The sequence below is a fragment of the Paenibacillus sp. FW104-T2 genome (assembly GCF_058789975.1).
In genome coordinates this window covers 115,343-332,190 of sequence record NZ_JBYTCE010000005.1, presented here as the reverse complement: position 1 = coordinate 332,190, position 216,848 = coordinate 115,343, and the positions used below count along the sequence as shown (strand labels likewise).

The window sequence follows — 216,848 nt, the reverse complement described above, 5'->3', positions numbered from 1 at the left end:
TTGACAAAAAGTAAGTGAATAACTTATACTCAACTCAAGAGTTAAAGAAATTACGCAAAAAGAAAAAACGGACGAAGGAGTTCTAAGGAGCTCTTCGAACCTATAGATTATTCATGAGATGAAATTTGAACCAGGTGAAGGGGTTACGATCACATTCATGAAGTAAAATTTTCGCATAATATCTTTAATCTAAGAATACCAATTTGTAACTATTTGAATGGAGGAAAAAAACATGTTGGATGTAGGACTTTTGTTGATTCGTTTGGTAATCGGTTTGTCGTTTATGGCTCATGGTGCACAGAAATTGTTTGGTTGGTTCGGGGGTTATGGGATCAAGGGTACAGGTGGATGGTTTGAGTCCATGGGGATGAAGCCTGGTGCACTCGTTGCACTGCTGGCAGGTTTGGCGGAATTCGGTGGCGGCTTGCTGCTGGCTCTGGGTCTGCTGACTCCAGTTGGTGGCATTCTGATTGCACTGACCATGGTGATTGCGATTGTGAAAGTTCATGGTGCGAATGGATACTGGTCTACACAAAACGGATTTGAGTATAATCTTGCGATCCTGGTGATCGGTGTGGCGTTGGCTCTGACCGGTGGAGGACAATACGCACTTGATGTATTGATTTTCTAAGTAAGCTAGGAACGTGAATTAGGAGTACCTGGATGCCAATCTATTGGCTGAAAGGTGCTCTTTTTTTGCGATTGGAAAAGTGAAGAATCCTTTGCAGGTAATCGGTTATTTTCGGTAAAGATTATGGTACAATAGGAGAGTTGGGTAAGAAGCAGGTTAACGGTTTGTTATAGCAGCACAGGAATAGGGAGGATGAACTCCGTTGTAAATGTGTAAAATTAAACCTAATGTGCAAAAATCGAAGGAAACAATCAACCGGTATCGCCGGATTGCATAAAAGATTGAGATCAGACCGGCCAGGCCGGTAATTAACGTTGAATGAACGGATGAAAGGGATAGAACCTATGAGCAAAGCAGATAACATTCTTCAACAGGAAGTGGACAAACGCCGGACGTTTGCCATTATCTCTCACCCGGATGCGGGTAAAACCACATTGACCGAGAAGCTGTTGCTGTTCGGGGGCGCGATTCGTCTCGCCGGTACGGTCAAAGCGCGGAAAGCAAGCAAGCACGCTACAAGTGACTGGATGGAAATCGAGAAACAGCGGGGGATCTCGGTTACTTCTTCCGTCATGCAGTTCGATTATCTGGGTCATCGTGTAAACATTCTGGATACACCGGGTCACCAGGACTTCAGTGAAGATACCTATCGTACACTGACGGCTGCAGACAGTGCAGTCATGTTGATTGACGTGGCCAAAGGTGTCGAGGCACAAACCATCAAGCTGTTCCAGGTTTGTGCGAAGCGCGGCATTCCAATCTTTACGTTCATCAACAAACTGGACCGTGAAGGACAAAGCCCGTTTGATCTGATGGAAGAGCTCGAAAACGTACTGGGTATTCGCTCCGTACCGATGAACTGGCCGATCGGTACAGGCCGCGATCTGTGCGGCGTGTATGACCGGATGAAAAATCAGGTGGAATTGTTCCAAGGGGACGATCACTCCACGATTAAAGTGCAAAAAGTAGACGGCTACGAAGATCCGATTATCCGCGAGATGGCGGGAGAATATCTTCATGATCAGTTGTGTCAGGATCTGGAGCTTCTGGATGTAGCAGGAGATCAGTTCGATATGGAGAAGGTACAACGTGGAGAGCTGACCCCGGTATTCTTCGGCAGTGCCATCAACAACTTCGGTGTGCAGACATTCCTGGAGAACTTCCTGCAGCTGGCTCCTAAGCCTGAGCCGCGTCACAGTACCGCGGGTGAGATCGAGCCGACGAATGAGAAATTCAGCGGATATGTATTCAAAATCCAGGCAAACATGAACCCGGCACACCGTGACCGTATCGCGTTCCTGCGGATCGTGTCTGGTAAATTCCAACGGGGGATGAGTGTTAAGCATAACCGTGTGGGAAAAGAGATTAAGCTGTCCCAACCACAGCAATTCCTGGCTCAGGATCGGGATATCGTAGAAGAGGCATATGCTGGCGATATCATCGGATTATTTGACCCGGGTATTTTCCGGATTGGCGATTCACTTAGTCAGGGAAGTGAGGTTGTATTTGATGAAATGCCAACCTTCTCGCCAGAGATTTTTGCCAAAGTAACCGTCAAAAATGCACTGAAACATAAACAGTACCAAAAGGGTATCGACCAGTTGACGGAAGAAGGAACAATCCAGGTGTTCAACACGGTGAGTTTCGATGAAACACTGCTTGGTGTTGTAGGTCAGCTCCAGTTCGAGGTATTTGAATACCGGATGAAAGGCGAGTATGGGGTAGATGTACAGCTGCAGCGTATGCCTTATCAGTTTGCTCGCTGGATCGTGGACGAGAATCTGGATCCAAGCAAATTCCGGATTAACTCTACCCTAGTGAAGGATAAAAAGGGGAATTACGTTGTCCTGTTCGAGAATGAGTACGCAATGAGAACAGCAATGGACAAAAACCCGACTGCTCAATTCCTTGAGACAGCTCCATAAGTTTAGCTTAAAATGAAGCCATTATAATAATGGCAGTAATACAGCAATGATAAAGATCCCTCCGCCTTCTGGCGGGGGGATCTGTTGCTTTGCACCTTACTTCGATGGCAGGTATGATCCAGCCGGATAAGGGAAAGCTTTCTTTTGCAGGCAGAACAAACGTGATGACGGTTACCGATCCCTTTCAATACCTCGATTAGCGAAGCGGTTGAACGGGGATGGTGTGCAGATGCTCCTGCGCGACTTGAATCAACTCATCCTGCTTCGCAGAATCAGTGTTCTTCCAGATCATTTCGAAAATGGCGCCAAGTCCAGGCAATGCGGCTTCCGGTCCATCGACAGAGCCTTCAATCATCTCCCGGAGCTGATCATCACTTTTGTCATGAACTTTATGAACAATCGCTTCACGCAGGCTTAATGTAATTGGCATCGCAATTCCCTCCTCGTATATTCGGCTGCTCCTATACTGTTCCCTGGGAAGCGTGAGCGCATTCAAGTTTATCCGGCTTTGTGGTATACTACGAAGGATATTTAAGTAAGCATTGACATCTGAAAGGATGCGCAAGAGCTGAAGTGCAGCGGGAGGTTAAGACCCTAATGGCTAAGAAACAGTATGCCGTAATTGGCATGGGGCGGTTCGGATCAAGTGTGGCCAATGCGCTGAGTGGTATGGGATTCGACGTACTGGCAATTGATGCGGACGAGCAGCGGACCCAGGAAATGTCCAATGTGGTGACTCATGCTGTATCGGCAGATTCAACAGATGAAGAAGCGCTGCGTGCGCTGGGTATACGAAATTTTGACGTTGTCGTTGTGGCAATCGGTGAAGATATTCAGGCGAGCATTTTGACGACCCTGATTTTGAAAGATATGGGTGTACCGGTTCTGATCGTTAAGGCACAGAATGAGCTGCATGGTAAAGTGCTGCAAAAGATTGGAGCGGACAAGGTCATTTACCCTGAGCGGGATATGGGGCTCCGGGTAGCCCATCATTTGACCTCCCCTAACATACTGGATTACATTGAGTTGTCTGAGGATTACAGCATTTTGGAGATGAGAGCTTCCGAACAAATGATTGGTAAAAACCTGTTGGAGCTTAACATTCGTGCACGTTTCGGTTGTAACGTGATGGCAATTCGCAGCGGGAATTCCATGAATATCTCTCCGTATGCCGAGGATCGGATTGAAGCTGGGGATGTATTGATCATAGTGGGCCACAAAGACCATTTGACGAAAATGGAGCTCGCCTATCCGAAGTGATCTCTCGGAGTCACCCGGAGTAAATTGAACGGCAGACGGGAAGGATGGAAAGATGGATATCGTATCACCGCAAAATACACGTGTGAAGGAATGGGCACAACTGCTGGAGAAGAAGCACCGTACCCGTCAGCATAAATATATCATTGAAGGCATTCACCTGGTACAGGAGGCGCTGCGTGCGCAAGCTGATCTGGAATGCATTGTCTACGATGGGGAACAAGGTGTGCCTACTGAACTGGCGGGACTCGAAGGACCGCTTCAGCGAATAGAATGGATCAGCGTATCGCCGGCTGTGATTGCCAAATGTACGGATACGATGACACCTCAGCCTGTTTTTGCCATTGTTCGTAAAGGTCGTGAGCCGCTGGAAAGCCTGCTCTCTGGTGAACGTCGGCTAGTTGTGGTGCTGGATGGGGTGCAGGACCCAGGTAATGTGGGGACGATCATCCGCAGTGCTGACGCAGCCGGAGCAGCCGGTGTGGTGCTAGGTACAGGCTCTGCCGATGTGTATAATCCAAAAACGATTCGTTCAACGATGGGATCCTTGTTTCATTTGCCCATTGTGGAAGGGCAGCTCGAATCTTTGCTTCCGCAAGCGAAAGCAGCGGGCGTGAAGCTCGTAAGTACTTCTTTGCAGGCAGAGTATTCGTGTTATAGCTATGATTTTACTCAATCCGTTTGGCTTGTGATCGGCAATGAAGGCAAGGGGATATCCGAGTCTACGGCAAGGCTTGTGGATGACGCGATTACGATACCGATGCAGGGACAAGCTGAATCGTTGAATGCCGCAATGGCAGCGACGATTTTGATGTTCGAAGCGATGAGACAGCGGATGGTTTAGCTTATAGATCGGTAAATAGTAAGTATGATATAGAACAAGGATTCAAGAAAAACAAATTAAGCTTATTCCTACTTTTGTGAGAGATAGGGATGAGCTTTTTTCTTTTGGAATAGAAAGGTTATCGAGCAATCAGAAAAATGAACTGGATCAGAGAGAAACTCTACAACTATCTGGAGAAGCTAGGACTTGAAATCAGGGAATCCAGCAATAAAGAATAGTGAGAAGAATCTGAACATTGCTTGTCCTGTTAATCTGACATCAAATATGATTTGGATACAAAATAGTGTTCAAAATGAGTGAGTTAAGGCAGAGGATACGTTACTTCGCTTCTTTCAATGTGTAGATACTAAATTCATGTCCTCCCTTTTACGTTCAGCCGATATTGATGCGGAGTTGTACCTGTAACGGAACGGAATACTTTACAGAAGTAGGAAGGCGTGGACATGCCTACACGATGACCGATTTCCGGGACGCTGTATGAATTACGGGCAAGTAATACGCAAGCGTGACGAATACGGGTAGCTTGAGTATAGGCGACAATGGTCGTTCCTGTGGCCTTTTTGAATACATGAGACAGATGATAAAGAGACATGTGCAGTTCTGCAGCGAGATCTTTGAGTTGAAAGGGTTCATGGTAATGTTCCTCAATCCACTTCATGATGGCTTCAGCGTGAGGATGAAGGAGACTGTTGAAGGTTGGACGCACGGATTGGGAGAGGGCATGCTTGTTTTCTTTCCATATGTATTGAATCTGTACGAGCAGGTTCAGTAAAAAGAGCCGGGCAGTCTCCTCTTCTCCTTCTCCATGGAGTCCGTTGAGATGAATCTGCGCGAACTGTTCTATGAATTGCACCAGCATGGAAGAAGAAGGAAGAGTGAAAGGTGCAATAGGTGTAGGTTGTCCCAGAAGCTCCTGTACAAAATGATGAGTAGCCGTAAAATACCGCCAGGTTTCCTTCAGCACATCAAGATCATACATAAGTACACTACGGACAAAAGGATGCTCATCCGTAACCTGAATCTGTACCTGATGCAGCTGAAAAGGACGGAAAATCATCAGTGTACCCGGTTTAAGCGGAAAAGCTTGTCCTTCCGTAATTAACTGGCCATACCCATCATGAATGTAGGTCACTTCCATTTGGGCATGGGCATGAAATATTTCACGAAAAGTCGTGGTGGATGTACGTCGGCAAGCCAGATCGAATTGCTCCTTGTCTAACATGGACAATTGCCTATTCCTCCCTCAACATGAGCACAAGATCCTTTTATTTTAACACAAGATACACGCATAAAAGCGCTTAATAATTGTGTATTGTGAAAGGAACAAGGGAGGTATGTTCAGATGTTAAAAGTAGCGATTATTGGAGCTGGAGCAATTAGTGGAGCACATATCTCAGCCTATTTGGCCTTTCCCGATCGATGTCAGATTGTAGCTGTGGTTGATATGTATCCTGAGAAAGCACAGAAACGAATTAATGAACATGGACTGGAGAATGCACAGGCAGTAGCGGATTATAAAGAATTGCTGAGCCAGAATATTGATGTGGTCTCTGTCTGTACTCCGCCGTATACACATGCTCCCATTGCATGTGACTTTTTACTTGCCGGTGCTAACGTGCTGGTGGAAAAACCGATGGCTTCCTCACTGGAAGAAGCAGACCAGATGCTGAAAGCAGCCGAACAGAGCGGCAAACTTCTGTCGGTCGTGGCACAGAATCGGTTCACTACACCGATGATGAAGCTTAAGGGCGTGCTGGACAGTAAGCTGATGGGCCCGATAGTACATGTTCAGGTGGATTCATTCTGGTGGCGGGGTCATAACTATTATGATCTATGGTGGCGTGGGACGTGGGAAAAAGAAGGCGGAGGCTGTACGCTTAATCATGCTGTACATCATATTGATGCCATGCTCTGGATGATGGGTCCACCCGTGGAACTGCAGGCCATGATGGCCAATACATCGCATGATAATGCTGAAGTGGAAGATGTGTCGATGGCCATGCTTCGGTTCCGTGAAGGGGCACTTGGCATGATCACGAGTTCCGTTGTGCATCACGGAGAAGAGCAGCAGTTAATTTTTCAAGGCAAAGAGGCCCGGGTATCTGCTCCGTGGAAAGTCGTTGCCTCAACGGCACGTAGCAATGGATTTCCGGAGCCAAATCTGGAGCTGGAACAGCAGATACAGCAGAAGGCTGACGCATTGCCAGATGTCATTCACGTCGGTCACGCCGGTCAGGTCGAGAATGTGCTAAACGCCATTGAGACCGGATCACCACTTCTGGTGGATGGACGGAGCGGGCGGAATACACTTGAACTGATTGTAGGTATATATAAGTCCGCGAGTACGGGGGAGAAAGTTACCTTTCCTCTGGAAACAGGCGATGCGTTCTACACACGTGAGGGTATAATGCAGCATGCGGTGCACTTTTACGAAAAGAAGAAGGCAGTGGAGAACTTCGAGGATTTGAGTATTACGCTGGGGACCCAGTTGGAGTCAAATTGAATAAAGGAATGGATAACAAAAAGATGCCAATGTCTCATAATAAAAGTGAGGCGGCATCTTTTTTGCTAGACCAGAATCTTACGCATATATGTTATCAAATTTATCATATAAATGGACGATAATTTGACTACCTAGGCTGCCTTGGACTATCCGATTCTACATATTGGAACAACCTAAATGACACGCAATGTAGCTTTATTGCAACATCAGCTGTACTTTTGTAGAGAATTCATCCAAAATACTCCGGTTACCTGCCACTTTCCTCACGAAAAAGGGGACTGTATTTGCAATCGAAAGGGAACGTTATTGAGGGGTTGAACCAATTTCTGTAATAGTATTACAGCCACTTGTCCGCCCATCGCTCCACTGCGCTTAATGCCCTTCCCAGCTCCGTCCCTTTGCGGGACAACATATATTCTGTCCGAACTGGTCGCTCTGTAACCACATGGCGCACGACCAGACCTTCTTCCTCCAGTTCTTTCATTCGTTCATTCAGTACGCGTTTGCTCAAGTCAGGGATATAAGCGTGAATTTCACTGAATCGTTTGGGCTCATCCATCAACGCATGAATAATGAGGGCAACCCACTTTCGGCCAATGATCTGATAAGACTGTTCCACCTTTTCGCATATTTGCTTGGCATTCTCATCATCGCTCATAATTGTACTCCTTTGAATTAGTTATGCTTATTATAGCACTAGTATACTTATTGTAACCTGGCTGTCTACAAGCATTATGTATAAAATATCACATACCAATTGTTTATAATCTTACCACATAAAGCGTTAACAATAAATAAAAACCCTGTAAACACTGGTGTTCACACGTTAGACACGATTGTTGACGAATTGTGACGACAGGTGTAATATGGGTAACGTTAATTCAAATGGTTACAATTTATAACCTTGGTTTAAGGTTGTGGAGAGAAGGAATGTTCCATGGTTAAATTCGGGTATGGTAAATAAACGGAGGCAAGGCGGGTCATGCACCCACTTATTCCGTCTTTTGTCATGCTTGGATTTGAACATTTTGCACCATCATATACTATACTGCACAGATCACAGGAGGCACTCCAATGGACGCAATGACATTTGTCCTGTTCGGGGCAACAGGCGATTTAGCCAAACGCAAGATTTACCCTGCATTATATAACTTGTACATTGATCAAAAAATGCCAAAATCCTTCTCCGTTATCGGTCTTGGACGGCGTGAATTGTCGGATGCTGACTTCCAGGCGAATGTAGAAAAGTCACTGCATGAATTCTCACGGCAAACGCCTAAAGAAGAATCCCAGGTACGTGATTTCATTGGAGCTTTCCGTTATTGCTCCCTGAACAATACGAAGCTTGAGGATTACACGAAATTGCTGAAAATCGTCGAGCAGCGTGAACGGGAACTGAGCATTCCGGAAAATCGCATGTTCTACATGTCGGTTGCACCAGAATTCTTTGAGCCAATCGCACTGAATATTCAGGAAAGCGGCCTGGGCAACACCAAAGGCTGGAAGAAGCTGATTATTGAAAAACCATTCGGACACGATCTGCAATCTGCACGTGAACTGAATGAGAAACTCAGCAATACTTTTGCAGAGGAAGAAATTTATCGCATTGACCATTTCCTGGGCAAACCGATGGTTCAAAATATTGAAACCCTGACCTATGCGAACCCGGTTATTCAGGCATTGTGGTCCAACCGTTACATTGCCAATGTACAAATCACGGCTAGTGAAACGGTTGGTGTTGAAGAACGTGCTGCGTATTATGACCAAAGTGGTGCCGTACGCGATATGTTCCAGAATCATATGCTTCAATTGCTGATGATGATTGCCCTGCATTTGCCAAAACGCTGCACACCGCAAGAAATTCAGTTTAAAAAGCAAAAGATTGCTGAAGCTCTTCGACCACTAACTAAAGAAAACATCGCTTCTGAGGTCGTACGTGCTCAATACGGCGCAGGCGAGCTGCAAGGGAAATCCGTTGTCGGCTATCTGGACGAGCCTGGTATCCCGGCTGGTTCCCAGAACGATACGTATGTAGCGGCGAGATTATGGATCGATGATCCATTCTGGAGCGAGGTTCCATTCTACATTCGTACAGGTAAACGACTGGCTGAGAAATCCACACGCATCGTCGTTGAGTTTAAGGCGCCGCTCAAAACGGGTCATGAATCCGAAAATACGACCGAGCCTAACCTGCTGACGATTGAAATTGGTCCAGGGGAAAGCATTTCGCTTCAATTGAATGCGAAGAACCCATTGAATCATGGTGAAGTGGAGCCAATCAACATGACATTTGCTTCAGGCAAACGCAATATTCCGGAAGCTTACGAAAACCTGATCTTTGACGCTATGCGTGGAGATTCCACCTTCTTCGCTCACTGGAACGAAGTGGAGCTGGCATGGCAGTGGGTACAGCCGATTCTGGAAGCCTTCCAAGATGGCAGTGTACCGCTGGATACGTACAGCGCAGGCTCGCAAGGACCTGATTCCGCAGATCGTTTGATTGCAGAGAATGGCTATCGTTGGTGGTAAGCACATCTAAGGCTAACTGATTATACCGTTCCAATTTTGCATAAGTCCTTCCGGCCAATGGCCGGAAGGCCGTAAAAATTTTTGATATAGATGTTGCTGAACATGGTTTGTTTTAAGCGGTGTAGTGCAGGGGACGGAATCGATTCTGCAGAAGCGAAGCGTTCGCCTTTGTATCCAAATTTCAACTATATATAGTGGAATTAAGAAATTTGGATACAACAGCGATCGGAAGAACGATCCGTAACCGGAACGATTACCGCGGAATGCAAGCATGTTGGATACAGTATGAAAAAATGCATTAATAATTGTTCATAACAGGAGGATTTATCATGAAACTTGGACTTATTGGATTGGGCAAAATGGGATTGAACCTGGGCAGAAACCTGATTGACCACAAACATGAAGTAGTTGCTTTTGACTTGAACACTGAAGCTGTTAATGAAATGAAAGAATACGGCGCACAAGGCGTTTCTTCTTATAAAGAAATGGTTGAGTCTCTGGAATCTCCACGTGTACTGTGGATCATGGTTCCTCACAATGTAGTTGATGCTGTACTGGCTGAAGTAAGCCCGCTGCTATCCAAAGGCGATATCATTATTGAAGCAGGTAACTCACACTACAAAGAGTCGATCCGTCGTTACGAGGAATTGAAACCATCCGGTATCCACTACATGGATGCAGGTACTTCCGGTGGTATGGAAGGCGCACGTAACGGTGCTTGTTACATGATCGGTGGAGACCCTGAAGCTTGGGCAATCGTTGAGCCAGCATTCAAAGACACTGCAGTAGAGAACGGTTATCTGTATGCAGGTAAAGCAGGTAGCGGTCACTTCCTCAAAATGGTGCACAACGGTATTGAGTACGGTATGATGGCATCCATCGGTGAAGGTTTTGACGTACTTGAGAAAAGCGACTTCGACTTCGACTTCGAAAAAGTGGCTCGCGTATGGAACAACGGTTCCGTTATTCGTTCTTGGCTGATGGAGCTGACTGAGCGTGCATTCTCCAAAGATGCGAATCTCGATGAAATCAAAGGTGTAATGCACTCTTCCGGTGAAGGACGCTGGACTGTGGAAACAGCATTTGACCTGCAAACTGCTACACCAGTTATCGCTTTGTCCTTGCTGATGCGTTATCGTTCCCTGGAGACAGATACATTCACAGGTAAAGTGGTAGCAGCACTGCGTAACGAATTTGGCGGCCACGCTGTAGAAAAAAAATAAGTTCATATATAACTGTTAACATATAAGGTTGTTCGGGTAATGAATATCATCGTGTTTATAAATTCATCAAGTGGAGGGAACATATCATGAAATTTTTCTTGGATACAGGGAATGTTGAGGAAATCAAACGGATTGAACGTCTTGGTCTGGTGGATGGAGTCACGACCAACCCGTCTTTGATTGCCAAAGAAGGCCGAGTATTTAAAGAAGTGATTCAGGAGATCTGTGGCATTGTCAAAGGCCCGGTCAGTGCTGAAGTTGTCGGTCTCAAAGCCGAAGATATGTTGAAGGAAGCTTATGAAATTGCTGAATGGGCACCGAATGTAGTCATTAAACTACCGATGACCGAAGAAGGGCTGTATGCTTGTCATGAGCTCACGCAAAAAGGAATCAAAACCAATGTAACGCTGATCTTCTCGGCAGCACAAGGCCTGATGGCGGCAAAAGCAGGAGCGACTTACATCAGCCCATTCGTTGGCCGTCTGGATGATATTGCAGTGGATGGCATGAAGCTGATTCGTGATCTGCGTCTTATCCTGGATACGTACGATATGCCGTCCGAGATCATTGCAGCAAGCATCCGCAACATCAAACATGTTGAAGATGCCGCCCTTTCCGGTGCGCACATTGCGACGATTCCTGGATCGCTCCTGCCAACATTGTGGAAACATCCACTGACAGATAGTGGCATCGAGCGCTTCCTGAAGGACTGGGAAACTGTTCCTAAATAATGTTGCGAAAGACTCATACTTGTATAAAGCATATGGCATAAACGGATCAAAGCCTTCACCTTGCAGAGTAATCTGCAGGTGAGGGCTTTTTTTATTATGAAGAAAAAGAATAGCTACGCCACTCTGAGCGAACCGCCAATTTAATAAACGGATGTTGTCGCTGTCACACGGGTGCTGTCCTTCTTTTTCGGGACAACGGTGCATAAGGATAACATATAACCCTAGAGCTCATCCCGCAGGGAGAGGGGGACACCCGATGATGAGAAAAAGATGGCGGAGCCGAAGACGACGGAAGCCGCCAAGCGGCAAACGCAAGATGTGGCTAATTATTTTACTGGTAGCGGTATTTTGCCTGATGCAGGGCTTTGCGTATGTGGACAAAAAAATGAAGCCGCCAATTATGCATTTGGCCAAAATACGGGTGAAGCAGATTGCTACGGAAGCGATCAACAAGGCCATAACGGCTCAGGTGGCGGAAGGCAAATCGACCGAAGGGCTGATTGACTGGAAAACCGATACTGCCGGTAAAGTGTCCGGTTTCATGCTGAACTATGATGAGCACATGCGCATTACTGCAAGTACGATGAACATTGTGCAGTCCACGTTACAGAACGTGCATATGTTAAAAGAGAAAATCCCCCTTGGTCAGGCTCTTGGTAGCCCGGTCTTGGCATCCTTTGGCCCGAATATTCCCGTTCGTATCGAGCCACAGGGGGCTGTGAAGGTAGATCTGAACACCAGGCAGCAGAATGCCGGAATCAACATGATCCTGGTAGAGGTGTACATTCATATCATTGCTGAAGTGGCCGTGGTGGTTCCCTTCGATATGGAGCCAGAGACGGTAGATACCGAAATACCGATATCCTACCTGCTCGTGGTTGGGGATGTGCCCATGTATTACTACGATAATCAGGGCAAGCCGGTAGGCAGTAACGGCAGCAGTGCACCATCCATTGCATTACCATCTGGCCAGGCTGGCGTATCCGGTGGTGCTGGCGTGACACCGAATCCTTCCGGTCAGAACCAGCAGCAGACACCAGGCGGTCAGATGCAGGGAGATGAGCTGGAGCTTGAGCCTGATCTTACAGGAGAAAATGGTGGGCTACCGCTCGATACTGACGTGAATCATTGAATGGATTCGAATTGAAACGAACTAAAGAAGTTCAATCAACAAAAAAACGGGATCCTCTCCTAAGAGGGTCCCGTTTTTCTATTTGCTTTTCGCCTTGGCTTTTTTCTGCTGGCGCTCTTCTCGTTCCCAATGCTTCAAAAGCGGGTAAGGGTCAAACGACCATTCCGTCAGTCCGGTATCCCGGTAGATTCCGTAATGCAAATGGGGAGGGAATTTGCCCTGGGTACCTGGTTTGCCATAGCCGGAGCTGCCTACCCAGCCTACGACTTGACCGGGGGTAACGACCTCGCCAATATGGGCATTCTTATCAAAACCGGATAGATGAGCGTAGTAGTGATAGTGGTTATTCAAATCACGAATGCCAATCCGCCAGCCGCCAAAGGGATTCCAGCCCTTGATCTCCACGACACCGTAACAGGTGCTGCGCACGGGAAGTCCGTGGGGAGCGAAAATATCTGTTCCCTCATGGATACGATAACCACCCCAGCTTCGTTTGGTCCCCCATGTGCTGCGATAGGAATAATTTGTGCCGAGCGGCACGGGAAACGCATGGGTAAACAAATCGATGCTGTCAAAATGCTCATATAATTTCGCAAACTGCTGAATACGCTGCACGGCCCGGGTATTATGGTAATACTCCCACAGGGCAATGCTGAAGTCCTCCTGACGGGCACCAAATCTCTGAATGACGTTCGCCATACTGTACAGCACATCCAAGTCGTTGTTGGCATCCGCCAGTCCGTCTCCCGATCCATCACGGCCGTATCCATTAAAAAAAACGATGGAGCCTGGCTGTTGATCCGTCTCGTCCGGGTTAAGCCAGCCTCTCCAGGCGGGAGATGTCATGAAAATCCCGGTCAGTCGCTCTGGGTGCTTGCGGTCTTTGGGATGAGCACGCGTCAGAGTTCGTTCATATTGGTCGATGGCTGCGAGTCTGAACCAGGGGATGCCGGTAATTTGTTCAATGCTCTCATATAAGCTTCGGCGTGCTTTTAAAATCTCCGCTGGTTTCATTTCGGCAGGTTCCGTTTTGGCTGGCGCAGCAGAGGATTCACCATGAACATCAATAACAGGCAAGAATGGGAGAAGCAATGTGCCTGCAAGTAGGGTTTTAATCCAAAAAGAGTGAGTGAAGCGCATTTTGTTGCGATTTTGCACAGGGAAGCAGCCCCCTTTCCATTGAGATGATGCACAGGCGTGCCCGGTGGACCAAGCTATAACCTAGCGTTCTTCAAAAGTCCTTATTTTATCCGTGTAAGGGTGGATTGCACAAGATGTGACAAATGGGGGTTTTTCCAGCGCTTTCATGGTATAATATGTTCCGAGCAACAGCCTAACTTCATTAGAAAGAGGGTTTACGCATTGGCTAAACGTGTTAAGGAACCGAAACCGGACTGGATTCGGATTAAATTGACAACCGGCGATAACTATCAGGAAATGAAAACGATGATGCGTTCGAAGACGCTGCATACAGTATGTGAGGAAGCAAGATGCCCGAATATTTATGAATGCTGGGCCAATCGAACAGCTACTTTTATGATTTTGGGCGACATTTGCACACGGGCATGCCGCTTTTGCGCGGTGAATACCGGCTTGCCGACGGAACTTGATTTGCAGGAGCCAGAACGCGTCGCAGAAGCTGCGGAGCAAATGAACCTGCAGCACTGTGTTATTACAAGCGTCGCTCGTGATGATTTGAAGGATGGCGGAGCGACCATTTTTGCCGAGACGGTAAAGGCAGTTCGACGCCGCTTGCCTTTATGTAGTGTAGAAGTGTTGATTCCGGACTTCCTGGGTGATCGGGATTCCCTGAAAATTGTCATGGATGCCAAACCTGACATTCTCAATCACAACATTGAGACGGTAGAGCGGTTATCGGACAAAGTCAGAGCCAAGGCCAAATACAAGCGTTCACTTGAATTGCTTGCTCGTGCCAAAGAAATGCAGCCCAACATTCCGACCAAATCCAGCATTATGCTGGGTGTAGGTGAGGAATACCAGGAAATTTTGCAAACCATGGATGATCTGCGTGCTGTGGATTGTGATATCATGACGATTGGTCAGTACCTGCAGCCATCCGAGAAACATCTGTTTGTTGAGAAATATTATCCGCCAGAAGAGTTCGCAGCATTGAAGCAGGAAGGATTGAAACGTGGATTCAGCCACGTGGAATCCGGACCGATGGTACGCAGTTCCTACCATGCACATGAACAGGTTAAATCTGCTGCAAAACATGCGGACCAGGCGGCAACACACGCATAATGGAGGACACTGGATTGGAAGAAGAAAAAAGCACTGAGCAGGTTCAGGACACGGTCCAGGATCAGCCTCAGGATAAACCAGAAGAAAAAGTACAGGAAAAAATTATCGTTCAGGTGAACGGTAAAAATTATGAGATTGTGCAGAACCATAAAGAAGGCTGGAATCCGGAAGTTTTCCGCGACCGGTACAGTGAAGTGCTGGAGCGCTACGATTACATTATCGGGGACTGGGGCTACAGTCAGCTGCGGCTCAAAGGCTTTTATCGTGATAATCATCCCAAAGCCACGAAAGATTCAACCATCTCCAGCATGGTGGATTATATCAATGAATATTGTAACTTTGGCTGTGCTTACTTTGTTCTTCAGAAGAGCAAAGAACAGCCTCAAGCCAAAGCAAAAAGCGGCTCCTGATAAGGGCCGCTTTTTTTGTGCATGTTATTATATCCGGGAGTATTCTTTGGTGAACAACAATCAGCTTGTTTCCGAACCAGGCTAGTCCAAAAAGGCAGTGCGAACCCGGTTCCAAAACGGATAGGGGCGATATCGGGCAAAGCTTACCTTGTGACTTGCTACCTGACAACGTACGGAGATCAGATCCTCCACCATGACATTTACATGATCGATTGTCAGCAGCAGCCTTTGGTCCTTACGCGAGAAAATGTCACAGTGATGGTGCTTGGGCAAAATAACCGGTGAACCCAGCGTCCGATAGACACGGTTATTGATTGAAGCAATTTCAGCAATCTGAATTGCCTCAATGGTCGGATGCACCATGGCACCACCCAGGGCCTTATTATAGGCGGTACTGCCTGAAGGCGTGGATACACAGATCCCGTCACCCCGGAACATCTCGAAGGTCACATCATTAATGTCGACTTGGGCTACGACCGTACCGTCCACACCTTTTAACGTAAATTCATTTAAGGCAATATAGGAGGTGTTACCCGATTTTTTACGGATTTCAAGCTCCAGCAGCGGGTATTCTACAATTCGGGGTTTGAGTCGTTCGGGATCCCCTTTTCCGCTCATCAATCGTACCAATTCCTGTAATTCGTCCTTCTTCCAGTCGGCATAAAAACCGAGATGGCCTGTATGAACCCCAACAAAAGCAATGTCCGGGATCCGGTCGATGAAATTGTGAAATGCCTGCAGCATAGTACCATCGCCTCCGATGGAGATAACAATCTCCGGCGATTCTGCATCCAGCTTGAACCCTTCTTCTTTTGCCAGCGCATGAAACTGCTGACTCAGATCAATCGATAACTGGTCTCCGCGGTCTTGAACATAGTATCTCAAGATGAAAGCTCCTTTGTGGTCATTATATTACCGATGATAATCAATTCCAGAGCAGAACACAACGCTTGGATTGATATTCATTCGAAATATAGGTGCGCAAGCATGGTTTATTTTTGGAACCGTCTCGGAAAGAGCAGGATACGAAGCAGGGAAAAGAACAGCAGCAAAAGCAGCACCCCGCCAAGGACCAAGAATCCGAACCATATCATTTGTCCCGCATCTGGTGAGTATATAGCTGTAGCTGCAGGTGATAAGCTGGTCTCACTTATGGCGGGCCATGCGGATTGACCCATTATGGGTACCCACAGTAATAAAACAAGGACAGGTGCGATTAGAGCATGTATGGCTCTGGCAAAAAGAAACGGTCCATATCGCATCGGTGTGTTGCTTAGTATGCTCATGATCTGGGCATGTACCGACAATCCTCCCCAGGACAGCACAAATGCAGCAGCGGCTGCCTTGTAAACAAGAGGAACGGCTGTACCTGCTCCTCCCGCTTCCTTGGCTCCAAGAGTCACTTCAAACAAACCACCTACAAGACTCTGCGATAAGGCAGGTGGCAAGTTCATGAAGGTGAGCAGCTGCTCTGTCATTTGATACAGCACGCCAAGTGATCCGGTCTGTACAAGTAACTCCATCATGACAGAGAAGAATACAACAAGCCCACCTACGATAATAATAAGGCGAAGGGATGAGGAGACAGCCTGGCGAAGTAGTTCTCCAAATGCACGCCCATCTGCCATTCGTGCCTCATGCATGGCATGGATAGCCTGTATGAGTCTGCTGCCTCTTTGCTTCTCGGTTGAGGTTGAAGGCGTAGGGGATGGAGAAGATGAGCTAGCTGCCCTTCCATGGAATCGCATGAGCAGACCAACGATGAAGGCAGCGGCATAGTGAGAAGCGACCAGAACCGGAGCAACGGCTACATTGTGAAAAAAACCGACGGATACTGCACCGATCATGAAGATGGGATCGGATGAAGTAGTGAACGCCACGAGCCGCTCACCCTCTTCCCGCGTGACCAGCTTTTGATCCCATAATTGAGCGGTTAATTTCGCTCCTGTCGGATAGCCGGAGGCGCAGCTGACCGCAAATACAAAACCTCCGCTTCCTGGAACACGAAACAGGGGGCGCATGAGTGGATTTAACAGGGTCCCGAGAAAATGGACAATGCCGAAACCTAGCAGCAGCTCGGAAAGAACCAGAAAGGGAAAAAGCGACGGGAATAACACATCCCACCAGATGGAGAGCCCTCTCACACTTGCATGCCAGGTCTCTGCAGGGAACAGGACCATAAGAAAACAGAGAACGAGGAGAGCGAGTGTAATCAGAACATGGGTAAGTTTGTATGAAGCTGCCATGCATACCTCTCCTTTATATGATAATGGTCGTTAAGCCTGCTGCAGTGAGTGTCGCTTGTGCCATCAATATATGAACCAAGGCGGACAAACAGTACAAATTAATATCCGGAAAGCGCTTGCAAAAATGGCTGTATTTTTAAACGATGTATGCTAAAATGATAAAAAACGCCTGAACGTCACCTATTTGTCCAATAGGGTGAAATTCAAATCGGATGGAGTGATGATTATGAGTCTTGTCACCGGAATCCTGGTCTGTGCTTTTGTCTATGTGATACGTGCCTCGCTTGTACGTTCTGAAGAAGAGGACTGGCGAAGTTATTAATGGAATATATGGTGCGCCAATCTTGCGATTGGTGCTTTTTTTGTGTCTTCCGAAGTGAAGAGGCTCTAGAGGAAAAGGATCAAAGACATCTTGACTTGCTGATGTTAGATAGGACTTTTGGGATTTTTTTGATAGAATGAAGATAAAGGTGATGGCAACCTGATCTCGATTTTGTTTTCACATTTAAGCATTGATGTGTAAGATATGCCAAAATTCGACACGACTAGTGAGGGTTAGATGAATGAATCCCAATCTGAGTATTTATGAAAATCTGGGCGGAGAGCAGGGTGTTCGGGCATTAGTTGAAGCCTTTTACCCTATAGTCCAGCAAAACGAACAACTGGCTCCTCTATTTCCGGAAGATATACAGCCGGTTATGGACAAGCAATACATGTTTTTGTCTCAGTTTTTCGGTGGACCTGCGTTGTTCTCTGAAGCGTATGGTCATCCGATGATGCGTGCCCGCCATATGCATTTTGAGGTGACCGTTGAACGGGCACATGCCTGGCTGGCATGCATGGATCAAGCGTTGACACAGATCGGTGTGGAAGAGCCGCTGCATTCTTTTGTCCTGCAGCGTTTGTCGGGGCCGGCACATCATTTTGTGAATACGCCGTAACTCCGAATATAGGTAAAACGGGAGAGGGATGGAACGAGTGGAATTAGAACCTCTATATAAAGTGAAGGTCACATGTCATTATTGTGAAACCGAGTTTGAAACCTCCAGAGTCAGACCGAGCTTGAAGCGGCCCTATCGGACAGATTCCGATTTTTGTGCCTACTATAAGCTGGAGAATCCGGATTTCTATGTTGTGCGGATCTGCCCTGAATGCGGGTTTGCATCGACAGAGAACTCGACAGATAAACTGACTGACAAGCAGCGGCTTGCGTTCAAGGAACAGATCGGTAATCGTTGGGAGAAGCGGGATTACAGCGGAGCACGGACATTAGATCAGGCACTGGCTACATACAAGCTCGGTCTATTCTGTGCTCAGGTGATCCAGGAGAAGGATCGCATTGTAGCAGGACTGCTGCACCATATCGCCTGGCTGTATCGTTACCGGGAAGATCATGAGCAGGAACGGCGCTTTCTGGAGTTTAGTCTGGAAGCTTATGTTAGAGTGTTCGAGCGGGAAGGCGCAGGCAGTAATGAAGCAAGACTGCTGTATCTGCTTGGTGAGCTGAACCGCAGAGCAGGCCACTTCCACGAGGCTGTCAAATGGTTCGGGCGTGTCATTCACGATAAACGGATCACGGATGCGGCCATGATTCGGGCATCCAGAGAGCAGTGGGCCCTGCTGAGGGAACAGATGATATCCGGCAGGATGGAACTGCCTGAAGAAATGATTGAAGCAGATAAAGAGGCTGCTAAGCGCAGCCCCATCTAATTGAACTTTGATTATTTGCGGACAGGTTTACTGGAGAGCAGATAATCACTGTCATTATCAATAACGGTCATGCTGCCATTACAACAAGGAAAGACCAGCAATTTCTTTTTGCCTTCACGAATGCGTACAAGCTCTCTCGGTTTGAGGGGCAGCAGCACATTGCTTGCTTGGCAAAACGGGCATTGCTGTACATAGATGTCCCCCATGACAATATCATAGGGCCAGCTGTTTTCAAAAGGGATCATTCCTGCTCGCCTTCTGAAGGGGCTGGTTTGGATGCTTCTTCTTTGGCCAATTCGGCAATCTTCTGCAGCAGGATGTGCTGGGGCATGTGCATCAGGTGCTCAAGCGGTACGCCAAGGGATTCTGCTAATTTGACGGCTGTGTCAGCCGATATTTGTAAAGGTTTCATCACATTTACCTCCTGAAAAAGTGGCTTAAACTATTTCTCTAGTATAGAGATAGAGCACTCATAAAACCAGTTTTTAATTGAAGTATTTTAGCTCAAATCCTTGAATTTCAAAAAGAGAGGTGCCTTATTAAATGAAAACACCATTAAAACCTGTATGGGATCTGGAGTCCATTTTTAGTGGAGGTTCTTCCTCCGAATCGTTCGCTGCCTACTTGACCCTGCTGGAACAGGATGTACGCAAACTTCAAACTCTGTTGATTGAAACCGCTGCACCAAAGACACTTGAAGAAACTTATGCATTCGACGCCATTCTGGAATTACTGCAGAGCTGTTACATTCGTATTTCGGAAGGTTCTGCATTTGTGTCCTGCCTATCATCGCAAAATCAGCAGGATAAGAAGGCTACTCAGCTGCAAGGCACCGTTAGTACTCTTGGAGCCATGCTGAACAGCAGTAAGTCCCGTTTTGACAACCTCCTTAGTCAGACAGCAGATGACGTATGGGAGAAGTGGATTGCTCGCGAAGATATCGAGCCCTTGGCTTTTGTACTGAATGAGAGCCGGACACAGGCTCGTGAGAAGCTGTCCCCTGAACTTGAAGGACTTGCGCTGGATCTGGGCGTGGATGGTTATCATGGTTGGGGCAAGTTCTATAATACGATCGTAAGTAAAGTGAACATTCCGTTTGAACAAAACGGTGAAACGATCATGCTATCCGCCGGACAGGCTGCCAACAAGCTGAGTGACAGTGATCGCAACGTGCGTGAAACGGTATTTGCGAGCTGGGAAAAGGCTTGGACGGATGTAGAAGACTTCTGTGCCGATACATTAAACCATCTAGCCGGATTCCGTCTTAAGTTGTATGAGAACCGCGGCTGGGACGACATTCTGAAAGAACCACTCGCCATCAACCGGATGTCTCGACAAACACTGGATACGATGTGGGACGTCATTAACGGAGCCAAACCGGCACTCGTGAAGTATCTGGAACGCAAGGCGAAGCTGCTGGGTGTGGATAAGCTCAGCTGGAGTGATATAGATGCACCTGTAGGCAAGTCGGGTGGCAAAGTGACTTATGATGAGGCGGCAATCAATATCGTTGAACAATTTGCCAAATTCAGCCCTAAGCTCTCGAAATTTGCAGAGATGGCGTTTGAGAAACGCTGGATTGAAGCGGAAGATCGCCCAGGAAAACGACCAGGCGGATTCTGTACTTCTTTGCCGCTAAGCAAAGCTACCCGCATATTCATGACGTTCTCCGGAACGCCATCCAACGTGTCTACACTAGCGCATGAACTGGGTCATGGGTACCACCAGCATATTATGGAGGAACTTCCGGCACTGAATCAACGTTACGCCATGAATGTGGCGGAGACGGCCTCCACATTTGCCGAGCTGATTGTTGCCGACGCATTGGTGCAGTCAGCAACAGATGAACAGGAAAAGCTAGCTCTGCTGGAAGATAAGATTCAGCGCAGCGTTGCCTTCTTCATGAATATTCATGCCCGTTTCCTGTTTGAGAATCGCTTCTATGAACAGCGCAAAAAAGGCTTGGTTAATGCAGATGAGTTATCCAAGTTGATGGTCGAGGCTCAGCAGGAAGCCTTCTGTGGTGTTCTTGCAACGGATCATCCTCACTTCTGGGCATCCAAGCTGCATTTCTATCTGACAGGTGTACCGTTCTACAACTTCCCTTACACCTTTGGCTACATGTTCAGTGCGGGCATCTACGCCAGAGCACAGCAGGAAGGTACAGCCTTTGCAGACAAATATGATGATTTGCTGCGGGATACCGGACGAATGACGGTGGAAGAGCTTGCACAGAAACATCTGGGTACAGATCTGACACAGCCTGACTTCTGGCAAAATGCTGCGAATCTGGTGATTGCCGATATTGAGCAATTTCTTGAAATGACAGCAACCGCGAAGTGACAAATACGGGGAGTAGTACCCAAGCATTTTGAATGAAATGCTTCGTATACTCGTATGTGAAAAAGAGAGCTGCACCACATGTTAACTAGCATGTGGATGCAGCTCTCTTTGGTTATTCTATTCGTGGGACTGATTCGTATAATTTGTCGGATTATCAAGAATTAACTCGTTTTAAAGCATTGGATTGGCAATTAATTGTGCAACTTATAGTCATAAATACCCAAGTTTGTTTCATTTTGTTGAATGAGTATATTTGTTGTCATATAATGGTTCGTAAGTCCTTGTTTTGAGGGATGAAGTGCATAAAGGAGGAACAATAATGGTAAATATTGACCAGCTTTCATTAGCAAGACAGTTGGATTTGGTGTTTAAAGAACTTGATAAGGAACTGTCAGGGTTAGACTCAGGTGTAGTTTTTGTGCAAATACGCAATAATGTAATTGGAAAGTTCGGTATTCGACATAATCCGATTTCAGGACGGAATGGACAAATGGAAACAGAGGATCAGGGGTTAACTGGAAGTCAGCGCTCCTCATTCCGCGCTATGGCACTTGAGACTTTAAAGTTTAAGCAGAACTGGACACATGGAGAAATTTCGTATGACTTCACCGTAAGACAAGGCGTCATTTTGGTGGACGCTACGATGGAATCCAATTACAACATGGCTAACCTTATGATTCGTTACCCTAGAACAAATACATACAAGGATTCAGGAATGGAATCGACATCTTAATTGTGCAGACATGCACAAAAGCGGCGCTTCCGGAGAAGGCCGCTTTTTGGCTTTAAATCATCCAAGCATTAGTCCGAACTTAAGAACGACCAGACAGTTGTTGCTCAGCGATTTGTACCAGACGTTTAGTAATGTATCCACCCAGAGAACCTGTCTCACGGGAAGTGTAGTTACCGTAGTAACCGTCTTGTGGAATTGTTACACCCAGCTCTTGCGCAGCTTCCATTTTCAATTGTTGCAATGCTGCGTTTGCTTGAGGAACAACCAGATTGTTGGAACGGCTTCCGCTACCTCTGTTTTGACCTCCGTACATGTGTGTCACCTCCTTATGGCTTGGTGATGTTAGTATGGTTAGAGAATGAGGAAATATACGTGATATGGCGTAAGGAAATAATTGGGATTTAATTGTAAAGAAACACATGAAAAAAGCCGATCCAGACAGGATCGGCCTCTTTGCTAATAAGGTAAATATTATAGGTGTGTTGTACTACGCGTACAAGATTGAAAGGGACTACTTCTTGGTAGGAGCAATAACCTCAATCCGTGTGAGAAGTTCAACGGGTTGTTCAGGTTCCAGACGAATTAACCCGGTTTGTTCATCCGTCAGAGGGAGGTTCGGGGCATCGGAGAGCCAGGTGTAGGGCTCAATGCACAGAAACTGATCGGATTCACCCTTTGTAAAGAGCACCCAGTGTTTAAAATACTGTTCATCTGCTGAGTAGTTCAGCATATATCCATCCTGACGACGGAGCTGGGCAGTCGCTGCCTGACCTTCCGTAGCTTTGAGAATCGTATCCCAGTTGCGTCCCTGCATATTAACACCTTGATTTAAGGCGTTCCAATCTCCAAGAGGCTCAAGCTCACCCGTGGGCAGCTGTTCCTCGTTCTGAGCATATACGCCAGAGACAGGTAGTTGAAGTGTCCAATCGGCAGGCTTGCCGTCTAGCAGGAACCATGTATGATATCCCATTCCAAACGGAGCGGGAGTCGAACCCAGGTTGGTAACACGAAGACGCTGGCTCAGTACGGAGTTTTGCAGCCTGAACGTCATTTCGAGCTTCAGAGGCACCGGAAATTGTTCCATCCAATGCTCTTCATTTGCAGTCAGCAATTCGGTTGTAATGGCACAGCCTTCTTCATCTTCTTCAATGTCGCTGACACACCAGGATTGGGTGCGATGGAGACCGTGAATATGGTTGTCATTTGCCGTATTCTGATCGAACTGGTATTGAACCCCTTCGTATTCGAAGCGTCCACGATGTATGCGTCCTGGCGGAACCAGAAGCGGAACACCGAAGTGATAAGGTTTCTGCAAATAAAATGCTAAATCATCTTCTTCTGGGCTGCGGACGACATCACGATCCTGCACCAGATCACGAATCGAGATGATATTGTTTCCTAGACGCGGCAGCAGGGTGATCTCCAATTCACGGCTATGTAGGATATACGTGTCGTAACCATTCCATTGGCCTTTGGTCACTTGTTTCATATCGATGCTCCTTTTCCCACTTGAAATCTGTCTGCAAGCGGCTTAACATGCTCCGCTGCAGGCGTGTCATTGAGTACATGCCAGCAATCCCATACAGCCTTCTGTGGGAGGGCTAAACAGGATAAGCAATTCCATCATAACAGATTTCGGCTTGGCGGGTAAAAAAAGCTGATTCCATTTTTGACAATCTGCGTGAAGCGGATTAAGATGGAATGCAGAAGGAAATAACATATGAATTAAATTAAAGCGATGACAGGGACAAGTAAGTCAGGAGAAAACTCTTCAGAAAGCCGGTGGGTGATGCGAACCGGTGTGAACTCTTTACCGAATGGACCCTGGAGTGCCGATTGGAACAGGTGCCTTGCAGAAATGCAAAGCGTACCTCAGTAGAATTGGACGTCTATTCCACGTTACGGGAAAATGAAGGTGTTTTTCGCATGATTGAAAAACACGAATAAGGGTGGCACCACGGTCTCACGTCCCTTGCGGATGTGAGGCTTTTTTGCGTCCGCGGAGAAGAAACAGACTTCTACAAAACATGAGGAGGCGCAAGTGACTTATGAAAACTGTATTATCTGGAATCCAGCCAAGCGGTAAACTTACGCTGGGCAACTATATTGGTGCAATCAAGAACTTTGTGAAGCTGCAGCATGATTACCAATGCCATTTTATGGTGGTAGATCTCCACGCAGTAACCGTGGCTCAGGAGCCAGCTGCACTGCGTGAACAGTCTGAAGCCGTCGCTGCACTGTTTCTAGCAGCGGGGATCGATCCAACAAAGTCAAATGTGTTCCTGCAATCCCATGTTCCTCAGCATGCTGAGCTTGGATGGTTGATGACCACGCTGACATCGATGGGTGAACTGGAGCGGATGACCCAGTTCAAGGATAAATCTTCAGGCAAGGACTCGGTGGGGGCAGGCTTGTTCGTATATCCTTCATTGATGGCAGCCGACATTTTGCTGTACAATGCGGACCTCGTTCCTGTAGGAGAGGATCAAAAACAGCATTTGGAACTCACCCGCGATCTGGCGGGCCGTTTCAATCATCGTTATGGAGAATACTTTACCATTCCGGATCCATATATTCCGCAGGTGGGCGCACGCGTGATGTCCCTGGACGATGCTTCCTCGAAAATGAGTAAAAGTAATCCAAATGCGGGCAGCTACATTGCCCTGTTGGACCCGCCGGATGTGATCCGCAAGAAAATCAGCCGTGCCACGACGGACTCCGGACGTGAAGTGGTTTACGATCCGGCCAACAAGCCAGAGGTCAGCAATCTGATGAGCATCTATGCAGAGTGTGCAGGCATTACGCTGAATGAAGTAGCAGAGCGTTACGAGGGTAAAATGTATGGTCCGTTCAAAAAAGAGTTGGCCGAAGTGGTTGTCTCTGTTATTGAACCGTTACAGGAACGATATCGCGAAATTCGTGAATCTGGCGAATTGGCCGAGATTTTGGAGACTTCAGCACGTCGTGCTGAAACAGTCGCTGCCAAAACGCTTCATGATGTGAAGGAACGCATGGGGTTTGTTCCTAGACGTACAGTATAGGCCATCACGGACATCGTTCAACAATGTTAAAACTTCACGATATAAAGTGATGAAAAAAAGAGAGGAGCCAGCAGCTCCTCTCTTTTTTGTTCAAATAGAAATCTGGAACCTTCCAGGTCAGGATGTCGATTCGGTTGTAGAACGCAATTCCTGGCGTTCCTTCTTGGCACGAATGACGAAACCCCAGCCGATGTTGGCAATGGACAGGATGAACAGCAGCGAGGCTAACCAGCCGTTATAAGAAATCGATATGGCTGAAACCGTTAACAAAACAATCGAAGAGAATGCGAACCATAGGGACAAACCTTTACTCATTGGGAAAAACCTCCATCACAAATTTAATGAATCTCCGTATAACTTGAGGCGTGCGAGCCATAATAATCTTGCAAGCTTGCAATACATTACAGACACAGATTGAAAGGAGATTTTAAATATGGCTCAAGGATCTCGTTCTAACAACTTGGTGGTACCTCAAGCAAATGCAGCACTGCAACAATTGAAAATGGAAGCTGCACAGGAACTGGGTGTAACAATCCCGCAAGACGGTTACTACGGTAACTACACTTCCCGTGAGACAGGATCTCTTGGTGGTTACATCACCAAACGTCTGGTACAAATCGCTGAGCAACAATTGTCTGGGTCTGGCAAATAATTTATCATAAAAGCAAGCAACAAAACAAAGGCCCGGAGCGGAAACGCTCCGGGCTTTTCATCGCGCAACCGTTCCTTACTTGATTGTGCCTTTCCCAGTCCTTCTCGTCAAGACCGGGCAGATAAAAGTTTTTTATCCATTTTTTCATCGCTTAACCAGCCCACATACGTATCAATCGTTTCAAAATTGCGGTCCATCACGACAACGGCGACAAACGGATACTGCTTGCGGTGTCGATACCGTACATCCGCCCAGCGGACCTTGTATCCTGCAGGCAGCTCCTCTACCTCCGCAACCGCATAGGAGGTGAAGTAGAGAAAGGCAGTGACCTCTGGTGATTTGCGCGAGGCAGCTACAGCCGCATGAGTGGAAGAAGAGGCATGCAGATGCCATGTTAGCTCTGCTCCATCCATTTTTCCGATTTCGTAACTGTTATCCGCAAAATGCTTCACCACATGCCAGCGGTTCCAGGATATCGTTGGAATGACGATATAGCGAAGCGCCGGTTTGTTGTTGTCCAGCCTTTTTACTTTGGCTACAGCCTGGGCATGGGCAATGATTCGCCATACATAATAGAGGGCTATAACGATATACAGTGTGACAAACAACGGAGCAGGGGCGATCAGATCAAAGGCCCACAGCAGGATTGCCACCACGTGCGAAGCGAACAGAAACGGATCGAAAATATGAATGATATTCCAGGCAATCCATCGTTCCGAGAATGGCCTTGCTGCCTGGGTTCCATAGGTGTTGAACAGATCGGTAAACACGTGAACGCCCACAGCGACAGCTGTCCAGATAGCGACGTGCCCAATGGGAACATCCGGGAAAATCAGTGCAATGACACCCGTGATGAGCAGAACCCATAATAGAAGAAAGGGCGGCGAGTGGGACATACCCCGATGATTTCGAATGTACAATGAGTTGCTTTTGAGACGCAGCGCCGTATCAATGTCAGGGGCCTGCGAGCCAGCAATGGTACCCACCATCACCGCAGCCGCGAGCATGGGACTGGAAGCCACGACAGGATCGACATAAGCCAGACCTGCCAAACCAATACCCATGACAAAATGTGTAGAAGTATCCATAAACGTCTCCTTTGTGGTGTAGCTCGATTTCATCATATTAATGATTCTCTATCTAGGTGATACCCATATATAGTGTATATTATCCGCCTGTCTTGAAGCAAAACAGCCAAAACCCGAAAAAGATGTCATAAGAAGTTCATTTCACCCAACATTTGTACGAGCATTGTCATACTCTTGGCCATTTACCTATGATAAACTTTATATCGGAGACAAAGAGAGAAACCTCCAAACCGAGAATTAAGGGGGGATTAATCAAGCGTGGACAATCAGTTGGGATACCAGGCTTCTTCCGATTCTGCAACATTGACCTCGCCTCCGACCAAGTCGGGATCGTGGAAAGACTTTATTCATATCACCAAACCGGGAATACTTCGGACCAATCTTATTGCTGTTTTTGGAGGGTTTTGGCTGGCATCCCAGTGGGATATCAATTGGGTAAAGATGCTGCTGACCCTACTTGGGACTGCGCTTGTTATGGCTTCTTCCTGCGTATTTAACAATTATTTTGATCGTGAACTTGATTTGAAAATGGAACGTACCCGCAACCGCTCCTTACCGACAGGAAGGCTAACACCGAAGGTGGTATTGTCGTATGCCATTAGTTTAGGCGTGCTAGGCTTAACTGTTCTTTTTGCTTTTTCGGGTATACTTGCCGGATTATGCGGCATTTTTGGCATGTTTGTCTATGTTGTTATTTATACGCTTTGGTTAAAACGTTCTTCAACATGGAGCACATCCATAGGTGGTTTGTCAGGTGCCATGCCGCCAGTTATCGGCTATGTCGCTGTAACGGGACGTTTGGACCTGGGGGCATGGCTGCTTCTTGCCATGTTGTTCCTGTGGCAGCCTCCGCATTTCTGGGCGCTCGCCATCCGCAGGGTAGAGGATTATCGGGCCGGTGGATTTCCGCTGCTGCCCGTAGTGAAGGGCATTGAACGGACCAAGATTCAAATGATTCCTTATCTGGTGCTGCAGATTTTTGTTCCTATTCTAATGTATGCATACGGGTATGCCGGTATTTTTTATCTGACGGTGTCACTGGTGCTATCTGTACTGTGGCTATATTATGCACTCAAAGGATTTCGTGCGCAGGATACGGACGCCTGGGCCAAAAAGGTGTTTCTTTATTCCATTAATTATCTGTCCCTGAGCTTCATACTGATGATTCTGGATACGGTTCATAAATAATGGGATGGATTAAGGTGAAGGTGCAAAATAAATGCTTGGGCATCTGCATCAAGAACGGTTACAATAAGGAAGGGTCCCATCCAGAGTGGGGTTCTTCGTATACATATGCAATTTCAAGCAAAAGAAGTTACTTATTTCTTCATAAGGTGACATCCCGGGCAAGAAACGATAGCCATGTAATTCAAAGTAAGATATGTATGCGCATTCATATCGAAAGTACAGAGAAAGGACGAGGATGATGCTGAAAAAGTACAAATGGACCTGGATGCTGCTGGGTCTCGCACTGATTATGGCTGTATACCTCATGTGGGGCACCGTCTTTGCCAGCAAGGAGAAATTACCCGAGATTCGGGAGATCCAATCCTTTTCCATGGAAAATGTGGATGGGACAACCGTTTCGCTCGATGATACCAAAGGCAAGGTGCGGCTGTTCTATTTCTATTTCACCAGTTGTCCTGATGTATGCCCAATTACGACGTTTACGTTGTCCCAGGTGCAGGATTTGTTGAAGGAAGATGGCACATTCGGCAAGGATGCATCCTTTGTTTCGATTTCATTTGATCCGGAAGTTGATACCAAGGAGAAAATTAAGGAATTCGCGGACCGTTTCCACGCGGATTATGACGGGTGGTATTTCCTGCGAGGGGATATGGATAAAACAAAGCAGCTCGCCAAGGATTCATTTCAGATTCTGATTGAAGGCGAGAGCAAGGATGACTTTGCACATATGAATATGATTGGTCTCGTAGACCAGAACAATCAGCTGCGCAAGGTGTATAATGCATTTAATACAGAAGATGTCGAGCCTGCAGTCATCGCAGAGGATATCCGCAATCTGATCAATGAATAATCTGTTCTAAATGATATTAGAATCCTGTTAGTATCCATAAAAAAAGGCTGCATGCCGGTTGGAAAATAACCGGTAAGCAGCCTTTTGCAATTTTTTACGTTTAGAATGACGGGTACTCGGGGTATTGAATATACTCTTCCAATCCTGCCTTCTCCAACTGGGCAATGATGTATTCATCAGGGGTTCCTTCCACACCCGCATAACCACGTCTGGTATACATCTGCACTGCATCAGGGAAGGCGTCTCGCAGCACACCTCTGATTTTTTTACCCGAACTGTCATTATCCATAAACAGATATACTTCATCATAACCAACCTGTTTGCGCAGGGACTCCAGCTTGAGCGAATTGAGAGTGCCGAATGTACATAAAATGTTGATTTCCGGCCCAACGAGACGTTTCAGCTTGCTGCGATCATTCTTACCTTCCACAATGACATGAATAGGCATGATATTCACCTCTTGTTCGAGAGCTAGTGTCGACATTCCCCGGGAAATGTTGCAGCGAAAATCGACTGGATTATATATAGTTTAGCTGTAAATGGGGGAATGATGCAAAGCAAAGGTGAATACAAGCCATTTTAATAAAAAAAGGACTTACATCATGGATTACGTTTATCCCAGTACGCTATTCGGATCGGTTGAAGACAGGGATGCCTCACGTCTGCTGGTGAAGTAAGGAAGGAGCAGAATGCCGACCATTAATAGAATAAACGCGATGAAATACGGCGAGACACCTACACGCAGCTGACCTGCGGCGATTGGCCCAATGAAGGATCCAATGGAGGTAGCGATGGACTGTAGTGAGAAAATACGTCCCAGCTTGCTTCCGCCGCTTAAACGGATAAACAGGGTAGCCATAGCTGGAAAAGTAATCCCTTTGGACATGCCCAGTACAAAGAGTACAGCAGCGAGAGGGATGTCCGGGAAGGCTGCCAGCGTGAAGAAACAGAGAGACATCAGCAGGACCCCTGCAGTTAAACGCAGCTTGGGCGAATAACGATTAAGAAACAGCATGCTGAGGGTGAGGAGTGCTCCGATACTAATGACCGAAAACAATAACCCTGTAGACATCATGGACGAGTGTCCACCGCCCCGAAGAGGCAATTCAAAAAACAGAATCCCTTGTGCACAAGCAATGACCAGTGGCAATGCAAAATAACGCCAGGAGACAGGAATGAAGGTATTCGTATTTCCTCCGAGGTTAGCAGGTTTGGGAGGCACGGTTTCTTTCTCGCGCTGAACATCGACAAGTCCCTTGGGCATGGACAACCAGGCGATCATACCCGACAGAATGAGCAGGTATCCAAGACTTGCAAATGTAGCAGAGAATCCTAAAGCACCAACAATCAGTGCTCCAGCAGCTGGAGATACAACAGACGCCAGCGTATGCACGACACCATGTCCGGACATATACTTGCCCTGAGTGACCGGGTTGGTCGACAGCTGAGCAAGCAGGGCTAGACAGGCCGGAGACAGAAAAGCGAGCACAAATCCGCTGATGGAACGAAGCGCAAGCAGCTGCCATGGCGTGTGAATGTGGGCTTGCAGCAGCAGAATAATACCTGCTCCAAGCAGACTAAACACGATATAACGCCGACTGCCGTGTTTATCGATTTGTGTGCCGGCAATTAAATTGCCGGGAAGATGAGTCAAGGAGTAGATTCCCATCATCCACCCGATGAAGGTGGGTGCAGCTCCAAGCGAGATGGCAAAGGGGGTCAGGATGGGATATTGGGCGTGCAGGTCAAAAACAGCAAGAAACAAAAATAGATAGAGCCAGATGGCCGTTTTCACAAAAGCCCCTCCTTGTTAAACGATACATGTTCATGCCAGGTCGTCAAAATGTATTCCCGATTCTTCATGCAAAACCTCATGGTACTACTTGTACGTTCATCTGGACGAACTTAGACCTTTATTTTTACGAGAGAGTGCTTAGCTGACAGCGGGTTCGGAAATCATGTATAATATTCGGGAAGTGTGATTTCTTAACTCTAATACGGAAGGTGTAATCATGAACATAGAAGTGATCAAAGAGTTTGTGATGCAGAACTGGCTGGTGATCGTCGTTGCACTGATCATTTTGTTCTTTGTTCTGAATGTGGTCAAAACCGTATTGAAATGGGCGATTGCCATCATCATTATTGCGGCTCTGTTGATATACAGCGGCATCTCCATCGATCAGATTAAAGAGACGGTTTCGGATGTGCAGTCCAGCACCATGGACACATTGAAAAAGGAAGCGACCAATATCATGGTGAAGGAAGCCTCCAAGGCGACCTACGCCAAAGGACAGGATGGACAATTTACCATTACGAGTCCCAATGTGGAAATTAAGGGGACAGCCGGGTCGAACAAGGTCAATGTGACCTTGCGCGGAATTTCACTTGGCGAATGGAATCTCGACAATGAAACGATACGTACGTTTGTCGAACAGGCCAGAGGAAATGGAACTGTACCAGCTTCTTAGCAAAGGGGGAATGAATACGTGTTGCAGAGTTGGCTGGACAGCCTGAAGGAATTCAATGGCATCACGATCATGCTGTTATTGATTGTGGCAGCTTCATTGCTTCAGGGATGGTCCAGAGGGGCTTCGCGTTCTGCAGGAAGACTATTTGGATTCCTGATGGATGGCATTATGGCGGTCATTGGCATTCTGCTGTCCATTGGTTTGACCCTTTGGCTGGCGCCGTATGTGCAGCAGTGGTTGTCTGCACATGCTTCAGCCATGCCGAATCGGGATCTGAACCGATGGGAGCAGATGTATTATACGTTGGTTACGGCGATTGCTGATTTTCCATTGATGCGGTTTGCCGTGTTGTTTGTGCTTAGCTATGGATTTATTCGTTTGATTCTTGGCTTGTTCTCTTCCCTTTTCTTCAGAAGGAGATATCATTCGGCAGAACAAGAGAGCAGTCCCAAGGGGATTATTAGCCGCTTCATGGGTGCAATCATAGGAGCGGTCATTGGATCTGCCCGCGGGATGATTGTCATTGCCGTTCTTTTTATGATTGTCAGCCTGTATCCCGGAAGCATGTTCAGCCGATATGTAGAGGCTTCGCCGATCTACATGCAGGGAGCAAAGTCCGTTATTGAACCGTTATCCGGTAACCTGATCAAGGACAAGCTGCCGGTATTTACCCAAGCGGTTCAGAAGGAACTGGGCGGAATTTTGCAGCGGAAGTATGAGGTCATTGACCACAATATTCCGGCAGATATTGAATCTGCAGCCAGTGAGATTGTGAAAGGTCACACGACGGATGAAGCGAAAGCACGGGCCTTGTATGATTGGGTTGGTTCCCGCATTCAATATGATTACGGGAAAGTGGATGATTATGAGCAAAAAGGCATATGGCATGAACAGACACCGCAGAACACGTTTGATACGCGTAAAGGGGTATGCATTGATTACGCACGTTTGTATGCGGTCATGGCCCGTTCACAAGGACTGGATGTTAAAGTCGTTACGGGTCTTGGATATAACGGCCAGGGCGGGTATGGCCCACATGCATGGAATGAAATTTATTTGAGTGATTCCCAGAGCTGGATTCCGCTTGATCCGACATGGGCGGTGAGCGGTGACTGGTTCAATCCTCCGAATTTTGCCGATACCCATCTGAAAGATCAGACAGCATAACATTACACCGGACAGGGTTCCGGATTATGACGACGTTGCCAGGTTATCATGCCGCGGCTGGACTTCTAAGAGCGGTATGCATCAAGTCATGAAAGAGGTAGGATGAATGAACAATCATTCAAAAGAGAAGGATGAACTTACCGACAAACGGCGCTTCAGTTACCGGATGAACGTATTTTTCTTCGCTTCCTTTGTTATTTTTAGCGTTATTATCGTACGGCTGGCGTTTCTTCAATTCGTGGAAGGGCCTGAGCTCAGTCAGGAAGAGGCCAGCAACATTACCAAGGATGTGCCGCTCGCTCCGGTGAGGGGAACCATCTATGATTCAACCGGTGAGGTGAAGCTGGCGTATTCCAAGCCGATTCAGTCTCTATACCTGACGCTTTATAAAAACTATGGTGATGTAAACGGACAACCAAGTCCAAACTTCCCGGAAGCTCAGGATATTGCAACAAGGCTGCATGATGTGTTTGAACAGTACAAAACCAAGGAGTCGGAGTCCCTTACCGTTGAGCAGATCATTGAAGCGATGGACCTCAACTCCCGCAAGGCGAATGGCTTCATGCCACGACTTATCAAGAGCGATCTGTCGGAGGAAGAAGTGGCTTATTTCCTTCAGCACAAGGATGAATTCACGGGAATTCAGATTGTTGAAGAAAGTGTGCGTTACTATGATCCGGACACGGTGGCTGTTCAGACCATCGGATATTTGAAAAAGTTTAAAAGTTCCAAAACACTGGACAAGTACGAAGAAGTTGATGAAGCGAACAAAACACAAACGGACCCGGGACTGGTATACACGGAAAACGAGTTTGTCGGGTTCGACGGTCTTGAGCTGCAGTATCAGGACATACTGCGCGGCAAAAGCGGTTATAACTCCGTGGATGTGGATTTGCGGAATTTGCCTGAGGGCGTTGCAGGGTCTACTCCACCTGAGAAGGGCTATGACCTGATTACGAGCATCAACAAAAACGTGCAGGTGAAGACAGAGCAGGCGATCCTGGATCAACTGAGCTGGCTGCATACACACCCGGTTTCTGGTAGACTGCACCCGAATGCCAAGACAGGTTTTGCGGTAGCAATGGAAGTGGACACTGGGAAAATTGTGTCGATCGCCAGTATGCCGGACTACGATACGAACATCTGGAGAACAGGAAGCATCACGAACGAACAATATGATGACATCAAATATGTTTATCAAAATGGTACCATTCGTTCCTTCCCTCCGGATGATTCCAAAAAACGGGCTGAATCGGTTGTATTGCTTGGTTCCACGATCAAACCTCTGAGTGTATTGATCGGTCTAAAGGAAGGTTTCTTCACTACGAATACCGTATATCCAGACAGGGGGTCTACAACTTTCGGTGGGGATAACCGCAGAGTACAGAACTCTTCCGGTCACGTATACGGTCCGTTGACTCCACATGATGCGATTCGTCACTCTTCCAACGTTTTTATGATCGATGAAATCGGTAAGAAGTTGTACACCCAATATGGTGCCGGAGGGATCGATATATGGGATAAGTACATGAAGCAATTCGGTCTCGGTGTTTCGACTGGAATCGATCTGCCAAACGAATGGCTGGGATACAGAGAATACACGAATGAACAGGAAAGTTCTCTGACTCGTCTTGTGTATGCTTCTTTTGGTCAACAGGGGAAATACACGGCCATGCAGCTTGCCCAATATACAACGATGCTGGCCAACAAGGGTAAACGAATGGAGCCGCAATTGGTAAGTGAGATCCGAGATTCCGAAGGGAATGTCGTAGAGAAAATGAAACCAAAAGTGCTAAGTACGGTCGATTTCAATGACGCTTATTGGAATGAGGTACAACGAGGCATGGCTACAGAGGTTACTGCATTTAGCGGATTCCCTTATGACTTTGCCAGAAAAACAGGAACCTCTACACAGGTAGTCGGCGGAAAATTGGTCGACAACGGGGTATTTATCGCGTATGCGCCGCGGGAAAATCCAAAACTGGCTGTAGCCGTGGTTATCCCGGAAGGGGGCTTCGGTTCCAACAGTGCGGCTCCTGTTGCACGTGCGATCTTCGATGCGTATGACGAGGAGTTCGGTTTGGACGGTGTTCCGAAGAAAGATAAAACAGAAGAAACAGATGAAACAGCAGCGCAGTAATTTATATGGTTAAAGAGGGGCCCTTTGGGGTCCTTTTTTTTGTGTGTATGGAGCTAAGAATGGGACAGACATTTACATAATACCTGTAACTTCATAGGGAGTTAATACGTTTAAACAATTGAATGAATCGATACACAATATTCCAGATCAACAATGGAGAAGGGGCTCTCTCTAGTTTACGAAAATGTAACCAAAATTAGGAAGACGTGTCAATCAACCTTTGATAAACTTATATAGGGAAAATATCTGAGCTTTACATTAATAATTTAGACTGTTAACCATTATTGATATAGAACGGAGAGCTTATACATGTTTAAACGATGGAGGAGCAAGAAAGCATCCGATGAAGACACAGCTGTCAACAAGCCGTCTGCAGCAAGGATTAACCTGTTCTTTTTTGCTGCATTTGTCATCTTCAGTATTCTTATTTTTCGATTAGCCTTTGTGCAGTTTGTCGAGGGACCTGAATTGACGTATATGGAAACGACACGTAATACAAAAGACATTCCGCTGGCACCTGTGCGTGGACCGATCTATGATGCCACGGGAAAGGTGGCCTTAGCATACTCCGAGCCCGTGCAGTCTCTGTACGTATTGTTGTATGAGGACTATAGTAACGGTTCACGGCAGGAAGAAGCTCAAAAACTCGCAGATGATCTAGCTGCAGTGTTCAAGGAGTTTAACCCTGGTGACAAGGAACAGCCGGATGCTGAGGAGATCATGAAACGCCTCGATCTGGATTACCAGAAGACACACGGTTATACGCCAAGGTTGGTTAAATCCGATCTAAATACGAAAGAAATCGCTTATTTCATGGAAAAAAAGGCTGAATATCCAGGGGCTATGGTACTGGAGGAAAATGTGAGAAAGTATGACCCTGATCGGGTTGCAGTTCAGGTCATTGGCTACACTAGAGAGTTCAAGGGTCAACAAAATAACTTAGATAAGTATAAAGAAATTAGTAAGTCGCTGGCAACGGAAAGGGACCCGGGTCTTCGCTACACTCAGCAAGAAATGGTTGGAGTAGGTGGACTGGAGTTTCAATATCAGGAGGAACTTCGTGGAAGAAGTGGCTATCAATCTATCGATATTAATGCACGTAATCTTCCTGAAGGAACAATCATGCAGACTCCGCCGGAGAAAGGCTACAGCCTAGTCTCCACAATCAACAAGGAAATTCAGCTGGCAGCTCAGCAAGCGATTACAGATGAACTGCGCAAGCTGCCCAAAGCCATTACGGGGTATGCAGTGGCGATGGAAGTGGATACCGGAAATGTTGTGGCCATGGCCAGCATGCCGGACTATGATCCGAATGATTGGGATTATGAGAAGATCAAATACGTCTATCGGAATGGGACAATCGCTTCCTTCCCACCGAATGATTCCAAGCCTAGGCATGCGGAATCCGTGGTTTTGCTAGGTTCTGTCATCAAGCCTCTTAGTGTACTTATCGGTCTGAAAGAAGGCTTGTTTACAGCAGGCCAGACCTATCACGATCAGGGATACGCCATTCTGGGGAAAGACGGACGGCAGGTGAGAAACTCCCACTCTGCTTATAATGGTCATATTACTGCAAGACGCGCCATAGAGAAATCTTCCAATGCGTTTATGATTGATATGGTAGGCAAACGTTTGCTGAATAAATATGGCTCAGAAAAAGGAATCAAAGTTTGGGACGAATACATGAAAGACTTCGGCTTGGGTGTTTCTACAGGCGTGGATCTTCCAGGTGAGTACTTGGGTACACTTGAATACAACGAAGATCATGAATCCGCCTTGACACGGCTCGCGTTTGCCTCGTTTGGTCAACAAGCGAAGTACACGACACTTCAGCTCGCACAATATACCACGATGCTTGCCAATAAGGGTAAACGGATGGAGCCTCATTTGGTGAAAGAAATTCGTGACGCAGAAGGCAATGTCGTTACGAAAATCAAACCTAAAGTTTTAAACGAAGTTGATTTTGCGGATGCATACTGGAATGAAGTACACCGCGGCATGGTCACCAAAGTAAGCTCGTTTGACGGATTCCCTTATGACTATGCCCGTAAAACAGGTACGTCCGAGCAGGGAACCGGACCGAATAAGAAGGAGAACGGTGTGTTTATCGCATTTGCACCGCGTGAGAATCCAAAACTGGCCATCGCGGTTGTTGTACCGGAAGGCGGATTCGGGTCTGTTAGTGCGTCGCCAATTGCACGCAAAATCTTCGATGCATACGATGAGGTGTACGGTCTGGACGGGACGCCAAAAGGGAAAAAAGGTCAGGAGAAGGACAAAGAGTAAAACAAGATTTTTAAGGAGAGGTACCAAAGTAACGGAGATTAACACATGTGCAACGGGTTATCCCATATCAATATTCTGCAAAAAAAGCCAGTGAAAAGGCTGATATACGCAACCGGACAGGCAAGGGAAATTAGCCCTTGCCTTTTTATTTTGCATCGGCTAAAATTTGCACAAGGGAAACATTATTAGTCGTGTATAAATTTTAATACCTTGTACAACAAAATTAGATGTGGACAATTATGTTAGGAGAGGGAAAGGAGAGGTTGGAATTGTTAATGGTGAAAATGAGGAGTATTCAAAGAGGATTCATGACGCTGACAGCCCTGGTGTTGATTGTGGTTTTGACCGCTTGTTCCAGCTCAGCCGAAACGGGAAGCACGGAAGGGAAGATGCAGATTACAGCAACTACAGGCATGATTGCAGATGTAGCACGTGAGATCGGAGGGGCATATGTTGACGTTACCGGGCTAATGGGTCCAGGCGTTGATCCCCATCTGTACAAGGCTTCGCAAGGGGATATCCGCAAGCTGGAGCAAGCCGAAGTCATTTTTTATAACGGGCTTCATCTGGAAGGTAAAATGACTGATATTTTGGAGAAGATGTCCAAGAGCAAAACAGTAACTGCCGTAACAGACGGCATCCCGGTAGATGAATTGCATTCGGGTCAGGAAACCGGAGGTACGGAATATGATCCACATGTCTGGTTTGATGTGAGCCACTGGATGCATGCGGCAGAAGCCGTGCGCGATACACTTGTGGAGGCAGATCCGGATCATGCTGAGGCATATCAGGCTCAAGCCGAAGCGTACTTGGCAAAGCTTGAGGAGCTGGATAACGAAGTGCGCACAAAAATTCAGGAGATCCCTGAAGCAAGCCGGGTACTCGTTACCGCACACGACGCTTTTGGCTATTTTGGTGAGGCCTACGGCATGAAAGTGATGGGACTTCAGGGTATCAGTACAGCAGCCGAATATGGTGCAAAGGATGTCAGTGAACTGCGGGATTACCTCGTGGATAACAATATTAAGGCGGTATTTGTGGAATCGAGTGTGCCAGCCAAAGCGATGGAAGCCATTATTGCCGGAGCTGCCGAAAAAGGACATACGGTTAGCATTGGCGGCGAACTGTTCTCGGATGCCATGGGTGCTGAAGGAACAGAAGAAGGTACTTACATTGGCATGATTCGTCACAATACCGAGACGATTGTAGAGGCGTTGAAATAATGATTTTATCCAGAGAGGAGTGGAAACAGCATGAGCAAGACAACGTTATCTGAGAACATGATTACATCCAGGAATCCGAATGAATTGCAGGGTACGCAGCCTACAACGGCTCCTCTTAGTGTTCGGGATTTGGCTGTGGCCTATCATAAAAAGCCAGTCCTCAGCGGGGTTTCCTTTGATATACCTGAAGGACAGCTCATCGGCATTCTCGGTCCAAACGGGGCCGGGAAGTCTACCCTGATCAAGGCTGTACTCGGACTGGTACCTAAAATGCACGGTGAGGTGCGGATATTTGGTCAGTCCTACCGTGAACAGCGGCGACGGATCGGCTACGTTCCCCAGCGGGAGTCGGTCGATTGGGATTTCCCAACCCATGCACTGGATGTGGTGATGATGGGCAGGTACGGTCACCTGGGCTGGTTCCGTCGTCCAGGCAAGAAGGAACGGGATCTGGCTGCACACTGCCTTGAGCAAGTGGGTATGGGCGACTATATGCATCGCCAGATTAGCCAGCTGTCCGGCGGACAGCAGCAGCGAGTCTTTTTGGCTCGTGCACTGGTTCAGGATGCGGATCTGTATTTCATGGATGAACCGTTTGCAGGCGTGGATGCCACAACGGAAAAGGCCATCATTTCCCTTTTGGAACAGTTGAAAAAGCAAGGAAAGACGGTACTCGTAGTTCATCACGATCTTGCGACGGTGGAGGAATATTTCGACCATGTACTGCTGCTCAATGGGCGACTGGTTGCAGGCGGGCCGACAAGCGAAGTGTTTGTACCGGATACGCTGCAGGAAACTTACGGAGGCCGGATTGCGATGATCGGAAGCCGGACGGAGAAGGGCCAGGTGTAGTAATGGGGAACTGGATCCTTTCCATTCTGTCGGACCCCAACACACGCTGGATTTTGCTTGGCTGTTTGTTGCTCGGGTTCAGCAGTGGCATTATTGGCTCATTTACTTTTTTGCGCCGCCAGAGTCTGATGGGTGATACACTGGCACATGCGGCATTGCCAGGGATCTGTATTGCTTTTATGTTGACGGAAACCAAGTCCGTAGGTCTCTTTCTATTTGGTGCACTCGCTGCAGGAATCATTGCGACCTTCGGGATATCATGGATCACCCGGTATTCACGGATTAAGCAGGATGCAGCGATGGGGATTGTGCTGACGGTATTCTTCGGCATCGGTGTAGTCATGCTGACCCGCATCCAGCATGGGGCCAGCGGAAGCCAAAGCGGGCTTGATAAATATTTGTTTGGTCAGGCGGCCTCCATGGTGATGACCGATGTATACGTCATGGGCGGTGTCTGTCTCGTTTTACTCATTGCCTGTCTGGTCTGGTTCAAGGAATTCAAGCTTGTTAGCTTTGATCCCGGATTCGCCCGGGGCATGGGGCTGCCTGTAGCGATGCTGGAACAGCTGATCTTGCTGCTGACAGTCATCGCGGTTGTAGCAGGAATTCAGGCGGTAGGAGTCGTACTTGTCGCTGCCTTGCTTGTGACTCCTGCGGCAGCAGCGCGCTGCTGGACGGATTCACTTGCACTTATGGTGCTGCTCGCAGGCATATTTGGTGCTCTGAGTGGTGCCACGGGCACCATCTTCAGCACGCTCGTTCCTAATCTGCCGACAGGACCCGTGACGGTCCTTGCGGCTACGGTATTGTTTGCCGGCTCGGCGCTGCTTGCTCCGCGTCGGGGGTTACTGGCTCGCCGTTTGCGAAGCATGCAGGCCAAATCGGCTTATCTTCGAGAAGAGCGTGCTACGCTTCAGACACTTTCCGCCCAAGGAACACAGCAGGAACGGGGTGAGCTGTAATGGCTACATTTTGGATCATATTAACGGCTGTACTTGTTTCGTCCGCATGCGCCATTCTCGGATGTTTCCTTATCTTGCGGCGAATGGCATTGGTTGGGGATGCCATCAGCCATGCTGTGCTTCCCGGGATTGCGATTGCTTTTCTATGGAGCGGTTCCAGGGATTCCTTATGGATGCTGCTTGGAGCCACTATTTTCGGTCTATTAACGGTATTCTTCATTCAAAGCCTGCAGGCCGGAGGACTGTCTTCCGATGCGTCCATTGGCATTGTATTTACGGCACTGTTTGCCGTTGGTGTTATTCTGATCAGTCTAAATGCCCAGCATATTGATCTGGACCTGGACTGTGTGCTCTTTGGTGAGATTGCCTACGTTCAGTGGGATACGTTAACACTTGGGGGTACGGATGTCGGGCCAAGGGCTGTCTGGATGCTGGGTATTACGCTTCTGGTCATCCTGATTGTTATCGGACTGTTCTATAAACAGTTCAAACTGTGTGCCTTCGATCCGGCGCTGGCAGCTGCCTGCGGTATACCGGTCGTGTTGTTCCATTACCTGCTCATGGGGCTTGTATCCATGACGTCCGTGGCTTCCTTTGAAAGTGTGGGGTCCATCCTCGTGGTGGGCATGTTGATTGTACCCGCGGCGACAGCTTATCTGCTCACGGATCGATTGGGAAAAATGATTTTGTACAGCGTACTGGTGGGGGCTGCTTCCTCTGTTGGGGGATATATGATGGCATATGCATTGGATGCTTCCATTGCAGGCTGCATGGTGGCAGTAGCTGGAATTCTGTTTGTTTTGGCACTCCTGCTGTCTCCGAAACACGGCATTATCCTCCGCTACGCTCGTCGTAAATTTGCGACAAGATAAGAACTAGATAACAACCGTCTGCATACGCAGGCGGTTTTTGCTGTTTGGGAGGTGTGATATCGGGTATGACATCCATAGAGATGAGGATTTCCCTCGATCTGCCCCAGCAGATAAGTGCATATGATCTTGTCTTCCTTCATATCGTTATTTGGATTGACCGTTATTTTGTTGCATCTGGATGATCTGTGGTAAAATGTCGTTAGCTGTGACGTCCGGAGCGTCCGCCTCCTGCGGATACCGGGCGGTCTTTTTGTGAGAGAATAGTTGGATAGAGAGAAGTAGAGAGACAACCGAGGAGGAATACTGCATGAGTGAACTTAAATACAAATTGCTGGCGCTGGATATGGACGGGACATTGCTCAACGATAACCATGAAATTACCCAGGAAACCACCAAGTGGATACAGATCGCCATCCGGCGCGGGGTGCATGTGTGCCTGTCCACAGGAAGAGCCGTATTCCATGCAATGCCTTACGCTGTACAGCTTGGACTGGAAACGCCAATGGTCACGGTGAATGGAAGTGAAGTCTGGAAAGCTCCACATGACCTGCACATTCGTCATCTGATGGACCCGGCTTTAATCCGTACCATGCAGGAGATTGGCGAGAAATATAACAGCTGGTACTGGGCATATTCCGTAGAGGAGCTGTTCAACCGTGAGCGTTGGACAGAAAATATTGAAGATCTCGAATGGCTGAAGTTTGGTTTCAATACGGAAGATGATGAAGTTCGTCATCAGATCATGATGGAACTGCAGCAGCTGGGAGGCCTTCAAATGACGAATTCCTCACCTGTTAATATCGAGATTAACCCGGCTGGCATATCAAAAGCGAGTGGCGTGGCTGAAGTCTGCAAACTGCTGGGCATAGAAATGTCCGAAGTCGTGGCAGTGGGAGACAGCCTGAACGATCTGGCCGTAATCGAGGCGGTAGGTCTGGGTGTTGCCATGGGGAACGCACAGGACCAAGTGAAGGAAGCCGCTGATCTGATTGTGGCGAGCAACAATGAAGATGGAATTGTGGAAGTCATTCGAGAACACATTTTGAAGGGGGAATAACCTTTGCTTGCAACCGTTGGCTGGATTTTAATTGTGCTTTTGTTTGCAGTGGGAATGGCCGGAACGGTATACCCGATACTGCCTGGAGCTATAGCGATCTTTTTCGCGTTTCTGGTCTATGGCTGGTTCTTCAGTTTCGATCCGTTTGGTGTATGGTTCTGGATTTTCCAGATTCTAATCGTGGTGGTCCTGTTCGTAGCGGATTATGTGGTTAGTGCATGGGGGGTCAAGAAGTTCGGAGGCTCCAAGCTATCTACAACCCTGAGTACGATTGGTGTCATTATTGGTCCATTTGTCATCCCCGCATTCGGGTTGGTACTGGGACCGTTTATCGGTGCATTTATCGGGGAATTAATCGGCGGATCATCACCTTCCAAGGCTACAAAGGTTGGATTCGGTTCCGTCGTTGGTCTGTTCACCAGTACGGTAATGAAAATTATTTTGCAAATCGTCATGATTGTTCTGTTTATTATCTGGGTAGCAAGATTCGCATAGACGTTCGGGATGGGCTTCAACCAGATGCACGTCCGTGTGGGGGAAAGAAGGGGAATTAGTTTGTCTAAGAAGGAAACATTCATTAAGGGTACGCTCATCCTGGCGGCCGCCGCACTCATTGCCAGAGTACTTGGTCTTGTGCAGCGGGTACCGCTGGAGCATATCCTTGGCGATATCGGTAACGCATCGTTTACCATCTCCAATACGGTATACTTAATGCTGTTAACCGTCGCAACGGCGGGAATTCCCAGCACGCTCAGCAAGATGGTGTCTGAACGCTACGCGCTGGGGCGCGCGGGAGAAGCACAGCAAATTTATAAGGCTGCCTTGATCTTTGCTGCGGTAGCCGGGGTTGTCATGTCAGCCTTACTGTGGTTTGCAGCGCCTTATTATGCAACATATGTATCCAAGGTACCGGAAGCTGTTAGTGCAATTCGGGCCCTTGCTCCGGCGCTGCTGCTCTTCCCGGCCATTGCCATGATGCGTGGTTACTTCCAGGGACGCGGCAATATGACGGCAGGCGGTATATCTCAGATCGTAGAGCAGTTCGCCCGGGTAGGTACAGCCATTATCGTGGCATATGTCATGCTGCAATGGAATTATGATGACAGAACGATTGCTGCAGGAGCTTCATTCGGTGGGGTGCTCGGGAGTATCGGTGCCTTTGCCGTCATGCTCTACTTCACCTTGAAGCTGCGCCGTAGTGATCGTTCAGTTGGGCTGGAGGTTGTTCGTGCAGAGCAGCTGCCAATGCGAGGGATATACAGTGATATCTTCAAACTGTCGATTCCCATTGTGTTATCGTCCCTTGCGGTTCCGGCGATTAACTTTATCGATTCATCGCTTGTGGTCCCGCTGCTCAGCGGTCGTATTGGTTTGGAAGAGGCAACAGGAGTGCTGGCGATCCTCGGTGCGAAGGCGCAAAGTATTGCGGGAATCCCGCCAATTCTGGCCATTGCGCTTAGCCAATCGCTTGTACCTGTCATTTCGGCAGCCTTTGCACGCAAAGATGAAGCCCATCTCCAGAATCAAATTACGCTGGCCATGCGCATTTCGATTTTGACAGGGATGCCGATCGTCATTGCCCTTTGTGCGGCAGCCTATTCGGTAAATGGATTACTGTTCAGTACACCAGATGGGACTCCCATCATTACCTTGCTGATCTTCGGTACCATTTTCCAAATTACGATGATGACGACAAACTCCATTCTGCTTGGAGTTGGTAAACCGCGGATTACAATGATCAGTGTAGCTGCAGGGATTATCGTTAAATTGGTAGCAAGTTTAATCCTGGCTCCGATATTCGGCATCTATGGGATCATTATTGCAACAGCATTATGTTTCCTGGTGATTACGTATCTGAACCTGCGAGTACTGAGAAAAATCGTAACCTTCTCAATCATGGGTGATCGCTGGGCTGGTTTCGTGGTAACTGTCCTGCTTGCTGCAGGTATTGGTTTCGGTGCAAACTGGGCTGGCAATTGGCTCTTTGGTTTATTCCTGCCAGCACGTGTATCCTTCCTCATGACCTGCCTGGTTGTCGGTGCGCTCGTTGTGGTCGTATATCTGGTCATGCTTGTCATTCTTCGCGTATTGCGCAGAGATGAACTTGGCAGCTACCCACGTATTTTGCAAAAGGTACTGCGGCCGCTCATGCGTCTTCAGCGTGGTACGGGTCAGCGGGCATAGGTTGATGCCAAACTTTTAAATAAATAAGTACAAGCTCTGTCTGCTGCTTAAGCGGACAGGGCTTTTTTTTTGAAATCGTACAAGATGAACTGCTGACAGCCGATTCGAGAAAACTTACTCTAGGTCACTTAATGCAGCAATGTCTTGGCATCATGGGCAAGGGCTGTTTTGAGCATCCCATATCGGTGTTCATGGCTCATTTCAAATAACCAGGGACGACGCGGTGCACTGAGGTGTCCAAGACTATCCCGATTTTGCAGCCAGTCCTGTCTTGTGATCGGTTCATACGGCGTGTCTTTCCATACGGCGAGCAGCTCTGGACTGTATAATCGCCCATCTTCTGGCATCCATTCGTATTCCAGCAGTTCCTGAGTATAGAGTTTCGAATCTGCTGCGCCCTCCAAGCTCGTTGTGAATAGACCCGGCCAATATTCGGCACGTGAGCCTCTGTGGGGAACGGAACGTGCGAACTCCAGCACCTGTGTGTACACCTGTTCGATGCCAAATAACATGGCGTATAAACCTTTGCCAAACATGATCCGCTCGTCCAGCTTGCCAAAATGTTCGATAACTCTGCCAGCGAGCCCTTTTCCACGTCCGAGTGGAAACACGATATGATTCAGCCCGGCGAGATTATGCAAATGAAATGTGGGCTTGGACAATACTTCCTTTTGAAAATAAGGATGCTGTACGACCCGGCTCTCAATATAATTCTGCTCGTTAATAATTAATGCTACACTAAGCAGGGAACTGCACCGTTCCAACCAGAACCGCTCCCAGATGGGTGTCATGAACGCCGATACGTGAAAATGGGATAGCAGGTGGAAGCAGCTTCGCCCGATTCGCCTGCTGTTCATGTAGAGCAGAAGCTGAGGATAGGCATCCTGGAAAATGAGTGCATTACAGCGCTCAAGCAACCGATACATATGTTCCCGATCCGTCTGGTTTTGCAGATTATGCATAAGGTTGCTCTGCAGATCGGTCATATGATAACCACCATTGCGGGAAACCATGTGGGCAAGCAGGGCCCAATGCAGTTCGGGATATTGGTCATAACATGCCAAATAGGCTGCTGTACGTGTGATATTGCTTCGATTATTTTCCACCGTTAGCGTTTTGATTTCTTCCAGAATGATGCAATCCTCTTCACATAATGGGGCGCTTTTGGCATGGCGGGCAGAAGCCGTCTCCGTACCGGGTAACAGACGTTCTATTTCCCCCTTTAGCGTCTCAGCCATTTCAGCTTCCCAAGCCAAATCTCGTGAAGGATGACGAAGCTGCGCTGAAGCCTTCCAAGCGGCCTGTTTACCACGCCATACTTCTCTGGCGGCTCCAGGAATGGAACGAACAATACGAAAGAGCGAATCAGGGGATACAGCATCGTTTCGGGTGGAAGTCATCGCCTGTCATCCTTTCATCAGGGTTGGTTTTAAAATAAGTATGTGCTGAATATTTGACTTCCACTCGGCAATTTGCTTCACTAAGGATAAGACAAGGTACAGAAAGGAAGATGTTGTCATGGAACAGATTACATCCAAACCTGCGTTTGATGTGGCCATTCAATCTCCTCGGCTTACCGTAGCGGTATTTAAGGCGGATTGGTGCGGAGACTGCAAGTACATTGATCCGTTTATGCCTGAGGTCGAGGAAAAATTTGCTCGCGATTTGACACTGATTGAGGTCGATGTGGATCAGGTGGGCACCGTTAGTGAGGAACAAAATATTTTGGGTATTCCAAGCTTTGTTGCATACACCGATGGTCGCGAACTTGTTCGCTACGTGAACAAACTTCGCAAGTCGAGAGAAGAGATAGAGCAATTTTTGCAGCGTGCGGTTGAAGTGTACAATACGATTCATAAATAAAGGAAGGCACGGGCGAATTCGTCTGTGAATTCTAATTGGCGCCGTTCCTCTTGAAAAGGGGAAATGGCGTTTTTATTTTTGCTTTTTGGGGGGACAATACAAAGGTACATATAAGGAGATGACTTGTTGGTCATTTTGTCGACAGACGTTAACATTTTGTCACAAAGCGAGGCGTCAATGACACTTTTATCCGGTATAATGTATTTAGTTGTGAAATAAGTGTCAAAGTATCGAAACAAGCGGAGAGATCGTTCTTCGCCATCTTAAACCAACAGCAGGTGAGAAAAAATTGAAGCACTTAACCTTGTTTAAATGGTTAACCGTATTAACTTGTCTTGTTATGTTCCTGGCTACGTTCGGCGGTGGGGTTGTTACCAAGACGGAATCCGGACTGGGGTGCGGCACGGAGTGGCCTTTATGTAACGGTAAACTCGTTCCTGCACATACTGTAGCCTCACTGATTGAATATTCGCATCGCGCGGTAAGCGCATTGGCTGGATTGCTTTCCATTGCCTCTTTTGTTGCATTTCTACGATATGGCAAATCACGTCGTGATCTGCAGTTGTTTTCATTCTTAACGTTGATCTTTGTCATTATCCAGGGGATTATGGGGGCTTTTGCCGTCGTCTTCTCCCAATCATCGGCGGTCATGGCGCTGCACTTTGGTTTTGCCCTGATTGCCTTTGCCAGTTCCCTGATGATGGCACTCGGTATTAGGCAGGAGGCTCGTCATGGTGGTCTCGAAAGGTTAAACAAATACCCGCGGGTCAGCAAAAATTTCCGCAACCTGGTATGGTTCTCAACCGTCTACACGTATCTTGTGGTATACACAGGGGCCTTTGTAAGTCATACCGACTCAGCTGGGGGCTGCTCAGGGTTCCCGCTCTGTAACGGACAGATTATACCTGAACTGTCTGGTGGCGTGGCCGTAGCGTTTGCTCACCGTGTAGCTGCTGCTTCGCTTGTTATTGTGATTGCGATCCTGGGGCATTATGCATATCGTAAACATCCGGATAACACGGAACTTCGGGCATTGGGCGTCGTATCTGTGGTGCTCATTCTGCTCCAAGTCCTGATCGGTTTTGGCATGATGCTTACCATCAGCCGTCCGGAAGTGTACATGTTCGTGGCTCTGGCTCATATGCTTGATATCGCCATATTGTTCGGGATATTAACCTATATGAGTTTCCTGGTGTACAAGCTTCATCGGCCGGCTGATCGGTTCTAGAATTTCATTCGAAAGCCAGTCGTTCTGGTCTCCAAATTGCCAAGTCCATCATCCAATGATGCACATCATTGGACAGGTGGACTTTGTTTGATGTCAGGCGGGTCAGGGCACCCTAAGTTTGCAGCGACCACACGTTTACTCTGATTCCGATTAGGTTTAATATTATAAATCATCTTATTGATCAGCAGAGTGGAAAGAGGAGGCTGTATATGCTGCGAACGTTGCTGGGTGAATTGCCGCGTCAGAATGAGGGCGTATTGGAAGAAGCGATCGAGTCCATGGTGGAGACACTCGGACTTTTACAACGACAGCTGGATTTGAATCAGGACCCGACTCACGATTATCGCAAACTGTACGTATGGACGCAGGGATTAATTTCTTCACTGGACGAGCTGGAGCAGGCCTGCTTCGCTGCTTCCCACTTCCGCCAGAGGGTCAGGGCTGGCTCCACCGATGATATGACCATTGAGGAGAAGGCCGAGTACGCCCGATATGTTTACTTCTACAAGGATGGGTTTATTCGTTGTTTTGCGATTCTAGATAAGACAGGCACGGTACTAAATGAAATATTTAATCTGAACACATCCAAGGTGAAATCCCATTTTTCGTATTTTACCGTGATGAGACAGTTTGGGTATTCGAAAATGCATAATGATCTTGCTGTTGAATTAATTAAAATTAAGGATGCATACCGGGAACCGATGAGTAAACTGCGCAAACGTCGGAATATGGAGATTCACTACATGAATTCCGAGATGCAGGATGATCTGTGGCAGCTTCATCAAACGTTGCAGGGGAAAGTGAAGCTTGAAGATCTAGATCAGCACCTGGAGGAATTGTGTCAGGGCGTGGATATGGTTTGCGAAACGCTAAAAGCGGCTTATGGTTACATCAATAAAATGTGGCACAAGCAGGGCATGTCAGAACTGGCAAAATAATTGTGTAATATTTACCTTTGACAAAGCGGAATACTTGGATTATACTGAGTTTCTAATTAAGCGTTACATGACATTAACATGCATACCATTTACATTTTACCACTGAACTTATAAATTTAATATTTCTTATCGAGAGCGGCGGAGGGACAGGCCCGATGAAGCCCGGCAACCGATTTATAACGACATGACGACCAGTCATACATTATAGATGTTAGGTGCTAATTCCTACAAAATGGTGCACAGCACGATTTTGGCAGATGAGAAGGTATATTCTTTCGCGTGAAGAGCCCTTTTTGTTTCTGCAAAAGGGCTCTTTTTTATATGTCAGAGGGGAGTTTTCCTTTCATTCGGGTAAAGATACATGTAGGCGGTGGGAAGGAGAAGTCATATTGATCGAATTAAAAGGATTAACCAAGACGTATGGCAGAGGTCCAAAACAAACGACAGCCTTAGCCGATTTGGATCTAAAGATCGGTAAAGGTGAAATATTCGGAGTGATTGGACACTCGGGTGCAGGGAAAAGTACATTGATCCGTTGTATCAACCTGCTCGAAAGACCAACATCTGGTGAGGTATGGGTAGATGGAGTCAACCTAACCGGTCTCCATAAGACAGAGCTGCAGAAGCAGCGACGCAAGATTGGCATGATATTTCAGCATTTTAATCTGTTATCCTCGGCTACAGTATATGACAATGTAGCTTTTCCCCTAAAGCTGGTGAATACACCTAAAGCTGATATTGACCGCAAGGTGAAGGAGATGCTGACTCTCGTTGGATTGGAGCATCATAGCAGCAAATATCCGGCTCAGCTGTCAGGTGGACAGAAACAAAGAGTTGGTATCGCCCGGGCACTTGCCAGCGATCCTGCCGTTCTGCTCTGTGACGAAGCGACATCTGCCCTTGATCCGCAGACGACAGCTTCAATTCTGAAGCTGCTGCTGGACATTAATCAGAAATACAATCTCACGATTGTTTTGATCACGCATGAGATGCATGTTATTCAGAGCATTTGTGATCAAGTTGCTGTCATTCATCAGGGGGGAATTGTGGAGCAAGGCCCTGTAACGGATGTCTTCCTTAAACCACAGCATGCCATCACACGTGACTTCATGCAGCGTGATCACGATTCTGAGCTTCTCTTGGAAGAAGCAGCAATGGCACATGCGGGAGGAACAGTACAGCAGGATGGCCGATCACAATTGGTCAAAATTTCGTTTTTGGGTGAGAAGACGTATGAAGCCATTCTGTCGAGAACCGTTCGTCAGACCGGAGTGGACTTTGCCATTCTGCAAGGAACCATCTCAAGGATCAAACAGATTCCATATGGTCAGTTGACCGTGCGGTTTGAAGGCGATGCGGATGCGATCAGCCGGACTGTGCAGGAATTGAAAGAGCAAGGGCTTGATGTGGAGGTGCTTCGTTAATATGGATTTTTCAACTGTACGTTGGGAAGAGATCGGTAAGGCCTCCATTGAAACACTGCAAATTCTGGGAGCTTCCGGTTTGTTCACCATCATTATCGGGTTGCCGCTGGGTGTGCTGCTATTCATGACAGCAAGATCGGCTTCCATCCAGTCACGTACAATCTACACCGTGTTATCCATTATTGTTAATATACTGAGATCAGTACCATTTATTATTCTGATTGTTGCCCTCATTCCGTTTACACGTTCACTCGTCGGTACAGCCACTGGGGTGCTTGGCGTGATACCGCCGCTCGTCATCGCAGCTGCTCCTTACTTTGCAAGGTTGGTTGAGACAACGCTGCGTGAAGTAGACCGTGGTGTCATCGAGGCGGCTCAGGCCATGGGTGCATCCACCGGACAGATTGTAAGACGTGTACTGCTTCCCGAGGCACTGCCTGGTCTGCTCGCGGGAATTACAATCACAATTGTAACGCTGGTTTCGTATACAGCCATGGCGGGTATGGTCGGCGGAGGCGGACTGGGTACGCTAGCAATTAACTATGGGTACTTCAGATACCAATATGAAATTATGATTATTTCTGTTGCATTTATGGTTATTCTCGTACAAGTACTGCAAATGTTTGGCGATCAACTGGTTAAACTGTTCACCCGGAAATAACACATATATAGCATACTGCATCCTTTCATTAACTGAATGAATGCAAAGATGCAACAAAAAAATTATTGGAGAAGGGGTTTTACACATGAAAAAATGGTCTTTTGCACTGCTAAGCTTGATGCTGATTGCGGTACTGGCTGCGTGCGGAAACAACAAGGATTCCGACAGTGGCGCAGATAATGAAGCGGGCGCACCGCGTACCGTGGAACTGAAAGTCGGCGCTTCACCTACGCCGCATGCTGAAATTCTGGAGAGCATCAAACCTGAGCTGGAAGCTCAAGGCATTCGTTTGCAGGTTGTAACGTTCAACGATTATGTTCAACCAAACCAACAACTGGCGGACAAACAGTTAGATGCAAACTTTTTCCAACACCAACCTTATCTGGATACTGAAAACAAGGAACGTGGTTTTAACCTTGTAACTGTAACTCCTGTCCACGTCGAACCTTTTGCTGGGTATTCCAAAAAAATTAAATCCTTGGATGAGCTGCAGGACGGCGCCAAAGTAGCCATTCCTAATGACCCGTCCAACGGTGGTCGTGCACTACTGCTGCTTGCAAAAGAAGGAATCATTACGCTGAAAGACAATACGGACATTGCATCCACCATTCAGGATATTACAGCTAATCCGAAAAACCTGGATATTATTGAGCTCGATGCAGCCATGATGCCTCGTCAGCTGGATGAAGCCGATCTGGTATTCATCAATGCCAACTATGCCCTTGAAGCTAACTTGAATCCGGAGAAGGATTCCTTGCTTATCGAGGATCTGCAAGGCAACCCTTACGCGAACATTCTCGTTTCCCGTGAAGACAACAAGGATGCAGATGCGATTAAGAAGCTGGCTGCTGCCCTGAATTCCGAAGCAGTAAAAACCTTCATCAAGGAACGCTATCAAGGTGCAGTTGAACCTGCATTCTAAATTGCCCATCTATCCACTCCATTTGAGTTGAGTGATATACGTAAAAACCGAGCCTCTCTGCCTGAGAGTTACTCGGTTTTTTTGTTCTTGGATTGTTTGGTGTACGCAAATCATCCTTATTGTTTATTTTCAGGAGATATGTGCTCCGATTTCCGATTATAGTAGGACAATTCATTCTGATCGGCGTATTGCTGTTCATCTGCTTCTTGCAGATAGGCCTTTTCATTAGGGGATAATGTATCATCATCTGTCTCTTGCTTCCTACGTCTGAATTTCAGCCAACAGAATAGGATAACCACGATAGGAAGAATAACGTACCACCCTTTTTTGAATAAAAGCAAAATACTGAATTTTTGTCCGGCGGTGTAACCGATCCCGCCTACCAGAATGCTTTTGAGTCCCACGGTAGATGTTTTGTCCGTTGATTCATCATAATCTTCGTAGGTGTTCCCTGGAGTAACGCTCAGCTGATTCAGAACCACTTCTTCAAATGCCAGGCGATTTTGTTCAAAACTAGGCTGATCTGTAACGAGAATGGCCGTAATGTACCCTTCACGAGTCAGAAACTTCACATTGTAATTAACCATAGCTTGCTCATCAGCGTCTTTGAAACCAACGGAGTAAACCAATTGACGCTTGATAGGGTCATATGTTGGTTCAATTTCCCACCCCGTAATAGATATTTTATCTTCAGGAGCGAGTTCCCTATTTTCTTCTTCAGTGCCTCGGATATAACTGCTTAACAATTCTTCAGCATCTAAGTTCTGATCTTGATCATGGATATGCCCAGTTTTGACGTACTCAAACACCACATACCAAGATCCATGCTCACTGGTGCTGTACAGACTTCCGATTTCGTTGCCATTAGGTTTGGAACCACTGTTTAGCATAGAACGCTGAGTGTTGGCTTTGTCCAAAAATGAATGATCCTTGAATATTTGAAGTGTTGCCTTATGATCCAAAGACACGGAAGCAGGTCCATCAATCCAGTCATATTCATAAGGAGATGGAGTAGTTTCGCTTGCAGCGAAGATGGGCGAAGCAAAGAGATGTGTTAAAGGAAATATTAGCAATAATGCCAGTAGGAAGGTGATAAAGCCTTGGTTGCTGTTCTTCATTTCGGGACCCTTTCAAATGTTATGTATTTTAATCAAGCCTTCAATGTAGATTCTTTGGCCTCATCGACATTAACATATAAAGAGGTTTTCCATCAAGGCATTTTTGGATTAAAAGGGATTTATTAGATAAAGGGAGAAGCGAGTTGTGAGGGGATGATAAATCTTTTATACTGGATGAGTGACTGCTCTTTGAAGAGGGGGATGGACGTGAAGGGGAAGATTGCCCTCATAACGGGAAGTGCCAAAGGTCTTGGAAAAATGACGGCCCTCCGTCTGGCAGATCAGGGATGCCATATTGCCTTGAATTACGTGCACAGCCGTACCGAAGCTGAAGCGCTTCAGGCCCAGATCACTGCAAAAGGTGTACAGTGCATTGCCATTCAAGCAGACATTTCCAAAACGGAAGACATCGCCATGTTGGTAGAACAGGTTGAAGTCGAGCTGGGCAGTATTGATATCCTGGTGAATAATGCAGGACCTTTCGTTCGCGAACGCCGATTGTTTGCTGACTATACCGACGCTGAGATTCAGATGTTGGTACAAGGGAACTTGCTTGGACCCATGCTTCTGGACCAACGCGTGCTTCCGGAGATGCGACGCAAAAAGTGGGGCCGAATTATTCACTTTGGTTTCAGTCATGCGGGAGAGGCGCGGTCTTGGCCTCATCGTGCAGTTTACGCTGCTGCGAAGGTAGGTCTGGTATCCTTTACGAAGACGCTTGCTGTGGAGGAGGCTCCTTACGGCATTACGGTGAATATGGTGTGTCCGGGCGATATTCGGGGGGCCAATAAGGAAAAAACCATTGATGAATTAGCTGGCATAACCGATCAGGAGACGCCGAGAGGACGTCCTGGGAGCGGTGAAGATATTGCACGGGTGATTACGTATTTGTGCCTGGATCACTCCGATTTTATTACAGGCAACATTATGGATGTTTCGGGCGGGCTCGATCCTATACGTCCAACCATCCAGCGTGAAGAGGGACAATAGAGGAAACGCACAAAAAAAGAGCCCTCCGCTTCAATTGAAGCGAAAGGCTCTTGAGGTTTATTTCGTGAAGGATTGATTAGAATACTTGTACGACTTCTTCGACACCGTCAACTTCTTCAAGAAGGGCACGTTCAATCCCGGCTTTTAAGGTAATGGTGGAGCTTGGGCAGCTGCCGCAGGCACCGACCAGTTTCAGCTTAACGATGCCGTCCTCCACGTCGACCAGTTCCACGTCACCGCCATCGCGCTGCAGGAACGGACGAAGTTTGTCAAGCACGTCAGATACCTCATCATACATGGTGCTTTGTGCGTTTTCGCTCATATTTTTCAACTCCTTTCCTCTATATATTATATTACAATTGGCCGTAAATTAAAATGGTCAAACAAAGCAGGTGAACCTACATGAGACCGATTATTGAATTTTGTGCCAACAATATGCATTTTGGCACAGATGAAGTCTTGGAGCAACTCGAAGAGAATCCAGACTATGATGTGATAGAATACGGCTGCCTCAGCAACTGTGGCCAATGTTATATGACTCCTTTTGCACTAGTTAATGGTGAAGTTGTTATCACGGACAAAGTGGAAGATCTATATAACGCCATTCTGGCCAAAATTGCCGAAGCCGATGCCTGGGATGAGCTGGATCTCGACTAACCGAGATGACGCTTGGACATCCAGAGCACGCCGCTTTTCAAGATACGAGGTACACGTCCCATCATGGACGTTTTGCCCATCAGCCCAAACCCAGCCTTCTTGCCGAGTGCACCTAGCGTGCCGCGGAGCTTGAGCGGCTGCGGGTTGGGCTTTTCGCCTTTCCAAAGGGCATGCTGAATATGAGCGATCTGTTCACCCTGTACTTCTGCAGCCTGACCGCTTGGTGCATAAGGTACACTGGCACAGTCACCGACAACATAAACATCTGTGTATTCAGGAATTTGATAATATTCATTCAGTACAACCCGGCCCTGAGGATCCTTTGTAACGTCGAGATCCTGCACGACTTTAACGGGTTGAATTCCGGCTGTCCATACTACAGCATCCGTCAGAATTTCTTCATCCCGGTTATAGATAGCGTTCCCTTCAAGACGAGAGATGGCGACATGTCCGCGTGTCTCTACCTGATGTTCGTTAAACCACTCATGCACGTAAGCGGACAATCGCTGCGGGAATGCCGATAATACGCGCTCACCGCGGTCCAGAATACTAATGTTGAGATCGGGTCTGCTTTCTCGTAGTTCGGCAGCCATCTCGACACCGCTCAAGCCACCGCCAACAATATGCACGTGTCCGTAAGCTTTAACTTCGTTCAGACGGAGGTAGGTTTCCCGCGTTTTGCTAAAACTTTGAATGGTACAGCTGTATTCTTCCGCTCCCGGAGTATTGTGGAAACGGTCTGTACAGCCAAGTCCGATGACAAGCTTGTCATACTCCAAAGGATCCTGGCCTTCAAATTCAATCTGACGCTGCTCCAGATCAATCGAAGTGACTTCTCCATAACGGTAAGTAACTTTCTCATGGACTGGAAATTGGATGCGCAGGTCATAGTCGGATACGGTACCTGCTGCGAGTGCGTAATATTCAGTCTTCAATCCTTGAAAGGGGCTCCGGTCCACCAACACGATTTGTGTATCTGACGGTATTTTGCCTTCCAGAAGTTCTTTGATGATTGTGAGGCCGCCATAGCCGCCCCCGAGAATGACGAAATTTTTCATGACTCGGCTTCCTTTCTGCATCAGTCCCGTATGATCGGGGCTGTAACCTGTGGAGCAGCTATGCTTTCACATAGCTGCTCCTTTTGTTTTATTTTAATTAATTATTATATCGAAAATTTTGGAGTTTAAAATTAGAGGTATTATACCCACTTGATGCATCGATTCGAATGGTCGTTCTCCTTGTATGGATGAAAGAGGCTATCGAGACGATGCAGCAGGTTTATTCGTATACTTGAATTTCGTTGTAGAAGGTGTCGCGTTCAACAGGAATGCGTCCAGCGCCCTTAATGAGCCAGATGAGCTCTTTGCGGGTGAGGCCTTCAGGTGTTAACGCACCTGCAGCATGACTGATCCGTTCGCGAACGATAGTACCATGGGCATCCGAAGCCCCGAATCCAAGTGCAACTTGGGTCAGCTGTGGGCCGATATTGATGAAGTATGCTTTAATGTGGTCGATGTTATCCAGCATGAGGCGGCTAATCGCAATCGTTTTAAGATCCTCGTATGCCGAGTTGCGGCGCATAATGCTGGCATTTTTGCTCTTAGGCTGCATGGAGAGTGGAATAAATACCATGAAACCGTTGGTTTCATCCTGCAGTTCGCGAATTTGTGCCATGTGGTTAACGCGATCCTCGTAAGATTCAATCGATCCATACAGCATTGTAGTATGCGTACGCATGCCCAAATTATGAGCGGTACGGTGTACCTCAAGATAGCGATCCACGTTTGCTTTGTCGACACGCATTTTTTTGCGGTATTCATCGGACAGAATTTCTGCTCCGCCGCCCGTCAGTGATTTCAGGCCAGCTTTTTGCAGCTCCTGCAGTACTTCCTTAATGCTGAGTCCGCTGATCCGGGTGAAGAAATCGATCTCAGCAGCCGTGTAGGCCTTCAGCGTAACATCCGGATATTTTTCGTTTAAAGCACGCAGGGAATCGACATAATATTGAAAAGGAACATGGTTGTTATGTCCGCCTACAATATGGAACTCACGTACACCAGGATGAATATGCTGTTCCACGTAGTCGATCATTTCCTGTCCGGATAGTGTGTAGGAGCCTTCTTCGCCCTGGTCTTTGCGGAAATTACAAAAAGCACAGTGTGCTTCACAAACGTTCGTAAAGTATAGGCTCATGTTTTCAATAAAATACACTTTCTTGCCGTTCTTCCGCAGGTTAGCCTCATTGGCCAGTTGGCCGAGAGTCAGCAGATCATCCGTTTGATACAGATAGACGCCGTCTTCTACGCTCAGCCTTACGCCGTTCTGCACTTTCTCAACGATTTCCGCCATTCTTTTGTCTGTGAATGGTGTTACCAATGTAGACATTTTGTTTCCTCCTGTTCTTAACCGGATTTGTGTTAAATGTAGGTCTTGTTTACAGAACTACATACAAAAGATGCGGTCATCTGCCGCCTCCTTAGAGGACTAACCCTCCATTACCCGGTGCAGCATATGCTGCATGTGTAAAGCTGAATTTTTTTTAAAATTTCTGGCCTCATGGATGTAAAATCTAAAAGTGAGTCTGATGACTCTATATGCATTGGGGACTGCGTGGCAGTCTCGAAATGTGAAAAAAATTACAACTCCATATATGATCATCATTTGAATAAGTCATGACAAAATATCGACATTTCAGAGCGATCACCTATCCATTATAAACCTCGTGTCCCGGGGGTTCAATACACTGGCAAGAAAAAGGAGCCGAGGACAGACTCGGGAATAAGGATAAACATGGCTTGAGCCTCTTGACGGGGTGGAGTATAATTTAAAGAGAGTTAACGAAAAGGAGAGTGACCTGGCATGATTAGCATCAGCGAAACAGCTGCCGATCGATTGAAAGAGATGCTTTCACAGCAAGAGACACCTGGCATGTTCCTGCGTCTCGGCGTAGCTCCGGGAGGTTGTACCGGATTTTCGTACGCCATGGGCTTTGATGATAAAGAATCCGAAGAGGATATTTATATGGATATTCACGATATGAAGGTTGTAGTCGAGAAGGAAAACCTGAAATATCTGAACGGTCTTGAAATTGATTTTGAAGAGTCCGGTATGTCCGGCGGCTTCACCATCCATAACCCCAATGCGGTTGCGACATGCGGCTGCGGATCTTCTTTCCGTACGAGAGAAGAAGCTGGGGTACCGGATAAGGATTGTTAGGACTTCAACAGTTCGACGTAATTTTCCAAACATAAAATGAACTATTGAAATCAGGCCTCTATAGCGTGTTAGTCTCGGACTAATTGCGTTGTAGAGGTCTTTTTGTCATGTTCTTGAACGTAAGCAAAAGCAAAAGATTTGAAAAATGACAATATAATTTAATATTTACTAAATCAATCCATTAATGATACAATCTGTATCAATCAAAGGGAGAAGGGGAGTTTGATATTGAAAAAAGAATTGGTCTCAGAAGTTATCTGGCTTAGGTGTCTTGCCTGTCTCACTGTTGTCGCCATTCATTGTATCAATATGACCTTTACAAACTATGAGGGGGTACTTTCTAACCCATCTGTAACGTTCCTAGAGGTCGTAAAACTTGCTCTCTTGTTTGGGACACCCACGTTTGTTTTTATTTCTGAATTTCTTTTGGCGAAATCATATCCCCATTATATTCCTGATCAATTCCTATGGAAACGTGTTAGGTACATCCTGATTCCCTACATAACGATGGCAGTGGTTTACGCATTATATAGTTTAAGCAGATCAGGGGATTTAACAATTACCGCCTTGCTTTTTAAAATTGTTAGAAACATTGTTGCAGCAGATTATATCGCATACTTTATTATTGTTATTTTTCAATTCTATGTCCTGCACATCATATTTACGAAGTATTTCCAAAAGATATCCCCTAGGCTCATGATTTTTCTGTGCTTAGTGGTTAATCTAATTTACCTCGGCTTCTTCAACTTTGTCCCCCCGCTTTATTTAATCCCTGGTGCGGAGTATATATGGAACCGTTTCTACTGGATACCTTTCCCTGGCTGGTTATTTTATTTCTCGGTAGCTTACTATTGTGGTAGAAATCATGCTGCTTTTCGGAAATTCCTGGATCGATACATCAAATGGTTCATTTTATCCTCTATTGTCAGTTTCCTTGTCATATTGAGTTTTCGTTTTTCAGATTTGTTACCTGAAGGGAACTCCAAGCGAATAGACATGTTGTTGTATACGATAAGCGTAATCTTTGTTGCCTTTTATCTTACTTCAAAAATAAAACAGATACCTTGGATTATTGATCTGGTAAGCAGGTATTCCTTTGGTATCTACTTATTGCATTTGATATTCGTGCAAAACTTTAGCGAAATTTTTGATGGGCTCAATCCATGGATCAATATACCTTTAACTTTTGTTCTGAGTATTGGGGTATCAATACTACTCACTTTTGTGCTCCATAAATTGAAGATTGGAAGTTATTTCGTGGGTAAGATTGGAGGCAGCATTAGAATAAAAACTAAAAATATACAGAATGAAAATTGGGTTGAGAAGGAAGTAAAGGTTTAAATCATCCATTTCCGATCATCTGGTTCTTACAGTAATTATGACAACACCGCTATAAACACAATGCAATGGAAAAGCGCAGCTTTGACGGTAATGGCCGTTAAACTGCGCTTTTTGATGTGTTCATTCACATTAGACTAATCGTGAGGAGGTCTAGCCATGCTCACTGCTCAGAAAACATCAGTCCACATGTTTTCGCTGCTGTTGGATTTCCATAAGATGCTGTTTTCGATAAACACTAGGCGAAATTCCGGTTGTCTTTTTGAAGAGGCGATTAAAAGAAGTGATGTTCTGATATCCGACGCAGACGCTGATTTCGTTGATGGTCCAGTTCGTCGTAGCTAGCAATTCGCAAGCTTTGCGCATGCGAGTTTTTTGTAAATGCTCGCTGAAGTTGATGCCGGTTTTTTCTTTGATATACACAGACAGATACGTCGTTGACAAATTCAGTTTCTCGGACAGATATTCGAGTGAAATATCCTCCATGTAATGAGAGTTGATGATTTCGTAAAACATGGCGATGGCAGGTTCTTCGGGTGCAGGAAGTTTGCTGTCACGCATGATGGTTAAGACAGAGCTAACGATGTGCTTGAAAACAGTCTCATAGTCTTCCCGCGTATGACAATCCTGAAGCATATCTTCCCATTCACTCTGTGGTATGCCAGAGGCTTTATAAGACAGCTGCTGATTCATGTATTCAACGATATGACTCATTATAGAGAGAGCCAATTGCCTGAATTGAAGAACGCTTGCATCCTTCTTGACGAAGTAGGCGAACGAGTGATGAATCCATTCCATACAGGCATCTTCTTCCAGTGCTTGAATTGCCTGATTAAGCTCACGTCCCCGTTTCAACAGAGGTTGGTCCAGATCGGGCAGGGAACGCGCCTCGCTGACGAGTTGGGTTTCGTTCAGCAACCGAGCCTCCGAAGCCAGATCCCGTAATTGTTGATAGGTTTCATTGAATTTAGTCGGTTGATCCGTAGCGGGAAGGGTACAGATAGTCACGACATAATAATGTTTTTCCTCATCAAGGCTTGCTTTAAGCTGTTCTAGAAGCGTTTGAAGCTGGAAGGCCTGAGCTTCCTTTAATACGGAGACAATCTCGTTTTTCTCCATTTGGAACGTATGATTAGAATGGAATTTCTCTTTGGTTTGCAAATGAATGTAATCCAGCAAGTGACGTACCGCCCGTTCCCGGTCAAGAGGCATAGTGCCTTTATCTGATATACGGAAACGAATATCGTAATACACAATCTGATAACTTCCTCCATCTGCCAGAAAATCGTTCCACTCACTAAGATCCGTATTGATGTTCTTCAACTGGTTCATATAGGAGTAGTTGGTTAGAATGGCGTTCTGGCGATTAAGTTTGGCCACAATGGTATATTTTTCTTTTTTTAGCTCCCCAATTCTGCTCTGAATGAGATCATATTCCAAAATGTGACTCTCTCCCTGCCTGAATTCACCGACATCATTTAGTGATGTACGGTCTAGCAGCGAGGATAACATATCCTTGACCGGGGTATGCAGACGTCGGCTTAGATAAAGGGATACCAGCGTGGCTGCCAAAAGTGAAAAAACGAAGATAAGAATCATATAACCGGTCAATCGCTGCAACTGGTCTGTAATACGTGTATCTGCCAGTGATGTGATATAGGTAAGCCCATCAGCAGCCTCCGCTTTGAAATAATATCTCCCATTCTGCTTGTGTGTTGTCTCCCCTTCTTGAAAAACAGGCATCTTTGCTTCTGCTGAAGTGGAACCCGAGTGGTACAGGATGTTGCTCTGTTGATCTGTAATGGTCAAAGTATGTCCGTCCGTGGTACCAAAAAAGGATTGTACGGCTTTCCGTATATCAATCATGGCAATGATCTGATAAGCAGATCCAGGGTTTTTGAACGTATACGGCAGCAAAAGTCTGTTCTCGGGAGAACCTGCCTTCATTTGAAAGGAGGCAGCTGGCAAGATCAGGAACGTACTGGGCTCCGAGCTGAGTGTATTCCAATGTTCCAATGGATAGGTGGCACTTTGGTAGGATGTATTGAACATGTAGTCTGAGCTGCCACTTCCTGATTTACCGAGCGTCAAGCGTTCATTGGGAAAATGGACGATGATATCTTCCAGCAAAAACAACGAATTATACACATATCCCCGAATATCCTTCATTACATTTTTGGCCTTTAGATAGTCCGCCTGTTGAAAGCCCACTCTCTGGAGCTGCCGATTGAAGGCAACCAGATCCTGATTGTTGTATACATGGAACAGCATGATCTGAATTTGCTCCATGTGATTGGAGAAGCGTTCCGCTGTGTTCTTTGTTTCGTTATGACTGTTCTGAACGATTTCCTCCTGAAGGCTCGTTTTGAATACATAATAAATCAGAATGTAGAATAGGCAGAACAGCGATATAATCGCCAAAAAGCTGACAAATATTTTGAAAAACAGGGTTCGTTTTTTATTCATGATCCAGTTCATAAGACAACCCCTCATTTTCATTCTTCTAGAGAGAACAAGATTATCTGGCCCATTCTACGCGTGAACTGTTAAAACGCAGGGAGCAAAATATGAACGCACTGTAAAAAGGAGCTATACCTTTTTTGCGAAAATGGCTATTTTTTCAGGAAAAATCAAGAATTATGTAAATTTCGCAAGGATAGACCAAAATCCCAAAAACGGTTTATACCCAATCGCGCAGAAGGGCTGTAACATTCGACTTGCAGCCGAGCCCGTCGTTAAGGCAGGCAAAAAAAGGGGGGATTGCTGATTTTGGAACAGACGACATCCGTTAATGAGCAGGCACACGGGAGTCGAGTGAGTGGAAGCCGTGCGAAGAAATCCCGTTTTCGTTCGTTTCGTAGAAATTGGGATTTGTATCTGTTATTTTCGCCTGTCATCATCTACTTTGTAGTGTTTCATTATGTACCCATGTATGGTGTGCAGATTGCGTTTAAGGACTTTATCGCCAACAAAGGCATTACCGGAAGTCCATGGGTAGGATTCAAACATTTTGAACGGTTCTTTGACAGCTTTTATTTTTGGCGAATCATGAAAAATACGCTTGGCATTGGTCTGTACGAATTAATTGTTGGCTTCCCTATTCCCATTTTACTGGCGTTAATGATCCATGAAGTCAGGTCCGGGAAGTACAGAAGATTCGTGCAGACAGTGACCTACATGCCTCATTTTTTATCAACGGTCGTTATGGTCGGTATGATTATGATGTTCCTGTCTCCTGTCAGTGGATTAGTTAATTTGGCAATTACCGCTCTGGGTGGAGAAGCCATTTCGTTCATGACGGAGCCCGGTTGGTTCAAGAGTATATTTGTATGGTCAGGTATATGGCAGACGATGGGGTGGAGCTCGATCATCTATTTGGCAGCGCTCGCCGGAGTAGATCAACAGCTGCATGATGCAGCCAAGGTGGATGGAGCCACCAGGGTTCAACGAATCTGGCATGTGAACATTCCGGGGATTGCTCCGACCATGGTCGTGCTTCTAATTCTTAATATAGGATCCATCATGGGTGTGGGGTTTGAGAAAGTATTCCTTATGCAGAATGCGTTGAATATGGAAGCATCTGACGTTATTGCAACCAATGTATACCGCAGCGGTATTTTGGGTGCGCAGTACAGTTACTCTGCAGCTGTCGGCCTGTTCAACTCGGTTATCAATTTTATATTGCTGCTGACCGTTAACCGGATTGCCCGCAAAGTCGGCTCGAGCAGTCTATGGTAAGGGAGGTGAGGGGATGGCACAAAGTCGTGGTGACCGGGCAGTCGAATGGATGATCTATGCAGCTCTGGCACTGGTATCTGTAGTGGTATTGTATCCCGTATTTTTTGTAGGGATTGCGTCGATCAGTAATCCGGAAAACGTGATGCGCGGGGAAGTCTGGTTGTGGCCCAAAAACCTCTCGTTGGTTGGTTATGAACGTCTGTTTGCGAATAGCGAACTGATGAAGGGCTATGGAAACACGTTGTTATACACGGTTGCGGGAACCATGCTTAATCTGGTGATGACCATTGCGGCAGCATATCCGTTATCCAGATCCGATTTTAGAGGCAGAACTTTTTTTACCATTCTGATTGTGTTTACGATGTTTTTCAGTGGCGGGATGATTCCAACCTATCTGCTCATCAAGGATCTTGGGATGCTTGACACCTTCTGGGTCATGATTATTCCGTCGGCATTGTCTGTATGGAACATGCTGATTATGAAGACATTCTTTCAGAATTCTATTCCGAAGGAAATTCAGGAGGCTGCTTTTATGGATGGTTGTTCGAATATGAAGGTGCTGCTGCGAATTGTTCTGCCCTTATCTGGCCCGGTATTGGCCGTAATGGTTCTCTTTTACGCGGTGGGGCACTGGAACAGCTATTTTAATGCCTTAATCTATTTGTCAGACCGGGACAAGTATCCGCTGCAGTTGTTTTTACGCGAAATTCTGGTTCAGGGACAGATGCAAGAGATGGTGGATATCAGTGACGATTCCCTGGCCAGAAGCATGATGGATGCTGAAGCCATCAAATATGCCGCTGTAATCATTACGAACCTGCCCATGCTGATTCTGTATCCGTTCTTGCAAAAGTACTTCATTAAAGGAGTCATGATTGGTGCAGTTAAAGGGTAAATCATAATTCATTTTTTTATAAAGGAGTGCATATGGATGTTGTTTAAAAAGTGGGGCAGCTTGACCTTATCCATTGTAATTACAGCGGGACTAATGGCTGGTTGCGGTTCAGGAGAGACGCCATCAGAACAGGATCAGAACAGTCAGGCCAATCTGAATGCTACTGGCATGCCGGTCGTGAAGGAACCGATTGAACTGGATTTTTTTACAGGAAAATCGACCACCAATGGAAGCAATTTTGAAGAAACGCTGATCTGGAAAACATATAGTGAGATGTCGAACGTCAAAGTTAACTTCAATCTGGTTCCCTTTGAGACTCTGACCGAGAAGAGGAACCTGGCTCTGGCAGGCGGAGATTATCCGGATGTATTTTATTCGGCTCGTGTGACTTCGGATGAATTGACCCGCTATGGTGCCCAGGGTGTATTTCTTCCACTCAATGATCTGATTGATCAGTATGCCCCGAATTTTAAAAGGTTAATGGAGCAGTACCCCGATATTCGTAAAGGACTGACGATGCCGGATGGAAACATCTATTCCATGCCGTCCTTCTATGATCCGGCACTATTATCCATGCTGATTGGTGCACCGCTGTGGATTAATGAAGATTGGTTGGAGCAGCTGAATATGGAAGAACCGGATTCAACCGAGAGCTTTTATGAGTATCTGAAAGCCGTCAAAACGACGGATCTCAATGGTAACGGTAAAAACGATGAGATTCCTTTTAGCGCAACAGGCATTACGGGCATTATTGATCATGTCAAAGGTGCATGGGGCCTTGGTAACCGTGGACTTGGACACAAGTTGGTCGATGTGGAACCCGGCACAGCTGAGCTTCGCTTCACCAAAACATTGCCTCAGTACAAGGAAGTGCTGCAATATGTGAACAAGCTGCATAAGGAAGGACTGCTGGATCCCGAGATATTTACACTGGATGGCGGAGCCTTGAATGCAAAAGGTCAGGCAGGAACGCTTGGGGCCACAACGGTACCTAATCCGGAGACGGTGATGGGGCAAAAGAATTTCATCGGTCTTGGAGCCCTCGAAGGCCCTGACGGCGAACAGTTGTATTCCCATGTGAAAGTGCCTATGGTGCATGTGGGCGCCTTTGCGATTACGGACAAAAACGAGAATCCTGAAGCAACGATCCGCTGGATGGATCATTTCTATAGTGATGAAGGAGCCCTGCTCTACTTTATGGGGAAAGAAGGGGAGACCTATGAAAAGGATGCAGAAGGAAATCTGCAGTATACGCAGGATATCACATCGAATCCGGACGGGCTGACCCAGGATCAGGCCTTAGCCAAATATTTTACGTGGCTCGGCGGCAGCTACCCGGGTTTGGTTAAAGAAGATTACTTCAAAGGTTCGGAAACTCTACCAAGCTCACTGCAGGCAGCCGACAAGGCGAAAGATCATGCTGTAGAGGACATCTGGTATAACTTTAACTTCACGCAGGAAGAATCCGAATTCATGTCCTCTGTCGGCAAAGACATACAGGATTACGTGACCGAGATGGAAGCGAAATTCGTGAATGGAAGCGCAAGTTTTGATCAGTGGGATGAGTATGTGAACACACTAAACAAGATGGGGCTGGAGGAGTATATGAAGGTATATCAAGCAGCCTATGACAGATATAAGACAGAATGAATTGAAGATTGGAACAAAGACCTGAATGAAGGAGGGATAGGATGTGAGAGTTGCTGTACTGGGGTGTGGAACGATGGGAGGAGTTCATGCGAGAAGTTATACCAAGTTGAAAGACGTTGAACTGGTTGGTGTTTGTGATGTCGAGGAGGACGAAGCAGTCAGGCTGGCTAATGCATGTGGAACGACGGCGTACAGCCGTTTCGAGGAAATGCTGGAAGAAGGGCATCTGGATGTAGTGAGCATCTGTCTGCCTACATCGCTGCACTGTACGTATACGGTGATGGCTGCAGAAGCGGGCGTGCATGTGATCTGTGAGAAGCCCGTTAGTTCAACGGCCAAAGAAGCTGAAATGATGGATGTCATTTGTCGTGCTAATCAGGTGCAGTTGTTGATTGCCCATGTGGGCCGCTTTTTCCCTGCCTATACTGATGTAGCCCGTCAGATCAAAGCCGGGGTAATAGGAAAGCCTGGGGTTGTTCATGCCAGACGTATCGGGCCCCATCCGGGGCTGAAGAAGAACTGGTACAACAATGAGTGGGACAGCGGTGGTGTCATTATAGATCTGATGATCCATGACATTGATTATATGCGCAGCCTGCTTGGAGAGGTACGCTCCGTATATGCCCAGCGTAGAACTTTTCTTCACCTGGATTATGCTTGGGTAACCTTGAGATTCGAACAGGGAGCCATTGCCAATCTTGAAGGCATGTGGGGATACCCGGGACCGTTTCAGACAGCAATGGAATTCGCAGGCGATCGGGGAGTCATCTATGCCAATTCTGAAGTTGCCAAATCCTTGATGATACATCGGGCTGTGGTATCAGCAGAGCGCAGGTCAACGACAGGAGCAGACCCAAGCAGGGAGCATACACCTATCGTTTTACGGAAAAGTCCTGAGTTTGAAACTGCCTATGACCGTGAATTGTCTCATTTCATCCAATGTATCCAGTCCGGGGCTCAGCCGAAGGTCACTTTCCAGGATGCTTGTATGGCTTCCAAGGTCGCACGGGCTGCACTCGAATCTGCTCATAGCGGGCTGCCTGTGAACATGTTGGGTTTCGAGGGAAAGGGGGGATTAATCGGATGAAACGGCTACGTATTGGTATGATTAGCTTCGCTCATTCTCATGCCTTCAGTTACTATCGTGAGCTTGCCGCGATTGAGAATGCGGAGGTCGTTGCCATCGCTGATGAGAACAGGGAGCGGGTCCAGAGCCTTCTTGAACATGGGAATCTCTCCTACTACGATGATTATCGCGATATGCTGAAGCTCCCTGAGATTGATGCCGTGATTATATGTTCAGAGAATGTGAATCACGCGAGCATGGTCATGGATAGTGCCCGCGCGGGCAAGCATGTTTTATGTGAAAAACCACTTGGAGTAGCTATGGATGAAATGAAGATTATGATCGAAATCTGTTTCAAATACGGGGTGCAGCTGATGACTGCATTCCCCTGCAGATATTTGCCTGCCGTAGTGGAGACGAAGAAGGCGCTGGAACGAGGTGACATAGGGCAAGTGGTTGCGGTTAAAGGGTACAATCGCGGGACAGCACCAGAGGGATGGTTTGTGGAGTCTTCTCTATCCGGCGGTGGAGCAATCTTGGATCATACGGTTCATATCTCTGATCTGCTTCGGTGGTTGTTTAAGCGGGAACCGCTAGCGGTATATGCGGAGCAAGGGCATCTGTTTCATGATCTGGAAGTGGAGGATTCGGGGATGGTACATATCGAATTCGAACAGGGAATGATTGCGTTCATTGATACAAGCTGGTCAAGAAACCGGAACTATCCGTTCTGGGGAGATATGAAGCTGGATATCATCGGTACGAAAGGTGTCATACATATGGATGCTTTTGCACAGACGAATGAGATATACAGCGATCTGGAGGATAAAGCAAGGTGGAGCTACTGGGGAGAGCGTATGAATTATTACATGCTGCAGGATTTCGTGGATGCTCTTGTAGCTGAAAAAGGTGTTCCCGTGACCGGGGAAGATGGTTTGCTTGCCACTTCCATTGCCTTGGCGGCGTACGAGTCGATTCAGAGAGAAGGCAAAGTGACCATAGGAAAAGAGAACGACCATGGAGCTCTGTACGGGCAATAATATACGGTGAAGCCTAAATTGAAGACCCGCAATGATGAGGATCGTCTGTAATGGATAACCTAATCAGGGTCTTTTTGTTTTAAAGGAACAATCATTTTTGACATGGATGAATAGTTGACAAAGTTAGTTGTAACTAATATAGTTACAATATAAGTTTTCTCACAAATCAAACTTAAAGGAGAGATTATGATGAAAATCGGAATTATTGGCGCAACAGGCAAAGCAGGTAATCTGATCCTGAAAGAAGCAGCGAGCAGAGGCCATGAAGTAACTGCAATTGTACGTAACGCATCCAAGGTGGAAGACAAAAGCCTGAACGTATTGGAGAAGGATGTATTCGATCTTACTTCGCAGGATGCTCAAGCATTTGATGTTATCGTGAATGCATTCGGTGCACCTGCTGGAAAAGAACATCTGCATGTGGAAGTGGGACAGGCTCTGATCAACATTCTGAAAGATGCTCCTCAAACTCGCCTGATCGTAATAGGCGGGGCGGGCAGTCTGTTCACCGATGAGACGCACTCCCTGCGTGTCGTTGATGCGCCAGGGTTCCCTGATGCATACAAACCAACAGCGACAAACCAAGGGAAAAACCTGCAGGACCTGCAAGCATCCTCCGGCATTCAATGGACATTCCTTAGCCCCGCAAGCTTCTTCAATCCAGAAGGTGCACGCACTGGAAAATATCAAACGGGTAAAGATCACATCATTCTGAACAGTGAAGGCAAAAGTTATATCAGCTATGCAGACTATGCCATTGCCTTAGTGGATGAGATTGAAAATGCAAAACACAATAACGAACGCTTTACTGTCGTAGGCGAAGCGAAGTAACCCTGTTTAGCCATAAAACTAAAACGGACGCCGATCATTTCAATAGATCAGCGTCCGTTTCATTTATAATAGAGTTATGGATGTAGCTAATGCTGCAGCAAAAGAATTAAGTGTATGTTCGTTTTACCGGATTTTCGGCGGATTAGGTGATATCTGTGGGCTCCACAATGCTAGCCGTATCCATTCCATCAGCACCATCAACGGCATCGATGACACCCACGGCAAGAGTAGTCACTGCGGCCGCCGCCAGAAGATGCTTGGCACCAAGCTTCACTCGGTCCATATCTTCTTCTTTCATGCCTACGACAACATTCTTGCCACCGTTATATACATATTTGGCTGAAACGGCAACGCCCTTTGCCGTGTTGGTCACGGCATCTCCCAAATCGGCAAGTCCTGCCTCAACCGCTGCATCATCTTTTCGAATGGCACCGCTGGCCAGATCATATGTACCACTTGCTAATTGTCCTACCGTTTTCCCTGTGTTCATCGTAGCTTTCTCTACGCCGTCGCCAACTTCCTTGATAAAGGGGCTGCCTGCGATCTCACCGACAACCCTTACGCTGCCGCCAAGTACCTTTCCGGTAACTTCCCCTGCAAACTGTCCTAATCCTTTTAAAAAGCTCATCCCTAAACCTCCTATAGAAACGATAAGTTCTCATATAGCTTATTATATTCGTATGCATGCCAAAAAACCAACGGTGACAGCCCAGGCATCGTAAAAAAAGACACTGCCCCACCGGGGTCAGCGCCTTTTCGCATACTCGATAATTCCTAGTCGATAAATCCTTCCATGACCACTGTCGGCATCATATTCGACTGCCAAGCGCCTTTGCCGTAACCACCGTTATACCCTGGAGTAGCTTGCGGCTCCCAGTAAAATACGCCTTTTCCTTTGCCGTTTGGCAGATTGCGGATTTGATTTTTCATGGCGGCCACGAAGCTTTTGCCTGCAGCAGCCTGGTTATTGTCCATGCCGATCTCGGAGATGATGATTTCTTTGCCGTAGCGATTGATCAGGTCTTTCGCATTGTTCACCGTGTTCGTCACCGCTGTGTTCCAGCCGGAAGCCGAAGGATAGAGGGACATGGCAATCATATCAAAGTTAGCCCCATTATTGATTAATCCACCAATATTCCATACATACAGTGCGTTATCGTCTCCGCCTGCCAGATGCACGATTGTTTTGGTTCCAGTGCTCATGGACTTGACGGCATTATGGCCCGTGTTCACCAGCCAAGCGTAATTTTTCATGTTCGTGGATGCTTTGCCATCCTCCCATAACATGCCGTTGCTGGTTTCGTTACCGATCTGCACCCAGTCAGGCGTTACCCCTTTGCTCTGCATGGCCGTCATCACGTCACGTGTATGATTCCATACCGCATCCATCAGCTGTTGGAAGGTGTAATTTTTCCAGGCAGCCGGTTTGGTTTGTTGACCAGGGTCAGCCCAAGAATCACTATAGTGTAAAGTCAACATGACGCTCATGCCCGCATTCTTGGCCCGCTGTGCCAAAGCTGCGGCGCGATCCTTATTCATATATCCGTTGCCATAATCATTGGATGGATTAACGAACACCCGAATACGAACCGAATTGATCTGATAATCATTTTTCAAAATATCAATAATGTCACGCTGTACACCATTTTTGTCTTTCCACTTGTAACCTTGCGCTTCCATGCCCGGTACCCAACTGATATCTGCCCCTTTGGCGAAGCTGGGAGCTGCGCTGGCATGCTGACCTGCAGGCAGCATAATCGAAGTGAACAACAAAATGAGAACAAGGACAATTGAAGTTTTGTAACCCCTTACAAATCTGACCATTAAAATATTCCTCCCTGAATATTAGAATGAGTTGCAATCTAATTATAGGCGGGAGAACTGTGCCGCTACAGGGTTTATTTCCAATATTTTGGTTGTTTTTTAAACATCTGATGGATTTATCGGAAATATGCAAGGAAGCTGCCCCGCACTGGGACAGCCTCTTGATATGTTCTGTACGAACTGAGTGAGCACGGTTGTTCATAAGCAGCAGCTTCTGCTTCAGCTAACCGGTGTTGTCTGTGGCGATGGAGTGGGTACATGAGGTGTAACAGGACGTTTTTTGCGTTTGAGATAACGATTGGTGAAGCGATTTTCTATGACTTCATAAGAAATATGAGAGATTAAGGTTGCGATAATCAGACCGGCCACAAATGTGATGGTTACCAATACATAATCAGGCAGATTGAAGCGCGCCATAACACGCTGGAAGGGAAATAGGGCAAAGGGATGCAGGAGATAAAAGCTGTAACTTATCGTTCCGAAGTACTGGAAAAAGCGAGTACTCAACACATTCGATAAAACCCCATGTTCCTTGATGATCAGATAGAAGAAATATACGCCGAAGATGATGGAAAAATAAATATCCCCGAAGTATGTAGCCAGATAAATGATGATTAAGGCTAAGAGCGAGTGCAACTTGGAGGGGAGAAAATTAAACTTTTCACTAGCGTAATAGGCCAGAACTCCTGTGAGAAAGAACAGTGCCCGCGGCATGCGAATGACGACAGCCAAGGTGATGGCAAGACCCAGTATGATTAAAAACCACTTCATGTATTTATTGTTTAAGGGTCTGAGTGATACGAAGAAAATGACGCTGACCAGGTAAAACGCAAATTCATAACTGAGTGTTCTTGCATTACGAACAGCTTCTTCAAGTGGAAAAACACCTGGAAGCATGAACAATCCATAAATGAAATTGAGAATGTATTCCGAAGCCGTCAAATTGGCCAACCAATCAAATTGGATCACAGGCCCTGCCACGAACATGATAACAAGCAAGGGGAGATACACAGGATAGATTCGTATGATGCGATTATAGACAAACTGTCCAATCTTCCCGTGTTTCACTAAACTCTGCACAATAAGATAACCACTAATCATGAAGAAAACATCAACACCGATTTCTGCCAAGACCAAGGTAGCGTGCTCGTTCATGGTAAGGTAACCGCCGTTAATCGACATGGATATAACATGTCCGACAAAAACCATTAGTGCGCATAATCCACGCAGCCCGTGAATTGTATGGTTCTTACTCACGTCTACACCATCTCCAATTTATAAAATGATTATTTGTCTATTGAGGCAAGCGTATCGTGTATGTATTCACAACCCACCTTTCGTTACAGCCTTTGAAATAAAACCAAGGGTTAACAGCCAGTGTGTTCCGATTTATGATACAAAATGTATCATTTGTGTTATTTGAATCATAACACTTGATAAATTAATTGACAATAAGTTAAGAAAAATTTGAAAATTTCATTTTCTTTTCATTTCATTCTATTCGCTCCTACCCAAAAAAGGACAAATAAAAAAAGCCGTCCGAAGACGGCTTTTCTACCCGTGGCGCTTTTTAAAACCTTGATCCGTATCCCGCGCCTCCACCAGTCTCATTTAATTTGAGCTAGTGGATCGGGTAAGGGACACGTTCAACATGTGATTAGAAATGTTGACGCACCTCCTTTCCTTGTGGCAAGAGTATACAACACCTGGTTTCGGAAAGCTAGTCTTTTTTTCGTATCAACGCAAATTATTTTTCGGTCTGGAACATCGTCATATCTCGTGCATAATGACTCTTCGTTCCGTTCTCGTTACGGATACGCACGCTGTCTTCGCTGATCCGCTCGACAATCCCGCGACCCACTTCGCAATATACACCAGCCGGGTCTTCTTGCCATGCCGTTACGACACATTGGGACAGGGCAGCGGTGAAAAACTCTATATTTTTTTGTAACGTTCTAGGTTTATTTGATTTCATTATATACTCCTTTAATAACGACGTATTTGGAAGAAGAACAGCAACCGGACCAAATCGCACTGTACCTCACTTTACTCTGTCTACTGCACTTTGTAAAGGGATGGAAAAAGTTATCGTCATGAGGTATCATTTACATAAATTTTACACTGCTTTTACACTGCGATGACGCTTGTATCCAATCACGGATAGTACAATTATAGTAGAACCAACTAAACAAGGATTGATATGCAACACATTCGGAGGCCATACATGCATAGAGATATTAAAACAGGCAACTATGTTAACCGTGACTTAAGCTGGGTTGAATTTAATCGTCGTGTGCTTCAGGAGGCGCAGGATTCTACCACACCTCTATTGGAACGGTTGAGATTTCTCGGAATTGTAGCCAGTAATCTGGACGAGTTCATGAGTGTAAGGGTAGCAGAGACAAAAGAGAAAATTAAAGCAGGATTTACCCAAAAGGATTTCACAGGATACACCCCGTCCGGTTTATATCGGAGATTGATCAAACGAACAGGTGCCATGGTGGCTGAGCAATATAAAACCTATCGGGAATTGATTCGCCTGCTCGCCAAAAAGGGAGTTGTTCTACAAGAGTATAACGAGCTTAATGGAACACAGCAACGGGCAATGGATCAATATTTCCATGATATTATTTTCCCTGTATTGACACCCATGGCCGTGGATCAGAGCCGTCCATTTCCACTGGTGCATAATAAATCGGTCTATCTCGCCGTGATGCTTCAGAAGGAAGAGGAGCAGGAGGATGAACCGTTTTTTGCGATCGTTCAGGTCCCCTCGAATCTGCCGCGTGTCGTTCCCGTACCTCTGCGTGCAAACAGCAAAAAGAAAACATTCATATTAATAGAAGATTTGATTAAACATCATACACATACCCTGTTTAGCGGATATATTCCGCTGGCTGTGCAGGAATTCAGGCTGACCCGTAACGCGGACCTTTCCATTAACGAAGAGGAAGCGGAGGATTTGCTGGAAGCCATCGAGAAGGAATTGCGGCGTCGCCGCCGGGGAGCTCCTGTCCGGCTGGAAGTGCGTAAGGATTTTCGTGCAGATGCACTGCTTGAATTGCAGGAGGAATTCGAGATTCAGGATCCGGTATATGAAATTGATGGTCCGCTGGATCTGAGTTTCCTGGCTGGATTTGTAGACAGCATCGAAGGCTTCTCTCATTTGAAATATAGCCCGGTTCAGCCGGTGTATCCACCGGAATTTTTACCGCGGGAGAGCCATTTTGAACTGCTGCGCAAACGGGACGTACTTGTTCATCATCCTTATGAATCATTCGAACCAGTTACTGATTTTGTCCTTGAGGCATCGGAAGATCCACGAGTCATGGCAATCAAGATGACATTGTACCGGGTAAACGGGGATTCACGTCTCATTCCGGCACTGGCTCATGCAGCAGAGAGTGGCAAACAAGTGACCGTTGTAGTGGAGTTGAAGGCACGCTTTGATGAAGAACGCAACATCGCGTGGGCGCGCAAGCTGGAAAAGGCAGGATGCCACGTTGTATATGGGTTGGTCGGTTTGAAGACCCATGCAAAAATTATTCTTGTTGTGCGCAGGGAACAGAATGGCTTAAGACGTTATGTGCACGTTGGAACAGGCAATTATAACGAGAGTACGGCGAAGGTTTACACTGACGTAGGACTGTTCACCTCCAATCCGATCATTGGTGAAGATGCATCGGAGCTCTTTAATGAAATAACCGGTTATTCGGGACCGAAGGCCATGCAGGCTTTCCGCGTTGCTCCGGATGGCATGAAGGATGAACTGTTTTCACTCATACGGAGGGAGACAGAGCATGCGCTTAAGGGGAAACGGGCCCGCATTATTGCCAAAATCAACTCGTTATCTCACCAGGATATGATTGATGAATTATATGTTGCATCCCAGGCAGGTGTACAGATCGATTTAATTGTCCGTGGGGTGTGCTGCCTTCGCCCAGGTGTTGAGGGACTCAGCGAAAATATTCGGGTGATTAGTATCGTGGATCGATTTTTGGAGCACTCTCGCCTGTTTTACTTTGAGAATAGCGGGAACCCGGATGTATATATCTCCAGTGCAGACTGGATGACCCGGAATCTGAAACGGAGAATTGAGCTGATGTGCCCGGTATTTGATCCGTCACTCAAGAAGATGCTTGTCGACATCCTGAATCTGTCCCTAAATGACAATGTGAAGGCAAGGGAATTGATGCCTGGGGGCAATTATGTCTTTGTGGAAAACGAAAAGCCCCCGCTGAGAAGTCAGACGGAGGCAATGGGCATTATTCCTTGGAAGCCTGCAGAGTGGAGTATGTCAACTTAACGTCCCAAGCTTCTTCCAGATCCTTGGAGGCCTCTTCCAGGCCATGCATTTCCAGTAACGGCTCGGCTGAGCAGATGAGTTTGATCTGCAGCGAGCCGTTTTCTTTGGTTACACGTATCGCAGAGACTCGCTCCGAACGATGAATGGCCTCGGCTATGCGCAAGATGGAGCCCAATCGGTGAGCGTGCCGTTCATCGGAATCCTTCAGAATGTCCCGGTGCTTATTCAGCAGCTGGGGCGTTCTTTTTTTGGGATGATAATCGGCTGCGATAGCTGTCAGCACGGTCTCCCGGTGGGAAAGTCCGTATATGCCCGCATTCATAATCCAATACGCCGAGTGCTGGGGATAACGGAAATAATTGATCTGTTTTCCTGCCCCATGAAGCATGCAGGCGGTATACAGGATTCGTGCATCTGCTGGCTTGGGTGCGTCCCCATCCAATGCCTCATAGAGCACGGTTGCATCCTGATGGATTCGTTTCAGCTTCTTCTCGGGAACTGGCGGGCCAAAATGAATGAAGTTGCGGATGCTGTCCTCCAGTGCAGTAGGAGAGGCTGGCCGGTGCGGGGCCATCAGATCACGCAAAATGCCGTCACGCAATCCTGCTCCGCTTACGACATAACGATCTCCCTGAAGAATGTCGAAGACTGTTCTGAGAATCAGAACACCGGGCACAATGATGTCAGCACGATCCTTCGCCAGACCAGGGACCTTTTTGCGCTGACCTGATGTGAGATAAGGCAGTGATTTGGCCAGGTTTTCCATGGCTGAAGCGTTGATCTCGTAGTGGTGAGTTACGGGTAACGAGTATTGTGTTCTTTTTTGCTCAATTTTGGCCAGAGTACGCATGGTACCTCCAAGACCGATGAGCGGAAGACCTGGATGCTGACGGACCCAATCCTGATCCTTCAGTGCCTGAATGACATCATTACACAGCGCAGCAACATTTGCTTCAGACCAGGAATCCTCCCCGCCATACCTGGCATGCGAGTTTACGGCACCAATGGGCAGTGAGATACTGTGGAGTCTTTTGCGATCCCGGAATACGGTTACTTCCGTACTGCCGCCACCGATATCCACGACATAGCCATCCTGCAGATCAATGGACTGAATAACCCCAAGAAAGCCGTAATACGCTTCCTGATCTCCGGAGGCACATTCAATCTCAAGTCCAGTCTCCTCTTCAAGCCAGCCAATGATCTGAGCAGCGTTGCGTGCATTGCGAATGGCAGCTGTAGCCGCAGCACGAATGACTTTCGTTTGGAATGCGTCACAAGTAGCCTTGAATTGCTGCAAGACGGTGATGGCCTGTTCCAGCGAATGACGCAGGATCTGGCCATCCTCTTCAACCACGTTGCTGAGGCGCGCAGCATATTTATCTTCATGAATGATCCGGTAGGCTCCTTCATGATCCAATTCGTAAATGACGAGACGAATGGAGTTGGAGCCAATATCGATAATGCCGAGAGTTCCTTTTGAGTTCATATGCATCTCCTTCTAGACAGGTATTCTACCCAAGCTGCAGCAGGGCAGCCATGGCTTCCGGTGAACCTGGAGGGGTGGAGGAGAAGGGCGTGGTCAGCATTACCACAATAATGAAGACAATGAAACAGGCAAACAGTATGCAGCTTACGGCAAAACCGCGATTGCGTTTCTTCATAAACAGCCGAATACCTGTAACGAAAAGAAGTACTGTGACGGCGACCAGCACGATGGACATTGCGACATAGGCTACGCCATACAGTGATTTGAAAAATGCTTCCATATTTTCTGAACGCTCCTTAGATCCTCATATTTAAGCCTTTCCATTACATTCCTTAGTAGCATACGACAGATTGATGCGTTTGAAAAGTGAACCAGGCGTGTGTGCCTTTCTATAAACAAGCCTATAGACACTTCTTGCGGAAAAGGGGCAACCGCCTTGGACAGACATCCAAGAGGGGACGGCTTCTGTTGAGTATGTATATGGAAGGACCATTGTTCAGGAAAGGAGATCAACCCATGTCAAGACAGCTTGCAAGCAAATGGCTGAAGACGGCGGCACTGATAAAATATCCGATAGCAGCTGTCCATATCCCGCAGACGATGGCATTTAATTCAAGAAATCTGCTGCACATGCTCAGCCGTTATGGAATGGTGTATATCAAACCTGTAGTCGGTGGCGGAGGTTATGGTGTTATCAGGGTATCCACAAGCGGGGGGAACTACCGCTATACGCATATGAAAGTTACACGTACATTTACCAACTACGGCCAGATGTATCGCTCGCTGGTACGGATTAAAGTCAGACGGAGATACCTGATCCAACAGGGAATTCATTTGGCAACGATACAAGGCAGGCCTGTGGATTACAGGGTGAAAGTCGTCAAAACCGAGCGAGGCTGGGTTTTCCGTTCCATGGTAGGGCGCTTGGCTCGTCCCGGATTGTGTGTAACCAATCTGAGCAAAGGCGGGACGATGCTGCAAGGCAGAAGGGCACTTGGATTATCTCTCCCTCATATATCCACCAGACACAAACGCCAGGAGATGCGTTCATTGACGTTGACATGCACTCAGATTATGGAAAGGCATTTTCCAGGTGTAGGTCAACTCGGTTTCGATTATGGGCTCGATCACTCCGGGAAGATATGGATTTTGGAAGTGAACACCAGACCCCAATAAAAATAGTGGAAAAATATAAAAAAAACCAAAATAACACCGATAAACATATAGAGAAAATATTCTGGAAAACGTTTGAAATGAAATGTAATTGGGTAATTTACTCGCAATACGTCTTAAAACTATGAGTTGAAGCTAAAAAAAATTCTCTCACATTCGTTCTAATAGAAACGTTACGATCCTGTGCATAAGTAATGTCCACATTATCCACGTTGCTTAATCAACATTTTTACCATTTATCAACAACCTATGCACAGGATTTCCACAAAACCTTGTGGATAACAGAACGCTTGTTCTCTTTATAAATCTCTGATATGATAGTTTTGAGGAAAAAAAAGGAAAGGTTGTGGCGGGAAATGGCTATGTTATCCGATGAGATGTTATTGGATTCCTACCATAAGGCGATTGAGCTTAATCTCGAGAGAGATTTCATCGCGCTGCTATTGGCAGAAATCCATAAGCGCAAACTGGGTACCGACGTATCTGCCATTCTTCACTAGAGATCCTCATTGCAGGCAATGTTACAGGTTTCCGGACATGTCCCATTGTGCTACAGACCAGAGGGTGCTGGTATGACAATGGTGACAGTACAACATATGCATGCAACCGTTTTCGTTTCCGTCTTCCTCTATCATGGAATTCTGTAACGAATAGGGGCTGTACGGTCCGGTGTAATCTTCCAATTTGCCGCATTCTGACAGTCCCTGAAGGCAGTGGGGACAAGCCTGCTCCGGTACAACCAGACCGTTACACAGCGGGCATATATAAGACAAGGGTATCCCTCCTGATATTGAATATTCAGGAGTAAGATACCCTTTTTTGTACCTTTTATGTGATTCGCGTAAAACTATCGTTTCATGTTGCTGCTGTGTCCTGGGGACAACTTTGCATCCGGATCGAAGTAAACCTTCGCGTTGTTAACAGCGGTTGGTGCTTCACCAAACCCAACAGCGATCAGCTTCAGCTTGCCTGGATATGTTGTAATATCCCCGGCGGCAAAAATGCCTGGAATGGATGTTTCCATACGGGAGTCAACAACGATGGAGTTGCTATCAATTTCAATACCCCACTCGGCAATAGGCCCGAGCGATGATACAAATCCAAAGTTGACGATCACGGCATCAACGTCAATTTCTTGTGTTTCTTTGGTTTTGACGTGTGACAGCGTGACTTTGGTAATAGCTTCATCCCCGTGCAGTTCTGTAATCTCCGTAGGCGTAACCACGTTGACTTTGGAGTTCATCAGGTTCTCCACACTGTGCTCATGTGCACGGAATTTGTCACGACGGTGGATCAGGGTTACTTGTTCTGCGATTGGTTCCAGCATAAGTGCCCAGTCTACGGCAGAGTCACCGCCACCACTGATGAGTACTTTTTTGCCGGCAAAAGCGTTCAGATCACTGATGAAGTAATGCAGGTTTGATTTTTCGAACTTGGCTGCACCTTCAAGTTCCAGGCGACGTGGTTCGAAAGCACCGACACCGGCAGTGATGATTACAGCTTTGGCATGATATTCGTTTACATCGGTTTTAACGATGAAATGACGCTCGTCCAGTTTTTCAACGGATACTACTTTCTCCTCAAGACGAATATTCGGGTTAAAGTGACTCATCTGCTCAATCAGATTGTTTACCAGTTCCTGAGCCGTCACTTTGGGGAACCCTGCAACGTCATAGATGTATTTTTCGGGATACAGCGCAGCCAATTGTCCGCCAAGTTGTGGCATGCTTTCAACCAGAGTAACGGATGCCTGACGCATCCCTCCGTAAAATGCGGCAAACAGACCCGCAGGGCCGCCACCAATAATAAGTAAATCGGTCATGTCATGACCGGCAGTTTGTGCAGTCAAGAATCAACAACACCTTTCTTATTTTAATAGGTAGTTAACAGAAATAATGTAGCCGGATACCTCATGTAGCCAGCGTTTGTTGCTGAACTGTCTTTCTCATTATAAACGGTGTAAACTGGGTTGCAAAGTTGGTAACGGGACTAACATGGGAACAATTGATGAAGATCAGGTGAGAATAGGATGAAATTGGAAATGAAAGGTTATGAAAGATAACAAAAAAAACCTTGATATTTACCAGAAATACAGATATTCTTGACCTGTACTATGTGTTTTTTTGTCTAAATAAAAGCCAATTTGTAAAACGAAGACAAGACCTGTAATTTGTTGATTCTTGTGTATAATTTCACAACTTTAATTGGACATGTACATACAAAATATTCAAATAAATTCGTGAAGTTAACATTTGTCGTCATATGGATAAGACCTCATCCATATTTTGTAGTAAGTACTACAGCTGAAGTATGCCACCCGAATGAAGATACAAAATGTTGTAAAAGTAGATGATGTGAGTGAAACCGGAAGGGGTTAAGACATGAGCAGCATTCCCAAAATCGTCATTCTCGGCGCGGGCTATGGCGGGATTTTAACAGCCCAGCGGCTGCAGAAGGAATTAAATTATAATGAAGCCGACGTCACATTGGTGAATCGGCATGATTATCACTATATTACAACACACCTACATATGCCAGCAGCCGGTACGGATTCGATTGAGCATGCGAGGGTGCCGATTTCCAAGCTGATTGATGAATTCAAGATTGATTTGGTCAAGTCGTCGGTGAAGGAGATACGACTGCAGGATCGCAAGGTCATTTTGGAAGATGGAACGTTATCTTATGACTATCTGATTATTGGACTCGGCGGTGAACCGGAGACCTTCGGTATTCCGGGCATGCTGGATCATGCCATGACCATTCGCAGCATCAACTCGGTACGACTCATTCGTGAGCATATCGAATATCAGTTTGCCATGTACAAAAACGATAACAAACGTAACCGCATTCGTTTTGTAGTGGGCGGAGCAGGTTTCAGCGGAGTTGAGTTTGTGGCGGAGCTTGCTGACCGCATTCCGCAGTTGTGCAAGGAATTCGACGTTAATCCCAAAAATGTTCATATTTACAACGTAGAGGCAGCGCCTTCAGCCCTGCCTGGCTTCGATCCGGAGCTGGTAGAGCATGCAATGAATGTGCTCAAGAAGAAAGGCGTAACCTTCAAAATCGGTGTTCCGATCAAGCAATGCTTGCCGGATGGTGTCATTGTGGGTGAAGGTGAAAAAATTGATGCTGCCACGGTGGTATGGACCGGTGGAATCCGCGGTAACGCGCTGCTTGAACAGGCTGGCCTCGAAGTGATGCGCGGCCGGGTAAAAGTGGACGAATATTTGCGAGCTCCGGGACATGAGCATGTCTATGTTATTGGTGACAATTCACTCGTATTTAACGGGGAAGGACGTCCATATCCACCAACAGCCCAGATTGCCATGCAGCAAGGTGTGAACTGCGCCAAAAACGTTGTCGCTGCCATTCGCAAAAAACAGCCACAGCCCTTTGTGTTTACCAGCAAGGGAACGGTTGCTTCGCTCGGTAAAGGGGAGGCCATTGCTGTGGTTGGGGGTAAAAAATACAAGGGCTGGAAAGCTGCCCAGCTGAAGAAACTGGTGGATCTCCGGTATTTGTTCATCATCGGTGGAATCCCGCTTGTGCTGAAGAAGGGGCGGTTTTTTGGATGAGACATTGCAGTGTTCAAGTTCGCGGCCTGCTTACGCGTGATGAGCTGGATCGTTATAACGCCCTGATGCAGGTAGGTGGTTATCTGGAGGAGCAGAACCAGTATGACCTGGCTTATATTGTGCAAAAGGAAGTGGACATTCTTATCCTGCCTGCAATTGAGCGGTTGAAGGAAAAGGGACGGGATCGTGACCGGGCCACGGCCGAGTTTCTGGAATCCCTCAAGGCAATGGAAGAAGAAGAGGACCGGGACTAATTCAGAGTTTGAACATTTCTGAATAAAATGAATACCATAAAAAAAGCACCGATGACTCTCCCCTTGGGGAGTGTCATCGGTGCTTTTTGTTTTACTTACAGTTTCAACATGTCTTCCAGCGAACCTTCGCCCAGCAGGCTTCCCACATAGAACGAACCGAATTCGCCATAACGAGCGCTAACTTCATCAAACCGCATTTCGTAAACCAGTTTTTTGAACTGGAGTGCATCGTCTGCAAACAGGGTAACGCCCCATTCCCAATCGTCGAAACCAACGGATCCGGTAATGATCTGTTTAACTTTACCCGCATAGCTGCGACCAATCATGCCATGGCTGCGCATCATGCTGCGGCGTTCGTCCATGGACAGCATATACCAGTTGTCGGCCAAGTCGCGTTTTTTGTTCATTGGGTAGAAGCAGATGTACTGGCGCTGCGGCAATACCGGCTTGAGACGTGCAACGATTTCCGGGTTTTGCATCGGATCTTCGCCTTCTTTGCCAAGATAGTTGCTCAGTTCCACGACGCTGACGTAGGAATACGATTTGGTAGTGTATTGTGCAAACATCGTTTTGTTGAACGCGTTCTCGACGGCCTTGAGGTCCTCAAGTGTTTCACGCAGGTGCATCATGACAAGGTCAGCTTTTTGGCCGACTACAGTATAGACCACAGTGCTTCCTTTTGAGGAATCTTCGACATCCTTCCATTCTTTCCAAAACTCTTGAAGCTCGTCCAGTGCTACGGCACGTTCCTCGTCATCGGCTGCTTTCCAAGCGGCCCAGTTAATTGAGCGGAAGTCATGCAGGGCATACCAGCCCTCCAGTGTTGATGCAGCTTCGTTCATTGGTTCTGTTCCTCCTGCAGTTTATATTTCCAAATCCCATGAGGGACGGTTAAGAAAAACTATATCGTTTACATTGTATCCCAACACCGAGCACAAGGGCAAATGAAGAGAACATGAATATAGGAGGATTTATCCAGAAAGTTCGTTGCTTCGCCACATTTTTTGCGGTACACTATCTACTAGCCAGAGAAGAAAATACAGTAAGTTATGCAAAATAAGCCCTTAGTTCATAAGAAGAGGTGAACGTCACCCGATGCAGTTTATACCTGTGCTGGTATTAATGGTGTTATTTTTCGTGATGATGTTTGGGATCGGTTTCATTCTGAATATGTTGATGAAGACTACTTGGTTTCCTTCTTACCTGTTCATCATTGTGATCCTGCCTGTCGTGGTGTATTCCTTGTGGGATCACACGGCTTCACTGATGACCCATCTGGGCTCGTTCCAGATCGTCGATTATCTGACCGGTGTGGCTGGGCTCGCAGGCGCAATCATCAGTGGTTGGACCATTCGCAAACTTCGACTGGGCGGGTATAAAATGTTTTAACCGGCTGAGCTTCATATCTTGCCCTGACTGCCATGGCTAATGGAAACAAAGAGTCTTGCCTTTCTCGTAACCGCTTACGCGAGCAAAGGGAGGGCTTTTTGTCATATGTAATGAAAATAGACATAAACGAACCGCTGAGCTGCATACACATGTGGATAACCATTTCTAAATAGTTTCACTTGTTTTATATGGCTGGAGCTTTTATAGTATTCTAGCAACTCTGCGAAAACGTGAATGCTGTCGACCTAGGACGAAACGGAGCGAGAACAGGCCATCTTTTTACCTGTTTTTGAACATTTGAAGATCAGGCATTTATGATAGAATAGATAAACACACTTTTGGGGAGAAGGAGATCAAGCCATGCGCATGAAGAATTTGCTGCATTACACTGAACATCATCGCTACTGCGTATACAGGGAGTTTGGACTTAGTGCTCTGGACGACCGTATGCTTACCGGGGCATATCAGCCCATGGTAGGTGCTTTCGCAATTGGCTTGTATCGGCTGTTGTTTCAGCATCTTCCCGGTGAACAGGTCGGTTACTCACCCCTTGAACAGCAGCGAAAATTGTTCATGACACTTGGACTCGAGCCCAGTGAAAAGGGCCGCAAGTATTTGGTGGAGCAGGCTTCCAAGCTGGAAGCGGTCGGATTGCTTCAGACGTCGCGCCTTTACATTCCGGAGAATGATGATTACATCTATGAATATGAGCTGCAGCCACCGCTGTCACCGGCAGAATTCTTCCGTACACAGCATTTGACACTGCTGCTTCGTGACAAGATTGGCAAGTTTGCTGTTCTCTCCCTGCGTTCGGGATTTTCGGCAGTAGAGAACGGGGACGCACCTTATCCTGCGGCGAGTAAAGAAAATATCTCGGTTCCTTTTTACGATATATTCGAACTGAATACGCATGTTATAGATTACGAGCTGGAGCAGGCGCTCTCGGAAGTATCCACATCCGCACAGCGGAGTGGGACAAGTGTCGCGGCGGAAGAGCTTACGTTAAACTACGCCGACATTATTTTGCGTTTTCCGCGCGAGTCGGTGAACCGTCGTCATGTGGAAAAGCTAAGATTTGATCATGAGCAGCTGGGCATTGTGAATTATGTGGTGAACAAGTTCAATCTCAGTGTGCAGGACGTGTGCCGTTTACTGGATGAGGATGATATTTTCAGTCCGCAAGGACAGCTGATGTTGGACGATCTTCAGCATAAGGCAAGCTTGCAGTTCCGTCAGACGAAGAAACGGCAGGAGCAGCAGACCGTACAGGCAGCCAAAGTGGTTGCACTGAGGCAGCATCTGGACGAGCCTGAGCAGCAGAGCGATTCCGGGGAACCGCCAGTGGAACATGTGGTGCAGATGGAATATTATGTGGAGGTTCCACCGCAGTTTGCAACCAAATGCGATATTCACCAATACAATATGATGCTTCGTAACGAACCATATACACGGCTTTTACAGACGTTTTTCCCAGGAGCCGTACCGGATAATTTGGTCGATATCTTTGAGAAAATTGATCTGAGCTATAAGCTGCCTGGTGAAGTCATTAATGTTCTTATCCATTACTTGATGCAGCTCCTTGTGTCAGGTGGAGAACAGCGGATTAACCGTAATTTCGTTGAAGCGATCGCTTCCAATATGCTGCTGAAGCAGGTCAATTCATATGAGAAGGCAGTCCAATATATTCGTGACCAGGCCAAGGTAAAAGGCAAGCAGGCTGCTGGTGCAGCCGGAACCCGTTCCCGTACATACGGCAAAGGAGCCAAAGCCAAACCCGAAATCCCGATTGTTCAGGATGTTGCCGCTGAAAGCGATGGAGTATCCGAGGAAGAGTTCGAAGAGATGATGCGATTTGCCCAGCAGATGCAGGCGAGCAAGCAAAAAGGAACTTCATAAATATAGTACTATTTTCACTAAAGACAAAAGGCGAGCCCCTTATTAAAAGGAGCTCGCCTTTTTGCAAGTAATACAGTCTAGGGTTACACTATTTGGAACATTCTAATGACCGATCTTATCTTGACTTATATCCTTAGCAAGGTTAACCGTTAACCTGCTGAAATAGCTATCTCAAAATGGTGGTTGCCTTATTACCCGCATAATCTTCAATAACGACCTTCAGCGAGCTGCTGCTAGAAGCTGGTGTGAAGGTCATCTCACTCAGCTTGGTTCTTCCCCGGATAATATACGGGAATTTTTGCGTAACGTAAGTCACCCCGAATTCGCGAGGTACTTCATTTTCGTAAACATAGATCTTGTACCAGTCCTCCAGATCAGGCAGGGCGAGGGTGTATTTTCCATCATTTACCGTAACCTTTTCCTTCGCGTATGGTGTAATCTGATGATCAGCCAGTTGTCCAGTCAATGTAACTGGTTGCTGCTTGCCTATGGCAATGTTGAGCACGTAGTGTTCACCATTTGTTGGCAATCCCGTCAGGACAGCTGAAGATTTTCCTTTCTTGACCTGAACGGTCTTTGTGAAAGGTTCATTCGTATATTCGGTTTGCAGGGTGAGCTCGATCGCTTCCTTGCCTTTGGTTTTCTTAGGGTATTTCCAGCTGACAGTGGCGTCGCCCTGTTTGTTAAATTTCACTTGGATATCCTGAACGGCTGCATCCAAATTATAGGACAGGGTTGCAGGCTCACTCTCACGGCCATCTGCGCCTACGGCACGGATGGACAGCTCACCAGAGCGATTCTTCAAAGATTTAATGTAATAGGTGGAATCATATATTCCGCCAACATAGGATCCATTTTCATATAAATTGTATTGCTTAACCTTCGAATAGTCTTCCATATCCCATTCCACAACAAGTTCATCTGTATTGGTCAGAGACTTGGCGATGTGGAAACCTGTAGGAGTATCTGGTTTGGCCGCAGATCCATCGAAGATACGGATTTCACCGATGTTCATCTGATAATCGTTAATCGTTGTTCCATTAGGGTCAAATACCAGTCCGAAAGCCGCAATGTTTTGGCCCGCATAGGCACTCAAATCCAGGGAAGCTGTTGTCCAGCCTTTCGTTTGTTTGCCTGAATTCGGAACATTGACTTTGACCACATGGGATGGATCATCTTCGAGAATTAAACCGACTTGCAGGGTGGACTTATCGCTCTTCGATGGTTTGTTATAAGTGAGTTCCAATGTAGACTTCGCATTAACCGACAGATCCGTTTTATACAGACGCAGGAAGTTCTCCGCGTTCAGATCACCGTTAACGACAAGAGAGCTGCCGCCATTGAAGGCCCCAATGGCATCGTACTGGTAACGGGCACCTTTTTCATAGGTTGGGCCATAGTCAAAATCAACACTCAGCTTATCCCCTTCACTATCCATCCACCACTGCCAGGTGACAGGGATGTCCTGGATGTTGATGTTGGACCATTCGGTATCATTGGATACTTTCCCGTTTTCATAATATTGCAGACCATGTCCGGTATTGAAGTTCGTAGCAAAGTTTGAACCATGAACGACGGAACGTTCCGTAAGGTAGGCGGCTATGCCGTCCCAATTGGCGCCAGAAGCGTAGACATCCGACAGATCAACCGATGCATTGCGGCGGGCTTCGGTAGGATCCTGATTCGGTCCAGACCACCAGGCACGATCGCGTACAAAGGTCATCCACTGATATTCGTCTTCAGCCCTGTGATTGGTGCTTCCATCGCCCATCTCTTCATCAAGGGCATTGTGGGTAAAATCTGCACCCAGCGTTGCTATGCTGTTCATCGGCTGACCGTTCTCATCCAAATTGTTGCGCAGGTCATAGAGCTGTTTCCACCGTCCAAACCGGTCATGGCCGCCTTCAACGCCGGCAAAGACGGTTTCCAGCGGATCCAGTCCAAGGCTGACGGCATGATCACGTGAATCCTGCAGCATCTCATGGTTCCAGACATAATTCAGGAAAATGGAATCCGAAACCCTGCCGAGAGCCGTATCCTGTACGAAGGGGCTGTTGAGTTCGTTAAACTCATTCTGATATTGTATCTGTCCTGTCGTATTAATGGTTGAGTCATACCACTGAACATAGAGACCCTGATCTCTTAAATATTTCATGAATTTTTTGTAGGATGGAATGTCTTCAGGCGCAACGCCCCTCGCTACCTCTTCCTGATTGAAGAAGTATCCATCATAATTATAGTACTTGGCCATCTCGGCCAATTTGACAGCGACCGGGAAATTGCCGTCTTCATCCTGTACGAGCATCTGCTTGTACGTTTGGGGACCACGGTCATTGTCAGAGAAGAAAATGTTGGCAATGGAACGAACGCCGTTTTTATGCGCGGCATTGGTGTAAGCCGGGTTCGGAATGTTCAGAATACCGAACTCGAAATATCGCTCTGTCCACTCCTTGTTCGGGTCATACAGCTCTTCTGGCACTCCGGCAGAAGCCATGCCATGCCAGTAGCTGTAATAGTCTGTATATTGCCAATAATTAAACAGATACTGGCTGAATTCGTTCGTATAAGGGGTACTATCGAAGAACGCATTGCCGTAGTCACCACTCATCGTAAAGAGCTGGGTATCCGGACTAAGTTCGGGGTAGGCCTGTGTGGCGGCAAAAGCATCATTTCGCGGCTGTAAAGGTACATGTGCACGGAGCAGTTCTCCATAGATGTCACTCTCGGGTGTCCAATTCAGAATCTGTGCAGAGGTGTAGCCATGCTGATAAGGCTGATTGGGGCCTTTGGCACTGTCACCTGTGTAGGGAAGTGTATCCCCTGCATAGACAGATGAGGCGACCAACTGGCCGACCAGGGCTGATGTGATGGCCAGTGCAGTTACCTTGGGAATGATGCCTTTCGGTTTGAGTTTGCTTGTCATGCTGTTCCTCCTTCAAGTGGACTGAATGTAAGGTATTCGTTTACACAAATATAAACTTATGGTTAACGATAGAGCATGAAAGCATTTTCAAATAGGGCGAAATTAAAGAAAGGCAGGTATAAACTAAAGAAAAGTTCAAGGTGGGAAGTTAATGTCAGAAGGCAAATGATATAATTCAGACAGGACAAGCCACATCGGGGGGAACTTGCGATTTGAAAATTGTTAGCGTTTACAATAATTTCTTCAAAAATAATATGTTTATGAAAATGCTGCTTATTTTCTCAATGATTTCGATTGTGACGATTATTACGCTGTCGTATATCATTTTTCTATCGGTGTCCGACTCTACGATCCGCCGTGAACTGGCTATCCAAAAGGCTGCGATGGAAAGTGTGGACCGATATATTCATCAGCAGTATGAGTCCGTACAAAATATGGTGAGAGACATGCATCAGAACGAGGCGCTGTCAGCTAATATCTCCTATCTGATGAGCCACACCTATGCGGATTATGTCCAGCATCTCACCAATGGATATTACGCCAATCAGGATGACTATTCCGCAGATGTACTGAAACATTTCCAGAATATCATGGACCGAAATGCGGATATCCATCAGTTGATGTTATATAGTGCAGAGCGCCAGGACATGTCCATGTTCAGCCCCAATAAGCAATTCAAGAAGCTGGACACGAGTGCTGCCCATTCCTATATTCCTGACGTGATGGCCATGGAGACGCCTAATATCAGTGCACCCAACTACTGGATTCGCAAAGAAATCAATGAATGGAGCCCGGATTTGTACGCGATTCGTGTTCCCATCAACAATACACAGACGCTGCGGAATCTGGGACAATTCCTCGTTTTTTTTGACTCTGCAGGTATTGGAAATGCACTTGATAGTTATGAGAGCAACTTTAAGGGAGAAATTGTGGTATTGTCGGCCAAAGGTAACGTGTTATTTGACTCCAGCAGCAACTATTACGGCAAGAAGTATCCTTATGTTGAAGTTGCGGATTCGCTATTCGATCAGACGGATATGGACTCGATGAAAAAGGAAAAAAACATGTATGTAAACAAGTTTGTCTCGGCAGACCAGGGCTATGTGATAGTGGCCACAGTTCCTGTGGAAGAGATGGCTGAGGCCTACGCAGGTATTCGGAATACCATTATTTCGATCAGCACCGTATGTACCCTGTTTGCTGTGCTCGTTCCAGCGTTTTTTATCATTAACTTTGCGAAGCGGACCCGGAGAATTATCCGATTTACACAGAAGGTAAAGTATGGCAATCTGAGCGCACGGATTGACGATACCCGTGACGATGAGCTTGGACAGATCTCGCACAGCTTTAACGATATGCTCGATGAACTTAATTTGTATATTGAGCGGGTGTACAAGGCCGAGATCAAACAAAAGGAGACGGAGCTGGTTGCTCTGCAGGCCAGAATTAATCCTCATTTTCTCTATAACACGCTTGAAGTGATTCGTATGAGAGCCATTTCCCAGGGGGCAAGGGATGTTGGTGAGATGATCTACAGCTTATCGGTGCTCTTCAAGAGCCTTGTTCAGCAGAAGAAAAACTATACATTGAAGGATGAGATGGAGGCTTGCCGTCTATATCTGGAACTCTTTCGAATCCGTTATAAGGATATCTTCACCTATACGATTCAATTGGATCCTGTGCATAATCAACATCCTGTGGTCAAGCTGTCCCTGCAGCCGATCATTGAAAACTATGTCGTGCACGGAATCCAGACGGAACGCTCGGATAACAAATTGTCCATTGTGGTGGAGGAACTTGGCGATATGCTGCAGGTGGAAGTCAGAGATAATGGCAAAGGCATTGAGCCTGCCCGATTGGCAGAAATTCATGAAGAGCTCGATCGTCCGGAGGAATCCGGACAAATGTTTGGGCTGCGCAGTGTGCACAGTCGTCTGCGGTACCTGTATGGACCGGAGTTTGGAATGACGATAGAGAGTACGCTTGGAGAAGGAACCCTGATCAGGGTGCGTTATCCTCATACGGAAGGGACAGGTGTTTAGCATGTACAACGTGTTTATTGTGGACGATGAGCCGTTCATCATTGAAGGATTATACGAGATTGTGGATTGGTCTTCATTTGGAATGGAAATTGTGAACCATGCCGGCAATGGCCAGGCGGCGCTCCAAGCGCTGTCTGCCCAGCCTGTCGACATTCTGATCACGGATATTTCCATGCCCATCATGAACGGACTGGATCTGATTCGGGAAGCAAGGCGTGTGAAGCCTGATCTTAAAGTGATTATACTCAGCGGGTTCAATGAGTTCGAATACTTGAAGGAAGCGATGCAGCTGGGGATCGAAAATTATCTGCTCAAGCCGATCAATGTGGAGGAGCTTGAATCAACGCTGCAAAACACGGCCTCCAAGCTGGATCAAGCGCCAGCAAAAACAAATTATGATGCCTACGGTATTCAAATTTTGAAGGACAACATTCTTCACCGATGGTTGACGGGGCAGATCGCAACGGCGGAATTCGAAGAGCGTTCTCTGTTCATGAATCTTACACTTGATGGTCCATGCTATGGCATTGCCATTCTCCGTACGAAGGGGGAAGAGCCGGGCATATTTGATCAAGTGCAGCGTTTACTTGCAGACAAACCTTATGTGAGTACTTTTCATGATTTGGATGGCGATATCGTCATGATCGCGAGTGTGGACGAGCAGCAGGTCGATAGACAGATGTTTATTGATTGCGTCACCGGTTTATCCAGGCAGATCTCTGAAGCACACCCGTCGGTTTATATGGGTATGGGGAGCATGGCGAAGGGCATTCATCAGGCACCCGCGAGTTACAAAGAAGCCAAGCGCGCTCTGCAGTATGTGATGATCTACCCGGATCTTAAAGTGATCGATCATGCGATTCTTGAAACGGGAAGCAGTGCTGGCAGTCGTTTCTCTTTCGACTGGAAGGAATATGCCAAGCTGATGTTATCCCGAAATACCGAACAGCTTTCAGAACGAATTCAAACGGATTTTGAACAGTATCGCGACGGGATGACTCCTGTGGAACTGCAGCATACGGCGCTCGAATTGGTTATTCGTTTCAAAATGGAGCTGGAGAGCATTAAGCATACGGATGAGTCTGTCATTTACCAAAAGGGGTTAAGACGGGTACTGGATAGTAGTACCTTTGCCGAACTGGTGCAGGCCCTTCAGCAAGTGGGGAGCGAGACGATCGAATCTCTGCTGCAGGATCTGAAAAACCCGATTGTGAGCCAAGTGCTTCAGCATATCGAGAAGCATTACGCAGAAGAGCTTTCCCTTAAGCTGCTAGGGGCTCATTATCATCTGCATCCCGTGTATCTTGGACAGCTGTTTCACAAGGAGACAGGAGAGACCTTTGCCGAGTACATCAATAAATACCGGATCGAGCGTGCCAAGGAACAGCTGCGCAGTTCCAATCTGAAGGTGCATGAGATCGCAAGAAACGTTGGATATTGGGAGACAGGATATTTTTATAAGCAATTCCGCAAATATGTAGGCATTTCACCGACCGATTTCAAGGTTTTTAATTAATTCGGTGACGGGAAGATTCGATCTGCGGACTCAACGTATAAGAGACATTTCGGGAACAGCGGTGGCATGGGAAGAGTTTAATGCCAGATGTTACCCGGCATGTCTCTTTCATGTAAGCGATTTATTAAATCAGGGACAAAAACAAGAGTCAGGGAGAATATCTCTTTAATTTGTACCCCGAAAACTTAAGTTTATCTTCTTTTTGAAAATGCTTTCATTCGATAAGGTTATAGCAGTTAGTTCGTTAGTGCTTAAGGGAAAACGAAAAGGGAGGATCTAAACAATGCTTAAAAAAAGAAAAAGTTTTTCTCTCGTCCTGGCATTATTAATGGCCGTTACACTTGTACTTAGTGCCTGCGGTGGAAGCGAGAGTGCTTCGGAATCCGGCGGGGCTGGAGATGATTCAGTCGAACTGATCTGGTACACCATCGGTACCCCGCAAAAAGATGTGAACAAGGTCATGGAAGAAGTCAGCAAGTATACCAAGGAAAAAATCAATGCTACCGTAACCATGAAAATGGTCGATTGGGGTGACTATCCTCAAAAGATGCAGGTGAATGTGGCTTCCGGTGAGCCTATGGACATTCTGTTCACCTCTTCGGGCGGATTTGACTACGTTCAGAATGCGAGAAAAGGCGCGTTCTTGGAACTGGATGAGCTGCTCCCCAAATACGGCAAGGATCTGATGGACACGATTGACCCGGCATTCCTCAGCGGTTCCAAAGTGGATGGTCATAACTACGGTATTCCAGCGAACAAGGAACTGCCGCAGCAAGAGGTATGGCGTTTCAACAAAACACTGCTCGATAAGTACAACCTGGACATCTCTAATATCCGCACCTTGGACAGTCTCGAACCTTTGCTCAAAACAATCAAGGAAAATGAGCCAAGTGTGACGCCGTTTGCGATGGATAAAAACTATGTCCCTTACGTTCCTTATGACTATGTCATTCAAAATTTGCCTATGGCAATCAAGCTAGATACAACGGATTACAAGCTCGTGAACATCCTGGAGACTCCTGAAATGAAGGAAGCGCTCACAACGATGAACAAATATTACAAAGCTGGCTATGTATCTGCAGAGGCAGCAACAACAGGATCAACCAACGACCTGACGACATCGGGCAACTGGTTCCTAGATCGCGCACAGACTCAACCGCTGGCCGACAATCAATGGTCTGCAAGTTATGGATATCCTGTCGTTTCCACACCGGCAAGTGATGCAATCATCACAAACACTTCTGTACAAGGATCCATCATGGCGATCTCCGCCAACTCCGAGTACCCGGAAAAAGCAATGGAATTCCTGAACCTGCTCAATACCGATCCAGTGCTGCGCAACATGGTGGACTCCGGTATCGAGGGCACTCACTACAAAAAAGTGGACGATACACACATGGAAAACCTGGCTGAATCGAAGAACTATGACATGCCTTCGTATTCCCTTGGTAACAACATGCTGCTCTATCTGAACAACAACGATCCGGATAACAAATGGGATGAGTTCAAGAAATTTAATGCTGAAGGCGTGAACTCCCCAATTCTCAGCTTCAACTTTGATGCAAGCAACGTTTCTACTGAATTGACAGCTGTACAAAACGTGAAAGAACAATACTGGGCCGCATTGATGACTGGTACGCTGGACCCGGCGACCAACTTGGATCAGGTCATTGAGAAGTTCAATCAAGCCGGTCTTGAGAAGGTAATGGCTGAAGCCCAAAGCCAGCTTGATGCCTGGAGAGCGGAAAATAAGTAAGGTTACATTCGTAGGATCGGGCGGCTGCATGTAGCGTCCGATCCTTTTTTTTCATTCAAGCTTGAAGGAGGATATCCCAATGACTGCATTTTTGAAAAACCTGATAAAAAACCGAGTCATGCTGTTCATGGTGCTGCCTGGCGCCATCTGGTTCTTCTTCTTCTCTTATCTGCCCCTGGTGGGTACTGTAGCGGCATTCAAGGAATATCGCTTTAGTCGTGAGGGATTCTGGGCCAGTCTTGCGAAGAGCGAATGGGTGGGCTGGGACAACTTCAAGTTCCTGTTCAGCAACAATGACGCGCTGCTGATTACCCGAAATACACTTCTGTATAACATCGCCATCATATTCCTGGGGTTAGTGTTCGCCGTAGGTTTGGCCATTCTGCTCTCGGAGCTTATTAATAAACGGCTCGCCAAAATATATCAAACCGGGATGTTCCTCCCGTATTTTCTCTCCTGGGTCATTGTAGGTTACTTTGTGTTCAGTTTCCTGAGCATGGACCGGGGAATGTTGAATCAGATCATCGGCTGGTTCGGGATGGAACCCATCCAGTGGTATTCGGAAGCCAAGTATTGGCCGTACATTCTGATTTTCGTCGCACTTTGGAAAACGATCGGCTACAACAGTATCGTCTATCTGGCATCTATACTGGGCATTGACCGTTCGCTCTATGAAGCTGCAATGATTGACGGTGCGAGCAAATGGCAGCAGATTCGCAACATTACGATCCCATTGCTATCCCCAATCATCACGATTATGACACTTCTGGCTGTAGGCCGGATTTTCTACGCGGACTTTGGTCTCTTCTATCAAGTGCCGAGGGATTCGGGTACGCTCTATTCCGTTACGAATGTCATTGACACGTATGTATATCGCGGCTTGAAAACGAGCGGTGAGATTGGCATGAGTACCGCTGCCGGATTGTATCAATCGGTTGTGGGCTTTGTACTGGTTATCATCTCCAACTATGTGGTACGCAAGATCGATAAAGATAGCAGCTTATTCTAGGACAAGGGAAAGGAGTGAACCACTGTGGCTCAACTCGTAAAAAAACGCGATTTCCATCATGTATCCAGCGGCTGGAACATCATCATGAATATCATGGCCGGACTTTTCGCTCTGATCTGTGTGTTTCCTTTTATATTTGTCGTCATCATCTCGTTTACGGACGAAAAGGCATTGGCCCGTGATGGGTACCGCCTGATTCCGGCGGAATGGAGTCTCGCGGCATATCAATTTGTCTGGCAGAGCGGTGATACACTGCTGCGTGCGTATGGGGTTACCATTCTGGTCACGGTACTCGGGACAATCATCAGTTTGATCCTCATGTCCCTGTATGCCTACGCCATTTCCCGCAAGAGCTTCAGATATCGGAGATTTTTCTCCGTGTTTGCCATTTTGACCATGCTGTTCAACGGCGGGATGATCCCGACCTATATGGTCGTATCCCAGCTGCTTGGATTGAAAGATACCGTGTGGGCGCTGATTCTGCCGCTGGCGATGAATGCCTTCTATATTATGATTCTGCGTACGTTCTACTCCACCAGTGTGCCGGATGCGGTTATTGAATCCGCAAGAATTGACGGCGCCGGCGAGTTTTATACCTTTATGAAAATTGTAATTCCATTGTCTCTGCCGGGGCTGGCAACGATCGGGTTGTTCAGTACACTGGGTTACTGGAATGACTGGTTCAACGCACTCTTATACATTGATAATCCCAACCTGGTACCGCTGCAATCCATGCTGATGCGGATCGAGTCCAGCATTCAGTTTATTCAGCAGAACTCCGCCAACAGCTCCATGAGTCTGGCAGCCATGCAGTCCATTCCGCAGGATACTTCCCGGATGGCGATGGTCGTGCTTGCAACGCTGCCGATTATATTTGCCTATCCGTTCTTCCAGCGCTATTTCGTACAAGGTCTGACGGTTGGAGCGGTGAAGGAGTAACCGGATCACTCTATAGGAATGGAGAGTTTCAGGATGATGACATACAAGGACAAAAGCAAGCCCGTCGAAGAACGGGTGCAGCACCTGCTTGGCCTGATGACTACGGAAGAGAAGGTAGGCCAGCTTATTCAGCCTTTTGGCTGGCAGACCTATAGGAATGACAAGGGAAATATCACGCTAAATGATTCCTTTATAGAGCAAGTGAAAAACGGCGGCGTCGGCTCTCTCTATGGCGCCCTTCGGGCCGATCCCTGGACTGGCGTTACACTTGAAAATGGTTTATCCGCGAGAGAAGGTGCGGAAGCTGTTAACCTGATTCAGCGTCATGCTGTGGAGCATTCCCGACTGGGGATTCCGATCCTGATTGGGGAGGAGTGCTCTCACGGCCATATGGCCATTGACGGAACGGTATATCCCGTACCGCTGCTGCTCGGCAGCACCTGGAATGTGGACTTATACCGAGAGATGTGCCAGGCCGTAGCTAAGGAAACGCGTGCTCAGGGTGGAGCGGTTACGTATTCTCCGGTACTGGATGTCGTGCGTGATCCTCGCTGGGGACGTACGGAGGAATGCTTTGGCGAAGATCCGTATCTCATTGGTGAATTGGCGGTAGCTTCTGTCGAAGGACTTCAGGGGGAAAGCCTTGACCGGGATGATGCGGTAGCTGCAACGCTGAAGCATTTTGTCGGTTACGGCAGCTCGGAAGGCGGCCGCAATGCAGGACCTGTACACATGGGCTGGCGTGAACTGATGGAAGTGGATCTGTATCCATTCCGAAAAGCAGTGGAAGCAGGGGCAGAATCCATTATGCCTGCTTATAACGAAATTGATGGCACACCTTGTACGGTAAATACGGAATTACTGGATCGTGTTTTACGTGAAGACTGGGGCTTTGAGGGTTTGGTCATTACGGACTGCGGTGCAATCAACATGCTGGCAGGCGGGCATGATGTTGCAGCAGATGGGCTCGATGCATCTGTTCAGGCTATTCAGGCAGGCATCGATATGGAAATGTCCGGTGAGATGTTTGGACAGTATCTGGTGCAGGCTGTTTCGGAGGGCAAGCTTGATGTGCAGGTTTTGGAACGGGCTGTCAGCCGCGTACTGGCATTGAAATTCAAACTTGGCTTGTTCGAGCAGCCTTATGTAGACGCTGACCGGGCCGCAGAAGTAATTGGCAGTGAGCAGCATATCCAGCTGGCACGGCAATTGGCAGCAGAAGGAGTGGTCCTGCTCAAAAATGAGCAATCGGCTCTCCCGCTATCCATTACAGGAGCTGGGCAAATTGCTGTCATTGGCCCGAATGCAGATCATGCCTACAATCAGCTCGGTGATTACACGTCACCGCAACCCAAATCCAAAGTGGCAACGGTACTTGATGGTATTCGCAGCAAGCTTGCGGGGAACGAAGGTGTACGTGAGGTGCTTTATGCGCCAGGTTGCCGAATCAAAGGTGATTCCAGAGAAGGGTTCGAGCATGCCATTGAGATCGCCGGCAAGGCCGATACCGTCATTATGGTGGTTGGAGGCTCAAGTGCCCGCGATTTTGGCGAAGGGACGATCGATTTGAAGACAGGGGCATCCAATGTATCGGATCATTCATGGAACGACATGGAGTGCGGCGAAGGCATCGACCGTATGACGTTAGGGCTTGCGGGAGTACAGCTGGAACTCATTCAGGAGATTCACAAGCTCGGCAAAAAGCTGATTGTTGTTTACATCAATGGGCGCCCCATCACCGAACCCTGGGTGGACGAACATGCAGATGCCATTCTGGAGGCATGGTATCCGGGTCAAGAAGGCGGGCATGCCATTGCAGACATTCTATTTGGCGATGTGAATCCATCGGGCAAATTGACGATTTCCATTCCGAAGCATGTCGGTCAGTTACCTATCTATTACAACGGTAAACGTTCCCGTGGCAAGCGTTACCTCGAAGAAGATCTGGAGCCTCGTTATTCGTTCGGATATGGACTTAGCTATACCACTTTTGAATACAGCGAGCCGAAAGTCAGCAGGGCATCCATGACAGCTGACGAATCAGTTATGGTATCGGTGGATGTGACCAATACAGGCCAGCGTAGTGGCGCAGAAGTGGTACAGATGTACATCACCGACGTGGTCAGCCAGATGACTCGCCCGGCCAAGGAGCTGAAAGGATTCAAAAAAGTGAATCTGGCACCTGGTGAGACGCAAACGATTGAATTCCTTGTTGGTGCGGAGCAGCTGCAATATATCGGACGGCATTTGAAACCCGTGGTTGAACCGGGACTATTCCGTATTCATATCGGCAGCAGCGTAAACGACACACAAATGGCCGAGCTTACGGTAAGGGAGGCGTAAAACATGGAACGTATTAGACGATTTATTCGTGAACTGTCTGAACATCAGTGGCTGGAGCAGTTGGATCTGCGCAGCTGGAACATCACCCGTGCTTATTATGACGTGCCGGGAAAATATGAGAATCAAGGGCCTTATCCGGAGGGAGAAGGCCTGGAACGTTTTCCAAGCACACAGGGGACCACCTACTTTTTTCGAACCCGTTTAGAAGTTCCTGCTTCCTGGCAGCATGCCCCATTCGGACTGTTATTTCAATCGGGAGGAGAAGGGTTGCTGCGGGTGAATGGTCGTTCTTATCAGGGTCTGGATCGCAATCATACGTACGTTACGCTGGACCCCTCCAAGATTGGAGTTCATCCGGAGCTTGAAATCGAACTGTTCGATCCTGTACCTGAACCTGTCGATCCGTTGAACCAGCAAGCCGTTATTCAGCCGCCGATCACATCAATCACCAGTCTGCTGGTGAGACCGAACGAGGCGGTTCGCAGCCTGATGTATACGGTCATTATTGTATGCGATTCGGCCATACTGCTGCCCGAAAGCGACTTCCGGCGTGTACGTCTGCTGGAAGCCATCTATCGTGCGATGGATCAATTTGTCGGCATGACAGATGAAGAGATCAAGCAGGGGGAAGGTATTCGCCAGATTGAAGAGAGTTTAACAAATCATGTGCGAGAGATTGGTGGTAACGCCGAAGGTCTTGAACATATGGTGGGACAGTCCCATATCGACATTGCCTGGTTGTGGCCTGTACGGGAGACCGTACGCAAGACAAGTCGTACATTCTCAACCGTGGATGCACTAATGAATGAGTATCCCGATTATGTGTACTCCCAGAGCCAACCTTTGTTGTACGCCTTTCTGAAGGAACATGATCCCGAATTGTATGCACGGGTGAAGCAGCGCATTGCAGAAGGACGCTGGGAACTGGTTGGCGGCATGTGGGTTGAACCGGATCTGAACATTCCGAGCGGCGAGTCGCTGATTCGCCAAATGTTATATGGCCAGCGTTTTTACATGGAGGAGTTCGGCAAGACGTCACAGATTGAATGGCTGCCGGATACATTCGGGTACTGTGCCTCCCTGCCTCAGATATTGAAGCATGGCAATGTGGACTATTTCATGACGACGAAGCTGGGATGGAACGATACCAATGTATTCCCGTACGATCTCTTTCACTGGGTTGGCATTGACGGTACACCGATCCTGTCTTATCTCAACCATGGTGTCAATGAACACACTTTACCGAAGGATATTCATGATCACTGGCAGTCCTACCGTGAGAAAGCAGCACATCCCGAGCACATGCTTCTATACGGGCATGGTGATGGTGGAGGCGGAGTAACCCGCGAAATGCTGGAGTACGTGGATCGTGCAGACTTGATGGTAGGGCAGCCTGCCAGTCGCTACAGTACAGCGGGAGCCTTTTTTGCAGGTATTGAAGCAGGGCAGCCTACACTTCCGGAATGGCACGGTGATCTGTACCTGGAACTGCATCGAGGCACGTACACGACACATGCACGCAACAAGCGGAACAATCGCAAGGCAGAGGTCCTGTACCGTGAAGCCGAGCTGTGGAACACACTCGCTCTGCCGGACATGGAGGCGCAGACAGAAGCTGAAGTCCGTTCGACACTGCATGAGGGCTGGAAGCTGATTTTGCTGAATCAATTCCACGATATTATTCCAGGCTCAGCGATTACGGAGTCCTACGTTACTTCGGATGAGGAATATGTACGAGTTTTTGAGTTAGGTAGAGCAGGGGTGAACCAAGGTGCTGCGGCATTAACGGCAGGTATTAACACAAAGGGTCCAGAAGGTTCAGCGGCCTATGTGGTGTTCAACAGCCTTGGCTGGAAGCGTAATGCAGTTATTCAGCTCCCCGTGCACGATGGCTTGGATCGTTATGCGGTAGATGTAGAAGGCCAGCACCTGCGAATGGATCGGGAAGATAACGCGATTTCGATTCTTGTGGATGACATTCCGGCGTTTGGGTATAAGACGATTTGGCTGGTGCCTGAAAATAATAGGGAAACGAATGCACAAGAAGTGACCAGCCTTGCCGGTCAACCTGTCTTTGACGATACATGGGATACGGCGTTTTATCATGTGGAGTTTAACAACCGAGGCGAGATTACTCGTCTGTGGGATAAGACAGCAGAGCGGGAAATGCTGAAGCCGGGTGAACAGGGCAATCAATTCCACTTTTTCCACGACCGTCCGACGCTCTGGGATGCGTGGGATATTGACAGCCGTTATGAAGAACAGGTTGCCGGGGAAGTTGAGCTATTGGAGAAAAAGCTGGTGCTGGCGGGTACAACGAAGGACGTCCTGCGCTTCCGCTGGAAACTCCATCAATCGGAGATTACACAAGATATCGTTTTTTACCATGATTCACGGCGGATTGACTTCCAGACGCAGGTGAGCTGGAACGAAAATCACAAGCTCCTGAAAGTCGGTTTTCCAATCGATGTCGTGACCTCCAAGGCAACATACGAAATTCCTTTTGGCGCGTTGGAGCGGCTAACGCACCGTAACACCAGCTGGGAACAAGCCCAATATGAAGTTTGCGGCCACCGGTTTGCGGATGTATCCGAATATGGATACGGCGTGAGTTTGCTTAATGACTGCAAATACGGATACGACGTACAGGGAAGCACCATTCGTTTATCCCTGCTTCGTGCACCGAAATGGCCGGACCGGACGGCAGATCTGGGAGAACACGAATTCACGTATGCCCTGTATCCGCACGAAGGGGATTGGCGTACTGCGCATACGGTACGTCATGCTGCAGAGCTGAATCACGAGGTGACGGTACAGCAGGTACTGCAGAGCACAGGGATTGAAGTTGACTCAACTGCAACTGCCTCACCTGCACGCCCGGCAACCGGAGCATGGATTGATTTGGATAGCGAACATGTCATTTTGGATACGGTTAAAATGGCAGAGGATGGACACGGCACGGTACTTCGTTTCTATGAATCTTCAGGTAAACGTGAACGTGTAACCTTGCAATGGCCACATGCCTTCGAGCAGTCTTATCTCTCCAACGCGTTGGAAGAACCGGGTGAGCCTTTGGATATGACGAATGGTCAGATTACATTGACCTTCGCCCCTTACGAAATTAAAACCGTGCTGCTGCGGTAAACCTTTTTGAAAGATCTCAGAGCTATGCAAGATGAACTTAAACATTTACACCATAACGCAGAGTGCAGAACCAGTCTGGAGAAGCAGAGCGCTCGCGTTTATCACTGGATTTTTCCCTTTGAAGAAGGGAATCCAAAAAAATCCGGGGATAACAGCGATCGGAAGATGGTACTGCAATCGTAGTGGCCATGTGTAACAGTTCACGGGTTCATCTTATCTAGCTACACCATTCAATACGTTTAAGGAGTTGCACTCATCCATGGAACAATTCAGATTACCCAAAATACCAATGCCGCCCGTTGCTGTGCCGCAATCCATTCAGGCCGTGCTCGAAGAGGCGGAAGAGAAGCTGGCTCATCGACCGAAGCTGCTTCAATTATTCAAAAATTGTTTTCCCAATACAATCGAAACGACAACGAAACTGATGGACGATGGTACGACTTTTGTTATCACCGGAGACATCCCAGCCTCGTGGCTGCGTGACTCCGTGGAGCAGGTGGTGCACTACATTCCGTTTGCGAAGGAAGATGAGGACCTGCAGCGAATCATTGGCGGCCTGATCAAGCGCCACATCCAGTATGTTCATATTGATCCGTATGCTAATGCCTTCAATGAGACGGCCAATGACTGGCACTGGAACACAACGGACGAGACCGACATGTCGCCATGGGTATGGGAACGCAAATTCGAGATTGATTCGCTGTGCTTTGTTGTGAGACTGGCCTATCTATATTGGAAGGAAACGGAGCTAACCGACATTTTCGATTCCAGCTTCAAAGCAGCCATGCGCAAAATCGTGGATTTGTTCAAGGTGGAACAGCATCACATGGAGCAATCACCATATCGCTTTACGCGCAATAACGGCATTCCTACAGATTCTCTACGGAATCATGGGAAGGGTATGCCGGTCAATTATACAGGCATGATCTGGTCTGGCTTCCGTTCCAGCGACGATGCGTGCGATTTTCACTACAATATCCCAGGCAACATGTTTGCAGTCGTAGCTTTGCGCCAGATGCAGGAGTTTGCCGAGTGGGTGTTCCGGGATATGGCGCTGCTGCAGGAGCTTAAGGATCTGGAGCAGGACGTGGATCACGGCATTCAGCTGTACGGCATTTATCGTCATCCGGAATTTGGTCCCATCTACGCGTACGAGACGGATGGCTACGGCAATTACTGTCTCATGGATGATGCCGGTACACCGGGGCTGATGTCCATTCCGTATCTCGGCTACGTCACAGCGGATGATCCAATCTATCAAAATACCCGCCGATTCGCCCTGAGCAAAGAGAACCCGTTTTATTATGAGGGCAAGGTTGCCAAAGGGATCGGCAGCCCGCACACACCACCGGATTACATCTGGCATATGGGTCTATCCATGCAGGGACTGACGGCACAATCTGCCGAGGAGAAGCTGGAGATCATTCGTATGCTGGAAGCGACAGATGCGGATACAGGTTATATGCATGAAGGTTTCCATGCAGATGACCCAACCATTTTTACGAGAAAATGGTTTGCATGGTCCAACAGCCTGTTCTCCCAGTTGGTCTATAAATCCATGAAGGATGGCCTGTTATGAGTACACATGTGAAGGACAATAAGCTGATTATCTTCGCTGATCCTGATTTTCCGGCAGAAGGCCAGCGGCCATCCCGTGAGGCTCTGGATACTTGGCAAGGGTCTAATGAAGTCATCATTGTTAGCGCACGCGAACTGGCTGATGTGTTGAGAGCATCAGCAGGCGAGGGCTGTCTGGTAAACCTGCATGCACCCTACTTTCCCAAATCGGCCTGGACGGAAATTGCAGCCTATCTGCATCAGGGAGGAAGCTTGATCAGTGTGGGTGGAGCACCATTTAAGCGCCCTGTCCGGGACCAGGATGGAGCTTTGGTTGTGGAGTCAGAGCAGACGGCGTATCATCAGGAGCTTTATATTCATGAGGCACTGAACGTATCTTCAGCAAATATCCAAACGTACACTTCCTCTGAACAAATTTCACTGCTTGCAGGCAAAGAGGGCTTGTTTGAGATTGCAGATACTTCGAATTTGGTCCCGCATACCACCAAGTCCAGTGATCTGCCTCACCAGATGGGTTCGGCAGGACCGATGAGCACGCAGATCTATCCGTTACTTTGCGGAGTGAGTAAGGATGAACGCAGCATTGCCGCTCCGGTTGTACTATGGGAGAATTCCCGCAGTACATTTGCTGGTTCACGCTGGATGTTTGTGAATCTGCCGCTGACCGCTTCATTCTGGGAGCAGAACGGTGCTAATGAGATTGTAAAGTGGGCACAATTCTGTGCCAAAGGGGTAACTGAATTGTCGCTCAAGCCTAACTACGCCACGTATGAACCAGGTGAACGGGCTGTCCTTACCCTTCAGGGACAGATTTTACAGCGCGCGGGTGACAGACGTACGTCTTCCGAGTTGTGGACGTTTGATCTGACTGTTGAACGGGAGGATCGGGCAGGCACAGCTGAGAAGGTATGGAGCCATAAGCTGCAGATGGAGCTTACCGGAGAACAGCAGTTTGTACGCCTCCCTCTTCCGGTTCCAGTAGAAAGCGGGCTGTACCGAATCGTATGTCGTGCGCAAGCACCTGACGGTGAAGTTCGGGTCTTGCGCCAAGGCTTCTGGGGCCAGGATGACGCATTGCTTACAGAAGGTGAAGTCATCACCCGCAGCAGAGACTACTTTGTAAAAGAAGGACGACCTCTCCCTGTTGTGGGCATGACGTACATGACCTCCGACGTAGCCCGGAAATTTCTGTTTCTGCCGAATGCCGACGTATGGGATCGGGACATGGCACAGATGGCGAAAGCGGGCATTAACTGGATTCGGACCGGAATCTGGACGGCATATCGCAATATGATGCAGGTGGACGGACACATGGCAGAGGATGTGCTTCGCGCGATTGATGCCTTCCTGTTAACGGCGAAGCGCCACGGCCTGCAGGTCACGTTCACATTCTTTTCCTTTACACCTGAAACGTGGGAAGGAACGAATCCGTATCTGGATCCGCAAAGTGTCGAGGCACAGAAGCGTTTTATTCGCAGTATCGTCAGCCGGCATACACACACCACCCATGTGGATTGGGATCTGATTAACGAGCCATCGATGTTTGATCCGGTACGCATCTTCTCGGCTGGCCCGCGCTCAGCCCGGGATTCACACGAACAGCAGGCTTTTGTGAAATGGCTTGAGCAGCGTCATGAAACCATTGAAGCGCTGCAGGAAGCATGGAACATGTCGCCGAAGCAGCTTCCGAACTTTGCAGCAGCGGTCATTCCGGAACCGGAAGAGATTAACTTTGATGTACAGGACATGCATAAGGCGAAAAAAGGAACCCGCTGGCTCGATTATTGTCTCTTCTCCATGGAGATGCACAATGTTTGGGCAAGAGAGCTCGTAGGTACGATCAAGGATTTGGTGCCGAATCATCTCGTTACTGTAGGGCAGGACGAAGCTCTGGGTGCACAGCGTCCTTCACCGTTTTTCTATGAACGTGAGGTGGATTATACCACCGTGCATTCCTGGTGGTTGAACGATGATCTGATCTGGGACGGCATTTTCACCAAAACTCCGCATAAACCGAATTTAATTCAAGAGACGGGCATCATGTATGTGGAGACCCCGGATGGACGTGCCAAGCGCACGGAAGAAGAGCTTCGCAGCATTCTTGAACGGAAGTATGCCTATGCATTCTCCACAGGTGGTGCCGGAGCAGTGCAATGGATCTGGAATACCAACTTCTATATGGATAATGCCAATGAATCTCATATTGGAGCCCTCCGTGCAGATGGTACAGAGAAGCCTGAAGCGGATGTATCCTATGACTTTGGCCGCTTCATGCAGAAGGTGCGTGATCTCTTCGAGGATCGTGAGCTGGAGGAGATTGCGGTCGTGTTCCCGTATTCCAATGACTTCTCCAACCGTTCCCTTGCGTATGATGCAACAACCAAGCTTACGCGTGTGATGTCCTATGATCTGAAACTGCCATTCCGTGCCGTATCCGAATATCATTTGGAAGCATTGGAGCAGCAGCCGCCCAAGCTGATTATCGTGCCGAGTCCACACAATATGGATAATGATGCATTGCTTCAGCTGCTTGCATTCACGGAGAAGGAAGGCGCATGTCTGCTGATCACTGGACCACTGGGACTGGACGCGTACTGGAAGGCCAGTGACCGGGCCGATCACATTGTGGGTAAACGCAGTTTGGGTAATGTGCAGCGTGAAGAACTGCTGAATATCAATGGGGTGAATCACCGGGTAACATATGGCCGGCGTCGTATTGCTGAGGTGGCTAAAGAGACGCTGCTTCATCAAGATCATGACACTCCAGATGAAGTGACTGTTCTGCCATGGGGGAAAGGAAAAATCATGTGGACCCCGCTGCCACTCGAGCTTAACGGACGGGATGAGCCGCTGGCGGACCTGTATCGTTATGCGGCCGAAACGGCTGGCATCTATCAGGAGTTGGAATGGGTATCTGGAGGAGAAATCGCAGGAATCTATGGCCGGAAGCTCAGTTTTCCAAAAGGAAATCTATATGTATTTGTGTCAGAGTCTTCACTCCATCACAAGGTTCAAGTCAGAGATACTCGCACTGGCGTATCCTATGAATTCAAATTGGAGAAAAATCGGTCCGTGCTGTTTGCCACAGATGCTGCAGGAAAGCTGCATACGGTGTATCGCCCGGAAGAAGTTGAGATTGTACAACAAAATGGAGAGGTGGGCTAACGCATGACGGAACAAAAGGATAAACCAAAAACCAAAAGAGCCCATATCATTTCGCACACTCACTGGGATCGGGAATGGTACCTGCCCTATGAGAAGCACCATATGCGGCTCGTTCAACTGGTGGATTCACTGCTGGATGAGCTCGATGAGGGAGCAGACTACAAAAGCTTTTATCTGGATGGACAAACGATCATTATCGACGATTATCTTCAGGTCCGTCCGGAGCAGAAGGAGCGGCTGGAGAAGCATATCCGTAATGGCCGGATCGTGATTGGGCCATGGTATATTTTGCAGGATGCGTTCCTTACCAGTGGTGAAGCCAATGTACGCAATATGCAGGTTGGACATCGGGATGCGAAGCGTTACGGCACGCCCTCCAAGATCGGTTATTTTCCTGATACGTTCGGGCTGGTTGGACAGACGCCGCAGCTTATGCTGCAATCTGGCATCGATAACGTCTTTTTTGGAAGAGGCGTGAAGCCTACAGGCTTCAATAATACCGTATCGGATGCAGGATACGAATCCAGCTTCTCGGAGCTCATGTGGGAAGGGCCGGATGGATCGAAAGTGCTGGGGGTGCTGTTTGCCAACTGGTACTCCAATGGTAATGAAATTCCGGTAGATGAGGCTTCAGCTCGCAAGTTCTGGGAAACCAAACTGGCAGATGCCGAGAAATATGCCTCGACCAATGAGCTGCTGTATATGAACGGTTGTGATCACCAGCCTATTCAGCGGGATCTGCCTGAGGCGATCCGAATGGCCGAGCAATTACATCCCAACATTGAATTCGTTCACTCCAACTTTCCGGATTATCTGACGGCCCTGAAAGAATCATCGGAACATGAGCTGTCCACGGTAAAAGGAGAGCTGCGCAGCCAGCGTACCGATGGCTGGGGTACATTGGTGAACACGGCTTCGGCACGGGTTTATCTGAAACAGATGAACCAGCTTGGTCAAGCCATGCTGGAAAAGGTGGCTGAGCCACTGGCGTCCTACGCCCATCTTCTTGGGCATGCTTATCCGCATGACCAGCTGACATATGCCTGGAAAACGCTGATGCAGAACCATCCCCATGATAGCATCTGCGGCTGCAGTGTAGATGAGGTTCACCGCGAGATGGTCACTCGATTCGAGAAGAGCCGTCACGTTGCTGAAGCCATGATTGAAGAGAGCACAAGTCAGATTGCTGCTTCGGTGGATACCTCAATCTTTGCCAGTTACGGTGAAGATGCTCGGCCGCTGATCACGTTTAATACGACAGGCTGGGAGCGCAGCGGCGTTGTTCAGATCGAACTGGATGCAGCTCGTATCTACTTCCGTGATGGAATTTCATTAGAGGGTATGGCTGCCCAAATGAACAACGTAGACCTGTCGGGTCGTATCCTCGTTGATGAAAAGGGTGCGCACGTTCCGTGTACAGTTGAAGATCTGGGCCTGCAGTTCGGTTATGATCTGCCGGATGACCGATTCCGTCAGCCGTACAGCTGCCGCCGGGTCAGAATTACATTTGAAGCTGAGAACGTGCCAGCGCTTGGATTGAAGGCATATGCTTGGATTCGCAGTGAAGCTCAGGATGATTCTGTCTCGAATGGGACTGCACTGCGCAGTGGTGAACGTAGCCTGGAGAATGAATATGTTGCCGTTACAATCGCAGACAATGGCTCCTTTACACTGAAGGATAAACGTACAGGACGTACGTACCAAGACCTTGGCGTATACGAAAATGTTGGGGATATCGGTAACGAGTATATGTTCAAGCAGCCGGAGAATGAAGTTGCCTTGACTACGAAAGAATTAACTGCCGGCATACAGATCATAGAGGATACGCCGTACCGTGTCTCCTACGAAATCATACATGATTGGGAAATTCCAGCTTCGGCGGATGAGGTGCTGGATCGTGAACAGCGTGAGCTCATCTATTACCCGTATCGCAAGGCACAGCGTTCCAAACAGACTACCACACTGCGTATTCGTACGATTCTGTCGTTAAGCCGCAGCGGAAAAGGAGTTCATGTGCAAACCACGTTCAACAATCAGGCGAAGGATCACCGTGTACGTGCCCTGTTCCCAACCGATCTGGCGACTGCGGTTCACCATGTGGATTCCATGTTTGAGATTGCTACTCGTGATAATGTACCCGCACCGGAGTGGCAAAATCCAAGCAATACACAGCATCAGCAAAGCTTTGTGGATGTGAGTGAAGAACAGGCTGGACTGGTCGTAGCCAATCTGGGACTGAATGAATATGAAGTTCTTCAGGATGGGCGCAATACGATCGCCGTAACGCTGCTCCGTGCCGTAGGGGAGCTCGGGGACTGGGGATTGTTCCCGACACCGGAAGCACAATGTCTGGGGGAGCATGCGTTCCAGATGGAGATCATTCCGCATGATGGAAGCGGTGCATCATCAGATGCATACATCGAGGCTTACCAGTTCCAGGTTCCATGGACGCTGGTTCAAACGGATGTTCACTCAGGTACGCTGTCATCAACGCATACGCCATTTGCATGGCAAGGGGAAGGTATGGCATTCTCCTCACTGAAAGTGAATGAGGAATCAGGTGATCTGATGATGCGCTGGTATAATATGAAGCCGGACACATCGCTGCTGAGTTTGGCTGCGACCGAATTGGATACGAATGAAGAAGCATACAAGAGCAATATTTTGGAGGAGAAGGGGGAGAAACTCGTATCCTCTTCAAATGTTTCTACTAATCTATTCAGCGGCAAACAATGGTCCATCCCGGCAGGACCTTGCGAGATTGTTACGGTAGGGCTCCCTCATTAAAGGAAACACCCTGAGAGCAGGCAGGTACTGTCATCCACACCATTCGCGATACGATGTGTTACGAAGGAGATCGTTTTTTCCAGACGGAACATGTTGAGTTATGCCCCGAGTTTCTATAGAATGAACAATAGAATTGCAATCGATCGAAGGAACCTTTGCCGTCATCATGGTTATTGGTAAAATTCAGGTGGTTCATTCTATATTGAATACATTAAGGGGGCTTGAAGCCATGGAATCCTTGGGAGGACTGCTTCAGCAGCTTAATCCTTCCTTTCGTGAGCAGTCGCGGCGAATTGCGGCGGAGCTGATGGATGATCCGTACGTACGCGAATTCCGAGCAGGTCACCCGGAACTGAAAGATGCGCAGCTCATGACCGATCTGAGCAAGCTGTATCAGTATGCCCGAGATTCGAAAAACTGTGCGAATTGTCCGGGACTGGATAACTGTCCTAACGATTTCCAGGGTCACTTTTGCAAACTGGAAGTAGAGCATTTTAACGGTAAACCCGAAATTATAGATAAAAAAGCTCCGTGTTCCAAACATATTGCCAGGCAAAATGAGCATGTGATCAAGAAGAGAATCCGCAGCTTCTATGTGGACGAGCGTGCGCTTAGTGCAGGATATAACGATGTGGAAATTATGGGCAAGGATCGGATGCGGGCTCCGGCGGTAAACCAGGTTCTGCGTTATATCAATGATACGAAGGAGAACGGATTATCTCCGCAAGGACTGTTTCTTGAGGGATCATTTGGAACAGGCAAGACGTTTCTGATGTGCTATTTGTTACACGAATTAGCCGTTGCGGGATACACAGGGGTCATTATCTACATGCCTGACTTTGTGGAGGATCTGAAATCCATGATCACGGATGGGCAGAAGCTGAAGGAAACGACAGATATACTCAAAAGCTGTGACCTGCTCATCTTCGATGATATTGGCGCAGAGAATCTGAATCCTTGGGTTCGAGATCATGTGATGGGTTCCATTTTGAACTACCGCATGAATCGGAAACCGACGTTCTACACGTCCAACTACAATCTGGATGGGCTGGAGAAGCATCTCAGCTTTACGAGCAGGGATGGCGAGGAAATGAACAAGGGGCAGCGTCTGATGGATCGCATTCGTCCGTTTGTTGACGTCGTTTCTGTTCGCGGAGAGAATCAGCGAGGCAAGCGATAATTTTTATATTCATACGGTAAGTAGTCCACAAAAAAGCCTGGTTTTTCGCGGTAGTCGCGGAAACCGGGCTTTTTTGGTCCTGCGCGGGCCTGACATCCTATTCGGTCAGGAATTTGAAGATGACCATGCCGAAGAAGATAACTGTCATCAGGCCACCCATGCCGGCAACACCCGCAATCAGATCGAATAGATCGTTACGGGGCTCCTCGTTCACATGTTCACGCGGGTCGCTGATCCGCACATTTGCGTCCATGGTATTGCCTCCTTATGTGGATCAACAGCTTGCCCTTCCAGGGAGCTGAAGCCCGGAGTAATTTTAGTATACTTGGAAAAGAAAGCGTTTGTAAAGATTTTGCAGCAATCGTGTCAAGATGACCAATTGTGAAGATTTGATGGTGGAGAGATGAACATTGCACGTTCATTTCACAAGTTTAGATGACCTGTGTTATACTGGAAGTGTCGTTCACGACGTTACAGGTTAAAATAAACCGTAAGTATATATAAGGAGGACAATTTCATGGCTATTGTTAACGTATCCGATCAATCCTTTAACGCTGAAGTCGAAGGAGAAGGAACGGTTCTTGTTGATTTCTGGGCGCCTTGGTGCGGTCCTTGCAAAATGCTCGCTCCAATCCTGGAAGAGCTGTCCACCGAAGTTGGCGATGCAGTGAAAATTGCCAAAGTCAACGTTGACGAAAATCCGGAATCCGCTTCCCGCTTCGGCGTAATGAGCATTCCGACATTGATCTTCTTCAAAGACGGCCAACCGGTTGATAAAGTGGTTGGATTGAACTCGAAAGAAGCACTCAAAGGAATCATCGAGAAACACCAATAATTCACTAGGCTAACAGATACGCCTCCGGTTTATGCGCCGGGGGCGTTTTGCGTCGAATATCTTTTTATAGGACAATATAAAAGTAATCATTATTTTACACTTATAATGTAGAGTGCAGAACCGATTCGAAGAAGCGGAGCGCTCGCATTTATCACCGGATTTCCCCATGCAAGTGGGATCAAAGAAATCTGGGGATAACGGCGATCGTAGAACGGTACTGTAATCGGAATGGTCTAGTGTAACCGTTGATTATACTTTTTTCGGAAGGGAGGACCCACCGAATTATGGATGAATTCATTAATGTTCTGCAAGAACAGGAGCAGGCCCTGGAGCAGATACGGCACAAGCTGGCACTGCTGCCTGATATGCCTGGCTGTTATTTGATGAAAAACAGCGAAGGTACCATTATCTATGTAGGTAAGGCCAAAGTGCTGAAAAACCGTGTACGCTCTTATTTTATAGGTAGTCATAACGGAAAAACGCAGCGTCTCGTATCCGAAATCCGCGATTTCGAATACATTGTAACCGGCAGCAATATGGAAGCACTCATCCTGGAGTGTAACCTGATCAAAAAACACATGCCGCGTTATAACGTCTTGCTCAAGGATGACAAAACCTTTCCTTATCTTAAAATTACGAATGAAAAGCATCCCCGGCTCGAAGTGACCCGGCGTGTGCTGAAAGATAAAGCCAAGTACTTTGGACCCTATCCAAACTCGTACGCGGCACACCAAACGAAAAAGCTGCTCGACCGCATGTATCCGCTGCGCAAATGCGGCGTAATGCCGAAGGAAGTCTGCCTGTATTACCACATGGGACAATGTCTTGCTCCCTGTGTGAAGGAAGTAGGCAAGGAGCAATATGACCAGATTTCCCAAGAAATCGGTTCATTCCTGAGCGGAGGTCACGAAGAAATCAAGAAGGATCTGCAGCGCAAAATGCAGGAAGCCGCAGAGGATCTGTATTTCGAACGTGCCAAGGAACTGCGGGACCAGGTCATAGCGATTGACGCCATGATGGAAAAACAGAAAATTACGATGGCGGACGCCAGAGACCGCGATGTGTTTGGGTTCGCCATTGATAAGGGCTGGATGTGCGTCCAGATTCTATATATGCGTCAGGGGAAAATGATCGAGCGTCATGTATCGACGTTTCCGTTTTATGGCGAAGCGTACAGTGACTTTATGTCCTACGTGACGCAGTATTATAGCGATAATCCTGCACTGCCGCAGGAAATCTTGCTGCCTGAAGTTCCGAAAGAACTGGTCACTGAAGACTCGGTGGATAACACGGAAGTAATGGCTGCGGATGTGCCAGCGGCTGTAACCTCGGAATCGGATCCATTGTCATCAGCATTAGATGATGTGTCTGCTGAACCACAAGTTGCGGAATCCCGTGCAGCTTATGGGGAAAACCATGCTTCGGACGAGGATGAAGCAGAAACAACAATGGCTCAGGATCTGTCCGATCAACAGGAGGATGCGGCTGTGGATACGAACCGCCCTGGATTGGAAGACCCGTTCCAGGCTGCGGCGGCTCTGCAGGAATGGCTGGAGATCAAGGTTCACATCCCGCAGCGCGGGTTGAAACGCCAAATGATCACCATGGCTGTGGATAACGCACGTGTGGCCTTGGAAGAGAAATTCCGTCTGATTGAGCGTAACGAGGAACGTACATCCAAAGCATCCGAGGGTCTTGGCCGCTGGATCGGTCTGGATCAACTGCGCCGAATCGAGGCGTTTGATAACTCCAACATTCAGGGAACCAACCCGGTGTCGGCGATGATTGTATTTACCGATGGCAAGCCGGACAAGAAAGAATACCGTAAATACAAGGTTCGTTCAGTAGAAGGACCCGATGATTACGAAACGATGCGTGAAGTCATCCGCAGACGTTATGAGCGGGTATTAAAGGAAAACTTGCCTCAGCCTGACCTGATCGTTGTGGATGGCGGAAAAGGGCAGATTTCGGCTGCTGTGGATATATTGGAGAATGAACTGGGTTTGTTTATTCCCGTGTGTGGTCTGGTGAAAGACGCCAAACACAAAACTTCTCAGCTCATGATTGGCAATCCGCCGGAAGTTATTTCACTGCCGCGGGACAGCCAGGAGTTTTACTTGCTTCAACGTATTCAGGAAGAGGTTCACCGTTTTGCCATCTCGTTCCACCGGGAGCAGCGCGGCAAGTCCATGGTCACTTCACGTCTGGATTCCATTCCTGGCATCGGGGAGAAGCGTCGTAAACTGCTGCTGAAGCATTTTGGTTCTTTACGCAAAATAAAAGAGGCCAGCGTCGAAGACTTCCGGCCTCTATCTATCGGTGATAAACTAGCTAATCAAATTATTGCAGCCCTTCGGGATGAGGAGTCGTAACATACGGCTTCTCTTTTTTTTGCGGATTCCATTTGTAAATTACATAACCAACGATGGCTGGAAGCACAATCCAGAAGATGCCTGCAGAGATATTCAGGGCGTCACCCATAAAGATCAGGCTGAGTCCCATCAGCAGGCTGTCGAAGATGACATGGCTGAATAAAACGGCGATAAAGCCGTGACGCAGCATGACCAGACTGAACAGCAAACCAATGACCATGAGCTCTATTGGACGTGTAATGACCGGGTAGATTGGATAAAGTGTATGTCCAAGTGCCCAGATCAACGTTGGAATCAGACAGGCGATAAAGATATTGCGCACGATTTTCTGCATCATGCGAATGCCGAACAGCCGGTACACCGTTTCCTCTCCAATGCCGGCCATCCAGGCCATGATCGGAAATATCCATGCGTAGGACATATTGTAAGTCGATTGGTCTGCCGAAGTGGTAGACCAGCTTCCTATGCTGCGTTCCAGAATGAAGAAAAGGATGGATTGAACGCCAAGCAAAATGAACGCCCACAGGTACCCTGCATACATGCTGTGAAGGACATATTTACCGTATCCGGGCTCTTTTGCACGTGGCCAAGGATTTAGTCCGATTTTGCGCCACATGCCGTCTCCTGCAACGAGTGAGAGGTAGATCGTGGCACTCATGACCAGAGTGATCCCTGTCTGCATGAGCATCAGGAAGGCCAGCATGAAGCTGGACAGGCCTTGTGCCTGAAACAGTGGAATCATGTTTAGTGTACCAATAACAGATGCGGCGAAGTACACAAGGGACAGAATAATCCCGCGTTTAAATGATGTATGTGCCCGGGTGAGAATGCTGTAGATAATCGCCAGCACACCAAGCACGAAGGTCAGGAAAGCATAACCTCCATAAGTCATCCAGTTGGCCTGGCGAGTTTGATCCTTTACATAGTTGATATGCTCGTCTGGAACCGAGAAGACTGATTCGAAGGAGCGAACCGCTCCGTTTTCAAAGGTAAAATTCAGTTCCAGCTTCGATTCACCGATCTGCTTATCCGCATCCGTATAGGTTAATCCACCTTCACCTTCGCGGGTATCCAGCTGAAGCTTGGGGGCGTCATAGCCGAATTCGGCAAAAATTCCGGATGCCAGCTGCTCCTTTTCGTCCAATGGGAGATTGCCCTCGGCGAGCTGAATCGTGGCATTGCGTTTGTTCTTGTCCTGCTCAGCCTCAGCGGAAGCATACAGGGAAGAAGGTAGTTCTCGTTTGAAACCAACGACTTTGCCAGTTCTCATATGTACGTCCACATTCAAATAACCGCCGTTGTCCTCATCAGGCAAACGAACGCGAAACACATCGTAGGGATAGGCTGCTTCCCATTTTTGATTATACGAATCAAGCTGTTTGGTTTTGGCCATGTATCCATAGATATCGGAATGGGTCTGATAGGTGACCAGTGTCTTGCCGTTATCCGAAGGAAGGGTGTAATCGGCCATGGAGGCTGCGAATGATCGTGCGGATTGGGTTGCCTGTTCCTTGCTTATAAAAGATGTAGACGGAATATCCGTGGTTTGTGATGAAGTAGCAGGGAAGATCTGAAAGACAAAAAACAAAATCAGGCCAATCGCCGCCAGCAACCCTAAACGCTTGAAGTTAGCTTTGAGTACCAAAGGCTGCCCTAAGGGGTTCATGTAATAGTGTTCCTCCTTTATTAATTTGGATATTAAAGTAAAGATAGCACAGGCCGAACCCTGAATGCCAATGATGAAACGAAAAGACGTGCAAATCCCTGAAAATGAATGAAAATGATCGAATGAATCTGATCTATTCATTGATATATCTGAGTTTTTCCCTTTTTGCCGGAATTCGATCCTATTTACACAAAAATCGTTTTGTCTGCAACAGCCGCAGCGCTTATAATTTTGAAACAAATGTGCAATATTTGCATGTCTTTAGCCTTGCAAGGGAACGAATAAGAGGATTCCAACCTTAATGCATATGTGGTTATGACTACAATCATTCATGTTTATATGCTCCGATCGGAGCTTATCCAAGATTTAGTTTTTTGGCCCTGTGCCAAGGATAAGTGATTCGGAGAAAGGCTCCACAATGTGGGGTCATTTTCTTTTTGGCAGAGGTGGATGATACACAAGTGAAACTGAATAATCAATGGGTGCAGCTATCGCCCCCACGTATTCTTGTCCTGGGATTTGCGGGAATTATCCTGCTCGGAACATTGCTGCTCATGCTTCCGGTTTCCAGCCGGAGCGGGGATAGTCTTCCCTTTATTGATGCATTATTCACGGCTACATCGGCGGTCTGTGTTACCGGTTTGGTTGTTGTGGACACGGGTACTCACTTTACTGTACTAGGTCAGGTGATTATTGCTGTTCTGATTCAAATCGGTGGTCTTGGCTTCATGACCATGTCCACGCTGGTGGCCATTGCGTTTAAGCGGCGGATCTCCCTGCGGGAGCGGTTGATCTTGCAGGAAGCGATGAACCAGAACACGATGGAAGGCATTGTGCGGCTTATCCGCAAGGTCGTGGCCTACTCGCTCATTTTGGAAGCCGTTTGCGGCACGCTATTTGCAATCCGCTGGTCATTCGACATGCCTGTCGGAAAGGCGATTTATTACGGATACTGGCATTCCATCTCGATGTTCAATAATGCAGGGTTTGATATGTTTGGCGACTTCCGCAGTCTGACCGGGTATGTTTATGATCCACTTGTGAATTTTACGGCGATGTTTTTGATTGTGGCTGGAGGCATTGGCTTTGTCGTTTTATCCGATCTGGTGGATTATCGTAAAACCCGAAAACTTTCGCTTCATTCCAAGGTGGTGCTGCTAACCACAGGCTTGCTGATTGGCTTCGGTGCGCTGGTCATTTTTGTGTTTGAATACAGCAATCCACAGACATTGGGCAGCTTGAACTGGGGAGGCAAAATTCTCGGTTCGTTCTTTCAGTCGGTAACCCCGCGAACGGCAGGAGCTAATACCCTGGATATTGCCGGACTCAGACAGGCAACGCAGTTTTTCATTATTATTTTAATGTTTATCGGGGCTTCTCCAGGTTCCACCGGAGGCGGGATCAAAACGACAACGTTTATGATCATGGTCGGAGCTGTCATCGCGATGATGCGCGGCAGAGAGGATATTGTTTTTTTCAGATATCGGCTGCAACAGGAACGTATTTTCAAGGCACTGACAGTTACGCTTCTTGCGCTGCTGCTCATCATTGCCGTTACCATGCTTCTCACCATGACGGAAGATAGCGGTTTTCTCATGATTTTATTTGAAACGACATCGGCCTTTTCTACCGTCGGATTATCAATGGGATTGACGCTGAAGCTGACCACATTCGGAAAGCTCATGATCTGTTTTATGATGTTCGCAGGCCGGCTTGGACCGATTACGCTGGCGTATGCACTTGGACAGAAAAAGGGTAAGGAACTGTATAAGTATCCTGAAGGAAAAATGATTATTGGATAGGGGTTCGTGAAGAACAATGAAAAGACAGCAGTTTGCGGTGATTGGGCTGGGGCGCTTCGGCTCGAGTCTGGCACAGGAATTAATGGAACTTGGCTACGAGGTGCTTGGCATCGATAAAAATGAAGAGGTCGTTGAAGACATGAGCGAACTGGTCACTCACGCGGTTGTGGCGGATGCTACGGATGAGGAAGTGCTGCGCTCACTGGGAATCCGTAATTTCGACTGCGGCATTGTAGCCATCGGTGACGATATTCAGACCAGCATTCTTACCGCAATCCTGTTAAAGGAACTGGGCGTGAAAACGGTCGTTGCCAAGGCAATATCCGTCTTGCATGGGCGAGCTCTGGATAAGCTGGGCATTGATCGCGTTGTTTATCCGGAACGGGACATGGGCATTCGGGTAGCCCATCAGCTCGTCACCCCGAATCTGCTGGACTACATTGAACTTTCCAATGATTACAGCATTGTGGAAATGAAAGTTCCGGCATGTCTGCATAATACAACGCTGTCCAGCCTGAATGCGCGTGTACGCTACGGCTGCAGTATTGTGGCCCTGCAGAAGGAGACAGGAGTCATTATCGCACCGACTGCACTGGACTCTCTCCAGATGGGAGACATCATGGTCATTATCGGAATGAACGATGATATCGACCGGTTCGAACAAGAGATAATCAGCCAGGAGGGTTGATCCGATCCTGGCGTTCAGGCAAGAGCAGGTGCAGATAAAGTTCATATCGATCTATTAAGGCGTCGTAGTCCTCCTGGAGGGCAGCGGCGCCTTTGCTGTAAAGAGCGCTGCGGTTTCTTTGACCCACTGTCTGGACGTCTCGCTGAGATCTTCCTTTTCCCCGTAGATCATGCAGGTGGTCCGTCGAGTCTGCTGCAGCTGGGGCAGATACACGGAAACCAGATCATTGTCAGCAAGCAGCTGGGGACGGAGATAGGACTTGGGCAGCAGCGCAGCAGCCTTGCAGGTGGGCAGGAGGCGGACGATGGCTTCAAACGAATCAATCTCCATGCGAATATCCGGCATGACGGCACAGCGCTGAAACAGATCATCTGTCAGCTTACGATACCAAGTGCCTTTGGAAAAGGTAATCATAGGCAGATCCTGCAAGTGCTCCATCCCGGCCTCTTTGCCGGACAAAGGGTGCGTAAGCGGTACAACCAGCTCCAGGTGATCATCGAAGAGAGGTACACAGTTCAACCCGGCTTCATTAATGGAAGAGGCAACAATGCCAACGTCCGCCTTTTTGTCCCGGACGAAGGAAACAATCTCATGTGTTTTCCCAGTCACGAGCTTGATCTCGGCATTGGGATGCTTCTCCATGAAAGCATTGACCAAAGGGGGGAGTGTGGTCTGAAGTGTAGTCAGGGACGCTCCAAGCGTAATGGCACTCTGCTCCTCGTCCTTATACTGGGCAAGCATGGTCAGAAACTTCTGCTGCTGCTGCTTTTGTTCCACGGCGAAGGTGTAGGCAAGTTGGCCGACACTGGTTAATTCAAGGCGTTTGCCTCGGCGGTGAAAAAGCGATACCCCCAGTTCATCCTCCAGTTTCGCAATTTTGCGCGAGAGGGCAGGCTGAGACAGATTCAGCAATTTGGATGCACGATTCAGACTCGATTGCTCCACGACTGCCGCAAATGCATTTAAATCCTCGAACATAAACACTAACCTCTTTTCCATGGGGTGTGATTGTTGTCCTTGATAAATCGTTTTCAATGCGATATGCCTGCCTGTCCGATGTTTCAGTTCTTATACCTATAGGTTATAACATTTAATAATTATATTGCAATTCCATTATAAGAAAAAAAGGAGTAACATGAATTGTGACACAAGTTGTTCACACCTGATGAAAACGGAACAATTTGTCGAACCTTTCCATGGGAAAGGTTTGTGTCATGATAAGCGAAATATTTTATGAAAACGTTGTATTTAGCGAAAGGGGAACGACATTTTATGAAAGGGTTTTACTCCAGAAAGCTGCACTCCTTGCTTGGCGTCATCCCGCTCAGTTTGTTTTTTCTTGAGCACCTGGTGACGAACTTCTCGGCAGTTGAAGGCGGCAAAGAAGGCTTTGACGGTGCTGTTGCCTTCCTGAACAGTCTGCCTCTCGTTATTGTTTTGGAAACGGTTCTCATCTGGTTGCCGTTGTTCTATCACGGTGTATACGGTCTGTACATTGCTTACCAGGCCAAGCCTAATGTCGGACGTTACGGCAATGAACGCAACTGGCGCTACACATTGCAGCGGATCAGTGGTGTCATTACGTTTGTTTTCGTAATCTGGCACGTTTGGGAGACTCGCGTGCAGGTTGCATTGGGTAATGTAACGCACGAACAACTTGGCGGTGTCATTCATGACGTCGTGATGAACCCGGTAACGTTTATTTTATATCTGATCAGTGTGGTTGCAGCCTCCTACCACTTTGCTAACGGCTTATGGTCGTTCCTGGTTAGCTGGGGGATTACCGTTGGACCGTGTGCGCAGCGTGTATCTTCTTATGTGTGCATGAGTCTGTTCGGTATTGTGGCTATTATGTTTATCGCTTCGTTGTTTGCTTTCCGGAGCATTGATTTCCAAACAGCAACAACGATGCTTGATACGATTAAGACAGTTCTGATTTAAGCATTTGTGATAAATGCTGACTTATAAGGGAGTGAACAGCAATGGCATCATCTAATGTAATTATTGTGGGCGGAGGTCTCGCGGGGTTGATGGCGGCGATCAAATCGGCTGAGGCCGGAGTCCATGTTCATTTATTTTCATTGGTTCCCGTAAAAAGATCCCACTCCGTATGCGCACAGGGTGGCATTAACGGGGCGGTAAACACCAAGGGTGAGGGCGACTCCCCATGGGTTCACTTTGACGATACCGTGTATGGCGGCGACTTCCTTGCGAACCAGCCACCCGTTAAAGCGATGTGTGAAGCAGCACCTGGTATTATCCACCTGATGGACCGGATGGGCGTTATGTTCAACCGGACACCGGAAGGTTTGCTTGATTTCCGCCGTTTCGGGGGTACGAAGCATCACCGTACGGCATTTGCCGGAGCCACGACAGGACAACAATTGCTCTATGCATTGGATGAGCAGGTTCGTCGCTGGGAAGCAGCAGGACTCGTTACCAAATATGAGAACTGGGAGTTCCTGCAGGCAGTTATTGATGACGAGGGGATCTGTCGCGGAATTGTGGCACAGGACCTGAAAACGATGAAGGTGCAGACGTTCCCTGCAGAAGCGGTTATTCTCGCAAGCGGCGGCCCTGGTATTATTTTCGGTAAAACAACGAACTCCGTTATCAATACAGGTACAGCAGCAAGTGCGGTGTACCAGCAAGGCGTAAACTACGCCAACGGGGAATTCATTCAGATTCACCCAACAGCCATTCCAGGAGATGACAAGCTTCGTCTGATGTCCGAATCGGCGCGTGGTGAAGGTGGCCGGATCTGGACGTACAAGGACGGTAAGCCATGGTACTTCCTTGAAGAGAAGTATCCTTCCTACGGTAACCTCGTTCCTCGTGATATCGCAACGCGTGAAATCTTCAGCGTTTGTGTGGATATGGGACTTGGAGTTAACGGTGAGAACATGGTCTACCTTGACCTGTCTCACAAGGATCCGAAGGAGCTGGATGTTAAACTCGGCGGGATCATTGAAATTTACGAGAAGTTCATGGGTGATGACCCACGTAAAATCCCGATGAAAATCTTCCCGGCAGTTCACTATTCCATGGGCGGCATGTGGGTGGACTACAATCAAATGACGAACATTCCAGGGCTGTTCGCCGCTGGTGAATGTGAATATCAATACCATGGTGCAAACCGTCTGGGTGCAAACTCGCTCGTATCGGCCATTTATGGTGGTATGGTAGCTGGCCCGAAAGCAGTTGAATATATCAAAGGACTCAAAAAATCGTCTGCTGATGTAAATTCTTCTGTATTTGACGGCTACACCAAACGTCAAACGGATAAATATGAAGGCATCCTAAAAATGCAGGGTAACGAAAATGCCTATGTCATTCATAAGGAGCTTGGCGAGTGGATGACGGCGAATATGACCGTTGTACGCTACAACGATAAACTGGAAGCCACTATCGGCAAAATCAAGGAATTGAAAGAGCGTTACGGCAAAATCAACATGTACGATACTTCCGGCTGGAATAACCCGGGTGCAGCTTTCACACGTCAGCTGTGGAACATGCTTGAACTTGCTGAAGCGATGACACTCGGTGCACTGCTGCGTAACGAAAGCCGCGGGGCACACTACAAACCGGAATTCACGGAGCGTAACGATGAGGAGTTCCTGAAAACGACCATCGCCAGCTGGTCGAAGGAAGGCCCGCAAATCTCGTACGAGCCTGTAGATGTATCCCTGATTCCACCTCGGATCCGGGACTATTCGAAGGATTAAGTAAAGCCGGATAGATTTCAATTTATAAGTTTAAAGTTAAACGTCTATAAGGTTAGCCCGAAAGATACTAAAGAAGCGAAGCGTTCGCGAAGCTTCTGAGGTTAACAAGGCAATCCAGAATGAATTATTGCTACTTTCAGTAAAGAGACTCAGCAGCACGACATAGCGGAGGAAGCGGAAATGACCTGAAGAAGCGAAGCGTCCGCCTCTACTATATAGCACGAAGAGGATTTTATTTTATATTTATAAGATTAAAAGTTAACACCTTAACGGAGAAGGCAGAAGAATACTGAAGAAGCGAAGCGTTCGCCTTTATCCCCGGATTTTAACCCTGTCAGGGGTTGATAAAAAAAATCTGGGGATAACAGCGATCGGAAGTAGCTTCTGCCGGCGGAGTGACCATGTGTGAACCATTGTGGTCTTGTAACGATAGCAATCAATCATCGTCACCAAAGGAGGGGACAACGATATGGCGGAACAAGCTACAGCGAACAAAACCGTCAAGTTTATCATCACCCGTCAGGACAGCCCGGAGTCGTCTTCGTACAACGAAGAATTTGAACTGCCGTACCGTCCCGGCATGAACGTTATTAGTGCCCTGATGGAGATTCAGCGGAACCCGGTTAACAAAGACGGCAAGTCCATTGCCCCTGTCTGCTGGGAATCGAACTGTCTCGAAGAAGTCTGTGGAGCATGCTCCATGGTGATCAACGGTAAGCCACGTCAAGCGTGTGCTGCCCTGATCGATAAGTTGGAACAGCCGGTTCGTATCGAACCGATGAAAACCTTCCCGGTTGTTCGTGACCTGGTCATTGACCGTACCCGGATGTTTAATGCACTGAAACGGGTTAAAGCCTGGATTCCAATTGATGGTACCTACGACCTCGGTCCAGGTCCGCGGATGCCAGAGAAGAAGCGTCAATGGGCTTATGAGCTCTCCAAGTGCATGACATGTGGTGTATGTCTGGAAGCTTGTCCTAACGTGAATGAAAAAACAGACTTTATCGGCCCGGCAGCACTTTCCCAAGTTCGCCTGTTCAATGCTCATCCAACAGGAGAGATGAACGCCGAGGATCGTTTGGAAGCCCTGATGGAAGATGGGGGAATTGAGGGCTGCGGTAACTCGCAGAACTGTGTGCGCTCTTGTCCAAAAGGCATCCCGCTGACAACGTCCATTGCGGAAATGAACAAACAAACAACCAAGCATATGTTCAAACGCTGGTTGGGCGTATAGTATCGTGAAAATCCTTGCAGATGTGGAATCTGCAACATTAGGAGAAGTCGTGACCTTCGGCAGCTTGCTGCTGAAGATCACGGCTTCTTTTTCTACAATTGCGAAGGAACCGGGCTTGTCATGCAGAATATGGTATACTGTAGAGATGCATGTAGAGCGGAGAAGGAGGGGAAGACATGGCAGAGACACCGCGTAAGGGCAGCTCATGGCCACCGCCCCGGCGCTCAGACGCTGGATCCGAGCAAGGGTCCATTTTTCCCGGTGAGGAGAAGGATCACGATCCCTCCCGGCGCAGTTTCCTGTTACGGATGATTGTGATGACGGCAGGTGCAGCCTTATTCACAGGGGGATATGCATGGCTCTGGGAGCCGCGCCGTCTGGAAGTGAAGCAAGTACCCTTGGAACTGCCAGGATTCCCTCAGTCATTCGAGGGGCTGCGTGTTGTACAGTTTAGCGATGCACATCTTGGCTTTCATACCGGTTTGAAGGAAATGGAGAAGCTGGCTGAGGCCATACAGGAGCAAACGCCGGATCTGATCTGTTTTACCGGAGATATGGTGGAACGGGAAGCTGAACCGATGCGGGAGTGTATACCCGTGCTGGCATCCATGCAGGCCAAGTATGGCAAATTCGCCGTATTGGGGAATCATGATTACCGGGGCAGACAGCAGAAACAAGTGGAAGCGATGTTCAAGGAAGCCGGCTTCACGCTGCTTCGCAACAGTCATGCTGTCATTAAACAAGGGAACGAGCAAATCGCGGTGACAGGTCTGGATGATGCTCTTACAAGCCAGCCGAATCCTTTGGAAGCAATCGAAGGTTTGGACAACGATACGTGGAAACTATTGCTGATGCACGAGCCGGATTATGCCGATATGGCGGAGCCGTTCGGATTTGGACTTCAGTTATCTGGTCATAGCCATGGCGGGCAGGTTCGTTTCCCTTGGATTGGAGCCGTTACCACGCCTCGAGGTTCACGCAAGTATATTCAGGGGTTATATTATGCAGGCAAGGCACGTATGCCTGTATATGTGAATCGCGGTTTTGGCATGACCCAGCTGCCGATTCGTTTTTTGTGCAGACCGGAATTGACTGTTTTTGAATTAAGGGGAACACGAACATAGCGTTTATACAAAATGAATTTAATTTTTGAGTTTTTCTAAGTCTTCAAAGTATTCGACGAGGAGGTTGGCCAGATGGAACGAATTGCGATTGTATCCGATATTCATGGCAACATGACAGCTTGGGAAGCTGTACTCAGAGATATCCGGAGTCGCGGGATGGAGCGTATCTTTTGTCTGGGCGACCTCGTGGGCAAAGGTCCGGATCCGGTGCAGGTGGTTGATTCGGTGAGAGAGACGTGTGAATACGTGATCCGGGGCAATTGGGATGAGCTGGTTGCGGTGAACCAGGATAATGAGAATTTTACTTGGCAGGCTGCACGATTGGGAGCAGAACGGCTTGCATACTTGAAGAGCCTTCCCTTCAGCCACCAATTTGAACTCAGTGGGCGCACCATTCGTCTGGTGCACGCCTCGCCGCAGAGTGTGTATCACCGGGTGCAGCCATGGGACGAAATGGAGAAAAGGATAGCCATGTTTGATGCTCCGGCAGATCATCCGGATCTTGGTGAAGCAGATATCGTGGGATATGGAGATGTGCATAACGCTTACTTGCAGCATTTTAATGGGAAAATGTTGTTTAATGCCGGAAGCGTAGGTAATCCTCTCGATATGACCCAGGCCTCTTACTGCATCCTGGAAGGAGAGAGTGGCCGTGATCGAAACAAGGCCTTCAACCTTCAATTTGTCCGGGTTCCCTATGATATTGAGCGTGAAGTGCTGGCTGCACAACAAGCCAATGTACCTTCATTGGACTTTTACATCCGGGAGATTCGTACGGGGATCTATCGGGGACTGCAGGAACAGAACTCGGCAGAGGAATAAATAATGGCAATGAATCGACATACTAACGTTTGAATACCAAGACGGCGTGTTATCCACCATTTTTACATGAGCCGGATCATCCCAGAGCTTGCTTGTCTTACCGGACCAGAACCCGATAGACAAAAGGAGCGATTGCCATGCTTACCCGAAAAATGCTGGGTCAAGGACTTCCTGTGTTATGGACAGACCGACTGCTGCTTCGATCTTTGCGTCAGAGTGATTTCAACACATTATCGGAACTGTTTTCCGATCCGCAAGTCATTCAATATGTGAATAGGGGAGGCCAACCAACGCCAATTCGTGCCCGGCGACTCCTGAATCAGATCCGGAGCAGCAGTTCGAAGCTGGATTCGCTGCATTACGGCATCTGCTGGAAAGGCAGGGAGCAGATCATTGGCATCACGTCTTTTCAGCACTGGAATGAGCATAGCGGCACAGCCCAGATTGGCTATATTTTAAACAGATCCTGCTGGGGCATGGGCGTAGCAACCGAAGCGGTACAGCGACTGCTGCACTTTGGTTTTACGGAGCTGAACCTTCAAAAAGTGGAAGCGCGCTGCTATGAAGCCAATGTATCATCCGAACGGGTGCTTCGCAAAAGCGGGATGTCGTACGAACGCACTCTTCCTTCATTTGGATGGAGCCAAGAGGATGGTCAGACACAAGACACTCTGCTCGACGTCAAAGTCTATGCTTTATATCGGGAAGAGCATGTGCGACTACAAAAGGATAAAAGCCTGCAAACCTAGGTATCCAACAAACAAAAATAACATAGAATAAAATAGCAAAATCAGTTGAATCGAACTTCAATCATTTGTTACACAATTGAAATATAGCTGCAATTGAACTCTAACAGACAGCGGGTAAACTTATCTCATGACCCCCTTTTTGATAAATAGATATGCTGTTGGAACCCGCCGCGAGCGGGTTCATTTTTTTTGACCAAAAAGAAAAACCCTACGATAGGGATCGTCCCGCAGATCGTAGGGTTTCAAGCTTGTTATTCTGTTGTCGTTACAAAGGAACAATCTGCATCTGTTTCTGTTTAAAATAAACCCATTCCGTAAAGCCGATCTCTTTCAGGCGAGCCTGAACATCTTCCAACTCGTCCGCTACGCGAGAAGGCTTGTGCGCATCGGATCCGAAGGTGACTTTTACGCCGTAATGATTCGCTCTCTCCAAAATGGCATCAGAGGGATACCAGCCGCCGCTTAGCTTCGTTTTGCCGGAGGTGTTGATCTCAATCGCCACACCCGCCTCCGCAATAACCTGCAAGGTTTCATCAATGGCATGATCAGCCACAATCTCGGAGAATGCGGGATAATTGCCTTTCATGGCATCAATGTGTCCAAGAATCTGGAACATGCCACTCCGGGCAGACTGTGAAATCAATGAGTAGTAGCGTTCCTTCACTTCGATTTTCCGTGCTTCACTGAGTCCCTTCCACCGGGTCTTATTGAAAATGCTGACATCCTCCGTGTGGTGAACCGAACCAATAATATAGTCAAAAGGATGCTGTCCCAGCGTACTGCGATACAATTCGGCATGGAGAGGGAAAAAATCGGATTCGATGCCAAGCAGCACGTCAATTTTCCCTGCGTATTCCTCTTTCAGTGCAAGCACCTCTTCCACATAATGGCGCAATTCGGACTTGGCCATCGCAATGCGGGGGAATGCTTGCTCTTCCTTACTGGCGAAATAGGGCGTGTGATCGGAGATTCCAATGGCTTGAAGACCAGCCTGAATGCCAGCTTCGATGTATTCCCGAATGTTGCCATCCGCATGCCCACAGCGGAAATGATGCGTATGAAGATCGAATTTCATGAATGATCCTTCCTTTCTCCTGCCTTGTTTGTCATTCCGAACTGATAAATTGGGTTTCCGGCATGCCTTTCAGGTCGCTCAGGAATTGATGCATGGCCGAATTCAGATAACGACTAGATTTGTAAATGACGCCTACAGGATGACTAACCTCAAGCTCACTTAGCGGAATCATCCGAAGTGTACCCTGACGCAGTTCATGTGCGACAGATTGCTTGGATATCACGGCCGCTCCAAGGTTGATCTCGACCATCCGTTTGACTTCCTCACTGCTCGACAATTCCATCACAATATTGGGCTCAATGCCATGTTTTTTGAAAATGCCCTCCGTAAACCGTCTGCCAACCGTATCTGGCGACAGCATAATCAGAGGGGTGCTGCGCAGCACATCCACCGCGGCATGCTTCTGCTTTGCAAGGGGATGAGCAGGAGACACAACAAGTTCGAACGTGTCGTAATAGAGAACAGAGGTGTTCAGATTGGGATTGCGCTCGGTGAGATAACCGATACCAACGTCAATCAACCCATTTTCGACCTGCGTATAGATCTGTGAGGAAGGCAGGGACTGAATGCTGGTTTTGATCAATGGGAACTGATCCTGGAAGTAGGATAGCACCCGGGGGAGAATCTGAATCGCAATGGAGGTTGTTGTGCCCAGTACGATATGGCCTTGAGGCGTTTCATCGAGATCGGACAGCTTCTGCTTCAGTTCGTCTACAATATCTAGCATGCGCTCGGCATGCTCCAAAAACACTTGTCCGCGATCGGTTAAAGTAACAGGTTGGTTGCGATCTACAAGAACGGTGTTGAATTCATCCTCCAGACTTTTAATCTGGGCCGAGACGGCAGGCTGGGTTAGGTTCAGAAGTTCTCCCGCTTTGCGGAAACTCATCGTTTTTGAGATCGTAATCAGCGTCTCCAGTTGGCTGATATTCATGTATGGCCTCCTTGCGGGTAAGATGTCGTGTCATGGAGTGTTCCTGTGAGGAATGGAATCCCGTAACTTTTTTTTGGGTTTGTTATCTTAAATTATAGGTGATTCGGGACGGCAGGGCAATGAAGGAGAGACGTGGAGTTTAAGAAGAATACATGAGCGTCAATTAAACTTAATATCAAGAATTTTAAAAAAATAACATTTGTTAAAACACAGTAAAAAAGTCCTAAATCTTAATGCACCACAAATTGAATCAAAAGTCTTCCTACAAAAGGGGTGCAGAGTTCTGTTATTTCGTCAAAAACAGCTATAAACTATTGGCCCGCGCATGACGATAAATTATAGTACACATGTCTTACCGAATTCATAGTGAATTCTTGTACGTGATAAAGTATAATAAAATTATTGAATATGGGACTTTTGGTACGTGACCAATAACCCAGTGTAAGGGGGACATTAGACAGTGAAAGCGGAAGTAATTAATCCTTTCCTGGAATCCGCACGCAACGTATTCGAACAGCTCATCCAGGTTTCGCCTTCCACGGGGAGTCTTGGCGTGAAGAACGTAGAGTACATAGCAGACCATGTTTGGATCGTGATCGGAATGACCGGCCAGCTGAGCGGAAACATTGTTTTCGGAATTCAGGAACAAGTTGCACTGCGAATTGTCTCCGCCATGATGGGCGGTTTTGTAATTACCGAAATGGATGAAATGAGTAAAAGCGCCATCTCGGAACTGGGCAACATGATTAGCGGCAATGCGAGCACGATCCTGTCCAACCAGGGTGTCGTGGTGGACATCACGCCTCCGCAAGTGTTGAAGTCCGAACATTTGACTGAATTTAATGCAACGAAGGCATTGAGCATTCCACTGCTGATGGACGGCATTGGCGAGATGGATATTCAGGTCATGATCTCGTAGAATAGAACCATAGCCTGAACAGGCAAATGTGTTCATTACGGGAGGACTTCGGGTATGCTGAAAGATCAGGTTGTATTCATCACAGGTGCGTCGAGCGGAATTGGTGCGCTCTGTGCACAGATGTTGATTGAAGAAGGAGCTATTCCCATTCTTGCTGCCCGATCTCGGGACAAGCTTGAACAGATTGGTGCTTCATTAAAAGGGCCGCATGAGCTGCTTACGCTGGATGTAACCAATGATGAGCAAGTACAGACAGCGTTTAACATGATGCTAGAGAAGTATGGACGAATCGATATTTTGCTGAACAATGCAGGTTACGGAAAGTTTGCCGCAATGACGGAAATGACGGTGCAGGAATTCGAAGATATGATGGACGTCAATTACATGGGAATTGTTCGCTGTACGAAGGCAGTGCTGCCGCACATGCTGGAGCGTGGCAAGGGACAGATCGTGAATGTGGCCTCCATGGCTGGCAAAATTGGAACTGCAAAATCGGCATCCTATACAGCAACCAAACATGCCGTACTTGGATTCAGCAATGCTTTGCGTCAGGAGCTGCGTAAGACCGGAGTGACGGTTACGACCATTAATCCGGGTCCCATTGATACGCCGTTTTTTCATCGTGCAGATCCATCCGGTAATTACGTTAACAACGTGCGCTGGATGATGCTCAAACCGGAAGAGGTTGCAGGGCATATGATCCGGGCGATGAAGAAACGCAAGGAAGAAGTGAATCTGCCAAGACTCGCTTCGGCTGGCATATGGCTGTATCAGCTGTTTCCACGACTCGCTGACCGGCTGTCGCATGGGGTCATGAACCAGAAGTAGAAATGCAGCAACCTGAGCATCATATAGGGAATAAGAGAAAAGCTCCGCCGAGGGGCTTTTCTTTTTTTGCGCCCAAGCGGAGTGTTACCGAATAAGATTTGGTCCACAGCCTTTTTTCGCATATAATGAAAGATAATGTGATGACAGGCTTATGCTCCAGAAGTACAAGCAGGAAGTAGCATCGTAAGAATAAATTTAAAGGATGGACATACATGACGAATGAAACATTTGCTTCAATAGGCGTGGCACAGGATCTGGAGACGATACTCGCTTCGCACGGGATTAACGAACCTTCTCCGGTACAGGCCCAGACCATACCCGTTATTTTGGAAGGCCGCGATGTGGTTGCGAAATCCCAGACGGGTACAGGCAAAACGCTTGCTTATCTTCTGCCATTGCTGCAATCCATCAAAAGTGATGTCAAAGGTACACAAAAGCTTATTATAGCCCCTACCCAAGAACTGGCAATGCAGATCGTGCGCGAAGCACAGCGATATGGAGAGGGACGCAGCATCGGCGTACTTGGCCTCATTGGGGGCGCTGCTGTCAAACGCCAGATCGAGAAATTGCGTGAGCATCCCGAACTGGTTGTAGGCACGCCGGGACGACTGAAAGAACTGATCACGCTGAAAAAGCTGAAAATGCATAACGTTTCCACGATTGTCATTGATGAGGCTGATCAGGTATTCCAGCTGGGTGGCGTGAGTGATGTGGAGTTTGTGCTTCGCAGTGCACTGCGGGACCGTCAGCTGATTTTCCTGTCTGCGACCATTGATGAGCACACTGCTGGACTTGCCAAGCGTGAGATGAAGGAACCTGTCCAGATCGGAATTGAACCGGACCGGGCAACTGCTGCGGGACTGGAGCATTATTATTTTGTGGAAGAGACCCGTAACAAAATCGATATGCTGCGTCGTCTGGTTAGGCAGTATAACCCTGATCGTGCCATTGTGTTTGTGAACGCTACAGAAGACATCGGCGAGGTAGAGGCCAAAATGAATCATCTGGGACTTTCCGCAGCCGCATTGTATGGTGATGCGGACAAGGTCACCCGGAGCAACGTCCTTTCTGCGTTTCGCAATGGGAAAATCAAACTGCTGATTGCCAGCGAAGTCGCGGCCAGAGGGTTGGATATTGAAGGTTTGCCAATGGTCATCAACTATGACCCTGCTTTTGACTCGGAGCACTATGTTCACCGTGCGGGACGCACGGGACGAATGGGACGCAGCGGAATTGTGCTGTCCATCGTGGATGAAACGCAAATCTTCATCATGCGCAAATTTGCGCGTGAACTTGGCATTGAATTGCCAGAACGCGTTCTGTTTGGCGGCAAAGTACTTGAAGCTGATCCACGTCCCGATACCCGGCCTGAAGGTCATTCTTTCTCGAGAAAACCGGGACCGTCCCGAGACCGCAAGACAGGCCAGGCAGGCCGTAACGGCGGAGCAAGAGCTGCTGTGTCGAATCAGCGTACAGCAGACAGCAAGCCTGCTCGTAATGCTGGAAGAACAGAACGGGATCAGGATCGTAAAAATAGGGGTGCACCCAAATGGAGCAAGGGAAACACACCGCGTTCCGAAGAATAAAACCTGACGAAAGAGGTGCAGGGATTGATGGATAACGGACAAACGCCCGTACTTAAAATCAGCGGGTTAAGCGGGGGATACAGTGCCAAACGGCCGGTTCTCCACGGTATCGATCTCGAAGTTGGACGCGGAGAGATGGTCGGACTGATCGGATTAAACGGTGCCGGAAAAAGTACCACAATGAAACATATTTTAGGCTTGATGACTCCCCAGCAAGGGGAGGTTCGAGTCATGGGCAAGAAGCGGGACGAGGACGCGCAGATCTATCAATCGGCGATGGCATTTGTACCGGAGTCACCTGAATTGTATGACGAGATGACTGTAATGGAGCATCTGGAGTTCACAGCCAGGGCATATGGCGTATCCGAAGCGGATTTCAAACACCGTACGGAGAAATTGCTGGACCTGTTCCGCATGCGGGAGAAAAGCACAAGCCTGTCGACCCATCTGTCCAAAGGAATGCGGCAGAAGGTGATGATCATGTGTGCTTTTGTTGCAGGGCCCCCGCTCTACATTATTGATGAACCGTTCCTCGGGCTCGACCCGCTCGGAATTCGTTCTTTGCTGGATTTCATGTTGGAAATGAAGGCATCCGGATCATCCATTTTGTTGAGTTCGCACATTCTGTCCACGATTGAAAACTACTGCGATCGCTTTGTTGTATTGCATCGGGGCCAGGTTATCGCTCATGGAACATTGAATGAGCTGCGCACCCAGTTCGGAGATTCGGATGCGGCGCTGGAGCACATGTTCTATTCTCTTGTGCAGGGCAGGGATTAGGCATGGATCTCAAGCTGTTATGGAAGCAAAGACGCACGGGATTCTGGAACGGAATTCTTCCTTATCTGGGCTATGTCATACAGAGTGGCGTGGCCATGGTCTTTCTCTTTCTTGTCATTGCATTCTCTGCCTGGTATACCTCGTTTGTACAAAACATTCCTGCTGGATTTCCAATTCGCTGGATTGCATTGCTGCTGCTGGCACCGCTAGTCCTGTTCAGCAGTTATCGTACATATCTGCATCCTGCCGATATCGTATTTCTGAGACCTCAGGAGTACCGGATGCAGGAGTACCTGAAGAATAGTTTTGCCCGGGGAATCATCTACAAAAGTCTGGGCATGCTGCTCGTATTTGTTACGCTGTGGCCTCTCTATGTTCGGGCAGACCAGGATGCAAGACCATTTGGTTGGTTTATCGTGCTATTGCTCCTCTGGAAGGGACTGGCGAGCTACGGCGCCTGGCAGGAGCTGCGGATGGTTCAGGCCGGGGCGGCCAGAGGCTATCGTTTACTGCGCTGGGCACTGTCTATACTTGCGATTACCGCATGGTTGTGGCAGCCTCCGCTGCGTAGTGTCTGGTTCCTGTTGCTGCTGGCGGTCCTCTATGTGGTCGCACTGCGTATCCCGGTGAAGCACCGGATTGCATGGGAACGTCTGATTCAGGTGGAGCAGGGCCAGGCTGGCCGGGTCATGCGGACCCTAGGCTGGTTCGTGGATGTACCATCATCCGGCCAGAAAGTAAGTGCTCGCCGCTGGCTCAGTAAATGGGGAAGCAGACTACCCTGGAATGCAGGGAAAGCCTATCGCTATCTCATTACCAAAACATTCATTCGAACCGAAGTGTTCACCATTGTATTGCGATTGATCGTACTGGGCATGCTGCTCAGCTGGTGGACAGCGGGAAGTTACTTTGGCGTAGGTGTATATCTGTTCTTCCTTCTGCTGGTTGGTGTTCAGCTTGGCGCATTACGCCGCAGTCATGGTGAATCCTTCTGGATCATGATCTATCCCATCTCTGCAGAGAGCCGCCGTTCCCAGGTGCTCGGATTCATCTTCAATCTGCATGCTATTGCTGCTCTATTGATGTGGCTTCCGATGTGGGCTGCCGGAATGAGTGGATTGAGTGTTACGGGAATAGCGCTGGTGCTCGGCGCGCTGGTGATCTACCTCATGAGGCGTTCGCAGGGCAACAAATGGTTGAAGGAAGAAGAAGACGAATGAAACTTGACCTTATTGATGCAGACCTGGACTGGTGAAGGTAAACTACAGCAACGAGGGTACTGTTGATATAAACAAACAATATCGAAAAAAAGACGGTTATGTTGAGGCTGAGTCCCCAAATAACCGTCTTTTTTTGTTGCGGTCAGATCACGTGGCGCTGCCGCTTGACCAGAGCGATTGAACTAGCAGAGGAACGATTTCGTGATGATAACGAGCAGGATGAACAGAACAAGAATCGCACCTGTATTTGTAAATCCTCCGAAACCGCCGCATCCATAACCGTATCCATAACCGCCTCTTGTTTCTTCAACTCCAGACATGGGTCATTCCCCTTTCGAGTGGTGTTTGGCACGCCCTTGCGTACACCGTATACTATGTGCCTTGGGTTTATGCTGATTGGGCCACTGCCCGGAATCATTTAGAAATAAATATTTCAGGTGAAGCACAGCTTCTGCTGATGAAAATAAAACATGCCAAACAGCCCTCTATGGGACGATAGTGTACACGTCACCGTATAGAGGGCTGTTTATATTGCAGGACATGCCCAGAAGCCTGGGAACGTCCTGAGTTATTCATCTTTACAAGAGCGAAGCCGCTGTTTGGAATCAGTTGTTCTTCAGATCCGTAATTCCACGGTAGATGGTATCAAACAGATCTTCCAATCCTGACTCTTCAATACAGGAGAAGGCGATGCGCAGATCAGCCTCACCCAATGCAATGGTACCTACACCGTACTTGTGCAGCAAGTGGGAACGAAGTGTTTCTGCATCAACGTCTTTTAGCTTCAGACACATGAAGTAACCGGAGTTGAATGGATAGTAATCCCAGACCTCACCGTATTTGCCGCTATCAAGAATGGCTTTCACCTTGTTCGCACGGCCTTTCATGATCTCAAACTTCTCCTGTTTCTGGGCTTCAAACTCCGGTGCTTTTAGAGCATTCAGGACAAATGTCTGTGATGGATGCGGACCACTGGAGATGGTTGCCCGGATAATGCCAAGCGTTTTTTGTTCCAGCGCATGCAGAACCGCAGCATTTTCATGTGCATAAGTGATGAAACCAACGCGGAAGCCCCATACGAACTCTTCCTTCGTTGCACCATCCACTTTGACAGTGAGCACGCGTGGATGAATGTTAGCCAATTTGCCAAACAACGATTCGTGAATGGAATCCTCGAAGAACAGACCAAAGTAAGCATCGTCTGTCACGGCAATCACATCTACGCCTGCTTCCGCAGCCTGACGGATCGTGTCCACAATCGCATCGGCTTCTTGGCCGCCAGGTGTGTAGCCTGTTGGATTGTTCGGGAAGTTGAGCAGCACGATGGCTTTGCCTTTGCCCTTCTGTGCAAGCAGTGCTTCAAGCAGTCCCTGACTATTAAAGTTCAGTTGCTCATCGAACAGGGGATAATGAACCAGCTGGCCATGACGACGAATTCCGAAAGTCAGCTCGTAATTTTCCCAGTTTTTATCCGGATATATAACAGCGTCCCCTTCTTCAACGAAGAGATCGGCTACAATACTAAGTCCATGAGTCAATGCATTGGTAACAATAGGGTTGCCAAACGTTTTGCCTTCTAGTGAAGGGGTCTCCTTCAGCATCTTGTCTCTCCATACCGTCCGCAGTTCAGGCTTACCCGCAGGCGGAGCGTAAGGATAGAGGTCCTTCGGTTGGAATGCAGACAGCTTCTCCTGAATAACAGGAAGATGCATCGGCACACCGCCCTCCAGAGCAATACCAATCGTAGCATTATAGGTCTTGGCCAGGCTTGCTGCTTCAGCAGACTGACTCAGGATACCTTCTTTTGGGAAATAGATCTCTTTGCCGAGCTGCGACAGCATGGAGTAGACGTGACTGCTGCCTGCCTGAATACTTTCGTTCAACTGTTCAGCCAGTGGATTCATTCTTTTCATCCTTCCAAGTCTTTGGGATTCAACTGCCTAACATTATATCACCTTGACATCCCCCCGTCACGGAAATTACGCAATATGACAGTTATATCACTTCACCGCGTTGTTGCAGGAGGTCAAAAGAAAGGATTTAGGCACGTTGCTCCCTAGGGTGTGGCAGGGAAATACCGGTTTATTGCTGATGAAAAGGACAATATTTCCGCATCATTTCGGCTGTTTCGGCATCTCTTCCTTCATTGCGCTGTTCCAGCTGCCCGCTAATATGCTCGAATCGCTCGGTGGAGAGATTCTGACCAAATTTGAATTTGGCACTGAGGTGTTCCGGTACAATCCGAACGACAGCAACAGCTTTGAGGTTCCCCTTATACCTGGAATCGGCAGCATCAATGGGAACATATCCCCCCTGTGGCTGAAGCTTCTCCATGAAGCGCTGCAGCACCTTGCCCTTGATTTCCAAATCCTGAACAGGCTCTGCCTGACCGGATGCCATGACACTTTTGAAAAAGGAGGTTGCGGGACAAGCCAGTTCGGGATCACTGAAATAGGAGGGGATCAGGGAAAACTCTTCAGCCACCGTAAAGCTGACCGAGGAATCATGCTTAATCTGTTTCATTTTCTCCCCGGCAAGACTGCCATGGAAGTAGAAGCATCCGTCCATATAGACGAAATTGAGTGGTGTAACCCGTGGTTGTCCATCCGGACTGACAGTTCCCAGAAATCCGAAGGAGCACTGATCCAGAAATGCAGTAATTTCTTTCTCTTCATCCACTGTAAATTCTTTGCGTCTCATATGGTTTTCCCCCTTGGTTGTGATTCATCTGAACTTGAATGGCAATTGAAATGTTGCTCTAACGATAAAACATGCATTGACATAAAAATAGATCCAATTTACATTCATTTTTATAGGCCAATTACTGAGGTGAAAGATGGAGAATATAATGAACTTGGAGTAAGAGGCACCGCCATATGGTTTGAAAATATGAAAGAGAGGGGAGCGAGAGTCATGGAACTGTGGCTGCCCTTGGATTCCTATGAGCATCAGCATCGTTATAAATACACGGCACTGTATCATGCCTTGCGCGACGCCATTCATGCGGGAACACTCGCGGAAGGGGCACGTCTTCCTTCTACGCGAGAACTCGCGAGCCAGTATGACATGTCACGCGGTTCTGTGGCACAGGTATACGACATGCTGCTCGCGGATGGTTACGTAGAGGCACATCGGGGCAGAGGTACGTTCGTTAAAGGCACATTTAGGACAGAGGCCCAAGGGGAACAGGAAGCAGTCATTCAGCTCTCCCCATGGGGAGAACGCGTAAGCAGACTGGATACCCAAAAAGGAACGGAATCTGTCTCTGTTCAGGATCGGCATATCATCGATTTTCATGTCCATCGCATGCCGGCAGGCCACTTCCCCACATCGGAATGGAAAAGCGCACTCGCCGCCGTACACCGAAGCGATTGGCGGGAGCAAAGCGGTGCAGCAGGAGACCCTGAACTGCGTGAGGCCATCGCTTCACATCTGAGATGGACACGGGGGATTCAGGCGGATGCATCCCAGATTGTACTGTTCAGTGGTTCGATGCAAGGTATTACATTGCTGGCACAACTGCTGATCCCGGAAGGGGCGCAGGTCATATTGGAAAATCCGGGGTACCAGGGAATCGCACATGCGGTGAACGCGTGTGGGGGCAGAGCTGTACCGACAGCTGTTGATTCGCAGGGCATCATCCCTGAAGATTGGAACGCCCAGACGCTGTTCGTTACCCCAACCCGGCAGTTCCCGACTGGGGCGGTGTTAGGACTGGATAGACGCAAAACGCTGCTAGCCTGGGCCTCGAGGCGCAACGCCGTCATCATTGAAGATGACTACGACAGTGAATTTCGCTGGGGAGGCAGACCGATTGAACCGCTTAAAGTATTGGACCGCGAGCAGCGGGTGATCTATGTCGGATCATTCTCACAGACAATGATTGCTTCCTTCCGGCTGGGCTATGCGGTCCTGCCTTCAAGTCTGGTGCAGCCACTCCTTGCAGCGAAAGCCCTATATGAGCCTGTACCCCCTGCGTTATTGGAACAGCGAGCCTTGGCCAAATTCATGAGCAGGGGCGGATATCTGCGGCATTTGAGACGGTTAACCCGGCTATACGGGGAACGGCATGCTTTTTTTGTCCAGGAGATGGTACATCAGTTACCAGAGGCTTTCACCATGCAGCCAGGAGATGCAGGACTTCACATCTACGCGACCTGGAATGGCAGTCCGGACAGCTTTCTGAAATTCAAAACGATAGCGAAGGAAGAAGGCGTGATATTTCGGGATGCCGAGCGTTATCAACTGATCCCCGGTCCTCCTGCTGTTTGTTTTGGCTTTGCGCATCTGGAGAAAGAGGAGATCACGGAAGGCATCAGAAGACTGCGGCTGGCATGGGAGAAGAGTACATTTTCGTTTCACTGAAATTCGCTGTATAATGGATGAAGACATTTCGCTCCGGGAGGAGCAGAAATCACATACAAGCACTTTGCATCAGATTCCAGGAAGCGTACTGAGTTTAGGGACAGGCTGAACCGAAAGGATTGTGTTCTAATTCTAAGGCATGATAACCGTAAGCGAACTATAAGCGATTGGAATTCAATGATGATGCAACATGCGGAGAGATTAACTTTCAAGGGGGAGTGGCGACATGCTGCAGGCATCGCCGTCATCTTTTGTTATTTTGCCCGCCGTCGCCAAAATTGTCTGCGAACCGGGATGGAAGTGGCAGAAGCGGGAAAAACCGATGCAGAACTATGACTTATTTTATGTATGGAGTGGGGAAGGGACCGTTGTGCTAAATGACCGGTCGTATGAGGTCGGCAAAGGCAGCTGTTTCCTATTTAGACCAGGCGATCATCCTACTGCAACACATAATAAGCAAAAACCGTTGGTACTTACGTATATTCATTTTGATGTAGATATACCTGTGAATGATGTGCCTCAGTCTTATCGTGAGGTACAGGAAACCGTGGAATTCGAGCATTTGCTGGCCCGGTATGTAAGACTGTTCTTATCCGATGTATATGGGCGGGACGAGGAGAGTCGGCTTATTTTGAAACAGCTGATGATTCATTTGCTGCGTGCGGATACGGAATCACCTGTGGAGAAAAGGGTCAGCAACCAATTGTCGGATGTCATTCAGGAAGTGGCAAATTATGTACGCCAGCATCCGGGAATTACCCACCGGGTGGAGGATCTGGCTGCACGTGCGGGCTTGTCGCCCCGATACTTCTCCATCAAATTCAAGGAATTAATTGGCTCTTCTGTTCAGTCGTATATCATTCGCATGCGCATTGAGCGCGCAGAACATTTGCTGGTGCATACGGGCATGAATGTAACCGAGGTCGCAGATGCCCTCGGGTATCGGGATATCTTTTTCTTCAGTCGTCAGTTCAAGCAATACACCGGCAAAAGTCCTTCCGAGATTCGTTAGGTACGATGCATGAGATCAGGGTAACGTTTCAAGTCTGGAGGCCAGGGGTAAGTAAGTAGCATTCCAGACGAAACGAAAGGGGGAACTTGTGATGAACGGAAAACGGCGGATCCGCAACCGGGGATGCTCTATGAAGGGATGCACTATTTTCCGGAACCGTCTGCGTCGCTTCAAACCGGCGGAGGAACTGCAAGACGTGTGGTTTTGAAGAAGAGTCAGAGGGCCTATACATACGGAGCGATGTTTCGTATTGAATGTATATAAGGAATCTCCAGTGACTACCGTGGAACAATCATATTTCAATCCTAAAGAGGATGGCGCAAGCACCTGCAATCAGGTCTTGCGCCATCCTCTTTATTTGGTCCTGGAGTATTCAGCGATTTGGCTTCAGGCGGCCAAGCAGTGTACCCATTTTGACGGAATCACCCGGCTGGAGACTGGGCTCAGGTTCAAATGTGCCGCTCTGCGTCAGCAGTACCACAGTGGAACCGAATTCAAAATAAGCCAGGTCATCCCCTTGTGCCCAAGTACTTGCAGACGTATCCGCGTACTGAATGCTGCTTACGTTCATGGCGCCGACTTTGACGACAGCGACTTCTCCATAAGCGTGACCGATATACGTAATCAGACGTTCGTTTCGACTTAGCACCGACTTCATATGAGTCAGACCAAAATCATTTACAGGGTAAACCTTCCCCTTGATATGCTCACTTTCGATTCTGTGCCCGCTAACGGGTGCATGAATCCGGTGGTAGTCACGAGGGCTGAGGTACAGGACGAATGCATAACCGTGCTTGTACTTCTCCAGATGTGGTGAGTGGTTTAATAATTCAGCAAGTGTATAATTTTGTCCCTTAACATTCAGGAGTGTACCTGCAGATACCGGCCCTGCTGCCGTGATTTTGGCATCGACGGGGCTGATGAGTGCATGTTCCGAAAGATCCAGCGGGCGCATGCCCGGCTTTAATTTGCGGGTGAAGAAATCATTCAGTGAACGATATTCCTTCCAGTCTTTCTCGGCTTCCTGAACAGGGATGTTGTAGGTCCGGACAAAATAAGGGATAAATGCCTTGCTTCCCCTGCTCTTGGAGAAGGCTCCCACGGTCCGGGAGATCCACTTGCGAGAAGAAAGCTCGGTCATTAACCGCAACAGCGTTTTTGCCATGAATATCCCCCTTAGGGTTAGTGCGAACTTCAAGGCCGGCAGGACCGGCCGTTCTGCATAATATTGACACAGAATGCCAGCGAAATCAATATGGGTACTTACGGTAGGTTTGCGGTTGACGCGGAATCTGCGAGTTTTGCTCCATCAGCAGACGTCCATATGCCATGGGCTCACGGTAGCTGGCCTTCCAGTGTTCGGGCATTCCCGCCTTGCGAAAACCGTAGCGCTGGTCCCGTCCATTACATTCGATGAAGTAAATCTGTCCGTTTCTGGCAATCCCCAGATCAAGGCCCAAGTCGGCCAGATGCGGCAGGCTGGAAGCCAGTGTGCGTGCAATTCGGAGTCCAACTGAACTGATCCGGGCTTCGAGCTCTGGAATGCTGATTCCCAGTTCTCCTTCACTCATTGCTTCTGCCAGGGTCATCACCTTACCCCCTTGAGCAATATTGGTGACAAAGGTGTGGGTTGGTGCTGCCTTGGCGAACATGCCCGTAATGCCCCATAGACCGTCAATCCCCCGCTGTACAGATACACGCAGATCTACGGGTCTTCCTTCGTAACGAACCAGTGGAATCCGTTCCTCAATGAGATATGCATGGCGAAAAATTCGTCTTAAGGTGGCGGAGGGCAGTTGTCCCCTGCTGAGCCGGAAGGTTGCCCAGCCTTTACGGGAAGCCCTGGTCTGGCACGTCAATTTCCAGTCCCCGTCTCGTTTATACAAACGCATGATACCGTGTCCGATACTGCCGCTGCACGGTTTGATGATCAGATCATTATAATGTTCCATCATATAAGCCAGAGACTCTGGCGTAGCTTTGGCAGCATAAGGGAGATGTTTCTTCAGTGCAGGATCCTGGTGCAGCATGTCATGAATATGATCCTTGCGATACCGATTCCGAACGTTAAATACCTGTATGCCCTGCAGCAGCAGCCTGGTCACCTCATGCTGATCTGCCCGGCGAAGCTGGAGAGCCCGATTATGGATAACGGCAGGCAGAGGCATTTTTTGACGAACGTAAACGCCATCCTTTTTGACATATGCCAGACACGTCTTCGTCTCCGAATCCACATCTTCAAGCCGCAAAAAGCAAGGCGTTAATCCATAACAGGCCGCTGCCTGCTCATAATTCGCGAGCGATTCCTGACCGGTCCTTCCGGCCGGTATCCCCCGGTACATGCGTGAATCGAACATGATGCCGATCGTTTCTGGGGGCATGACCGTTCCTCCTTCAATATTATCGCGACATGGATCGTCCATATATGGGATGCCGGTCTGTCAACGCATGATGGGACATCACAATCACGCAGACCGGAATGATGATGCACCTTCATGCACCGGCGTGTTATTAATAGCTCCACACATCCAATTGTGAACCCAGGTAAGGGTGAAATGAATAAAGCGGATTGCATTGTAAGCCGTTTTACGGATGTATACGGAAGGCTTATGAAGTATCGTATGACATTTTTCCAGCAGGGGCGTGGACAGCCGCCTTACATCTAAAGCCAGGCACAGCCTATTTCACTATGGACAGGTTCATCGTTTGCAGGCTGACCTGCTCATCCATCCAATCTTGCCTTCAAAAGTCGTGATATGAAGTGGCAGATGCCCATAACAGAGCATATGATGCCGGAGATGAACGTTAGAGGAAGGAGCAAGCTGCATGAGTAAAAAAGGCAATAAGAAGGTTCCTACACCGAAACTGCGGCATGTGAGCCCCAAATTTAAGGAACTGGAACTGACCGAACGCCGTGCAGGCACCATGAATTCAGGTCTAACCCAGAATAGGGAAGAGCGCTTGAATACAAATAAACCGGATTCGAGAGCGAATCAGGCACCCGAAGAATTCTTGAACGAATCAACGGAACTCCCTGCCTCTATGAACGAGCTGGAGGACCTGGTTATCGCAGGCGAAACGAATGATCCGGAACCTGCCGCATCGGATAGTGAGGATGCCCAGACGCAAGATAACCAAGAAAAGCAAATTCAGGTGAGCAGTGTGGCTTCGCTTGCTCTGGAAGAGCAAAACCTCATCCAGCAGGAGACCGCAGGTAGAGACCGGTTGGAGATTCTGAACCAGAACCAGATGCCGGGCCATACCGGCCACTATATCTACACGGATGATCTGAGTGATTTTGCAGTTACGGAAAGCAAGCTGGCTCCATTCTCTGTGGATGACTCCAAGCTGAAACCGGGTGCAGTCGGCAGTGAAGCATTGCAGGATTATGCGGTGACCAGCATTCACATTGCAGACGGAGCGATTGTCTCTGCCAAACTTGCAGAGGCTTCGGTATCCGAGGAACACCTGATTGATGGCTCTGTGTCCGGTCACAAAATACGCAATGCGTCAATTGCCGGCGAGAAAATCAAAGACGGCAGCATTACGTCACAGAAGCTCGGCAATCAGGTCATCGATTCGGCCAAAATTGCCGATGGCTCCATCGGCACCAGACATCTCAGCCGCATGCTGGTTACGGAAGATTTAATCAAGAATCATGCGGTAACCGGAGATAAGATCGCCATTAGCGGTGTGGATACCCGGCATCTCACGGGAGGCGCCGTGCATACGTCCAAACTGGCTGACGATGCAGTGACCACTTCCAAAATTCGTGAAGGTGCTGTCACAGGCAGCAAGATCGAAGATAACTCCATTGAGTCTCACCATATCCAAGAGGGAGCAGTGAAACAGTCCCATCTGGCGGAAGGAGCAGTCGGGCGTTCGCAATTATCGATTGGCAGCATTGGGAGCGATCAGATCGAGGATGGATCCATACAAACCAGACATTTGGCTGAGGGTTCACTCAGTGGAAAGCATTTGCTGGATGGTTCCATCGGTTCAAACCAGATTCGTGCACAGGCGGTGGGTAAGGAACAGCTGGGCAAAGGGGAAGTCGGCAGTGAACACCTGGCTGAGGGAGCCGTAACCAGCAGCAAGCTGGCAGACCAGTCGGTTGGAACGGCAAAATTGCTGGAGCAGTCGATTACGGCTTCCAAGATCTCGGACCAAAGTGTCATTGCTTCCAAAATTGCGGATGAAGCAGTACAGGGCAAACATCTTGCCAAAGGCTCCATTCGAGCAGAACATATCGTTAATCGGGGAATTACACCGGTACATGTGGATAATGCTGCGATTCACTCGATTCACATTGCAAGTGGAAGCATTGAGGCACCTCATTTGTCTACCGGAAGTGTGTCCGGAGAAGCGCTTGCAGATGGCGTAGTATCCGAGCGGCATCTGGCTGAGGCTGCGGTGGGTACGTATGAATTACAGGATGGTGCAGTGACAGACGTGAAGCTTGCGGATGAAAGTGTGACATCCGAAAAACTGGGAACAGCATCGGTTAGCAGCAGAGCGCTCGCTCCGGGAAGTGTCGCATCCTCGCATCTTGCAAACGGTGGTGTTACGGGTACACATCTGGCTCCAGGAAGCGTGGGGTCCGAGGCCCTGAGGCCATATGCCGTGAAATCGGAGCATCTGACGGAACACGCCGTAGGTGTCCCTCACCTTCAGCCGGGTAGTGTTGAAACGGATGCCATTGCACGTGCGGCAGTTACAACGGACAAATTGGCTCCTGGCAGCATCACTTCCGCTCAGCTGGCGGGAGGGTCCATTTTTCCGCCGCATCTGACAGATCATTCGGTTACCTCCCCCAAGCTCTCACCAGAGAGTGTTGCTACGGATAAACTGGCGAATTTTGCTGTCACATCAGCCAAACTGGCCGACGGTAGCGTGACTTCTTCCAAGATCATGGCAGAAAGTATTAACGCCAAGCATATTCCCGCCGGAACCATACGCGGGTATCATCTGAAGCAGCATGCTGTCTCTCTGGAACATTTATCGGAGGAAATACGTTCACCGGAATTATTTGCCGATGGCAGTATCACAGGCAACAAACTACGCCATGGGTCCGTAACTGCAGACCACTTAACAGCAGACTCGGTATCGGGGACCGAATTACAAGAGAATGCCATAAGCAGTAAGCATCTGCAGGCTTCCGTTGTGCAAACGGAACATCTGGCAGAGGGCAGTGTGAAGTCCGACCATCTGGGTCAGCATGTCGTAAACTCAGAGCATCTGAAGCCAGACATTATCCATGGTGAGCATATTGCTGAACAGGTCATTACTTCCCATCACCTGGCTCCGGGGTCTGTTGAAACAGACCATCTGGCACCTTTATCCATCACAGCAGCTCACCTTCAGCCCGGCTTGATCAGTGGGCTTCACCTTCAGGCAGAGTCGACAAGTGCGGTTCACCTGCAGCAGGGCGCAGTACATTCCCGCCATATTCAGGATGGTGAAATACTTCCGCATCATATTCATGAACGCAGCATCGGAACGGCTCACCTGGAGGAAGAAGCAGTAAGTACAATTATACTGCAGGAAGGAGCAGTAACAGGCTCCAAGCTGGCAAGCGGCAGTGTGGATGGCAGCAAATTGGCCGCAGGAACGATTGAAGCCGCCCATATTGGAGACGAGAGTGTGCAGTCCCGTCATATCCAGGAGGGAGCCATCCTCGCAAATCATATTCAAGAGGGCAGTATTGGCGAAGCCCATCTGGAAGAGGAGTCGGTAAGTGCGATTCATTTGCAAGATGGGTCGGTAACGAGTGCGAAGCTGGCGGAAGGCAGCATCAGCGGCAGCAAATTGCTCGAAGGAACGATATCCGCAGCTCATATCGCAGCGGAAAGTGTGCAATCCGAGCATATACAGGCAGATGCAATCCATGCCGATCATATTCAGGAGCGGAGCATCGGTACAGTTCATCTGGAAGAAGATGCGGTAAGTGCAATTCACCTGCAAAATGGATCTGTAACGAGTACCAAACTGGCCGACGGCAGTGTGAGTGGAAGTAAGCTGCTCGAAGGTGCGATATCCGGTATTCATATCACCTCCGAAAGTGTGCAATCCCGTCATATTCTGGAAGGAGCAATCCTTGCTGACCATATTCAGGAGCGCAGCATTGGCACGCCCCATCTGGAAGAGGAAGCGGTAAGTGCGATTCATTTGCAAAATGGATCTGTAATCAGCGCCAAACTGGCCGACGGCAGTGTCAACGGAAGCAAGCTGCTTGAGGGAGCCGTATCCGATATTCACATTGCAGATGATAGTGTGCAATCGCGGCATATCCAAGATGGGGCCATCCATGCTGGCCATATTCAAGAGTGCAGCATCGGCACAACTCATCTGGAAGAGGAGTCGGTGAGTGCAATCCATTTGCAAAATGGATCTGTAACCAGTGCCAAACTGGCCGATAGCAGTGTAAGCGGCAGCAAGCTGCTGGATGGAACGATATCCGGAATTCATATCGCAGCGGAAAGTGTGCAATCCGGGCACATTGAGGCAGGTGCCATCCATGCCAATCACATCCAGGAGCGCAGCATCGGCACAAACCATTTGGAAGAGGAAGCCGTAAATGCGGTTCACCTGCAAAATGGGTCCGTCACGAGTGCCAAACTGGCCGATGGCAGTGTGAGCAGCAGCAAAATACTTGAAGATACGGTAACGGGAGTTCATCTTGCATCGGAAAGCGTGCAATCCCGCCACATTCAGGAAGGAGCCATCCTGGCTGGCCATATCCAGGAGAACAGCATCGGCACGGTTCACTTGGAAGAGGAAGCCGTAAGTGCGGACCATCTGCAAGATGGGTCGGTTACGAGTGCCAAACTGGCTGATGGCACCGTAAGCAGCAGCAAATTGCTTGAAGATGCCGTATCCGATGTCCATATTGCGAATGGAAGTGTGCAATCCCGGCATATTCAGGTGAAAGCCATTCATGGCGATCATATTCAGGAACGCAGCATTGGAATTTCCCATCTGAAAGCCGAATCGGTAAGTGCAATTCATTTGCATAATGGCTCAATCACAAGTGCCAAACTGGCTGATGGGAGTGTAAACAGCAACAAATTGCTTGAAGGTGCAGTCGCGGCTGCCCACCTGGCCAACAAAAGCGTGCAATCCCGTCATATCCAGGATGGAACGATTCTGGCTGATCATATTCAGGAACGCAGCATCCGCACATCCCATTTGGCAGAAGAATTGGTAAGCGGAATTCATCTGCAGAATGGATCGGTAACGACTGCGAAGCTGGCAGACGGCAGCGTAAACGGCAGCAAATTGGCTGAACAAAGTATTACCTCTAGTCACTTGAACGCGGGCATTGTAGGCCCAGCGCACTTGAGCGAAGAGATCTGGAATGCGATTCGACAGTTTAGTGGAGAGACGTTGGAACAGCTGGCAGCGATCAAAAGGCAGGAAGCCTTGCTTCAGGGGGGAAATGAGGCTGCACAGCCAACGCCACCGGCGATCCTCGGAGAACTGGGTCAAAAACAGGAACAGCCGTCACAAGTGAATCAGCTTGGAGGAACAGTGGCGGATTCCTCGAAACCAGATAACGGAATCCAGCCACAGTTTCAGGAGCCACCACGTGAACTTGCACAGGAAACTGGTGCAATTACGGAGTTTAAGCTGAGTGAGCAGGCGGTAAAGCAGGAGCATCTGAGTGATGGTGCTGTTGGAAGCAGCCAGTTGCAGCTTGGAGCAGTTGGTCCGGAACACCTGTCATTCCAGCCGGTTCGCAGTGTGAGTCGTCAGCCGGTCGTTCAGCAGTTCGGCATGGAGGCCTTTATCCTGCCTGAAAATGAAGTATGCGTTGAGGTAACCATCGCATTCGAGCAATCATTTGCATCAGAACATTATGTGATTGTAGGAATGAGTAATGATCGCGGATTCCAGGTATCATTGCTGTCCCAGAGTGAGGATGAAGCGGTATTGGAAGTGTTCCGTACACCTGGATGCAAGCACACCTATGGTTTGTTGTCCTGGATTGCAGCGGGTCCTGCAAATTAAAAGAATACGTCAATTCACGAAGTTCATGCACAAAAGCGGTTCCTGGAATTGTCCGGGATACCGCTTTTGTTTCTATATCAGAAGGTCCTCTAAAAAAGTGAAGGAGGAGGCTGAATAACTCTTTTCCTGCCAGAAGCTTATGGAAATCAAGGACAAACGCCGTTTCCACTATTCCCTAATTACATAGAATAACGTGTACTCCCTTGGCATGTTGAGTATTTTTGAGGGTGGGAGGTGACAGTATTGCAGCAGCGTCGTCGTACTGTTCATTCAGCCGCCAAAGTAGTGAGCCGAAAGAGGAAGCAGTTGCACAAAAGACGTGTAAAACCCGTGAGCAAGAAGGGTGCGGGAACCCCCAGATACGTCATCCCCCCAATACGGGAGGAAATCCATCCAAACATCCCCATGCTTTCGGTGATTATACCGGCAATGAATGAAGAAAAGACGATTGGCAGAGTTGTTAGGCAGGCGCTTCGCATCTGCAGGGATTCCGAAGTGATTGCCGTTGTCAACGGCTCAACGGACGGCACGGCAGCAGCGGCACAGGCAGCAGGCGCAAGAGTGCTTTTGTATACAGAGGCTCTGGGTCACGATGCAGGAAGACGAATGGGGGCAGCGGCTGCCCGCGGAAGAATCCTCCTTTTTACCGATGCAGATATCCCCATACCTGCAGAGCAGCTTGCTCCCTATGTGCAGGCCATATTGGATGGAACAGATGTAGCGCTTAACGATTATGACGGTCCGGTTAAACGAAATCCTGTACATCCAGTGGTGGAGGCCAAGCATGTCCTGAACAGCATCCTGGCCAGGCCGGACCTGCAGGGGGCTTCAATGACAGCCATTCCGCATGCGCTAAGCCGCAGGGCACTTGATGTTATAGGCGTTCCTTCGCTGGAGGTTCCTCCGCTTGCATTAGCCAAAGCCGTATCGAGTGGATTAGAGGTACGCGCCGTTCATCATGTACCTGTCGGTAAAATGAATGCGGTTCGGGTGAAACGGCGAAGCGGGCCAGATCCGCTGAGCCAAGTGGTGCTGAATGATCATCTGACAGCGATCAGGTGGATCACCGACGAACTCGGTCCACGCGGAGGGTATTCCGACCTGCAGCGTGTTCGCTGTCTGACGAGGTGAGAAAATGAAAGAACGTTCGAGAGTTGTCCGCCATCGTCGGACGATGAAAAGACAACTGGCGTCCAGACGGAACATTCCCGGGAGAAGGCGGCCGAAGGGTAGAGCAGCCAAAGCTCCAGAACCTCGTTTGAATGCAGTATGGAAGTTGGGTCATCAGGCAGGACGCAGTGCACCTGAAGATAAAGCGTTGGCTGCCCAACATGTACGTCTCGCCTGGCGTGAGCACTGGCAGTCCATCTCGGGAGATTTCGGAAGCTATGAAGCTGCCATGCAGGCAGGGAAAGCATATATGCAAGGATACGTGCAGGGTGCAGGATATCCAGTGGATATTGTTCCACTCCCCCTCCATCATTCTGCTGCCGCCGTTGTCTGTGCGTGCAATGAAGAACGGACACTGGGTAAAGTAATGGCACAGTTAAAGCGGCTGCCGCTGAAGGACATCATTGTTGTGTTGAATGGAACAACGGACGACAGTTTGAATCTGGTGCTGGCCGAGTCCGATATAACCCTTGTGTATGAACCGGATCGGGCAGGACATGATGTGGGCCGCGCACTTGGAGCGAAGATGACCGAAGCGGAAGTGATTCTTTTTGTGGATGGGGACATGGTGCTTCCGGCAGAACAGCTGGCTCCATTTCTGTATGCAGTAGACCGTGGAAGCGATGTGGCCCTGAATGATCTGAATTCATTGCTGCCACCGTTTGCCCGGCAGGATGATGTGAGCCGGATCAAGGCGTATCTCAACCGTACTCTCGGAAGACCTGATCTGGGGTCCAATTCCTTGACTGCCGTCCCGCATGCTCTTTCCCGCAAAATGGTTATGACTGTTAAGCCTGAGTCCCTGGCAGTCCCACCGAAGGCGCAAGCCATGGCGATCCGGCACGGTCTTAGCATCACGGCGCCTTGTCAGGTGGACGTGATTCGCTCCAATCGTTTGCGTACCACGAATACAGGCAGTGGTAACGAAGTCGCGGGATTGATCATTGGGGACCATCTGGAGGCGATTGCAGCCTGGATGGCTTCAGCAGAGCATGGGCCAGATTCGCGGATGTTATCCCGAGCTGAAGTGGCTTACAGGAGGAACGCCCGATGACACTGACAAGTATCGTGATCCCAACGTATAACGGACTGGACCTGCTGAAGCCGTGTATTGATGCCATTCGGGAGTATACCGGAGCAGGCACGCCTTACGAGATTGTGGTTGTAGATAACGGTTCCGTCGATGGTACGGCAGCCTATTGTGCCCGTGAGCGAGTCCGATTTGTTCGATTACCGGAGAACCGGGGGTTCCCAGCAGCCTGTAATGCCGGGCTACGTGCGGCTTGCGGTGATGAGCTGCTGCTGCTCAACAATGATGTCACGGTGACCCCGCGGTGGCTCGAAAATCTTCGGTTCGGACTCTACAGTGAAGCAAACATCGGAATCACCGGTCCGGTAACCAATTATGCAAGCGGGATTCAGCAGGTTGACCTGGACTTTGGGAGCATGGAACAGTTCCAGCAATTAGCGGCAGCCAACAATGTCTCCGACCCAACCAGGTGGAAGGAAGTCAGCCGCATCGTAGGACTGTGCATGTTGTTTCGGAGAGAGGTCATGGCGTCCATCGGATTGCTTGACGAAGCCTATTCGCCTGGACATTATGAGGATGATGATTATTGTTACCGGGCTCGCATGCAAGGGTATCGACTGCTTGTATGCAGAGATGTACTTGTGCATCATCGCGGCAGCGCGAGTTTTCAGAAGACGGACCCGGCTGCATGGAAGCAATTGCTGGAACGTAATCGCTCGATATTTATCCATAAATGGCATGTCGATCCACTTGAATATATTGAGACATCCGATGAGGGAGGGAATGTGGAATGAAAGGTGTAATTCTTGCTGGAGGAACGGGAACACGGCTGTATCCTCTGACGCGGCTGATTAACAAACATCTGCTTCCGGTCGGTAAACATCCGATGATTGTGTATGGCATCGACAGACTCCGTCAGGCGGGTATTGAGGATATTTTGATTGTAATGGGCAAACATTCGGCGGGACTGTACACGGAGTATCTGGGCGGCGGAGCCGAGCTTGGAGTTCGGTTGACCTACCGGATTCAGGAGCAGGCGGGAGGCATTGCTGAAGCACTTGATCTGGCAAAGTCCTTTATTCTTCCTGGTGAAAAGTTTGTCGTACTGCTGGGTGACAATCTGTTCAGTGATGATCTGAAACCTTATGTTGATCGTTATGTGCAGCAGCCTGCGGGAACAGCACGTGTGCTGCTGAAAGAGGTGGATGATGCCAGACGTTACGGTGTACCTGTCTTTGACGCGAAGCATCCGGAGCGCATATCGTACATTGAGGAGAAACCAAGCCAGCCGAAAACCTCTTACTGCGTAACGGGGATTTACATGTACGATGATCATGTATTCCATCTGATTGACGGCATTACGCCTTCTGCACGCGGGGAGCTTGAAATTACGGATGTCAATAACCACTATGCCTCTGCTGGAGGCCTGGAGTATGACATCCTGCAAAAATACTGGAGCGATGCAGGTACCTTCGAATCGCTGCAGGAGGCTGCAGTCCGCATGAAGGGACAACTGCCATAACATCATGCGCTTGATGCTGCCGCTGTGCGGTGCCCCATGGGACCCGAGTAACCTGCGCCGGAGCTGGAAGGAGGCTCCGGCGCTTTGTGCAGCGGCGCCCCCGTGCATGTCAAGGGAGGGAATGCCATGAGAGTAGCGAAACGGACCGGGCACACGGAAGCCAAGGCGATAGGTAAGCCGCGAGGTACTCGCCCGGCAGCATTTCAAGGGCAAGGCGTTCTGATGGTGACAGGAACCCCAGAGGCTGGAACCCGGCGGGCTGCCGTCAAGCCCGGGCATCGCACTGCGCGTGCCCCGGCGGGCGCACGTACTGCTGTGCCGCGTAAGCCTGCCGGCAGGAAGGCCGATGCACGCCGCCGCTCCGCTGGCAGGCGAGGGCATGCCGCGGCTCACAGCCGCCGCCGCGCAGCACCCCGGCGGGCGCCGCGCCCGGCTGCGCGACGTGCGCCTGTGCCCGCACCGCAAGCCAGCACGCCGAAGGCGGTGCCTGCCCGCGGTGCGGGCACGGCCCCGCTAGGGGCGACACACCACCCGAACGGTGGTGTCGCCCCCGCGGGGCAAGCTGGCGCTGCTGCTGCACATGCGGGCAGCGCCAAGGCCCTGCCGCCTGCAGAGCCGGCAGGCGCACCCGGCGGCTACGCCGAGGGCTACCGCGACGGCGTATTCGCGGGCGGAGAAGCGCTGGTGGCGCAGCACATCCCGCCGGACCACATTCTGCCTGCCGTAGCGGCGGCAGATCTGATCGCGGCGGGTTTTCGCCAATATGCGCCCAGCCTCACCCGTCTGGCCAGCCCCCACGAGGTGGCTGACCAGATCCGGGGGGCGCTGGATGCACAGCGGCCCCTGTCGGTCGTTCGCCTCGGAGATGGCGAACTGCTGACGCTGGCAGCCGATACGGTGCTGCCCGGCGAGCAGGTGCAGGAGCTGGCACCGTTCCTGCCTTACGCAGGGGTGCCGCGCTCCGTTCCCGAGATTCGGGCTGCGCTGGCCGAAGCGATACAGGGGGCGGATTGGGTAGGCGTTCCCATCTCGCGGGCGCCCACGTTTCAAGGCTTGTTATTCCCGGTGATGCGCCACTTCGGGATTGACTGGTCCCGGTTGAAGCTGACCAGTTCCACAATCAACTATAGCCTGCACCAGACTGGGCTGCTGCTGCCTATCCTGCAAGGCCGCCGCGTGCTGGTGATCGGCAGCCAGGCGAGCGGGCTCGGTGCACTGCTTCTCAGTCACGGGATCCATGTGACGGGCATGATTGGTTCCGTTGCCGGGGTTATGGATGTGCCCAGGGTGGTGCAGGAAACGGCAGCGCATTCCTTCGATATTGCTCTGGTTGCTGCAGGGGTTCCGGCCGTAATCCTGTGTCGGCGCATTGCCGGCGAACTCGGCAGGGTTGCTCTGGATTTTGGGCATTTGGCTGATAAATTGGTTACAGGAGAGCTTCATCTCTAATGGAGTCTGGCGGATGGTTGACGAGACGCGACGCATCCGGACGAGGGGAAATGGAGGAAGCAACATGAGCAAACCAGGTATTATCTCCAAGCATCGGGGCTCCGGACCCGCCAAAGTTGTTCTGCATTCCGCTGGAAAGAGCGCAGTGCGGAAATCGGGGCAGAGAGGGAAAGGCAAGCGGGGGGCCCGAGCTGTCAAACTGTACAAACAAGGGTACAGTAGGGGATACGACGAAGGGGTTAGACAGGGTCAGAGTTCGTTTGGATTGTTATTTGAAGGAGTCAGCATCATTATTCCGACCTATAATCAGCGGGAGTATGTCCTTAAATGTGTATCCAGTATCGAGAAGCATACGCCTGCTCCCTACGAAATCATTGTAGTGGATAATGGTTCGAAGGATGGAACGGCAGAAGCGATGCTGCGTAAAGGCGGCATGGTGAGAGTGGCTGCACTGGATGTCAATCGCGGATTTGCCGGAGGTGTCAATCAGGGTCTAATGATGGCGAGAGGCCGTCATATCGTGGTGCTGAATAACGATACGCTGGTCACGCCAGGCTGGCTTGATAACATGATGGCCTGCCTGGACAGTGATCCGGAGATTGGCCTGGTCGGCCCAGTCACCAACTATATAGGAGGCGATCAGCAGATCGATGTTCCGTATTCCGAGGTGCAGGATATGTGGTCCTTTGCCGCCAGACACAACCGGCCTGACCCTGGTAAACACCGGGTAACCGAACGGCTTGTCGGCTTTTGCTGGCTGTTCTCACGAGAGCTGCTGGAGCGGGTGGGATATCTGGATGAAGGTTATGCGGTGGGCAACTTCGAAGATGATGACTGGATGATTCGGGTGAAGCTGGCAGGATATAAGCTTGCGGTCGCAGGAGATGCCTTCATTCATCATTTTGGCAGCGTCAGCATGAAGGCGCTGGGCGAACCAGATTTTGCAGCTGTGAACAAGGGGAACGAACAATTTCATTCCAGGAAGTGGGGAGATCCTCACGCTCTGGTCGCAAAAACATTGCAGCTGGCACATCATATGGCACAGGAAAATTCATCGGCAGTGCCGGATTCCGCCCATTTGGGCAAAGCCAACCCGCGCCAGCAATTGTCCACGAAGGGCAGTCAGGACGGGGGACCGAAGACAAGACGCAGCAGCGACTTTTATCCGGAAGGCTGCTTCGTGTCCGATGCGAAAGGCGATGTATACCGTCTGGCGGGAGGACTGCGCCGCAAGCTGAATATTCCGGTACCGCGCGGCATATCCCCTGTTCAGGTAGCCAAGCCGGATCTGCTGGGGGTCCCTGCTGGAGACCCTGTAGTGTCTGCAAGTGAAATTCGGGGCTGGCCGCTTGAAGTGAGACATGTGCATGTTTCATCGATTCATGACTCGGACACGGGTTGGACGGAAGGCTGTATCCTTGCGGCAGCTGATGCGCCGGAGGTTCGCTATCAGATCAGCGAGGGCAGACGGAGAAAGTTCGCAACGGTGTATGCAGCAGAACGATGGGGCGTACATTCCGGTCATGTATTGAGCGTGTCTCCGGAACAGCTGCATGCAATTCAGGAAGGCTTGCCCATCATCGCACCGCCGCAGCTCTTAAACGAAGATCTGTAAAGATGAGGCTCGCTGTGAACCGGTTCGGCATGATGCGAGATGTAATGTGCAGCATACGGCTCCATTTCATTTCGCATCCAGGCTTTCCATAGGTTACATACAAGGCAATCATATGTTTATAGATGGTTGAAAAGTAAGCGATTTCATTTTACACTATGACCAATTGAATCATCGCAGAGCTAACTTAAGCTGCGGTATGGGGATGGTGCATGATGAAGAATGAAAGCATTGTACTGGCCGAACGAATAGCCAGTCATTTTTTGCAGGAAAAAGTTAAGGCAGCACATCAGATTGTTGGGAAGGGTTTCGTCAATCAGGTTTGCGTAGTTGAGACGGAAGGTCATCAAGTGGTTGTGCGCATGAACGACAAAGACGAGTATCCCATCTTCGTGAAAGAAAAATGGTGCATTGAGCAAGCCGCCGCCGCTGGGATTCCTGGTCCAGAGACGTTATCCGTTGGAATCACGGATGAAACAGCATATATGATTCAAACGGTAGTCCAAGGGGATAACGGACTGGAAGCAACAATAGACCCCATTGCTATCTGGAGAAAGCTCGGCGAGTACGCCAAACGGATTCATTCCATTCCGGCGGAAGGTTTCGGAGAACGGATGGACCCTGTCTCGGGTACATTTTATTCCCCGCCGCATGCGGGATCAGATGGCAGCTGGCAGGGATACGTCCAGTACAATATCAATAGCTTGACAGAGCATGATCCCTTAATTGAGCTGGGTGTACTAACTCAAGCAGAATCGAAAAGGGTAAGACAGTGGTTCGAGCGTTTGAAAATGGAAACGTTCCGTTTTGGCCTGTGTCATGGTGATCTCTCATTGAAGAACACGATGGTTGATTTGGCAGGTCAAATTACACTATTGGATTGGGGAAATGCAGAAGTCACTGTGGTGCCGTATGGCGATATCATACATATGATTCGATGCCAGATCCATGGAGAAGGGCCAAACAGTGCAGAATTGGAAGCCTTTATAGAGAGTTACGGGCTGAATGAGTATGAGCTGGATCAGATGAGACTTGTGATGGTCTTGAAGACCTTTGATACGCTTCGATGGGCTATCGATCAAAGTCCGGATGAGGTTGATTTTTACGCCGGGATGGCCCGGAAAGTCCTTACTCTGGTCAAAGAAGCAAGCAGAGACGGATGGATGTAATCGCTTTATCAAAAAAATAAAATTTAATCTTTCTATGCTGCTATAGGTTTATTCTATTAGCAACTCCATTGACGCTTGAGGGTACGAAGAGTACATTTATAGCCATAATTCTTATTTAACAGGTAGGAATTAAAGGTCTGAGGCGTGCCTCGATCTTATCCTTGAATACAATCAGGAGGGTTATCGATGTCTACATCACCCAAAAAAGTAGTGCTATGGAGCAAAACAGGCTGTCATTTCTGTGGAGAGGTAAAAGCGTTTTTGACGTCCCGGAATCAGCCTTTTGAGAACATTGAAGTGGAAGGCAATGATGTGCTGAGGGATGTGCTTGAAGCGAAATACGGCATTCGGCATGTTCCTGTGATTGAAGTTGGAAGAGAAGGGAAGTTTGAGGCTTTGCTGGAACCGGATTTGGAGAAGCTTGCCGTGCTTTTGGCCCATCCGGATGAGGCAGCAGCGGTCTGACGTCCTTTGCACTATCGGATTAAATTCGTCGTTTCCGGCTATAGCAAGCTGCTGGGACAGTGGAACGTAGCCGGGAGCGTACGAATGACCTGTCTTATACAGATCTGTGATTTATATATAGAAAAGTTCTATTAGTCACCCCGTTGACCCTTTCACAGGGCAGTGATAAGATTTGTGAAATTATTAAACTGACCAAACTCATAGGAATAGTTACTTTTGAGTTAATGTAAATGTCGTGTCTTGGATCCTGATGCATCATCCTAAATCCAATATGAGGGAAGGCGGAATGTATATGACGGCAAAACGCAGTTTGAAATTTGGAGCCATTGTTCACGGTGTCGGAGGCAGCATGACCACATGGAGACACCCGGAGGTTCAACCGGATGCGAGTGTGAATTTTGAGTTCTATAAGCGCCAGACGCTGAAAGCGGAAGAAGGTAAGTTTGATCTCGTTTTTATTGCCGATGGTCTGTACATCACCGAAAAATCCATTCCCCACTTTCTGAATCGGTTTGAACCGATCAGCCTGTTGTCCGCCTTGGCAGCCGTCACTTCGCGGATTGGTCTGGTAGGAACGCTCTCCACGTCCTACAGCGATCCGTTTACGGTTGCCAGACAGTTTGGTTCGCTTGATCTGATAAGTGACGGCCGCGCAGGCTGGAACGTAGTTACCTCCCCGCTTGAAGGATCAGCCAAAAACTATAGTAAAAGCAATCACCCTACCCATCCAGAACGATACCGAATTGCAACAGAATATTTGCAGGTAACCAAAGGCCTGTGGGATTCATGGGAAGATGATGCGTTTGTCCGAGACAAGGAGAGCGGTGTTTTCTTCGATCCATCCAAACTGCATACACTCAATCACGAAGGGGAGTTTTTCTCCGTACAGGGACCACTGAACATTGCCCGTTCACGCCAAGGCCAGCCGGTGATCTTCCAGGCAGGCTCCTCTGATGATGGCAAGACCCTTGCAGCGAAAGAAGCCGATGCGGTGTTTACCGGACATGATTCGATCGAGGATGCACAGGCTTTTTACAAGGATGTCAAAACGCGTGCCGCTTCCTATGGACGTTCCTCTCAAGATATCGTCATTCTGCCAGGCATCAGCCCGATTGTAGGACGGACAGAAGAAGAAGCCGAACGTAAATACGAGGAGGTTGCCAGCCTCGTTACGATCGACAAAGCGCTGGATTATCTGGGACGTTTCTTCGAGCACCATGACTTCTCCCAATATCCGCTGGATGAACCGTTCCCTGAACTGAACGGCATTGGCAGCAACAGCTTCCGCAGCGGCACGGATAAAATCAAGAAGGATGCCAAAGAGCAGGGATTGACGCTGCGCGAAGTGGCATTGCGTGCGGCTACGCCGAAGAGCAAATTCCTGGGTACACCGGAACAGGTAGCTGACAAAATACAGGAGTGGTTTGAAGCAGAGGCCGCTGACGGGTTCATTATCCATTCGGAATTGCCAAGTGGTCTGTCTGATTTTGTGGAACTGGTCGTTCCGATTCTGCAGGATCGCGGCATTTATCGTACGGAGTACGAGCACGATACCCTCCGTGGCAATCTCGGTGTGCAGATTCCGGTTAATCGTTATACGGCTGCCCGGGAGCAAGTGCAGCAGGCATAAGAATCAAGTCTGCCGGGAGATGAAGGTCCAATAAAGATAAATTTCAGCAGCGTGGTTAAATGCTATGAAAATCATCCGAGTACGGACCCTTTTAATCAAACGTTGCATGTTAAAACCGACTTATCTCATAGGTTATATATAAAATAAAAATGACACCTGTATACACAGAGGGGGAAACGATATGAACAGGTCTATCGCATGGATGAAATGGATGGCACTGGCAGCAGTATTGGTTATGGTATTGTCCGGCTGCGGTGCGGGCAGCAGCTCCAGCGGTGCGGCTCAGGCATCTGGTGGTGAACAGGCGAGTCAAGCGGAGGGAGGGAATCTGACTTTCGCTCTCGCAACTTCACCGGATACGCTGGACCCTCACCGGAGCGGGCTTGCCGTTACGGTACGTGCCATCCGGACCATTTACGACAATCTGGTGGTGCAGCTGCCTGACGGTTCCATCAAACCATGGCTTGCCACGGAATGGAGCGTATCTGAGGATGGCAAGAGTTACACGTTCAAGCTGCGTGAAGACGTGAAGTTCCACGATGGCACGCCGTTTAACGCAGAAGCCGTGAAGTACAACCTGGATCGTGTCATCGATCCTGCCACCAAAGCTGCCAATTCCCTTGCGCTGATCAGACCCTATCAATCTTCCGAGGTCATTGATGAATACACCATCAAGGTGAATCTGGAAACACCTTCACAGGCCTTCCTGGGCAACTTAAGCCAGGCCCTGCTGGGTATCGTGTCACCTACAGCTGCCAAGAAATATGGCGATCAACTGGGCAAAAACCCGGTGGGCACCGGACCATATACCTTCGTGAAATGGGATGAAAATGCGGATATCGTCGTTGCCAAAAACAAGGATTACAACTGGGGCCCAGAGACGGTTGAAAATAAAGCCGCACCTCATCTGGATACGATCACGTTCAAAATTGTACCAGAGGAAGCGACACGGATCGGAAGCGTACAGAGCGGTCAGGTACTCGCTGCAGAGACCGTTCCTCCGCAAAATGTTGCGGCTCTAAAGAATGACCCGAACCAGCAATTGCTGCAGGCCAATACGGTGGGACTGCCGTATACTCTCTTCTTCAATCTGCGCAAAGCCCCTTGGGATGATGTGAAGGTCAGACAGGCGGTACAATCCGCCGTAGATGTGGAATCTATCGTCAAAACGTTGTATCTGGGCAACTACGAACGAGCCTGGTCCGCATTGTCTCCTGGCATTCTGGGTTACGATGCCTCACTGGAAGGAAGCATCAACTCGGACATCAACAAAGCCAATCAGCTGCTGGATGAGCAGGGCTGGGTCAAGGGTGCGGATGGCATACGTGAAAAGGATGGTCAGAAACTGACGCTGCGTTATGTGGATGGTTCCCCAAACCGGGAGAAGCGCAATGATATCGCCGCCATCATTCAGCAGCAGCTGAAACAGGTTGGCATCGCCGTTGAAGTTGAGATTACAAAAGACATTGCCACTGTCATTTATCAGAACTGGGACTATGATCTGTATGGCAACAGCCAGGTCAATTCCGATCCGAATGCCCTATACGCCTTCTATCATACGAGCGCAGAAGGGGAGCGTCCGACGCTGTCCGGGTTGTCTGATCCGAAGATCGACGAGCTGCTGGAACAGGGAGCGGTGGAAACGGATCCCGAAAAACGTGTGAAGATCTATAACGAGATTCAGCAATTTCTGATTAATCAGGCGGTCATTCTACCGATCTATGTATTCCCTTATACGGTAGCAGCATCCAAATCCGTTCAGGGAGTGAAGTTTGATTCGCTTGGGTACCCATTGTTCAACGACGTGCGAATTCAGCCATAACATGAGCAGCCCATCACGCATTCAGGAAGGAGACGACCCGGTATGGTTCAAACGATACTGACTCGGCTTGCAACATCACTATTTGTAATATTCGGAGCTTCGGTGCTGGTGTACTGCATCATGTATCTTCTGCCGGGTGATCCGGTTCTGCTCATGCTGGATCCATCCTCGGCTACACCGGAGATGATCGAGAATTTGCGGGCGCAGCTTGGCCTGGATCAGCCATTTTACATTCAATTTGCGAACTATTTCGGCGACATGCTGCGCGGCGATTTTGGCAAGTCCATGATGAACTCGGATCCAGTGCTTCCCAAAATTCTGGAACATTTCCCGGCCACCCTGGCACTGACGGCACTGAGCTCCATCATTGCGATTACCATCGGCATCACGCTTGGCGTGCTGTCCGCCATCCACCGAAATGGCGTGATTGATTTTATTGCCCGTCTTGTTGGACTGTTTGGTATCTCCATGCCAACGTTCTGGACCGGCATTCTGTTGATCCTGCTGTTCTCGGTTCAGCTCGGCTGGTTCCCGGCCATGGGTTCGGAGGGCTTTGGCTCATTGGTTCTTCCTGCAGCCACACTGGGTCTGGTTGGTGCAGGTTTCATCGTACGGATGGTACGTAACAGTATGCTTGAAATCATTAATGAACCGTTTATCGTCGCCTTGCGTGCCAAAGGGCTTACGGAGCGAACGATCATGTACGTTCACGCACTGCGCAATGCACTGATTCCGGCCGTAACGGTCATTGGCATGTTAATTGGGGATCTGCTCGCGGGAACCGTCGTGGTCGAAACGGTATTCTCCAGACAGGGAATCGGCCGAATTATTGCCGATGCCTTGATGGCGAAAGACCTGCCTGTTGTACAGGGCGTTGTCTTTTTTACGGCAATCATCTACGTGGTGCTGAATCTGCTGGTGGATATCTCGTATGCCTATATCGATCCAAGGGTCAGACGTGCAGTACGTACTTGATCGGTGAGGACCATCTGTACTTTGAGGGATGAGGAAGGAGGACTCTTATGAGCATGAAACCATTGGTGGGTGACAAAAAGGCATGGACCGGCAGCAAAGGGCGTGTACGCCTATGGAATCGCCGTTTGGGACGTCAGCGCTTCTCGTTCGCGGTTTCCCGGTTATTCTTTTATGCAGCGCTGCTGGTCGTGTTATTCACCGTTACCTGTGCCATCGTTCCGGGCTGGATTGCTCCTTATGATCCAACTCAGATGATAACGGATGCGATCCTGCAGGCACCTTCTGCTGCGCATTGGTTTGGAACGGATTATTTCGGAAGGGATATCTTCAGCGTCGTCGTGCACGGCAGCAGGGATTCACTGCTAATCGGATTCGCATCGGTGCTTGTCGGAGGCCTGGTGGGAAGTGCACTGGGGATTATCTCCGGGTATGCTGGTGGAATGGTGGATACGGCGATTATGCGTACTGTCGATATTCTGATGGCTGTGCCGGGAGTACTGCTGGCCTTGTCCGTAGCTGCGGCACTGGGTCCTGGACTGCTTAACATTGCACTGGCTGTTGCGGTAGCCTCCATTCCGGGATATGCACGGGTCATGCGCGGGCAGGTGATGTCGGTCAAAAGCCTGCCGTTTATCACAGCGACACGATCGCTTGGCGGCTCTAATGGGCGTATTTTCTGGCGGCATGTCCTGCCGCATTCCCTGTCTCCTCTGCTTGTGATGGCAACATTGGGAGTGGGTACTTCCATCCTGACGGGTTCCGGTCTCAGTTTTCTTGGACTTGGGGTGTTGAAGGAAATTCCGGATTGGGGAGCACTGCTCTCGCAGGGACGCGGTTACCTGACCGTAGCCTGGTGGATCTGTACCTTCCCTGGACTCGCCATTACCATGTTTGTACTCGCAGTGAATCTGATTGGAGACGATATCCGTGACCGGCTGGATCCAAGAGTAAAAGGAGCGGCTTGACCGCTATTCCAAGGAGGAGATTAATGATGTCTCATGTCGTTATTATTGCCGGAGCACCTTCCAAACGTTCGCGTTTGACCGGCCTAACCGATTATAGCAGCAATAAATTAACCCAAGCAGGCATTTCTGTTGAGGTGATACATGTAGCGGATCTACCAGCTGAAGACCTTGTGCAGGCCCGGTTCGACAGTTCGCATGTGCGAGACGCGCTTGCCGTGGTTGAAGCAGCAGACGCGGTCATTGTGGCTACGCCTGTGTATAAAGCATCCTACTCGGGTGTACTGAAGCTGTTCCTGGATCTGATTCCACAGGAGGGGCTTCGCGGTAAAGTGTCACTTCCGCTTGTTATTGGCGGCTCCATTGCGCATCTGCTGGCTATCGATTATGCATTGAAGCCTGTACTGGCCGCACTCGGGGGAAGACATATTTTGGGTGGAGTTTACGCAGTTGATCAAGGCGTAGAGCGTCTGGATGACGGGAAATATGCGCTTTCGGCCGACATTACAACCCGATTGGACCGTTCGTTGGATGAATTGATATTGACACTGGAAAAGGATGGTATTACGATTGCTTAAAACCAAGTAAGTTGATTGGTTAAATTGATATAAGGTCAAACATCTGTGGACCTGGATGCGGAGGCGCTTATGAATATTGAGAACATTGAAGCGTTTGTATATATCAATCATTACGGAAGCTTCAATAAGGCTGCCGAAGTACTCTTTTTGTCCCAACCATCTGTAACGGCTCGTATTCAATCGCTGGAACGTGAGCTTGGCTGCAAGCTGTTTGATCGGCTTGGCAAACAGATCGTGCTCACGGATGAAGGGAGAAAGTTCCTTCCATACGCGCAGCAGGTGCTTCAGGTTATCCAAAAGGGCAGGCAGAAGATTCAGCAGCGCCGGACCACACCAGACGCGCTGCGTCTCGGCAGTACCGTATCGGTATCCAACTATGTCATTCCAGACTTCCTGCCCAAAATCAAGGAGGCCTATCCTGAGGTCAACATCAAGCTCACAACGGCTACAACCGATCAATTGATCGCAAAGCTGCTGAATCAGGAGATTGATCTGGCATTTGTACGCAAGGTCATGCACCCGGCCATACGTACCATTGCTTTTTATGAGGACCCGATCCAGCTGTATGTTTACAAGGGACATCCATTTATAGAACGCGGACACGTCAGCATGGAGGCGATTCGCAATGAGCGGCTGGTTTTCTTCGAATGCGGTTCCCTGGACTGGCTGCGTATTCACCGTGCGTTCGACTCCCTAGACCATCCGCCGGATATTACATATCATGTGGACCATTCGGAAACGGCGAAGAAACTGGTTCTTCAGGGAGCGGGTATTGCCTTCCTGCCGGGACTAACGGTGCAGAAGGAAGTGCAGGACCAGGAGCTGTTTCCCATTCAGGTTCATGAAGTTGCTGGTGTATCGTTGCAGATTAGTGTCGTGACGTTAAAAGAAGAACATTCACCGTTTGCAGAGCCCTTTGGGGAGCTGCTGAGGCAGTTATAGAAGCAAGAACGGGCTTGGCAGCCGAATACGGCAGCACAATTGGAGGAGGAGAAACGTATGGGGATTCGTCTTGGCATATTGGATCAGACCCCAATCTATGAAGGGGAGACTCCGGTGGATGCATTCCGGCACACTATTGAGCTGGTAAAGCGTGCAGAGCAGCTTGGATTTCACCGGTTCTGGGTATCGGAGCATCATGATTCAGGACATGTGGCAGGTTCTTCGCCAGAGGTACTGATTTCGCATTTGTTGGCACATACAGAGCGAATTCGTTTGGGTTCCGGCGGAGTGATGCTCCAGCATTACAGTCCTTACAAGGTTGCCGAGAATTTTAATGTGCTCGCAGCGCTTGGACCGGGAAGGATCGATCTGGGCATAGGACGTGCGCCAGGAGGACTGCCCCGTTCTACGCAGGCTCTGCAGCAGGGTATTCAGGAGGCAGCTTCACTGAAGGAGAAAATACGTCAAGTGAAGCAGTATATTGATAATGAACCGCATGCAGATAAATCCCATCCACTTGCTGGTTTAAGTGCTGCACCTGTGTCCGAAATACCAGCCGAGCTGTATGTGCTTGGGGCAAGTGTCGATAGCGCTGGCATGGCGGCAGAACTAGGACTTCCTTATGTGTTCTCCTTGTTTATTAATAGCAATATCGAAGTGGCACAAGAAGCCCTTCGTGTCTACCGTGAACAATTCAACCGTTCAGAAGGCCGGGAGCCTTACGCCGTTCTTGCGATCTCCTTAATTGTGGCAGAGAGTAAGGAAGAGGCTGAAGAGCTGGCAAGTGAGCATATGCTGGTCAAGATCCACCTGGAGAATGGCAAAGTACTGACGGTTGGATCAGTGGAGCAGGCAGAAGAATTCGGACGGCAATCTAACGAGAAATATCGCATTGAGGTTCTGGAGCCGAGTGTAACCCGCGGCACGAAGGAAACGGTGGGTCAGGCTCTGCAAAAGTTTCAGGCTGAGTTTGCCGTGGATGAGTTGATTATCACAACAGCCACACGTGATTTCGCGAAGCGCATTCGCTCTTTTGAATTGCTGCGCGAGGCACTGGATGAACAGGGACTGGGTGAATTCTGGAGTGAATCCGAACCTGCGCAAGCGGCTATTGGTTAGGTGAGGATTAAGAACCCGCTTTTTTTTGCAGCACATAGATGACGATGAAGGAGGCAGCATTATGAAGAGTGAGCTGGAACAGCCCAAGCAGCAGGCAGGGCAAGAAGAAAGAGGCAAGCAGCGTATCCCTGCTGAAACCGATGAAGCATTTGCGGAGCGGCTAATCGCGATTCGGCGGCATCTGCATCGCCATCCGGAATTGTCGGGCGAGGAAAGGGAAACAACGGCCGCCATCCGCGGCTGGCTGGAGGAGGAAGGGGTACGTATCGCAGATGAATATTCACTGCGTACGGGTCTTATTGCCGAAATCGGACAAGGGGACGGCCCTGTCGTTGCCCTCAGAGCTGATATAGATGCTCTGCCGATCCAGGAAGAGACGAAGCTTGAGTTTGCTTCCCAGGCCGCAGGCAAAATGCATGCTTGCGGGCATGACGCACACACGGCTATTCTGATTGGTGCTGCACGATTGTTGAAACAGCGGGAGTCCCAGCTGCTGGGCAAAGTAAGGCTCCTGTTCCAGCCTTCGGAGGAAAAAGCAACGGGCGCACGGCAGGTTATTCAGAGCGGAGCGCTGTCTGACGTCCGTGCCGTGTTTGGTCTGCATAACAAACCGGATCTTCAGGTCGGTACAGTCGGTATCCGGGAAGGAGCACTCCTGGCAGCGGCGGATGGTTTTGTAGTAAACGTCGAAGGGGTGGGCACACATGCTGCGGTACCGGAAGCAGGAATCGATCCGATTGTTGTTGCCTCGCATATTGTAACGGCTTTGCAGGCAATAGTGAGCCGCAATGTGGGTGCACAGGAGAGCGCCGTGATTAGCGTGACCAAGATTCACAGCGGAACAGCCTGGAATGTCATTCCCGATCAGGCTATATTGGATGGCACGGTGCGTACCTTTGACGAGAAAGTCCGTGCACGTATTCGTGAACGATTCAACCAGGTCGTGTCTGGTGTGGCGGCTGCATACGGTACACGGGCAACGGTTCGCTGGATTCAGGGACCACCTGCGGTGGTTAACGATGCTTCGCTGGCTTCCGCGGCGGAACAGGTAGCGGTTCAAGTGGGATTAAACAGCGTAACACCGCTGCCCTCTCCGGCTGGTGAAGATTTCTCCTTTTATCAGAAGGAGGTTCCAGGCCTGTTCCTTTTCCTCGGTACATCGGGACCGCATGAGTGGCATCATCCTGCATTTGACCTGGATGAACGGGCACTGCCGCTGGGAGCGCATTTGCTCGCTGCTTTGGCAGAGCAAGCACTGCAAAACGTGCAGCTCCAGCGTGACTAATGTGACATATGTAAGAAACAAATGCAACGCAACGCAGAGACGGTTACCCGCATGGGGTGATCGTTTTTTCTATGCTGCTTGGTAGAGGAAGGAATGCCAAACAATGAGATGGATGCAAAACGAAACATGAGTAGCTCAGGATATAAAAGCATCAAGTTACTACGGTACAGGAAGCTTATAGGGTTGTTTCAAAATGGAAAAATATTGTTGACGGCCTCAATTTTGTATGCTATATTTTTCTCGATTATTAATCGTAAAAATTACTATTAAGGTAACGGGGTAGCGTACAGGTGAAACTCATCCGAATCTGAATGAACAGGAATAGAGGTAGCTGGGATGAAACAGGAGATCGAATTTATCAAGTTTAATCCAACACAGAATATGACGGTTTTGGTGAAAACAAGTCATCCAGCAGAGGAGTACCCACATATCGCTTCAACCATCATGTCCTACGATCATGTATATGCGGAGCAGGTCGGATTTATTGTGCCAACCCTTCAGCGCGGAGCTGCAGCACGGTTGCATATGGCCGGAGGGGAATTTTGTGGTAATGCCTGTATGGCTCTGGCTGCCTACCTTGCATCTGAACAGGCGATGGGTTCTCAAGATTATACTGAATTGCTGCTTGAGGTCTCGGGTACAGAGCAGTTGATCACCTGCCAAGTGAGGAAGCAGCTGAATGAATACTTTTGTCAGGTGACCATGCCGATTCCAAGACAGATTGAACGGCAGACCATAACGTACGAAGGCATCGATCTGGATATGATTATTGTCCGGTATGAGGAGTTCATTCATATCGTGGTGGAGGTGGACGGGTTCGATGATGGGATTCGAAAAAGAGCACAAAATCTCGCGCGTCTGCTTGGACTAACCCTGGGAGACAAACTGATTGGCATTTTGTTGTTCAATCCACGTTCCGAAGAGTTGGCTCCACTGATTTATGTTCCCGGGCTGGATAGTCTGATATGGGAAAGAGGATGCGGTTCAGGTACAGCTTCGCTTGGCGCTTACCTTGCATGGAAGACAGGAAGAGAGATTACTGCCCGAATTAAACAGCCGGGAGGTTCAATCAACGTCGTGGCCCGGTTCGCTGAACACGGGCTGGGAAGCATTCACATTGAGGGTTCTGTCGGTATTGTGGCACAGGGGAAAGCTTTTATTGATGTACAACAGATGGACATGAATAAGGGGGAAACACATGAATACGGTCGTGGATTTTACCAGACAGTTGAATGATTTTCTGAATACCTTTGAACAACTTGCCCGGAAATACGATCATTCCATTCAACATGCAGAACAGATGGAGCTGGCCATCAATGCCTATTCCCAGTGGATCACCGATAAGCGCCATGAGTCGTTCTGGGCAGAGAAGGAGCATGAGGAAGGCACCGGGTTCACACAGCTTGTACTGGATTTAAGGCACCAATCTTCCCGCTGTGTAGCGATCATGGAGAAATATCGGGCATTGAAGCTGCAGCACGGAGAAGTGGAGATTGCGGATTATTTCAAAAATATTGAGGAATGCATTGAGAAGGAATTCGGCAGTTTCCATGTGACTTCAGACTCCAAGGTGCTTCTGATCGGATCGGGAGCATTTCCAATGACTCCCCTGCTTATCGCCAGAAGGACGGGGGCACAGGTGGTAGGCATTGATATTGATGAAGAGGCGATCGGGTTAGGCCGGACGGTTGTGAATACATTGGGGGCCGGTCTCCGCATCCATTTGCAGAAGGCATCTGTTCACGAGCTCGATTTTACGAAAGAAGCCACGCATATCATTTTCAGTTCCACAGTCGCCATGAAGTATGACATCCTGGATCAGCTTCATTCGCTCACCAATGAACACGTTGTTGTTGCGATGAGATACGGCAATGGATTGAAGTCCTTGTTCAATTATCCCCAGCAGGAGACGGATCCGCTGAAATGGCGAATGGTGGATAACATTTTGCGTCCACACGATGTGTTTGATATTGCACTGTACCAGAAAGCGTTGCAGGTCGGATGAAGGAGGCGGATAGGGTGGATTTTGAACGAGTCTTAATCATGGGAACCGGACCTGCATCCGTTCAATTAGCTGTACTGTTCAAGAAACAACGAGGGTCCTATATTGGCATAGCTGGAAGGCAATCGGTCAGATCGGATGAGTTCTTCAGCTCATTGAAACAATATGACCAGCAGATTCGCGTAAGTGTTCAGAATGAGAAGCACCGGATCGTGGAAGGCGAGTGTAGGGTGGATGAGGTTTTTACAGAGTACAGCCGGATTGAAGGCAGCTGGGATACGCTGATTCTTGCTGTCACGACAGATGCTTATGTTCAGGTATTAAGTCAGATGAATCCGGACGTCCTGCAGCAAGTCCGGTGCATCGTGCTGGTATCTCCCACATTTGGATCGAACCGGCTGGTTCATCAGTATGTAAGTGAGCTAGGCTACATGCTCGAAGTGATTAGTTTTTCCACCTATTGTGGGGATACGCGATGGGCGGATCGTCAGCCCTCCAATCATGTCGTGACAACCGGAGTGAAGAAAAAACTGTATATCGGTTCCACACGAACCCCTTCAGAAGCAGTGAACGAATTATGCAAAATGGTTGAACAGCTCGGAGTGGTAATGGAAGTGATGGCCTCCCCGTTTGAGGCGGAGACGCGAAACATCTCGCTGTATGTGCATCCGGCGTTATTCATGAATGACTTTTCTTTAAACGCGATCTTTGGAAATGCTGACGTTCAGACGTATGTCTACAAGCTCTACCCGGAAGGGCCTATCAACCAATATCTCATTCGGGATATGCTCGCAGGATGGAAAGAAATCATGAGGATAACAGACAAGTTGAACATAAGGCCGCTCAACCTCCTTCAATTCATGACGGACGATAACTATCCGGTTCATTTGCAGAGTTTATCGCGCTCTGATATCGAAGAATTTGTCGATTTGCAGGACATACATCAGGAGTATTTGCTGTACATACGGTATACCTCTTTACTGATTGACCCTTTCTCGCAGCCGGACGAACAAGGGAAATATTTTGACTTTTCGGCCGTGCCATTCCGGAAGATGTTCATCAATCACGAAGGACAGCTTGAGATCCCAAGGATGCCCCAGGAAGATTATTACCGCATCAAAATCATTCAGGGCATTGCAAGGCATCTCCGGGTGGACTGCCCTACCATAGACAAATTCATCGCAACCTATGAGAACAAACTGGTGCAAGTGGCACAGGAACAGAGAGAGCTGCCGTTATCCAGCGCATTTCAGATCCGGACGTTTGCTGGTGATCTGAACATGATCTGTGTAGGACTTGAAATTTATCATCAGGAGGAAACGTTGTGAAAAAGGGAAGATCCGGTATGGGCTTAAGTATTATATTTGCGCTGGTGTTGGTCCTATTGGCCGGTTGCGGCGAGAAGGGAACTGCACAGACGGGGGCAGCAGAAGGTGAGAAGAAGACGGATCTGATCTATGCTTCCGCCAAGGATATTAATGATATGAATCCTCATTTGTATACAGGCTCCATGCCTGCTCAAGGTATGGTATATGAGTCATTGGTAGAGAACACGGCAGATGGCATTCAGCCCTTGCTTGCGGAATCATGGGATATTTCCGAGGACGGTAAGGTCTATACCTTTCATTTGCGAAAAGACGTGAAATTCCAGGACGGAGAACCGTTCAATGCCGAGGCGGTCAAGGCTAACTTTGATGCGGTCCAGGCCAATAGTGAGAAACATGCGTGGATTAAGCTGTCTACCAAAATTGTGAGTACAAATGTCATTGATGAACACACCGTGGAATTGGTGCTGTCCAGTACCTATTATCCGACATTGGTGGAATTATCCATGACCAGACCCTATGTGTTCATTTCTCCCAAAGACATGATCAATGGCGGGACCAAAGATGGTGTGAATGGTTACCATGGAACAGGGCCATACATGCTTACAGAGCACAAGGTGGATGAAAATGCGACGTTTGTTGCAAATGAAAACTATTGGGGTGGCAAACCTGAAATTCAAAAAATTGTAGCCAAAGTTCTCCCGGCTGGAGAGACAACGTTTCTGGCTTTGCAAAAAGGCGAAATTGACTTCGTGTTTACCGATGACCGGGGTGCCGACAGTATTGATGTTCATGCGATGAATCAACTGGCTGAATCAGGGGAGTATCAGGTGATACGAAGTGAACCGATGAACACGAGCATCATTGCGGCCAACAGCAGCAAAAAGGATAACCCCGTCAGTGAAACAGCCGTTCGGGAAGCCATTTGGCATGCCATTGATCGGGACACCATCAGCAACGACATCTTTGAGGGAACACAGACCCCTGCCCAGACCCTATTCTCTTCCAATGTGAATTACGCCGACGTGGAATTGAAGACACGACCTTACGATGTAAGGACTGCAGAGAAGCTGCTGGATGAAGCGGGCTGGCGTGTAGGCAGTGGTGCTGCTGTACGAACCAAAGAAGGGCAAGAGCTGAAGATGGATTTGTATTATGACAGCAATTCCTCTACGCAGAAAACACAGGCTGAATATATTCAAAATGAATTGAAAAATATCGGTATCCAGCTTTCGATCATCGGCGAAGAATCCTCCTCCATCGCTAACCGAAGATCAACGGGCGAGTATGATCTGCTGTTCAATCAAACGTGGGGACTGGCTTATGATCCTCAGAGCACCATTTCGGCTTTTGCCTCCAGCTCAGCCTATCTGCATACAACAAGCGGGATGGCTGGTGCCAAGGACATGTACGCCAAGATTGAAGACGTGATGGTTTCCACCGATGAAAATACAAGGAAAGCGCTGTATGCTGACATCATGAGGATGGTTCATGAGGAGGCCGTGTTTATCCCTCTAACCAACGGAAGCATGACGATCGTGGCACCCAAAAATCTGGATGGCATTGCGTTTAAGCAGACCCAATTTGAGCTGCCATTTGAGCGAATGAAATTTCAATAGGGTCCATTGGATTTTGTGTGGAAAAGGAGATGGATATGGGGAGTTTTATCGTCAAACGGATTCTGCTCGCAATACCCCTGCTGCTGATTATTTCGTTTCTAACCTTTGTTCTGATCAATCTGTCACCGCTGGATCCTGCCGTTGTTGTGCTGCAGGCGCAGGAAGTTCCGCAGATTACCGACGAGTTAATTGCGCAGACCAAGGCGGAGCTCGGCATGGATCGGCCGTTTATGATTCAATACGGGAACTGGCTGCTGGCCTGCCTTCAGCTGGACTTTGGCGAGTCTTATGTGACCGGAAATTCCGTCTGGTCCCTGATTGGCCCGGCATTTGTGAACACGCTCAAATTAACGCTGATATCTTCTGTTTTCATTATCCTCTTCTCGATCCTGTTGGGTGTGATCTGTGCGATGAGGGAAGGGAAAATGATGGATAAGTCCGTGCGGGGCTTCTCCTTTCTGCTCACGGCGATACCTTCCTACTGGCTTGCAGCTATGCTGATCTGGTACTTCTCGGTCAAGCTTGATCTGCTGCCCACCAGCGGAATGGATTCACCACAGAACTATATTCTTCCGGTCATTGTCATTACGGTAAGTTATGTAGGTATCTACTTCAGGAGCGTCAGAAGTTCCATGCTTAACAATTTAAACGAAGATTATGTTCTATACGCGCGAGCCAGCGGAATCCCCGAGAGAAAGGTAACACTGCATATCTTGCGGAATTCGCTGCAGGTGTCCTTTTCCATCTTTTGTATGGCCATCCCTATTGTACTTGGAAGCACGGTTGTGATTGAAAATGTGTTTGCCTGGCCAGGTCTGGGCCGATTAAGCGTCAGATCCATCCTGAGCCGGGATTTTCCGATTATCCAGGCGTACGTGCTTATTCTGGCTGTCACATTTGTGCTGTTTAATACGCTTTCCGATATCGTGAACGCGGCACTGAATCCCAAGCTCAGAAAGGAATTCGAATGAGAAACCTTCGTCATTTAAGCCAGGATAAGCTCGCCATGGTGTCTCTTGCTTTTATCGTGGTGATGATCGTTGCTGGCGTTCTTGCGCCCTTGTTTGCACCGCATGATCCCGAAGAAGTGAACATGAAGCTCAGATACGCATCAGCATCGTGGTCGTATCTCCTTGGCAATGATCATCTGGGCAGATGTGTGTTGTCACGGCTGATCTATGGCATTCGGCCAAGTGTACTGTGGGTTTTGGTTGCTCTGCTGGCTTCTGTTCTTCTGGGGGCACTCGTGGGGTTCATCTCTGGTTACTTCAAAGGAAAAACCGACGCCATCCTCATGAGGATCTGTGATATTATGCTTTCTTTTCCGGGATACGTGATGACGCTTGCGGTAGTCGGCATTTTGGGCGCTGGTCTTGAAAATATTCTGATCGCCTTTGTGGTCATGAAATGGGCATGGTTTGCCCGGGTTATTCGTACATCGGTCATGCAATATTCCGAGATGGATTATGTGAGATTCGCCAGGGCTTCGGGAATCAGCCACCTGCGCATCATTCACAAGCACATTCTGCCCGTTACCTTTTCCGATATTGCTGTCATTTCGAGCAGTTCCATTTGCTCCATGATCCTGCAAATTTCCGGGCTGTCATTTCTCGGATTGGGCGTTCAGGCACCGCAAGCCGAGTGGGGCATGATGCTGAATGAGGCCAGAGAAGTCATGTTCTCCAGGCCAGAGCTAATGCTTGCGCCAGGTCTTGCGATTGTATTGGTCGTATCAGCATTCAATTTTCTGTCCGATGCGCTGCAAGTGGCGCTTGACCCCAAATTGATGACGTCCAAACCGGGCGGCAAGCTTCGCGGAAGGAAGAGAGGTGAACAGGTCTCTTATGAATATATTGGAAGTTGAGCAGCTGCGAATATGGGATGCCCTTACGGAAGAAGTCATCGTGCCCAATAGTTCATTCCAGTTGAAGCAAGGTGAGTGCCTGGCCATTGTAGGGGAAAGTGGGAGTGGCAAGTCGATGACATGCAGGTCCATCATGCGCCTGAATAAACCAGCCATCCGGCAGTCCGGCCGGATTCTGTTCCAAGGGGTAGATCTGAACCAGCTCACGGAGCAGGACATGCGCAAAAAAAGGGGCCGGAATCTGTGCATGATTCTCCAGAACGGAATGAGTGCATTTGACCCTTCCTGTGTGATCGGCGTTCATCTGAAAGAGACCCTTCATGCGCATTACGGATGGAATGCCAAGGAAGTCGAGCAGAACATGAAATCGGCCATGGAACGGGTCATGCTGAGAAATCCGGTGCACATCATGAATCAATATCCTCACCAGCTGTCAGGAGGCATGCTGCAGCGAATCATGATTGCGCTGGCACTCGTGCTGGAACCGGATGTGATCATAGCGGATGAACCTACAACGGCTCTGGATACGATTTCCCAATACGAGGTGGTCGAGCAGCTGATCCAATTGCGGGAACGAATGGGATGCTCCATGATCTTTGTTTCGCATGATCTTGGAGTCGTACGAAAGATCGCGGATGAGGTTCTGATCATGAAGGATGGACATATTGTGGAGTCGGGCAGCATTCACTCCGTCTTTTCGAAACCGCAGCACCCGTATACACAGTTCTTGGTGTCCACCCGCCGGGAGCTGAGCAATCATTTCAGGCAATTGATGCAGGAGGAACAGCATATTGCTAAACGTTGACCATGTTCATAAATCCTATCCACTAGGCGGCTTGTTTTCCGGAGGCCGAAAATCCGTTCTGCATGATGTCAGTTTTGAATGCTCGCGCGGAGAATGCCTGGGTATCATCGGGGAGAGCGGGAGTGGAAAGTCCACCTTGGGCAGACTGATTTTGGGGATGGAACGCCCGGAGCAAGGAAAGATTTTGCTCGAAGGCAGATCTGTGCTGGACAGAAAGGCGAGAAGGGGCCGGATCAGTGCCGTTTTTCAGGATTACAAGTCGTCGATCAATCCGTTTTTTACGGTCGAGGAAGCCATTATGGAACCATTGCGCCTACAAAAAAAGAACCCGGAAGGCCATGCCCATTCGCTCAAAATCGATGTGCTGCTTAGCCAGGTTGGGCTGGATAACTCATATCGCTCCAGATATCCGCATGAATTGTCAGGGGGAGAAGTGCAGCGGGTTTGTATTGCCAGGGCCATCTCAACAGAGCCTCAGTGCATTGTGCTGGACGAAGCAATCAGTTCACTGGATGTATCGGTTCAGACTCAGGTGCTCCATGTGCTGAAAGAGCTGAAGGAGATCTATCAGCTGACCTATATATTCATCACCCACGATATCCAGGCAGCGGCTTATATCTGTGACAGAGTGGTCATTTTCAGGGAGGGTCGCATCGAAGAAATGGTGCCTATCGAGCAGCTGAGAACCGTGAAGTCCGAGTATGCGAGAAAGCTGCTGGATCATTTAATTACTTTCTAAAGGAGAACACACCGTGAGTGGAGCATTGTCATGGCCTTTTCTACGTTTATATCTATTGACGCTCTTATACTTTAGCGCTAACGCCATCCTCAATGTCATCATCCCTTTAAGAGGTGAATCATTGGGGGCAGGCAGCACTGTCATTGGTCTCGTCATGGGAGCATACATGTTCACAACGATGTTTTTCAGGCCATGGGCAGGTCAAATTATCCAAAAGCATGGCCCGATCAGGATACTTCGAATCATTCTGATTCTGAATGGGCTGGCGCTAATCCTGTATACCTTTACGGGATTGGGCGGCTATTTCGTAGCTCGGGCCCTGCAAGGTGTGTCTACTGCCTTTTTCTCCATGGCGCTCCAGATCGGCATCATTGATGCATTACCAGAAAAGGATCGTTCACAGGGGATCTCATACTATTCCCTCTTTTCCTATATTCCGGGCATTGCCGGGCCGGTGCTTGCTCTGGGACTGTGGAATGCGGGCGGAATGGATTATTTCTCCATCTTCATGATTGGGATTGCCATGATAACGGGGCTGTTTGGTTACAGTATCCGGATGGACAAGACGAAGGAATCAGAGATCGATACAACACAGGATAAGACTGGACAGAAGTTCGGTATGCTGGCTTCCTTCGGGGAGCTGATCCGAAATCCGTTTTTGTTCAAATGCAGTGTCATTATGCTCATCTCGTCGATTGTGTTCGGTGCCATAACTGCGTTTATTCCGCTGTACGCTCCACAATTGAATCACGGAAATGCCGGCGTGTTTCTGATGATTCAGGCTGCGGTGGTCGTGGTTGCCCGTATTGCGCTTAGAAAAAAAATCCCGTCGGACGGAACATGGCACTCTTCATTTATGATGGGAACGATGCTGCTGCTGACACTCGCTGCTGCGTGCGTAGGACTGTCCATTCAGACAGGTGCAATCCTATTTTATCTGGGCGCGGGACTCATGGGTATTGCACAGGCCATCGTGTATCCAACGCTGACGACCTATCTGTCTTTTGTCCTGCCACAGACGAACCGCAACGTGCTCATTGGTTTATTCATTGCAACGGCCGATTTGGGCGTTTCGCTTGGGGGTGTCGTTATGGGACCGGTTGCTGATCTGTTTTCTTTTTCCTGGATGTATTTGATATGTGCAGTACTTGGAGCGCTGATGATTGTTTTTGCGTATGACCGTAGGGGACTATTGTCAGCGATGAGATAGCAGGAAGGCTGATGCGGAAGCGTCGGTTTTTTTCTGTTGTTTCATTATAAGCATACGAAGTACGCATACAAATTCATTGACAAGACAAGCGGTATACGATAAATTGTCCTTTTAATCATAATAATTACGATTATTTGACTTGTCTGTTCTGGCAATTGTGAGAAAGTGGGGACAAACTTTTGGATGCTTCTGCAAACAATCATGGCAAATTAAATCCGGTCTCTTTTTCCTTTATCCGGTTTTATATGCTGGCTTTTTTATTTTTTGCCGCAAATTCGGCCTTAACGATTATTCTTCCACTGAGAAGTGAGGCAGCAGGATTGAGTCAGGCCGAAATTGGCCTCATGATGGGAGCTTACATGTTCACGTGTATGCTTCTGAGGCCGCTGGCTGCACAGCTTCTGGGGAAACATGGTCCCCTCCGGGTCATGCAATGGCTGCTTCTTCTGCATGCCATAACGCTGGTGCTTTTCATGATCGGTGATGTGGAAGCTTACCTCTGGCTGCGGGCATTGCAAGGTGTGGCGACTGCGTTCTTCTCCATGACCATGCAGGCTGGCATTGTGGAAAAGCTCGAAGACAAGGACCGCGCACAGGGACTATCCATGTATACACTCTTTACGATGGTTCCCTCTCTCGTTGTTCCCATACTGGCGATACAAATCTGGGAAAGTGCCCGCGAGATATGGTTTACGGTCCTCATGATTGGTTTGGCTGTATTGCCACTTCTGATCGGATATCGCGTAGATCTGCCCAGGCGTACGGTGCAAAATCAGTCATATACGCTAAGGGACATGATCCGCTCCTTTCGTGGTATTTGGCGCAGTACACCGCTGTTGATCAGCAGTGCAGTCATGCTGTTTGCTTCCTGCGTATTCGGAGCAACGGCGACGTTTCTTCCGCTGTATATGGTATCGACGGGACTTGCGAGTGCCGGGGTGTTTTTAACGATCCAGGGACTGGTTGTTATTCTATGCCGATTTATGCTGCGCAAAAAAATACCTTCCGACGGCAGCTGGAATACCTGGCTAATTGCGGGATTACTGCTGTGTGCAGCTTTGGGAACCCAGATGCTCGCGCTGCTGGAGCTCATTGGTCCACTGGTCTATTTGTCCGCGGTGTTTAGTGGTTTTGCCCTGGCACTCATGTATCCCACATTAACGACGTACCTGTCCTTCGTGCTCCCTGCCGATTCCAGGTATGTATTGATGGGCATATTTATGTCCTCCTACGATCTGGGCTTCTCCTTGGGCGGACTCGCCATGGGTTTGATTGTTCAGAGCAGCTCCTATTCCACGATGTTTACGATCTGTACGTTACTTTCCTTGGTTGCCATGATGCTGGTCGTCATATTTAGAAAACGGATGGAATCAGGGAATAGAGAAAGGCTCTCTATTGCAAACTGAGGAAGGTCTCTGTACAGGCAATGCATTTTTATGTGCTGATTTTCACGACTCGTGCTTGACTGACTTAGGCTGCTATTCGGATGCAAAAGTTAAATGGCTTACGGACTGGATTTTTCGGGACGCATCATGATGATGTGAACTGCCGGAACCAGATCGTAGGTCTTTTTTTTACAAAAATGATTTGACAAGAGAAGCCAACAGGATTATAGTCATTGTTGTTAATCGTAATAATTACTAATAAGGCCAATAACAGATTGGCTGTTACTATAAGGAGCAGATCGAAATGACACAAAAGCAAGTTCCGGTAACGGTCCTCAGCGGTTACCTTGGTTCAGGTAAAACGACGGTCCTTAATCATGTACTGCACAATCGGCAGGGGCTTAAGGTAGCCGTCATTGTGAATGACATGAGTGAGGTGAACATTGACGCAGCGCTGGTCAAGGGAGAAGCCACGTTGTCAAGAACGGAAGAGAAGCTGGTTGAGCTATCCAATGGCTGCATCTGCTGCACGCTGCGGGATGATCTAATGCAGGAGATCGAGAATCTGGTGAACGAAGGCCGGTTCGATTATATCCTGATTGAATCCACGGGCATCAGTGAGCCTGTTCCGGTAGCGCAGACCTTTACATACGCCGATGAAGAGTCGGGGATTGATCTGACCCGTCTGGCGAAGCTGGATTGCCTGGTAACGGTGGTGGATGCCAACCGGTTCTGGCATGATTTTGCCTCAGGACAGAGCCTTCTGGATCGGAGTCAGGCAGCAGGAGAGGAAGATACCCGAGACGTGGTGGATTTGCTGATTGACCAGATTGAGACGTGTGATGTCCTGCTGCTGAACAAATGTGATCTGGTCGATGACGTGGAGCTGAACAAGCTTGAAGGTATCATCCGTAAACTTCAGCCCCATGCCAAGATTATTCGAACCGTGAAGGGACAGGTGAATCCTGCTGAGATTTTGAATACCGGTCTCTTTGATTTTGAAAAAGCGAGCATGTCGGCCGGATGGATTCAGGAGCTGGAAAAAGAATCACACACCCCCGAGACGGAAGAGTACGGAATTGGCTCCTTCGTGTACCGTCGCAGGAAGCCATTCCATCCCGCACGTCTGGCTGAGTTCATGAGCTACTGGCCGGAAGAGGTCGTTCGTGCCAAAGGCCTGGTTTGGCTGGCGGCTGAAGGAGATCTAGCAGCAAGCCTGAGCCAGGCGGGGCCTTCCATTCAGTTTGGACCTGCCGGACATTGGGTCGCGGCCTTGCCGGAAGCGGACAAGGAATTGATTTTTCGCACCGAGCCGGATGTCCTGGACAAATGGGATGCCCAGTGGGGAGACCGCCAGACCGAGCTGGTGATGATCGGGATTGAGATGGAGCGTCACATGATTGAGGATGAGCTGGACCAGTGCCTGCTCAGTGATGAGGAGATGCAAGCCGACTGGGGAGGGTTTGATAATCCGCTGCCGTGGCCCGTTGAACCCGTCTGATCGGATGAAGGTTCTGTAGTTGGAATTGTAAGGTGTAACATGTTCAAAAAAAATCGTAGAGGAGCTGTAAATGATGGCCAAAAAATCAAAAGTCGTACGTGAAAAACAGCGTCAGGCAACGGTAGCCAAGTACGCAGAGCTGCGCCGGGAGCTGAAGGAAAAAGGAGATTATGAAGCGTTGCAGAAGCTGCCGCGTAACGCCTCTCCAACGAGACTGAAAAATCGCTGTGAACTGACAGGACGTCCAAGAGGATATTTACGCAAATTCAAGGTTTCACGAATTGTCTTCCGCGAACTGGCCCATCTGGGACAGATTCCGGGTGTGACCAAGTCCAGCTGGTAACGCAGAGGACATTCATTTTGGCAAATGAAAGGCTGTGAACTGATATGCTGGACTCGTTTACCATTCGAAGAATTCAGTCACTCATGAATGGGTATATTCACGAGAAGGTGCCTGCACCACTCCGCACGATGGTGAAGCTGACCTATGTGATGAATAACGACGAGCTCATTCTTACGGAGGAAAGGCCAGCGGGTGAAAGGTATCAATGGGATGTGCTGCCGAACGCCCGGTTTCATTGGGAAGGTGAACAATGGAAGGTATATGCCAAGGATGAATCTAGCAGCTGGAATGCTGTAGACGTTATTGAGCCTTGTCTCGACTTTGAGGATTTGCTCGAACAAGTTGAACGGGATGAGACGGGCATATTCTGGCGCTGAGTCCAACCAATGCAGAGCTGAAATAACCTGTCTCTGGTTCTACGAAGTGACTCTGGATTGATGATGGAGAAGCAGGCTCTATTATAGATGTAGTAATAGGAAAGGCGCCGTGCAGATGCAGCGGCGTCTTTTGCTTGGGTATTGCATGAATAAGGTGATATGTGCCTTGGCAGGATAGTTGAACAAGATTCATCAATATGATCTGTATATCCATTAAATGATGTGACGATAATGTCACACTGAAATGAATATTGTTATGCTAATCGATGGGAATATATAGTCATTCACCCTTATACTTGAACTTGCTAAGCGAGTTTATTTCGTAAAGGGGATATCTTCTATGACTGATCCAATAAAAGCAATCATACTTGGGATAATAGAAGGGTTAACTGAATTCTTACCCGTATCGTCTACTGGCCATCTTATTTTAGCAGGCAATCTACTTGACTTTGAGGGAGACGCGGCAATAACCTTTAAAATTGTTATACAGCTGGGTGCGGTGATGGCAGTTCTAATTCTTTATTGGAAAAGGTATATGGAGATTGGGACAAACTTAATTAAAATGGATTTTTCAGCAAGTAAAGGATTAAACGTAATACATATGATTTTGGCTATGATACCAGCGTTAATCGTATATCTTCTACTAAAGGACACTATAAAAAGTCAATTATTCGGCCCTACACCTGTCTTATTTGGTTTAATTGCTGGTGGCTTATTAATGATCATCGCAGCACGGAGTAAGAGAACTACCAGGGTTGACACAATGGATAGGATTAGTTACAAACAGGCTTTTGGGATTGGCTTATTCCAATGTCTGGCCTTGTGGCCGGGTTTTTCGAGATCAGGTTCGACGATTTCAGGTGGCCTTTTGCTCGGTACTAGCCAAAAAGCTGCAGCAGATTTTACATTCATTATTTCTGTACCTGTTATGTTTGGTGCTACCTTGTTGGACTTATACGATAGCATCGATCTACTTCATTTAGACGATATGTATCTGATGTTAATTGGATTTATGACATCCTTCCTTGTGGCTATGATTGCGGTAGTAACGTTTATTAGATTGATCAAGCGACTTCGATTGGAGTGGTTTGCTCTATATCGTTTTGTATTAGCAGTTCTTTTCTATTTAATTGTCATACTGTAACTTTAAACTTCAATCTAACGGGCAGGTTATTTTAAAGTCATTCGATATGAACCTTATCACAGGTAAGGGTTTTTTGTGCACATTTATCAATAAAGAACAGAGCTCGCTATCACTTCAGCGAGCTCTGTTCTTTATATGTCAAAACCAAGTCAGAGTAAAACCTTATTCGAGGTCTGAGATTAGAACAGGATGAACAGGCTGCCATCTCAAGATTCTCCGGGTCAAGTTATCGAAAGAAAAATAGCGCACTTAGGCGCATTCTCATTCGCAGGTTAACAGTATTCTGGACTGTTTAAACAGATTTATTATATACGTCTGCAAAAACCTTCGCAAAGTCTCCGACCTTGACTTTACCAAGGTGATAGTCAGTTGCACGAAGGCTGGCGTAGAACTCGTCCGCGTTCTCACAGGCGCGGTTCATTTGGGCAAAGCCGTTGGCAGTGTTTTCGTGGAAGCCGATTTTTTTCATATTCTCAGCAAGAGCCTCAACGGGGATTTGTTGGTATTTGGCTTCGATACCTTTCTCAGCAAGGGCGTTGAGCCAGTGGTTGCCTGTGGCCCAGTCACTAACTATGAACTTCGCGCTTTTACCCGCTGGGGTGTGAGAAATCATGGCGTAAACGACGTCTGCAATATCAACGGGGCTGACCCAGCCTTGTGGGATATCAACTGAAATTGGGCTGAAGATGGTTTGCTGGGTTTTGAGGCTTTGCATGTCGGCAAAAAGATTGCTGTAAAAGCCGACAGGCCGGATGTGGACAACGTTCACGCTTTCAAGCGAGTTTAGCGCGTCTTCTGCAAAATGATAGGTGTAGAGAATACCGGCGTTTGGGTTGTCGGCGCCGACTGAGCTGAGGTTGACGACATTTTTTACACCTGATTTTAGCACAGCGGCCTTATAATTTTCAGCAAGATTAATAGCGGTCTGCCACATGTCGGTGCCAGAGGCATAATTGATGCCCGAAATCATGAGGTAAACAACGTCACTACCTGCGAAGGCCTGCGCGAGGAATTCGACATCGAGGTTTGAGCCGACTGCTGGTTTGGCACCGAGCGCTTCGATGTCGGCGATACGATCTTTGGAGCTTGTGATGACGGTGACATCGTGGCCGTCTGCGATTAGGGATGGCAGGTAGTTGCGGTTGATATTGCCCAGTGAGCCGAGAACTGTGATTTTCATTGTGTATTCTCCTTTTAAAATAATGTGATTTCGAGAAATGTATATCGCTTTGGAGACCGTTATCCCTTTCTCGATTGGCTATTCATTACAAGAGAGATTATACAACGATAGATTTACTAAGTAAACTAAATTAATAAAATTAGTTAACTTAATAATTTTATTAAATATTGTTTATTGATACAGCCATTTTGGTATAATATGATTTGATGAGCATTAGAGGAGGCTTCAATCGTGAGAAAACCCGTGAGCGCAGATCAATATCTAAATAAAATCAAACCTGTAATTAGAAGAACCAGATTCAGCCAACTAAAAATTGACGATATCGCAAAACATATGGATATTAGTAAAGTGACGCTTTATAAGCACTTTTCATCCAAAGATGAAATCATCGAACAGGTTGTAGAGTATGGAATTCAGTATTTGCAGCAGGCTGACACCGTTGTATATGATGATTCCGTTTCATATATTGATCGATTTCAAAATACGTTTCTAGAATCGTTAATAGGTGTTATTTATTTATCCGATTTGTTCCTGCAAGACCTCAAGGAGTTTTATCCACGACTTTTTGAAAAAATTTCCGTTGCTCAACAAAATAGAATTAAAAATTTACAATCTTTTTTTCAATCCGGTATGGATAAAAAGATTTTTAACAGAATGCACGCTGAGCTGTCCTTGGTTCAAGATGATGCGACGCTTCGGCGCATTATGGAACCGACCTTTAGTATTCAATGGTATGATCTGACCTTGAAACAAGCCGTTATGGAGTTTTATAGAATGAAACAGTATCAAGTGATTAGTCCTGAATATCTGGATACTGTAGACGATTCGGTTATCGAAAAAGAAATCATTCGCATTTTACAAACCATTTCGTAAACGCGTTCGTTTCGCTTTTATTTATTTAACGGGCAGTTTAACGTGGAAATGACCAGATTAACATGTAAAGATGATGCATAAAAATTGCACTATTTTGGACAAAAACCAATGAAGTACAATGATGTTCTAGGAAGGCTATATTACCAGAGGAGTGATCACGTGATTATCATGATTAATGGGGCGTTTGGTTCTGGTAAGACCTCCACAGCTCATATGCTTCAACCCTTAATTGCCAATAGTATGATATTTGATCCTGAAAATATTGGACTTATGACTTGGAAAATTGTACCTGAAGAAGTGAGGCATACCCACGAACAAACTGATGACTTCCAGGACATTGAGCTTTGGAAAACCTTGACTGTAAATGTGGCGGGGGAGGTAAAGAGGAAGTATCAAAAACACTTAATTGTGCCTATGACCCTATATAAAGAAGAGAACTTCAATTACATTTACAATGGATTTAAAGAATTGGATGAAGAACTGTATCATTTTTGTTTGATAGCTTCAGAGGACACCATTTATAACAGATTAGTCAAGCGCGGTGACAAGGTAGGGGGATGGTCGTTCCAACGGACAGCTACTTGTGTCGAAGCTTTTAGGAGGGAAATTTATCAAGAGCATTTAATTACGGATCACTTAAAAACAACTGAAATTGTAGACCTTATTTTAAAGAGATTAAACAACAATTATGGATGAACTTCGTCAAAGTGAATGACTCGGCAGGCTGATGGTCATCCTTTCCTCCCTTGGTCTGCCCGAGATTTATTCTACAGCGTCTACAAAGTCAAAAACTGGGGATCTTATTCAACTAACGGACAGGTTAGTTGAATAAATGAAAGCAATTGATCAACAAACGTTGATTGCTTCGAAAGTGTATCTTCAATGAACTAGACATAATTAGACATATCCATTACTTGATTTAACCAAGTCATATTAGGGCTTTAAAAAGCATAATCAGACAAATCTATGCTCTACTACCCGGGTAACGACGGAGATAACTCTATAGGCAAGTCATTTAACCAGTGTTATCGGTGGATCTCATTCTAAACTACTTACTATAGTTGAACGATAATTCAATAAAAATAACGAAGCAGCCGATCAACGTATTATGGGAACTGCACCTCCATTTCTGAGTCTTGTCTTTAAAATGGGGTGCTGTTACGTGATCAGCTGCTTTTGTTCTGTTTCACAAATGGGCAGTAGAGTGTAGTTATTATATTTTAATTATGATGCTTGTCATTCACATTCATATAATCTGTTCTTAAACGTAAAGTGAAAACTACACATGAGAGGGTTAGGACAGATGCAATAAAATATGCACCGAATAATTCAATTTGATTTACAATAATACCAGACAGAGTACTTCCTAACAACATTCCCCCCATCAAAAGTGGTAGTACGATTCCATTCGTTCTTCCGATGTATTCTTCTTTAATTTCTTTAATCATCATCGCACTAAAAACGACCTGGAAAAAAGCTGTTGCCACCCCTGACAGTACCCTTGCTATAACGGTTAATGTCGGCCAAGTTGATAATACCTCGGTCAATGTTATCATTGACCAAATGATCATTGTAACTGTTAATACCGCACGCCTGTACCTTATTATTTTTGATGAAATTGCCGCAGCTAAGATACCTCCAAAGAGCATTCCTACTCCTTCTGAAGCCGCAAACCATTGAACACTTTCCTTAGGTAAACCTAATCTCTCCATTGTTACAAAGACATCGAGAGGTTGTGTTATACCCATTGCAATTCCACTTACCGCAAACATGATAGCAATGAGTTTTAGATTTACATGGCCAAGAACATACTTGAACCCACTTTTGATATCACTTATTGCAGTGTTCTTTTCTAAACTTTTCTCCCTATTCGACGAAGGTAAGAATAATTGAATTGCTGCAGCTAAAGCAAAGATAATGAATAGAGCAATAACAGCAGATCTAATCCCCAACTGAGTGTATACAAATGTTCCGAAGACTGGACCAAATATGGTGAACAAAGCCAATAAACTTTGGTTTATTCCAACAGCCGTTCCAACGTCTTCAGATGGAATATGTCTCTTTAGAAGGACGGACGAAGAAGGCTGGGAAAATTGACTCACGATAGCTGAAATGACTGTTGCGGCGAACACTGCTTGCCATATACCCAGAGATATTAATAGTAAAATCAATAGCATAGATAAAGCACTTAGAGAATCACCAAATATCACCGTTCTTTTTGGTTCCCATCTGTCAGCAAAAGTACCACCTATTAATGAGAAAATGAAAATTGGTAAATACTCTAAAGCTGTAAGCAAAGAAACAGCTGTCGGATTGTTATTGGATTGATCCATTATATAAAAGAGCAAGGACATGTTACGGATCCAGATACCTGCTTGCTGTAATAAATCAGCGATCAACACAATTTTAAAAACTCTATTCCTTAAAAGTGAAGTCACAAAAATCACTGCTCCTTATAATCGATTTCTCAATTGGTTATTATTTACTCATTTTTCTTTTTCTTATTTTTTATATGATTTATATCGCCCAAAGTAAGATTTGGAGGACAATTAAATAGGACAGGTCAATTTTTTGACTCAACATTCCTTCCAAAACAATCGGATATTCGTCCGATTAAATTCGAAAAAATGTTTCTCAAAGTATAACTTTATTCGGACGATCGGTCAAATAATTATGTGTATCCTGATAATCAAGCTCCTTGCCAAACAAGATCGGATACCGCATTCATCTTTTTTGTGCAGTATCTATTGAAGAATTCGAAGATAAGTCTCCAAACATTAAGTAGCTCGCTTCATTTGGCCTTCTTAGTAAATAGGGAAAAAAACAAAGAATCAGGATCTTGCTCTCAGGGGAGACAAGATCCTGATTCTTTGTCGTTCAGCAAAGGGGACAAGACCAATGTAGATCAATACTTCATGTAACAGCTTGAGAGTATTTTGGGGAGGCTTCACTAACATTTTTTATTCTTTCAGCCCAGGTAAGATTAAATCAATGGCTAGCTTGTATAAATTTTTCTGTTCCTGACTTGAATGGTAGCCAAACAATTCTACATTAGCTAATGATGTGATAAAATTATATAAAAGTACCGATACATCATCAATATGCAAATCTCCCTTGAATTCCCCATGATTTATACCTTCCTCTAAAATTTGGCTAACAATCTGAAATTCGGGTTCATACAGTTTAAGTACAGCGTCATAATTGTTTTTATTTGTTGAAACGAAATATTCTTGAATGGTATTCATAATCGGCTTTTGCAGCATAATACTATTTAAGTTCGCCCAAATATATAACTTTTTCTCAGCGGAACGCTCAGTTTTCGATGTAATGTCCCAATTTCGAATAAATTCGTTAGATACTTGTTGAATACAGTAAAGATACAGTTCCTCTTTATTTTTAAAATGGTAATAAATTGTCCCTTTACTTAAGTTTGTTTCATTTTTTATATCGGCCATAGATGTAACACTATAGCCTTTTTGTTCAAATATTTTCGTTGCTACATCCACAATGAATTGCTTCGTATCCTCACTATTCACACCTGTTGGTCTGCTCATAATTCCTCCAGTGTTTTTATTCTATTGTAGCTTAAAAGAATCAACTATGCGACATATTAATTGACTGATCGTCCGAATAAATTTATAATGATTGCATAGGATGAAACAGATCCTTATTTTTTTAGTATTATTCGGACGATAATTCGAATAAATATTTCTGAAAGGGGTGGTTTTGAAATGACTAAGAAAATAATTATTATTGGTGGGGGAATAGCTGGATTAGCGATGGCGCTATTCTTGAAAAGGGCTAATATCGAGAGTGTAGTTTATGAACAAGCGACGAAGTATGGTAATGCAGGTGGAAACTTTGTGATTCATCCAAGTGGGGTTCAAGTTTTGGAGGAATTAGGGTTAGGCGAAGTATTAAAGGCCAATAGTCATCAGATGACTGACATTAAAGTAATGGATAAAGAAGGTAACTCTATATTTGAAGACATGGAAATGGATGGGGAAAAGGAGGAGATGCCTCATTTAATCAACATTGCCCGTTTCCATTTAATTGATATCCTTTATCAGAAATCTATTGAACAAGGAATAGAAATTAATTTTGGAAAAAGACTAAAATCATTCACTGAGGGTGATGATCATATTCAGGTTTTGTTTGAGGATGGAACAGAAGCTAAAGGTACATTACTTGTTGGAGCGGACGGAGTACGTTCTAAAACAAGGTCCATTTTATTCCCGTTCCCTAACTATCCACTAAAGTATGCTGGCAAATGGGGAGTCTACGGCTTAGTTGGCCTTAACAAGCTTAACGAGCACAGGGAATTTTTTGATACCGAAACCTCGCTAATTTATTTTCACGAAAATTTCAATTTATTTATATCCAAACACCATCCGACAGATAATGAAATTTCGTGGTCAATGATTGTTAACGAGGAAAAAAAGGTCTCTAAGAAACACTTTGAAGAAAAGCCAATAGAAGCCTTTAGATCAGACTTGGCCAATCAGTTCTCAGACTGGGAAGCTCCAATTAAACAATTAATTGAAAACACGGATAACTTCATACCTAAGCAGTTGTTTAAAATTGATCTAATGAAGCATTACTCATATGGCAGAGTTGTACTAATTGGCGATGCACTTCATACGGCAGATCCGAATGCAGGAATGGGTACTACCCTAGGATTAGAAGACGCACTTTATTTGTCTAAGTTGCTTAGAGATCATGATTATGATGACGCATTTCATTATTATGAAACCGATCGTAAGGATAGAGCGGCAAAAGTATTTCATAGTGCTTCAATATTAGATAATCTCACTTTGGAGAATACTGAAGATTTTGCGTTCTTTGGAGAAGGACTAAGCGTCAATTGGGATAAAAGTGAATAAGTGTATTTAAGGAAATGTCATAGGAGTAACATGATAGATTTTTTTTTTGCAAAATATCGGACGATCGTCCAAATAAATTAAAGGTATAGCTCAATTAAGAATCTAACAGTCGAGCGTATGCTCGGCTGCAAGGTTCTTTGAAATAAGAGGTATAGTTCGTTGTTTGGTTTAAGAGAGAGTCTGAGCTTCATGTTAATTTATAACGAACGTTCAGTATACAGATGTTAGCTTTACGCACTGACATTATGATCATAAGTTTGGTTATTCGAGTGGAGAGATGATAAATGAATCTTTTGTTTAGAAACAAGGGAGCCTTAGCTTTACTCATGGTTAATATATTTCTTGCTATGGCTGCTTATGGGTTAGTTGTTCCAGTAATGCCAACTCTAATGCGGAACCTGGGGCTAACGGGGGCAAGCGTTGGGTATTTGACGGCGGCTTATGCAGTCACACAATTATTATTTTCACCATGGGGCGGAAGACTTGGTGACACCATTGGCAGAAAAAAAATAATCATAATTGGATTAGCCCTGCTGGCTGTTTCGGAAGCTATTTTTGGATTTTCCTCTTCCGTATACATGCTATTTCTGTCCAGACTGCTTGGCGGTGTAGGAGTTGCCTTCATTTTTCCAGGGGTTATGGCATTTACAGCAGATATAACCACGGAGAATGAACGTGCCAAAGGGATTGGATATATATCGGCAGCGATGTCGACTGGTTTCATTATCGGTCCGGGCTTAGGCGGTTTTTTAGCAGAGTACGGCGTTAGAGTTCCTTTTTATGTTGCTGCAGCTCTGGTCGGATTTGTTGCTCTCCTGTCGGTGATCGTCTTACCGGAATCAATGAAAAAAGCTGATCTTATTGAAAATCGGTTGCCCTTGGAGAAAGAAGGGCTCATCCGCCAAATATGGCAGAGTCGAAAAGCATCATACTTTGTAACATTAGTCGTACTACTTGTACTTGGGTTCGGTCTTTCGAACTTTGAAACTGTTTTTGGACTGTATTTGGATGCCAAGCATCAATTCGGCCCTAATGATATCGCATTTGTTCTGACAATCGGCGCTATTGTGGGTGTTGTTATTCAAATTGGTTTGTTAGATTTGCTTGTAAAAAGATTGGGTGAGATGAAGGTCATGTATCTAAGCCTTGCAATTGGTGGGGCCTCGATATTCGTCATATTATTCGTTCATTCCTATTGGGCAATTACCATTGTTACTATCTTTATCTTTGCTTCTTTTGATTTGATTAGACCTGCTGCCAGCAGCCTACTGTCAAAAGCTGCAGGAGAAAGACAAGGGTATGTGGCGGGATTGAATTCAACATTCACCAGTCTCGGAACAATTATTGGCTCAGTGGCAGCTGGAATCTTATACGATGTATCATTGTCGCTGCCCTACATAGCTGCGGGTGCTACATTTCTCATTTGTCTAGCTGGGTTGAGACTTCGACAAGGATTAAAGCAATCCGCGTAAGTTGGCAGCAGTTCATCCATTTGACGGAGGTTAGCAGAAATGTAAAACGAATTTCTCTAACAAGCAAGTCCTTTAAGACTTATCTTCCGAAAATGCAATCGTATTGGAAACAACGAAAAAGCCTTCACGCGGCCCGAAGCTAGGCTTAATTTAGTCGATGCGGCAAGTTGATATGGCTGACAGAGAAGGACTCAATTCCATCACTATAGCTTCCGTAGCCGCATCGTTTGGTTTACCGATATGTCCCTGTATCGGTGTATACCGAGCAAACAGGCATTGATGTGATCGCCCGTTGCCTGACTAATGTAACAGGTGGCGGGAGGGATGCTGAAATTCGTTCATTTTTACGTGGATATTCTCAAGAAGCATCCCTAGTGTTTCAAAATTACATCTCCAATGGCTTGGGTTACTAAAAGAGTAAAAATATCATCTTGCGGAGTACGGATTTAATTTGGGGGAAATTTCATATGAACAAAAAGCATATACAGAGCGAACAAACAAAAAGGGGAATTCTGTTAGCCGCTGGACAATTGTTCAGAGAAAAAGGTTACTCAGCAACTTCAATTGAAGATATAGTAGCCATTACGGGGAAAAGTAAAGGCAATATTTATTACCATTTTGGAAGCAAAGAGGCTTTATTCCTTTACTTGCTCGAAGATTGGGAAAAGGAATGGAGAAGCTCTTGGTTGGAGAAGGAACCGCTTCTTTCAACGTTTTCAGAAAAAATCGATGGATTATTTCAGACGATGGCAAATGATATGTATCATCCACTAACCAATGTGATGGATGAATTTTTAAGCAAGGAATGGAACAATACAAAGATCCAAGCGAGTGTGACTAACTATGTCGAAGGCCATATCGCCTTTATTCGTGACATCATTGAAGTCGCTATGTTAGATGGTGAAATAGCTGTTGACGATAGTAAATCATTAGCCACTATCTTAGAGGCCATGATACAGGGGCTAGGTCTTATGGCTTCTCGTATGAATGGCAATGAAATGAAGATTCTTTATCGTAAAGCGGCTCAGGTGTTTCTACAAGGCGTGTTAAATCCAAAACCCTATTTATCATGGTATTACAACCAAACAAAATAATTATGCTGTTTAAGGTGGGCAAACAATGTATAAAGAACGATCGGTATCTGTTAACAAAAGAAGAAAGGATCTCATCAAATGGATACCATCAATTCTTACACTTGGGAACCTGAGCTGTGGTATCTTCGCAATCTTGATGTTGTCGTGGGATAGTGAAGCTGCGGTACTACTAATCATCATAGGGATGATATTTGATTTACTGGATGGGTTTGCTGCTCGTAAGCTGCATGCACAAAGTTTATTTGGACAAGAGCTTGACTCGTTGTGTGACATGGTGACGTTTGGTGTTGCTCCAGCATTACTAATCTACGTAGAAAAACTTTATCATCTCAACATGATAGGTGTGTTACTTGTAGCTTTATTTATCATATGTGGTGCAATTCGTTTAGCGCGCTTTAATATACAGGCAGATCAGATGAATGACTTCCTTGGGGTCCCTATTACGATTGCTGGAGGATTCTTGGCTGTATTTAGTCTTTTGGCCTCACAATTAAAAATGAGTTTTACCGTAATTGTTATCATTTTACTAAGTGTTCTTATGGTTAGTCGAGTACGTTTTCCAAGTTTGAAGAAGTGGTTGAAATGATGAGAAATTAGAAAGAAGGAACACTTTATGGAATGGGTTACAGAGGTAATTGGACAGTATGGTTATGGGGCTATCTATATACTCTTGGCAATAGGGATTGTCGGTCTTCCGATCCCAGACGAAATCATGATGGTGACCATAGGATATCTTTCTTCAATACATGTATTAAGCTATCCACTTTCTGTGCTGTTTGGCTTTTTAGGGACAGTCACCGGAATGACGGTGAGTTATTGGATTGGTCGAAGATTTGGGAAACCGCTCTTACTCCGGTTTGGAAAATATCTGTTTCTCACACCGAATAAGTTGGAGAAAGTGGAAAGGTTATTCGAAAGGTATGCGCAGTGGACGATTATTTTTGGATACTACATCCCCGGCGTACGTCATTTAACATGCTATGTCTCAGGAATCAGCGGGATTAATTTCAGGAAGTATTTCATTATTTCAAGCATCGGTGCTTTGATATGGTGTTTAATCTTTGTAACAATCGGATACGGAGTTGGTGGAGTAATATGAATTGAGGAATACCTTTGACCATTACTGATTACCGAGCTTTATGTATTAGATCCGCCATTCGTTATGGAATTGATCAACAAGGACAAGCTGATTGAGACACAATCTTTTTTACGAAACTATGGACAAGTTTAAATAATCTTATTTAGAGGGTTCGTAATTAGAAAGAGTTAAGGTGACGCATCCAAGAAAAATCAAATCTATGGCATCAATCTCAATTCTAAGTATAAGGACGGTTAACATGGATTTTATTAAAAGATTCTTCTCGGATATAAACACTCGACGATTCATAGTTTTAGTATTGATTGGATTACTGCTGTATTTCATTAAAGGAATGCTTAATGTAGTGCTTCTCACATTCTTGATAGCTTTTATTATGAATAGCATTCAAATACAGCTTCATAAAAGAATCAGTAAGTTTGTGACAGTTAATAGTAAAGTAATAGTTATTTTACTGTATCTCATACTTATTGCTCTTATTATTGCTTCGCTCGTGAATTATCTCCCTAAAATTTATGAACAAATGATGCAATTAACTACTTTCTTGACGAACTTAAGCCCTGATGATCTACCACAGAACAAAATTACCCTCTATTTGTTTGATACCATCAATAGTTTAAATTATCAAAGTTACCTTAAGAATGGCATTGACTACGTTTTGAAGATAAGTAACTGGGGCTCAAGCTTCATTTTATCAATCATATTAAGTTTTATCTTCATACTTGAAAAAAACCGTATTGTCACTTTTACTTCTAAGTTGGAGAGCAGTAAAATAGCTTGGTTTTATATTGAAGTCAAAAACCTTGGGAAAAAGTTTGTATCTTCTTTTGGGAAAGTAATTGAAGCGCAAATTCTGATCGCTTTGCTAAACACCACATTTTCGGTATTAGGTCTGCTGTTACTGGGCTATCCTTATTTGTTTGCTCTCTCCATTATGATCTTCTTGCTTAGCTTAATTCCCGTTGTCGGCTTTGTGATATCGCTTGTTCCACTGTGCATAATAGGTTACACGATCGGTGGAATAGACATGGTTTTCTATGTACTGATTATGATTTTTGTATTGCATTTTGTTGAAGGGTACTTTTTGAACCCTAAACTAATGGCCTCAAAAATGGACCTGCCCATGTTTTATACTCTCGTGGTGTTATTGTTCTCAGAACATTACATCGGCGTATGGGGATTAATTGTGGGAATCCCTATATTTATTTTCTTTTTAGATATTTTAGAGGTTAATCGGAAAACTGAAACGTAGAAATTCATCCTGCGATTAGAGGTGATAAATCATTATGTCCAACACGTCAACAATAGAAACAACGAATAACTCAAAACGCGCTGTTTCATTAGATCTTGCTCGAGGCGCTATGCTTCTGCTCATTGCTCTTGCTCATGCCCCACTGTATTTGTATAACAGTAAACCTGGTATTATGTTTAAGGTTGAAGCTGTTACTTGGTTTGATCACGTAGTGAATGTTCTGGGTTTACTAGCGATTGATAACCGTGCCAGAGCTATGTTTGCTGTACTATTTGGGTATGGTCTAATTTTAATTTATAACAGTCAAATCAAAAAGGGAAAAAGGGAAGAAGATGCCGTAAAGACAATTCGACGACGTTCTTGGTACTTAATTGGTTTTGGAATGGCCCTAACAATCTTTATTGGGGGCCAAGATATATTGATGGCCTACGGGATAGCGGGACTCATTTTAAGTAGGTTAGTAAGGCGGGAGAACAAAACCTTAATCCGTAATTTTGTATTAATTACATTGTTTTATGTTTTGTTAATTCCTATTCTATGGGGAGCTATAGGCGGGAATGGATTTCAACCGGGTTTTTCAGCAAATGACACCTATCTTGATGTAGCAATTTCTAATTTAATTGTATTCCCTATTTATCCGTTGTTAATTCATGTATTGTTTCCTATCTTGCCTTCTGTTTTGCTTGGAATGTGGATGGCTAGGTATCAATTATTGACCAGACCTGAACAGCATTTAAAAAAACTCCTCTATATTTCTATTATAGGCTTAGCAGTCTCATTGGTAGGAGCGTTGCCTGTATCTCTAATTGGTGACATATGGAATCCAGAAACGCATACAGTAGGCTTTTTAAGCGGATTGCATATTCTAACCGGAATCGCCGGAGGTGCAGCTTATGCAGCGATCTTCGGTATCATAGGTGCCAAAATGGCTAAGGTAGGAATAATCACACGGTCTCTTATGGCTGTAGGGAAGCGTTCGCTGACATTCTTTGTGTGGAATGAAGCTTTGCTAGTTTTATATCTATCACCAGTCGCATTTGATTTAGGGGGACGCGTGAGTAATGGTGTGGCAGCTCTGATTGCAGTAGGTATTTGGATCAGTTCAGTTTTATTGGCAACAATCTTAGAAATAAACAAAATAAATGGACCGTTAGAACGACTTTTACAACGATTAGTTTACAAGAATAGTTAACTTTTTAGGACAACTCAGACGATATCTACAATAACTGTGGTTTAAGGGGTTTCTATGTGTTCCTCTTGTCTAAAATCAGGCAAAAGAGATTAATTCCAATACTATGGGTTGTCGCGAATTTTATCGATGCCTAATTACGCAAACGTAGAAACGTTAGCTCAACAAAACTGAGAAAGCAGCTGATCAATATGATCGGCTGCTTTTGTTCAACTAACGGGCAGGATAGCTCATTAAAAGCCCATGCTGCGATGCGCATTTTTCCTAGCTTACCAGTGGCATTCGCCTGGGGAACTATCGCGTACTTTTTTTACTTTCCTTCGGACAAACATCTATTTCGTGTTTTTGGGCGAGTATATTATATGGATCATATGTTCAAGAGTGCTTTTAACCTCAGGCCAGTCGTTATCTGTAATGCTATAAAAGACATTATCATGATATCCACCTTGATTGTCCCGCCCCTTCTCTAGTTGCTCCAATCCGTTCTATCGCTCGTTGTGACCTAGTCTTTTGACCGCAGATGGAAAATTGCTCTCGAACTAGCTCTAATTGTTCGAAGCAATAATTTAACAATAAAAATTTACATTCGGTATTTACACCTGTACGCTAGTAAGTTGGTGTAAGCTATGTCCAACCGATTTCCGCATTTTGATTGATCATATCGATATCTCCGATTCTTGTGGTTCCGACGATTAAGCCTAAGGAGATCGACGGTGGAGTTTACGGTTATGTGCTGCAGATGGCAGTAGGCCTATCGTTGGTTTTATCCTCACTTATCTTTGGGGAAAAAATTGCGCACCAAGGGTTCCAAATTAGATAGTGATACACTAAATTCACAGGTACTGATGTTTTTATGAAAAATAGTGTAGGATGATGACATGAGGAAGATATTATCTTTTATGGATTGGGGTATTTTTGCTCTTCGTTTGTACCATTACATTTTGCTGTCATCACGACTGTTTACAGAAAGTGATCTGTCGAACACAACATGGTTAAACGTCAGTTGGCTAATGGCAGCGCTTTTCGTTCCACTGATATTCTGGTTTCCTCAACGAAGGATGAATAAGGTCTGGTTTTGTATCGCAGAGCTATTACTGGGAGGTTCTTATTATGTGAACTCTGTCATCCATCCGGAATTGACTTCTAAAGCAGACTATCTGCTGCCGAGTCTAACAATGGGGTACTTATTGATTAAGAAGACATTCTGGGTCATTCCCGCAATTCTATTCATTCCTTTTATCTTCCAGTCTTATTTAAAGTTACCTTGGGAACAAGCCTTTAGTAGCGGGACAGATAATGTATTATTCTGCTTCATCGGCATATGGGCCAGTTTCGTGGCCAAAGCGTATTACCAAAAAAATGAACTTGTAGTCGAAGTAGAGCAGCAAAATAAGCTGTTAACCCACTATGCTGCTGAAATTGAGAAAATGACTCTGCTTGAAGAACGCAATCGTATGTCCAAGGAACTTCATGATACCCTGGGGCATTCCTTTATCTCAATCATTATGAGTCTTGATGCTTCCATTGCTCTTATGGATCGTAAGCCTGCCGAGGTCAAGGAACGGTTAATTCGCTTAAGAGCACTGGCTGAACAAAATCTGGATGAAATGAGAAGTATTGTTCATGAGATTGGAGGAGAAGAGGAGTCCAATCTTGTACGGCAGATTGAGGCACACGTGGCCAATTTTCGGGAACATACAGGAATTCTCCTGACGTTAAATGTACTAGGAACAGAGCAACACACGCATTTTGAAGTACGACAGGCGATTCTGCGAGTCATCCAGGAGTCTATTACGAACGCACTAAAACATGGAAAAGCGTCTCAACTGGATATGGAGCTTCAATTTTCCGAATTCGTTCTGCACCTGTTTATTCGAAATAATGGGAAACCGATTGATAAATTGGAATATGGCTTCGGGTTGACTACGATGAAACATCGAGTTGAGCGGCTGGGGGGCAGCCTGTTTGTATCATCAGAGGTAGGAGATGAAACGATCACCGAAGTCAGATGTGAAATCCCCCTGAAAGGAGTGGGGCTACATGGGGAAAATTAAAGTATTACTTGCGGACGATCAGGATTTAATTCTGGAGAGCCTACATATCGTACTGTCCATGGAAGATGATATAGAAATCGTTGGATTAGCTAAAAATGGGGAAGAAGCAGTCCAATGCTGTCATCAGTTTCAGCCAGATATGGTACTGATGGATATTAATATGCCAGTCATGAATGGTGTTGACGCAACAGCTCTGATCAAAGAGCGAATGCCTATCATCAAAGTGATGATGCTGACCTCCTATCAGGAAGTCGAATATGTCATGGCGGCATTAAGCAATGGAGCAGAAGGATATCTTCTCAAGGCCATCCACCCCAAGGATCTAGCTGCAGGCATACGGGTGGTTCATGCGGGAGGGACGTTAATTTCGCAGGAGATGGCGAGTAAAATGATCAAAAGTATGAATCCGGGATCCACTATTAAACATAATGAATACGGGCTAAGTAGCCGTGAAATTGAAATATTGCAAAAGCTGGCTTCAGGCATGCGTAATCAAGAAATTGCAGAGGCTTTGTTTCTTAGTGAAGGAACCGTTAAGAATTATATTTCAACGATTTACTCAAAACTTAATGTTAAGGGAAGACAAGAGGCAGCCCGTAAAGCCAGAGAGTCGGGAATCATGAATTACTAAGACGACATCCTAAAGCCGGTAATTTTTAAAGTTACCGGCTTTTTAGGCGTTTAATCATATGACTTTATCATGACCAAAGTGCACTATCACTTTATGACTTTTTCAGCCTATACTCATAACTATCATCAAGCTATAAAGGAGCTGACTCAAGACATGGAGAAAAGATCTGCACACAAAGAACATTCGCAGATGGATGAGAAATTAAGTAAATGGAGTTTGTTTTGGCGCTTTCCAATCATCTGGATGATTGTGGGAGCTATCAGCATAATTGTTGTGGATGCGTCCATCCGGCCGCTAGCAGAGCAAGTACCGGACGTGCTTTCTCTGCTGTTGACATTAATATTGGGCTTTCTGGCCATCATGGTCTATACGCTTACCATGAAATATTTAGCCCGTCGGTCCATTCCTGAGTTATCCAGAAAGGGCGCAGGGGTTGAAGCTGTTATGGGAGCACTAACCGGGGTTGTTTTTATTGCTTTATCTACTATTATTATTGTTTCATTGGGAGGTTACTCTTTTCAATGGGTGAATAATGTGGATACGGTTACAGTTCTAATCGCTTCTATTGAAGCAGCTTTAGGCGCAGCCATTGTCGAAGAACTTATCTTTCGTGGACTAATGTTTCAAGCCATGAATAAATTGCTGGGAAACTGGGCCGCACTCGCTGTGACTTCTCTATTCTTTGGAATAGCCCATCTTGGGAATACAGGAGCAACATTATGGAGCGCGTTCGCCATAACCTTGGAAGCAGGTGTTCTGCTTGGAGCCGCGTTTATGTGGCGATGGAACCTGTGGTTTGCCATGGGACTGCACTTTTCCTGGAATGCACTTGAAGGTTTGCTTGGGATCCCTGTTTCTGGACACAGTTCAGACGGTCTGTTTATTGTAAAAGTGACCGGTCCTTCACTTCTCACTGGAGGTGACTTTGGACTTGAGGGGTCTGTAGTTCCGGTTATCATCAGCCTTCTGATTACTATTCCCATGCTGTATGGCGCTGTTCGCAATCGTAATCTGCCAACGAATTTTACATGAGCCATATACAGAATTCTATAAGAACTGTACCGAATTGCTCGAGTTTATTAAGCTAACGGGCAGATTAGTTCAAAGTTGACATTGGAAATTTTAAGTTCGTTGAATAAGAAATGCCACCTCGTTACCTCCAAGGTGGGATATCTTAGACTAACGAAAACAATCTGTTTTATAAGGAAAAAGAGGCTCCGGTTTCAGCGTGCGCCTCTTTTTTCGGTTTTGCTAAAAAATGCATTTAGCAACTGAGGGGCAAATAAGGTCTTAGAATAACAAGGATAACAACAGAGGTGAAATATTCACTTGCAAGTAATACGGACATCCCCATCAAGTCGGCAAAATCAGCGAACGCGAAGCAAACGACAAGAGCCATTGTAATTACAGGCTCTATCACATTGATTCGTTCAAGCAGTTTCATAAATCTTGGTACAACGAACCAGCCAGCTACAGCAATCACAACGAAGAAAATAATCTTCTTACCGATTAATAAGCCAAGCGATACATCGCTACCACTTCCTAAAAAACTCATCATCACAGCCAACAAGATTACGACTATAACATCATCGACAACAGCAGCCCCAGGAATCGTAGTGCTTTCTCAGGAGTTAAGTCGATTGAGATCTTTCAATATCTGTACTGAAATACTTACTGATGTTGCACTGTTTGCTTGTCACTAAGAAATCGAAGAAAAGAAATGTTCATCATTTACACTTGTTTTAACAATATTGGCATCATTATTTTATCAACGATTCGCTCTACATAATGAATAGTAACAGATTGATTCCTATAGTTGTTTCTATACATAACTAAGGCAGGGCCAATATCTGTAATGATCTCTAAATCGTCGTGAGTAATATGATGTTTCTCTATATAGGGTTTGAGAATCGACTCGATACCGTTTCTGTAACGCCTGTAAAAAGCATCACGCATACCTTCCTCTAATTGTTTATTAACAGCATTACAAATCGCATTCATCGCTTTCTGATACTTTTCATTTTCTTGCATAAATAGTAGAGAAAGCAGGTCAATCAACTGTCCTCGCACATCTTGGTTTTTATTCAACTTCTCTAACGATGTCTCGAAAGGACTCATCATAGTGGAAGCTTCAATAACAAGTTCCATTTTAGAAGACCAACGTCTATAAATGGTCCCTTTCCCCACTTTTGCTTTAATAGCAACCGCATCTATTGTTAATGCGTCATATCCATATTCCGCTAATAAATCTAACGTTGTTTCCAGTATTACTTTATTACGTGACAAATCTAGAGGACGTCCTCTTTTTCCGTCGGTTTGCTGATGTTTTTCATCTGACATTAAACCTTGGCCACCCTTCCTAATAGGTAGACTTCTTTGTCTCATATGTAATTATACCATTTTATTAAGGGTAATTCGATAATGTTGCGTTCTATAATTATTCCTGCTATGATTCATTTATGGAACTGTATTGTTCTATAAATGAGTAATCAAACACTTATAAGGAGTTGTTTTCATGAACAGCAACAAACATCCCGAGCGCACCACGCACCGGAGTACTCAAAGTAGAAACATGATCACTGCTGTCATTGGAACCGGAGACATCGGAAGCCAGCTAGCACGCGCTCTCGCACGTGGAGGCGAGGACCTCATTCTGGCCAACTCGCGGGGCCCAGAGACCATCACGGACCTGGCCAGCGAGCTTGGCGCACGAGCGATGAGCACTGCTGATGCCATCGCCGCCGCGGACGTCGTCGTGCTCTCGATCCCATTCGTCGCGATTCCCTCGCTGGCCGAAACCCTGCGTCAGGCACCGGCCTCGACCGTCATCGTGGACATGTCCAACTACTATCCCGAAGCCGGCGTCATTGAGGGAATCGAGGGCACAGCCTCCGATAGCTCCTGGCTCAGCGAGCAGATCGGACGTCCGATCGTCAAGGCATGGAATACCATCTTCTCCCGCAGCCTGGCACTGAAGGGCACTGCCGCCGGCGCGCCTGACAGGATCGCACTGCCAGTAGCTGGCGATGACCCGGCAGCGAAGAAGATCGTCATGCAGCTCGTCGAGGCCACCGGCTTTGAACCCGTCGACGCCGGCGACCTTGCCGAGTCGTGGCGGATGGAGCCGGGCTCGCCGGCCTACTGCACGGACCTCGACGCTGACACCCTGCGAGCAGCACTTGCCCGGGCCGATCGATCCCGTCATGCCCATGACCGGATTGCAGGGTCCATGGCGATCTACGATCCCGAGACCGGGACGATGGACATGGTCCGGGGCGTCCAGATCTACCGAGACATCACCAGCTGACCTGTGATTCAGCCCCGTCATACTTGGCGGGGCTGAATCGCCTCTGCGCTCACTGCCGCAGAAAGCTGGCCGGCGGGTGTGTTCCACTTGCCGGCCTCGGAGCTCGATCGTCGAAGGGGGCGCGTATCGTTACCATGTCGGTGCCCGGTGCGCGACCAAGCCCGAGATCGATCCTGCCGGGATGCATAGCTTCGAGTGTTCCGAATTGTTCTGCGATGATCAGCGGCGCGTGGTTGGGAAGCATGACACCCTCCGGCTCCTACCCGAATCACTGATGTTTGAGAGGCGGCATACCCGATGATGACGCTCGTCGCAGACGACGCAGACTCGGGCATGTTGTGATGCTCGTCGTACCAGACCCGGGTGAAGCCGTGGGTCTCGGCGGTCTGGGCCATTCTCACGCTGGCCGTGATGGCTTTCCGCGCGTTTTGTCCGGGGGCGACCTGGAAGCCGTCTATCAGGGATAGGTTATATTCATTCGCTGAGTCCCTTAGGCCACATTCAATGCATGCTTCCGGCCGGCGCCTTGGCGTCTGCCGGGGGGCGTTGAACGATTATTAAGTTTATTTTAAAAAGGAGAATATAGCATGTCTGTATTCAAAAAAACTCAATTATCGGTGCTTGATTTAGTTCCAATTCATCAAGGACAGCAACCGATTCAAGCAATTGAATCAATGGTTCAATTGTTGAAAGCTACTGAAAAATTAGGTTATCAGCGTTATTGGATTTCTGAACATCATAATATGCCGACGACAGTTAGTTCTGCGACTGTCATTTTAATGAAACATGCATTAGAACATAGTGAAACAATTCGTGTAGGGGCAGGTGGCATTATGCTACCGAATCATTCACCATTAGTCGTGGCTGAGCAGTTTGGCACCCTCGCCACTCTGTATCCAAACCGAGTAGATTTAGGACTTGGTCGCGCACCTGGAACAGATCAATTAACAGCGCAAGCACTTCGACGTTCAAGAAATGACGCCGTTCATTCATTTCCGAATGATGTAAAAGATTTACTTGCATATTTCGGTCCTGAAGAGCAACAAAGCTTTGTAAAGGCATTTCCGGGCACTGGCACGAACGTACCGATTTATATTTTAGGATCATCTATAAGTTCAGCGATATTAGCTGCTGAGTTAGGTCTACCATACTCGTTTGCCGGACATTTTGCACCTGCACTTATGGGCGAAGCTATTGCCTTGTATAGAGCGCGCTTCAAGCCATCGCCGTATCTTCAAAAGCAGTACGTGATGATTGGTCTTAATATTATTGCGGCTGATACGGAGAAGGAGGTTGAAGAAGAATATTCTGTCATGTTCGAACAATATATAAAGACGCTGGGTAACAACCCACTATCGCCGTCTGCTGAGAGTCTAGCTTATTTAAGTCCAGCTGAGCAAAAAAGATATGCATCACAAATGGGGCTAATGCTAAGTGGTGATCCAAAAGCCATTACAGCACAGTTGTTTGATCTGCAAAAAACATATGAAGCAGATGAACTGATCGTTGGTTCATATATGTATAATTTGGAGAAAAAAATACGTGCGTATGAGATTTTAAAAGAAGCTTTTGCTTCTATTTCAATGAATTAAAAAAGGAATTTCTATTATGACGTTACGGGTTAAGGAAACCTGATAAATCCGAAAGCCCCGGTTCTGTACACGCCCAATCGATTTGCGAGTGGCATCCATCGTCCCTAAATAGAGCATTTTCAGCAGCGCTTCGTCGCTTGGGAAAATGCTTTTTCCTTTGGTGACCCTACGAAGCTGGCGATGGTAGCTCTCAATCATGTTCGTGGTGTAGATCAGCTTACGGATCTCCGGCGGGTATTTGAAGAAGGTGGAGAGCTGCTCCCAATTGTTGCGCCAGGAACGGACAATGAGGGGGTATTTGCTGCCCAGGTGTCTTCAAGCCGGCCAGCGCAGTTTTGCTGATTAGATCTGGTGAGTATGTGGAGCATCTGGCCTCTCACAGTTGGTTGCGAACAAGAAAGATAAAAATCGTAAGGTAAAGGAGAAATCTGGTAGATACGATTGCGATCAAAACCTACCCATGATGCACATGCGTCATGGGTAGGTTTTGATCATTTCCATACGTTCAGGAGGTGGCCGTGTGAAATAGCGATGTCCTAATCACTTCATTGGACAGACAGAGTTTTGTGTAAAAATGGCCATCGCCCGGGAACGGCCTTTCTTCATATACATTTCAAACCGACTTACTTGACCGGCCCCATCCAGGTTGAGATCGTCTTCTGCTGGTGCGGCAACGGCGGTTTCAACTTCCCGTTATCGACCAAATGCTTCAAAATATAGGCGACCAGCCGACCTCCGCCGGTGTTGCCTCTCACCATGTAAGCAAGCTGCGGCTCCAAATGCTTCGGCTGATTTTGCAGGAACAGGTTGAGCATTTTGTCATAGAGCTTGCCGACAGCAGGCGCATACAGAGAGGACAAATCCGGCATTGCCTTGTTCAGCCGATCCAACGTTTGCGGAGAGTCGATCCAAACCGCATTGAACTTGTACCCTTCCTCCGTCTTGCGTATGTACCCCTTCTCCAGCAGGAACGAATATTGCTCGCTGTTCTCTTCGTTGTCGGGCAGTTCCCCTTGTTGGAACGCATGACAAATCTCGACATTCCGGTACTCCAGGAAACGCCAATCCACCTGGCGGTCACTCCAGTACGTATTGAATTGCCACAAGTATAAGGGAGTGTCTTCGACGTAGCGGAGCGACGGACCGAAGGTGACGTAACTACTCATATCAAAACCTGGATCGGTATCGTAGCTCCGGTTTAACGCCGCATAGGCAATATACTGACCTCCGTCCTTTCGTATTGGTGCGACCGCATCGAAGCTTTCGCCAGCCGGCATGCTCCGCCAAGATTGCTCCTCGACGTTCTTGGGCAGCAAGGTCCAGAGCAGGAAGTTATAGTCGCCGTCCGGAACGTACACTCCGCTATCCTCGACTTGCCGGCGAACTTCCATTAACGCATCAAAATGAACATCGGCCACTTCGGCGGCGCAATCTTGCCAGAATTGATGACCGGCTACGGCCAACTCGAAGAGGTCCCAGACGATAGTATTGCTTTGATATTTGCCGGGAGAGGTTTGGATGAGAAAATTATAATCGGCAAGGTGCCGGACTTCGCCTTCCAGCAAAGACGGCGGCATTCCGAGCTCCTCCGCGATTTGATGTACGGTCCGCGCCTTGTGATAAGCCGCGTAAACGATATTTTGCGCCAAGGCGCGTCCAAGAAAATCGTTGGTTTCGCCCAGTCTGCCGGCCGAACCGGAATGGCCCATTTCTCCCATGCTGACCGGATTGACACTTAAAGTTCCTGTTGCACGCATACGTTTCATCCCTTTCCGTAACTTTTTTTTAGCCTCGCTCAAATGCCACTTTACCGTGCCTACAGGAATGTTCAGAGCAATCGCGATATCGCTGATTTTAAGCTCGTCGTAGTAATGCATGACCACGATCCGGCGATGGATGTCGGACAGGAACGCGACTTCTCGGCGCAGCTCGCGGTAAGCTTCAGTTAACAGCAGCCGGTCAAGCGGCTCCCGGGAAGGGGCGGCAGACAGTTCGGACATGCCGTTGATTTCGATCGCTTGGGGAGCGTGCGCACGCTTTTTCAACCAATTTACCCAAGTGTATCGGGCAACCGTCCAGACGTAAGCGTCAAGGCTTCTAATGTCCCGCACCCCGGAGAAGGATTTCAACAACTGCAGCATAATCTCCTGAGCCAGATCCTCCGCCTCGGCCCGCTGCTTGACCCGGTTTAAGGCAAAACCGAAAATCGGTTTGACATAGCTCCGAATCGCTTCCGCCGCTTCTTTTTCGTTTTTACCAATTGAATCCATCTTTTGCCTCCATAGTTGCATCTGTAATTCCTGACAATTATATAGTGTGCCAGGCGAAATAAAGGTTGGGATTATTTTATAAAAAATTTGGACGTCCTACCGGATCCTCATACACGTATAATTACAAACATCATGAGTAGGTCCTTTAAATGGTTAAAGAGACGTTATGAACTTATTGTTAAAGAAGTTGAAGTTTGCTTTAGATATAAAGGTCTCACATTTAGTATATAAAGATACTTCTTTACCGTTCAACTATGGGAGGATGCAAAACTAGGAGCACGAGCCGAAGTTCTTCTTCGGGTACTTGGGGTACTCCTTCGTTCCGTAGTTAACCAGGATTGGTCTCGATTAAATATTCAAATGCATAATTGAGGTTCATTCAACTAACGGGAAACGTTAGTTGAAAAATGGGAGGAAAAGGAGCCGATCAATATGATCGGCTCCTTTTTTTATACAACGATATTCAATGAAATTGTATGTGACAGCCTCAGTTTGGTTGTGTAAAACTTCCGCTTTTTCTATAGATGAAAGCAGAAACAACACCAACGACTGCTAGCATACATAAGCCCCAGTAAATATTCGTATATGCTGTGGCCAAGGTGAGTTGTTGCTGTTTTTCTAAAGCAATGGCAACTATGGCGACCCCAAAGGCTCCACTGAAAAACTGAAGAAGTTGATATAAACCCATTCCTGAACCTATATACTTCCTGTCTAGTACACGTGAGATTTCGTTGGATAAACAGCTAGAAAGTGCTGTAAATGCCAGGCTAAGAATCATATAGGTAATCATTGCTCCTATCCAAGAGTGTCCAATCAATAAAGCGAAGAGAATCGTAGAGATTAACAACAATATAGGTCCATATTTCAAAAAGGTACGATTTCCGTAACGGTCAATTACTCGACCCACTTGGCGTGAAGCGAGGATAGCAAGTAACGAACCAGGAAAAATGATTAATCCCGCATTTCCGGGTGTAAAGTTGAAATTCTGAGTTAAGATCTGAGGCAAGAGAAACAAAGTAGAAAAATTACATATATAACCTGTCATTCCTAGTAAAACGAGTATTAAAAATGGGCGGTTTGCAAATAGCGACGGGAGTACAAATGGCTCCGGGGTTTTACGAATTCGCACAACAAAGAGTGTCAAAGCAACGAGTCCAGCAATCAGCATAATCCCCTTCTGGTTAGTCGTGAACAGAAGTAGTGAAGTCGTACCTACAGCGAGCAATATCCCACCGATCAGATCAAAGGATCCCGCCTGTGGTAACTCTTTTGGAAGCAACGTAAGAAATAATGGAAGCAGCAGCAAGACGAATGAAGTTAGAATAAATAACCAGTGCCATCCCAAATTTTCGACAATTGCTCCGCCGACAACTGGTCCTGCACCAAGTCCTAGTGATACAGCAGACATATTGATGGCCATAGCAGCACCACGACGTTCTATAGGAATATAACGCGTATATAGCACCATAGATAGGGAAATAATACCGCCCGCACCAGCTGCCTGCACAATACGACATAGAAGCAATGCAACAAAGCTGTCACAAAAGAATCCAATCAAGCTAGCTAGTCCTAAAGCAAAGACACCAATATTCAGCAGCCGTCTGAGAGGTATGAAGTCAGATAACCGACTGAATGTGATCGAAGAAACAGCAAACATGATGGAATATCCGGACACAATCCAGGAAGCTGTGGATGAGGAAATATTGAAATCTGAGATGATATTAGGCAGTGCCAAATTAAACATGGATGTATTCATAAGTGCCAATACAATAGCAATGCATATGGCCCCAATGGTAAAGCCTTCTCGGGCTAAAAGTGGCTGCTCGGATTGAACTGCCGAGGGATTTTTTTCTGAACTCATACGATCTCTCCTTCTGATTGTATTACTTATGTATACGTATTGTTTTGTTGTTCGTAAAATAGCGAACAATTGAAGTATATATCGTAGTATTGTAAAATACAACATGAATTTGTTTTTGGAGATAAGCTTAAAATGTAGGCTCACATCAGCTAATAATAAATATGGTATAGGAATATAATGGGGGAAATCCAATGAAATCACTACATCATCCTGATCGTAAAGACTTCATGCTACCAGCAGTTCTGCATGCACTCAGTGATCCTATTCGTCTTCATATGGTGGCACAAATGCATAGGAGTGGAGAGCAGGCTTGTAAGAATTTTGATGTTCCCATTGCGAATTCTACAAGGTCACAACACATCCGGACACTTCGGGAATCTGGAATTATTTATACTCGCTTTGAAGGAACCAAACGTTTGTTGTCACTTCGAACAGAAGACCTGAATGAACGCTTCCCTGGCTTAATAGATTCGATACTAAATGTTTATGAAAGTTAATCGAGATAGCAAAGATTTTAGAACGCGGGCTAAATATGAATGAACCAGACGCATGCAGAAGGAAGATGCCCAGCGATTCATTTACAACGCTTCAGTCATTTTTCAAGGCGGCGGCTATCCGGTTTTGCAAAAAGACTTTTTAATGGACTATGAATTATCGGATGTGATTCAGAATAGCAGTGCCGTTATACTGTATGCTAGTGCTGGCTCGTTAAACATGGCTGCCCAATGGTTAAGCTTGCACAAATACTGGCAATGATGTTGAAACAACTACGATTTATGATGGTATTGACTGATCAATTTGCCTATGAATCTCTACCTGTTCCTTTTGTCTGAAGAGATTGATGTGTATGGGGCAGAACAGGAAAGCGCTATACGTGTAAAAGTACGGCAAAATAGAAATATTGGGTCCTGTATATTTAATTTCCCACTCAAGATTCAGAAATTGGTTGAGACGCTCTAATTAGGGTGTTCAGGCTAAAGGGTAACGATAGCTCAATAAATCTAAGAAAGCAGCTGATCATGTGATCAGCTGCTTTTCTTTAACTAACGGGCTGTACAGTGTTGACGTATGGGAGCATAAGTGTGTGTTTTGGCAAACTTGTACATGAAGTCAATATTATACTTCGTACAAAATCTCACCTGTACGGGAAACATCATAGCCTTCGAAGGATTGCAGTTCCTGTCTGAACTCCGAAGATTGAAGAATGCGCAGGACCGAATCGGTCCACAGCTCATTTCCCGGTTTCTTTAACATAACCAGGTCATAGCGCTCCTGAGTCAGTGGAATGAAATCAACCTGACCGACAAGACGTGCAGCCTTTTCAATGCCAATGCCCACATCCGCTTCACCGGAACTGACTTTGGCGGCAACACCCATATGACTGGTTTCTTCCAGGTTATAACCGATCAGGCGGGAGGAAGGAATCCCGTGCAAACGCAGCTGCTCATCAAGCAGGACACGTGCCCCGGAACCTTTCTCGCGGTTGGCGAGTCGCAGATCAGGCTGATCCAGGTCTACCCAGCCTTGTAAGCCGCGCGGGTTACCGCGCTGTACATACAATCCTGCTGGTCTTGAGAGCAGGTTTACAACGACGTAGGACCAGCCAATCAAAATTTTTCGAATGTAGGGCAAATTATATTCGCCCGTATCCCCGTCGAGCAGATGAGTGCTGACCAGGTCAGACTCACCGCGGTACATGGAGATGAGTCCGTCGAGACTGCCCATAAAAGAACGCAGTGGACGAATGTCCCGCGTTTGTTTCTCCATATGGCGCATGAGAATATCCAAGCTTACATCCTGCCCGGTAATGACGACATGCCGCGATGCATGGGGGGCAGGAGACTCCCCGCGTACGATGCGGGATGCTTCGGATACCGGTCTGGCTGGGGCATTGGAATAGTCTTGTACAGGTGCAGCCAAAGATTTACTTGAATCAGCACGATCAATTATTGGCGCGGTTCCCGAGGATTGACTCGAAGCGGATAGCGGTCCGGTTGAGGACTGCAGCTGCTTGGCACGCAGCTTATATGCTTCCAGGTCGGTGGCATCAATCCTCATTTGTTTGCCGACGCGATAAGCGACAAGGTCTCCTTTTTTAATCAGGTCATACACGGTTAGTTTGGATATTTTGAGCAGCTTGGATATTTCTTCGGTTGTATAGGATTGCTCCTCTGTCATGTGTGAAGATCCTCCTTCAGGATGGCAAAAGCATATATGATTAAGTTCATCAACATCATGTGTAGTTTGCTGAAAGGTTTGAAACAGTCTCTTGTACTATACCATTAACTGCTGGAGTGCAGAAACAAGACCTTTCCATTTGATCGATCTTATGTATAATGAAATATAATTAATTATAACTAGATATAACTAAACATAACGTGTAGAAGGATCAGGGGGAGAAGAATTGAAAAAAAGAATAGGATACATACTGGGGAGCATGTCTCTAGGGATGACACTTGTATTGGCGGGTTGTGGTGCTGGTGCGGACAGTGCGGATTCATCGACAGCAGTTGAGCCGGTGTCCTCGGCACCTGCGACATCAGGAGATGTCAACCCAGCAGGGAATACCGAGCCGCAGGAAACCGTAGAATTAACCATCTCCGCGGCAGCCAGTCTGACCGATGCGATGAAAGAAATCGAAACAGGCTATGAGCTTGCCCATCCTTCTGTTGAACTCAACTTTAACTTCGGTGCATCGGGGGCACTGCAGCAGCAGATTGAACAGGGTGCACCTGCTGATATCTTTGTATCGGCGGCAACGAAGAACATGAACGCTCTGGTGGACGAGAACCTGATTGCAGCTTCTGATCAGAAAAATTTGCTGCAAAACTCCCTTGTTGCCATCGTTCCAGCAGGTAGTGAAAATGCAGTATCGAGCGAGCAGGATCTGACAGCGGATACCGTTAAAACCGTAGCTATCGGAATTCCGGAAAGTGTCCCGGCAGGAACGTATGCGAAGGAAGCACTGACGAATGCCAAGCTGTGGGATCAGCTCGAAAGCAAGCTTGTGCAGGGCAAGGATGTCAGACAGGTTCTGCAGTATGTAGAGACCGGGAACGCAGACGCGGGATTTGTGTACAAAACGGATGCACTGACCTCGGATCAGGTGGAAATTGCATTTGAGGTGGACAAGAACAGTTATACACCGGCCCATTATCCGGTAGGCATTATTGAGGGCACAAAACACCGGACAGAAGCAGAACAATTTTACGCGTATTTGCAAACCCCTGAAGTGCTGGATGTATTTGCGAAATACGGATTCTCTGTTCCGGAATGATTGGTACGGAGATCGACTGGTCAGCGTTCTGGTCACCTGTCCGCCTATCACTTCAGGTTGCTCTGTTGTCCAGCATCATTGCAGGCGTGCTCGGCATTGCGGTAGCCTGGCAGATGTCACGCCGCTCTTTTCGCACCAAAATTGTGCTGGAAACCGTGTTTATGCTGCCGCTGGTGCTTCCACCGACCGTCGTTGGCTTTCTGCTGCTCGTTTTGCTGGGCCGCAAAAGTCTGCTGGGACAATGGATTGAAGCCATCTTCTCGGCGCCGGTCATCTTCTCCTGGTGGGCGGCGGTGATTGCCTCAGTGGTTGTAGCCTTCCCGCTCATTTATCAGACCATGAAGTCCGGTTTCAGCGGTATTGATAAGGATCTGGAGGATGCGGGCAGGTCGATCGGGGCGAATGAATGGCAGGTGTTTCGCTACATTTCGCTGCCGCTTGCAGGACGAGCATTGATGACTGCTTTTATACTGGGATTTGCTCGTGCACTGGGGGAATTCGGGGCCACACTGATGATCGCTGGAAATATTCCTGGCAAAACCCAAACCGTACCTACAGCCATCTATGTTGCAGTGGATTCCGGTAATCAGACCATGGCATGGGCATGGACCGTTTCCATTATTATCATCTCATTTGTCATGCTGCTTCTAACGAGGCAGCCAAACCAGGAAAAGGCTTGAAGGGCGCAAGGCAGATACAGTAGGGATTGATGAAGACCCGCACAAGGAGTGCTCCTTGGAGCGGGTTTTATGCTGTATGCTCCAATCCGAACGTTCTGTATGTAGATAGAAAACTTCTATGCACAAAAAAACCAAAAAAATTTCCAAATTTCGTACTTTCAACCCTCGCCTAAAGCAGCCCTTTTCCTGTAAAATAGAAGTAACTGATTCCAGCCAAGCACTGAAATAAGGAGAGAGACGACAATGAATACTAAACCTGATTGCGGCGTATCGTTGCAAATCGACGATTATCTGGATCTTTTGCATTTTGCCATCCAAATTCAGGATCAGGAATGGCAGCAGTCCCTTATCCACCAGCTCAAAATATTTCAGCCGGCAGCGGAGCAGCAGCGGACACCAGAAGAGGAATTATGGACACGGCTGGATTATATCAACAGTAAGCTAACGGGGCTGTGCAACCAGCTGCATGCAGCACACACCCAGGATGAACGCGACAAATGCCAAGAACGAATTGGCCTCCTGCAATCCCAGCGGCTGGAAGTCGCACGTAAAATTAAATGGGCCAGTCGCAGATAGATAACATCACGAATCGAAGAAGCCTTTTCTCCTCCAGACCGATCGGGGAGGGGCTTTTTTTGGTATATGGATTTCATAGGCAATGTCCGGATAGAGAAGTTCTATAACATTATCAGGATGTCCTATTAGGCTTCGTATTGCCTCAGGATAACCCAGGGTGATATTCTTTGATCAACCTAATTCCGACTATACAAGTAAGAATGGTTAGTTAAGAATTAGAGAAATGGGAGTTTACATTAGATTGGCTGTGTAACACAGCCTGTGGAGGAGATCGGGAATGGCTAAAAAATGGGGGATTCATCAATTTCGGACAGCGCTGCTATTCGTCACTATGCTCGCGGTGCTGGCAGGATGCAGCACAGGCAATGCTTCAAATGAAGCGGAGACCACATCTGCGTCCGGTCAAGATACAGTGAAGAAGATTATCGTAGGTACAGGTACGCAATTTCCGAATGTGTGCTTCATTGATGAGAATGGCAAATTGACTGGATACGATGTGGAATTGATTCGTGAGATTGATAAACGGCTGCCTGAGTATGAGTTTGAGTTCAGCACCATGGAGTTCAAAAACCTGCTGCTCAGCCTGGAGACGAAAAAGATTGATCTAATCGCTCACCAGATGGAAGTGAATGAAGAGAGACAGGCGAAGTTCCTGTTTAATGATGAAGCTTATAATATTTTCCCCAACAAAGTAGTCGTGAGTCAGAAAAACCAGGATGTGAATTCCATTGACGATCTGAAAGGGAAAAAACTGATTGTGGGTGCAACGAGCAATGCGGCTGTGCTGGCTGAGAAGTGGAATGCGGACAATGGCAACAGCATTGATATCGTATACTCGGGAGCCGGTGAAGACACGATTACCCAGATCAAATCAGGTCGGGTGGATGCAACAATTAGTACGCAATTCGCCATTGACTATCAGAATAAGGCTGTGGATGCCCAATTAAAAACGGTGGGAGAAGCTTTATCGAATTCCAAAGTATATTTCATCCTCAACAAGGACGAGCAGGAACTCAAAGCCAAAGTGGATGAAGCTCTCAAATCAATCAAGGAAGACGGAACATTAAGCAAGCTGAGCACAGAGTGGCTTGGCGCGGATTATACGGTTGAAGAGTAGCGTGAGAAAGGTGTGCAAGCCGTAATGGGAAAAGCATTCGATATATCCTTGGTTCTGGATTTCATCCCGGAACTGCTAAGGTATCTGCATATAACTCTGATCGTGCTGGGCGGGTCCATTGTGCTTGGTCTGGTAGGCGGTGTGCTGCTGGCAGTTCCTAGACTCTACCGAATTCCGGTACTGAGTCAGCTCGCCACCCTGTATGTATCTTTCATGCGCGGCACACCAATTCTCATCAAGCTGTTTCTGGTCTATTACGGCCTGCCCGAATTGCTTAAGCCAATTGGCATTGACCTGTCCAGAACCGATCCGCTGGTATTTGTCATCGTGACCTATGCACTTAGCGATGCTGCATCCTTTGCGGAGATCTTCCGCGGAGCCGTTCGCAGTGTTGACAAGGGCCAGACCGAAGCGGCTTATGCAGCAGGGATGACTACGTTTCAGTCCTTTCGGCGGATTGTTGTTCCCCAAGCGCTTATTGTGGCTTTCCCCAATATGGCGAATACGCTGATCGGTTCGCTTAAGGACACGTCCCTTGCTTTTTCCATCGGTGTCATGGATATGGTGGGCAGAGGGCAGACGCTGATCTCGGCAACGTCACATGCGCTTGAAGTGTATATCAGCTTGTCGGTTGTTTATTATGTCATTGTTATTGTCCTTGAAAAAGGGTTTGCTCTTGCTGAACGCAGACTGCAGCGTCATGAACGCAAAAGCACGTTGTCTAAGCCAGCGGTCAGAGCTGAACGACTGAAACGAATAGCGGGGTGAGCATATGTCCATTGATCTCCAGTTTATTTATACGTCTTTTTTCAAAATTCTAACGGCATTGCCACTGACACTCGTGATCACGATTGTGCCGCTGATAGCAGGTTTCGGGATTGGTCTTGCCACTGCCCTGATTCGAATCTATCAGGTGCCATGGATTCACCGGGTAGCCGCCTTCTACGTTTCGTTTCTGCGCGGTACGCCGATGCTCATGCATCTATTTCTGATCTATTACGGTATACCGATGATAATTGATAATCTCTCTGAACGGTACGGATGGGCTTTTCAATCGGCTTCCATACCTATCCTGGTATTTGTATTGATTGCCTTCTCACTGACAGCCGGAGCGTATATGTCCGAGATTATCCGTTCGGGTATTCTCGCTGTGGACCGTGGACAGATGGAGGCTGCGCATGCCGTAGGCATGAGTACCTCACAGGCCTTGCGGCGCATCATTCTCCCTCAGGCCATCGGTGCTGTATTGCCCAATCTGTGCAGCATGTTTGTCGGATTTCTCCATGGATCGACGCTGGCCTTCACGGTTTCACAGATGGATATTCTCGGAAAGGCAGATGTCGTTGCATCCGTCAGTTTGAAATTTCTGGAGGCTTTCATTGCAGCGGCAGTGATCTATTGGGGCCTGACAATCATCGCCGAACGGATTACCGCTCTGCTGGAACGCCGGGTCGCCTTGTATAGCAAAGGAGGGGTTTCATGATTACACTAAGCAATATCCACAAGTCTTTTGGCAAGCAGGAAGTGCTGAAAGGCATTGATCTGACGGTAGAGCAGGGGGATGTGGTCGCCATTCTTGGACCCAGCGGGTCGGGCAAAACAACATTGCTGCGCTGTGTGAATTTCCTGGAACGTGCAGATGAAGGCAAGGTCCAGATCAGCGGATTGGGCGTAGACTGCAAACATGCGCGCAAACACGATATCGTGCAGATCAGACGGAAAACGGCCATGGTTTTTCAGCATTACAATTTGTTCAAACACAAAACGGTGCTGGATAACGTCACGGAAGGGCTAATTGTGGCACAGAAGATGTCCAAGGCAGATGCCCGTGCACGTGCCCTGCGTGTTCTTGAACAAGTAGGGCTTTCTGCCAAAATCAATGAGTATCCAAGCATGCTGTCTGGCGGACAGCAGCAGCGGGTCGGCATTGCCCGCGCACTGGCTCTGAATCCAGAGGTCATCCTGTTCGATGAACCGACTTCTGCCCTGGATCCAGAGCTGGTTGGAGAGGTATTATCGGTCATTCGTTCGATTGCCCAGGAGGGCATCACCATGATCGTTGTTACCCATGAAATGGGTTTTGCCCGTGAAGTGGCGAATCGGGTTATCTTCATGGATGGGGGGCATGTCGTGGAGCAAGGAACACCTGAGGAAATCTTTTTACGGCCCAAGCAGGAACGAACCCGCCAATTCCTGAGCCGATACTCCTCTGATTGGAGTTATGTCATTTGACGATATAGGCGCAAGCTGGAGTAACTGACGATCCCGGCCCGGCATATGCTGTAGCAGGCAAATGCTGATAGGCCGGGTTTTTCTATGGGTGAAGCAGGCCGTGACGGTAAGGAGGAGGACTATGCAGAGCAAAGTTGATGAAATACTCACACATATTGCACACTCACACCAGCAGCTTGCACGAGTATTGGATGCCAAACGTCAAGTCGCTGTGCGGATGTCTGAAATTATTAATCATTTGCCGGATATCGAACCGGAGCTGGATGGCGTAGAGGGTCTGCTGGATAGCTCTGGACAAATCAACAAAAGCATCATCTCCTATTTGGGGGGCCTTGCGGATCTGGAAGAAGCTGTTGCCGAAACGCTGACCCAGGTCATGCGGGAGATGGCAGGTCAAGAGGAAGAATAAGCCCGGAAGGCGGGTGAGAGAACATGAGCAGAGAACAAAGTCTCATACTGATGCTGGATGCTGCAGCCAAGATGCAATGGAACATTGCACTGATTTTGGAAGCCAAGGCGATTGAAGCTGAGAAAGTTCGGAATTGGGCGCTGAATCACCTGAACGGTGAAGCATTTCTAACGCACGGTGATCAGGTGGCAGAACCGCTGAAAATGCATGATCAACTGGTTGAAATGCTGGAAGGATTAACCCGGATGGAAACAGGGCTTTGCAACAACTTGAAAGCTGTCATGGTCGATAACAGTGCTGAAGAAGGCGGGATGGACGGAGGCATGTTTGGCGGCATGGATCTTGGAGACATGGGAAAATGAGTCTGCTGCAGCGTGAGCAGGAAGTTAAACTGGCTCTCATTGAATCCATTGCACACAGCCAGCAGGCCCTGGCACGCATTCTGGACAGTGTAGCCAGCGTAACCGCTCATTCGGAAGTATCTGCCCGCAATCTTGCCGAGAACATTCGTCTGCTGAGCAGGTATCAGGAAGAAATGTCCCGTATGGTTACGGGGATCAGGTTAGCACGAATTCAGCAAGGGGAGCCCGGCTTGCCGTGGCTCAAAGAACCTGAATATGCGGTACGTATCGTTCGGGATATACAGGAGGAATGTTGATATGTTGAGAAAGAAAAAGTTGAAGCTTAGAACGAAAAGAGCTTTGCTTACACGTGGTGCCCGTCTGCGCAAAGTCCGTAAGCTGCGTGCCATCAAAGGCAAACGTGTACTGCACAAACGCACGCTTAAAGGACGTAGTGCGTGGCTCAAAAAAAAGAAACGTTCGGTACGGCGGCACCGGAGTCCGAATCCCGTACAACCAGTCGTCCCGGCTACCCCTACCGATCCGAACCCGGACAACGCGTACAGTCAGGGTTACAACGAGGCGTACAACGAGGGATTCAACGCGGGTTTCGCCAAGGGTTTCGAAGACGGACATCAGCTGGCGTACAAGGCACAATAACCGAATAGACCTGATTAGCGGCAGACGGATCGCTGCAGGTCCAGCACATATGATCACCCGGGGGGGATTTATCCCTCCGGGTGATTTGCATGGCCGCAGAAGCGGACATGCCCGTACAGGCCAATGTGGAGGGCAGACGCCAATTTTGTGCCTTGCAGGACACCCGTCCATGATGCATCTGACCCCGGGGCATATCCTTTAGAGGGAAGACCAATCTCGGGGAGAGACGGATACGGAATCTCCTGAAAGGAAGACAGGGTGAAGGATGTGGCAAAAAAACGACACCGATCGCTTCCGGAAGCGAAGATAGCTTACCGCAGCGGATATGCTGAAGGCTGCAGATTCGGCGGCTGTCAGGCCATGATGGAGCGAGTTCAGATGTTTGAGCCGACCATGCGGGATATGAAAGTACTGTACATTCCGCAAGGATTTGATGCCATCGATGAAGGTGTCATCTTAGCACTGCAGCAGTCTGTGCGTGAATGTGTTGTCGGGTCGCCGGCAACCATGCTGCAGGATGCAAGTCAGCACAGGCCGGATGTCGTGTTGGTCATGAACGGATTGCACGTTTTTCCTGCGGATCACCTGGAACAGGTAGACGGGATACGGGCTCTCGGTATTCGGACAGCAGTATGGTTTGTAGATGATCCGTATTTCACCGAAGATACGGCGACCATCTGCAGGCATTACGATGTGGTGTTCACGCATGAAGAAGCTGCGGTTCCATTTTACGGAGGGAACGGAGCGAGGAGAGTCATCTATATGCCACTCGCGGTTAATCCCGGCATGTTCCAGCCTCGTCGCATCGAGCCTCAGCACCAATACGATATTTGTTTTATCGGCACAGGCTTCTGGAACCGGATCGCCTTGTTCGATGAGCTGGCCCCTTTTCTGGCGACCAAAAAGGTATTCATTGCCGGCGGTCAGTGGCAACGGCTGACACGGTCGGATGTACTCGGCCCTTTTATCCATGAGGGATGGATCGATCCAAGCTCAACTGTTAATTATTACAACGGCGCCAAGATTGTCATTAATGTTCACCGGACCTGCGAGAATGGCGAGGACAATCGCAATACGCATCATCTGCAAGGGCGATCCATTAATCCAAGAACGTATGAAATCAGTGCCTGCGGCACAATGCAGATTACGGATGCACGCGGTGACTTGCCCCGCTTTTACCAGCCGGGTTACGACATTGAGACGTTTACGACAGCAGCCGAACTGGAGAGCAAAATCAAATATTACCTGAAACATGAGCAAGAACGGCAGGCCATGGCTTGGCGTGGGCTGTTGACCACGTTGAACCAGCATACGTTTGCCCGCCGAATCGCCCAGCTGCTGGAACATGTGTAGAACAGTAAGCCCGCAATACAGCGAATGTTATTTCAAACAGAAGGAGTGGCGGTATGTCTATCAAACACCGTAAAAAGAGGAATTTTCATACGCCAGTACTCAGCCTGGCTGAACAGGCACGCAAAAACGGGCAGCATGCCGGTTATGATGCAGGCAAGGAAGAAGGCTACCTGCGCGGGCGTGCCAACTATATTGTCAATTGCGCACAGGAACCGCTGCCTTTCCGGCAGATCCACGTCCTGTACGTCTCTTCGGGTAAAGGATTCCCCTATTCACCGCTGGATGAGGCGATTATGGCCACCCTGCAAGGCATGGTTGCTCAGGTGACACTGACTGATCCCCGGCAGCCGGTTTCTGAAATTGCGCTGCAAAATCGCCCCGATTTGGTTCTTGTCCTGGATGGCATGGACATTCCGCTCGAGCATATTGATGCGATTCGCCAGGCAGGTATCCCCACAGCAATCTGGCTGACGGATGATCCGTACTACACGGATATGACGATGGAACGTGTCCACCATTTCGATCATATCTTCACACTGGAATTGAACTGTGTAGAACTATACCGTCAGAGCGGCTGTGCATCAGTACACTACCTGCCGTTTGCGGCATTCACCAATCATTACTTCCCGATCACGACGCCATCACCCTTGCACCGGGACGTCAGTTTTATCGGATCGGCCTACTGGAACCGGGTCTACTTCTTCAATCCAATCATGGCACAGATCATGTCACACAATACCGTGTTTAATGGCATCTGGTGGGACCGTCTGCCTGGCTATGAAGCCTATGGCGAGAAGATTGAGCACGGACGCTGGATGAGTCCGCAGGAAACCAATGATGTATATAACGGGACTAAAATTGTGATTAACCTGCACCGTTCCCACGAAGACGATTCCGTCAATAACAACCATCTCAAAATACCACCAGCTTCACCGAATCCAAGAACATTTGAAATCTCGGCTTCCGCAACACTGCAGCTGACCGATGCGCGTGACGACCTGGCACGGTTCTATAAACCGGGCGTGGAGATCGAAACGTATTCTTCTCCCCAAGAGCTGCTCGATAAGGTTGAATACTATCTTACTCACGAGAAAGAGCGCCGTGAAATCGCCCTCCGCGGATTGGAACGGACGCTCAAGGAACACACGTATGGCAGAAGAATTAATGAAATGCTGACGATCATATTCCCTTAATTTCCGGTCGGGAGGAGGTGTGCACAGACCTGCATGCGATATGCATGCAGTGGTCCGTGCAGCCATGGCGACTAAACCGAAACTCATGTTGTTTTCCCATGTATGCAATACCCGGAGTATTACAGGGGCGGAGAAGCTGCTGCTCCATTTTATGCGGGAAATGGGCTCCATCTTCGACTGTGTGCTTGTTGCCCCGCAGGAAGGCAAGCTCGCCGGACTTGCGCGGAGATTCGGCATCCAGGTCAAAATATGCTCTCTGCCGCTGCTTCACGGTGTTTACACACCCTACCAGGGCATTGCCAATGATGCAGAACAGCTTCGCTACACACCAGCTTATCAGGACGCGGTTTCCCTCATCAGGGAAACTTCTCCTGCGCTGGTATTGACGAATACCTGTGTGAACGTGCTGCCTGCCGTTGCAGCCAAATCGCTGCAGATTCCGGTCATCTGGAAGATTACGGAGATTATTCAGATCAATGCTCATACAGACGAGGCCGTGCAGATGATAGACCGGTATTCGGACTGGATTATCGGCATATCTGAGACGGCTGCTGCCCCGTTTAAACATGCGGGCATGAGCGGGAAGCTGTCGGTTCTTCCACCAACCTGGGACCCGGCACTGCCTGCCCCGGACCGCTGGCTTCATTTGCGTGAACGCAAGCGCAAGGAGCTCGGTTTCAGGAACTCGCATGTCTGTATCGGCTATATCTCTTCTTTTATATATGATGCCAAAGGGCTGAGACCTTTTATTGACATGGCTCTGCAGCTCTGCGAAACCCACTCGAAAGCCAGGTACTGGATCATTGGTGCGCCAGCAGACAAAAAGTACTATGACGAATGTGTAGCAAGGGTGAAGAAATCAGGATATGCACGCAGATTTACCTTTACGACATTTGAAGAGAATGTATCTCTTGCCTATACAGCGATGGATATGGTGGTTATCCCGAGCATGGTCAAGGAAGGCTTTGGCATGACTGCGCTGGAGGGTGTGTATTTTGCCAAACCGGTTATTGCTTTTGCCCAGGGCGGCCTGTCGGAGCTGCTGGAAGGGGTGGGCAGCGGCCAATTTCTAGCTCCTCCGGGAGACAGCAATGCACTTGCCGTTTTGGCGACGACCCTGCTGAACGACACGGAGATGGCGTCCGATATTGCCTGGCGAGGCCGGGCAGAAGCGGAACGATTGTACGGAATTGAAACCTACAGAGCTGGCATGCATACGATGGTGACACAGTGGTTGCTGCGGTACCCTGGCTGGTTCCCTTACATTCAGGCACCGAATGGCCCGGTGTATACCTGGGGAGAAGGCGGATTGCGTACCGTACTCGCTTTGGACCCCGGGGCAGTCAGAGCACTTCTGTTCCCGCTGTCGGTTATTCAGGCATTGCCAATCTCCCCACTTCCGCCGATTGCCGTAGGCCATCCTGTCCCCGCTGATGTGGTTGAAAAGCGTCCGCCGAGCAGGGTCAGCAAACGGAAAACGGGGGCAAAAAAGCGAACCCGGAAGGCAGCTCAGCAAAAAAGAAAGCATCTGTACAGGGCGAAACCAACGGCTCGCAAGCGCACGACTGCCAGGTCAAGGCGCCGGGCGCGTCGGAAAGGTTCCAATACACGATGAAGGCGGGATAACGATGAAGATCATGACGGTGCTGGGCACGAGACCAGAGATTATCCGGCTCAGCCTGATCATTTCCAAGCTGGACCAGTACGCGTCCAAGCATATTCTTGTGCACACAGGACAGAACTTCACGGAAAGTCTCAGCGGTCAGTTTTTCAAGGAGATGGGCCTGCGGGCGCCAGACTACGTCCTTCAGGACGAAGCTGCCTCTTTGGGCCGTCAGCTATCCTCCATGTTTACTCAAATGGAAGATCTGCTGCTTCAGGAAAAGCCGGACAAAGTGCTGCTGCTGGGTGATACCAACAGCGCACTCTGTGCCGTGCTGGCTGAGCGCATGGGGATTCCGGTCGTCCATATGGAGGCAGGCAATCGATGCTTCGATCTGGATGTACCTGAAGAGAAAAATCGAAAAGTCATAGATGCCATATCGACCATTAATATGCCGTATACCGAACAAAGCAAGAAGCACCTCGTTAATGAAGGTGTGCCCAGTCGGCGAATTGTGCTCACGGGCAATCCGATCTATGAAGTCATGCGTCATTATGACGCCCAGGTGAACGCCAGCAAAATACTGAAAAAGCTCAAGCTCAAGTCCGGGCAGTACTTTTTGGTAACCGCCCACCGGGCAGAAAATGTAGATCATCCGCCTCATCTGCTGGAGATCATGAAAGGACTGAACCAGGTAGCGGAGGAACACGGCCTGCGGGTGATCTGCAGCATCCATCCCCGAACGGCCATCCGTATCGCAGAACATTTGCAGCTGGAGATGAATCCGCTTGTGGAATTCCACGAACCGTTCGGATTTTTTGATTTCGTCATGTTGGAACGTCATGCACGCTGTGCACTGACGGACAGCGGTACCGTTCAGGAAGAATGCTGCATCATGGGTGTACCCACAGTCACCATGCGGCGCACAACCGAACGTCCGGAGACGGTGGACTGCGGCAGCAACGTAGTCTCCGGTCTGGATGCAGCCCGCATTGCGGGATGTGTGAAGGTCATGACGGAGATGGCAAGTGACTGGGAATGCCCGCAAGGTTACAAGGCAACAGATGTATCCGGTAAAGTGGTCAAATTTCTGCTTGGAGGGAAACTACATGTTTGAAAATAAACGTATACTCGTGACAGGCGGTACTGGATCATGGGGGTATGAACTCGTGGCCCAACTGCTGCCCCAAAATCCAAAGGAAATTATCGTTTACTCCCGTAATGAATCAAGCCAGGTGGCCATGAGCCGCGAGTTCGAGGATCCTCGTCTTCACTTCCGAATTGGGGATATTCGTGACAAGGAAGCATTAACGGCGGCTTGCCAGCAAGTGGACTATGTATTCCATCTGGCGGCGCTCAAACATGTGCCGGTATGTGAAGATCAGCCTTATGAAGCACTTAAAACCAACGTGATTGGTACCCAGAACGTGATTGAGGCTGCCATCGAAAACCATGTTGAAAAGGTCATTTATATCTCGACTGACAAGGCGGCTAACCCATCCAATTTCTATGGCATGACCAAGGCGATCGGCGAGAAATTAATCGTATATGCGAATTTGCTGCACAGCAATACCCGATTTGTGACTGTACGGGGCGGCAATGTGCTTGGCACCAACGGCAGCGTGGTGCATCTCTTCAAGAACCAGATTCGTCAGAAAGGTCAAGTATCCATCACGGATATGAATATGACCCGTTTCTTCCTCACACTGAAGGATGCCATCACGTTGCTGTTCAAGGCTTCCGTGGAGAGTGTAGGCGGTGAGATTTTTGTCATGACGATGCCTACGTGCAAAATTGTGGACCTTGCAGAAGTGCTGATAGAGGATTCCGGCGTAGAGAACGTGGCCATTGTGGAACGTGGTACCCGGCCTGGTGAGAAAATTCATGAAATTCTGATGAGTGAATTCGAGAGCATGACAACGGTTGTTTACGACGAACAATATCTGGTCATTCTCCCTACACTCGGCATACCGGGATTGCGTGAGCATTACACGAACTGCCCTCCGGTTTCCTTTAGCAGCTTCAGTTCAGAACATCAGTTGATGACGAAAGAGGAGATTCGCGACATTCTGAAACGCGGAGGATTCCTGTCATGAAGCTCCTGATACTTGGGGGAAACGGAATGGCCGGCCATGTTATGGTCGACTATTTCCGCCGTCAAGGTCTGCACAGTGTCTTCTACACCACGCGGGATGTGTCTGACCCGAACGGTCTGCTGCTGGATGTAAATGACAGCTATATGGTGGATCGTCTGGTGGAGGCTGTGCACCCGGACGTTATCGTTAATGCTGTTGGTGTGCTGAACAGCTTCGCAGATGAAGATAAAATTACCGCTTATCACATTAACGGCTTCCTTCCGCATCGTTTGCGGAGGGTGGCCGACACCATTGGTGCCCGACTCATTCATATCAGCACGGACTGTGTCTTCAGCGGGGACCGTGGTTCCTATACGGAGAATGATGTTACGGATGGGACATCATCCTACGCGATTACC

Annotated in this window: 194 protein-coding genes, 2 pseudogenes, 1 riboswitch and 1 other annotated feature (1 of these 198 cut by a window edge); of the genes and pseudogenes, 146 read left to right on the top strand and 50 right to left on the bottom strand. The window is 47.7% G+C overall.

What is annotated here, in order from left to right; translation table 11 throughout:
* The first annotated feature begins 232 nt into the window (after positions 1–232).
* On the top strand, positions 233–631 hold the full coding sequence (locus tag AC3WQ3_RS09375) for a DoxX family protein (protein ID WP_492472052.1): 399 nt from the start codon (positions 233–235) through the stop codon (positions 629–631).
* A gap of 344 nt (positions 632–975) precedes the next feature.
* Positions 976–2,556, top strand: a complete 1,581-nt coding sequence (locus AC3WQ3_RS09370) for a peptide chain release factor 3 (RefSeq protein WP_095292207.1) — start codon at positions 976–978, stop codon at positions 2,554–2,556.
* Between the two features lie 196 nt (positions 2,557–2,752).
* On the opposite strand, the gene sspI is transcribed toward AC3WQ3_RS09370, so the two are convergent.
* Positions 2,753–2,986 (bottom strand): small acid-soluble spore protein SspI, encoded by a 234-nt coding sequence (sspI, locus tag AC3WQ3_RS09365; RefSeq protein ID WP_095292206.1) that lies wholly within the window; start codon positions 2,984–2,986, stop codon positions 2,753–2,755.
* Positions 2,987–3,153: 167 nt separating this feature from the next.
* Between sspI and AC3WQ3_RS09360 the strand changes: the two genes are divergently transcribed.
* Positions 3,154–3,816, top strand: a complete 663-nt coding sequence (locus AC3WQ3_RS09360; RefSeq protein ID WP_127538885.1) for a potassium channel family protein — start codon at positions 3,154–3,156, stop codon at positions 3,814–3,816.
* Between the two features lie 52 nt (positions 3,817–3,868).
* Complete coding sequence (locus AC3WQ3_RS09355) at positions 3,869–4,657, top strand: TrmH family RNA methyltransferase (RefSeq protein ID WP_492472051.1); 789 nt, start codon at positions 3,869–3,871, stop codon at positions 4,655–4,657.
* Between the two features lie 352 nt (positions 4,658–5,009).
* Here AC3WQ3_RS09355 and AC3WQ3_RS09350 read toward each other — a convergent pair whose 3' ends face one another.
* Positions 5,010–5,879, bottom strand: a complete 870-nt coding sequence (locus AC3WQ3_RS09350) for an AraC family transcriptional regulator (RefSeq protein WP_492472068.1) — start codon at positions 5,877–5,879, stop codon at positions 5,010–5,012.
* Between the two features lie 120 nt (positions 5,880–5,999).
* Here AC3WQ3_RS09350 and AC3WQ3_RS09345 point away from each other — a divergent pair, with 120 nt between their 5' ends.
* Positions 6,000–7,160, top strand: coding sequence for a Gfo/Idh/MocA family protein (locus AC3WQ3_RS09345; protein ID WP_336783099.1), 1,161 nt, complete (start codon positions 6,000–6,002; stop codon positions 7,158–7,160).
* A gap of 337 nt (positions 7,161–7,497) precedes the next feature.
* Here the strand turns inward: AC3WQ3_RS09345 and AC3WQ3_RS09340 are convergent, their stop codons facing one another.
* Positions 7,498–7,818, bottom strand: coding sequence for a winged helix-turn-helix transcriptional regulator (locus AC3WQ3_RS09340; RefSeq protein WP_183525318.1), 321 nt, complete (start codon positions 7,816–7,818; stop codon positions 7,498–7,500).
* 416 nt (positions 7,819–8,234) lie between these two features.
* Here AC3WQ3_RS09340 and zwf point away from each other — a divergent pair, with 416 nt between their 5' ends.
* From zwf to yunB, 4 genes are all read left to right on the top strand, one after another.
* Complete coding sequence (gene zwf, locus AC3WQ3_RS09335) at positions 8,235–9,689, top strand: glucose-6-phosphate dehydrogenase (RefSeq protein WP_492472049.1); 1,455 nt, start codon at positions 8,235–8,237, stop codon at positions 9,687–9,689.
* Between the two features lie 329 nt (positions 9,690–10,018).
* A complete protein-coding gene (gene gnd, locus AC3WQ3_RS09330) occupies positions 10,019–10,912 on the top strand; it encodes a phosphogluconate dehydrogenase (NAD(+)-dependent, decarboxylating) (protein WP_095361222.1) in 894 nt (297 codons plus the stop codon).
* Between the two features lie 86 nt (positions 10,913–10,998).
* On the top strand, positions 10,999–11,643 hold the full coding sequence (fsa, locus tag AC3WQ3_RS09325) for a fructose-6-phosphate aldolase (RefSeq protein ID WP_336783094.1): 645 nt from the start codon (positions 10,999–11,001) through the stop codon (positions 11,641–11,643).
* A 256-nt stretch (positions 11,644–11,899) separates the two neighbouring features.
* On the top strand, positions 11,900–12,775 hold the full coding sequence (gene yunB / locus AC3WQ3_RS09320; RefSeq protein ID WP_201281170.1) for a sporulation protein YunB: 876 nt from the start codon (positions 11,900–11,902) through the stop codon (positions 12,773–12,775).
* Positions 12,776–12,853: 78 nt separating this feature from the next.
* Here yunB and AC3WQ3_RS09315 read toward each other — a convergent pair whose 3' ends face one another.
* Entirely contained in the window at positions 12,854–13,915 is a 1,062-nt protein-coding gene (locus AC3WQ3_RS09315) for a M23 family metallopeptidase (RefSeq protein ID WP_492472066.1), read from the bottom strand.
* 222 nt (positions 13,916–14,137) lie between these two features.
* Here AC3WQ3_RS09315 and lipA point away from each other — a divergent pair, with 222 nt between their 5' ends.
* Positions 14,138–15,037, top strand: a complete 900-nt coding sequence (gene lipA / locus AC3WQ3_RS09310) for a lipoyl synthase (RefSeq protein WP_492472047.1) — start codon at positions 14,138–14,140, stop codon at positions 15,035–15,037.
* A gap of 14 nt (positions 15,038–15,051) precedes the next feature.
* Entirely contained in the window at positions 15,052–15,447 is a 396-nt protein-coding gene (locus tag AC3WQ3_RS09305) for a YutD family protein (RefSeq protein ID WP_246058480.1), read from the top strand.
* Between the two features lie 81 nt (positions 15,448–15,528).
* On the opposite strand, the gene AC3WQ3_RS09300 is transcribed toward AC3WQ3_RS09305, so the two are convergent.
* Both AC3WQ3_RS09300 and ylbJ read right to left on the bottom strand, forming a co-directional pair.
* Positions 15,529–16,332: an NAD kinase gene (locus AC3WQ3_RS09300; protein ID WP_095292189.1), complete on the bottom strand. Its 804-nt coding sequence runs from the start codon at positions 16,330–16,332 to the stop codon at positions 15,529–15,531.
* A 107-nt stretch (positions 16,333–16,439) separates the two neighbouring features.
* Positions 16,440–17,693: a sporulation integral membrane protein YlbJ gene (ylbJ, locus tag AC3WQ3_RS09295; RefSeq protein ID WP_492472046.1), complete on the bottom strand. Its 1,254-nt coding sequence runs from the start codon at positions 17,691–17,693 to the stop codon at positions 16,440–16,442.
* A 563-nt stretch (positions 17,694–18,256) separates the two neighbouring features.
* On the opposite strand from ylbJ, the gene AC3WQ3_RS09290 reads away from it, so the two are divergent.
* Together AC3WQ3_RS09290 and AC3WQ3_RS09285 are read left to right on the top strand one after the other, a co-directional pair.
* Positions 18,257–18,634, top strand: a complete 378-nt coding sequence (locus tag AC3WQ3_RS09290; protein WP_095361226.1) for a globin domain-containing protein — start codon at positions 18,257–18,259, stop codon at positions 18,632–18,634.
* Between the two features lie 37 nt (positions 18,635–18,671).
* A complete protein-coding gene (locus AC3WQ3_RS09285) occupies positions 18,672–19,403 on the top strand; it encodes a DUF2225 domain-containing protein (protein WP_492472045.1) in 732 nt (243 codons plus the stop codon).
* Between the two features lie 11 nt (positions 19,404–19,414).
* On the opposite strand, the gene AC3WQ3_RS09280 is transcribed toward AC3WQ3_RS09285, so the two are convergent.
* Both AC3WQ3_RS09280 and AC3WQ3_RS09275 read right to left on the bottom strand, forming a co-directional pair.
* On the bottom strand, positions 19,415–19,648 hold the full coding sequence (locus tag AC3WQ3_RS09280; RefSeq protein WP_095292183.1) for a hypothetical protein: 234 nt from the start codon (positions 19,646–19,648) through the stop codon (positions 19,415–19,417).
* Complete coding sequence (locus AC3WQ3_RS09275; RefSeq protein WP_095361228.1) at positions 19,645–19,815, bottom strand: YycC family protein; 171 nt, start codon at positions 19,813–19,815, stop codon at positions 19,645–19,647. Before AC3WQ3_RS09275 ends, AC3WQ3_RS09280 begins: the two co-directional genes overlap by 4 nt.
* Positions 19,816–19,946: 131 nt before the next feature.
* On the opposite strand from AC3WQ3_RS09275, the gene AC3WQ3_RS09270 reads away from it, so the two are divergent.
* Positions 19,947–21,746, top strand: coding sequence for a M3 family oligoendopeptidase (locus AC3WQ3_RS09270; RefSeq protein WP_492472043.1), 1,800 nt, complete (start codon positions 19,947–19,949; stop codon positions 21,744–21,746).
* A gap of 319 nt (positions 21,747–22,065) precedes the next feature.
* Positions 22,066–22,479, top strand: a complete 414-nt coding sequence (locus AC3WQ3_RS09265; protein ID WP_095361230.1) for an O-methyltransferase — start codon at positions 22,066–22,068, stop codon at positions 22,477–22,479.
* Positions 22,480–22,558: 79 nt separating this feature from the next.
* Here AC3WQ3_RS09265 and AC3WQ3_RS09260 read toward each other — a convergent pair whose 3' ends face one another.
* Positions 22,559–22,792 carry an alpha/beta-type small acid-soluble spore protein gene (locus tag AC3WQ3_RS09260; protein ID WP_095292177.1) on the bottom strand — a complete coding sequence of 78 codons (234 nt, stop codon included), beginning with the start codon at positions 22,790–22,792 and terminating at the stop codon, positions 22,559–22,561.
* A 198-nt stretch (positions 22,793–22,990) separates the two neighbouring features.
* Positions 22,991–23,968, bottom strand: a complete 978-nt coding sequence (locus AC3WQ3_RS09255) for an aldose 1-epimerase (protein WP_492472042.1) — start codon at positions 23,966–23,968, stop codon at positions 22,991–22,993.
* Positions 23,969–24,208: 240 nt separating this feature from the next.
* Positions 24,209–24,455, top strand: a binding site (T-box leader).
* Between the two features lie 72 nt (positions 24,456–24,527).
* Here AC3WQ3_RS09255 and trpS point away from each other — a divergent pair.
* A complete protein-coding gene (gene trpS, locus AC3WQ3_RS09250; protein ID WP_095361233.1) occupies positions 24,528–25,520 on the top strand; it encodes a tryptophan--tRNA ligase in 993 nt (330 codons plus the stop codon).
* 117 nt (positions 25,521–25,637) lie between these two features.
* Here trpS and AC3WQ3_RS09245 read toward each other — a convergent pair whose 3' ends face one another.
* Entirely contained in the window at positions 25,638–25,835 is a 198-nt protein-coding gene (locus AC3WQ3_RS09245; protein ID WP_095361234.1) for a hypothetical protein, read from the bottom strand.
* Between the two features lie 118 nt (positions 25,836–25,953).
* Here AC3WQ3_RS09245 and AC3WQ3_RS09240 point away from each other — a divergent pair, with 118 nt between their 5' ends.
* Positions 25,954–26,172 (top strand): alpha/beta-type small acid-soluble spore protein, encoded by a 219-nt coding sequence (locus AC3WQ3_RS09240; protein ID WP_492472040.1) that lies wholly within the window; start codon positions 25,954–25,956, stop codon positions 26,170–26,172.
* A 107-nt stretch (positions 26,173–26,279) separates the two neighbouring features.
* Here the strand turns inward: AC3WQ3_RS09240 and AC3WQ3_RS09235 are convergent, their stop codons facing one another.
* Entirely contained in the window at positions 26,280–27,260 is a 981-nt protein-coding gene (locus AC3WQ3_RS09235; RefSeq protein ID WP_492472039.1) for a metal-dependent hydrolase, read from the bottom strand.
* A gap of 258 nt (positions 27,261–27,518) precedes the next feature.
* Here AC3WQ3_RS09235 and cyoE point away from each other — a divergent pair, with 258 nt between their 5' ends.
* Positions 27,519–28,448: a heme o synthase gene (cyoE, locus tag AC3WQ3_RS09230; RefSeq protein WP_193724213.1), complete on the top strand. Its 930-nt coding sequence runs from the start codon at positions 27,519–27,521 to the stop codon at positions 28,446–28,448.
* A 238-nt stretch (positions 28,449–28,686) separates the two neighbouring features.
* Entirely contained in the window at positions 28,687–29,298 is a 612-nt protein-coding gene (locus AC3WQ3_RS09225) for an SCO family protein (protein ID WP_095361390.1), read from the top strand.
* 100 nt (positions 29,299–29,398) lie between these two features.
* Here AC3WQ3_RS09225 and AC3WQ3_RS09220 read toward each other — a convergent pair whose 3' ends face one another.
* Positions 29,399–29,746 (bottom strand): toprim domain-containing protein, encoded by a 348-nt coding sequence (locus tag AC3WQ3_RS09220; protein ID WP_095292165.1) that lies wholly within the window; start codon positions 29,744–29,746, stop codon positions 29,399–29,401.
* Between the two features lie 165 nt (positions 29,747–29,911).
* Complete coding sequence (locus AC3WQ3_RS09215; protein ID WP_193724214.1) at positions 29,912–31,093, bottom strand: MFS transporter; 1,182 nt, start codon at positions 31,091–31,093, stop codon at positions 29,912–29,914.
* 217 nt (positions 31,094–31,310) lie between these two features.
* Between AC3WQ3_RS09215 and AC3WQ3_RS09210 the strand changes: the two genes are divergently transcribed.
* The 11 genes from AC3WQ3_RS09210 (at position 31,311) to AC3WQ3_RS09160 (ending at position 44,509) form a co-directional block, all read left to right on the top strand.
* Positions 31,311–31,766: an ATPase gene (locus AC3WQ3_RS09210; RefSeq protein ID WP_336783073.1), complete on the top strand. Its 456-nt coding sequence runs from the start codon at positions 31,311–31,313 to the stop codon at positions 31,764–31,766.
* 18 nt (positions 31,767–31,784) lie between these two features.
* The gene (locus AC3WQ3_RS09205; protein WP_336783071.1) at positions 31,785–32,933 is read left to right on the top strand and encodes a transglutaminase domain-containing protein; all 1,149 of its coding nucleotides are present in this window, start codon (positions 31,785–31,787) and stop codon (positions 32,931–32,933) included.
* Positions 32,934–33,039: 106 nt separating this feature from the next.
* Positions 33,040–35,073: a peptidoglycan D,D-transpeptidase FtsI family protein gene (locus AC3WQ3_RS09200; protein WP_492472037.1), complete on the top strand. Its 2,034-nt coding sequence runs from the start codon at positions 33,040–33,042 to the stop codon at positions 35,071–35,073.
* Positions 35,074–35,382: 309 nt separating this feature from the next.
* Positions 35,383–37,359, top strand: a complete 1,977-nt coding sequence (locus AC3WQ3_RS09195; protein ID WP_492472035.1) for a peptidoglycan D,D-transpeptidase FtsI family protein — start codon at positions 35,383–35,385, stop codon at positions 37,357–37,359.
* Positions 37,360–37,634: 275 nt separating this feature from the next.
* The gene (locus AC3WQ3_RS09190; protein WP_492472064.1) at positions 37,635–38,582 is read left to right on the top strand and encodes a metal ABC transporter solute-binding protein, Zn/Mn family; all 948 of its coding nucleotides are present in this window, start codon (positions 37,635–37,637) and stop codon (positions 38,580–38,582) included.
* Positions 38,583–38,639: 57 nt separating this feature from the next.
* Positions 38,640–39,434, top strand: coding sequence for a metal ABC transporter ATP-binding protein (locus tag AC3WQ3_RS09185; RefSeq protein ID WP_492472062.1), 795 nt, complete (start codon positions 38,640–38,642; stop codon positions 39,432–39,434).
* 2 nt (positions 39,435–39,436) lie between these two features.
* Complete coding sequence (locus tag AC3WQ3_RS09180; RefSeq protein ID WP_154896420.1) at positions 39,437–40,396, top strand: iron chelate uptake ABC transporter family permease subunit; 960 nt, start codon at positions 39,437–39,439, stop codon at positions 40,394–40,396.
* Complete coding sequence (locus AC3WQ3_RS09175) at positions 40,396–41,268, top strand: metal ABC transporter permease (protein ID WP_153979903.1); 873 nt, start codon at positions 40,396–40,398, stop codon at positions 41,266–41,268. Before AC3WQ3_RS09180 ends, AC3WQ3_RS09175 begins: the two co-directional genes overlap by 1 nt.
* Positions 41,269–41,575: 307 nt before the next feature.
* Positions 41,576–42,325 carry a Cof-type HAD-IIB family hydrolase gene (locus AC3WQ3_RS09170; RefSeq protein ID WP_336783066.1) on the top strand — a complete coding sequence of 250 codons (750 nt, stop codon included), beginning with the start codon at positions 41,576–41,578 and terminating at the stop codon, positions 42,323–42,325.
* Between the two features lie 3 nt (positions 42,326–42,328).
* Positions 42,329–42,820: a DUF456 domain-containing protein gene (locus AC3WQ3_RS09165; protein WP_488168294.1), complete on the top strand. Its 492-nt coding sequence runs from the start codon at positions 42,329–42,331 to the stop codon at positions 42,818–42,820.
* Positions 42,821–42,880: 60 nt separating this feature from the next.
* A complete protein-coding gene (locus AC3WQ3_RS09160; RefSeq protein WP_492472033.1) occupies positions 42,881–44,509 on the top strand; it encodes a putative polysaccharide biosynthesis protein in 1,629 nt (542 codons plus the stop codon).
* A 128-nt stretch (positions 44,510–44,637) separates the two neighbouring features.
* Here the strand turns inward: AC3WQ3_RS09160 and AC3WQ3_RS09155 are convergent, their stop codons facing one another.
* The gene (locus AC3WQ3_RS09155) at positions 44,638–45,909 is read right to left on the bottom strand and encodes a DUF2515 family protein (RefSeq protein ID WP_492472032.1); all 1,272 of its coding nucleotides are present in this window, start codon (positions 45,907–45,909) and stop codon (positions 44,638–44,640) included.
* Between the two features lie 118 nt (positions 45,910–46,027).
* Between AC3WQ3_RS09155 and AC3WQ3_RS09150 the strand changes: the two genes are divergently transcribed.
* From AC3WQ3_RS09150 to AC3WQ3_RS09125, 6 genes are all read left to right on the top strand, one after another.
* On the top strand, positions 46,028–46,372 hold the full coding sequence (locus tag AC3WQ3_RS09150) for a thioredoxin family protein (RefSeq protein ID WP_095292122.1): 345 nt from the start codon (positions 46,028–46,030) through the stop codon (positions 46,370–46,372).
* A gap of 289 nt (positions 46,373–46,661) precedes the next feature.
* Positions 46,662–47,600, top strand: a complete 939-nt coding sequence (locus AC3WQ3_RS09145; protein ID WP_336783059.1) for a COX15/CtaA family protein — start codon at positions 46,662–46,664, stop codon at positions 47,598–47,600.
* A gap of 209 nt (positions 47,601–47,809) precedes the next feature.
* Positions 47,810–48,538: a Cthe_2314 family HEPN domain-containing protein gene (locus AC3WQ3_RS09140; protein WP_492472031.1), complete on the top strand. Its 729-nt coding sequence runs from the start codon at positions 47,810–47,812 to the stop codon at positions 48,536–48,538.
* A 123-nt stretch (positions 48,539–48,661) separates the two neighbouring features.
* Positions 48,662–48,802: riboswitch (SAM riboswitch) on the top strand.
* A gap of 125 nt (positions 48,803–48,927) precedes the next feature.
* Complete coding sequence (locus AC3WQ3_RS09135; RefSeq protein ID WP_492472030.1) at positions 48,928–49,962, top strand: methionine ABC transporter ATP-binding protein; 1,035 nt, start codon at positions 48,928–48,930, stop codon at positions 49,960–49,962.
* Position 49,963: 1 nt separating this feature from the next.
* On the top strand, positions 49,964–50,623 hold the full coding sequence (locus tag AC3WQ3_RS09130; RefSeq protein ID WP_170948264.1) for a methionine ABC transporter permease: 660 nt from the start codon (positions 49,964–49,966) through the stop codon (positions 50,621–50,623).
* 85 nt (positions 50,624–50,708) lie between these two features.
* Positions 50,709–51,545 (top strand): MetQ/NlpA family ABC transporter substrate-binding protein, encoded by an 837-nt coding sequence (locus tag AC3WQ3_RS09125; RefSeq protein WP_492472029.1) that lies wholly within the window; start codon positions 50,709–50,711, stop codon positions 51,543–51,545.
* A 116-nt stretch (positions 51,546–51,661) separates the two neighbouring features.
* Here AC3WQ3_RS09125 and AC3WQ3_RS09120 read toward each other — a convergent pair whose 3' ends face one another.
* Entirely contained in the window at positions 51,662–52,663 is a 1,002-nt protein-coding gene (locus AC3WQ3_RS09120; protein ID WP_492472028.1) for a DUF2167 domain-containing protein, read from the bottom strand.
* Positions 52,664–52,870: 207 nt separating this feature from the next.
* Here AC3WQ3_RS09120 and AC3WQ3_RS09115 point away from each other — a divergent pair, with 207 nt between their 5' ends.
* On the top strand, positions 52,871–53,653 hold the full coding sequence (locus AC3WQ3_RS09115; RefSeq protein WP_492472027.1) for an SDR family oxidoreductase: 783 nt from the start codon (positions 52,871–52,873) through the stop codon (positions 53,651–53,653).
* Between the two features lie 76 nt (positions 53,654–53,729).
* Here AC3WQ3_RS09115 and AC3WQ3_RS09110 read toward each other — a convergent pair whose 3' ends face one another.
* A complete protein-coding gene (locus AC3WQ3_RS09110; protein ID WP_062324083.1) occupies positions 53,730–53,975 on the bottom strand; it encodes a NifU family protein in 246 nt (81 codons plus the stop codon).
* A gap of 80 nt (positions 53,976–54,055) precedes the next feature.
* Between AC3WQ3_RS09110 and AC3WQ3_RS09105 the strand changes: the two genes are divergently transcribed.
* Entirely contained in the window at positions 54,056–54,310 is a 255-nt protein-coding gene (locus tag AC3WQ3_RS09105; protein WP_336783043.1) for a YuzB family protein, read from the top strand.
* Here AC3WQ3_RS09105 and AC3WQ3_RS09100 read toward each other — a convergent pair.
* Positions 54,307–55,368, bottom strand: a complete 1,062-nt coding sequence (locus tag AC3WQ3_RS09100; protein WP_095292109.1) for an NAD(P)/FAD-dependent oxidoreductase — start codon at positions 55,366–55,368, stop codon at positions 54,307–54,309. The genes AC3WQ3_RS09105 and AC3WQ3_RS09100 overlap by 4 nt on opposite strands.
* A gap of 220 nt (positions 55,369–55,588) precedes the next feature.
* Positions 55,589–56,695 (bottom strand): aminofutalosine synthase MqnE, encoded by a 1,107-nt coding sequence (gene mqnE / locus AC3WQ3_RS09095; RefSeq protein ID WP_127538918.1) that lies wholly within the window; start codon positions 56,693–56,695, stop codon positions 55,589–55,591.
* A gap of 474 nt (positions 56,696–57,169) precedes the next feature.
* Between mqnE and AC3WQ3_RS09090 the strand changes: the two genes are divergently transcribed.
* Both AC3WQ3_RS09090 and AC3WQ3_RS09085 read left to right on the top strand, forming a co-directional pair.
* Positions 57,170–57,526, top strand: coding sequence for a HesB/IscA family protein (locus AC3WQ3_RS09090; RefSeq protein WP_127538919.1), 357 nt, complete (start codon positions 57,170–57,172; stop codon positions 57,524–57,526).
* A gap of 228 nt (positions 57,527–57,754) precedes the next feature.
* Complete coding sequence (locus AC3WQ3_RS09085; protein WP_492472026.1) at positions 57,755–58,867, top strand: acyltransferase family protein; 1,113 nt, start codon at positions 57,755–57,757, stop codon at positions 58,865–58,867.
* Positions 58,868–59,044: 177 nt separating this feature from the next.
* Here the strand turns inward: AC3WQ3_RS09085 and AC3WQ3_RS09080 are convergent, their stop codons facing one another.
* Entirely contained in the window at positions 59,045–61,330 is a 2,286-nt protein-coding gene (locus AC3WQ3_RS09080; protein WP_492472025.1) for a helix-turn-helix domain-containing protein, read from the bottom strand.
* Between the two features lie 348 nt (positions 61,331–61,678).
* On the opposite strand from AC3WQ3_RS09080, the gene AC3WQ3_RS09075 reads away from it, so the two are divergent.
* The 6 genes from AC3WQ3_RS09075 to AC3WQ3_RS09050 all read left to right on the top strand — a co-directional run bounded on the left by AC3WQ3_RS09075 (position 61,679) and on the right by AC3WQ3_RS09050 (position 68,084).
* On the top strand, positions 61,679–62,602 hold the full coding sequence (locus AC3WQ3_RS09075; protein ID WP_336783146.1) for an ABC transporter permease: 924 nt from the start codon (positions 61,679–61,681) through the stop codon (positions 62,600–62,602).
* Positions 62,603–62,615: 13 nt separating this feature from the next.
* Positions 62,616–63,497, top strand: a complete 882-nt coding sequence (locus tag AC3WQ3_RS09070) for a carbohydrate ABC transporter permease (protein WP_336783036.1) — start codon at positions 62,616–62,618, stop codon at positions 63,495–63,497.
* A gap of 36 nt (positions 63,498–63,533) precedes the next feature.
* Entirely contained in the window at positions 63,534–65,147 is a 1,614-nt protein-coding gene (locus tag AC3WQ3_RS09065) for an extracellular solute-binding protein (RefSeq protein ID WP_336783034.1), read from the top strand.
* 43 nt (positions 65,148–65,190) lie between these two features.
* Positions 65,191–66,234 carry a Gfo/Idh/MocA family protein gene (locus AC3WQ3_RS09060; protein ID WP_492472024.1) on the top strand — a complete coding sequence of 348 codons (1,044 nt, stop codon included), beginning with the start codon at positions 65,191–65,193 and terminating at the stop codon, positions 66,232–66,234.
* Positions 66,231–67,253, top strand: a complete 1,023-nt coding sequence (locus AC3WQ3_RS09055) for a Gfo/Idh/MocA family protein (RefSeq protein WP_492472023.1) — start codon at positions 66,231–66,233, stop codon at positions 67,251–67,253. The genes AC3WQ3_RS09060 and AC3WQ3_RS09055 overlap by 4 nt, the downstream gene beginning before the upstream one ends.
* A gap of 189 nt (positions 67,254–67,442) precedes the next feature.
* Positions 67,443–68,084 carry an NAD(P)-dependent oxidoreductase gene (locus tag AC3WQ3_RS09050; protein ID WP_336783144.1) on the top strand — a complete coding sequence of 214 codons (642 nt, stop codon included), beginning with the start codon at positions 67,443–67,445 and terminating at the stop codon, positions 68,082–68,084.
* 142 nt (positions 68,085–68,226) lie between these two features.
* On the opposite strand, the gene AC3WQ3_RS09045 is transcribed toward AC3WQ3_RS09050, so the two are convergent.
* The 4 genes from AC3WQ3_RS09045 to AC3WQ3_RS09030 form a co-directional block, all read right to left on the bottom strand.
* Entirely contained in the window at positions 68,227–68,712 is a 486-nt protein-coding gene (locus tag AC3WQ3_RS09045; RefSeq protein WP_336783027.1) for a hypothetical protein, read from the bottom strand.
* Between the two features lie 146 nt (positions 68,713–68,858).
* Positions 68,859–69,839 (bottom strand): glycoside hydrolase family 53 protein, encoded by a 981-nt coding sequence (locus AC3WQ3_RS09040; RefSeq protein WP_397332805.1) that lies wholly within the window; start codon positions 69,837–69,839, stop codon positions 68,859–68,861.
* Between the two features lie 288 nt (positions 69,840–70,127).
* Complete coding sequence (locus tag AC3WQ3_RS09035; protein ID WP_492472022.1) at positions 70,128–71,165, bottom strand: acyltransferase family protein; 1,038 nt, start codon at positions 71,163–71,165, stop codon at positions 70,128–70,130.
* A gap of 490 nt (positions 71,166–71,655) precedes the next feature.
* The gene (locus tag AC3WQ3_RS09030) at positions 71,656–71,883 is read right to left on the bottom strand and encodes a hypothetical protein (RefSeq protein WP_095292093.1); all 228 of its coding nucleotides are present in this window, start codon (positions 71,881–71,883) and stop codon (positions 71,656–71,658) included.
* Between the two features lie 249 nt (positions 71,884–72,132).
* On the opposite strand from AC3WQ3_RS09030, the gene ppk1 reads away from it, so the two are divergent.
* The gene (ppk1, locus tag AC3WQ3_RS09025) at positions 72,133–74,214 is read left to right on the top strand and encodes a polyphosphate kinase 1 (protein ID WP_154896408.1); all 2,082 of its coding nucleotides are present in this window, start codon (positions 72,133–72,135) and stop codon (positions 74,212–74,214) included.
* On the opposite strand, the gene AC3WQ3_RS09020 is transcribed toward ppk1, so the two are convergent.
* Both AC3WQ3_RS09020 and AC3WQ3_RS09015 read right to left on the bottom strand, forming a co-directional pair.
* The gene (locus AC3WQ3_RS09020; protein ID WP_492472021.1) at positions 74,174–75,700 is read right to left on the bottom strand and encodes a Ppx/GppA phosphatase family protein; all 1,527 of its coding nucleotides are present in this window, start codon (positions 75,698–75,700) and stop codon (positions 74,174–74,176) included. The genes ppk1 and AC3WQ3_RS09020 overlap by 41 nt on opposite strands.
* A 25-nt stretch (positions 75,701–75,725) precedes the next feature.
* A complete protein-coding gene (locus tag AC3WQ3_RS09015) occupies positions 75,726–75,980 on the bottom strand; it encodes a hypothetical protein (RefSeq protein WP_127538927.1) in 255 nt (84 codons plus the stop codon).
* A 236-nt stretch (positions 75,981–76,216) separates the two neighbouring features.
* On the opposite strand from AC3WQ3_RS09015, the gene AC3WQ3_RS09010 reads away from it, so the two are divergent.
* Positions 76,217–76,876: a YheC/YheD family protein gene (locus tag AC3WQ3_RS09010; RefSeq protein WP_492472020.1), complete on the top strand. Its 660-nt coding sequence runs from the start codon at positions 76,217–76,219 to the stop codon at positions 76,874–76,876.
* Between the two features lie 353 nt (positions 76,877–77,229).
* Positions 77,230–77,373, top strand: a complete 144-nt coding sequence (locus tag AC3WQ3_RS09005) for a sporulation histidine kinase inhibitor Sda (protein ID WP_017692430.1) — start codon at positions 77,230–77,232, stop codon at positions 77,371–77,373.
* 21 nt (positions 77,374–77,394) lie between these two features.
* Here the strand turns inward: AC3WQ3_RS09005 and AC3WQ3_RS09000 are convergent, their stop codons facing one another.
* Together AC3WQ3_RS09000 and AC3WQ3_RS08995 are read right to left on the bottom strand one after the other, a co-directional pair.
* Positions 77,395–77,646, bottom strand: a complete 252-nt coding sequence (locus tag AC3WQ3_RS09000; RefSeq protein ID WP_154896405.1) for a hypothetical protein — start codon at positions 77,644–77,646, stop codon at positions 77,395–77,397.
* A 74-nt stretch (positions 77,647–77,720) separates the two neighbouring features.
* Positions 77,721–78,695 carry an NAD(P)/FAD-dependent oxidoreductase gene (locus AC3WQ3_RS08995; protein ID WP_218029840.1) on the bottom strand — a complete coding sequence of 325 codons (975 nt, stop codon included), beginning with the start codon at positions 78,693–78,695 and terminating at the stop codon, positions 77,721–77,723.
* Positions 78,696–79,254: 559 nt separating this feature from the next.
* Between AC3WQ3_RS08995 and AC3WQ3_RS08990 the strand changes: the two genes are divergently transcribed.
* Positions 79,255–80,448, top strand: a complete 1,194-nt coding sequence (locus tag AC3WQ3_RS08990) for an NAD(P)/FAD-dependent oxidoreductase (RefSeq protein ID WP_095361277.1) — start codon at positions 79,255–79,257, stop codon at positions 80,446–80,448.
* Positions 80,445–80,702, top strand: a complete 258-nt coding sequence (locus AC3WQ3_RS08985) for a hypothetical protein (RefSeq protein ID WP_095361278.1) — start codon at positions 80,445–80,447, stop codon at positions 80,700–80,702. Before AC3WQ3_RS08990 ends, AC3WQ3_RS08985 begins: the two co-directional genes overlap by 4 nt.
* Before the next feature lie 95 nt (positions 80,703–80,797).
* Here the strand turns inward: AC3WQ3_RS08985 and hemQ are convergent, their stop codons facing one another.
* Positions 80,798–81,544, bottom strand: a complete 747-nt coding sequence (hemQ, locus tag AC3WQ3_RS08980; RefSeq protein WP_154896404.1) for a hydrogen peroxide-dependent heme synthase — start codon at positions 81,542–81,544, stop codon at positions 80,798–80,800.
* A gap of 253 nt (positions 81,545–81,797) precedes the next feature.
* On the opposite strand from hemQ, the gene AC3WQ3_RS08975 reads away from it, so the two are divergent.
* Together AC3WQ3_RS08975 and AC3WQ3_RS08970 are read left to right on the top strand one after the other, a co-directional pair.
* Positions 81,798–82,091 (top strand): YuiB family protein, encoded by a 294-nt coding sequence (locus tag AC3WQ3_RS08975; protein ID WP_095292079.1) that lies wholly within the window; start codon positions 81,798–81,800, stop codon positions 82,089–82,091.
* Between the two features lie 360 nt (positions 82,092–82,451).
* Complete coding sequence (locus tag AC3WQ3_RS08970; protein ID WP_095361280.1) at positions 82,452–83,987, top strand: replication initiation and membrane attachment family protein; 1,536 nt, start codon at positions 82,452–82,454, stop codon at positions 83,985–83,987.
* 166 nt (positions 83,988–84,153) lie between these two features.
* On the opposite strand, the gene AC3WQ3_RS08965 is transcribed toward AC3WQ3_RS08970, so the two are convergent.
* Positions 84,154–86,910, bottom strand: a complete 2,757-nt coding sequence (locus tag AC3WQ3_RS08965; protein ID WP_492472019.1) for an endo-beta-N-acetylglucosaminidase — start codon at positions 86,908–86,910, stop codon at positions 84,154–84,156.
* A gap of 212 nt (positions 86,911–87,122) precedes the next feature.
* On the opposite strand from AC3WQ3_RS08965, the gene AC3WQ3_RS08960 reads away from it, so the two are divergent.
* From AC3WQ3_RS08960 to dnaI, 11 genes are all read left to right on the top strand, one after another.
* Entirely contained in the window at positions 87,123–88,952 is a 1,830-nt protein-coding gene (locus tag AC3WQ3_RS08960) for a sensor histidine kinase (RefSeq protein WP_492472018.1), read from the top strand.
* A gap of 1 nt (position 88,953) precedes the next feature.
* Complete coding sequence (locus tag AC3WQ3_RS08955) at positions 88,954–90,468, top strand: response regulator (protein ID WP_492472017.1); 1,515 nt, start codon at positions 88,954–88,956, stop codon at positions 90,466–90,468.
* A gap of 283 nt (positions 90,469–90,751) precedes the next feature.
* Complete coding sequence (locus tag AC3WQ3_RS08950; RefSeq protein ID WP_127538935.1) at positions 90,752–92,224, top strand: ABC transporter substrate-binding protein; 1,473 nt, start codon at positions 90,752–90,754, stop codon at positions 92,222–92,224.
* Between the two features lie 79 nt (positions 92,225–92,303).
* Positions 92,304–93,233, top strand: a complete 930-nt coding sequence (locus AC3WQ3_RS08945; RefSeq protein WP_095292071.1) for an ABC transporter permease — start codon at positions 92,304–92,306, stop codon at positions 93,231–93,233.
* 84 nt (positions 93,234–93,317) lie between these two features.
* Complete coding sequence (locus AC3WQ3_RS08940; protein WP_217506623.1) at positions 93,318–94,172, top strand: carbohydrate ABC transporter permease; 855 nt, start codon at positions 93,318–93,320, stop codon at positions 94,170–94,172.
* Positions 94,173–94,205: 33 nt separating this feature from the next.
* Positions 94,206–96,515 carry a glycoside hydrolase family 3 N-terminal domain-containing protein gene (locus AC3WQ3_RS08935; protein ID WP_492472016.1) on the top strand — a complete coding sequence of 770 codons (2,310 nt, stop codon included), beginning with the start codon at positions 94,206–94,208 and terminating at the stop codon, positions 96,513–96,515.
* A gap of 3 nt (positions 96,516–96,518) precedes the next feature.
* Entirely contained in the window at positions 96,519–99,659 is a 3,141-nt protein-coding gene (locus AC3WQ3_RS08930; protein WP_492472015.1) for an alpha-mannosidase, read from the top strand.
* Positions 99,660–99,918: 259 nt separating this feature from the next.
* A complete protein-coding gene (locus AC3WQ3_RS08925) occupies positions 99,919–101,238 on the top strand; it encodes a glycoside hydrolase family 125 protein (protein WP_492472014.1) in 1,320 nt (439 codons plus the stop codon).
* Entirely contained in the window at positions 101,235–104,402 is a 3,168-nt protein-coding gene (locus tag AC3WQ3_RS08920; RefSeq protein WP_492472013.1) for a beta-galactosidase, read from the top strand. Before AC3WQ3_RS08925 ends, AC3WQ3_RS08920 begins: the two co-directional genes overlap by 4 nt.
* A 3-nt stretch (positions 104,403–104,405) precedes the next feature.
* Positions 104,406–107,189, top strand: coding sequence for an alpha-mannosidase (locus AC3WQ3_RS08915; protein WP_492472012.1), 2,784 nt, complete (start codon positions 104,406–104,408; stop codon positions 107,187–107,189).
* A gap of 229 nt (positions 107,190–107,418) precedes the next feature.
* The gene (gene dnaI, locus AC3WQ3_RS08910) at positions 107,419–108,369 is read left to right on the top strand and encodes a primosomal protein DnaI (protein ID WP_127538941.1); all 951 of its coding nucleotides are present in this window, start codon (positions 107,419–107,421) and stop codon (positions 108,367–108,369) included.
* A gap of 97 nt (positions 108,370–108,466) precedes the next feature.
* Here dnaI and AC3WQ3_RS08905 read toward each other — a convergent pair whose 3' ends face one another.
* The gene (locus AC3WQ3_RS08905) at positions 108,467–108,622 is read right to left on the bottom strand and encodes a YqzM family protein (RefSeq protein WP_095292061.1); all 156 of its coding nucleotides are present in this window, start codon (positions 108,620–108,622) and stop codon (positions 108,467–108,469) included.
* A gap of 264 nt (positions 108,623–108,886) precedes the next feature.
* On the opposite strand from AC3WQ3_RS08905, the gene trxA reads away from it, so the two are divergent.
* Together trxA and uvrC are read left to right on the top strand one after the other, a co-directional pair.
* Positions 108,887–109,204 carry a thioredoxin gene (gene trxA, locus AC3WQ3_RS08900; RefSeq protein ID WP_095292059.1) on the top strand — a complete coding sequence of 106 codons (318 nt, stop codon included), beginning with the start codon at positions 108,887–108,889 and terminating at the stop codon, positions 109,202–109,204.
* A gap of 284 nt (positions 109,205–109,488) precedes the next feature.
* Entirely contained in the window at positions 109,489–111,576 is a 2,088-nt protein-coding gene (uvrC, locus tag AC3WQ3_RS08895; protein ID WP_492472011.1) for an excinuclease ABC subunit UvrC, read from the top strand.
* On the opposite strand, the gene AC3WQ3_RS08890 is transcribed toward uvrC, so the two are convergent.
* Positions 111,545–113,242 carry a CPBP family intramembrane glutamic endopeptidase gene (locus tag AC3WQ3_RS08890; RefSeq protein WP_492472010.1) on the bottom strand — a complete coding sequence of 566 codons (1,698 nt, stop codon included), beginning with the start codon at positions 113,240–113,242 and terminating at the stop codon, positions 111,545–111,547. The genes uvrC and AC3WQ3_RS08890 overlap by 32 nt on opposite strands.
* 461 nt (positions 113,243–113,703) lie before the next feature.
* Here AC3WQ3_RS08890 and AC3WQ3_RS08885 point away from each other — a divergent pair, with 461 nt between their 5' ends.
* Positions 113,704–115,044 (top strand): TrkH family potassium uptake protein, encoded by a 1,341-nt coding sequence (locus AC3WQ3_RS08885; protein WP_336782990.1) that lies wholly within the window; start codon positions 113,704–113,706, stop codon positions 115,042–115,044.
* A gap of 16 nt (positions 115,045–115,060) precedes the next feature.
* Positions 115,061–115,732 carry a potassium channel family protein gene (locus AC3WQ3_RS08880; protein WP_127538945.1) on the top strand — a complete coding sequence of 224 codons (672 nt, stop codon included), beginning with the start codon at positions 115,061–115,063 and terminating at the stop codon, positions 115,730–115,732.
* Positions 115,733–115,786: 54 nt separating this feature from the next.
* Here the strand turns inward: AC3WQ3_RS08880 and AC3WQ3_RS08875 are convergent, their stop codons facing one another.
* Positions 115,787–116,710 carry a LysR family transcriptional regulator gene (locus AC3WQ3_RS08875; RefSeq protein ID WP_095361296.1) on the bottom strand — a complete coding sequence of 308 codons (924 nt, stop codon included), beginning with the start codon at positions 116,708–116,710 and terminating at the stop codon, positions 115,787–115,789.
* Positions 116,711–117,004: 294 nt separating this feature from the next.
* On the opposite strand from AC3WQ3_RS08875, the gene AC3WQ3_RS08870 reads away from it, so the two are divergent.
* The 6 genes from AC3WQ3_RS08870 (at position 117,005) to AC3WQ3_RS08845 (ending at position 123,386) form a co-directional block, all read left to right on the top strand.
* Entirely contained in the window at positions 117,005–117,673 is a 669-nt protein-coding gene (locus AC3WQ3_RS08870) for a succinate dehydrogenase cytochrome b558 subunit (protein WP_492472009.1), read from the top strand.
* A 41-nt stretch (positions 117,674–117,714) separates the two neighbouring features.
* Complete coding sequence (gene sdhA / locus AC3WQ3_RS08865) at positions 117,715–119,457, top strand: succinate dehydrogenase flavoprotein subunit (RefSeq protein WP_127538948.1); 1,743 nt, start codon at positions 117,715–117,717, stop codon at positions 119,455–119,457.
* A 469-nt stretch (positions 119,458–119,926) separates the two neighbouring features.
* Positions 119,927–120,691 (top strand): succinate dehydrogenase iron-sulfur subunit, encoded by a 765-nt coding sequence (gene sdhB / locus AC3WQ3_RS08860; protein WP_127538949.1) that lies wholly within the window; start codon positions 119,927–119,929, stop codon positions 120,689–120,691.
* A gap of 176 nt (positions 120,692–120,867) precedes the next feature.
* Entirely contained in the window at positions 120,868–121,815 is a 948-nt protein-coding gene (locus tag AC3WQ3_RS08855; RefSeq protein ID WP_492472008.1) for a metallophosphoesterase, read from the top strand.
* 72 nt (positions 121,816–121,887) lie between these two features.
* A complete protein-coding gene (locus tag AC3WQ3_RS08850) occupies positions 121,888–122,637 on the top strand; it encodes a metallophosphoesterase family protein (protein ID WP_127538951.1) in 750 nt (249 codons plus the stop codon).
* A gap of 137 nt (positions 122,638–122,774) precedes the next feature.
* Complete coding sequence (locus AC3WQ3_RS08845; protein WP_354481749.1) at positions 122,775–123,386, top strand: GNAT family N-acetyltransferase; 612 nt, start codon at positions 122,775–122,777, stop codon at positions 123,384–123,386.
* A 265-nt stretch (positions 123,387–123,651) separates the two neighbouring features.
* Here AC3WQ3_RS08845 and AC3WQ3_RS08840 read toward each other — a convergent pair whose 3' ends face one another.
* The gene (locus AC3WQ3_RS08840; protein ID WP_336782980.1) at positions 123,652–124,461 is read right to left on the bottom strand and encodes a histidinol-phosphatase; all 810 of its coding nucleotides are present in this window, start codon (positions 124,459–124,461) and stop codon (positions 123,652–123,654) included.
* Positions 124,462–124,492: 31 nt separating this feature from the next.
* A complete protein-coding gene (locus AC3WQ3_RS08835; protein ID WP_127538953.1) occupies positions 124,493–125,395 on the bottom strand; it encodes a LysR family transcriptional regulator in 903 nt (300 codons plus the stop codon).
* Positions 125,396–125,855: 460 nt separating this feature from the next.
* Here AC3WQ3_RS08835 and AC3WQ3_RS08830 point away from each other — a divergent pair, with 460 nt between their 5' ends.
* The 5 genes from AC3WQ3_RS08830 to AC3WQ3_RS08810 all read left to right on the top strand — a co-directional run bounded on the left by AC3WQ3_RS08830 (position 125,856) and on the right by AC3WQ3_RS08810 (position 130,728).
* Positions 125,856–126,314: a chemotaxis protein CheX gene (locus tag AC3WQ3_RS08830; protein ID WP_095292039.1), complete on the top strand. Its 459-nt coding sequence runs from the start codon at positions 125,856–125,858 to the stop codon at positions 126,312–126,314.
* 54 nt (positions 126,315–126,368) lie between these two features.
* Entirely contained in the window at positions 126,369–127,142 is a 774-nt protein-coding gene (locus AC3WQ3_RS08825; RefSeq protein WP_095361304.1) for an SDR family NAD(P)-dependent oxidoreductase, read from the top strand.
* A gap of 212 nt (positions 127,143–127,354) precedes the next feature.
* On the top strand, positions 127,355–128,728 hold the full coding sequence (locus AC3WQ3_RS08820) for a DEAD/DEAH box helicase (RefSeq protein WP_492472007.1): 1,374 nt from the start codon (positions 127,355–127,357) through the stop codon (positions 128,726–128,728).
* A gap of 27 nt (positions 128,729–128,755) precedes the next feature.
* Positions 128,756–129,508, top strand: coding sequence for an ABC transporter ATP-binding protein (locus AC3WQ3_RS08815; RefSeq protein WP_095292035.1), 753 nt, complete (start codon positions 128,756–128,758; stop codon positions 129,506–129,508).
* 2 nt (positions 129,509–129,510) lie between these two features.
* Positions 129,511–130,728, top strand: coding sequence for an ABC transporter permease (locus tag AC3WQ3_RS08810; RefSeq protein ID WP_492472006.1), 1,218 nt, complete (start codon positions 129,511–129,513; stop codon positions 130,726–130,728).
* Positions 130,729–130,910: 182 nt separating this feature from the next.
* Here AC3WQ3_RS08810 and AC3WQ3_RS08805 read toward each other — a convergent pair whose 3' ends face one another.
* From AC3WQ3_RS08805 to AC3WQ3_RS08795, 3 genes are all read right to left on the bottom strand, one after another.
* Positions 130,911–131,048, bottom strand: a complete 138-nt coding sequence (locus AC3WQ3_RS08805) for a hypothetical protein (RefSeq protein WP_164764282.1) — start codon at positions 131,046–131,048, stop codon at positions 130,911–130,913.
* Between the two features lie 285 nt (positions 131,049–131,333).
* Positions 131,334–132,632, bottom strand: a complete 1,299-nt coding sequence (locus tag AC3WQ3_RS08800; RefSeq protein WP_492472061.1) for an aminotransferase class I/II-fold pyridoxal phosphate-dependent enzyme — start codon at positions 132,630–132,632, stop codon at positions 131,334–131,336.
* A gap of 178 nt (positions 132,633–132,810) precedes the next feature.
* Complete coding sequence (locus tag AC3WQ3_RS08795; protein WP_492472005.1) at positions 132,811–133,428, bottom strand: pyridoxamine 5'-phosphate oxidase family protein; 618 nt, start codon at positions 133,426–133,428, stop codon at positions 132,811–132,813.
* A 213-nt stretch (positions 133,429–133,641) separates the two neighbouring features.
* On the opposite strand from AC3WQ3_RS08795, the gene pdxR reads away from it, so the two are divergent.
* Together pdxR and AC3WQ3_RS08785 are read left to right on the top strand one after the other, a co-directional pair.
* Entirely contained in the window at positions 133,642–135,093 is a 1,452-nt protein-coding gene (pdxR, locus tag AC3WQ3_RS08790) for a MocR-like pyridoxine biosynthesis transcription factor PdxR (RefSeq protein WP_492472004.1), read from the top strand.
* A gap of 226 nt (positions 135,094–135,319) precedes the next feature.
* Complete coding sequence (locus AC3WQ3_RS08785; protein WP_095292024.1) at positions 135,320–136,105, top strand: helix-turn-helix domain-containing protein; 786 nt, start codon at positions 135,320–135,322, stop codon at positions 136,103–136,105.
* Positions 136,106–136,478: 373 nt separating this feature from the next.
* Here the strand turns inward: AC3WQ3_RS08785 and asd are convergent, their stop codons facing one another.
* Positions 136,479–137,270 carry an archaetidylserine decarboxylase gene (gene asd / locus AC3WQ3_RS08780; RefSeq protein WP_492472003.1) on the bottom strand — a complete coding sequence of 264 codons (792 nt, stop codon included), beginning with the start codon at positions 137,268–137,270 and terminating at the stop codon, positions 136,479–136,481.
* Between the two features lie 85 nt (positions 137,271–137,355).
* The gene (locus AC3WQ3_RS08775) at positions 137,356–138,486 is read right to left on the bottom strand and encodes a YheC/YheD family endospore coat-associated protein (RefSeq protein WP_492472002.1); all 1,131 of its coding nucleotides are present in this window, start codon (positions 138,484–138,486) and stop codon (positions 137,356–137,358) included.
* Positions 138,487–138,931: 445 nt separating this feature from the next.
* On the opposite strand from AC3WQ3_RS08775, the gene AC3WQ3_RS08770 reads away from it, so the two are divergent.
* The 31 genes from AC3WQ3_RS08770 (at position 138,932) to AC3WQ3_RS08620 (ending at position 176,159) form a co-directional block, all read left to right on the top strand.
* Positions 138,932–144,115 (top strand): WIAG-tail domain, encoded by a 5,184-nt coding sequence (locus AC3WQ3_RS08770; RefSeq protein ID WP_492472001.1) that lies wholly within the window; start codon positions 138,932–138,934, stop codon positions 144,113–144,115.
* 243 nt (positions 144,116–144,358) lie between these two features.
* Complete coding sequence (locus tag AC3WQ3_RS08765) at positions 144,359–145,246, top strand: glycosyltransferase family 2 protein (protein ID WP_336782955.1); 888 nt, start codon at positions 144,359–144,361, stop codon at positions 145,244–145,246.
* 4 nt (positions 145,247–145,250) lie between these two features.
* Complete coding sequence (locus AC3WQ3_RS08760) at positions 145,251–146,339, top strand: glycosyltransferase family A protein (RefSeq protein ID WP_492472000.1); 1,089 nt, start codon at positions 145,251–145,253, stop codon at positions 146,337–146,339.
* On the top strand, positions 146,336–147,109 hold the full coding sequence (locus AC3WQ3_RS08755) for a glycosyltransferase family 2 protein (RefSeq protein WP_127538962.1): 774 nt from the start codon (positions 146,336–146,338) through the stop codon (positions 147,107–147,109). Before AC3WQ3_RS08760 ends, AC3WQ3_RS08755 begins: the two co-directional genes overlap by 4 nt.
* Positions 147,106–147,837: a sugar phosphate nucleotidyltransferase gene (locus AC3WQ3_RS08750; protein WP_336782951.1), complete on the top strand. Its 732-nt coding sequence runs from the start codon at positions 147,106–147,108 to the stop codon at positions 147,835–147,837. Before AC3WQ3_RS08755 ends, AC3WQ3_RS08750 begins: the two co-directional genes overlap by 4 nt.
* A gap of 684 nt (positions 147,838–148,521) precedes the next feature.
* On the top strand, positions 148,522–149,286 hold the full coding sequence (locus AC3WQ3_RS08745; RefSeq protein WP_492471999.1) for a GT-D fold domain-containing protein: 765 nt from the start codon (positions 148,522–148,524) through the stop codon (positions 149,284–149,286).
* A gap of 64 nt (positions 149,287–149,350) precedes the next feature.
* Positions 149,351–150,901: a glycosyltransferase family 2 protein gene (locus AC3WQ3_RS08740; RefSeq protein ID WP_492471998.1), complete on the top strand. Its 1,551-nt coding sequence runs from the start codon at positions 149,351–149,353 to the stop codon at positions 150,899–150,901.
* A 212-nt stretch (positions 150,902–151,113) separates the two neighbouring features.
* Positions 151,114–152,067 (top strand): aminoglycoside phosphotransferase family protein, encoded by a 954-nt coding sequence (locus tag AC3WQ3_RS08735; RefSeq protein WP_492471997.1) that lies wholly within the window; start codon positions 151,114–151,116, stop codon positions 152,065–152,067.
* Positions 152,068–152,253: 186 nt separating this feature from the next.
* Entirely contained in the window at positions 152,254–152,532 is a 279-nt protein-coding gene (locus tag AC3WQ3_RS08730) for a glutaredoxin family protein (RefSeq protein ID WP_492471996.1), read from the top strand.
* A 292-nt stretch (positions 152,533–152,824) separates the two neighbouring features.
* Complete coding sequence (locus AC3WQ3_RS08725; protein ID WP_492471995.1) at positions 152,825–154,162, top strand: LLM class flavin-dependent oxidoreductase; 1,338 nt, start codon at positions 152,825–152,827, stop codon at positions 154,160–154,162.
* Positions 154,163–154,343: 181 nt separating this feature from the next.
* Positions 154,344–155,984 (top strand): ABC transporter substrate-binding protein, encoded by a 1,641-nt coding sequence (locus AC3WQ3_RS08720; RefSeq protein ID WP_492471994.1) that lies wholly within the window; start codon positions 154,344–154,346, stop codon positions 155,982–155,984.
* Between the two features lie 42 nt (positions 155,985–156,026).
* Positions 156,027–156,959 (top strand): ABC transporter permease, encoded by a 933-nt coding sequence (locus AC3WQ3_RS08715; RefSeq protein ID WP_095361321.1) that lies wholly within the window; start codon positions 156,027–156,029, stop codon positions 156,957–156,959.
* Positions 156,960–157,006: 47 nt separating this feature from the next.
* Positions 157,007–157,924, top strand: a complete 918-nt coding sequence (locus AC3WQ3_RS08710) for an ABC transporter permease (RefSeq protein ID WP_336782940.1) — start codon at positions 157,007–157,009, stop codon at positions 157,922–157,924.
* A 26-nt stretch (positions 157,925–157,950) separates the two neighbouring features.
* Positions 157,951–158,499, top strand: a complete 549-nt coding sequence (gene ssuE / locus AC3WQ3_RS08705) for an NADPH-dependent FMN reductase (RefSeq protein WP_110756483.1) — start codon at positions 157,951–157,953, stop codon at positions 158,497–158,499.
* A 69-nt stretch (positions 158,500–158,568) separates the two neighbouring features.
* The gene (locus tag AC3WQ3_RS08700; protein WP_095292004.1) at positions 158,569–159,441 is read left to right on the top strand and encodes a LysR family transcriptional regulator; all 873 of its coding nucleotides are present in this window, start codon (positions 158,569–158,571) and stop codon (positions 159,439–159,441) included.
* A 57-nt stretch (positions 159,442–159,498) separates the two neighbouring features.
* On the top strand, positions 159,499–160,560 hold the full coding sequence (locus tag AC3WQ3_RS08695) for an LLM class flavin-dependent oxidoreductase (RefSeq protein WP_492471993.1): 1,062 nt from the start codon (positions 159,499–159,501) through the stop codon (positions 160,558–160,560).
* Between the two features lie 61 nt (positions 160,561–160,621).
* Positions 160,622–161,845, top strand: a complete 1,224-nt coding sequence (locus AC3WQ3_RS08690; protein ID WP_492471992.1) for an amidohydrolase — start codon at positions 160,622–160,624, stop codon at positions 161,843–161,845.
* Between the two features lie 336 nt (positions 161,846–162,181).
* Positions 162,182–163,081: a histidine racemase CntK family protein gene (locus AC3WQ3_RS08685; RefSeq protein WP_492471991.1), complete on the top strand. Its 900-nt coding sequence runs from the start codon at positions 162,182–162,184 to the stop codon at positions 163,079–163,081.
* Positions 163,044–163,850 (top strand): nicotianamine synthase family protein, encoded by an 807-nt coding sequence (locus tag AC3WQ3_RS08680; RefSeq protein WP_492471990.1) that lies wholly within the window; start codon positions 163,044–163,046, stop codon positions 163,848–163,850. Before AC3WQ3_RS08685 ends, AC3WQ3_RS08680 begins: the two co-directional genes overlap by 38 nt.
* Before the next feature lie 38 nt (positions 163,851–163,888).
* Positions 163,889–165,175, top strand: coding sequence for an opine metallophore biosynthesis dehydrogenase (locus AC3WQ3_RS08675; protein WP_492472060.1), 1,287 nt, complete (start codon positions 163,889–163,891; stop codon positions 165,173–165,175).
* Between the two features lie 17 nt (positions 165,176–165,192).
* Positions 165,193–166,791: a staphylopine-dependent metal ABC transporter substrate-binding lipoprotein gene (gene cntA / locus AC3WQ3_RS08670; RefSeq protein ID WP_492472058.1), complete on the top strand. Its 1,599-nt coding sequence runs from the start codon at positions 165,193–165,195 to the stop codon at positions 166,789–166,791.
* A gap of 35 nt (positions 166,792–166,826) precedes the next feature.
* The gene (gene opp1B / locus AC3WQ3_RS08665) at positions 166,827–167,762 is read left to right on the top strand and encodes a nickel/cobalt ABC transporter permease (protein WP_492471989.1); all 936 of its coding nucleotides are present in this window, start codon (positions 166,827–166,829) and stop codon (positions 167,760–167,762) included.
* Positions 167,759–168,655 carry a staphylopine uptake ABC transporter permease subunit CntC gene (gene cntC / locus AC3WQ3_RS08660; RefSeq protein WP_154896362.1) on the top strand — a complete coding sequence of 299 codons (897 nt, stop codon included), beginning with the start codon at positions 167,759–167,761 and terminating at the stop codon, positions 168,653–168,655. The genes opp1B and cntC overlap by 4 nt, the downstream gene beginning before the upstream one ends.
* Positions 168,636–169,460, top strand: coding sequence for a staphylopine uptake ABC transporter ATP-binding protein CntD (gene cntD, locus AC3WQ3_RS08655; protein ID WP_492471988.1), 825 nt, complete (start codon positions 168,636–168,638; stop codon positions 169,458–169,460). The genes cntC and cntD overlap by 20 nt, the downstream gene beginning before the upstream one ends.
* On the top strand, positions 169,447–170,199 hold the full coding sequence (locus AC3WQ3_RS08650; RefSeq protein ID WP_154896360.1) for an ABC transporter ATP-binding protein: 753 nt from the start codon (positions 169,447–169,449) through the stop codon (positions 170,197–170,199). The genes cntD and AC3WQ3_RS08650 overlap by 14 nt, the downstream gene beginning before the upstream one ends.
* Positions 170,200–170,212: 13 nt before the next feature.
* Positions 170,213–171,409 (top strand): staphylopine family metallophore export MFS transporter CntE, encoded by a 1,197-nt coding sequence (cntE, locus tag AC3WQ3_RS08645; protein ID WP_492471987.1) that lies wholly within the window; start codon positions 170,213–170,215, stop codon positions 171,407–171,409.
* A gap of 179 nt (positions 171,410–171,588) precedes the next feature.
* Positions 171,589–172,815: a staphylopine family metallophore export MFS transporter CntE gene (gene cntE, locus AC3WQ3_RS08640; protein ID WP_492471986.1), complete on the top strand. Its 1,227-nt coding sequence runs from the start codon at positions 171,589–171,591 to the stop codon at positions 172,813–172,815.
* 283 nt (positions 172,816–173,098) lie between these two features.
* Positions 173,099–174,295: a GTP-binding protein gene (locus AC3WQ3_RS08635; protein ID WP_492471985.1), complete on the top strand. Its 1,197-nt coding sequence runs from the start codon at positions 173,099–173,101 to the stop codon at positions 174,293–174,295.
* 73 nt (positions 174,296–174,368) lie between these two features.
* Positions 174,369–174,638, top strand: coding sequence for a 30S ribosomal protein S14 (rpsN, locus tag AC3WQ3_RS08630; RefSeq protein ID WP_492471984.1), 270 nt, complete (start codon positions 174,369–174,371; stop codon positions 174,636–174,638).
* 44 nt (positions 174,639–174,682) lie between these two features.
* On the top strand, positions 174,683–175,015 hold the full coding sequence (locus tag AC3WQ3_RS08625) for a DUF3024 domain-containing protein (protein ID WP_492471983.1): 333 nt from the start codon (positions 174,683–174,685) through the stop codon (positions 175,013–175,015).
* A gap of 340 nt (positions 175,016–175,355) precedes the next feature.
* On the top strand, positions 175,356–176,159 hold the full coding sequence (locus AC3WQ3_RS08620; RefSeq protein ID WP_492471981.1) for an undecaprenyl-diphosphate phosphatase: 804 nt from the start codon (positions 175,356–175,358) through the stop codon (positions 176,157–176,159).
* A gap of 292 nt (positions 176,160–176,451) precedes the next feature.
* On the opposite strand, the gene AC3WQ3_RS08615 is transcribed toward AC3WQ3_RS08620, so the two are convergent.
* Positions 176,452–177,339: an NmrA family NAD(P)-binding protein gene (locus AC3WQ3_RS08615; protein ID WP_492471980.1), complete on the bottom strand. Its 888-nt coding sequence runs from the start codon at positions 177,337–177,339 to the stop codon at positions 176,452–176,454.
* A gap of 231 nt (positions 177,340–177,570) precedes the next feature.
* On the opposite strand from AC3WQ3_RS08615, the gene AC3WQ3_RS08610 reads away from it, so the two are divergent.
* Together AC3WQ3_RS08610 and AC3WQ3_RS08605 are read left to right on the top strand one after the other, a co-directional pair.
* A complete protein-coding gene (locus AC3WQ3_RS08610) occupies positions 177,571–178,212 on the top strand; it encodes a TetR family transcriptional regulator (RefSeq protein ID WP_154896354.1) in 642 nt (213 codons plus the stop codon).
* 168 nt (positions 178,213–178,380) lie between these two features.
* Entirely contained in the window at positions 178,381–178,908 is a 528-nt protein-coding gene (locus tag AC3WQ3_RS08605) for a tunicamycin resistance protein (protein WP_336783131.1), read from the top strand.
* A gap of 524 nt (positions 178,909–179,432) precedes the next feature.
* On the opposite strand, the gene AC3WQ3_RS08600 is transcribed toward AC3WQ3_RS08605, so the two are convergent.
* Together AC3WQ3_RS08600 and AC3WQ3_RS08595 are read right to left on the bottom strand one after the other, a co-directional pair.
* Positions 179,433–180,650 carry an MFS transporter gene (locus AC3WQ3_RS08600; RefSeq protein WP_336782912.1) on the bottom strand — a complete coding sequence of 406 codons (1,218 nt, stop codon included), beginning with the start codon at positions 180,648–180,650 and terminating at the stop codon, positions 179,433–179,435.
* A 522-nt stretch (positions 180,651–181,172) separates the two neighbouring features.
* Complete coding sequence (locus AC3WQ3_RS08595) at positions 181,173–181,766, bottom strand: TetR/AcrR family transcriptional regulator (protein WP_336782910.1); 594 nt, start codon at positions 181,764–181,766, stop codon at positions 181,173–181,175.
* 177 nt (positions 181,767–181,943) lie between these two features.
* Between AC3WQ3_RS08595 and AC3WQ3_RS08590 the strand changes: the two genes are divergently transcribed.
* The 10 genes from AC3WQ3_RS08590 (at position 181,944) to AC3WQ3_RS08545 (ending at position 192,915) form a co-directional block, all read left to right on the top strand.
* On the top strand, positions 181,944–183,095 hold the full coding sequence (locus AC3WQ3_RS08590) for an FAD-dependent oxidoreductase (RefSeq protein ID WP_336782908.1): 1,152 nt from the start codon (positions 181,944–181,946) through the stop codon (positions 183,093–183,095).
* 284 nt (positions 183,096–183,379) lie between these two features.
* A complete protein-coding gene (locus tag AC3WQ3_RS08585; protein ID WP_336782906.1) occupies positions 183,380–184,567 on the top strand; it encodes an MFS transporter in 1,188 nt (395 codons plus the stop codon).
* Between the two features lie 467 nt (positions 184,568–185,034).
* Positions 185,035–185,661 (top strand): TetR/AcrR family transcriptional regulator, encoded by a 627-nt coding sequence (locus tag AC3WQ3_RS08580; RefSeq protein ID WP_336782904.1) that lies wholly within the window; start codon positions 185,035–185,037, stop codon positions 185,659–185,661.
* A 25-nt stretch (positions 185,662–185,686) separates the two neighbouring features.
* Complete coding sequence (pssA, locus tag AC3WQ3_RS08575) at positions 185,687–186,247, top strand: CDP-diacylglycerol--serine O-phosphatidyltransferase (RefSeq protein ID WP_336782902.1); 561 nt, start codon at positions 185,687–185,689, stop codon at positions 186,245–186,247.
* A gap of 27 nt (positions 186,248–186,274) precedes the next feature.
* Positions 186,275–186,760 carry a DedA family protein gene (locus tag AC3WQ3_RS08570; protein ID WP_095360884.1) on the top strand — a complete coding sequence of 162 codons (486 nt, stop codon included), beginning with the start codon at positions 186,275–186,277 and terminating at the stop codon, positions 186,758–186,760.
* A gap of 238 nt (positions 186,761–186,998) precedes the next feature.
* Positions 186,999–188,009, top strand: coding sequence for an AI-2E family transporter (locus AC3WQ3_RS08565; protein WP_336782900.1), 1,011 nt, complete (start codon positions 186,999–187,001; stop codon positions 188,007–188,009).
* A gap of 34 nt (positions 188,010–188,043) precedes the next feature.
* Positions 188,044–189,201 (top strand): DUF418 domain-containing protein, encoded by a 1,158-nt coding sequence (locus AC3WQ3_RS08560; RefSeq protein ID WP_336782898.1) that lies wholly within the window; start codon positions 188,044–188,046, stop codon positions 189,199–189,201.
* A 1,109-nt stretch (positions 189,202–190,310) separates the two neighbouring features.
* Entirely contained in the window at positions 190,311–191,252 is a 942-nt protein-coding gene (locus AC3WQ3_RS08555) for a sensor histidine kinase (RefSeq protein ID WP_261780115.1), read from the top strand.
* Positions 191,239–191,883 (top strand): response regulator transcription factor, encoded by a 645-nt coding sequence (locus tag AC3WQ3_RS08550; RefSeq protein WP_154896352.1) that lies wholly within the window; start codon positions 191,239–191,241, stop codon positions 191,881–191,883. The genes AC3WQ3_RS08555 and AC3WQ3_RS08550 overlap by 14 nt, the downstream gene beginning before the upstream one ends.
* A gap of 153 nt (positions 191,884–192,036) precedes the next feature.
* Positions 192,037–192,915, top strand: a complete 879-nt coding sequence (locus AC3WQ3_RS08545; RefSeq protein WP_154896351.1) for a type II CAAX endopeptidase family protein — start codon at positions 192,037–192,039, stop codon at positions 192,913–192,915.
* 232 nt (positions 192,916–193,147) lie between these two features.
* Here the strand turns inward: AC3WQ3_RS08545 and AC3WQ3_RS08540 are convergent, their stop codons facing one another.
* Positions 193,148–193,495 carry a cation:proton antiporter domain-containing protein gene (locus AC3WQ3_RS08540; protein WP_492472056.1) on the bottom strand — a complete coding sequence of 116 codons (348 nt, stop codon included), beginning with the start codon at positions 193,493–193,495 and terminating at the stop codon, positions 193,148–193,150.
* 119 nt (positions 193,496–193,614) lie between these two features.
* Entirely contained in the window at positions 193,615–194,223 is a 609-nt protein-coding gene (locus AC3WQ3_RS08535) for a TetR/AcrR family transcriptional regulator (RefSeq protein ID WP_336782889.1), read from the bottom strand.
* Positions 194,224–194,398: 175 nt separating this feature from the next.
* On the opposite strand from AC3WQ3_RS08535, the gene AC3WQ3_RS08530 reads away from it, so the two are divergent.
* Positions 194,399–195,190 (top strand): NADPH-dependent F420 reductase, encoded by a 792-nt coding sequence (locus AC3WQ3_RS08530; RefSeq protein ID WP_336782887.1) that lies wholly within the window; start codon positions 194,399–194,401, stop codon positions 195,188–195,190.
* A 118-nt stretch (positions 195,191–195,308) separates the two neighbouring features.
* Here AC3WQ3_RS08530 and AC3WQ3_RS08525 read toward each other — a convergent pair.
* A pseudogene (locus AC3WQ3_RS08525) lies at positions 195,309–195,648 on the bottom strand (MsnO8 family LLM class oxidoreductase); the annotation flags it as partial.
* 129 nt (positions 195,649–195,777) lie between these two features.
* On the opposite strand from AC3WQ3_RS08525, the gene AC3WQ3_RS08520 reads away from it, so the two are divergent.
* Entirely contained in the window at positions 195,778–196,782 is a 1,005-nt protein-coding gene (locus AC3WQ3_RS08520; RefSeq protein ID WP_336782886.1) for an LLM class flavin-dependent oxidoreductase, read from the top strand.
* Here AC3WQ3_RS08520 and AC3WQ3_RS08515 read toward each other — a convergent pair.
* The 3 genes and pseudogenes from AC3WQ3_RS08515 to AC3WQ3_RS08505 all read right to left on the bottom strand — a co-directional run.
* Positions 196,771–197,088 (bottom strand): annotated as a pseudogene (locus tag AC3WQ3_RS08515) (transposase); the annotation flags it as partial. The gene AC3WQ3_RS08520 and the pseudogene AC3WQ3_RS08515 sit on opposite strands and share 12 nt — an antisense overlap.
* A 317-nt stretch (positions 197,089–197,405) precedes the next feature.
* Entirely contained in the window at positions 197,406–199,052 is a 1,647-nt protein-coding gene (locus AC3WQ3_RS08510) for an RNA polymerase sigma factor (RefSeq protein ID WP_336782884.1), read from the bottom strand.
* A gap of 487 nt (positions 199,053–199,539) precedes the next feature.
* Positions 199,540–200,913, bottom strand: coding sequence for an MFS transporter (locus AC3WQ3_RS08505; RefSeq protein WP_492471979.1), 1,374 nt, complete (start codon positions 200,911–200,913; stop codon positions 199,540–199,542).
* Between the two features lie 191 nt (positions 200,914–201,104).
* Between AC3WQ3_RS08505 and AC3WQ3_RS08500 the strand changes: the two genes are divergently transcribed.
* Both AC3WQ3_RS08500 and AC3WQ3_RS08495 read left to right on the top strand, forming a co-directional pair.
* Positions 201,105–201,410, top strand: coding sequence for an ArsR/SmtB family transcription factor (locus tag AC3WQ3_RS08500; RefSeq protein WP_127538989.1), 306 nt, complete (start codon positions 201,105–201,107; stop codon positions 201,408–201,410).
* Between the two features lie 52 nt (positions 201,411–201,462).
* Positions 201,463–201,669 (top strand): hypothetical protein, encoded by a 207-nt coding sequence (locus tag AC3WQ3_RS08495; protein ID WP_336782881.1) that lies wholly within the window; start codon positions 201,463–201,465, stop codon positions 201,667–201,669.
* 360 nt (positions 201,670–202,029) lie between these two features.
* On the opposite strand, the gene AC3WQ3_RS08490 is transcribed toward AC3WQ3_RS08495, so the two are convergent.
* Positions 202,030–203,091 (bottom strand): helix-turn-helix transcriptional regulator, encoded by a 1,062-nt coding sequence (locus AC3WQ3_RS08490; protein ID WP_492471978.1) that lies wholly within the window; start codon positions 203,089–203,091, stop codon positions 202,030–202,032.
* 259 nt (positions 203,092–203,350) lie between these two features.
* Here AC3WQ3_RS08490 and modA point away from each other — a divergent pair, with 259 nt between their 5' ends.
* The 18 genes from modA to AC3WQ3_RS08400 form a co-directional block, all read left to right on the top strand.
* On the top strand, positions 203,351–204,190 hold the full coding sequence (modA, locus tag AC3WQ3_RS08485; RefSeq protein ID WP_492472055.1) for a molybdate ABC transporter substrate-binding protein: 840 nt from the start codon (positions 203,351–203,353) through the stop codon (positions 204,188–204,190).
* Entirely contained in the window at positions 204,187–204,870 is a 684-nt protein-coding gene (gene modB / locus AC3WQ3_RS08480) for a molybdate ABC transporter permease subunit (RefSeq protein WP_492471977.1), read from the top strand. The genes modA and modB overlap by 4 nt, the downstream gene beginning before the upstream one ends.
* Positions 204,871–205,113: 243 nt before the next feature.
* Complete coding sequence (locus tag AC3WQ3_RS08475; protein WP_154896344.1) at positions 205,114–205,446, top strand: hypothetical protein; 333 nt, start codon at positions 205,114–205,116, stop codon at positions 205,444–205,446.
* Between the two features lie 277 nt (positions 205,447–205,723).
* Positions 205,724–206,563 (top strand): transporter substrate-binding domain-containing protein, encoded by an 840-nt coding sequence (locus AC3WQ3_RS08470; protein WP_127538992.1) that lies wholly within the window; start codon positions 205,724–205,726, stop codon positions 206,561–206,563.
* A 24-nt stretch (positions 206,564–206,587) separates the two neighbouring features.
* Positions 206,588–207,331 carry an amino acid ABC transporter permease gene (locus AC3WQ3_RS08465; protein ID WP_492471976.1) on the top strand — a complete coding sequence of 248 codons (744 nt, stop codon included), beginning with the start codon at positions 206,588–206,590 and terminating at the stop codon, positions 207,329–207,331.
* Positions 207,332–207,335: 4 nt separating this feature from the next.
* Entirely contained in the window at positions 207,336–208,046 is a 711-nt protein-coding gene (locus AC3WQ3_RS08460; RefSeq protein ID WP_336782874.1) for an amino acid ABC transporter permease, read from the top strand.
* On the top strand, positions 208,043–208,795 hold the full coding sequence (locus AC3WQ3_RS08455; RefSeq protein WP_095361344.1) for an amino acid ABC transporter ATP-binding protein: 753 nt from the start codon (positions 208,043–208,045) through the stop codon (positions 208,793–208,795). The genes AC3WQ3_RS08460 and AC3WQ3_RS08455 overlap by 4 nt, the downstream gene beginning before the upstream one ends.
* Before the next feature lie 121 nt (positions 208,796–208,916).
* Positions 208,917–209,204: a nucleoside-diphosphate sugar epimerase gene (locus AC3WQ3_RS08450; protein WP_095291953.1), complete on the top strand. Its 288-nt coding sequence runs from the start codon at positions 208,917–208,919 to the stop codon at positions 209,202–209,204.
* A 23-nt stretch (positions 209,205–209,227) separates the two neighbouring features.
* Positions 209,228–209,566 carry an alpha-helical endospore appendage domain-containing protein gene (locus AC3WQ3_RS08445; RefSeq protein ID WP_095291951.1) on the top strand — a complete coding sequence of 113 codons (339 nt, stop codon included), beginning with the start codon at positions 209,228–209,230 and terminating at the stop codon, positions 209,564–209,566.
* A complete protein-coding gene (locus AC3WQ3_RS08440; protein WP_095291950.1) occupies positions 209,563–209,862 on the top strand; it encodes a hypothetical protein in 300 nt (99 codons plus the stop codon). Before AC3WQ3_RS08445 ends, AC3WQ3_RS08440 begins: the two co-directional genes overlap by 4 nt.
* Before the next feature lies 1 nt (position 209,863).
* The gene (locus tag AC3WQ3_RS08435; protein WP_492471975.1) at positions 209,864–210,205 is read left to right on the top strand and encodes a hypothetical protein; all 342 of its coding nucleotides are present in this window, start codon (positions 209,864–209,866) and stop codon (positions 210,203–210,205) included.
* Between the two features lie 49 nt (positions 210,206–210,254).
* The gene (locus tag AC3WQ3_RS08430; protein WP_176476174.1) at positions 210,255–210,407 is read left to right on the top strand and encodes a hypothetical protein; all 153 of its coding nucleotides are present in this window, start codon (positions 210,255–210,257) and stop codon (positions 210,405–210,407) included.
* 56 nt (positions 210,408–210,463) lie between these two features.
* Positions 210,464–211,558 carry a CgeB family protein gene (locus AC3WQ3_RS08425; protein WP_492471974.1) on the top strand — a complete coding sequence of 365 codons (1,095 nt, stop codon included), beginning with the start codon at positions 210,464–210,466 and terminating at the stop codon, positions 211,556–211,558.
* Positions 211,559–211,611: 53 nt separating this feature from the next.
* Positions 211,612–212,751, top strand: coding sequence for a CgeB family protein (locus AC3WQ3_RS08420; protein ID WP_390586588.1), 1,140 nt, complete (start codon positions 211,612–211,614; stop codon positions 212,749–212,751).
* Positions 212,752–212,791: 40 nt separating this feature from the next.
* Positions 212,792–214,366, top strand: a complete 1,575-nt coding sequence (locus tag AC3WQ3_RS08415; protein ID WP_492471973.1) for a glycosyltransferase family 4 protein — start codon at positions 212,792–212,794, stop codon at positions 214,364–214,366.
* Positions 214,367–214,379: 13 nt separating this feature from the next.
* Positions 214,380–215,471 (top strand): non-hydrolyzing UDP-N-acetylglucosamine 2-epimerase, encoded by a 1,092-nt coding sequence (gene wecB, locus AC3WQ3_RS08410; protein ID WP_154896338.1) that lies wholly within the window; start codon positions 214,380–214,382, stop codon positions 215,469–215,471.
* Positions 215,464–216,450: a polysaccharide biosynthesis protein gene (locus AC3WQ3_RS08405; RefSeq protein ID WP_095361348.1), complete on the top strand. Its 987-nt coding sequence runs from the start codon at positions 215,464–215,466 to the stop codon at positions 216,448–216,450. Before wecB ends, AC3WQ3_RS08405 begins: the two co-directional genes overlap by 8 nt.
* Positions 216,447–216,848, top strand: the 5' end (the start) of a protein-coding gene (locus tag AC3WQ3_RS08400; protein WP_095291943.1) for a dTDP-4-dehydrorhamnose reductase family protein. The gene runs 426 nt beyond the window's last position; only the first 402 of its 828 coding nucleotides appear in the window; the start codon lies at positions 216,447–216,449; the stop codon falls past the right edge of the window. The genes AC3WQ3_RS08405 and AC3WQ3_RS08400 overlap by 4 nt, the downstream gene beginning before the upstream one ends.

What these genes read in the sequence shown, in the direction of transcription:
- AC3WQ3_RS09155 (WP_492472032.1), bottom strand. Translation starts at nt 45,909, where the DNA reads ATGACTTCCACCCGAAACGATGCTGTATCCCCTGATTCGCTCTTTCGT.
- AC3WQ3_RS09005 (WP_017692430.1), top strand. Translation starts at nt 77,230, where the DNA reads ATGGCTATGTTATCCGATGAGATGTTATTGGATTCCTACCATAAGGCG.
- AC3WQ3_RS08760 (WP_492472000.1), top strand. Translation starts at nt 145,251, where the DNA reads ATGAAAGAACGTTCGAGAGTTGTCCGCCATCGTCGGACGATGAAAAGA.
- AC3WQ3_RS08920 (WP_492472013.1), top strand. Translation starts at nt 101,235, where the DNA reads ATGAGTACACATGTGAAGGACAATAAGCTGATTATCTTCGCTGATCCT.
- AC3WQ3_RS08995 (WP_218029840.1), bottom strand. Translation starts at nt 78,695, where the DNA reads ATGACCGATTTACTTATTATTGGTGGCGGCCCTGCGGGTCTGTTTGCC.
- AC3WQ3_RS08505 (WP_492471979.1), bottom strand. Translation starts at nt 200,913, where the DNA reads ATGAGTTCAGAAAAAAATCCCTCGGCAGTTCAATCCGAGCAGCCACTT.
- AC3WQ3_RS09280 (WP_095292183.1), bottom strand. Translation starts at nt 19,648, where the DNA reads ATGATCCCTTTTGAAAACAGCTGGCCCTATGATATTGTCATGGGGGAC.
- AC3WQ3_RS08695 (WP_492471993.1), top strand. Translation starts at nt 159,499, where the DNA reads ATGGGGATTCGTCTTGGCATATTGGATCAGACCCCAATCTATGAAGGG.
- AC3WQ3_RS08735 (WP_492471997.1), top strand. Translation starts at nt 151,114, where the DNA reads ATGAAGAATGAAAGCATTGTACTGGCCGAACGAATAGCCAGTCATTTT.
- sspI (WP_095292206.1), bottom strand. Translation starts at nt 2,986, where the DNA reads ATGCCAATTACATTAAGCCTGCGTGAAGCGATTGTTCATAAAGTTCAT.
- wecB (WP_154896338.1), top strand. Translation starts at nt 214,380, where the DNA reads ATGAAGATCATGACGGTGCTGGGCACGAGACCAGAGATTATCCGGCTC.
- AC3WQ3_RS09265 (WP_095361230.1), top strand. Translation starts at nt 22,066, where the DNA reads ATGGTAAATATTGACCAGCTTTCATTAGCAAGACAGTTGGATTTGGTG.
- AC3WQ3_RS09065 (WP_336783034.1), top strand. Translation starts at nt 63,534, where the DNA reads ATGTTGTTTAAAAAGTGGGGCAGCTTGACCTTATCCATTGTAATTACA.
- AC3WQ3_RS09210 (WP_336783073.1), top strand. Translation starts at nt 31,311, where the DNA reads ATGAACATAGAAGTGATCAAAGAGTTTGTGATGCAGAACTGGCTGGTG.
- trxA (WP_095292059.1), top strand. Translation starts at nt 108,887, where the DNA reads ATGGCTATTGTTAACGTATCCGATCAATCCTTTAACGCTGAAGTCGAA.
- AC3WQ3_RS08875 (WP_095361296.1), bottom strand. Translation starts at nt 116,710, where the DNA reads ATGTTCGAGGATTTAAATGCATTTGCGGCAGTCGTGGAGCAATCGAGT.
- AC3WQ3_RS08880 (WP_127538945.1), top strand. Translation starts at nt 115,061, where the DNA reads ATGAAAAGACAGCAGTTTGCGGTGATTGGGCTGGGGCGCTTCGGCTCG.
- AC3WQ3_RS08495 (WP_336782881.1), top strand. Translation starts at nt 201,463, where the DNA reads ATGCAGAAGGAAGATGCCCAGCGATTCATTTACAACGCTTCAGTCATT.
- AC3WQ3_RS09275 (WP_095361228.1), bottom strand. Translation starts at nt 19,815, where the DNA reads ATGAAACCTTTACAAATATCGGCTGACACAGCCGTCAAATTAGCAGAA.
- AC3WQ3_RS08805 (WP_164764282.1), bottom strand. Translation starts at nt 131,048, where the DNA reads ATGTCTGGAGTTGAAGAAACAAGAGGCGGTTATGGATACGGTTATGGA.
- AC3WQ3_RS08465 (WP_492471976.1), top strand. Translation starts at nt 206,588, where the DNA reads ATGGGAAAAGCATTCGATATATCCTTGGTTCTGGATTTCATCCCGGAA.
- AC3WQ3_RS08725 (WP_492471995.1), top strand. Translation starts at nt 152,825, where the DNA reads ATGACGGCAAAACGCAGTTTGAAATTTGGAGCCATTGTTCACGGTGTC.
- AC3WQ3_RS08925 (WP_492472014.1), top strand. Translation starts at nt 99,919, where the DNA reads ATGGAACAATTCAGATTACCCAAAATACCAATGCCGCCCGTTGCTGTG.
- AC3WQ3_RS08620 (WP_492471981.1), top strand. Translation starts at nt 175,356, where the DNA reads ATGACTGATCCAATAAAAGCAATCATACTTGGGATAATAGAAGGGTTA.
- AC3WQ3_RS09190 (WP_492472064.1), top strand. Translation starts at nt 37,635, where the DNA reads ATGGTGAAAATGAGGAGTATTCAAAGAGGATTCATGACGCTGACAGCC.
- AC3WQ3_RS09245 (WP_095361234.1), bottom strand. Translation starts at nt 25,835, where the DNA reads ATGAGTAAAGGTTTGTCCCTATGGTTCGCATTCTCTTCGATTGTTTTG.
- AC3WQ3_RS08690 (WP_492471992.1), top strand. Translation starts at nt 160,622, where the DNA reads ATGAAGAGTGAGCTGGAACAGCCCAAGCAGCAGGCAGGGCAAGAAGAA.
- AC3WQ3_RS08560 (WP_336782898.1), top strand. Translation starts at nt 188,044, where the DNA reads ATGTCCAACACGTCAACAATAGAAACAACGAATAACTCAAAACGCGCT.
- AC3WQ3_RS09080 (WP_492472025.1), bottom strand. Translation starts at nt 61,330, where the DNA reads ATGAATAAAAAACGAACCCTGTTTTTCAAAATATTTGTCAGCTTTTTG.
- AC3WQ3_RS09050 (WP_336783144.1), top strand. Translation starts at nt 67,443, where the DNA reads ATGAAAATCGGAATTATTGGCGCAACAGGCAAAGCAGGTAATCTGATC.
- AC3WQ3_RS08850 (WP_127538951.1), top strand. Translation starts at nt 121,888, where the DNA reads ATGGAACGAATTGCGATTGTATCCGATATTCATGGCAACATGACAGCT.
- AC3WQ3_RS08710 (WP_336782940.1), top strand. Translation starts at nt 157,007, where the DNA reads ATGAGCATGAAACCATTGGTGGGTGACAAAAAGGCATGGACCGGCAGC.
- AC3WQ3_RS08625 (WP_492471983.1), top strand. Translation starts at nt 174,683, where the DNA reads ATGCTGGACTCGTTTACCATTCGAAGAATTCAGTCACTCATGAATGGG.
- AC3WQ3_RS08755 (WP_127538962.1), top strand. Translation starts at nt 146,336, where the DNA reads ATGACACTGACAAGTATCGTGATCCCAACGTATAACGGACTGGACCTG.
- AC3WQ3_RS08475 (WP_154896344.1), top strand. Translation starts at nt 205,114, where the DNA reads ATGAATACTAAACCTGATTGCGGCGTATCGTTGCAAATCGACGATTAT.
- AC3WQ3_RS08985 (WP_095361278.1), top strand. Translation starts at nt 80,445, where the DNA reads ATGAGACATTGCAGTGTTCAAGTTCGCGGCCTGCTTACGCGTGATGAG.
- AC3WQ3_RS08415 (WP_492471973.1), top strand. Translation starts at nt 212,792, where the DNA reads ATGCATGCAGTGGTCCGTGCAGCCATGGCGACTAAACCGAAACTCATG.
- AC3WQ3_RS08590 (WP_336782908.1), top strand. Translation starts at nt 181,944, where the DNA reads ATGACTAAGAAAATAATTATTATTGGTGGGGGAATAGCTGGATTAGCG.
- AC3WQ3_RS09375 (WP_492472052.1), top strand. Translation starts at nt 233, where the DNA reads ATGTTGGATGTAGGACTTTTGTTGATTCGTTTGGTAATCGGTTTGTCG.
- AC3WQ3_RS09175 (WP_153979903.1), top strand. Translation starts at nt 40,396, where the DNA reads ATGGCTACATTTTGGATCATATTAACGGCTGTACTTGTTTCGTCCGCA.
- sdhA (WP_127538948.1), top strand. Translation starts at nt 117,715, where the DNA reads ATGGCATCATCTAATGTAATTATTGTGGGCGGAGGTCTCGCGGGGTTG.
- AC3WQ3_RS09090 (WP_127538919.1), top strand. Translation starts at nt 57,170, where the DNA reads ATGATTAGCATCAGCGAAACAGCTGCCGATCGATTGAAAGAGATGCTT.
- AC3WQ3_RS08915 (WP_492472012.1), top strand. Translation starts at nt 104,406, where the DNA reads ATGACGGAACAAAAGGATAAACCAAAAACCAAAAGAGCCCATATCATT.
- AC3WQ3_RS08990 (WP_095361277.1), top strand. Translation starts at nt 79,255, where the DNA reads ATGAGCAGCATTCCCAAAATCGTCATTCTCGGCGCGGGCTATGGCGGG.
- AC3WQ3_RS09235 (WP_492472039.1), bottom strand. Translation starts at nt 27,260, where the DNA reads ATGGATACTTCTACACATTTTGTCATGGGTATTGGTTTGGCAGGTCTG.
- dnaI (WP_127538941.1), top strand. Translation starts at nt 107,419, where the DNA reads ATGGAATCCTTGGGAGGACTGCTTCAGCAGCTTAATCCTTCCTTTCGT.
- AC3WQ3_RS09110 (WP_062324083.1), bottom strand. Translation starts at nt 53,975, where the DNA reads ATGAGCGAAAACGCACAAAGCACCATGTATGATGAGGTATCTGACGTG.
- gnd (WP_095361222.1), top strand. Translation starts at nt 10,019, where the DNA reads ATGAAACTTGGACTTATTGGATTGGGCAAAATGGGATTGAACCTGGGC.
- AC3WQ3_RS09030 (WP_095292093.1), bottom strand. Translation starts at nt 71,883, where the DNA reads ATGAAATCAAATAAACCTAGAACGTTACAAAAAAATATAGAGTTTTTC.
- AC3WQ3_RS08675 (WP_492472060.1), top strand. Translation starts at nt 163,889, where the DNA reads ATGGGAACCGGACCTGCATCCGTTCAATTAGCTGTACTGTTCAAGAAA.
- AC3WQ3_RS08550 (WP_154896352.1), top strand. Translation starts at nt 191,239, where the DNA reads ATGGGGAAAATTAAAGTATTACTTGCGGACGATCAGGATTTAATTCTG.
- AC3WQ3_RS09045 (WP_336783027.1), bottom strand. Translation starts at nt 68,712, where the DNA reads ATGAGCTTTTTAAAAGGATTAGGACAGTTTGCAGGGGAAGTTACCGGA.
- AC3WQ3_RS09100 (WP_095292109.1), bottom strand. Translation starts at nt 55,368, where the DNA reads ATGAAAAATTTCGTCATTCTCGGGGGCGGCTATGGCGGCCTCACAATC.
- AC3WQ3_RS08975 (WP_095292079.1), top strand. Translation starts at nt 81,798, where the DNA reads ATGCAGTTTATACCTGTGCTGGTATTAATGGTGTTATTTTTCGTGATG.
- AC3WQ3_RS08565 (WP_336782900.1), top strand. Translation starts at nt 186,999, where the DNA reads ATGGATTTTATTAAAAGATTCTTCTCGGATATAAACACTCGACGATTC.
- AC3WQ3_RS09055 (WP_492472023.1), top strand. Translation starts at nt 66,231, where the DNA reads ATGAAACGGCTACGTATTGGTATGATTAGCTTCGCTCATTCTCATGCC.
- AC3WQ3_RS08825 (WP_095361304.1), top strand. Translation starts at nt 126,369, where the DNA reads ATGCTGAAAGATCAGGTTGTATTCATCACAGGTGCGTCGAGCGGAATT.
- AC3WQ3_RS08750 (WP_336782951.1), top strand. Translation starts at nt 147,106, where the DNA reads ATGAAAGGTGTAATTCTTGCTGGAGGAACGGGAACACGGCTGTATCCT.
- AC3WQ3_RS08950 (WP_127538935.1), top strand. Translation starts at nt 90,752, where the DNA reads ATGCTTAAAAAAAGAAAAAGTTTTTCTCTCGTCCTGGCATTATTAATG.
- AC3WQ3_RS08845 (WP_354481749.1), top strand. Translation starts at nt 122,775, where the DNA reads ATGCTTACCCGAAAAATGCTGGGTCAAGGACTTCCTGTGTTATGGACA.
- AC3WQ3_RS09015 (WP_127538927.1), bottom strand. Translation starts at nt 75,980, where the DNA reads ATGGAAGCATTTTTCAAATCACTGTATGGCGTAGCCTATGTCGCAATG.
- fsa (WP_336783094.1), top strand. Translation starts at nt 10,999, where the DNA reads ATGAAATTTTTCTTGGATACAGGGAATGTTGAGGAAATCAAACGGATT.
- pdxR (WP_492472004.1), top strand. Translation starts at nt 133,642, where the DNA reads ATGGAACTGTGGCTGCCCTTGGATTCCTATGAGCATCAGCATCGTTAT.
- AC3WQ3_RS08685 (WP_492471991.1), top strand. Translation starts at nt 162,182, where the DNA reads ATGAAACAGGAGATCGAATTTATCAAGTTTAATCCAACACAGAATATG.
- yunB (WP_201281170.1), top strand. Translation starts at nt 11,900, where the DNA reads ATGATGAGAAAAAGATGGCGGAGCCGAAGACGACGGAAGCCGCCAAGC.
- AC3WQ3_RS09200 (WP_492472037.1), top strand. Translation starts at nt 33,040, where the DNA reads ATGAACAATCATTCAAAAGAGAAGGATGAACTTACCGACAAACGGCGC.
- AC3WQ3_RS08545 (WP_154896351.1), top strand. Translation starts at nt 192,037, where the DNA reads ATGGAGAAAAGATCTGCACACAAAGAACATTCGCAGATGGATGAGAAA.
- ssuE (WP_110756483.1), top strand. Translation starts at nt 157,951, where the DNA reads ATGTCTCATGTCGTTATTATTGCCGGAGCACCTTCCAAACGTTCGCGT.
- AC3WQ3_RS09070 (WP_336783036.1), top strand. Translation starts at nt 62,616, where the DNA reads ATGGCACAAAGTCGTGGTGACCGGGCAGTCGAATGGATGATCTATGCA.
- AC3WQ3_RS09150 (WP_095292122.1), top strand. Translation starts at nt 46,028, where the DNA reads ATGGAACAGATTACATCCAAACCTGCGTTTGATGTGGCCATTCAATCT.
- AC3WQ3_RS08605 (WP_336783131.1), top strand. Translation starts at nt 178,381, where the DNA reads ATGATTAATGGGGCGTTTGGTTCTGGTAAGACCTCCACAGCTCATATG.
- AC3WQ3_RS08740 (WP_492471998.1), top strand. Translation starts at nt 149,351, where the DNA reads ATGAGCAAACCAGGTATTATCTCCAAGCATCGGGGCTCCGGACCCGCC.
- AC3WQ3_RS08435 (WP_492471975.1), top strand. Translation starts at nt 209,864, where the DNA reads ATGTTGAGAAAGAAAAAGTTGAAGCTTAGAACGAAAAGAGCTTTGCTT.
- trpS (WP_095361233.1), top strand. Translation starts at nt 24,528, where the DNA reads ATGAAAACTGTATTATCTGGAATCCAGCCAAGCGGTAAACTTACGCTG.
- AC3WQ3_RS08810 (WP_492472006.1), top strand. Translation starts at nt 129,511, where the DNA reads ATGGATCTCAAGCTGTTATGGAAGCAAAGACGCACGGGATTCTGGAAC.
- AC3WQ3_RS09260 (WP_095292177.1), bottom strand. Translation starts at nt 22,792, where the DNA reads ATGTACGGAGGTCAAAACAGAGGTAGCGGAAGCCGTTCCAACAATCTG.
- AC3WQ3_RS08835 (WP_127538953.1), bottom strand. Translation starts at nt 125,395, where the DNA reads ATGAATATCAGCCAACTGGAGACGCTGATTACGATCTCAAAAACGATG.
- AC3WQ3_RS09170 (WP_336783066.1), top strand. Translation starts at nt 41,576, where the DNA reads ATGAGTGAACTTAAATACAAATTGCTGGCGCTGGATATGGACGGGACA.
- AC3WQ3_RS08855 (WP_492472008.1), top strand. Translation starts at nt 120,868, where the DNA reads ATGGCAGAGACACCGCGTAAGGGCAGCTCATGGCCACCGCCCCGGCGC.
- modB (WP_492471977.1), top strand. Translation starts at nt 204,187, where the DNA reads ATGATTGGTACGGAGATCGACTGGTCAGCGTTCTGGTCACCTGTCCGC.
- AC3WQ3_RS08785 (WP_095292024.1), top strand. Translation starts at nt 135,320, where the DNA reads ATGCTGCAGGCATCGCCGTCATCTTTTGTTATTTTGCCCGCCGTCGCC.
- AC3WQ3_RS08970 (WP_095361280.1), top strand. Translation starts at nt 82,452, where the DNA reads ATGCGCATGAAGAATTTGCTGCATTACACTGAACATCATCGCTACTGC.
- AC3WQ3_RS08775 (WP_492472002.1), bottom strand. Translation starts at nt 138,486, where the DNA reads ATGCCCCCAGAAACGATCGGCATCATGTTCGATTCACGCATGTACCGG.
- AC3WQ3_RS08720 (WP_492471994.1), top strand. Translation starts at nt 154,344, where the DNA reads ATGAACAGGTCTATCGCATGGATGAAATGGATGGCACTGGCAGCAGTA.
- AC3WQ3_RS08955 (WP_492472017.1), top strand. Translation starts at nt 88,954, where the DNA reads ATGTACAACGTGTTTATTGTGGACGATGAGCCGTTCATCATTGAAGGA.
- rpsN (WP_492471984.1), top strand. Translation starts at nt 174,369, where the DNA reads ATGGCCAAAAAATCAAAAGTCGTACGTGAAAAACAGCGTCAGGCAACG.
- AC3WQ3_RS08905 (WP_095292061.1), bottom strand. Translation starts at nt 108,622, where the DNA reads ATGGACGCAAATGTGCGGATCAGCGACCCGCGTGAACATGTGAACGAG.
- uvrC (WP_492472011.1), top strand. Translation starts at nt 109,489, where the DNA reads ATGGATGAATTCATTAATGTTCTGCAAGAACAGGAGCAGGCCCTGGAG.
- AC3WQ3_RS08840 (WP_336782980.1), bottom strand. Translation starts at nt 124,461, where the DNA reads ATGAAATTCGATCTTCATACGCATCATTTCCGCTGTGGGCATGCGGAT.
- AC3WQ3_RS09010 (WP_492472020.1), top strand. Translation starts at nt 76,217, where the DNA reads ATGTCAAGACAGCTTGCAAGCAAATGGCTGAAGACGGCGGCACTGATA.
- AC3WQ3_RS09220 (WP_095292165.1), bottom strand. Translation starts at nt 29,746, where the DNA reads ATGCCTATTCATGTCATTGTGGAAGGTAAGAATGATCGCAGCAAGCTG.
- AC3WQ3_RS08965 (WP_492472019.1), bottom strand. Translation starts at nt 86,910, where the DNA reads ATGACAAGCAAACTCAAACCGAAAGGCATCATTCCCAAGGTAACTGCA.
- AC3WQ3_RS08450 (WP_095291953.1), top strand. Translation starts at nt 208,917, where the DNA reads ATGCAGAGCAAAGTTGATGAAATACTCACACATATTGCACACTCACAC.
- AC3WQ3_RS09130 (WP_170948264.1), top strand. Translation starts at nt 49,964, where the DNA reads ATGGATTTTTCAACTGTACGTTGGGAAGAGATCGGTAAGGCCTCCATT.
- AC3WQ3_RS08445 (WP_095291951.1), top strand. Translation starts at nt 209,228, where the DNA reads ATGAGCAGAGAACAAAGTCTCATACTGATGCTGGATGCTGCAGCCAAG.
- AC3WQ3_RS09345 (WP_336783099.1), top strand. Translation starts at nt 6,000, where the DNA reads ATGTTAAAAGTAGCGATTATTGGAGCTGGAGCAATTAGTGGAGCACAT.
- AC3WQ3_RS08700 (WP_095292004.1), top strand. Translation starts at nt 158,569, where the DNA reads ATGAATATTGAGAACATTGAAGCGTTTGTATATATCAATCATTACGGA.
- AC3WQ3_RS09040 (WP_397332805.1), bottom strand. Translation starts at nt 69,839, where the DNA reads ATGCTGCCTGCAGGTCAGCATGCCAGCGCAGCTCCCAGCTTCGCCAAA.
- AC3WQ3_RS09350 (WP_492472068.1), bottom strand. Translation starts at nt 5,879, where the DNA reads ATGTTAGACAAGGAGCAATTCGATCTGGCTTGCCGACGTACATCCACC.
- AC3WQ3_RS09290 (WP_095361226.1), top strand. Translation starts at nt 18,257, where the DNA reads ATGAATCCCAATCTGAGTATTTATGAAAATCTGGGCGGAGAGCAGGGT.
- AC3WQ3_RS08455 (WP_095361344.1), top strand. Translation starts at nt 208,043, where the DNA reads ATGATTACACTAAGCAATATCCACAAGTCTTTTGGCAAGCAGGAAGTG.
- AC3WQ3_RS08930 (WP_492472015.1), top strand. Translation starts at nt 96,519, where the DNA reads ATGGAACGTATTAGACGATTTATTCGTGAACTGTCTGAACATCAGTGG.
- hemQ (WP_154896404.1), bottom strand. Translation starts at nt 81,544, where the DNA reads ATGAACGAAGCTGCATCAACACTGGAGGGCTGGTATGCCCTGCATGAC.
- AC3WQ3_RS08800 (WP_492472061.1), bottom strand. Translation starts at nt 132,632, where the DNA reads ATGAATCCACTGGCTGAACAGTTGAACGAAAGTATTCAGGCAGGCAGC.
- AC3WQ3_RS09180 (WP_154896420.1), top strand. Translation starts at nt 39,437, where the DNA reads ATGGGGAACTGGATCCTTTCCATTCTGTCGGACCCCAACACACGCTGG.
- cntD (WP_492471988.1), top strand. Translation starts at nt 168,636, where the DNA reads ATGAATATATTGGAAGTTGAGCAGCTGCGAATATGGGATGCCCTTACG.
- pssA (WP_336782902.1), top strand. Translation starts at nt 185,687, where the DNA reads ATGTATAAAGAACGATCGGTATCTGTTAACAAAAGAAGAAAGGATCTC.
- AC3WQ3_RS09240 (WP_492472040.1), top strand. Translation starts at nt 25,954, where the DNA reads ATGGCTCAAGGATCTCGTTCTAACAACTTGGTGGTACCTCAAGCAAAT.
- AC3WQ3_RS08770 (WP_492472001.1), top strand. Translation starts at nt 138,932, where the DNA reads ATGAGTAAAAAAGGCAATAAGAAGGTTCCTACACCGAAACTGCGGCAT.
- AC3WQ3_RS08730 (WP_492471996.1), top strand. Translation starts at nt 152,254, where the DNA reads ATGTCTACATCACCCAAAAAAGTAGTGCTATGGAGCAAAACAGGCTGT.
- AC3WQ3_RS08460 (WP_336782874.1), top strand. Translation starts at nt 207,336, where the DNA reads ATGTCCATTGATCTCCAGTTTATTTATACGTCTTTTTTCAAAATTCTA.
- AC3WQ3_RS09270 (WP_492472043.1), top strand. Translation starts at nt 19,947, where the DNA reads ATGAAAACACCATTAAAACCTGTATGGGATCTGGAGTCCATTTTTAGT.
- cntA (WP_492472058.1), top strand. Translation starts at nt 165,193, where the DNA reads ATGGGCTTAAGTATTATATTTGCGCTGGTGTTGGTCCTATTGGCCGGT.
- AC3WQ3_RS09370 (WP_095292207.1), top strand. Translation starts at nt 976, where the DNA reads ATGAGCAAAGCAGATAACATTCTTCAACAGGAAGTGGACAAACGCCGG.
- AC3WQ3_RS08585 (WP_336782906.1), top strand. Translation starts at nt 183,380, where the DNA reads ATGAATCTTTTGTTTAGAAACAAGGGAGCCTTAGCTTTACTCATGGTT.
- AC3WQ3_RS08935 (WP_492472016.1), top strand. Translation starts at nt 94,206, where the DNA reads ATGATGACATACAAGGACAAAAGCAAGCCCGTCGAAGAACGGGTGCAG.
- asd (WP_492472003.1), bottom strand. Translation starts at nt 137,270, where the DNA reads ATGGCAAAAACGCTGTTGCGGTTAATGACCGAGCTTTCTTCTCGCAAG.
- AC3WQ3_RS08635 (WP_492471985.1), top strand. Translation starts at nt 173,099, where the DNA reads ATGACACAAAAGCAAGTTCCGGTAACGGTCCTCAGCGGTTACCTTGGT.
- AC3WQ3_RS09355 (WP_492472051.1), top strand. Translation starts at nt 3,869, where the DNA reads ATGGATATCGTATCACCGCAAAATACACGTGTGAAGGAATGGGCACAA.
- cntC (WP_154896362.1), top strand. Translation starts at nt 167,759, where the DNA reads ATGAGAAACCTTCGTCATTTAAGCCAGGATAAGCTCGCCATGGTGTCT.
- zwf (WP_492472049.1), top strand. Translation starts at nt 8,235, where the DNA reads ATGGACGCAATGACATTTGTCCTGTTCGGGGCAACAGGCGATTTAGCC.
- AC3WQ3_RS08940 (WP_217506623.1), top strand. Translation starts at nt 93,318, where the DNA reads ATGAATATCATGGCCGGACTTTTCGCTCTGATCTGTGTGTTTCCTTTT.
- AC3WQ3_RS08595 (WP_336782910.1), bottom strand. Translation starts at nt 181,766, where the DNA reads ATGAGCAGACCAACAGGTGTGAATAGTGAGGATACGAAGCAATTCATT.
- AC3WQ3_RS08430 (WP_176476174.1), top strand. Translation starts at nt 210,255, where the DNA reads ATGATCACCCGGGGGGGATTTATCCCTCCGGGTGATTTGCATGGCCGC.
- AC3WQ3_RS08580 (WP_336782904.1), top strand. Translation starts at nt 185,035, where the DNA reads ATGAACAAAAAGCATATACAGAGCGAACAAACAAAAAGGGGAATTCTG.
- AC3WQ3_RS08420 (WP_390586588.1), top strand. Translation starts at nt 211,612, where the DNA reads ATGTCTATCAAACACCGTAAAAAGAGGAATTTTCATACGCCAGTACTC.
- AC3WQ3_RS09185 (WP_492472062.1), top strand. Translation starts at nt 38,640, where the DNA reads ATGATTACATCCAGGAATCCGAATGAATTGCAGGGTACGCAGCCTACA.
- AC3WQ3_RS08815 (WP_095292035.1), top strand. Translation starts at nt 128,756, where the DNA reads ATGGATAACGGACAAACGCCCGTACTTAAAATCAGCGGGTTAAGCGGG.
- AC3WQ3_RS08490 (WP_492471978.1), bottom strand. Translation starts at nt 203,091, where the DNA reads ATGACAGAGGAGCAATCCTATACAACCGAAGAAATATCCAAGCTGCTC.
- AC3WQ3_RS08520 (WP_336782886.1), top strand. Translation starts at nt 195,778, where the DNA reads ATGTCTGTATTCAAAAAAACTCAATTATCGGTGCTTGATTTAGTTCCA.
- AC3WQ3_RS08890 (WP_492472010.1), bottom strand. Translation starts at nt 113,242, where the DNA reads ATGAACCCCTTAGGGCAGCCTTTGGTACTCAAAGCTAACTTCAAGCGT.
- ylbJ (WP_492472046.1), bottom strand. Translation starts at nt 17,693, where the DNA reads ATGGCAGCTTCATACAAACTTACCCATGTTCTGATTACACTCGCTCTC.
- AC3WQ3_RS09340 (WP_183525318.1), bottom strand. Translation starts at nt 7,818, where the DNA reads ATGAGCGATGATGAGAATGCCAAGCAAATATGCGAAAAGGTGGAACAG.
- AC3WQ3_RS09195 (WP_492472035.1), top strand. Translation starts at nt 35,383, where the DNA reads ATGTTTAAACGATGGAGGAGCAAGAAAGCATCCGATGAAGACACAGCT.
- AC3WQ3_RS09125 (WP_492472029.1), top strand. Translation starts at nt 50,709, where the DNA reads ATGAAAAAATGGTCTTTTGCACTGCTAAGCTTGATGCTGATTGCGGTA.
- AC3WQ3_RS09105 (WP_336783043.1), top strand. Translation starts at nt 54,056, where the DNA reads ATGAGACCGATTATTGAATTTTGTGCCAACAATATGCATTTTGGCACA.
- AC3WQ3_RS09315 (WP_492472066.1), bottom strand. Translation starts at nt 13,915, where the DNA reads ATGCGCTTCACTCACTCTTTTTGGATTAAAACCCTACTTGCAGGCACA.
- AC3WQ3_RS09020 (WP_492472021.1), bottom strand. Translation starts at nt 75,700, where the DNA reads ATGAACTCAAAAGGAACTCTCGGCATTATCGATATTGGCTCCAACTCC.
- AC3WQ3_RS08680 (WP_492471990.1), top strand. Translation starts at nt 163,044, where the DNA reads ATGAATACGGTCGTGGATTTTACCAGACAGTTGAATGATTTTCTGAAT.
- AC3WQ3_RS08945 (WP_095292071.1), top strand. Translation starts at nt 92,304, where the DNA reads ATGACTGCATTTTTGAAAAACCTGATAAAAAACCGAGTCATGCTGTTC.
- mqnE (WP_127538918.1), bottom strand. Translation starts at nt 56,695, where the DNA reads ATGTCTACATTGGTAACACCATTCACAGACAAAAGAATGGCGGAAATC.
- AC3WQ3_RS09225 (WP_095361390.1), top strand. Translation starts at nt 28,687, where the DNA reads ATGCTGAAAAAGTACAAATGGACCTGGATGCTGCTGGGTCTCGCACTG.
- AC3WQ3_RS08570 (WP_095360884.1), top strand. Translation starts at nt 186,275, where the DNA reads ATGGAATGGGTTACAGAGGTAATTGGACAGTATGGTTATGGGGCTATC.
- modA (WP_492472055.1), top strand. Translation starts at nt 203,351, where the DNA reads ATGTCTCTAGGGATGACACTTGTATTGGCGGGTTGTGGTGCTGGTGCG.
- AC3WQ3_RS09360 (WP_127538885.1), top strand. Translation starts at nt 3,154, where the DNA reads ATGGCTAAGAAACAGTATGCCGTAATTGGCATGGGGCGGTTCGGATCA.
- AC3WQ3_RS08795 (WP_492472005.1), bottom strand. Translation starts at nt 133,428, where the DNA reads ATGAGACGCAAAGAATTTACAGTGGATGAAGAGAAAGAAATTACTGCA.
- AC3WQ3_RS08715 (WP_095361321.1), top strand. Translation starts at nt 156,027, where the DNA reads ATGGTTCAAACGATACTGACTCGGCTTGCAACATCACTATTTGTAATA.
- AC3WQ3_RS08510 (WP_336782884.1), bottom strand. Translation starts at nt 199,052, where the DNA reads ATGGATTCAATTGGTAAAAACGAAAAAGAAGCGGCGGAAGCGATTCGG.
- ppk1 (WP_154896408.1), top strand. Translation starts at nt 72,133, where the DNA reads ATGCATAGAGATATTAAAACAGGCAACTATGTTAACCGTGACTTAAGC.
- AC3WQ3_RS08500 (WP_127538989.1), top strand. Translation starts at nt 201,105, where the DNA reads ATGAAATCACTACATCATCCTGATCGTAAAGACTTCATGCTACCAGCA.
- AC3WQ3_RS08440 (WP_095291950.1), top strand. Translation starts at nt 209,563, where the DNA reads ATGAGTCTGCTGCAGCGTGAGCAGGAAGTTAAACTGGCTCTCATTGAA.
- AC3WQ3_RS08870 (WP_492472009.1), top strand. Translation starts at nt 117,005, where the DNA reads ATGAAAGGGTTTTACTCCAGAAAGCTGCACTCCTTGCTTGGCGTCATC.
- AC3WQ3_RS09120 (WP_492472028.1), bottom strand. Translation starts at nt 52,663, where the DNA reads ATGAAGAACAGCAACCAAGGCTTTATCACCTTCCTACTGGCATTATTG.
- AC3WQ3_RS08820 (WP_492472007.1), top strand. Translation starts at nt 127,355, where the DNA reads ATGACGAATGAAACATTTGCTTCAATAGGCGTGGCACAGGATCTGGAG.
- opp1B (WP_492471989.1), top strand. Translation starts at nt 166,827, where the DNA reads ATGGGGAGTTTTATCGTCAAACGGATTCTGCTCGCAATACCCCTGCTG.
- AC3WQ3_RS08470 (WP_127538992.1), top strand. Translation starts at nt 205,724, where the DNA reads ATGGCTAAAAAATGGGGGATTCATCAATTTCGGACAGCGCTGCTATTC.
- AC3WQ3_RS08530 (WP_336782887.1), top strand. Translation starts at nt 194,399, where the DNA reads ATGAACAGCAACAAACATCCCGAGCGCACCACGCACCGGAGTACTCAA.
- AC3WQ3_RS09140 (WP_492472031.1), top strand. Translation starts at nt 47,810, where the DNA reads ATGCTGCGAACGTTGCTGGGTGAATTGCCGCGTCAGAATGAGGGCGTA.
- AC3WQ3_RS09255 (WP_492472042.1), bottom strand. Translation starts at nt 23,968, where the DNA reads ATGAAACAAGTGACCAAAGGCCAATGGAATGGTTACGACACGTATATC.
- AC3WQ3_RS08615 (WP_492471980.1), bottom strand. Translation starts at nt 177,339, where the DNA reads ATGAAAATCACAGTTCTCGGCTCACTGGGCAATATCAACCGCAACTAC.
- AC3WQ3_RS08405 (WP_095361348.1), top strand. Translation starts at nt 215,464, where the DNA reads ATGTTTGAAAATAAACGTATACTCGTGACAGGCGGTACTGGATCATGG.
- AC3WQ3_RS08535 (WP_336782889.1), bottom strand. Translation starts at nt 194,223, where the DNA reads ATGTCAGATGAAAAACATCAGCAAACCGACGGAAAAAGAGGACGTCCT.
- sdhB (WP_127538949.1), top strand. Translation starts at nt 119,927, where the DNA reads ATGGCGGAACAAGCTACAGCGAACAAAACCGTCAAGTTTATCATCACC.